Genomic DNA, 230,686 nt, shown 5'->3' on the forward strand with positions numbered 1-230,686 from the left:
GTTCGTCCTCTCCGTCGTGTGGTTGAACAACAGATTCGTGATAAAGTGACAGATTTCCATTTGGATAATCTTGATGCTAAACACCTAGAAGCTGATATGGAAGATGGTATTTTGGTCATTCGTGAAAAAGCCTAAATCAAGGTTTTGTGAATCAAAAAAGGAACCAGCTGAAAAGCTGGTTCTTTTTTTGTTAAATGACATGACGCTCAAAAGCATCGTCTGAAATTCCTTGTTCAAGAATCAATTTTGCCCACTCCTTAGCAGAGAAAAGGCTATGATCCTTGTAGTTACCACAAGACTCAATGGTTGTTCCAGGAACATCTTCCCAAGTTGTAGTCTCAGCGATTTCCTTTAGTGAATCCTTTATGACAGCAGCAATTTCAGCGCTAGTATGACGTCCCCACATAATCATATGGAAACCTGTACGACAACCAAATGGGGAACAATCAATCATACCATCAATGCGAGTACGGATGAGCTTAGCTAAGAGGTGCTCAATTGTATGAAGTCCAGCGGTTGGGATAGAGTCCTCATTTGGTTGAACCAATCGGATATCAAAGTTAGAAATGATATCTCCTTTTGGACCTGTTTCTTCTCCGATTAAACGGACATAAGGTGCTTTAACAATGGTGTGGTCAAGTTCAAAACTTTCAACAATAACTTCTTTTGTCATAGTATTTCCTTTCAACTTTCTTCTTTCATTATATCATAAAGATTTATTTGATAATTGTCAAAAAAAGAACTTTGTATCAGATATTTATTGAAAAGTTAGAAATAGGAAAAAATATTTTCAAATCAATTTGAAAAATTCTGAAAATTGTATTGACACTTGGCGAAAAAGGGACTATAATGTATAAAAAGTCATAAAGGAGTTTATTATGAAATTTTCAAAAGTAATGGCCCTAGCAGGGGTGACTCTGTTAGCGTCAGGTGTTTTGGCAGCTTGTTCAGGTTCGAGCGCAAAAGGTGGAAATACGTTTTCTTACGTGTATGAAACTGACCCAGACAACCTCAACTATTTGACAACTGGTAAAGCTGCAACTGCTAATATCACTAGTAACGTCATCGATGGTTTGATGGAAAATGACCGCTACGGAAACTTTGTGCCATCAATGGCAGAAGACTGGTCTGTATCTCAAGATGGTTTGACTTATACCTATACAATTCGTAAAGATGCTAAATGGTATACTTCTGAAGGTGAGGAGTACGCAGCTGTGAAAGCTCAAGACTTTGTAACAGGTCTTAAATATGCAGCTGATAATAAATCAGAAGCCCTTTATCTCGTCCAAGATTCTATTAAGGGTCTGGATGCATATGTGAAAGGTGAAGTTAAAGACTTTTCTGAAGTTGGAATCAAGGCAATTGATGATCAGACAGTTCAATACACTTTGAACAAACCTGAAAGCTTCTGGAACTCTAAAACAACTATGGGTGTTCTTGCACCGGTCAATGAAGAATTCCTTACTTCAAAAGGAAGTGACTTTGCCAAAGCAACTGATCCAAGCAGTATCCTTTATAATGGTCCTTTCTTGTTGAAATCATTGGTAGCTAAATCTTCAGTAGAATTTGAAAAAAATCCAAACTACTGGGATAAGGACAATGTTCATATTGATAAAGTAAAACTTTCATTCTGGGATGGTCAAGACAATAACAAACTTGCAGAAACCTTTAAAGATGGTGGTTTCTCAATGGCTCGTCTCTTCCCAACCAGTGCAAGTTATCCTGAACTTGAAAAAGAATTTAAAGACAATATTGTTTATACACCTCAAGATTCTTCAACTTACTTAATTGGTACCAATATTGATCGTCAGTCTTACAAGTACACTTCTAAGACTACAGATGAACAAAAGACATCAACTAAAAAAGCTCTCCTTAACAAAGACTTCCGTCAAGCCCTTGCTTTTGGTTTTGACAGAACAGCTTATGCTTCTCAAGTAAACGGAGAAAGTGGAGCAACAAAACTTCTTCGTAACTTGTTCGTACCACCAACATTTGTTCAAGCAGATGGTAAAAACTTTGGTGATTTAGTCAAAGAAAAATTGGTAACTTATGGTGACGAGTGGAAAGATGTCAATCTGGATGACGCTCAAGACGGTCTTTACAACCCTGAAAAAGCAAAAGCAGAATTTGCTAAAGCTAAGACAGCTCTTCAAGCAGAAGGTGTTCAATTCCCAATTCACTTGGATATGCCTGTTGACCAAACAAGTACTACAAAAGTACAACGTGTTCAATCATTAAAACAATCACTTGAAGCAACATTAGGAGCTGACAATGTTGTCATTGACATTCAACAACTTCAAAAAGATGAAGTCTTAAATGTTACCTACTTTGCTGAAACAGCTGCTGGAGAAGATTGGGATCTTTCAGATAACGTTGGTTGGTCACCAGACTATATCGACCCATCTACTTACCTTGATATCATCAAACCGTCTGTAGGTGAAAATACTAAGACTTATCTAGGATTTGATTCTGGTACAAACAACGCCGCTGCCAAACAAGTTGGTTTGGAAGATTACGAAAAGATGGTTGTTGAAGCCGGAAACGAAAACACTGATATTTCAAAACGTTATGATAAATATGCTGCAGCTCAAGCTTGGTTGACAGATAGTGCATTGATTATTCCAACAACTTCTCAAACTGGACGTCCAATGTTGTCTAAGATGGTGCCATACACACTTCCATTTGCTTACTCAGGTAACAAAGGAACAAGTGAAGCCCTCTTGTACAAATACCTTGAACTTCAAGATAAACCAGTAACTGCTGATGAATATCAAAAAGCTCAAGATAAATGGAAGAAAGAAAAAGAAGAATCTAATAAAAAAGCGCAAGAAGATCTTGCAAACCATGTCAAATAAAAGAAAGTGGAGTTAGTGATTAACTCCACCTTTTTTACGCTAAAAAACCTAGGAAACTATTCCTAGGTTTTTTTTGATTATTGTTGTCCTTGAGGATTTGGATTTTGTCGAGGATTTTGTTGAGGAGGTTGATTCGTATTTGGTACCGAAGGATTTTGGGTGGTATTAGAGTTAGTAGCTTCAGTGACAGAGGATTGGTTTTCTGTTGTTGCATTTGAAATTTCTGTAATAGGTTGTTGAGGAGTTTGAGTTATCCAATTATTACGTGCACCATTCTTAAAGATGTAATCTCCACTTCTATAGAGTCCTTCAGGCATTGTCCAATCACCTGGATGATCATCTTCTGATAAGTATTCCATCATTGAGCGGTAGATATTGGCCGCTACTCTAAATCCATCTCCTTTGATTGGAGTGAGGCGATTTGAATAACCTGTCCAAACAGCCATTGAATATTTGCGGGTATATCCTACAAACATTTCATCAGGTGCGACATAATCGTATCTCTTAATGTAATTTTCAATTTCATCATCTGTATAGTTAGATGTACCAGTTTTACCAGCTTGTGGAAGCCATGAAATATAAGCATCTCGACCTATACCAGAGTATAATACTGTTTTCATCATTTCTGTCATCATGTAGGCGGTTGTTTCTTTCATAGCACGAGTACCTTGATCAGAGAACTCTTTTGAACTACCGTCACTGAAGACAATTTTATTGATGTACATTGGTTTATAATAGATACCACCGTTAGCGAAAGCAGCATAGGCAGCAGCCATTTTCTCACTACTTGCACCGTACTGTTTACCTGATTCGGTTGTATTACTTGAAATAGCATTGACGTAAAGCATAGAGGGGTAATCTATGCCGAGTCCGTTTAAGAATGTTTTTGCTTTTTCTAGTCCAACTTTTTCGAGTGTTTCTACAGCTGGAACATTTCGAGATTGTTGAATGGCAGTTTGTAGTGTAATATTGCCATAATAGCCACGATCCCAGTTATAAACGGGAGTGTTAGTACCAGGAAAGTTATATGGTACATCCTTTACCATATATGCAGTAGAATCATAAATATCATACTCTAATGCAGGGGCATAATCTGTGATTGGTTTCATGGTAGAACCCCAGTCACGGTTAGTTTCAACGGCTTGGTTAATACCGAAAGATACGTTACTAGCTTGGTGACGAGAACCAAGCTGTGCGATGACTTTGCCATTTGTAACGTCAACGATAGTAGAAGCAGCCTGGATTTCATCATCAGGATAATTTACATACTCATCAGTATTGTAAACATCCCAGAGTCGTTTTTGAACGTCTTGGTCCACGTTAGTATAGACATCCATACCAGTAGTTAAAAGATTGTAACCTGTTTCGTTTTCAACTTGTTCAATGACTTCTTTGAGGTAATTGTCTAAATATGGAGGATAACTGTTGCTACTTTTGAGGCTTTGTAAACCATCAGTGATTGGTGTGTTGATAGCTGTTTCGTATTGCTCAGCTGTCAGATAACCTTGTTTTTGCATCTCTGATAGGACTAGATTACGACGTTCAGTAGCTTCTTCTGGATGGGAATAAGGATCGTATTGGTTTGGTGCTTGAGGCATGCCAGCGAGCAGTGCAAGTTGTGGAATAGATAAGTCTTTTAAATCTTTACCATAGTAGTTTTGCGCAGCAGTCTGCATACCATAGTTACCATTTGACATGTATACTTTATTGATGTAATATGTCAAAATTTCTTGTTTGGTTGCAGTTCTTTCTAGCTGGATGGCTAACCATGCTTCTTGGGCCTTACGAGAGATAGTTTGATCTGACGAAGATGTTGAGAAATATGTTAATTTAATCAACTGCTGGGTCAAGGTTGAACCACCTTGAAGACCGTTGCTTCGAAGATTTCGTAAGAAGGCGCCCATGATACGGATGCTATCAATCCCTCTGTGGTTGAAAAAACGATGGTCTTCAATAGAGACAATTGCATTAACAAGATTTGTTGGAATTTCACTACTTTGAGCATTTACACGACGCTCCGCACCTAAGTCTGCAATCAATTCATTTTTACTGTCGTAAATTTTACTTGAAGTTGTTGCGACTAGTTTGCTTTCCGTAAGTTCAGGCGCTTTAGATGCATAATAGAAGAAGACACTTCCACCGATTAGTATCGAAGCGATAAAGGCAGCTAAGATTCCAATTCCTAGATATTTAGCAATGCGCCAGATAAGTTGTTTATTCATTTGTTTTACCACCTAGTAAATGTTGTTTGACGATATCGAGATAAGGTATTTGAGGAAAGGCTTGTTGTTCAATTACAAAACCGTGCTCTCGAATATAATCAAGCGGCATTGATTTTTTCCCCATATCCTGACGATAAAAACGGATGAGGTCAATTGCCGGTAATAAATACGTTTCCTGATAAGAAGAAAAATGGATCAAGACGAAGCAAATTCCTTTTTGTTTAAGGACCTGTTCCATATGCTGAATCTGATGAGAATGGAAGTTCTTCATCGGAAAAGCTCTTTTTTGTTTAGTTTCCTTGGCTTCGAAATCGATATAAAATCCTTCATAAACACCCGAGTAGTCAGTTGTTGATGCCTGTCTAAAATAGGCTTCGACAATTTTAGCACGACTCCGCTGAGGATAGTCGACTCGTACAATTTGAATCGGGGTTGGCTTTTTATGAATGACTGCCATTCCATGTGAGAGATAGTAGTCGTTCGTAGCGTTGATCATCTTTTCAAAACTCATTCCCCGATTTGCGAAATTTTTAGTTTGAGGTAGGGAAGTTTTGCTTGATTTAGATGAAAGTTTATGTGGATAGTTGACCATAATCCTCCTTATTGGTACAATAACATCACTCTATTATACCACAAAGGTCTTTAGAAAGGGTGAAAAAATGCATACAGCCTTGGTTTTGGGATACTCAGCTTTTGATTTGGGATTATTTAATGAAAAGGATATTCGTTTAAAAATCATTAAAAAAGCTATCCGTAGAGACTTGGAAAGATTAGCTGAAGAAGGATTGAAATGGCTAGTGTTTACGGGGACTCTTGGATTTGAACATTGGGTTTTAGAAGTTGCTAAGGAAATGAAAGAAGATTATGGATTTCAACTAGCGACTATTTTTGACTTTGAAACACATGGATCAAATTGGAATGAGGCCAATCAAGTTAAATTGAGTGATTTTAAACAGGTTGATTTTATTAAGTATGCTTACCCTGCCTATGAGCATAAAGGTCAATTGAGAGACTATCAGATTTTTTTGCTCGAAAGTACAGATGGGGCCTACCTTTTTTATGACGAAGAAAATGAAACAAAACTGAGATTTTTTTACGAACTGATGAAAAAGAAAGACAACTATATTACAAAAATATTAACATTTGAGGATTTAAATGAAGTGGCCGAAAATTTTTCCGAAAATTGAGGCTTTGACCTTGCTTTTTGTTTGCTTTTTTTTATATAATAATACTAGTAACTGAGAATGGAGAGAGACATGGCAAGCATTATTTTTACAGCAAAGGATATTTTTGAACAGGATTTTGGAAGAGAAGTACGTGGATACAGTAAAGCAGAGGTAGATGAATTCTTAGATGACGTTATCAAGGACTATGAAACCTATGCAGCGTTGGTTAAATCACTACGTTTGGAAGTCGCAGAGTTGAAAGAAGAATTGGCGAACAAACCTCAAGTAGCACCTGTATCTGTTGCTTCTGAACCTGCAGATCTTGGAAGCACAACTTCTATGACCAATTTTGATATCTTGAAACGCTTGAATCGTCTTGAAAAAGAAGTATTTGGCAAACAAATCGTAGAAAATTCTGATTTCTAAGAATCATACAGTTGTGCAATTTTTGGATAATCGCGTGGAGAGTTTATCTTTTCATGAGGAAAGTCCATGCTAGCACAGGCTGTGATGCCTGTAGTGTTTGTGCTAGGCGAAACCATAAGCCTAGGGACGAGAAATCGTTACGGCGAGTGAATAGACTAAGTTTTCGGATATGTTTTAGTAGCTCTGAAAGTGCCACAGTGACGAAGTCTCTCTGGAAACAGAGAGAGTGGAACGCGGTAAACCCCTCAAGCTAGCAACCCAAATTTTGGTCGGGGCATGGAGTACGCGGAAACGAACGTAGTACTCTGACTGCTAGCAGCTTCTAGCTGTTAGTGGTAGACAGATGATTATCGAAAGAAGTGGTCCTAGTCGCTTCTGGAACAAAACATGGCTTATAGAAAATTGCATATAGGTTGGGGCTGAGAAATTTTCTCAACCTCATTTTTTAAAGGTGAACAAGAGAAAGGTCTTTAAAGACTGACATGAAACAAACATTTAACTTAATAGCGACTGCTGCAGCAGGCTTAGAGGCTGTTGTAGGTCGTGAAGTGCGTGCACTTGGCTATGATTGTCAAGTTGAGAATGGTCGCGTTCGCTTTGAAGGAGATGTAAAGGCAATTATCGAAACTAATTTGTGGCTACGAGCTACAGATAGGATCAAGATTGTTGTTGGGACTTTTCCCGCAAAAACATTTGAAGAGCTTTTTCAAGGAGTTTTTGCCTTAGATTGGGAAAACTATCTTCCACTCGGAGCACGTTTCCCAATCTCTAAGGCTAAGTGTGTCAAATCAAAACTTCATAACGAACCTAGTGTCCAGGCTATTTCTAAAAAGGCAGTTGTCAAGAAATTGCAGAAACATTATGCTCGACCAGAAGGTGTTCCTCTGATGGAAAATGGTCCAGAGTTTAAAATAGAGGTATCGATTCTTAAAGACATCGCGACTATCATGATTGACACAAGTGGCTCTAGTCTTTTCAAACGAGGTTATCGTACTGAAAAAGGTGGTGCTCCTATTAAAGAGAACATGGCAGCAGCAATTCTGCAATTATCAAACTGGTATCCTGATAAACCCTTGATTGATCCGACCTGCGGTTCAGGAACCTTCTGTATTGAGGCAGCTATGATTGCTCGTAATATGGCGCCAGGCTTACGCCGTTCCTTTGCTTTCGAGGATTGGAACTGGGTTAGCGACCGGTTAATTCAGCAAATTCGTACAGAAGCTAGCAAGAAGATTAATCGTGAAATTGAGCTAGACATCATGGGCTGTGATATCGATGGCCGCATGGTGGAAATTGCTAAAGCAAATGCTCAGGTTGCGGGAGTTTCTAAGGATATCCACTTTAAGCAGATGCGCGTGCAGGATTTGCGAACGGACAAGATCAATGGAGTTATTATTTCGAATCCACCGTATGGAGAACGCTTGTCAGATGATGCAGGAGTAACCAAGCTCTATGCTGAGATGGGAGAAGTATTTGCCCCCCTTAAAACATGGAGTAAATTTATCCTGACTAGTGATGAAGCTTTTGAAAGTAAATATGGTAGTCAGGCAGATAAAAAACGGAAACTCTATAACGGTACCTTGAAAGTTGATTTATATCAATATTTTGGTCAACGAGTGAAAAGACAAGATGTCAAATTAGAAAGGAATGCAAATGAGTAAGAAAAGACGTAACCACCATCATAAGGGTGAGCAAGAATCTAAATTTGAATTTGAAGAAGCGAAAGATTTAACGGTTGGTCAGGCCATTCGTAAGAACGAAGAAGTTGAGGCAGGTGTAACTCCAGAAGATACGGTCTTGGACAAATATATTAAACAACATCGTGAAGAAATCGAAGCTGATAAGTTTGAAAATTTACAAACAAAAAAAGACCAGCCTGCTCAAAGCTTGGATGATATGATTCAAGAAGTGAGAGAAACGACTGAAAAAGAAAATACATCAAGTTCAGAAGGGGAAACAATTGCAGATGCAGTAGCTGCAGAGACCACGGAGATTGTAGCTCAAGAAGTTGATGCTGAAGAAACAAAAGTTCTCGAGCAACCTTTTAAAAACGAATTGGATGCTGTTGAAATGGCTGAAGTTGCTAATTCGCAAGCTGCAGTAGTTGATGAAGAAACTGACGAACAACTGCAACCCTTGTCTCGTTCTGATCAGCCTATTGAGAAGCCAAAAAGTAAGAAAAAATTGGCAATCCTGTCAGTCATTATTTTAGTCTTCCTCTTAATTTTGGGAGGTTCATATTACGTTTATCGCCAAATTTCTCGTTCTTCTCAAGAAATTCAAACGAAAGCGGCAGATTCAGGTCTGGTAAGTAATCAGTCAGTTTTGGAACAATTTAATACTCTCTACGATACATTCTATACCGATGAAAACAAAACGGCTCTTAAAAATAGCCAGTTTAGTCAACTGAATCAATTGAAGGAGCTTCTGGATAAACTTGAGGGAGCGAGAGAATATACTCTTGCCAAATCAAAATATGATAGCTTGGAAACTCAGATAAAAGCAATTCAAGAAGTTAATTCTCAATTTGAAACTCCAGCTATTACAGATGGTGTCTTGGATACAAACGCAAAAATCAAAGCAGACGCGAAATTTACAGATATCAAAACTGGAAATACAGAAATTGATAAATTGCTAGATAAAGCAATCAGTCTTGGTAAGAGTCAACTAGCAAGTACGACGACAGATTCGACAACAGCAGCGAGCCAGGAAGTGTCAAGTCCAACTACAGAAAGCAGTCCCTCTACTTCAATAAGCGATTCTTCTGCATCTACTAATGGTGGCTTATCGAGTGAAGGCGTTAATTTGCAAAGAGGTGTGAGCCGAGTACCGTACAATCAATCAGCTGTTAATGACAGCAGTAACCCTGCTTGGACATTTGCAGATGGTGTCCTTGAAAGAATTCTTGAGACATCACGTGCGCGTGGATACATCACTGGAAACAAATATATCTTGGAACGTGTGAATATTGTTAATGGCAATGGTTACTACAATCTTTATAAACCAGATGGAACTTATCTCTTTACCCTTAACTGTAAGACAGGTTACTTTGTAGGGAATGGTTCTGGCCATGCTGATGATTTAGACTACTAGTTAAATTGTTATAAAATTCTTTCTTTTCACAGATAAACATGATAAAATAAAACATATTAAATAAGAGGAGTGTCACATGACAAAAGCTAACTTTGGTGTTGTTGGTATGGCCGTAATGGGTCGTAACCTTGCCCTTAATATCGAATCTCGTGGTTATACAGTTGCTATTTATAACCGTAGTAAAGAAAAAACTGAAGATGTGATTGCTTGCCATCCTGATAAAAACTTTGTGCCAAGCTATGATATCGAAAGCTTCGTAAACTCTATTGAAAAACCACGTCGTATTATGCTTATGGTTCAAGCAGGACCTGGTACAGATGCAACAATCCAAGCTCTTCTTCCACACTTGGATAAAGGTGATATCTTGATCGATGGAGGGAATACTTTCTATAAAGATACTATTCGTCGTAATGAAGAATTGGCGAACTCAGGTATCAACTTTATCGGTACAGGTGTTTCTGGTGGTGAAAAAGGTGCCCTTGAAGGTCCTTCTATCATGCCTGGGGGACAAAAAGAAGCTTATGACTTGGTAGCAGATGTTCTTGAAGAAATCTCTGCTAAAGCACCAGAAGATGGAAAACCATGTGTAACATACATCGGTCCTGATGGAGCTGGTCACTACGTGAAAATGGTCCACAATGGGATTGAGTACGGTGACATGCAATTGATCGCAGAAAGCTACGATCTTATGCAACACTTGCTTGGTCTTTCAGCAGAAGACATGGCTGAAATCTTTACTGAGTGGAACAAGGGTGAATTGGACAGCTACTTGATTGAAATCACAGCTGATATCTTGAGCCGTAAAGATGATGAAGGTCATGAAGGACCAATTGTAGACTATATCCTTGATGCTGCAGGTAACAAGGGAACTGGTAAATGGACTAGCCAATCAGCACTTGACCTTGGTGTGCCATTGTCTCTTATCACTGAGTCAGTATTTGCGCGTTACATCTCTACTTACAAAGAAGAACGTGTTCATGCTAGCAAAGTTCTTCCAAAACCAGCTGCTTTCAAATTTGAGGGTGACAAGGCTGAGTTGATCGAAAAAATCCGCCAAGCTCTTTACTTCTCAAAAATCATTTCTTATGCACAAGGTTTTGCGCAATTGCGAGTAGCTTCTAAAGAGAATAACTGGAACTTACCATTTGCTGACATCGCTTCTATCTGGCGCGATGGATGTATCATCCGTTCTCGTTTCTTGCAAAAGATTACAGATGCATACAACCGTGATGCAGACCTTCCTAACCTTCTTTTGGATGAGTACTTCTTGGATGTTACTGCTAAGTACCAACAATCTGTTCGTGACATCGTAGCTCTTGCTGTTCAAGCTGGTGTACCAGTACCAACATTCTCAGCAGCCATTACTTACTTTGATAGCTACCGTTCAGCTGATCTTCCAGCAAACTTGATTCAAGCGCAACGTGACTACTTTGGTGCTCACACTTACAAACGCAAAGACAAAGAAGGAACATTCCACTACTCTTGGTATGACGAAAAATAAGTAGGTCAGCCATGGGGAAACGGATTTTATTACTTGAGAAAGAAAGAAATCTAGCTCATTTTTTAAGTCTGGAACTCCAAAAAGAGCAATACCGAGTTGATCAGGTAGAAGAGGGACAAAAAGCCCTTTCCATGGCTCTTCAGACAGACTATGACTTGATTTTACTGAATGCTCATCTAGGGGATATGACAGCTCAGGATTTTGCAGATAAGTTGAGTCGCACCAAGCCAGCGTCGGTTATCATGATTTTGGATCATCGAGAAGAATTGCAAGGCCAACTTGAAACAATCCAGCGTTTCGCTGTTTCGTATATCTATAAACCAGTCATTATCGATGATTTGGTCAATCGTATTGCAGCGATTTTCCGAGGTCGGGACTTCATTGATCAACATTGTAGTCAGATGAAGGTTCCTACATCCTATCGCAATCTGCGTATGGATTTAGAAAACCACACTGTCTATCGTGGCGATGAGATGATCGCTTTGACTCGGCGTGAGTATGATCTTTTAGCAACCCTTATGGGAAGCAAAAAGGTCTTAACTCGTGAGCAGTTGCTGGAAAGTGTTTGGAAGTATGAAAGTGCGACCGAAACCAATATTGTGGATGTTTATATCCGTTATCTACGTAGCAAGCTTGACGTAAAAGGTCAAAAGAGCTACATCAAAACTGTGCGTGGTGTTGGTTACACGATGCAAGAGTAGTAAAAGTAGTTACAGTTATGTAACTGCTTTTTTAATATCTAAACAAGTTCAAACCGTTTTTTAATTTAATCATTAAATATATTTCTAGCTCGGTGAAACTGAAAGGAAACAATCGCTTTTTTTGTGAAAATATAATAAAATAGAAAGGAATAAAGTTCTAAAATTTTATCTAGAAAAAGATGGTTTTCATCTGATAGTAGGATTAAATGACAAAAGAAGTTGGTGTCGGTCAGGCACATAGTAAAATTATTTTAATCGGAGAGCATGCAGTGGTTTATGGCTACCCAGCCATTTCTTTGCCTCTTTTAGAGGTTGAAGTGACTTGTCGAGTGGTACCAGCGGCGACACCATGGCGTCTGTTTGAAGAGGACACCTTGTCTATGGCTGTTTATGCGTCTCTCGAGTATTTAAATATCAAAGATGCTTGCATCCGTTGTCAAATCGACTCGGCTATTCCTGAAAAACGTGGGATGGGATCTTCAGCAGCCATAAGTATTGCAGCCATTCGTGCAGTATTTGATTATTACCAGGCAGAACTTCCGCATGATGTTTTAGAGATTTTGGTCAATCGGGCGGAGATGATTGCCCATATGAATCCTAGTGGTTTAGATGCTAAGACTTGTCTTAGTGACCAACCTATCCGTTTTATCAAGAATGTTGGTTTTGAAGAATTAGCTATGGATTTGTCAGCTTATCTGATCATTGCAGATACTGGAGTTTATGGAAATACTCGTGAAGCTATCCAAGTCGTAGAGAACAAAGGTAAGGAAGCTCTGCCTTTCTTGCATGCATTAGGAGAATTAACCCAAGAAGCAGAAAAAGCTATTCAAACAAAAGATGCCGTGAAGCTGGGAGAAATTCTAACCAAAGCTCATGGAAATCTAAAAGAAATCGGAGTTAGTAGCCCTGAGGCAGATGCCTTGGTTGAAACTGCCCTTGAACATGGAGCTCTAGGAGCCAAGATGAGTGGTGGTGGTCTAGGCGGTTGTATCATTGCCTTGGTTGCTAATGTCAGTCAAGCACAAGAACTCGCAGAAAGATTAGAAGAGAAAGGAGCTGTTCAGACATGGATCGAAAGCCTGTAACAGTACGTTCCTATGCCAATATTGCTATTATCAAATATTGGGGTAAGAAAAAAGAAAAAGAGATGGTTCCCGCGACTAGCAGTATCTCTCTGACTTTAGAAAATATGTATACGGAGACGACACTTTCACCTTTGCCAGCAGATGCAAGCTCGGATGCTTTCTACATCAATGGTCAGTTGCAAAACGAAGCTGAGCATGTCAAAATGAGTAAAATCATTGACCGCTACCGTCCTGAAGGGGCAGGTTTTGTTCGTATCGATACCAAGAACAATATGCCAACAGCAGCGGGTCTTTCTTCAAGTTCCAGTGGTTTGTCTGCCCTGGTAAAAGCTTGTAATGCCTATTTCCAATTAGGACTAAATCGTAAAGAATTGGCTTTGGAAGCTAAGTTTGCATCGGGCTCTTCATCTCGTAGTTTTTATGGTCCCTTAGCAGCTTGGGACAAGGATAGTGGAGAAATCTATCCAGTTGAAACTGACTTGAAACTCTCTATGATTATGTTGGTCTTGGAAGACCAGAAAAAACCAATCTCTAGTCGGGATGGTATGAAACTCTGCGTGGAAACTTCAACAACATTTGAGGAGTGGATTCGTCAGTCTGAGCAAGACTACAAGGATATGCTAATCTACCTCAAGGAAAATGACTTTGAGAAAGTTGGAGTATTAACAGAAAAGAACGCTCTTGCCATGCATGCTACGACAAAAACTGCAAATCCGCCGTTCTCTTATCTCACAGATGCGAGTTATGAGGCTATGGATTTTGTTCGTCAGCTTAGAGAACAAGGAGAATCTTGTTACTTCACCATGGATGCGGGGCCTAATGTAAAGGTTCTTTGTTTAGAAAAAGACTTGGAACATCTATCAGAACTCTTAGGTCAACGCTATCGCTTAATCGTTTCAAAGACAAAGGATTTGAGCCAAGATGACGATTGTTAAAACTTGTGGAAAGCTCTACTGGGCTGGTGAGTATGCCATTTTAGAACCAGGGCAGTTGGCACTAATAAAAGCTATTCCCATCTATATGACAGCTGAGATTGAGTCCTCAGAAGTTTATCGACTCTACTCAGATATGTTTACTTATAGTGTAGATATGCGCCCAGATTCTTCCTATGCCTTGATCCAAGAAACAGTTGCCTTGGTGGAGTACTATCTGACTGCCCAAGGAGTTGACTTGCAGCCTTTTTTCCTAGATATTCGTGGGAAAATGGAGCGTCAGGGCAAGAAGTTTGGTCTGGGTTCTAGTGGTAGCGTCGTTGTATTGGTTATCAAGGCCATGCTTGCTTTCTATGATAGACCAGCTGAAAGAGACCTCTTGTTTAAACTGGCGAGTGCTGTTCTTCTCAAACGTGGAGACAATGGTTCCATGGGTGACATTGCCTGTATCGTTTCAGAAGCCCTGGTCCTCTATCAGTCTTTTGATCGGGAGAAAGTGGCACAATGGCTAGAAAAGGAAGACTTGCCAACTGTATTAGCACGTGATTGGGGCTTTTCTATTAGGAGTGTTGAACCGGCCTTGGACTTTGATTTTCTGGTAGGTTGGACCAAGGAAGTAGCGGTGTCTAGTCAGATGGTTAAGCAAATCAAGAACAATATGAATGCTAGTTTTTTGCGGGCTTCAAAAGAAACTGTAAGCTCTTTTGTGCAGGCTTTGCATGAAGGCCAAGAAGAAAAGATAATGGAGCTACTAGAACAAGCTAGTCAACTCTTAGAAAACTTGAGTTCAGATATTTACACCCCTTCTCTCAGACAATTAAAAAATGCCAGTCATGACTTGAAAGCTGTTGCTAAAAGTAGTGGCGCCGGTGGTGGAGATTGCGGCATTGCCCTTAGTTTTGACCAAGACTCGACCACATTACTGAAAAAACGCTGGGCTGATCTAGGGATTGAGCTCTTATATCAAGAAAGGATAGGACATGACGACGAATCGGAAGGATGAGCACATCCGCTATGCCCTTGAACAAAAAAGTTCTTACAATAGTTTTGATGAGGTGGAGTTAATCCACTCCTCACTACCCTTATATGACTTAGATGAGATTGATCTTTCGACAGAATTTGCAGGGCGAAAATGGGGTTTTCCTTTTTATATTAACGCCATGACAGGTGGGAGTGACAGGGGCAGAGAAATCAATCAAAAATTGGCTCAGGTGGCAGAGGCCTGTGGAATTTTATTTGTGACAGGTTCTTACAGTGCTGCTCTTAAGGATCCATCGGACGAGTCTTTCTCTGTCAAGTCAAATCACCCTGACCTTCTTTTCGGAACCAATATTGGCTTGGATAAACCTGTTGAACTGGGGCTACAAACGGTCCAAGAGATGAATCCTCTTCTCTTGCAAGTCCATGTTAATGTTATGCAGGAATTGCTCATGCCCGAAGGTGAGCGTCAATTTAGATTGTGGCAAAATAATCTGAAAGATTATGTTGAGCAAATCTCTGTTCCCCTTGTCTTAAAAGAAGTCGGCTTTGGCATGGATGTGAAGACCATTGCTAAGGCGCACGAGATGGGGATACGTACGGTTGATTTGTCTGGCCGTGGGGGAACTAGTTTTGCCTATATCGAAAATCGTCGTAGCGGTCAACGGGACTACCTCAATGATTGGGGGCAATCGACCATGCAGGCTCTAATCAATGCCCAAGACTGGAAAGATAAGATGGAGCTTCTGGTAAGCGGAGGTGTTCGCAATCCACTAGACATCATCAAATGCTTGGTCTTTGGAGCCAAGGCGGTTGGACTCTCACGCACCATGTTAGAGCTGGTTGAGAATTACTCAGTTGATGTCGTTATTTCCATTGTTGAAGGTTGGAAGGAAGACCTACGCTTGATTATGTGTGCCCTTAATTGTGCAAGGATTGAGGATTTGCAAGAGGTCGACTATCTCCTTTATGGAAAATTAAAAGAAGCAAAAGATCAACTATAAGGAGGTCGGGATTTTGGTCCCGGTCTTTTTATCATTCCTCAGACTGATGTGACATTTTGGTTTTGTGATACAATAAAATAGAGAGGACGGTTACATGAGAAAATTTCAAATTTTTCTATTTATTGAAGCTTGTTTATTGACAGGAGCTCTGATTATGATGGTATCAGAGCATTTTTCCCGTTTTCTGCTGATATTGCTCTTGTTTTTACTGCTGATTCGATACTATACTGGAAGACAGGGGAATAACTTCATTTTAGTGGCAGTGAGCATTCTATTTTTCTTTATCATCATGCTCAATCCCTTTGTCATTTTAGCCATCTTTGTAGCCTTGATTTACAGTCTGTTCTTACTTTATCCTATGATGAACCAGGAAAGAGAAGATACTAATCTGATTTTTGAAGAAGTAGTGACAGTAAAGAGGGAGAAAAATCACTGGTTTGGAAATCTCCACCACTTCTCAAGCTACCAGACTTGCCGCTTTGATGATATCAATCTTTTTCGTCTCATGGGGAAGGATACCATTCATCTAGAGCACGTGATTTTAAGCAATCATGATAATGTCATCATCTTGAGAAAACTAGTCGGCACAACCAGAATTATTGTACCAGTGGATGTGGAAGTCAGCCTTAGTGTTAATTCTTTGTATGGAGATTTAACCTTCTTTGATCAACCTAAACGTGCTTTACGCAATGAACAATTCCACCAAGAAACCAGAGATTATCTCAAGAGTCCAAAGAGTGTTAAGATTCTTTTGACAACTATGGTTGGAGATGTTGAGGTGGTGCGCGGATGAAAAAACAGCCCTATATTTTAATTGGTCTCACTTCATTCCTCTTTGTCGCCTTTCTATTTCGAAGCATTTTTAAGGTTCTGGATATAGAGTGGAGCTCTCTTTTTCAGGACCTAGAAAAGACTGAAAAAATCGTATTTCTGGCTTTGATGTTTAGTTTTGCCCTAGCCTTTTTGTTTGTCCTATTCTGGACAATTGTTGACGAAATTTCAAGAAGAAGAATACAAGCAAATCTCAAACGTCTGCTAGCTGGTAAAGATATTAAAAGCCTTGGAGATGCAGATTTAGACGCGAGTTTTAGAAACTTGTCAGGAAAGCTTGGCTTGTTGACAGAAGCTATTCAAAAAGTAGACAATCAGACCTTGGTCAAAGAAGAAGAGATAGTTGAAAAGGAGCGCAAGCGAATCGCGCGTGACTTGCATGATACGGTTAGTCAAGAAATTTTCGCTGCTCATATGATACTATCAGGTCTCAGTCAGCAAGCTTCTAAGTTAGACAGAGTGAAGATGCAGACACAACTCCAGAGTGTCACAGCTATTTTGGAAACTGCTCAAAGAGATTTGCGTATTCTACTATTGCATTTGCGTCCTATTGAACTGGAACAAAAGAGTTTAGTGGAGGGGATCCAGATACTCCTTAAAGAACTAGAAGAAAAAAGTGATCTAAAGGTAAGCTTTAAATATCAGGTAACTGCATTACCTAAAAAGATTGAAGAGCATATTTTCCGTATTGTCCAAGAATTGATTAGTAATACCCTTCGGCATGCGCAGGCCTCTTGTCTGGATGTTTACCTTTATCAAACGGAAACGGAATTGCAATTGAAGGTGGCAGACAATGGTCGTGGCTTTCAGTTAGATGATGGAGACGAACTGAGCTATGGTTTACGGAATATCAAAGAACGAGTGGAAGATATGGCTGGGACTATACAATTATTAACAGCTCCTAAGCAAGGATTAGCTGTTGATATCCGCATTCCCTTGCTTGATTTGGATAGATAAGAGGAAGTAAGATGAAACTATTATTGGTAGATGACCACCAAATGGTGCGTCTGGGTTTAAAAAGTTATTTTGAATTACAAGATGATGTAGAGGTTGTAGGAGAAGCAACCAATGGAGCAGAAGGGGTTTCCATGGCCTTGGAACTCCGTCCTGATGTGATTGTCATGGATATTGTCATGCCTGAAGTCAACGGGATTGATGCAACACTAGCAATTCTCAAAGAATGGCCAGAGGCTAAAATCTTGATCGTGACATCTTACCTAGACAATGAAAAAATCATGCCGGTCTTGAATGCTGGAGCTAGGGGTTATATGCTCAAGACTTCGAGCGCAGATGAGTTGCTGCACGCTGTTCGTAAGGTAGCAGCTGGTGAGTTTGCTATTGAACAAGAGGTGAGCAAGAAGGTAGAATACAACCGTAATCACGTCGAATTACATGAAGATTTGACCGCGCGTGAACGAGATGTCCTTCAATTAATCGCTAAAGGCTATGAAAATCAGCGTATAGCTGATGAATTGTTCATCTCCCTCAAGACAGTCAAAACCCATGTTTCGAACATTCTGGCTAAACTTCAGGTTAGTGACCGTACACAGGTAGCTGTTTATGCCTTTCAACATCACCTGGTAGGTCCTGATGAATTTTAAGGAAGCTGAGATGTAACTCAAGCATGGATGAAAAGCGCATCCATTACTTGAAAAAATTCGCTACTATATGGTATAATGGACTGTATTAAAAATTTTAAGGAGAAATGACAGAATGTCTGTATCATTTGAAAACAAAGAAACAAACCGTGGTGTCTTGACTTTTACTATCTCTCAAGACCAAATCAAACCAGAATTGGACCGTGTATTTAACTCAGTAAAGAAAACTCTTAACGTTCCAGGTTTCCGTAAAGGTCACCTTCCACGTCCTATCTTCGACCAAAAATTTGGTGAAGAAGCACTTTACCAAGATGCAATGAACGCTCTTTTGCCAGATGCTTATGAAGCAGCTGTAAAAGAAGCTGGACTTGAAGTAGTTGCTCAACCAAAAATTGACGTAACTTCTATGGAAAAAGGTCAAGACTGGGTTATCACTGCAGAAGTTGTTACAAAACCTGAAGTTAAATTGGGTGAATACAAAAACCTTGAAGTATCAGTTGATGTAGATAAAGAAGTAACTGACGCTGATGTAGATGCACGTATCGAACGTGAACGCAACAACTTGGCAGAATTGGTAATCAAAGATGGTGCTGCTGAAGACGGTGACACTGTTGTTATCGACTTCGTTGGTTCTATCGACGGTGTTGAATTTGATGGTGGAAAAGGTGAAAACTTCTCACTTGGACTTGGTTCAGGACAATTCATCCCTGGATTTGAAGACCAATTGGTTGGACACTCAGCTGGTGAAACTGTTGACGTTATCGTAACATTCCCAGAAGACTACCAAGCAGAAGACCTTGCAGGTAAAGAAGCTAAATTCGTAACAACTATTCACGAAGTTAAAGCTAAAGAAGTTCCAGCACTTGATGATGAACTTGCAAAAGACATCGACGAAGAAGTTGAAACTCTTGACGAATTGAAAGAAAAATACCGCAAAGAATTGGCTGCTGCTAAAGAAGAAGCATACAAAGATGCCGTTGAAGGTGCAGCAATCGATAAAGCTGTAGAAAATGCTGAAATCGTTGAGCTTCCAGAAGAAATGATCCACGAAGAAGTTCACCGTTCAGTAAATGAATTCCTTGGCAACTTGCAACGTCAAGGTATCAACCCTGACATGTACTTCCAAATCACTGGAACTACTCAAGAAGACCTTCACAAACAATACGAAGCAGAAGCTGAGTCACGTACGAAGACTAACCTTGTAATCGAAGCTGTTGCGAAAGCTGAAGGATTTGACGCTACTGAAGAAGAAATCCAAAAAGAAATCGAGCAATTGGCTGCAGACTACAACATGGAAGTTGCTCAAGTACAAAGCTTGCTTTCAGCTGATATGTTGAAACACGATATCACAATCAAAAAAGCTGTTGAATTGATCACAAGCACTGCAACAGTAAAATAATCTGAAAAGATAAAAAGCCCACCGGATTCGGTGGGCTTTCTTGTGCTTTATTTTCCGAAAAATTCTTGAAGATCATCCTGGCTAATTCCAATCATAGCTGGGATACTAGACCAGTTGTCCTCGGTTAGAATGTAGGATTGCTGAGAATCAGTCTGATTAGAGGTTTCAAGAATAGGCTCAGTTGCTTCTTCAGAGCTTTCAGTTAAATCGCTGAAACGTTCAATCAGATAGGTCTTGCGAGCTGTTCCAATGTGTTTGATTGCATAGTCAAAGGCTTGTAGTTCACCAAGTAGGATGAGCTTGCTTTTGGCACGAGTGATAGCAGTGTAGATGAGATTGCGCTCCAGCATGCGCTTGCTAGCACTGGTAATTGGTAAAATCACAACTGGGAACTCACTACCCTGAGACTTATGGATACTCATAGCATAGGCAAGGCGAATCTTGTACCATTCATTTCGAGGATAGGAAACCTCGTTGCCATCAAAATCAATTATGATTTCATCTTGCTTGGATTCAGTGTATTTTCCAGGAATCAGGTCTGTAATATAGCCTAAGTCTCCATTAAAGACATTGACTTCTGCATCGTTGACAAGATGAATGATCTTATCGCCTGTGCGATAATGAAACTGACTTGCCTCAAAACTAATCTGCCCCTTTTGAAGAGGATTGAGCAGTTCTTGCATGAGTTGATTGATGGCATCAATTCCTGCTGTACCACGATACATAGGAGCCAGAACTTGGATATCACGAGCGGGAATACCATTTCTGATAGCAGCATCAAGGATTTTTTCAATGGTCGCAGGGATATGGCTACTAGCGATTTCAAAGTAGGAACGATCTGCTTTTTTCTGAGTGAAATCTGCAGGCAAAATTCCTTGACGAATTTGGCTAGCAAGGGTGACAATGGTTGATTCTTCACTCTGACGGTAGATTCTTTCCAAGCGTGTTTGAGGAATGCATGGAATTTGGAGTAAGTCAGCCAGGACTTGACCAGGGCTAACCGATGGCAGCTGGTCACTATCTCCGACAATGAGAATTTTACTGTTAGAGGAGATATTGGAGAAGAGTTGATTGGCTAGCCAGGTATCCACCATAGAAAACTCATCCACGATGATAAAATCAGCATCTAGATAATCCTCCAAATGACTGGTATCGTCGTCTCCAGTCATACCCAAGTGGCGGTGAATCGTTGCACTAGGCAAGCCTGTCAGTTCATTCATGCGACGTGCTGCACGACCGGTTGGAGCAGCCAGGAGAATCGGTAGACTACTTTTTTTCCGAAGGTCGAGCCCCTCTAATAGGGCATAAACACCAATAATTCCATTGATAACAGTGGTCTTACCTGTACCAGGTCCACCTGTCAGGATAAAGACCTTGTTTTGGATAGCGTCGCAGATAGCCTGCTTTTGAATGGCATCGTATTGGATGCCTAATTCCTTCTCAACAGTTGCGATATGCTCCTGGATAGTTTTTATTTCGTGTTTATTGGGGTCTTCTTTTTCAAGAATACGAATGAGGTGATTGTGTATTCCTTCTTCAGCGAAAAAGAGACTGTTATCAAAGATTTTCGTATCAACCTGCTGAACTTTTTCTTCTTCAATGAGATTGGATAATTCTTGTGCAAGTTGACTGGGCTCCAGTTCAACAGGTCGTGAGGATTCAAGTAGGGTTAGAGTTTTTTCTAATAGATCTTTTGATTCAACATAAGTATCCCCACTTTCCATACAAGCATTTAAAAGGCTATGAACAAGACCTGCTCGAAAGCGTTCAGGTGCATGACTCTCAATCCCCAATTCCTGTGCTAATTGGTCAGCGATGGTAAAGCCCAAACCCTTGATATCTTCTACCAACTGATAAGGATAATTTTCAACGATATCGATGGTTTCCTCTTTATAGGTATCCTGGATTTGAATAGCTAATTTATTGGGAATTCCGTAATTGGCAAGCTTGGCCAAAACCATCTCAGTTCCGTAGTTGAGACGGAGAGTGGAAACGAAGGCTTCACGACTTTTAGAAGATAGTCCTGAGATGGTTTCGAGTTTCTCAGGATGCTCTAGGATTTCATCAATGGTATTTTCTCCATAGAGTTCCACAATCTTTTGGGCAGTTTTGAGCCCAATCCCTTTGAAATGGCTACTAGAGAAATACTTAACTAAGCCCTTGCTAGTCGGTTTTGCTCTTTCATAACGGGTAATTTGTAGTTGCTCTCCGTATTTGGAGTGTTGGACAATCTGCCCCCAAAAAGTGTATTCCTCTCCCTCGATGACATCAGCCATGGTCCCTGTAACAATGATCTCGAAATCATCAAAGTCCTCAGCATTGGTATCTTCGATATCAAGGAGAAGAATACGATAAAAATTACTGACATTTTCAAAAATAATACGTTCAATCGTACCTGTAAAATAGACTTCCATATAATTCCTTTACATTCATGAATGAAAATCATATCATTCAAAATAGAATGAGAAGAGGCTGAGATTAGTATTCTCGGCCTCTTAGTATTTTTAAACTGTTCCGATACGTTTGAGTGGCCAGAAACGGAATTTTGCCTCTCCAATGATATCTTTTGCTTTAAAAGTACCAACATGTCGGCTATCACTAGATACCAGACGGTCATCACCAAGTAGGAGGTATTGCCCCTCTGGAACAGTGAAGGTGAAGCTAGTGTTGTAATTTACATCTAAGGTGAATGCTTGAGCTTTTTCAGCAAGACTTCTGAAGTACTCGCCTTTTTTCCCATCCCAACTATCTCCAGTATAAGTGCTTTGGAGTTTATCTTCTTTAAAGCGTTTGAGATACTCTGCTAGATAAGGTTCATCGGTTTCTTGTCCATTGATATAAAGCTTATCATTTTCATAACGAATGGTATCACCGGGTAATCCGATTACCCGTTTCACAATATCTTTATTTCCCTCATCTTCATGAGCAACCACAATATCAAAACGATTGATTGGGAGATGTTTAACCACAAAGAGGATTTCTCCATCTGCTAGAGTAGGGTCCATTGAGTGTCCTTCTACACGCACATTACTCCAGAGAAAGAGACGACTAAGCCCTACTAGTGCGATAAGTAGAATGATAACTCCCCATTCTTTTAAAAAATTTATAATGTATTTCATAATTTACCTTTCTAGCATTTTTTTTGCTTTTTCAGTATTTTTAAAGTGTAGTTTGGCGCAGAAGTTGAGTCCCTGCATACCATAAGCACGAAGGATTTGACTAGCTACCTTATCAGAAGCGGTACCTGCCCCACTAGGAAGTTTGTAGCCTAACTCTCGGCCTAGATTTTCAAGATTTTCTAGAAAGAGATCACGCGCAATGATAGAGCTAACCGCGACAGCTAAGTACTTACCTTCGGCTTTTTCCTCAAGTGTAACTGGATTTGAGAAATGATTGGCTTCATTTTTTAAGTACTTCTCATAGTTTTGAGTACTCGTAAAGGCATCAATAACAATCTTTTTTGGCTGGACTCCCTTTTGAAGGAGGAGAAAAATTGCTTGATTATGAAGAGCTACCTTGACAGAAACAGCATTGTAGCGCTCACCAATCACTTCGTTATACTTGCTTGGAGAAAGTAGTAGTGCCTGATGTTGGATTTTTTCTTTCAAAATGGGAGCCAGTTGACGAATCTTTTGATCTGTCAGTGTTTTAGAATCCCCAACTCCTAGTTTTCGTAAAAAATCATGCTGGTCAGGAGTTACAAAGGATGCCACTACAGCTAGACCACCGAAGTAGGAACCATTTCCGACCTCATCTGTTCCGATCAAAGGGAAATCTTGCCCGCTAGTAACTTGTGCTACCTGATAATCAAAAAAGCTGGCATAGTTTTCAGCAGCTTCTCCTTGTAGGAGAACTTTTCCAGATGTATAGATGGAAATACTGGCTTGAGGAAACTTGAAAAAGTAGCGAATATAAGGATTTTTACTTGGAGCGAGGGCTTGTTCATGCTTTTGGACAAAAGCTTGAATTTCTTTTTCACTCGGTATTAATGTGATACTTGCCATAGTCTCTATTGTACCATAAAAGCAGTAGAATTGGTTAAAACTGACAAATTTAGTGAAATTTGGTATAATATCGTGAGGTGAATTTTATGGCAAATTTAAATCGATTCAAGTTTACATTTGGGAAAAAAACATTAACGCTGACAACTGAACATGACAATCTTTTTATGGAGGAGATTGCCAAGGTTGCGACGGAAAAATATGAAGCAATTAAAGAACAAATGCCTGGAGCTGATGATGAGACAATAGCTATCCTCTTAGCAGTTAACTGCCTATCTACCCAGCTTAGCCGTGAGATTGAGTTTGATGACAAGGAGCAAGAATTAGAATCGCTCCGTTATAAGGTGGTTGCGGCTAAACAGGAGCAGAGTAAGATTGAGGATTCCCTATGATTTCTATCCTTCTCTTATTAATCCTTGCTTGGAGCTTTTATATTGGCTATCGCAGAGGAATCGTATTACAAGGATTTTATCTTGTGGCAACGATTGTCTCTGCTTATTTTGCAAGCAAGTCTTACCAGTCTTTAGGACAGAAGTTCAACTTACTAATCCCATATGCTAATCCTCAGGAAGGACAGGGTACCTTCTTTTTCCCATCCAATCAACTCTTCCAATTGGATAAGGTTTTTTATGCGGGTATCGGTTTCCTCTTGGCCTTTACAGTCTTTTATTGCATCAGTCGTTTGCTTGGTCTTTTTGTAAACCTGGTGCCAACTAAGATACTTGATGGGAAATACTACCGTATCGGTGCGGGTGTTCTATCAGTCGGAGTAACCTTATTTGTCCTTCAGATGATGCTAACGATCCTCGCGACTGTACCATTACAAATTGTTCAAAATTCACTTGAGAATAGCTTTGTAGCTAGACATATCATCCAAAGCATTCCATTCACAACCAGTTTGATTAAGCAGCTTTGGGTTACCAAATTAATCGGATAAAAAGGGCGGGAACTATTCCTAGCCTTTTGTTTACAATTTCAAAAGTAAGAGATTGATTTAAAAACTTGAAAATGACAAAAAGCCATAACTTTTTTACTAAGGAAATGAAATGAATACAAAAATACTAGAAACGTTAGAATTTAACAAGGTCAAAGCTCTATTTGAACCCCATCTTTTGACGGAGCAGGGACTAGAGCAGTTAAAAGAACTTGCTCCAACGGATAAAGGTGACAAGATAAAACAGGCTTTCGCAGAGATGAAGGAGATGCAGGAGCTTTTTGTGGAGCATCCTCATTTCAGCATTTCGGAAACAAAAGACATTGCTTCAACCTGCAAACGTTTGGAGATGGGTGCTGACCTCAATATCGAGGAATTTCTCCTTCTCAAACGTGTCATATTTGCCAGTCGTGAATTGAAAAACTTCTATGACAATCTTGAAAATGTACGCTTGGATCACCTAGCAAATTGGTTTGAGAAACTTCATGATTTCCCACATCTGCAAGGAAACCTTCAAGCCATCAACGAAGCTGGATTTATTGAGAATTTTGCGAGTGAAGAACTCGCACGAATCCGCCGGAAAATCCATGATAGTGAGAGCCAAGTTCGTGATGTCTTGCAAGACCTTCTCAAGCAGAAGGCGCAGCTGTTGACAGAAGGGATTGTCGCTAGTAGAAATGGTCGTCAAGTTCTTCCAGTTAAAAATACCTATCGGAATAAGATTGCTGGGGTCGTTCACGATATTTCTGCCAGTGGGAACACTGTTTATATCGAACCTCGTGAAGTAGTTAAGTTAAGTGAGGAAATTGCTAGTCTTCGTGCAGATGAACGCTATGAGATGATGCGTATCCTTCAAGAACTCTCTGAACGAGTGAGACCGCATGCGGCTGAAATTGCCAATGATGCCTGGATTATTGGGCGTTTAGACTTGATTCGCACCAAGGTGCGTTTTATCCAAGAGACCGGAGCAGTGGTCCCTCAAGTATCTGAGGAACAGGAAATCCAACTCCTCCATGTTCGCCATCCTTTGGTTAAGAATGCTGTCGCAAATGATGTGCACTTTGGGAAGGATTTGACAGCTATCGTCATCACCGGTCCTAATACGGGTGGTAAGACCATCATGCTAAAAACCTTAGGATTGACGCAAGTCATGGCCCAGTCTGGGCTGCCAATTCTAGCCGATAATGGCAGTCGTGTAGGGATTTTCGAGGAGATTTTTGCCGATATTGGAGATGAACAATCCATCGAGCAAAGTCTCTCAACCTTCTCTAGTCATATGACCAATATCGTTGATATTCTTGGTAAAGTCAACCAAAACTCGCTCTTGTTACTGGATGAGCTTGGAGCAGGAACGGATCCTCAGGAAGGTGCAGCCCTTGCCATGTCTATCTTAGAAGACTTGCGTTTGCGTCAAGTCAAGACTATGGCAACCACTCACTATCCTGAGCTCAAGGCTTACGGGATTGAAACAGCTTATGTTCAGAATGCCAGCATGGAGTTTGATACAGCTAGCCTGCGTCCAACTTATCGCTTTATGCAAGGCGTACCTGGTCGAAGCAATGCATTTGAAATTGCCAAACGTCTAGGATTGTCGGATATCATTGTAGGTGACGCTAGCAAGCAGATTAACCAAGACAATGATGTCAATCGCATCATTGAGCAATTGGAAGAACAAACACTTGAAAGTCACAAACGTCTTGAAAATATCCGCCAAGTCGAGCAAGAGAACCTCAAGATGAATCGTGCACTTAAAAAACTCTACAATGAGCTTAACCGTGAAAAGGAAACAGAACTCAATAAGGCGCGTGAGCAAGCTGCTGAGATTGTTGAATTAGCTCTGGCAGAAAGTGATGATATTCTAAAAAATCTTCATAGCAAATCTCAACTAAAACCACATGAAATTATCGAAGCCAAGGCCAAGCTCAAGAAGTTAGCACCTGAAAAAGTTGACCTTTCTAAAAACAAGGTCCTCCAAAAGGCCAAGAAAAAACGAGCTCCAAAAGTTGGAGATGATATTATCGTTTTAAGCTATGGTCAACGTGGTACCTTGACCAATCAACTAAAGGATGGACGTTGGGAAGCACAGGTTGGCTTGATTAAGATGACACTTGAGGAAAAAGAGTTTGACTTGGTTCAAGCCCAGAAAGAAGCGCCAGTCAAGAAGAAACAAGTTAACGTCGTTAAACGTGCAGCAGGAAAAGGTCCACAAGCTCGACTAGACCTTCGTGGCAAACGCTACGAGGAGGCTATGGAAGCCTTGGATGCCTTTATCGACCAAGCCCTGCTCAACAATATGGCGCAAGTGGACATCATCCATGGTATCGGTACAGGAGTCATCCGTGAAGGGGTGACTAAGTACCTACAAAGAAATAAACAAGTCAAGAGCTTTGGCTATGCACCGCAAAATGCAGGTGGTTCTGGAGCGACTATCGTTACCTTTAAAGGCTAACCAAGCTATAGAATGAAATGTCAAAAGAGTACCTATCAAGTGATAAGTACTTTTTTTGATGAATCAATTTCAATCATTATTGTTAGTGAGTATTTTAAAAGGGGACAATCGTTTTATAGCCAAAAAAAAATTGATGAAGGCTTGTCTAGCTGAGCTTTAATTATGCTATACTGATAGTAACGTTATTTTCGGAGGTTAGCATGAAAAAACTTCCCTTGGCTTTTTCAGGTTGTTTATTGGGTTTAGCTGGTGCAGGCAATCTCATCTTGGATACTTTTCCGCTATTGTCCCACGTCTTTAGTTTGTCAGGATTGATTCTGTGGTTCTATTTTCTAGTAAGTCACCTCAGTCATTGGCAAGAAAGTAAGCAAGAGTTGAAGAAAGCCCCTCTTTTATCAGGTATGGCGACCTTTCCAATGGCAGGGATGATTTTATCGACCTATATGCTACGGACTCTACCAGTTAGCTTGAACTTCATCGCGCAGGTTCTCTGGTGGTTTGCCTTTCTACTGGATGTAGGCTTAATCATCTACTTTACTATCAATTACGTACAAGCTAAACCAAGGACGAGCGCAACGCCAAGTTGGACGGTTCTTTATGTGGGAATCGCAGTGGCAAGCTTGACCTACCCAGTAGTGGGGATAGTTGGTATTGCCTATGGAGCTTGGATTTTTGGCTTTATCTTAACCCTTTTCCTTTACCCTCTAATTTATCAAGATTTGAAAAAAAATCCATTACCGCTCGCTTTACTGGGGCAAGAAGGGATCTATTGTGCTCCATTTTCTCTCCTTTTAGCAGCACTAGTTCGGATAGGAGGTCCAGACCTTCCTAGCTGGATTTTGCTGGTCATGGTCCTTGCATCTCAGACTTTCTTTTTCTTAGTTCTTAGTCGCTTATCAAGGATTTTAAAACAGGGCTTCCAACCAGCCTTTTCAGCTCTAACTTTCCCAACCATCATCACGGCAACTTCCTTGAAAATGGCCCAGGGAATCCTACAGTTTCCAACCCTTAACCTACTCGTTTGGATAGAAACTATCATTTGTTTAACAATCCTCATCTACGTATTAGTAGAATATGTGAGATATTTAAGAAAATAACAAACCCCCTAGCACTGAGAAGTGAAATGAAGAAAGGTGCAGACCTATAACGGTGTAAGGGATAGCTAGAATAAATAAATACTAATAAAGAGAGTGTGTAAAATGAACCATAAGATTGCAATTTTATCAGACATTCATGGCAACACGACAGCCTTAGCTGGAGTGCTTGAGGACGCTAAAAATTTGGGAGCGACTGAATATTGGCTTCTGGGAGATATTTTTCTTCCTGGGCCAGGAGCAAATGACTTGGTGGCTCTTTTGAAAGACCTTCCCATTACAGCATCTGTTCGAGGCAACTGGGATGATTGTGTGTTAGAGGCTTTAGATGGGCAATATGGTTTAGAGGATCCCCAAGAAATCCAGCTTATGCGATTGACCCAGTATCTGATGGAGCGTCTAAACCCAGAGCATATTGATTGGTTGAGAAATCTACCTATGGTAGCCAAGAAAGAAGTAGAAGGCTTGCGCTTTTCTCTTTCACATAATTTACCTGAGAAAAATTATGGTGGTGATTTGCTGGTTGAAAATGATACCGAAAAATTTGACCAGCTACTTGATGAAACTACTGATGTAGCCGTCTATGGTCATGTTCACAAGCAGTTGCTTCGTTATGGTAGCCAAGGTCAACAAATCATCAATCCAGGTTCGATTGGTATGCCTTATTTTGACTGGGTAGGGCTGAAAAATCACCGTGCCCAGTATGCCTTACTTGAAGTTGAAAATGGTGAATTGGTCAATATCCAATTTCGTAAAGTTGCCTATGATTATGAAGCAGAGTTAGAATCAGCCAAGGGGAAAGTCCTTCCTTTTATTGAAATGTATGAAGAACTGCGACGAGAAGACAATTACCAAGGCCATAACAGAGCTTTATTGGCTAGCCTTAATGAAAAATATGGCTATGTCGAGGATGTCAAAAACTATTTTGATTTTTTGTAAGAGTTGCTTTAATTAACAGATACTAAAAAAACGATTGGACTAGCCAATCGTTTTTAATATATCTTATTGTAATTGAGACTGATCTGGTAGGTAAGAACCACCGAGATAGGTTTTGCTGAGTTTTTCAAGGGTTCCGTCTTGATAGAGTTCTTTGAGGACCTTGTCAAATTGGTCTTTAAATTCTTTTTGGTCACTTGAGAAGATGATGTAGTTGTTTGGATTGTCGTTGCTTTCCAAGTCGACTACGTTCAAGTCTAAACCTCGGTCTTGGATAATCTTTTGAACAGAGATTTTATCAAAGATTAGGAAATCAAACTCACCATTAGCGAGGTCAGTCAGACGTTTAGCGACATCTTCACCAGAGTATTGGATGGTTGCAGGATTATCGGAGTGGCTTTGATTCCAGTCTGTAACAACTTTGGCAGTAGAAGTTCCTGTATCATCCTGAGTTGTTTTACCAGCGATATCTTGAAGAGAAGTAAGAACCTTGTCTTTTCTGCTTACAAGAACCAAAGGATTTTTAGCGATAGGTAGTGAGTAGAGGTATTTATCTGCTCTCTCTTTGGTATAGCTCAAGTTGTTTGCAGCAGCTTGGTAACGGCCAGCATCCAATCCAGGGAAGATACTTTCCCAGGCTGTTTTTTGGAATTCAATCTTGTATTGGTCTAGTTTTTCATCGACTGCTTTTAAAACTTCAACATCATATCCAGTCAGGTTTCCATCTTTTTCAAAGTCAAAAGGTGGGATGTCTCCGGCAGTTGCTACGACAATGGTTTTAGGACTAGAAGTGGAAGTAGAAGTACTTTCTTGTTTAGATTGTCCGCAGGCAACCAACAAGGGACTAATAGCAAATAATAAGAATAATTTTTTCATAAGAGTCTCCTTTACTTAATGCTTTCTAGATTACCAGACAATCGATCAAATAGCCAATATATATTTTTTATGGACGTGATAGAGAAATATTATAATTTCCAGTTTGAGTCTATAATCTAAAATTCAAAGCAGATAAGAAAAGATAATTTATTCAGCCAATGAAAAATCTCTGCAAGCTCTTTCAGAATGTGGTAAAATGGAAGCAGTAGAAATAGAAAAGGAACTTGCTTATGAAATTTCTTGAGTTAAATAAAAAACGTCATGCGACTAAGCATTTTATTGATAAACCTGTCGATCCGAAGGATGTTCGTACAGCTATTGAAATCGCAACCTTGGCACCAAGTGCCCACAACAGCCAGCCTTGGAAATTCGTCGTGGTTCGTAAGAAAAATGCTGAATTAGCAAAATTGGCTTACGGTGCAAACTATGAGCAAGTAGCATCTGCACCTGTAACGATTGCCTTGTTTACAGATACAGACTTAGCCAAACGCGCCCGCAAGATTGCCCGTACTGGTGGTGCCAATAATTTCTCAGAAGAGCAACTTCAGTACTTCTTGAAAAATCTTCCAGCTGAGTTTGAGCGTTACAGCGATCAACAAGTTAGTGACTACTTGGCTCTTAATGCAGGACTAGTAGCTATGAACTTGGTCCTTGCACTGACTGACCAGGGAATTGGTTCAAACATTATCCTTGGTTTTGACAAATCAAAAGCCAATGAAGTCTTGGAAATCGAAGAACGTTTCCGTCCAGAACTTTTGATCACAGTGGGTTACACAGACGAGAAGTTAGAACCAAGCTACCGCTTGCCAGTAGATGAAATTATCGAGAAAAGATAGAAAGAAGAAAAAATGACAGCAATTGATTTTACAGCAGAAGTAGAAAAACGCAAAGAAGACCTCTTGGCTGACTTGTTTAGCCTTTTAGAAATCAACTCAGAACGTGATGATAGCAAGGCAGACGCTCAGCATCCATTTGGACCTGGGCCAGTAAAAGCCTTGGAGAAATTCCTTGAAATCGCAGACCGTGACGGATACCCAACAAAAAATGTCGACAACTATGCCGGACATTTCGAGTTTGGTGAAGGAGAAGAAGTTCTCGGAATCTTTGCCCACATGGACGTAGTGCCAGCAGGTAGTGGTTGGGACACTGACCCTTACACTCCAACTATCAAAGATGGTCGTCTTTATGCGCGTGGTGCTTCTGATGACAAGGGGCCAACTACAGCATGTTACTATGGTTTGAAAATCATCAAAGAATTGGAACTTCCAACTTCTAAGAAAGTTCGTTTCATCGTCGGAACTGACGAAGAGTCAGGTTGGGCAGATATGGACTACTACTTTGAGCATGTAGGACTTGCAAAACCAGACTTTGGCTTCTCTCCAGATGCTGAATTCCCTATCATCAATGGTGAAAAAGGAAACATCACAGAATACCTCCACTTTGCTGGTGAAAATACTGGTGCAGCTCGTCTTCATAGCTTCACAGGTGGTTTACGCGAAAACATGGTACCTGAATCAGCAACTGCAGTCGTTTCAGGGGACTTAGCTGACTTGCAAGGGAAACTAGACGCTTTCGTTGCAGAGCACAAACTCAGAGGAGAAATCCAAGAAGAGAACGGTCAGTACAAGGTGACTGTAATTGGTAAATCAGCCCACGGTGCTATGCCTGCTTCAGGTGTCAATGGTGCGACTTACCTTGCCCTCTTCCTTAGCCAATTTGCTTTTGAAGGACCTGCAAAAGACTACCTTGACATTGCTGGTAAGATTCTCTTGAATGACCACGAAGGCAAGAACTTGAAAGTAGCTCATGTGGATGAAAAGATGGGTGCTCTTTCTATGAATGCTGGTGTCTTCCGCTTCGACGAAGCAAGTGCTGACAACACTATTGCCCTTAACTTCCGTTATCCAAAAGGAACAAGCCCAGAGCAAATCAAGTCAGTTCTTGAAACCTTGCCTGTTGCTTCAGTTAGCCTTTCTGAGCATGGTCACACTCCTCACTATGTGCCAATGGAAGATCCACTTGTTCAAACCTTGTTGAATGTTTACGAAAAACAAACAGGTCTTCAAGGTCACGAACAAGTCATCGGTGGAGGAACATTTGGACGTCTATTAGAGCGTGGTGTAGCCTACGGTGCTATGTTCCCAGATTCTATCGATACTATGCACCAGGCCAATGAATTTATCGCCTTGGATGATCTCTTCCGTGCAGCAGCCATCTACGCTGAAGCTATCTATGAATTGATCAAATAATGATTTAGAAGTCTGAGATTCTATACTTAGACTTCTTTTTGGAGGGAAAGTAGATGTCTCAAATCGAAAACATCAAGCAAGCCATTATGGCGGATCCACAGAATACTGGCTATACCGAGCGAGGAATCCAACCTCTCTTTGCGGCCCCAAAGACTGCTCGAATCAATATCATTGGGCAGGCACCTGGTCTCAAAACCCAAGAAGCGGGTCTTTACTGGAAGGATAAAAGTGGCGATCGCTTGCGAGAGTGGCTAGGTGTGGATGAAGATACGTTTTATAATTCAGGTTACTTTGCAGTCATGCCTATGGATTTCTACTTTCCAGGACACGGGAAATCGGGTGACCTACCACCTCGTCCAGGTTTTGCAGAAAAATGGCACCCAAAACTTTTGAAGGAGTTGCCAGATATTCAATTAACCCTCTTGATTGGCCAGTATGCTCAAGCATATTATCTGCATGAAAAGGTCAGTGGTAAGGTAACGGATCGTGTGCATCGCTTTAAGGATTATTTGCCTGATTATTTCCCTTTGGTGCATCCGTCACCACGCAACCAAATCTGGATGAAAAAAAATCCTTGGTTTGAAGAAGAAGTGGTTCCTGATTTGAAAGATAGAATCCAAAAGATTCTTGGAGAAACAAAATGAAAGACATTACTATTAACGATTTTTATCAACTTTACCAGAATAGCCCACTTTCTGTGCTGGATGTCAGAGAAGTAGAGGAATTTGAAGCTCTTCATTTAGAAGGTGCTCGTAATTTCCCTCTCAGTCAACTGGCTGATACTTATAAACAACTGGACAAAGACCAGCTTTATTACGTGATTTGTAAATCAGGAATGCGTTCAGCACGCGCTTGTCAATTTTTGGCAGAACAAGGCTATGAGGTTACAAATGTCCAAGGTGGCATGGATGCCTTAGAATAAGAAAAACTCCCTTTGAGACTGGAATAGAAAAGGTCTCGAAGGGAATTATTTTGCTCTAAAATTCCGAAAATTGAAAACATTTTAGAATTATTTCGAGATAGCCTTTTCATGCCTTTAAACATGTTATACTAAGAAAGTATTTTAATTTTATAAGGAGAGTTTATGGCTAAAAAAGGTGCTTTAACAGGATTACTTCTGTTTGGAATATTTTTTGGAGCAGGTAACTTGATTTTCCCTCCAACTCTAGGCGCACAGTCTGGAGAAAACTTCCTTCCTGCCATTGCAGGATTTGTATTTTCAGGTGTTGGGATTGCCGTCCTAACCTTAATTATCGGGACCCTTAATCCTAAGGGATATATCTATGAGATTTCTAAGAAAATTTCACCCTGGTTTGCGACGATTTATCTTGCAGCCTTGTACTTGTCGATTGGTCCATTTTTTGCCATTCCGCGTACAGCAACAACATCGTTTGAAGTAGGGATTAGTCCCCTCCTAGCAGAAGCAGATAAGGGTTTAGGTTTAATTGCCTTTACCATTCTCTACTTTGTTGCAGCCTATTTAATCGCCCTTAATCCTTCAAAGATTTTGGATCGTATTGGGCGAATCTTGACTCCAGTATTTGCGATTTTGATTGTTGTTCTGGTTATCCTTGGGGCCTTTAAATATGGTGGGAACGCACCGCAAGCAGCATCAGGTGCCTATCAAACTTCGGCCTTTGGTGCAGGCTTCCTTGAGGGATACAATACACTTGATGCGCTTGCTTCTGTTGCCTTTAGTGTTATCGCTGTTCAAACCTTGAAACAGCTTGGATTTTCAAGTAAGAAAGAATACATTTCAACTATTTGGGTCGTTGGAATCGTTGTGACTCTTGGATTTAGTGCTCTCTATATCGGGTTAGGATTCTTAGGCAATCATTTCCCAGTAACTGCTGAAGCAATGCAAGGAGGAACTCCAGGAGTTTATATCTTGTCACAAGCAACACAAGAAATATTTGGTTCGATAGCGCAATTTTTCCTTGCAGTCATGGTAACTGTGACTTGTTTCACAACGACTGTAGGCTTGATTGTATCAACAGCTGAATTCTTCAACGACCGCTTCCCACAAATCAGCTACAAGGTTTATGCGACTGTCTTTACCTTGATTGGTTTTGCTATCGCAAACCTTGGATTGAGTGCTATTATCAAATACTCAGTTCCAGTGCTAGTTGTCTTGTATCCAATCACGATTGCTATTGTCATGATTGTGATTGTTAACAAATTTATCGCCCTTTCTAAACCAGGTATGCAGTTGACTGTTGGACTTGTCACTGCCATTGCTATTGCCAGTGTTTTAGGATCTACATTTAAGATTGACTTTCTTGCAAATATCGTTAACGCGCTACCATTCGCGGATGCCTCTCTACCATGGTTAGTGCCAGCAATTGTTGGAATCTTACTTTCTCTCGTTCTTCCAAATAAACAAGAAAGTGAAGCCTTTGAAATGGAATAATAAAAAACCTTGGCATTAGCCGAGGTTTTTTATTATTGAAAATGACAATTAGTTAGTTTTTTCAGTATATCCAAGATCTTTTAACATTTTCTCAGAGGCGCTAAAGCTAACACTGTCACCAATACCAGAGTATTCATCTGGTAAGGCTTTTTTAAGTTCGTCAAGACTTGCAACTGTGAAGTCAATTTCAGTATGTTGAACGACTTTTCCGTCTTTAATCTCAATGCTATGGGTAACACCTTTAAGACCTTCATAACCTTTATAAGCTTCTTCAACGGATGTTTTAAGTTTTTCTGCAGTAGTACCGATAGCTTCTGGGTCATAGACGTTATGACCTGAATGTTTCAATACGTTATCTCCATCTACAGTATAGGTTAAAGTAGAATTAAGATCACTATGAGTATCATTTACAAAGGTTACTGTTTTTACTTCAGATTTGTTTTCTGTAGTTTGTTGGCTAGTAGAGTCTACCTGTGTAGTTTCACCTTTTGCTGAGCTAGTTGATGAAGATGATGATTGTTTTGAACATCCCAACAAGATAGCTAATGGTAAAGCTACACAAAGAGTCATTTTAAAATATTTGTTCATGTCTTTTCCTTTCATAATTAAGAACTAACTTCATTATATCACAGCTTACTTTTGCAATCAAATTATCTAAGTTTTTCATTTTTGCTCAGCCTAAAAAGGGAAAAGTGATATAATATTAGGAAGAGGTGAAGAAATGAATCAAACTGTAGAATATATTAAAGAACTAACTGCTATCGCGTCGCCAACAGGTTTTACGCGTGAAATTACCAATTATTTGGTTGAGACGCTTGAAAAGCTTGGATATCAACCTGTCCGTACTGCTAAAGGTGGTGTCAATGTAACAATCAAAGGTCAAAACGACGAACAACAGCGTTATGTGACTGCCCATGTAGATACTTTGGGAGCTATCGTTCGTGCTATTAAACCAGACGGTCGCCTCAAAATGGACCGTATTGGAGGCTATCCTTGGAATATGATTGAAGGTGAAAACTGTACGGTCCATGTGGCTAGTACAGGAAAAACAGTTTCAGGTACGATTTTGATCCACCAGACTTCTTGTCATGTATACAAGGATGCGGGGACAGCTGAACGTACGCAGGACAATATGGAAGTACGTTTGGACGAAAAAGTAACCAATGATAAGGAAACACGCACACTCGGTATCGAAGTTGGAGATTTTATCAGCTTTGACCCTCGAACAATCGTAACTGATACAGGCTTTATCAAGTCTCGTCATTTGGATGACAAGGTGAGTGCAGCTATTCTCCTCAATCTCCTTAAAGTCTATAAAGAAGAAGGGATTGAGCTTCCAGTTACTACTCATTTTGCCTTTTCAGTCTTTGAAGAAGTGGGGCATGGGGCTAACTCAAGTATTCCAAGTCAAGTTGTCGAATATCTAGCAGTAGATATGGGAGCAATGGGAGATGACCAACAGACAGATGAGTACACAGTGTCTATCTGTGTCAAAGATGCTTCAGGTCCGTATCACTATGAATTCCGTCAACATTTGGTCGCCCTGGCAAAAGAGCAGGACATTCCATTTAAACTAGATATCTATCCATTTTACGGTTCGGATGCTTCTGCAGCTATGTCAGCTGGAGCAGAAGTCAAACACGCTCTTCTTGGTGCAGGTATTGAGTCTAGTCACTCTTACGAGCGGACTCATGTTGATTCTGTAGTGGCTACTGAGCGTATGGTAGATGCTTATCTTAAGAGTGACTTGGTAAACTAAAATGTGCTTGATTTGTGATCGAATTGAATTGATTAAGGCAGGGGAAAATCCCTACTTTGTAAAAGAACTGGAAACAGGCTATGTTGTCATCGGAGACCACCAGTATTTTGAAGGCTACACTCTTTTTCTAGTCAAGGAACATGTCACAGAATTACATCATCTACATCCAACTGTCAAACTCCGCTTTTTAGAGGAAATGAGTCTGGTTCAGGAAGCTGTCTCTAAGGCTTTTTCTGCCGAAAAGATGAATGTAGAGTTGTTGGGAAATGGAGACGCTCATGTTCACTGGCATATTTTTCCAAGACGAGCTGGTGATATGAAGGGACACGGACTTAATGGGCGTGGTCCAGTCTGGTGGGTTCCTTGGGAAGAAATGGCAGCAGAAGATTGCCAAGTGCAACCAAAACAATTACAAAACTTAATCCAATCGTTATCTGTTGAATTGGATAAAGTTATCATATGAAAGGATAAACCATGAAAAAAAGATATCTTGTTTTGTCAAGCTTATTAGCCTTGACATTGGCAGCTTGTTCACAAGAAAAAACAGAGACTTCTGACGCAAAAACTTCTTCAGAGCAATCGACTGTACAAGAAGGAACTGTTGGTAGCAAGTCTCATGAAGCTAGCCAAAAGAAGGCAGAAGTAGTAGACAAAGGAGATCACTACAGTATTCAAGGTAAGTATGATGAGATTGTTGTCGCTAACAAGCATTATCCTATGTCCAAAGATTATAATCCTGGAGAAAATCCTACCGCAAAGGCAGAACTGTTAAAACTTATTGCAGCAATGCAGCAAGCAGGATTCCCGATTAGCGACCACTATAGTGGATTTAGAAGTTATGAAACTCAGGTTAAACTGTATCAGGATTATGTCAATCAAGATGGCAAGGCAGAGGCTGACCGCTATTCTGCAAGACCCGGCTATAGTGAACACCAAACTGGTCTTGCCTTTGACCTAATAGGAACAAATGGAAACTTAGTGACAGAAGAAAAGGCTGCCCAATGGCTTTTAGATCATGCTGCAGACTATGGTTTTGTCGTTCGCTATCTCAAAGGTAAGGAAAAAGAAACAGGCTATATGGCTGAAGAATGGCACCTTCGCTACGTCGGAAAAGAAGCCAAGGACATCGCTGCAAGTGGCCTCAGTTTGGAAGAGTATTACGGCTTTGAAGGTGGAGACTATGTTGATTAGTCGCAAAATACCTTGCAAGAATGCTTGAAATTTGATAAAATATTTAGTAATTAAATAGGAATCTGCAAGACTAGTATCTCAGGGGAAATATATCAGGGAGGAGAGCCGTGACTGAAAGCTCTCTATATGAAAACTGGGTGAATTCACTTGCGCAGGGATTCAGAAATAAAGGTCTGACTTGTCAGATGAAAACGGATGGTACCGCGTGTCAACGCTCCGAGTGGAGTTTTTGGCATGTGGTTTTCTTTTTTTCTGATAATCGACTGATGGAGGAATTATGTCAACTATTGAAGAACAATTAAAAGTGCTTCGTGAAGAAACGCTAGCTAGCTTGAAGCAGATTACTGCTGAAAATGAAAAAGAGATGCAAGAATTGCGTGTCTCAGTCCTTGGGAAAAAAGGGTCACTGACTGAAATCCTTAAAGGGATGAAAGACGTTTCTGCAGAAATGCGTCCTGTTATCGGAAAACACGTAAATGAGGCTCGTGACGTCCTAACAGCTGCCTTTGAAGAAACAGCTAAGCTCTTGGAAGAAAAGAAGGTTGCAGCTCAACTAGCAAGTGAGAGCATCGATGTGACGCTTCCAGGTCGTCCAGTTGCGACTGGTCACCGTCACGTTCTCACACAAACTAGTGAAGAAATCGAAGATATCTTCATCGGTATGGGTTACCAAGTCGTGGATGGATTTGAAGTAGAACAAGACTACTACAACTTCGAGCGTATGAACCTTCCAAAAGACCACCCAGCCCGTGATATGCAGGATACTTTCTACATCACAGAAGAAATCTTGCTCCGTACCCACACGTCTCCAGTTCAGGCGCGTGCGATGGACGCCCATGATTTTTCTAAAGGTCCTTTGAAGATGATCTCACCAGGACGTGTATTCCGTCGTGATACAGACGATGCGACCCACAGTCACCAATTCCACCAAATCGAAGGCTTGGTTGTTGGGAAAAACATCTCTATGGCTGACCTTCAAGGAACTCTTCAGTTGATTGTCCAAAAAATGTTTGGTGAAGAGCGCCAGATTCGTCTGCGTCCATCATATTTCCCATTCACTGAGCCATCTGTTGAGGTTGACGTTTCATGCTTCAAGTGTGGAGGAGACGGCTGTAACGTATGTAAGAAAACAGGTTGGATCGAGATTATGGGTGCCGGTATGGTTCACCCACGTGTCCTTGAGATGAGTGGCATCGATGCAACTGTTTACTCTGGTTTTGCCTTTGGTCTTGGTCAAGAACGTGTAGCCATGCTTCGCTACGGAATCAATGATATCCGTGGCTTCTACCAAGGCGATGTCCGCTTCTCAGAACAGTTTAAATAAGATTGAAACCTGAAACACAGTCCTATACAGTACTAATCATCTTCTCTCAATGAGATATGGTGAGTACTGCCTCAAAGAAAAAGAAAGGAATTGAAAAGGTCTCGCTCCTTGAGATCTTATACTCAGAATTATGTTAGTATCATATAAATGGTTAAAAGAATTGGTGGACATTGATGTGCCATCAGAGGAGTTGGCTGAAAAAATGTCAACCACAGGGATCGAAGTAGAAGGTGTGGAATCACCGGCTGCCGGTCTCTCAAAAATTGTTGTCGGTGAGGTCTTGTCTTGTGAAGATGTGCCAGAAACTCACCTCCATGTTTGTCAGGTTAACGTTGGCGAAGAAGAAGCTCGTCAAATCGTCTGTGGAGCACCAAATGTGCGTGCAGGCATCAAGGTTATGGTGGCTCTTCCAGGTGCTCGTATTGCTGACAACTACAAGATCAAAAAAGGAAAAATCCGTGGCTTAGAGTCACTTGGAATGATCTGTTCTCTTGGTGAATTGGGGATTTCTGATTCAGTTGTACCTAAGGAATTCGCAGATGGTATCCAAATCTTGCCTCAAGATGCTGTTCCAGGGGATGAAGTCTTCTCTTACCTCGACTTGGATGATGAAATTATCGAACTTTCCATCACCCCTAACCGTGCGGACGCTCTTTCTATGCGTGGAGTAGCGCACGAAGTGGCAGCCATCTATGACAAGGCAGTCAACTTTAAAGAATTCAGTTTAACAGAAACCAATGAATCTGCAGCAGACGCTCTTTCTGTCAGCATTGAGACAGACAAGGCGCCTTACTATGCAGCCCGTATCTTGGACAATGTGACCATCGCACCAAGTCCACAATGGTTGCAAAACCTTCTCATGAACGAAGGCATCCGTCCCATCAATAATGTGGTTGATGTGACCAACTATATCCTGCTTTACTTTGGTCAGCCTATGCATGCCTTTGACTTGGATACCTTCGAAGGAAACGATATCCGTGTGCGTGAAGCGCGTGCTGGTGAAAAATTGGTAACCTTGGACGGGGAAGAGCGTGAGTTGGAAACAAGTGACCTCGTGATTACGGTTGCTGACAAACCAGTAGCCCTTGCAGGTGTCATGGGTGGTCAGGCTACAGAAATCTCTGAAAGCTCTAGTCGTGTTGTCCTTGAAGCAGCTGTCTTCAATGGCAAATCGATCCGTAAGACTAGCGGTCGCCTCAACCTTCGTTCTGAATCTTCTTCTCGCTTTGAAAAAGGCATCAACGTGGCAACTGTCAATGAAGCCCTTGATGCAGCAGCCAGCATGATTGCAGAGCTTGCAGGTGCAACAGTACGTAAGGGCATTGTTTCAGCAGGTGAGCTTGACACTTCTGATGTGAAAGTTTCTTCAACTCTTGCTGACGTCAACCGTGTCCTTGGTACAGAGCTTTCCTACGCGGATGTAGAAGATGTCTTCCGTCGTCTTGGATTTGGCCTTTCTGGAAATGCAGATAGCTTCACAGTAAGCGTACCACGTCGTCGTTGGGATATCACTATCGAGGCTGACCTCTTTGAAGAAATCGCTCGTATCTATGGATATGATCGCTTGCCAACCAGTCTTCCAAAAGACGATGGTACCGCTGGTGAATTGACTGCGACACAAAAACTCCGTCGTCAAGTTCGTACCATTGCAGAAGGAGCAGGCTTGACAGAAATCATCTCCTACGCTCTGACAACTCCTGAAAAAGCAGTTGAGTTTACGATTCAGCCAAGCAATTTAACAGAGCTCATGTGGCCAATGACTGTGGACCGTTCAGTTCTCCGTCAAAATATGGTTTCTGGTATCCTTGATACAGTTGCCTACAACGTAGCACGTAAGAATAAAAACTTGGCTCTTTATGAAATTGGAAAAGTCTTTGAGCAAACTGGTAATCCAAAAGAAGAATTGCCAAACGAAATCAACAGTTTCGCCTTTGCTTTGACTGGTTTAGTCGCTGAAAAAGACTTCCAAACAGCAGCAGTTCCTGTTGACTTCTTCTATGCTAAGGGAATCCTTGAAGCCCTCTTTACTCGCCTAGGACTGGAAGTGACTTATACAGCAACCTCTGAAATTGCTAGTCTTCACCCAGGACGTACAGCCTTGATCTCACTCGGTGACCAAGTCCTTGGTTTCCTTGGTCAAGTCCACCCTGTAACAGCTAAGGCTTATGATATCCCTGAAACTTATGTAGCAGAATTGAACTTGTCTGCTATTGAAGCATCTCTTCAACCAGCTACTCCATTTGTGGAAATTACTAAGTTCCCAGCAGTCAGCCGTGATATTGCTCTTCTTCTAAAGGCAGAAGTGACTCATCAAGATGTGGTAGACGCCATCAAAGCTGCTGGCGTGAAGCGTTTGACTGATATCAAACTCTTCGATGTCTTCTCTGGCGAAAAACTAGGACTTGGTATGAAGTCAATGGCTTATAGCTTGACCTTCCAAAATCCAGAAGATAGCTTGACTGATGAAGAAGTCGCACGCTACATGGAAAAAATCCAAGCTTCTCTCGAAGAAAAAGTGAATGCAGAAGTGCGTTAAGAACCTTCAATCCATCCCTTGGGATGGATTTTTTTATCTTGGTAAATGCATGGTATTGGAAAGATAAATAAATGTGAATTTTATTATTTTTGTATAAAAAATTCCAAGCGAATTCTACCAATAAAAATGTACATAAATCCTTGTAATGTTTATTAAAAAGAGTATAATGAGGATAAGATTCGTAGGAGGTAGATTATGTTAGAAATCCGCAATCTTGAAAAAAGCTTTGGTCCTAAGCAAGTCTTGTTTGGTGTAGATTGTCAAGCACGGTCAGGACGTATTTTGGGTCTAGTTGGGAAAAATGGAGCTGGGAAAACAACTATTTTCCACAGTATTTTGAAATTTTTGGATTATCAGGGAGAGATTCAGTTTGATGGCCAGGAAATTCGTCAGGAAACCTATGCTCGGATTGGCTATTTACCCGAAGAACGTAGTCTCATGCCTAAGCTGACAGTTCTTGAACAAGTGCGTTATTTGGCAACATTAAAAGGCATGGATGCAAAAGAGGTCAAAGAAAAACTCCCTCAATGGATGGAAAAGCTAGAAGTCAAAGGAAAACTGACAGATAAAATCAAGAGTCTCTCAAAAGGGAATCAACAAAAGATTCAGCTCATCATTACTTTAATGCATGAACCAGATTTGATTATCCTTGATGAACCCTTTAGTGGTCTGGATCCAGTTAATACCGAGTTGCTCAAGCAGGTTATCCTCAAAGAAAAAGAACGTGGTGCGACCATTATCTTTTCTGACCACGTCATGACCAATGTCGAAGAGCTATGTGATGATATCCTGATGATTCGTGATGGTCGTGTAGTCTTGCATGGACCAGTCCAAGATGTCCGTAATCAATATGGCAAAACGCGACTTTTTGTTGCAAGTGAAAAAACTCAGGAAGAGTTGGAAAATCTCCCTCATGTCACTCATGCTAGCTTGACCAAGCAGGGGATTTGGAAGCTTATTCTAGATGACGAAAATGCTGGTCAGGAGCTTTTTGCAATCTTGACACAAGGACATTACATTGCCACATTTGACCAGCAAGCTCCGACAATCGATGAAATCTTTAAACTAGAATCAGGGGTGGAAGTATGAGAAATATGTTGGTTGTAATCAAAGAAACCTATCTGCGTCATGTTAAATCCTGGAGTTTTTTCTTTATGGTAATCTCGCCATTTCTCTTTATCGGCTTGTCTGGAGGAATTGGGTATCTCCAAGGTTCCTCTCTAGCTCAAAATAATAAGGTAGCAGTAGTTAGTTCGGTCCCTGCTGTAACAGAGGAGCTTAAATCGACAAATGGCATTAACTTTGATTATAAGGATGAAGCAAGTGCGCAACAAGCCATCAAGGATGAGAAAATAAAAGGTTATCTGACCATTGATCAAGAAGATAGTGTACTTAAGGTGGTCTATCATGGAGAGACTTCACTAGAGAGTGGCATTAAATTAGCTGTGACTGCTAAGTTGAATGAACTTCAATCTCAACTCAACCGTTCAGAAGCAAATTTGTCTCAAGAACAGGAAAAACGTTTGGCTCAAACAATTCAATTCACAGAGCAGATTGATGAAGCTAAGGAAAATAAAAAGATGGTCCAAACATTTGCGGCTGCAGGACTTGGCTTCTTTCTTTATATGATTTTGATTACCTATGCTAGTGTCACCGCTCAAGAAGTAGCCAGTGAAAAAGGTACAAAAATCATGGAAGTGGTATTTTCAAGTATTCGTGCTAGCCATTATTTCTACGCACGTATGATTGCTTTACTTCTTGTCATTTTGACCCATATTGGCATTTACGTCATTGGAGGATTTGGAGCTCTCTTATTCTTTAAAGATATGCCCGTATTAGCAAATTCAGGTATTTTAAACCACTTAGGAGAAGCCTTTTCAGTCAATACCTTATTGTTTGTCTTAGTCAGTCTCTTTATGTATGTGGTTTTGGCTGCCTTTCTAGGTTCGATGGTTTCTCGGCCTGAAGACTCTGGTAAGGCCTTGTCCCCTTTGATGCTTTTGATTATGGTAGGTTTTATTGGAGTAACTGCTTTAGGAACATCTGGAGATAATTTGGTTTTGAGGATTGGCTCATATATCCCATTCATTTCTACCTTCTTTATGCCTTTTAGAGCTATTAATGGCTATGCGGGTAGTGTAGAAGCTTGGATTTCGCTTGCTATAACAGTCATTTTTGCAGTAACTGCAACAGTCTTTATCGGCCGTATGTATGCTAGCTTAGTTCTTCAAACAGATGACTTAGGAATCTGGAAAACCTTTAAACGAGCTTTGAGCTATAAATAAAGTAGTGGACCTGAGAGTGTATCTCCCAGGTCTTTCAATTAGCTGAAATATTTCACATTAATTTCTTCTAAACCTTTGACTAATAAAGAAAATTATCGTACAATAAAGAGTACATGATAAAATGAGACCAGAGTTTATATGCTCTGGCGTTAGTAGTAAAAAATGAGGAGAAACGCTTTGGAATTAGAAGTATTTGCTGGGCAAGAAAAAAGTGAACTATCTATGATTGAGGTGGCTCGTGCCATCTTGGAACTCCGTGGTCGCGATCACGAAATGCATTTTAGCGATTTGGTCAATGAAATCCAAAACTATCTTGGTACCTCTAATAGCGATATTCGTGAAGCACTACCTTTGTTCTATACAGAATTGAACTTCGATGGTAGCTTTATCTCTCTTGGAGATAACAAATGGGGACTTCGTTCATGGTATGGAGTAGATGAAATTGATGAAGAAATCATTGCTCTTGAGGAAAGTGACGATGAAGAAGTAGCACCTAAGGCTAAGAAAAAACGTGTTAATGCCTTTATGGACGGAGATGCCGATGCCATTGATTATGGCGCAGATGATCCAGAAGATGAGGACGCCTACGAAGAAGATCCAGCTCTTTCTTATGATGATGAAAATCCAGACGATGAGAAGAACGAAGTAGAAGCCTACGACGCTGAAATCAACGAAATTGCACCAGATGACCTTGGAGAAGATGTTGATCTTAATGAAGAAGATGACGAAGACTCTGAGGATGAAGAAGAATAATACAAAAAAGCAAGGGAAATTTCCTTGTTTTTTTAATGATTGTTCATACTTGAAGGTAAGACACTAAAATCTGATAGTCAATTTGATTTGACAAATGAGTCAAATTGAGGTAAGATATTGTTCGGGCACCTCTTTTAGAGGTCGGAGCTCCCTAGTTATTAGGGAGCTATTTTTGTTTTTCCAGGAACTTTTATCCTGGATTGTGGTTATTGATGAAGGTCTTGTTTTCTATCTCCCCTACTAGTGAGCAGGACCTTGAGCATTTTAGAAAGAGGAATCTATGTCTACGAAATATATTTTTGTAACTGGTGGAGTGGTGTCGTCTATTGGGAAAGGGATCGTTGCAGCGAGCCTTGGACGTCTTTTAAAAAACCGTGGTTTGAAGGTGACCATTCAAAAATTTGACCCTTATATCAATATAGACCCAGGGACCATGAGCCCATATCAGCATGGGGAAGTCTTTGTAACTGATGATGGGGCTGAGACAGATTTGGACTTGGGTCACTATGAACGTTTCATCGATATCAACCTCAATAAATACTCAAACGTGACAACTGGTAAAATCTACAGCGAAGTTCTTCGTAAGGAACGCCGCGGTGAATATTTGGGTGCAACTGTCCAAGTTATTCCTCATATTACAGATGCCTTGAAAGAAAAAATCAAGCGTGCTGCTCTTACGACAGACTCTGATGTCATTATTACAGAGGTTGGTGGAACAGTCGGTGATATCGAGTCCCTTCCATTCTTAGAAGCTCTTCGTCAGATGAAGGCAGATGTCGGTGCTGATAATGTTATGTATATCCATACAACTTTGCTTCCTTACCTCAAGGCAGCTGGTGAAATGAAAACCAAGCCAACTCAACACTCTGTTAAAGAATTGCGTGGTTTGGGTATTCAACCAAATATGTTGGTCATCCGTACTGAAAAGCCAGCTGGACAAGGGATTAAAAATAAACTAGCCCAGTTCTGTGATGTGGCACCAGAAGCAGTTATTGAGTCCTTGGACGTGGATCATCTTTACCAAATCCCACTTAATCTGCAAGCACAAGGCATGGATCAAATTGTCTGCGACCATTTGAAGATTGATGCACCTGCAGCAGATATGACAGAATGGTTAGCTATGGTTGATAAGGTTATGAACCTCAAAAAACAAGTCAAGATTGCACTTGTTGGTAAATATGTCGAGTTACAGGATGCCTACATCTCCGTTGTTGAAGCCTTAAAACACTCTGGTTATGCCAATGATGCAGAAGTGAAGATTGATTGGGTCAATGCTAACGATGTGACAGCTGACAATGTGGCAGAACTTCTATCTGACGCTGACGGCATCATCGTGCCGGGTGGTTTTGGTCAACGTGGAACAGAAGGTAAGATTGAAGCGATTCGCTATGCGCGTGAAAATGATGTACCAATGCTAGGAGTATGCTTGGGTATGCAGTTGACCTGTATCGAGTTTGCCCGAAATGTTTTGGGACTTGAAGGGGCTAATTCAGCAGAGCTTGATCCTGACACAAACTATCCTATCATCGATATCATGCGTGATCAGATTGATGTTGAGGACATGGGGGGAACCCTTCGTTTGGGACTTTATCCTTCTAAGTTAAAACGTGGTTCTAAGGCAGCTGCAGCTTATCATAACAAAGAGGTGGTACAACGCCGTCACCGTCACCGTTATGAATTTAACAATGCCTTCCGTGAACAGTTTGAAGGAGCAGGTTTTGTCTTTTCAGGAGTGTCACCAGACAACCGCTTGGTCGAAATAGTTGAGATTCCAGAAAACAAATTCTTTGTGGCTTGTCAGTACCATCCAGAGCTTTCAAGTCGCCCAAACCGTCCAGAAGAACTCTACACTGCTTTTGTGACAGCTGCAGTTGAAAATCGTAAATAGTAGAATAAACCTTTGAGAGTCAACTCAGAGGTTTTTATTTGATTTCAGTATCATGAAAATCTGGAAAATCAGCTCTGAATTTGGTAAGATAAGATTATGGATTTTGAAAAAATTGAACAGGCATATACCTATTTATTAGAAAATGTCCAAATCATTCAAAACGATTTGGCGACAAGCTTTTATGATGCCTTGATTGAACAAAATGGGATCTATCTCGATGGTCAAACCAATCTGGAGCAAGTCAAAAAAAATAACCAGGCCTTAAAACGCTTAGCGCTTCGAAAAGAGGAGTGGTTACGGACCTATCAATTTTTGCTAATGAAGGCAGCGCAAACAGAACCTCTTCAAGCCAACCATCAGTTCACACCGGATGCCATTGGTCACTTGATGATTTTTATCATAGAACAGCTTTGTCCTACTGAAGATCTAAGTCTGTTAGAGTTAGGTTCTGGAATGGGAATTCTGGGATCTAGCTTCTTGACATCTATGAACAAAAGGGTTGATTACCTTGGAATAGAGCTAGATGATCTCTTGATTGATTTGGCAGCAAGCATGGCTGAAGTTATGGATCTACAAATGGGCTTTGTCCAAGGAGATGCAGTGCGTCCACAAGTATTAAAAGAAAGTGATATTATTGTGAGTGACCTACCGGTCGGCTACTACCCAGATGATCAGACAGCCTCACGATATCAAGTAGCAGCTAAAGGTGAACATACCTATGCGCATCATCTGTTAATGGAACAATCGCTCAAGTATCTTAAGACAGGTGGTTATGCGATTTTTCTAGCTCCGACAGATTTATTAACGAGTCCTCAGAGTGAACTTTTAAAATCCTGGCTGACTGAACAGGCTCAACTAGTAGCAATCATAGCTTTACCAGAGGATCTCTTTGTACAGGGAGCACAGTCTAAAACGATCTTTGTTCTACAGAAGAAGACGGGAGAAGCGATTGAACCATTTGTTTATCCACTTACGAGTCTTCGTGACTCTGAAATTTTGATGGATTTTAAGGAAAAGTTTCAAATTTGGAGTCAATATTCATGAAATTTGAACTGAGATTTGATATAATAGTTGAAAACGCTTAAAAAGGGGAAAATTATGTCTAAAACAATTGCAATTAATGCCGGTAGCTCAAGTTTGAAATGGCAACTGTATCAAATGCCAGAAGAACAGGTTCTTGCTAAAGGTTTAATTGAACGCATTGGTTTGAAAGATTCTATCTCAACAGTTAAATTCGATGGTCGTGCTGAAAAAGAAATCACTGATATTGAAAATCATACTGTTGCTGTTAAAATTTTGCTTGATGACTTGATTCGTTTTGATATTATCAAATCTTACGATGAAATCACAGGAGTTGGGCACCGTGTTGTTGCTGGTGGTGAAGTCTTTACAGACTCTGTAGTAGTGGAAGGTGACGTATTGGCTCAAATCGAAGAGTTGGGTCTACTTGCACCACTACATACTCCAGCTAACGTAGCCGGAATTCGCGCCTTCAAGGAATTGTTACCAAACGTAACTAGTGTTGCTGTTTTTGATACATCTTTCCACTCAACTATGCCTGAGAAAGCTTACCGCTACCCACTGCCAACTAAATATTACACAGAAAATAAAGTTCGTAAATATGGTGCTCACGGAACTAGCCACCAATTCGTAGCTCAAGAAGCAGCAAAACTGTTGGGACGTCCACTTGAAGAATTAAAATTAATTACATGTCATATCGGTAACGGTGGTTCTATTACTGCGGTTAAGGGTGGAAAATCTGTTGATACATCTATGGGATTCACACCACTTGCAGGTGTGATGATGGGTACACGTACTGGTGATATCGATCCAGCTATCATTCCTTACCTTATGGAACATACAAATGATTTTAATACACCAGAAGATATAATCAATGTATTGAACCGTGAGTCAGGTTTACAAGGTATTTTTGGTAAATCTAGTGACATGCGTGATGTAGAAGCAGCGATGGAAGCAGGTGATCCTGATGCAACCTTGGCTCTTGAAATGTACGTTGACCGTATCCAAAAACATATTGGACAATACTTGGCAGTCCTAAACGGAGCTGATGCTATCATCTTTACGGCTGGTGTTGGTGAAAATGCAGCTGATGTACGTGAAAAAGTTATCACTGGTATTTCTTGGTTCGGTTGTGATGTAGATCCAGAGAAAAATGTTTTTGGTGTAACTGGAGACATCTCTACAGATGCTGCAAAAATTCGTGTCCTTGTCATCCCAACTGATGAAGAACTTGTTATTGCGCGTGATGTTGAACGTTTGAAAAAATAAACGATAAGAAAATCGACCTTCTCAATAGAGAGGTCGATTTTTTATATTGTTGACGAGTATTTACCATTTGGTAAGCGAAACTTCACCGCTATTGAGCCAGATTTTTTCACCAGTGGCTAATTCTATCTGCAGTTGGCCCTGATCCGAAATGTCACATGCTTTTCCTGAGATGATTTCCTGATCCTTCTTGAAGGAAACTTCTTTTCCTAAAACAATTGATTGTTTTTTATAAAGATAAAGTAGCTCATCGGCATCTGTTTCGTAGAAACATTTCCAAATTTCAGCAATCAGTTCATTGCGAGTAATGGGGCTGCTTTGAGAAAAGAGACTTCCAGCTTTCCCTTGTAGATTTTTGGGAAAGTCAGCGATAGAAAAGTTAATCCCAACACCAATAATAACATCTGTAACAAGTCCGGTTTCGACAGAAGTAATAGCTTCAGTTAGGATACCGGCTATTTTTTTCTGATTTAGATACAGATCATTTACCCACTTGATGTCTAAATCAATCAAGCTCAAATTTTTAACAGCCTTATAAATAGCAGCTGCAGTCAAGAGTGTGTAAGCTGGTAAATCTAGATAAGAAAGATTAGGTTTTAGGTGGAGGGACATATAGATTCCCCCCTTGTCTGGAGAGTAGTAGGGACGCTGAAATCGACCACGGCCCATCGTTTGGCTAGTTGAGAGGTAGAGTGTATCTCCTTTGGTACCAGCTTCCATGGCCTCCTTAGCATCAGTCTGGGTCGATTTGGTGATAGGTTTAAATTGAACAGTGATAGGGCTGTTGTTTTCGATTTCTTGAGGTAAGATAAGGTCTCCACGAAGAAGTTTGTAGCCACGGTTTTTGATGCTGTCAATTTCTAAACCTTCCTGTTGGAGACGCTGAATCGCTTTCCAAACAGAAGTTCGAGAGAGGTTTAATAGTTCAGCAATTTTTTCTCCACTTAAATAATCAGTTTCACTAGCTAATATTTTATAAACTTCTTGGTAAGATTTCATGGTAGAGCCTTTCCGGGAAAATTAATTTAATTGTACCATAATTTTACAAAAGATAGACTGCTTTTATGAGAGGAATCCTCGTTTCTTATAAAGTTTTACCAAGTTTTAGTTAGGATGATATAGACAAAGTGGTTTTCAAATTCTTTGAAAAATGGTAAAATGTTTTAATAGTTTATATATCTGAGCTCTAAGGCACAGAGAGAAAGGATCTGTTGTGAAATCAATAGGTATCATTGAAAAATTGAAAGGCTTCTCTAAGCAAGAACTTATCTTGCTAGCTGTTATTCTAAGTATTTTCTTGCCTTTTTATATTTTCGTCATTATTTTTATCGCTTATTTAATAGGTCTGATATTTACAGGAGAAATGAAGGGGATTCTAAAACGACTCTCTAACCATGCTATTCTTCTTTTATTTATTGGCTATAGTGGTGTCATCTCTCTTCTGGCTCAAAATGTCATGGGGATGGTTGCTACTCTGGGAATGTTCCTCTTTGCGATTTTCTTTTACTATTACCAGGCTCATCTAACTCCTAAATTTTTTAGACTAGTATTACAAGGGATTTTATCGCTTAGTGTGCTAGCCTCGGTTTTCGCAGCTTTGGAGCATTTTCAAATCGTAAAGAAATTTGATTATACCTTCTTATCACCAAAGATGCAGGTTTGGCATCAGAATCGGGCTGAAGTAGCCTTCTTTAATCCTAACTATTATGGGATTATCTGTTGTTTCTGTATCATGATTGGATTTTACTTAATTAGTACAACTAAATTGAGATGGTTGAGAATCTTCTCAGTGATTGCAATCTTTGCGAATTTATTCGGGCTCAACTTTACTCAAAATAGAACGGCATTTCCAGCTATCATATTTGGTGCGATTATTTATCTTTTCACTACCATTAAAAACTGGCGTGCTTTCTGGTTAAGTATTGGAGTCTTTGGTATCGGCTTGGCCTTTCTCTTCTCTAGTGATTTAGGAGTTCGAATGGGAACACTTGATTCATCTATGGAAGAACGTGTGTCTATCTGGAATGCAGGTATGACCTTATTCAAACAAAACCCCTTCTGGGGAGAAGGCCCGCTAACATACATGCATGCTTATCCTCGTATTTTTGCACCTTATCATGAACATGCGCATAGTATCTATATCGATACAATATTGAGTTACGGTGTAGTAGGGACTGTCTTGTTAGGGATTGCTTCTTCAGATCCAATCCGAAAATTAATTGATATGAGTCAAGTACCAAGTAAACGACCGATTCTTGGACTCTATCTTTCATTTTTAACAGTGGTTGCTGTGCATGGAATTTTTGACTTGGCCCTCTTCTGGGTTCAGTCTTCATTTATCTTCCTTCTAGTGATGTGTAGTCTACCACTCAAACATAGTATGATTGCAGAACTTGTTGATTAACAAAAAAAAGATAGTAGAAATAACATTTGTCTACTATCTTTTTCCTTTTGTTGCAATTATTGAATAGCTTGAAGCAAGTCTTCTGATTGTTGTTTCAAAGAAGCAGCAACGCTGTCTTCGAGAACTAATTTACCATCTTCCCAAGCAGAATCGTTGACACGAGCTGCAGTGAAACCACCAACAACTTGTGTACGGATGAATGGCAAGAGGTCTTTGTAAATCGCAAAGAGCTGATCATGACCTGCATTCGCAACTGAAGATACTGTAACAATCTTATCTTGAAGTGCAGATGCTCCACGGGTATCAGACAAGTCGATGGCACGTGAAAGCCAGTCAAGCAAGTTTTTCACTGTTCCAGGAATTGAGAAGTTGTAGACTGGAGAGAAAATCCAGATGGCATCAGCAGCTAAAACAGCTTCACGAGCAGCCGCAACAGATGGAAGAGTTGGAACTTCAAGTTCTTGGTTGAAGAGAGGAATGGCTGAGTAGTCAAGGTAGCTTACCTCAGCTTTTCCAGCAAGAGCTTTTTCAGCTTCTAGGGCCATTTGGTGGTTAAAAGAACCTTCACGAAGTGAACCAACGATAAATAATACTTTTTTAGACATAGGGTGTCTCCTTTAAATTTTAATCAGAGTTTTATCTGTTGTTACAATATATGTTACAACAAATGATAATCATTTACAAATCATTTGCTCACAAATTAAAAATCAATGAATTGTAAGATTAAATTTCTAAATGACGCATGCAGAAAAGCCTGTGGAATCAAAGGTTGGCGCTTTAGTTTGAAAGTCTAAAAACATCTAGGATATCAAAAAGCCCTCCCTTTATTCACTTGTAATTCACTTGAATAGATGGTAAAATAGACGAGTGAAAAAGAGACAAAAAAAAGAAAAAAATTCCCTATTATTTCAGTATACTATTGGGCTAACCTTGCTGGCTCTAGTTGTGACTTCTTCCTTTCTCTATTTGGTATGGCTTAGTATGAAACCTTATCAAACTGCAAAAGTCGAAGGGAAAAAACTTGCCAAGCAGTATGCAAACCTAGAAACGGTTAACCAGGTTGATATTTTTAATGGTTTAGAAAGCTATTACAGTGTTCTTGGTCAAGATAAGAATCAGAAACCCATTGCTGTTTTAATAGAAAAAAGCAACAACAATATTTATGTTTACCAACTAGAAAATGGAACTTCTCAAGAAAAAGCAGAAGCAGTTGTCAAAGAAAAAGGAGCAACTGAGATCGACAAGATTACTTTCGGACGGTACGCTAATAAACCTGTCTGGGAAATCAAGTCTGGAGGAGACTATTATCTAGTAGATTTTGAATCTGGTGCCTTAGTCGAAAAGGAGAAACAATGAAATTATCCAAACGTGTCTTAGAAATGGAAGAAAGTGTCACTCTGGCTAGTGATGCAAAGGCTAAGAAATTAAAGGCTGAAGGAAAAGACGTTCTTTTCTTAACTTTAGGTCAGCCCGATTTTCATACTCCTGAAAATATTCAAGACGCTGCTGTTGCAGCCATTCGAGATGGGCGTGCTTCTTTCTATACGGTAGCGTCGGGTTTGCCTGAGTTAAAAGCAGCAGTCAATACCTATTTTGAACGTTATTATGGCTATTCTGTGGCAGCAAATGAAGTCACTTTTGCTACAGGTGCCAAGTTCTCCCTTTATACTTTCTTTATGGCTGTGGTCAATCCAGGCGATGAGGTCATTATTCCAACACCATACTGGGTCAGCTATGGTGACCAGGTGAAAATGGCTGGTGGTGTTCCAGTCTTTGTTCAAGCCAAGGAAGACAATCACTTTAAAGTAACTGTAGAGCAATTAGAAGCAGCTCGAACAGATAAGACCAAAGTCTTGGTACTAAACTCACCCTCTAATCCGACTGGGATGATTTATTCTCGTGAGGAACTCTTAGCCATCGGAAACTGGGCAGTTGAACACGATGTTCTCATTCTTGCAGACGATATTTATGGTCGTTTGGTCTATAACGGGAATGAGTTCGTCCCAATCTCAAGTCTGTCAGAAGCTATTCGTAAGCAAACCATTGTCATCAATGGAGTGTCTAAGGCCTATGCTATGACAGGATGGCGTGTTGGTTATGCAGTGGGTGATCCAGAAATTATTGCTGCCATGAGTAAATTGACTGGTCAAACAACTTCTAACCTAACTGCTGTATCTCAATACGCAACAATCGAGGCCTTAACTGGACCGCAAGACTCTGTAGAAACCATGCGCCAAGCTTTTGAAGAACGTTTGAATACCATCTATCCTCTCTTGTGCCAAGTCCCTGGATTTGAGGTTGTCAAACCGCAAGGAGCTTTCTACCTCTTCCCAAATGTTAAAAAAGCTATGGAGATGAAAGGATATACAGACGTAACAGCATTTACAACGGCTATTCTTGAGGAAGTTGGTCTGGCCTTGATTACAGGAGCTGGATTTGGAGCACCAGAAAATGTCCGTCTCAGCTATGCGACAGACTTGGAAACTCTAAAAGAAGCCATTCGTCGTTTGCACCAATTTATGGAAAAATAAGAAGCTTAACCTCCGTCTTAATAACGGAGGTTTTTATTTTTAAAAACTTATGAATTTCTGTCAAACTAGCTAGCTATCAGGCATTATTTGTGGTACAATAGTGAGTAATAATGTCTTCGGACAAGTACAATGAGAAAAGGAAGATGAATTATGACAAAACGGATTACCATCATCGAAGTAAAAGACTACGTCGGTCAAGAAGTGACCATCGGTGCTTGGGTGGCGAATAAATCAGGAAAAGGGAAGATCGCATTCTTGCAATTGCGTGACGGAACGGCCTTCTTCCAAGGTGTGGCTTTCAAACCAAACTTTATCGAAAAATTCGGCGAAGAAGTGGGGCTTGAAAAATTTGACACCATCAAACGCCTAAGCCAAGAAACTTCTGTTTTCGTGACAGGGATTGTCAAAGAAGACGAGCGTTCTAAATTTGGTTACGAATTAGATATTACAGACATCGAAGTTATTGGTGAATCTCAAGATTACCCAATCACTCCAAAAGAACACGGAACAGACTTCTTGATGGACAACCGCCACTTGTGGCTTCGTTCACGCAAACAAGTAGCTGTCATGCAAATCCGTAATGCTATCATCTATGCAACTTATGAATTCTTTGATAAGAATGGCTTCATGAAGTTTGATAGCCCAATTCTTTCAGGAAATGCTGCAGAAGATTCAACTGAACTTTTTGAAACAGACTACTTCGGTACTCCAGCTTACTTGAGCCAATCAGGTCAGCTTTATCTGGAAGCAGGTGCTATGGCGCTTGGTCGTGTCTTTGACTTTGGTCCAGTATTCCGTGCTGAAAAATCTAAGACTCGTCGTCACTTGACTGAGTTCTGGATGATGGATGCTGAGTACTCATACTTGACACACGATGAGTCACTTGATTTGCAAGAAGCTTATGTTAAAGCTTTGCTTCAAGGTGTTTTGGACCGTGCCCCTCAAGCCTTGGAAACATTGGAACGTGATACAGAGCTCTTGAAACGCTATATTGCAGAACCATTCAAACGCATCACTTATGATGAAGCCATTGATCTCTTACAAGAGCATGAAAATGATGAAGATGCAGACTATGAGCATTTGGAACACGGTGATGACTTCGGTTCACCACATGAAACATGGATTTCAAACCACTTTGGTCTACCAACCTTTGTCATGAACTACCCAGCAGACATCAAGGCCTTCTACATGAAGCCAGTTCCTGGAAATCCAGATCGCGTACTTTGTGCAGACTTGCTCGCACCAGAAGGCTACGGAGAAATCATTGGTGGTTCAATGCGTGAGGAAGACTACGATGCGCTTGTAGCGAAGATGGAATCTCTCGGTATGGATCGTACAGAGTATGAATTCTACCTTGACCTTCGTAAATACGGTACAGTCCCACACGGTGGATTTGGTATCGGTATCGAGCGGATGGTCACCTTCGCAGCTGGTACTAAACACATCCGTGAAGCTATTCCATTCCCACGTATGTTGCACCGTATCAAACCTTAATAGCCATAAAAACGCCGTCTGGCGTTTTTATACTCTTCGAAAATCTCTTCAAACTACGTCAGCTTCACCTTGCCGTATATATGTTACTGACTTCGTCAGTTCTATCCACAACCTCAAAACAGTGTTTTGAGCAGCCTGCGGCTAGCTTCCTAGTTTGCTCTTTGATTTTCATTGAGTATTACTTTAAATGAAAGAGGTAGAGAAAATGTAGGCAAATCTACGTAAGTCTTTTAGAAACAATCATATTATATATTGAAAGAGAGAAAACAATGTTTAAAAGAACTTACAAACGCAATATTCCACTCCTAGCAGGTCTGGAATTTACATCTTATTTTGGAATCACCAGTTTTTGGATTTTATTTTTCATTCAGAATGGCCTTTCCTTACTTCAAATCGGTCTATTAGAAAGTATCTTTCATGGGACAAGTCTCTTATGTGAAATCCCATCTGGTATGTTGGCCGATCGATTTAGCTACAAGACCAATCTCTATTTGGCTCGCTTGGCCAGTATTGTGTCCTCTGTCTTGATTTTGTTTGGTCAGGGGAATTTTTGGATGTATGCGATGGCCATGATGGTCAGTGCTTGGTCTTACAATTTTGACTCGGGAACTAGCACCGCCTTCTTATATGATTCAGCGGTTGAAGCAGGTCAAAAGGACCGGTATCTTCAGATTTCGAGCTTTTTATCTGGTGTGGCAGAAGTCACACGAACCCTAGGTACAGTTGTGGCAGGATTCTTTATCCACGGAGCATTGGCTTGGACCTATCTAATTGCTATTGGATTATCATTTCTTTCTATCATTTTGATTTATTTTATGAAAGAACCAATGGCTAAGAGAGAAAAAAATGAAGTCTTAACCTTTAAAACGATTGTCCTGCAAGTTCGAAAAGAATGGCATGAAAAACCAGTACTCTTTTATTGGATGATGACTTATCAGCTAGTCGGAACACTCATGTGCATGTTTTACTTTTACTATCAGCAGAAAATAAGTGACTTAGCAGGATGGCAGGTTTCACTGGTCATGCTGATTGGTAGTGGCTTAAATCTTATAGCAGTTTATGTAGCTAGTCAAATTGGTAAAAAATGGAATAGCAATCGAGTTTTTCCGACTCTTGTTGCACTAACGGGTTTAGCCTTGCTATTGGTGTTTTTTGGAACTCCCTTTGCTTTTCTTCTCGTATATCTTTTGACCGATACACTCTATGCAGTTTATCAACCGATCTATTTCAATGACTTACAAGGTTATTTACCGTCCAGTGTTAGAGCAACAATGCTTAGTATCAATTCTATGCTCTTTAGTCTTTCCATGATTGTCATTTTCCCACTGACAGGTTGGTTGATTGATCGTTGGGGTCTTGTAGCTGTCTTTTTAGTTCTAGGCCTTATCTTACTATTAACCTATCCTATCTTAAGAATTTGTCTAAAAAGGATGGGCAAGCTATTAAATCAGGACTTAAAAACTGAATAAAGCACGAAACCTTATTTGCCCAAAGAAAGATCCTGTGGTACAATAGCAAGAAGAAAAGGAGAAGAGCATGATTGATGTAGAAGAAATTCTAAGCAAGATGAATCCCAATCAAAAGATCAACTATGACCGTGTTATGCAAAAAATGGTTCAAGTTTGGGAAAAAAATGAAGAAAGACCAACTATTCTCATGCACGTCTGTTGTGCTCCCTGTAGCACTTACACTCTAGAGTATTTGACCAAATATGCAGATGTGACTATCTATTTTGCAAATTCAAATATTCATCCAAAAGCTGAGTATCATAAGCGTGCCTATGTGACCAAGAAGTTTGTCAGTGATTTCAATGAACGAACTGGCAACAATGTTCAATACCTAGAAGCTCCTTATGAACCAAATGAATACCGTAAACTGGTTCGAGGTTTGGAAGAAGAACCTGAAGGTGGCGATCGTTGCAAGGTCTGTTTTGATTATCGTCTGGACAAGACAGCGCAAGTGGCTATGGACTTAGGATTTGACTACTTTGGTTCAGCCCTAACCATCAGCCCTCACAAAAATTCACAAACCATCAATAGTATTGGGATTGATGTGCAGAAAATTTACACCACTCACTATCTTCCCAGTGATTTTAAGAAAAATCAAGGTTATAAACGCTCTGTAGAAATGTGTGAAGAGTACGACATTTATCGCCAATGTTACTGTGGCTGTGTCTATGCAGCTCAAGCTCAAAATATTGACTTGGTGCAGGTCAAGAAGGATGCGACAGCCTTTATGGTAGATAAGGATATCGAGAAAGATTATTCCCACATCAAATTTACTGTTACGAAGTTAGATATTTAAAGGAAAACCTGCCTCAAGGCAGGTTTTTGCTTATAAAAAAAACGAGGTCAGGATTTTGTTCCTGACCTCTGACAACTTTACCGATTCTTTAGTTCTACGTAGCGTTTGTACCAAATGTTGACATAGGCTTCTGAGAAGGGGCCTCGTTCATTGTTGATCCAGTCAACAAGAATCTTAACATGCTCTTTCAAAATATAGTCTAAATCATCAGGATAATTCATCTTACGCTTATGACGCTCATACTCTTCGACGTCCAAGAGGCGTTTCTCACCATCTGTAAAAACTTTAACATCTAAATCATAATCGATGTATTTTAAAGCTTCTTCGTCTAGATAATAAGGGCTTGCCATGTTGCAATAGTAGGAAATCCCATTATCACGAATCATGGCGATGATATTAAACCAATATTTTTTGTGAAAGTAAACAATAGCCGGTTCTCGAGTCACCCAACGACGACCGTCACTTTCGGTAACAAGTGTGTGGTCGTTGACGCCGATAATAGCGTTCTCTGTTGTTTTTAGTACCATGGTGTCTCGCCAAGTACGGTGAAGACTCCCATCATGCTTATAACTTTGAATTGTAATAAAGTCGCCTTCTTTTGGAAGTTTCATAACTAACCAACTTTCTACAATTTATAAGTTTATCGTTTACTATTGTATCACATTTTTGTTTAAAGTTCTTAGTTTTTCATGAAAAAATTAAAGATATTCTCTGAGAGCGCTGGCTATATCCGAAAAATCGTAGCCTTTTCGTGCTAAAACTTGGGTCAAACGCTGCTTGAGTTCGTATCCTTCATACTTACGCGAATATTTTCGATATTGCTTATCCAACTCTTTAAAGATTAGTTCCTGAACGGTTTCCTCTTCAGTCTGGCTATCCAGTTGGTCAAAGGCTGTTTTAGCTTCCGAGTAGGAAAAACCTTTGTTGGTAAGATTTTGGATTATCTTATCTTGTAGAGCGCGGGCAGGTAATTTACCCTGATATTTTTTCAGTAGTTTTTCGGCTGTACGCTCTGCGACTTCCGCCATATCAAATTCTTGTAAGACTTCTTGGATGATGGATTTGGCAACTCCCTTTTGAGAAATCTTCTGTATCAGCATATAGCTTCCTTTATCTCCTGAAAGCTGATTGGAGTTGATGATAGCATAGGCATACTGACGGTCGTTAATCCAATTATCTTCTTTTAGAGATTGGATGACTTTGGGTATGATGTTCTCATCGATTTCATGTTTACTTAGATAATCTCGGACTTCTTTTTCAGTACGAGCCTTGAAGGATAAGTGGTAGAGAGCTAGATTTTTTCCGTAGGAAAATTGTGCAAAGGTCTGAATTTCTGCAAACTCTTCGGGACTAATGTCCTTATCCTTGGTTAGCATAAAGTGAACAATGGTATCCTCTGTAATGTAGCAGGTTTGGTCGCTATCAAGCTCGAGTAGATAGAGTCGTTTTTTCTTTTCAAGTTTTGTGATTTTCATGGTTTACCTCTTATCCAAATGCTTCGAAGGCAGCAACGAGTCGAAGTTTGTTGCTATCAACCAGCTCTCTCCCGTAATAGTCGAGAAATAGTTCAGCATATTTGGGATCTTTTAAGTTGTAATTGAGGGACCAAACTGCCCAAAAGAGATCGATATGCCGGTCGCTGAAATCAGCCAAACCAAGATCAATAAAACAAGAGAAGTGGTCAGCATCTTTGAGAATAAAGTTTGGTAGACAGGCATCCCCATGAATAAAGGCATCTGTTTTTAAAAGGTGCCCTTGTTCTTGGATGACTTGGAAGGCCTCTTCGCGACTGTTAATCTGGAATTGGGGCAGGAGCGCCTTGGCATAGAACTCCCCTTTTTCATAGTTTTTAAAGGCTCTTTCTTTATAGGCTTTTAAATGATTTTCTGATGGAAAATTTTGTGGGTTTAAGTTGTGAAGCTTTCTAAGAGCCTCTGCCATTGTTCGGCAGATTTTTTCTGGCTGGTCTAAAAAAGCGAGAGCATCATGACCAATAGCCTCTTTAGTCAGGAGGTAGTCTTTATCTGTTGATAGATAGTGGATGACTGGAGTTCCTATTCCCTCTTGTTCAAACCAACTGGCAATGCTAGCTTCTCGCTCTAATCTTCCCTTTTGATCAATTTTTAAATAGTAACCTGAATCAAGATAGAGAACTCTTGCAACTGAATGAGAAGAGCTGTCAGATAGATTTGCCCCCTCTATATAAGTTCGTAATTGCATAGGAAAATCCAATGAGGAAAAAGATATCTTTGTATTCATGGTTTTATTGTAACATATTCTTAACCATTGAGAAACTACGTGGTATAATAGACTTATGAGTCTTAAAGTCAAACAAAAAATTCCATTAAAAATCAAGCGCATGGGGATTAACGGGGAAGGTATCGGATTTTACCAGAAAACACTCGTTTTTGTCCCAGGCGCCCTCAAGGGTGAAGATATCTATTGTCAGGTGACTTCTGTCAAGCGTAACTACGTTGAGGCTAAACTGCTTGAGGTCAATAAAAAATCTAAGTTTCGAGTGGTTCCAGACTGTACTATTTATAATGAGTGTGGTGGTTGTCAGATCATGCATCTACATTATGATAAGCAGCTGGAGTTCAAGACAGATCTTCTCCATCAAGCTCTGAAGAAATTTGCCCCTGCTGGCTACGAAAACTTTGAAATCAGACCAACTATTGGCATGCAGAAACCAAAATATTATCGGGCTAAACTACAATTTCAGACACGAAAGTTTAAAGGTCAAGTCAAGGCAGGTTTGTATGCTCAGAATTCCCATTATTTGGTCGAGTTAAAGGACTGTCTTGTTCAAGACAAGGAGACGCAAGCAATTGCTAATCGCATCGCTGAACTCTTGACTTACCATCAAATTCCGATTACGGATGAACGGAAAATCCTTGGGGTTCGGACCATCATGGTTCGTCGAGCACGGAAAACTGGGCAAGTCCAGATTATCATTGTGACCAATCGTCAATTGAATCTGACTCAATTTGTGAAAGACCTAGTCAAGGATTATCCTGAAGTAGTGACTGTCGCAGTCAATACCAATACTGCTAAAACTAGTGAGGTTTATGGGAATAAGACAGAGATTATTTGGGGGCAGGATAGTATACGCGAGGGTGTATTAGACTATGAGTTTTCTCTTTCACCTCGAGCTTTCTATCAGCTCAATCCTGAACAGACGGAGATTCTCTATAGTGAAGCCGTTAAGGCCTTGGCCGTGACTGAGGACGACCATCTGATCGATGCCTATTGTGGTGTTGGGACCATTGGTTTTGCCTTTGCTAAAAAAGTCAAAAGTTTGAGAGGGATGGATATTATTCCAGAAGCCATTGAGGACGCCAAGGAAAATGCCAAGCGCATGGGTTATACTAATACCCACTATGAAGTTGGAACTGCCGAAGAAATTATCCCTCGTTGGTACAAGGAAGGCTATCGTGCCAATGCTTTGATAGTAGACCCGCCACGTACAGGTTTAGATGATAAGCTCTTGAATACCATTGTAAAGTATGCTCCAGAGAAGATGGTCTACGTTTCCTGCAATGTATCTACCTTGGCGCGCGATTTAGTCCGTTTGATGGAGGTCTATGACCTGCATTATATCCAGTCTGTCGATATGTTTCCCCACACGGCTAGAACAGAAGCAGTGGTCAAATTAACGAGGCGTAAGTCAGCTTCCAAATAGAAAGAATAACTGGAAAGTTTTTGAAAAGAAGACTTTTAGTTACAGAGTAAGATTTGCAAGCTCCCTCTATTTATGATAAAATAAGTAGAAAATAAAATGAAAAAAGAGGTATGTGAAATGTCACGTAAACCATTTATCGCTGGTAACTGGAAAATGAACAAAAACCCAGAAGAAGCAAAAGCATTCGTTGAAGCTGTAGCATCAAAACTTCCTTCATCAGACCTTGTTGAAGCAGGTATCGCAGCTCCTGCAGTTGACTTGACAACTGTTCTTGCTGCTGCTAAAGGTTCAAACCTTAAAGTTGCTGCTCAAAACTGCTACTTTGAAAATGCAGGTGCTTTCACAGGTGAAACTAGCCCACAAGTTTTGAAAGAAATCGGTACTGACTACGTTGTTATCGGTCACTCAGAACGTCGTGACTACTTCCACGAAACAGACGAAGACATCAACAAAAAAGCAAAAGCAATCTTTGCTAATGGTATGCTTCCAATCATCTGTTGTGGTGAGTCACTTGAAACTTACGAAGCTGGTAAAGCAGCAGAATTCGTGGGTGCTCAAGTTTCAGCTGCTCTTGCTGGATTGACTGCAGAACAAGTCGCTTCAACAGTTATCGCATACGAACCAATCTGGGCTATCGGTACTGGTAAATCAGCTTCACAAGACGACGCACAAAAAATGTGTAAAGTTGTTCGTGACGTTGTAGCTGCTGATTTCGGTCAAGAAGTTGCTGACAAAGTACGTGTTCAATACGGTGGTTCAGTAAAACCTGAAAACGTTGCTGAATACATGGCTTGTCCAGACGTTGATGGAGCTCTTGTTGGTGGTGCATCACTTGACCCAGAAAGCTTCTTGGCATTGCTTGACTTTGTAAAATAAGCCTCAAATATCTGAGACAGACAGTTTCCTCTCTTGAGATTATGACTGCCTGTCTTCTTTTTGGTAAAATGGCGTGCGAAAGCACGCTCTTTTCTACGTTTCAGAAGAAAAGAAAGGAGAATTATGCTTTATATTTGGTCTTATCTCAAGCGCTATCCCAAATGGCTAGTTTTAGACTTCCTTGGAGCTATTTTCTTTGTTATTGTCAATCTGGGTCTACCGACTGTTCTGGCCCGCATGATTGACCAGGGAATCAACCAAGGAGACAAGGATAAGCTCTATTTTTGGGCCATCATCATGCTGGTTGTCATTGTCCTGGGAACATGTGGGCGAATTGTTCTAGCCTATGCTGCAAGTAAATTGACCACCAATATGGTTAAGGACATGCGAAATGATGTTTATGCTAAATTACAAGAGTATTCTCATCACGAATATGAACAAATCGGTGTATCTTCACTAGTTACTCGTATTACCAGTGATGCCTTTGTACTCATGCAGTTTGCAGAACAAACGCTTAAGTTGGGTGTTATCACACCCATGATGATGCTGTCGAGTATTCTCATGATTTTCTTGACGAGTCCTTCACTGGCCTGGATTGTAGCTTTTTCCGTACCTTTTCTAGCTGTTGTTGTCATTTATGTGGCGGTCCAAACGCGCCCCTTATCTGAAAAACAACAAAAAACACTGGACAAGATTAATCAGTATGTCCGTGAAAATTTGATGGGTTTGCGAGTGATTCGTGCCTTTGCTCGTGAAGACTTCCAAGAAAAACGTTTTGAAGAGAAAAATGCAATCTATGCGGATAATTCGAATCGCTTGTTTAAATTAACTGGTTTGACGGAACCGCTTTTTGTGCAAATTATTATTGCCATGATTGTGGCTATCGTTTGGTTTGCCCTTGATCCACTGAAGCATGGAAATTTGCAGATTGGGGATTTGGTTGCCTTCATCGAGTATAGTTTCCATGCTCTCTTGTCCTTCCTTTTCTTGTCAAACCTATTTACCATGTATCCACGTACGGCTGTGTCTAGTGAGCGTCTGAAGGAAATCATGGACATGCCTATTTCCATTGATCCAAATGAGGATGGAATTCAAGAAACAGAAACACATGGTTACTTAGAATTTGATAATGTGACCTTTGCCTATCCTGGTGAAACGGAAAGCCCTGTTTTGCATAACATTTCCTTTACTGCTAAACCGGGAGAAACCATTGCATTTATCGGTTCAACTGGGTCAGGTAAGTCTACTCTAGTTCAATTGATTCCTCGATTCTACGATGTTACTCTAGGAAAAATAAAGGTCGATGGTGTTGATGTCCGAGATTACCGTCTCAAATCACTCCGTCAAAAGATTGGATTTATTCCACAAAAAGCCTTGCTCTTTACAGGGACTATCGCAGACAATCTCCGTTACGGGAAAGAGGATGCCAGTCATGAGGACTTGCACCAGGCAGCTGATGTGGCCCAAGCCAAAGACTTTATCGAAAGTCGAGAAGAAGGTTTTGCGACGCATCTAGCTGAAGGGGGAAGCAATCTATCAGGTGGTCAGAAACAACGTTTGTCGATTGCTCGAGCAGTCATCAAGGGGCCAGATATCTATATCTTTGATGATTCTTTCTCAGCCTTGGACTACCGTACAGATGCTATCTTGCGCCGTCGTCTCAAGGAAGTGACTCAAGATGCTACGGTATTGATTGTCGCGCAGCGTGTTGGAACCATCATGGATGCTGACCAGATTATTGTCCTTGATAAGGGTGAAATCGTTGGTCGTGGTCGTCATGAAGAATTGATGGAAACCAATGACATTTATCGAGAAATTGCTGAGTCGCAGTTGAAAAATGCGTCTCTAACAGAAGAATAGGAGGTAAAGGATGAAACAACAATCTAGTCTAGCTCGTCTATGGAGCTATTTAAAAGCCTACCGATTCTCTGTTTTCTTTGCAGTCTTCTTAAAAATAGTCAGCGTTATTATGAGTGTCATCGAGCCTTTCGTATTAGGGCTTGCTATCACTGAGTTAACCAGCAACCTACTTGCCATGGCAAATGGTGTTGCAGGAGCAGGTATTAATACCCCTTATATCGCAATGATTCTGGTTATCTATCTCTTGCGTGGTCTTCTCTATGAGTTGGGGTCATATTATTCAAACTACTTTATGACCAATGCGGTGCAGTCCATGATACAGGATTTGCGAAATGAAATGAGCGTAAAAATCAATCGCATCCCTGTGTCCTACTTTGACAAGCACCAGTTTGGAGATTTGTTAGGTCGTTTTACCAGTGATGTTGAAACTGTTTCAAACGCTCTACAACAATCTTTCTTACAGATCGTCAATGCAGTCTTTACCATTCTTTTTGTTATGGGAATGGTCCTCTATCTAAATCTTCAGTTGGCCATTGTTGTCATCTTGTCGATTCCAGTGACTTACTTTGGGGCTAAAACCATTCTAAATCGCTCCCAACCATACTTTAAACAGCAAGCAGCTATTCTGGGACAAATGAATGGTTTTGTACAGGAAAGCTTGACTGGTTTCAATGTTCTTAAACTTTTCGGACGTGAAGAGAAATCTCAAGAGAGATTTGAAAAGATTACGGATGAATTGCAACAGGTTGGATTCAAGGCAAGTTTTATTTCAGGTTTGATGATGCCTGCCCTTCATATCGTGTCTGATTTAACTTACTTAATTGTTGCAGTATTAGGTGGTTTGCAGGTTATTGCAGGACGCTTAACGATTGGTAATATGCAAGCTTTTGTTCAGTATGTGTGGCAGGTCAGTCAACCGATCCAAAATATTACTCAATTAGCGGGACAAATGCAAAGTGCTAAATCTTCGCTTGACCGTGTCTTTGAAGTTTTGGATGAACAGGAAGAAGTTCAAACTGCTAAAGTAAAAGAACTGCCACCATTAACAGGACAGGTTAGCTTCAAGAATGTTGATTTCCAATACGTGGAAAATAAACCATTGATTCGCAATTTCAACCTAGATGTTGAACCTGGAGAGATGGTAGCCATCGTAGGGCCAACTGGAGCCGGTAAAACTACCTTAATCAACCTGCTCATGCGTTTTTATGATGTAACAGCGGGTGCTATTTTAGTCGATGGTCAAGATATTCGAGACTTGTCTCGTCAGGACTACCGTCGTCAGTTTGGTATGGTCTTACAGGATGCCTGGCTCTATGAAGGCAGTATCAAGGAAAATCTTCGCTTTGGAAATCTTGATGCAACGGATGAGGAAATCGTTGAAGCTGCTAAGGCTGCCAATGTAGACCACTTTATCCGTACTCTTCCTGGTGGTTACAACATGGAGATGAACCAAGAGTCAAGTAATATTTCTCTTGGTCAGAAGCAGTTGTTAACTATCGCGCGTGCTCTCTTAGCAGATCCAAAAATTCTAATCCTTGACGAAGCGACCTCATCAGTCGATACGCGTCTAGAACTCTTGATTCAAAAAGCTATGAAGCGTTTGATGAAGGGAAGAACAAGCTTTGTCATTGCTCACCGTCTTTCGACAATTCAGGAAGCTGATAAGATTTTGGTACTTAAAGATGGACAGATAATTGAACAGGGAAATCATGAAAGTCTTTTGGCTGCAAAAGGTTTCTATTATGATCTTTATCAAAGTCAATTCTCTAATAAAAACAGCGAAAATAACTAAAAAACATCTTCTCATTTTCTTAAATTATCAGTCAATTACAACTTTTTTAATATGGGTTAATTTCCTTGCTTTTATCTACTAGAAGTAGTATACTGAGGTAGTAATCAATAAATATGGTTACAAAAAATAATAATGAGGTGAGAAAAATGGTAGAATTGAAAAAAGATGCATTAAAAGACGTAACAACATTATCTAAGACAGCTCCTGAAACGCTAGTAAAAACGAAAGAAGTCTTGAATCAAGCCGTAGCAGACTTGTATGTAGCCCATATCGCTCTTCATCAAGTACACTGGTACATGCGTGGACGTGGTTTTATGGTATGGCATCCTAAGATGGATGAATATATGGATAGCCTTGATGGTTACCTTGATGAAATCAGCGAACGCTTGATCACTCTTGGTGGCAAACCTTACTCTACTTTGACAGAATTCCTTCAACACAGTGAAATCGAAGAAGAAGTTGGAGAATTCCGTAACGTAGAAGAAAGTTTAGAGCGTGTTCTATCTATTTATCGTTACCTCATCACACTCTTCCAAAAAGCATTGGATGTAACTGATGAGGAAGGTGATGATGTAACCAATGATATCTTCGTTGGTGCTAAGGCAGACCTTGAAAAAACTGTCTGGATGCTTGCAGCAGAATTAGGACAAGCACCTGGTTTGTAAGATACTCTATTTTGTCAAAAATCCGTAGAAAGTTTCTACGGATTTTTTCTATTTCGGAGGGCATTCCAAAACAGTCTTTTTTCAAGATTTTTGATAAAATAGAACTATCAATAAAAAGGATGAAAGCATGACAATGAAAATCGTAGCCATCTGGGCCCAAGATGAAAAGGGTGTAATCGGAAAAGAGGATCGCTTACCATGGCATTTGCCAGCAGAGTTAAAACATTTTAAAGAAACAACCTTGAATCATGCCATCTTGATGGGACGTGTCACCTTTGATGGAATGGGACGACGTTTGCTTCCAGGACGTGAGACTCTGATTTTGACGCGTAATGTTGAAGAGTCAATTGAGGGTGCTCTGGTTTTCCAAAATGTTGAGGATGTTTTAGACTGGTACCATAACCAGGATAAAAATCTCTATATCATTGGGGGTAAGCAGATTTTTCAGCTTTTTGAACCTTATCTCGATGAAATTATTGTGACACAAATCCATGCTCAAGTTGAAGGGGATACTTTTTTCCCGGAAGATTTTGACTTGACTGTTTTTGAGACTGTTGCAAGCAAATCTTATACTAGAGATGAGAAAAATGCCTATGATTTTACCATCGAATATAGAAAGAGAAAGGAAGTCTAATGGAGCGTAGTATTTTTGGATTTTTTACAGCTCTTTTGTGTGCTGTCTGTTTTGTAGCTGGAACACACGCTTTTCGTAAAAAGCGCTTTGGACTTGCTACTCTACTTTGGCTTAATGCCTTTACAAACTTGGTGAATAGCATTCATGCTTTTTATATGACCTTATTTTAGAGAGAATGAATAATTAGAACGGAAGGGAATCATGCCTACAAATAGGAAAAATGATATGATGGTTTATTGCTCATTTTGTGGCAAAAGCCAAGAAGAAGTTAAAAAAATAATCGCTGGGAACAACGCTTTTATCTGTAATGAGTGTGTGGAGTTAGCCCAGGAAATCATTCGTGAGGAGTTGGCAGAGGAAGTCCTAGCAGACTTGTCTGAAGTACCAAAACCAATCGAACTCTTAAACATCTTGAACCACTATGTGATTGGTCAAGATCGTGCCAAACGTGCCTTGGCAGTAGCTGTATATAACCACTACAAACGCATCAATTTCCATGACACTCGTGAAGAGTCAGAAGATGTAGATTTGCAAAAATCAAATATTTTGATGATTGGTCCAACTGGTTCAGGGAAGACTTTCCTTGCTCAAACACTTGCTAGAAGTTTAAATGTACCTTTTGCCATTGCAGATGCAACAGCTCTTACTGAGGCTGGTTATGTTGGTGAGGACGTGGAAAATATTCTCCTCAAACTCTTGCAAGCTGCTGACTTTAACATCGAACGTGCAGAACGTGGAATTATCTACGTAGACGAAATCGACAAGATTGCCAAGAAGAGCGAGAATGTTTCTATCACACGTGATGTATCTGGTGAAGGGGTGCAACAAGCCCTTCTCAAGATTATCGAAGGAACTGTAGCCAGCGTACCACCTCAAGGTGGACGCAAACATCCACAACAAGAAATGATTCAAGTGGACACTAAAAATATCCTCTTTATCGTGGGTGGTGCCTTCGATGGCATCGAAGAGATTGTCAAACAGCGTCTAGGTGAAAAAGTGATTGGTTTCGGACAAAACAACAAGGCCATTGATGAAAATAGTTCTTACATGCAAGAAATCATCGCAGAAGATATTCAAAAATTCGGTATTATTCCTGAGTTGATTGGACGCTTGCCTGTCTTTGCAGCCTTGGAGCAGTTGACTGTAGATGATTTGGTTCGTATCTTGAAGGAACCAAGAAATGCTTTGGTTAAACAATACCAGACCTTGCTTTCTTATGATGATGTGGAGCTTGAATTTGACGACGAAGCTCTCCAAGAAATTGCTAACAAAGCAATCGAACGTAAGACTGGTGCGCGTGGTCTTCGCTCAATCATCGAAGAAACTATGCTAGACGTAATGTTTGAAGTTCCAAGTCAAGAAAATGTGAAAACAGTTCGTATCACAAAAGAAGCGGTTGACGGAACGGCTAAGCCAATTCTAGAGACAGCCTAGAGGTGACTATGGAAATCAATACACACAATGCTGAGATTTTGCTGAGTGCAGCCAACAAGTCCCACTATCCAGAGGATGAACTTCCTGAGATTGCTCTTGCAGGTCGCTCAAATGTTGGGAAGTCAAGCTTTATCAACACCATGCTTAATCGTAAGAATCTAGCTCGTACCTCTGGAAAACCAGGAAAAACACAACTACTCAATTTCTTTAATATTGATGACAAGATGCGTTTTGTGGATGTGCCTGGTTATGGTTATGCCCGTGTTTCCAAAAAGGAACGTGAAAAATGGGGTCGTATGATTGAGGAGTACTTGACTACTCGAGAAAATCTTCGAGCGGTTGTTAGTCTCGTTGACCTTCGTCATGATCCGACGGCAGATGATGTGCAGATGTACGAATTCCTTAAATATTACGAAATTCCTGTCATCATTGTGGCGACCAAGGCAGACAAGATTCCGCGTGGGAAATGGAACAAGCACGAATCAGCTATTAAAAAGAAATTAAACTTTGATCCAAGTGATGATTTTATCCTCTTTTCATCCGTAACAAAAGCAGGAATGGATCAAGCTTGGGATGCTATTTTAGAAAAATTATGAGGAATACATATGGCAAAAACAATTCATACAGATAAAGCTCCAAAAGCAATCGGACCTTACGTTCAAGGAAAAATCGTTGGCAACCTTTTGTTCGCTAGCGGTCAAGTACCTCTATCTCCTGAAACTGGAGAAATCGTAGGAGAAACAATCCAAGAACAGACAGAACAAGTCTTGAAAAATATTGGAGCTATTTTAGCAGAAGCAGGAACAGATTTTGACCATGTTGTAAAAACAACTTGTTTCTTGAGTGATATGAACGACTTTGTACCTTTTAACGAGGTATACCAAACAGCCTTTAACAAGGAATTTCCAGCTCGTTCAGCTGTGGAAGTAGCTCGTCTTCCTCGCGATGTAAAAGTCGAAATTGAAGTCATCGCAGAGATTGGATAAGCTAGTAGAAGTTTGGTTCTTCCAAACTTCTTTTGATATAAGGAGACTATGATGACAAAGAAACAACTTCACCTGGTGATTGTGACAGGGATGAGTGGTGCAGGAAAAACTGTTGCCATTCAGTCCTTTGAAGATTTAGGATATTTTACCATTGATAATATGCCGCCTGCTCTCTTGCCAAAGTTTTTGCAGTTGGTCGAGACCAAGGATGACGACCACAAGTTAGCCCTAGTGGTGGATATGCGAAGCCGCTCTTTCTTCTCAGAGATTCAAGCTGTCTTAGATGAATTGGAAAACCAAGATGATTTGGACTTCAAGATTCTCTTTTTGGATGCGGCAGATAAGGAATTGGTGGCACGCTATAAGGAAACTAGAAGAAGTCACCCTCTTGCAGCAGATGGTCGTATCTTGGACGGGATCAAGTTGGAACGCGAACTCTTGGCCCCATTAAAAAATATGAGTCAAAACGTGGTTGACACAACAGAGTTAACTCCTCGTGAACTTCGTAAGACTATTGCAGAGCAATTTTCGGACCAAGAACAAACTCAGTCCTTCCGTATCGAGGTCATGTCTTTTGGATTTAAATACGGAATTCCAATTGATGCTGATTTGGTATTTGATGTTCGCTTTTTACCAAACCCTTACTATCTGCCAGAACTTCGTAATCAGACAGGTGAAGACCAGGCAGTTTATGACTATGTCATGAACCATGAGGAATCTGAAGATTTCTACCGTCATTTGTTAGCCTTGGTTGAACCAATCCTACCAGGCTATAAAAAAGAAGGCAAATCAGTTTTAACCATTGCAGTGGGTTGTACAGGTGGGCAACACCGAAGCGTTGCCTTTGCAAAGCGTTTAGCCAATGATTTGGCGAAACATTGGCCTGTAAACGAAAGCCATCGTGATAAAGACCGAAGAAAGGAAACGGTAAACCGTTCATGAGAAAACCCAAAATTACGGTGATCGGTGGAGGAACCGGAATCCCTGTTATTTTAAATAGTCTACGGGAAAAAGACGTCGAAATTGCAGCCATTGTAACCGTTGCGGATGATGGTGGTTCTTCAGGCGAATTGCGTAAAAATATTCAACAGTTGACACCTCCAGGGGATTTACGTAATGTCCTTGTGGCCATGTCAGATATGCCAAAATTCTATGAAAAGGTCTTTCAATACCGTTTTTCAGAGGATGCAGGTGCTTTTGCTGGTCACCCATTAGGAAACATTATCATAGCTGGATTATCTGAAATGCAGGGTTCGACTTATAATGCCATGCAATTGCTGAGTAAATTCTTCCATACTACAGGAAAGATTTATCCCTCCAGTGACCATCCTTTGACGCTCCATGCTGTCTTTAAAGATGGATCAGAAGTTGCTGGGGAAAGTCACATTGCAGATCATCCAGGTATGATTGACCATGTCTATGTTACCAACACTCTAAATGATGAAAAACCGCAGGCTAGCCGTCGAGTTGTCAATACTATTCTTGAGAGTGATATGATTGTCTTGGGACCAGGTTCACTCTTTACTTCGATTTTGCCTAATATCGTCATTGAGGAGATTGGACAGGCACTTCTTGAGACCAAGGCAGAAATTGCCTATGTCTGCAACATCATGACCCAGCGTGGAGAGACAGAACATTTCTCAGATAGTGATCACGTAGAAGTCTTACATCGTCATTTGGGCCGTCCATTTATCGATACCGTTCTTGTTAATATTGAAAAGGTTCCGAGAGATTATATGGATACCAACCGTTTTGATGAATATTTGGTGCAGGTTGAGCATGATTTTGAAGGTTTGCGCAAACAAGTACCTCGTGTCATTTCATCAAACTTCCTACGTTTGGAAAATGGTGGAGCCTTCCATGATGGAGATCTAATAGTGGACGAGTTGATGCGAATTATACAGGTGAGAAAATGAGTTTCACAGTAGCAGTAAAAGAAGAAATCCTAGGTCAGCACCATCTGAGTCGCTATGAGTTATCAGCAATTATCAAGATGTCTGGTAGTGTAGGTTTATCTAGCTCTGGTTTGACATTATCCGTCATTACAGAAAACGCTAAGTTAGCTCGTCACCTCTATGAATCTTTCCTGCACTTCTATGGTATTAAGTCGGAGATTCGTCATCATCAGAGAAGTAATCTTCGGAAAAATCGTGTTTATACTGTATTTACTGATGAGCGAGTCCAAGAATTACTGGCAGATTTGCGTTTGGCTGATTCTTTCTTTGGTCTAGAGACTGGGATTGATCCAGATATTTTAGGAGATGAGGAAGCTGGACGTGCTTACCTTTGTGGAGCCTTTTTGGCAAATGGAAGTATTCGGGATCCTGAGTCAGGAAAGTATCAGTTAGAAATTAGTTCCGTCTATGTGGACCATGCGCAAGGGATTGCTTCGCTTTTGCAGCAGTTCTTGTTAGATGCTAAGGTTATCGAGCGAAAAAAGGGAGCAGTAACCTATCTCCAAAGAGCCGAAGATATAATGGATTTCCTGATTTTAGTGGGAGCCATGCAGGCGCGTGATACTTTTGAAGGGGTCAAGATTCTCCGAGAAACTCGAAATGATCTCAATCGTGCTAATAATGCAGAGACAGCTAATATTGCACGTACGGTTTCTGCAAGCATGAAAACCATTAACAATATCAGTAAAATCATGGATACTGTTGGTCTAGATAGTCTACCAGTCGATTTGCAGGAAGTAGCGCATCTGCGTATCCAGCATCCAGACTATACTATTCAACAATTGGCTGACAGTTTGACAAATCCACTTACCAAAAGCGGTGTCAATCATAGATTGCGAAAGATAAATAAAATTGCAGATGAACTTTAAAACCACGAATCAAAGGATTCGTGGATTTTTCTTATAGACTAGTAGAGTGTTTTGGTTGTACTTTTTGCTCTGGGTCAATGTAGTTAATGGCATTATTGACAGCAGTTGGTGCTTCACCAAGACCTGTCGCAATCAAGTCAATCTTACCTTCGTAGTAGCAACAGTCACCGATGGCGTAAATTCCTTCTTGACTTGATTCTTGCTTGCTATTGACGATAATCTTATGACGATTCAGTTCTAATCCCCAATTTTTAAGATTACCGACAGAAGATTTGAAACCATAGTTGACAAAGAGGTGGTCGAGTTCAATGGTTTCAGTCTCATCGGATTTAACTTTTGTAATTTCAAGCTTATCTAAAGTTTTTCCATCTCCAAGGAGTTGACTTGGCACAAATGGTGTTTTGATACTTACAGATGATTCTTTTAGGGCTTGTACACTATGTTCAAGGGCACGGAAGTTATCTCTACGGTGAACAAGTGTAGTAGGGGCAATCTTTTCAAAAGCTAAGGCCCAGTCCACAGCAGAATCTCCACCACCCAGAATAGTTACTTTCTGACCAGCATATTGTTGAATGTTAGAAACGTGATAGTGGATATTTTCATAACCTTCAACACCTTCTAGTTCAAGTGGGCGAGGTTTAAAGGCGCCACCACCCATAGCGATAATAACAGCTTTGCTAGTGTGACTTCCTTTAGTGGTTGTGATAGTAAAGATACCATCTTCTTTTTCAATCTCAAGAACGGTTTCGTTGAGGTGAACAGGTGTCTCGAATCCTTCGAGTTGTTCCAAGAGACGGTTAGTCAATTCTTCCCCTGTAAGGTTTGGGAAACCTGGAACATCGAGAATTTGTTTTTCAGGATATAGGATAGCAGGTTGACCACCTAGTTGCGGGAGAGAATCAATGATTTGTACTTTTGCTTGACGAAGGTGAGCGTAAAAGGCTGCGAAAAGACCAACAGGCCCACCACCTATAATGGTGATATCATATAGTTCAGACATAGCTTCTCCTTAATTCATTTCTGTCTTTTTATTCTATCATATTTTCTACCAATTTAAAATCAAGTAGGGGGAGAAAATTTTCATAGAAAATGGTATAATGAAGAGAAGCTTTTTTAATGGAGAGGAGTCCCAGGATGAATTTTCAGCAATTATCTAATCTCCAATACTGGTCTAGTTTATTTTCCAGTCCTTGGAGTATTGTGATAAATTTGATTGATATTCTAATCGTTGCTTATATCTTATATCAATTTACAAAATCAATTGCAGGAACCAAGATTATGATTCTGGTTCGAGGCGTTTTAGTTTTTATCTTAGCTCAGATTGTGGCTAATTTTTTGGGCTTGACGACCATTTCCTGGTTGATTAACCAATTGATTACCTATGGAGTTATTGCAGCGGTGGTCATCTTTTCTCCAGAAATTCGGACAGGTTTGGAACGATTAGGTCGAGCTACGGACTTCTTTTCAAATACTCCTATGAGTTCAGAAGAGCAGATGGTCCAGGCTTTTGTAAAATCGGTTGAGTACATGAGCCCACGGAAGATTGGAGCTTTGGTAGCTATTCAACGTGTGAGAACCTTGCAGGAGTATATCGTTACAGGAATTCCTTTGGATGCTAAGATTTCTGCTGAGTTATTGATTAACATCTTTATCCCTAATACTCCTCTCCATGACGGTGCAGTCATTATCAGTGGAGATCGGATTGCAGTAACTTCTGCCTATTTACCATTGACAGAAAACACAGGTATTTCCAAAGAGTTCGGAACTCGTCACCGTGCAGCCATTGGTTTATCAGAAGTTTCAGATGCCCTTACTTTTGTAGTATCAGAAGAAACTGGGGGTATATCCATCACCTACAATGGAGTCTTCAAACATGATCTAAGTTTGGAAGAATTCGAGGAAGAACTACGTCGTATTCTAATTCCTAAGGATTCACAAGAACCAAGCTTAAAAGAACGTTTATTAGGAGGGTGGAATAATGAAAAGAAATAGTCTTTATATCATCACCTCACTCCTCTTTGCATGTGTCTTATTTATCTATGCAACATCAATCAATTATCAAAACAATACTAATGCGAGACAAACTAAAACTGAAACATATACCAATACAGTAGTCAATGTACCGATTGATATTCAGTATGATAGTGAGCAGTATTTCATTAGTGGCTTTAGTTCAGAAGTAACGGTATTTCTGACTGGTTCAAATCGGGTGGCCTTGGCTAGTGAGATGCAGGAAAGCACTCGTAAATTCAAAGTTACTGCTGATTTGTCGCAAGCAACAGAAGGAACAATCGAAGTTCCCTTGACCATTGAAAATCTTCCAAGTGGTTTGACAGCTGTAGCAACACCACAAAAGATCACAGTCAAGATTGGTAAGAAGGTCACCAGGGATAATGTGCCTGTTGTACCTCAAATCGATTCTAGTCAAATTGATGAGCGCATTATAATAGAGCGAGTTACTGTTTCTGATGAAAAAGTTTCAGTAACGAGTGATGCGGATACACTATCTAAGATTGATCGGATTGTTGCAATTTTACCAACGAGTGAACAGATTACAGGAAATTACTCTGGTTCAGTTCCACTACAAGCAGTTGATAAAAACGGCTCAGTCTTACCAACAGTGATTACACCTTTTGAGACTACTATAAAAGTCTCAACGAAAACTGTGAGAACAACAAGTAGTACGACTACAAGTAATGCTTCGTCTACCGAAAACTCTTCAACGACAGCAGCAGAGACGAAGTCAGAATCTTAAAATAAACATTATACTAGAAAAGGAATCTTAAAATGGGTAAATATTTTGGAACGGACGGAGTCCGTGGAGAAGCAAACGTAGAATTAACGCCAGAATTGGCCTTTAAATTGGGTCGCTTTGGGGGATATGTCCTCAGTCAACATGCGACAGAAGCACCTAAGGTTTTTGTTGGACGTGATACACGTATTTCAGGGGAAATGTTAGAGTCTGCTCTCATTGCGGGTCTCCTTTCAGTTGGAATTCATGTTTATAAGCTTGGAGTTCTTGCAACACCTGCTGTTGCTTACTTGGTGAAAACTGAAGGAGCGAGCGCAGGTGTCATGATTTCAGCTAGCCACAACCCAGCCCTTGATAACGGGATTAAATTCTTTGGTGGAGATGGCTTTAAGCTAGATGATGAAAAAGAAGCAGAAATCGAGGCCTTGCTTGATGCGAGTGAAGATACTCTTCCACGTCCAAGTGCAGAAGGATTAGGTACGGTTGTTGATTACCCAGAAGGATTACGCAAGTATGAAGCCTACCTGGTTTCAACTGGAACAGCTCTTGAAGGGATGAAGGTTGCCTTGGATACTGCAAATGGAGCAGCTTCTACTAGTGCTCGCCAAATCTTTGCAGACTTAGGTGCTCAAATCACTGTCATTGGAGAAACTCCAGATGGTTTGAACATTAACTTGAATGTTGGTTCAACTCATCCAGAAGCCTTGCAAGAACTTGTAAAAGAAAGCCAATCTGCCATTGGCTTGGCCTTTGATGGCGACAGTGACCGTCTGATTGCGGTTGATGAAAATGGAGAAATTGTCGATGGTGACAAGATTATGTACATCATCGGTAAATATCTCTCTGAAAAAGGCCAATTAGCACAAAATACAATCGTAACAACTGTGATGTCTAACCTTGGTTTCCATAAAGCCTTGGATCGTGAAGGTATCAATAAAGCCGTCACTGCAGTTGGAGATCGTTATGTCGTTGAAGAAATGAGAAAATCAGGCTACAATCTCGGTGGAGAGCAGTCAGGTCACGTTATCTTGATGGATTACAATACCACAGGTGATGGTCAGCTTTCAGCGGTTCAATTGACCAAAATCATGCAAGAAACAGGTAAGAGCTTATCTCAGTTGGCTTCAGAAGTAACGATTTACCCACAAAAATTGGTCAATATCCGTGTTGAAAATGCCATGAAAGAAAAAGCCATGGAAGTACCAGCTATCAAGGCTATTATCGATAAGATGGAAGAAGAGATGGCAGGTAACGGACGTATCCTCGTACGCCCAAGTGGAACTGAGCCACTCTTGCGTGTCATGGCCGAAGCTCCAACAACTGAAGAAGTAGACTACTATGTGGATACTATTGCCGAAGTTGTGAAAGCAGAAATTGGAATTTAGGAAAGTTAGCAGAAAATAAGAAAATATGTTACAATGTCAAAGTAAATTGTAACCATGGAGAATATGATGAATTTAAAACGTGAACAAGAATTTGTTAGTCAGTATCACTTTGATGCACGTAATTTTGAATGGGAAAATGAAAACGGAATTCCTGAAACAAAGGTTGATGTCAACTTTCAACTACTTCAACATGATCAAGAAAACCAAGTGACTTCTCTCGTAGTTGTTTTGAGCTTTATGATTGTCTTTGATAAATTTGTTATCAGTGGTACTATTTCTCAAGTCAACCACGTTGAAGGTCGTATCGTTGATCAACCAAGTGACTTTAGTCAAGAAGAAGTTGAGACACTTGCTCGTCCTTGTTTGGATATGCTAAACCGTTTGACTTATGAAGTGACGGAAATTGCACTAGATTTACCAGGAATTAATTTGGAGTTTTAAAGAATGAAATTAGCGGTCATAACAGACTCATCTGCTTTTCTACAAGCGGAAACCTTGCAGAAAGAAGATTTATTTGTGCTTGACATTCCTGTGAATATCGACGGACAGGAGTATGTTGAAGGTGTAAATCTAACCGCTCAAGAATTTTATGAAAAAATGGCTCGTTCATCTGAACTACCTAAAACAAGTCAACCAAGTATTGCAAAGTTGGATGAAATTTTATCATCATTAAAAGAAAAGGGCTATACTCATGTTTTGGGTCTTTTCCTTTCTTCTGGAATCTCAGGATTTCACCAGAATATCCAATATATGACGGATGAGTTTGAAGGTCTAACTATTGCTTTTCCTGATACTCGAATTACAAGTGCACCACTAGGTTTCATGGTGGAAAGTGTGTTTCAGTGGTCTGAGCAAGGTGATGACTTCCAGTCTATACTAGATAAGTTAACAGAACAGATTGAAAATACTTCTGCCTTTATCATGGTAGATGATCTTGATCATTTGGTTAAAGGTGGTCGTTTATCAAACGGCGCAGCCATTTTAGGAAATCTTCTTAGCATTAAACCAATTCTATATTTTAATGACCAAGGTGTTATCGAAGTTTATGAGAAGGTTCGTACAGAGAAGAAAGCAACTAAACGTCTGGTTGAAATTGTCAAAGATGTGACAAGTAACGGAAACTACCAGATCATGGTGATTCATGGGAATGCCTCTCAAAAAGCAGCCGATTTACGTCAGCTTTTGCTAGATAGTGGAGTAGCTACAGATGTTGAGATTGCAACCTTTGGTAGTGTCATTGGAACCCACCTGGGAGAAGGAAGCATCGCTTTGGCATATACACCAATCGTCTAGATTGTTCTTACAGTCTTGGTATCTTAAATTGAGCACGGACTATCTGCCTCTTGAAAAAAGATGCCAGTCTTGCCTTTTATGGAAAGTCGGCGCCATTCCCTATTTTTCATGGGCAGCTAACGTCCTTTGTATCTTAGAATTGAACACGCCTGGAACCCTGTGTGAAAAAGATAGTTCTTCCAAGGAGAAGAAACTCCTTGATCAGAACTCCTATTTTCACTTTGTGTTCTTACAAGCTTTGTATCTTAGATAGGAGTAAAGATGAGTATTCGAGTAATTATCGCAGGTTTTAAGGGAAGAATGGGCCAAGCTGCTTGTCAGATGGTTTTGTCTGATCCTGAACTTGAACTAGTAGCCGTTTTGGATCCTTTTGAGTCTGCATCTGAGTGGCAAGGAATTCCTGTTTTCAATGATAAGAATGACTTGGCAGGTTTTGAGGCAGACGTTTGGGTAGACTTTACCACACCAGCTGTCGCTTATGAGAATACACGTTTTGCTCTTGAAAATGGCTTTGCTCCAGTAGTAGGAACGACAGGTTTCACCAGTCAAGAAATCGAAGAATTAAAAGAATTGTCTCGTTCCAAAGACTTGGGTGGCTTGATTGCTCCTAACTTTGCTTTGGGTGCTGTCTTACTCATGCAATTTGCAGCACTGGCAGCTAAATACTTCCCAAATGTGGAGATTATTGAACTTCACCATGATAAGAAAAAAGATGCGCCGAGCGGGACAGCTATCAAAACAGCTGAGTTGATGGCTCAAGTTCGTGAGTCTATTCAACAAGGTGCTAGCGATGAGGAAGAACTCATTGCAGGTGCACGTGGAGCTAATTTTGATGGTATGCGAATTCATTCGATCCGTTTACCTGGTTTGGTAGCCCATCAGGAAGTCATTTTTGGAAATCAAGGAGAAGGATTGACCCTGCGTCACGACTCCTATGATCGTAGCTCCTTCATGACAGGGGTGAATTTGGGAATCAAGGAAGTTGTCAAGCGTCATGAGCTTGTCTATGGATTAGAACACTTATTATGAGATTAACACAAATGCCTTCTGAATTTCAGAAGGCTTTACCAGTATTAGAAAAAATTAAAGAAGCAGGTTTTGAGGCTTATTTTGTTGGTGGATCTGTTAGGGATGCTCTGCTCAATCGTCCTATCCATGATGTGGATATCGCGACATCATCCTATCCAGAAGAAACCAAGCAGATTTTCCCTCGTACAGCTGATATCGGGATTGAGCACGGAACTGTCTTGGTTTTAGACGGATATGAAGAGTACGAAGTAACCACATTCAGAACAGAAGATGTCTATGTAGACTATCGTAGACCGAGTTCAGTTTCGTTTGTGCGTTCGCTAGAAGAGGACCTTAAGCGTCGTGATTTTACAGTTAATGCCTTTGCCTTAGATGAGACAGGGGAAATTGTCGATTTATTTAATGGCTTACAAGATTTAGAAAATCAAGTCCTGCGAGCAGTTGGTGTAGCGAGCGAACGTTTCAACGAAGATGCTTTACGCATCATGCGTGGATTTCGTTTCCAAGCTAGTCTTGGTTTTGAACTCGAGCAAGAAACGTTTGAAGCGATGAAGACCTTAACGCCACTCTTAGAGAAAATCTCTGTGGAGCGTACTTTTGTTGAATTTGACAAACTTCTACTAGCCCCTCATTGGCGAGTGGGTCTGTCTTCCATGATTGCAAGTAAAGCTTATGATTATCTTCCAGATATGGCTGGTAGTCAGGATAAACTCCAGTCATTATTTGATTTAGAAGATCATTTCACTTTTGAATCTTCTGAGCAAGCCTGGGCTGCACTTTTATGTGCTTTAAAAGTGGAAGATGCGCAAAAGTTTTTAAAACATTGGAAAACTTCGCGTCAGTTTGCTAAGAAAGTACAGGATTTGCTAACCATTTTGGAATTGCGTGAAGAGGGCGAATTAAGTAAACGTGATTGTTACCGATTTGATTTGGACTTGATTCTACAGGCTGAAAATCTACGCAGAGCTCAAGGTAAAGAAGTCAATCCGCAAGCTATCACAGAAACCTATGAGAGTTTGACCATTCATGATAAGAAAGAAATGCAAATCAATGGTGGCATTCTCATCAAAGAATACGGCTATCAGCCAGGTCCTGAATTAGGGGATGTTTTAGAAGAAATTGAGTATGCTATTGTTGATGGAGAATTGGAAAATGACCGTCAAGCCATCCATGACTACCTAAGGGAGAGAAAATGAGTGACTTTATCGTTGAAAAACTAAGCAAATCAGTTGGGGACAAGACAGTTTTTAAGGATATTTCCTTTATCATTCATGATTTGGACAGAATCGGTCTTATTGGTGTCAATGGAACCGGGAAAACTACCCTTTTAGATGTTCTTTCTGGCGTTTCAGGTTTTGATGGTGATGTTAGCCCTTTTTCAGCAAAGAATGATTACAAGATTGGCTACTTAACCCAGGATCCGGATTTTGATGACAGCAAGACTGTCTTGGATACTGTCCTATCAAGTGATTTGAAAGAAATCCAGTTAATTCGTGAGTATGAATTGCTCATGCTTAACTACAATGAGGACAAACAGGCCCGTTTGGAACGGGTCATGGCTGAGATGGATTCCCTCCAAGCGTGGGAAATCGAAAGTCAGGTCAAGACGGTTCTCAGTAAACTAGGTATTCAAGATTTATCAACTCCTGTTGGAGCTCTGTCTGGTGGTCTCCGTAGACGGGTTCAGTTGGCGCAAGTACTTCTTGGAAACCATGATCTCTTGCTTCTTGATGAGCCTACCAACCACTTGGATATTGGGACCATTGAGTGGTTAACCCTCTTCTTGAAGAATTCCAAGAAAACAGTATTATTTATCACCCATGATCGCTATTTCCTAGATGCTCTTTCTACGCGAATCTTTGAGTTGGACCGAGCTGGTTTGACAGAATATCAGGGGAATTACCAGGACTATGTTCGCCTCAAAGCTGAACAGGATGAGCGCGATGCAGCTCTTCTTCACAAAAAAGAACAACTCTATAAACAGGAATTAGCCTGGATGAGAAGACAACCACAAGCTCGTGCAACCAAGCAACAGGCGCGTATCAATCGTTTCCATGACTTGAAGAAGGAAGTTTCAGATACTAGTGTTGAGACAGACTTAAGCATGAATTTTGAAACTAGCCGTATCGGTAAAAAGGTCATCGAGTTTAAGGATGTTTCCTTTGCCTATGATGACAAACAGATTTTGCAAGATTTTAACCTTTTGGTCCAAGCCAAAGACCGTATCGGAATCGTTGGGGATAATGGTGTTGGGAAGTCAACTCTTCTCAATCTCATTGCAGGAAGTCTCGAGCCAACTGAAGGTCAAGTTATTATCGGAGAAACGGTTCGCATCGCTTATTTCTCTCAACAAATCGAAGGTTTGGATGAAAGCAAGCGGGTTATTAACTACCTGCAGGAAGTGGCAGAAGAAGTCAAGACCAGTGGTGGTTCTACGACATCTATCGCTGAGTTGCTAGAGCAGTTCCTTTTCCCACGATCAACGCATGGTACCTTGATTGAGAAGTTATCTGGTGGAGAGAAGAAACGTCTTTATCTCCTCAAACTACTCCTTGAAAAGCCTAATGTCCTCCTCTTAGACGAGCCAACAAATGATTTAGATATTGCAACCTTAACGGTTTTAGAAAATTTCTTACAAGGTTTTGCAGGACCAGTCTTGACAGTTAGTCACGACCGCTATTTCCTTGATAAGGTAGCAACTAAAATTCTCGCTTTTGAAGATGGAACCATCCGTCCTTTCTTTGGACATTACACAGACTACCTAGATGAAAAAGCTTTTGAAGCAGAAACGGTAACTCAAAACCAAAAAGCTGACAAGGAAAAAGTCGTCAAAGTTCGTGAAGAAAAGAAACGGATGACCTACCAAGAAAAGCAGGAGTGGGCATGTATTGAAGGTGACATCGAAGCCTTGGAAAACCGCATTGTAGAGATTGAAGAAGAGATGCAGGCAAATGGTTCTGACTTTGGGAAACTAGCCACCCTTCAAAAGGAGCTGGATGAAAAGAATGAAGCCTTACTTGAAAAATATGAACGCTATGAATATTTAAGTGAGTTGGTTTAATGGAAGAGAAAATCATCAAATGGAGTAGTAAGAAAATCATTTGGACTATTGTTCTCTGCTTAGTTGAGTTAGCTTTCCTTCTTTGGATCCTATCTTTTATGATGACCTATCCCAAGGAGGTACCTGTGGGATTGGTGGTATTAAGACTCTTTGTCTTATTCTTAATCATCATTGTTGGATGGCTCTTGTATGAACGGATACAGATTCTTCTATCAGATAAAGAGTATTTAAAATGTACGGCTCAAGGTTTTTCCTATAAGCCACATCCGAAAAAAGACTGGCAGTTTTATTCTTGGGGAGATATAGAAAAATTTGCTCTTATGAGAATTAAGGGCAGTAGAAATTCAAGGGATTTTTATACTATTGAGGTTCATTTTTATGATACAAATCTTTTGAACAATAACTCTCTATGGCGACGTCTACGAAGTAGATTTACAAGTTCGAAAGATTCTAACGTTTTAAAAATTCCAATCCACTTGCTGGATGTGGGTTTGCCGCGAAGGGTATTTGAAACCATGTCCTACTATGAACGAGAGTGGCGCATTGAACAGAATCGTCAACGGAATCAAACTTCTAAAAGTAAAAAGAAGTAAGGATTTCATTGCCTGATTAACCGGTTGCTATTGAAGAGCAAAGGGAAGTCTTGGACCAATTTTCAAGACTTCTTTCTATTTTGCTTTTCTAGGAAATATGGTATAATAGGGAGTAAAAACTTAAAAAGAAAGAAATGCTATGAACTTAAAAGATTACATTGCAAGTATTGAAAATTACCCACAAGAAGGCATTACGTTCCGTGATATCAGCCCTTTGATGGCTAACGGAAATGCCTACAGCTATGCTGTTCGTGAAATTGTTCAATATGCTACTGACAAAAAGATTGATATGATCGTAGGACCAGAAGCGCGTGGATTTATCGTTGGATGTCCAGTCGCTTTTGAGTTGGGAATTGGTTTTGCTCCTGTACGTAAACCAGGAAAATTGCCACGCGAAGTGATTTCAGCTGACTACGAAAAAGAATATGGTGTTGATACTTTGACTATGCACGCAGATGCTATCAAACCAGGTCAACGTGTTCTGATCGTAGATGACCTCTTGGCAACAGGTGGTACTGTGAAAGCAACCATCGAAATGATTGAAAAACTTGGTGGTATCGTAGCTGGTTGTGCCTTCTTGATTGAGCTTGATGAACTTAAAGGCCGTGAAGCTATCGGAGATTACGATTACAAAGTGCTCATGCATTATTAAAGAAAAAACAGTCCTTAGGGCTGTTTTCTCTTCATAGTGATATAAAAAAAGGCTATACCTAGTTAGAGAAAAACTATAATTGAAAACTATATCTTCTTACAGTATAATAAAAGGAAGGACTATCGTCAGCTGATTTTCATTTGACGACTGCATGTTAACTTGAGCCTAGTATTGATAGAGTAAGGAGATTTCCATGCCGATTCGGATTGATAAAAAATTACCAGCAGTTGAGATTTTACGAACGGAAAATATTTTCGTCATGGATGACCAGCGAGCGGCTCATCAGGATATTCGACCACTGAAAATTTTGATTTTAAACTTAATGCCACAAAAGATGGTGACAGAGGCTCAGCTTTTGCGACATTTAGCTAATACTCCGCTTCAGTTGGATATTGACTTTTTATATATGGAAAGTCACCAATCAAAAACAACTCGCTCAGAGCATATGGAGACATTTTATAAGACCTTCTCAGAAATCAAAGACGAGTATTTTGACGGGTTGATCATTACAGGAGCTCCGGTTGAACATCTTCCCTTCGAAGAAGTGGACTACTGGGAGGAATTTACCCAAGTGATTGATTGGTCTAAAACTCATGTCTACTCGACCCTCCATATTTGTTGGGGTGCTCAGGCAGGTCTTTACTATCGATATGGTGTAGATAAACACCAGATGGCCCAAAAGCTTTCTGGAATTTATCCTCAGGATGTTTTAAAAGAAGGTCATCTTTTGCTGAGAGGATTTGATGATCTATATGTATCGCCTCATTCTCGTCATACAGAAATTCTCAAAGAGGATATCTTGAATAAAACTAATTTAGAGATTTTAGCATCAGGTGAAGAGGTGGGAATCTCTATCCTTGCAAGTCGAGATTTGAGAGAAGTCTATAGCTTTGGGCATTTGGAGTATGATCGTGATACGCTCGCGAAAGAATATTTTAGAGATCTAGATGCTGGTTTAGATCCACATATACCAGAAAATTATTTCAAAAATGATGACATTCACGAACTTCCATGCATGCTCTGGAGTTCATCTGCAGCCCTCTTTTTCAGTAACTGGGTAAATTATGCAGTTTACCAAGAAACGCCTTTTGAGTGGAAAAGTGCGGAAGAAGATGTGTCTCATTTTGGATATTTATAAGAGGAATTATGACATATTTAGATGCTTTTAAATCAGGGAACTTGGTGTTACCGAGTGATCTGCTTTTGAATTACAATCAACTCTTCTCGTCAAGCGATGATTTCTTGATTTGGCAATTCTTTTACCTACAAAATACAACGGCTTTGGGTGAGTTGTCGCCAAGTCAAATCGCTGAAAAAATTGGCAAAGAGGTCACTGAAGTCAATCAAGCCATTTCACGATTGACCGATAAAGGATTACTCCAATATCGTACAATTGAGCTAAATGGAGAGATTGAAGTTATTTTTGACGCAACCCTTGCCTTGGAGCGCCTAGACCAACTATTTGAAGAACAAGCTCCAAATCAAGTGAAACCAGCTCAGAATGACTTGAAGAGCTTGGTGGAAACTTTCCAACAGGAGCTAGGTCGTCTCTTGAGTCCCTTTGAAATCGAAGATTTGGAAAAGAGTTTGAAAGAAGATGGGACGAGTGCGGATTTGATAAAAGAAGCTCTACGTGAAGCTGTTTTGAATGGAAAACCAAACTGGAAATATATCCAAGCAATCCTACGAAACTGGCGACATGAGGGTATTAAGAGTGTAGCCCAGGTAGAAGTGAAACGTCAGGAGAGAGAGGCAACAAACCCTCAAAATGTTCAAGTTTCATCTGATTTTAAAAATGCCATGGACCTTTGGAAAGACTAATATTTAGCAATAAAAAAACTTGCCATAGGCAAGTTTTTTTGTGCTCTTAATAAGTAATCCCCCAAACACTGACTGAACGCTCAGCAACTGGGAAGTCGCCGTATCCTTCGGCAGTAATAGTTACTTGTTCTGGATGGTTGCCAAGCAAATCAACAAATGTTCGATTTGCCCACTCTTGACCGACATACATGGTTTTGTAATTTTCTTGAGCGTTTGAGATAAGAACGGCGATAGGTGATTGGTTGTCAGTGCCAGAACGGACCCAACCGATACAATTAGGGTCATCAAAGTAGTCCGTTTGCTCACCGTAAGCTAACTCTTTTCGGATAGTTAGCAAACGGTTAAGGACATCTTTAAAGTCTTGCTGGGCAAATTGACCAGAAATACCGTAGTAGTCTCCGTAAAAGACACAGGGAAGACCCTGTTCACGCAAAAGAATAAGAGCATAGGCTGCTGGCTTAAACCATTCTTCAACAGTAGATTCGAGGGCTTGACCGCGTTGTGTATCATGGTTTTCGACAAAGGTCACAGCTCGATCCGGATTGATTTGAGCCAGACTATCATTAAAAATAGTTGTTAAATCATAGTCAGCTCCTGCCTGGCTTGCCTCAAAGAGATTCATATGAAGGCGAACATCAACAAGATCAAAGCGTTCTTCAATTTTTTCAAGATAATCCAGATTAGCTTCCTTATCAGGATTCCAGAATTCTCCGAAAACATAGAAGTCTTGACCATATTTTTCCTTGATATCGCGTATGAAATTGCGCATAAAGAAAGAGTCAATGTGCTTAACTGCATCTAAGCGAAAGCCTGATACACCAGTCGTTTCGATAAACCAATTTGCCCAGTCATAGATATTCTGGATGACTTCGGGGTGTTTGAAATCCAGGTCTGCGTACATGAGATAGTCGTAATTTCCGTTCTCATTGTCGACTAATTCTTCATGAGCCCAACCTTTATTCTCTCCCTGAATGAGATAGATGCCAGACTTACGACGTTTAGCATCGTAGTCAGTTCCTGTGAAGTGGTACCAGTGCCAGTGAAAATCGTTGTAGGTGTTTTGTCTACCATCAAAAGTAAAACCGGTCCAGCCATTGATGGTGAAAGGTTCTCCAAGTTCGATTGTGCGGTCTTCTGGATCCACTTCGATAACTTGAAAGGATTCTAAATGATCTGCAGCTGCCTTGTGGTTTAAGACGACATCAGCCATCGGTTGGATTCCGTGAGATTTCAGTGTTTGAATGGCTTGGAGATAATCTTCTTTGAAGCCATACTTGGTACGAACAGTTCCTTTTTGGTCAAATTCACCAAGGTCGAATAGATCATAGACTCCATAACCAACATCTTTTTCGTTTGTAGCCTTAAAAGCAGGTGGCATCCAGATATGACTAATTCCTAAGTTAGCTAGGTGTTCAGCATCGTTAGTTAGTCGTTCCCAGTGTTTTCCGTCATGGGGGAGATACCACTCAAAATATTGCATTAGGGTTTGATTTTTCATAGAAAGTCCTCATACTTAACAATTTGACAATCATTTTACCACAAAGCTGTACAATACGCAAACGTTTGCGCTGCAAAATATACGGGTCTTATTTTATGTCCATTTTTTATCTTAGACATTGGAAAATATGAAGGGGGAGACTGTCTGTTGAAAGCGATTGATGAAAATGAAGGATAAAGGGCCATCTTTCCTATGAAATCAATGTAGAAAACCAGTTTCTGTTTTGTGAAATTTCAACAAATTTGATATAATTGTATCTATGAAAAAAGTATTCGTCAGCCGGCGTGTCGAAAAAAAGCTGAATAAAGGTCAGATGGTTTTGGAAGAGATTGATTTTCCAGAGCTATCTGAAACTGATCAGGAAGTTGAACTTTTCAGCCAAAGCAAAGAATTTTTAGGAAAGGCTTATTTATCCAGTCAAAACAAGGGGATTGGTTGGTTTGTATCTAACCAGAAAGTTTCTTTTGACCGATCTTTTTTTGAAAGTTTGTTTAAAAAAGCCAAACAAAGACGCGCTAACTACTATCAAGATGAGTTGACAACTGCCTTTCGTTTGTTTAATCAAGAAGGCGATGGATTTGGTGGCATGACACTGGATCTTTATGGAGATTATGTTGTTTTTTCTTGGTATAACTCCTATATCTATAGCCTTCGTCAAGAAATTATAGCTGCCTTTGCTCAGGTGTTTCCAGAAGTCCTAGGTGCCTATGAAAAAATTCGTTTTAAAGGTTTGGATTATGATTCTGCTCACGTCTATGGTCAAGAAGCAGCTGATTTTTTCACTGTTCTTGAAAATGGAGTCTTGTACCAAGTCTTTATGAACGACGGCCTTATGACAGGGATTTTCTTGGATCAGCATGAAGTTCGTGGGAGCCTGGTTGATGGTCTAGCTATGGGGAAATCCTTACTCAATATGTTTTCCTATACAGCCGCTTTCTCAGTTGCTGCAGCCATGGGAGGTGCCAGTGAAACGACTTCTGTGGATCTAGCCAAGCGTTCGAGAGAACTATCAGAAGCTCATTTTCATGCTAATGGACTGAGTCTTGATCATCATCGATTGATTGTCATGGATGTCTTTGAATACTTTAAATATGCTAAGAGGAAGGGGTTGAGCTACGACGTGATTGTTCTGGATCCGCCTAGCTTTGCCCGAAATAAAAAACAAACCTTCTCTGTAGCGAAGGATTATCACAAGTTGATTTCCCAAAGCCTAGAGATTTTAACCCCCGGTGGAATCATTATCGCTAGTACCAATGCGGCTAATGTTTCTCGTCAAAAATTCACAGAACAAATCAACAAAGGATTTGCAGGAAGAAAGTACCAGATTTTAAATAAATATGGACTTCCAGCAGACTTTGTCTACAACGAAAAAGATGAAAGTAGTAATTACCTCAAAGTGATTACCATGAAGGTTAGTAAATGAAATTAATTGTTTCCGTAATGCCAAGAAGTTTAGAGGAGGCTCAGGCTATTGATGCGATGCGCTACCATGATGCTGATATCATTGAGTGGCGAGCTGACTTCTTACCAAAGGAAGCTATTTTGCAGGTAGCACCCGCTATTTTTGAAAAATTCGCGGGTCGTGAGCTTGTTTTTACCTTGCGTACTCGTGCTGAGGGTGGTCAAATTGAACTCTCGTCAGAAGAATATGTTCAAATTATCAAGGAAGTAGCCCAGCTTTATCAACCAGATTATATTGATTTTGAGTATTTTAGTTATAGAGATGTTTTTGAGGAGATGTTAGAATTTCCAAACCTGGTCTTAAGCTATCATAATTTCCAAGAAACACCGGAAAATCTAATGGAAATCTTGTCTGAGTTGACAAGTTTAAATCCTAAAGTTGTAAAAATCGCGGTTATGGCTCATACAGAACAAGATGTATTGGATTTGATGAACTTTACACGTGGCTTTAAAACATTGAACCCAGAACAAGAATATGTGACGATTTCTATGGGGAAAATGGGTAAGGTTTCTCGTATCACTTCAGATGTGACGGGTTCTAGCTGGTCTTTTGCGAGTCTGGACGAAGCCAGTGCTCCAGGACAGATTTCACTTTCTAGCATGAAAAAAATTCGGGAGATACTAAATGAAGATTGATGGCTACACAAGTTTAGCAGCTGTAGTCGCAAATCCCATTAAACACTCCATTTCTCCCTTCATTCACAATACAGCTTTTGAGGCAACCAATACCAATGGGGTTTATCTTGCTTGGGAGGTAGAAGGAACTGACTTGGCAGAAACAGTTGCCAATATTCGTCGTTATCAGATGTTTGGAATTAATCTTTCTATGCCCTACAAGGAGCAGGTCATTCCTTATCTGGATCAATTGAGTGAAGAAGCTCGTTTGATTGGTGCTGTCAATACGGTTGTGAATCGAGAGGGAACTTTAATTGGATATAACACAGATGGCAAGGGATTCTTTAAGAGCTTGCCTTCTTTTAAAATATCTGGAAAAAGAATGGTTCTGTTAGGGGCAGGTGGTGCAGCTAAAGCAATTTTGGCGCAGGCAATCTTAGATGGGGTCAGTCAGGTTTCTGTCTTTGTACGATCGGCTTCAATGGGAAAAACACAACCTTACTTAGAGAAGCTACAGCATGAAACAGGATTTAGAGTAGATTTGTTTGCCTTAGAGGATGCTCAAGAGCTCCAAGAGAACATTCGAAAAGCGGAACTCTTGGTCAATGCGACCAGTGTGGGGATGGATGGGGCATTTCAGCCAATCCCAACAAGCATTGTTTTACCAGAGAAGCTATTGGTAGCAGATGTGATTTATCAACCCTTTGAAACACCATTTCTAAAGTGGGCAAGGAGCCAGGGAAATCACGCTGTTAATGGCCTAGGCATGTTACTTTACCAAGCAGCTGAAGCTTTTCAGTTATGGACCGGAAAGGAAATGCCAACAGATCAAATCTGGGAATTATTAAAACAAAAGTATCAATAAAGAAAGAGGAGAACTGCTATGAAAATCAAAATAGACCTTCCCCACCATCCCTATGATATTCAGATTGAAAAAGGATGCTTGTCTCAAGCAGGAAAATGGTTGCGGGAACTTTGGCAACCGCAAAAAGTCGTTATCATTACCGATAACCATGTGGCTTCTCTCTATGCAGAAAAAGTAAAATTGATCCTAGAGGATGCTGGTTTTCAAGTGGCAGTTTTTGACTTCCTAGAGGGTGAAGAGCGAAAAAATCTAACCACGGTTCAAAAGGCTTATGAATTTCTAGTTAAGCAAGACTTGACTCGTAGCGATGGTATCGTAGCTCTAGGTGGTGGAGTTGTTGGTGATTTGGCTGGCTTTGTAGCCTCAACTTACATGCGCGGTATTCACTTTGTTCAAATTCCGACCAGTTTGACTGCTCAAGTCGATTCTTCAATCGGTGGTAAGACAGGAGTGAATACTCCTTTTGCCAAGAATATGGTAGGAACTTTTGCCCAGCCAGACGGCGTTTTGATTGATCCAACCGTTCTTGAAACCTTGGGTAAACGAGAGTTGATTGAAGGAATGGGTGAAGTCATCAAGTATGGCTTAATCGAAGACCCGGAACTCTGGGACTTGTTATCTGAAATGGATGGTTCCGTAGAGAGTATTTTGGAGCATTCAGAAAGTTTGATTGAGCATTCTTGCCAGGTCAAGCGCAAGATGGTAGTCGAGGATGAATTGGACAATGGTATTCGTCTGTATCTCAATTTTGGTCACACCATTGGCCATGCTATCGAAGCGACTGCTGGTTATGGAAGTGTCATGCATGGTGAGGCAGTAGCGATGGGAATGGTACAGGTCTCCAAAGTAGCAGAGGGAAAAGGCCTCATGCCAGCTGGGATCACTCAGTCTATCCGAGAAATGTGTCAGAAATTTGGCCTTCCTGTTGATTATGAAAACTGGGATGTTGATAAGGTTTATCAGGCCTTGACTCATGATAAAAAAGCGCGTGGTAACACCATGAAATTAGTATTGGTACCAGAACTTGGTTCAGCCACTATTCACCCCGTCTCACTCGAAGAAATGAAAGATTACTTGGTAAAATAAGGAGAATGTATGAGATATTTAACAGCAGGAGAATCACATGGCCCTCGTTTGACAGCGATTATTGAAGGAATTCCAGCAGGTCTTCCTTTGACTGCCGAGGATATCAATGAGGATCTCAAACGTCGCCAAGGTGGTTACGGTCGTGGTGGACGCATGAAGATTGAGAGTGATCAAGTTGTCTTCACTTCTGGCGTTCGCCATGGTAAAACGACAGGTGCTCCAATTACCATGGATGTCATCAATAAGGATCATCAAAAATGGCTAGATATCATGTCTGCCGAGGATATTGAAGACAAACTTAAAAGTAAACGAAAAATCACTCATCCTCGCCCAGGTCACGCTGACTTGGTAGGAGGCATCAAATACCGCTTTGATGATTTGCGAAATTCCCTGGAACGTTCATCTGCTCGTGAAACGACAATGCGGGTGGCAGTTGGGGCGGTGGCTAAACGTCTATTGGCTGAGCTTGATATTGAAATTGCTAACCATGTTGTTGTCTTTGGTGGTAAGGAAATTGATGTTCCAGAAAACTTAACAGTTGCAGAGATCAAAAAACTAGCTGCCCAGTCAGAAGTTTCTATCGTTAACCAAGAACGTGAGCAGGAGATCAAGGACTATATTGACCAAATCAAACGCGATGGAGATACCATCGGTGGTGTTGTTGAAACGGTTGTCGGTGGTGTTCCGGTTGGTCTGGGTTCTTATGTTCAATGGGACCGCAAACTAGATGCAAGATTAGCTCAAGCAGTTGTTTCAATCAATGCCTTTAAGGGAGTGGAGTTTGGACTAGGCTTTAAAGCAGGTTATCTCAAGGGGAGCCAGGTCATGGATGAAATCCTCTGGTCACCAGAAGATGGCTATACTCGTCGTACTAATAATCTTGGTGGTTTCGAAGGTGGTATGACCAATGGCCAACCGATTATTGTTCGTGGGGTTATGAAACCAATTCCAACTCTCTATAAACCATTGATGAGCGTTGATATTGAAACCCATGAGCCTTATAAAGCAACAGTAGAGAGAAGTGATCCGACTGCTCTTCCAGCAGCAGGCGTCGTTATGGAGGCAGTAGTAGCAACGGTCTTGGCTCAAGAAATCCTTGAGAAATTCTCTTCAGATAATCTGGAAGAATTAAAAGAAGCTGTTACAAAACATCGGGAGTATACAAAGAATTATTAAGGAGTTCTTATGGCAAAAACCATCTATATCGCAGGGCTTGGTTTGATTGGTGCTTCAATGGCACTGGGAATCAAACGAGATCATCCTGATTATGAGATTTTGGGATACAATCGTAGTCAGGCGTCCAGAGATATTGCCTTGGAGCGAGGAATGATCGACCGTGCGACGGATAATTTTGCTAGTTTTGCTCCACTTGCAGATGTCATCATTCTTACCTTGCCAATCAAGCAAACTATTGCTTTTTTACAAGAATTGGCAACTTTGAAACTAAAAGAAGGCGTCATTATTTCTGATGCTGGGTCGACCAAATCAGCTATCGTGGCTACAGCTGAGAAGTGTTTTGCAGATAAGCCTGTTCGCTTTGTAGGGGCTCATCCTATGGCAGGGAGTCATAAGACAGGAGCAGCTTCTGCCGATGTTAATCTTTTTGAAAATGCCTACTATATCTTTACGCCTTCGAGCTTAACAACCCAGGATACGCTCGAAGAAATGAAGGGCTTGCTGTCAGGTCTGCACGCTCGTTTCATTGAAATTGATGCTACAGAGCATGACCGAGTGACTTCTCAGATCAGTCATTTTCCGCATATCTTAGCATCAGGATTGATGGAACAAACTGCCAGTTATGCTGAAGAACATGAGATGGCACGACGTTTTGCGGCAGGTGGTTTCAGGGATATGACTCGGATTGCCGAAAGTGAGCCAGGAATGTGGACTTCTATCCTCTTATCCAATCGAGAGACCATCATTGAGCGTATTGAGGATTTCAAGCGACGTTTAGACGAGGTTGGACAAGCTATTAGTAAGGGTGACGAAAACCAAATCTGGAACTTTTTTAATCAAGCGCGTGAACAACGTCAAGCTATGGAAATCCATAAACGTGGCGGTGTAGATAGCTCATTTGACCTTTATGTAGACGTTCCCGATGAGGAAAACGTCATCTTGCGCATCTTGGAATTGCTAAGAGGAACTTCCTTGGTCAATATCCATATCAATGAGGAAAACCGTGAAGACGTTCACGGAATTCTGCAAATTTCCTTTAAGAATGCTCAGGATTTAAAACGTGCTGAGCAAGTCATTACAGAAAATACTGACTACACAGTCGTAATAAAATAAGGAGGACAATCATGTCAAATATTTATGATAGTGCAAATGAACTTAGTCGTGGACTACGTGAGTTGCCTGAATACAAAGCGGTTAAAGAAGCTAGAGATGCCATCCAAGCAGATGCAGAAGCAAGCAAAATCTTTGCGGATTATATTGCTTTTCAGCATGAAATCCAAATCATGGCTCAAACTGGTCAAATGCCAGACGCTTCTTTCCAAGAAAAAATGGAAAGCTTTGGCAAGTTGATTCAGGGCAACGCTCTCTTGTCAGAATTCTTTGCAAAACAGCAACAACTTTCTATCTACCTTTCTGATATTGAAAAAATTGTCTTTGAACCAATTTCAGAACTTCTAAAATAAGAATTTACCTCATAAAGTCAGGAATTTTTAAGAAATTTCTGACTTTTTATGATAAAATAAGAAAAAGTATTGTCAGTATGAGGTCTAGTATGAAGTTAAAAACAAACGTTAGGCATTTGAATGGTAGTATTCGCGTACCAGGGGATAAGTCCATCAGTCATCGCTCTATCATTTTTGGGAGCTTAGCTGAGGGCGAGACCAAGGTTTATGATATCTTACGTGGTGAGGATGTTTTGTCAACTATGCAAGTTTTTCGCGACCTCGGCGTTGAGATTGAGGACAAGGACGGTGTCGTTACCATTCAAGGTGTCGGTATGGATGGTTTGAAAGTTCCTCAAAATGCTCTAGATATGGGGAATTCTGGGACCTCTATTCGTTTGATTTCAGGTGCCCTTGCTGGTGCAGACTTTGAAGTGGAGATGTTTGGGGATGACAGTCTTTCCAAACGTCCGATGGACCGTGTGACTCTCCCTTTGAAAGAAATGGGTGTTACTATTTATGGCCAAACAGAACGAGACTTGCCACCCTTATACTTAAAAGGGACAACAAAATTAAGACCTATTCATTATGAATTGCCGATTGCCTCTGCTCAAGTTAAGTCAGCTTTGATTTTTGCAGCATTGCAGGCTCGGGGTCAGTCAGTCATCATTGAAAAGGAGTGCACTCGTAATCATACAGAAGATATGTTACGTCAATTTGGAGGAGACTTGAGTGTCGATGGTAAGAAAATCACTGTCCAGGGACCACAGAAACTAAGTGGACAAAAGGTTATCGTTCCAGGAGATATTTCGAGTGCAGCTTTCTGGTTAGTAGCTGGTTTGATTGTTCCAAATTCTCGAGTGGTGCTCAAGAATGTTGGTATTAATGAAACACGAACAGGTATTATCGATGTTATCCGTGCTATGGGTGGTAAATTGGACATTACTGATATTGATCCAATTGCTAAGTCTGCAACCTTGACTGTCGAAACTTCAGACCTCAAAGGAACCGAGATTGGTGGAGCTTTGATTCCGCGTTTAATTGATGAATTACCAATTATCGCGCTCCTTGCTACCCAAGCTCAAGGGCAAACGGTTATCAAAGATGCAGAGGAACTTAAGGTTAAAGAAACTGACCGTATTCAAGTTGTTGCTGATGCTTTAAATAACATGGGGGCAGCTATTACTCCTACAGCAGACGGAATGATTATCAAAGGAAAATCTGCTCTTCATGGAGCCAGAGTCAATACATTTGGTGACCACCGTATCGGCATGATGACAGCCATTGCAGCTCTTTTAGTTGCAGATGGAGAGGTCGAATTGGATCGTGCAGAAGCTATTAATACTAGCTACCCAAGCTTCTTTGATGATTTGGAGACCTTGATCCATGGCTAAGGTTTTACTAGGTTTTATGGGTGCAGGAAAATCTACCATCGCTAGAGGATTAGATCCTGACTTCGTAGACATGGATGCCATGCTGGAAGAACGACTGGGGATGTCGATTGCTCGTTTCTTTGAAGAAAAAGGAGAAGCAGCCTTCCGTCAAGTAGAAGAAGAAGTTTTGGCTGATTTGCTAAAGACAGATCAAGTTATCTCCACAGGTGGAGGAATAGTCATTTCTCCTCGAAATCGTGACTTGCTGAAGGAAAATTCCGACAACATTTATCTAAAAGCAGATTTTGAGACCCTTTACCAGCGAATTTCAGCTGATAAGGACAATCAACGTCCGCTATTTTTAAACAATAGCAAGGAAGATTTAGCTGCGATTTTTGATGAAAGACAGGCTTGGTATGAAGAAGTAGCAAATAAGATTGTAGATGTATCAAGCTTAAGCCCAGAGGAAATTATAGAGGAACTGAGATGAAAATTGCCTATCTAGGCCCTAAAGGATCTTTTTCGCACCATGTGGTGCAGACGGCTTTTCCTCATGAGGAACTAGAGCCTTTTTCAAATATTACGGATGTTATCAAGGCCTATGAACAGGGATTAGCAGACTATTCAGTAGTGCCGGTTGAAAATTCCATTGAAGGTAGTGTTCATGAGACCTTGGACTATCTCTTCCACCAGGCTCGGATTCAAGCAGTGGCTGAGATTGTGCAGCCAATCCATCAACAGTTGATGGCAGTGCCAGGGCAATCTAAAATTGAGAAAATCTTTTCTCACCCACAGGCCTTGGCCCAAGGGAAGAAATTTATCGATGAGCATTATCCAGATGCTCAATTAGAAGTAACGGCCAGTACAGCCTATGCTGCGCGATATGTTTCTGAGCATCCTGATCAACCATTTGCAGCCATTGCTCCAAAAAGCTCTGCTGAGGAATATGGATTAAAACTGGTTGCTCAAGATATTCAAGAGATGGAAGCCAATTTCACTCGCTTTTGGGTTTTGGGGCCTAACTTACCACAAATCCCTTTGAAAGCAAGTTCTGAAAAGATGAGCCTGGCCTTGACCTTGCCGGATAATCTACCAGGAGCCTTATATAAGGCACTTTCTACCTTTGCTTGGCGCGGGATTGACCTGACTAAGATTGAGAGTCGCCCCCTAAAGACAGCACTAGGTGAGTACTTTTTTATCATTGATGTGGACTATGCTGATAAAGAATTGGTCTATTTTGCTCAAAAAGAATTAGAAACGATTGGTATCCAGTATAAAATACTTGGAGCTTACCCTATCTATACCATACAGGATAAAGGGAAGGAGAAGGAATGACTAGAGAAAATCCTCTGACACACCATGAAAAATTACGTTATGACTATCTCTTGAAAAATATTCATTATCTCAATGAAAAGGAAAGAAGAGAGTTTGCTTTTTTGCAAGCTAAATTAGATGGTCAACAAAACGTACGTCCAGTTGTAACAGAAGAGGCAGATGATGTAGCCTATCAAGAAATTACTGAATCTAACATAGGCCTACCTAGTTATACAAATCGTAGTCGTGCAAGTCGTCGTACTGGCCAACCCCAACCAAAAGCTAAGCTTCCAAAGCAAAAGAAACCTAAGAAAAAAAGAGTTTTTCGAATCAAACGTATTCTCGCATGGTTAGGAATGCTTTTGATTTGTGCGGCGGTTGGAATGATTTTCATGTTCTTAAAGGGATTCCAATCAGCGAATCCAAATAGCTCAAATGGACCGAAAGATGCCAAAGCCGCACAGGTTGAAGTTTTCAATGGGCAGGATACCCGAGATGGTGTCAATATTCTTATTTTGGGAACAGATGGCCGTATCGGACAGAATAGTTCAGAAACACGGACGGATTCTATCATGGTTCTGAATGTTAGTGGTAAAGATAAGAAGCTTAAGCTGGTTAGTTTTATGCGAGATAACCTAGTTTATATCGATGGCTATAGCCAAGTTATTAACGGTCAAAAACAAGCAGACCATAAGTTGAACCTGGCCTACGAATTAGGTGAGCAAGAAGGAAAACAAGGAGCTGAAATGGTCCGTAAGGTCCTAAAAGATAATTTTGACTTGGATATCAAATACTATGCCCTTGTCGATTTCCAAGCCTTTGCGACTGCCATTGATACGCTTTTCCCTGACGGCGTGACCATTGATGCTCAATTTTCAACCCTAAACGGTGTTCCAGTTACAGAAGCTACAGTTGGGGATGATTTGCATGCGACAGAAACCGAATCACCTACACAGACTATTAAAGTTGGGACGCAACAAATGAACGGTTCAACACTTCTCAACTATGCACGCTTCCGTGATGATGATGAAGGAGATTATGGACGAACTCGTAGACAGCAACAAGTCATAACTGCTATTTTACAGCAGATAAAGGATCCTACAAAACTTTTCACAGGATCAGAAGCACTTGGTAAAGTATTCGCTATGACGTCTACCAACATTCCATATACTTTCTTATTGACTAATGGTTTGTCTGTCCTTGAAGGAGGTCAAAATGGTGTTGAAAAACTAACAATACCAGAGCTTGGAGACTGGGTAGACGACTACGATGTCTATGGAGGCCAAGCCCTTCGAGTAGATCAGAAAGCTTATCAGAACAAGCTAGCTCAAATGGGATTTAGATAATAGCTAACAAATCAATCAAAGCTTGAAACATCTAATAAAATAGGTGCTTCAGGCTTTGATTTTTCACATAATCAGATGGATTTTTTGACCATTTTTATGGTATAATGAAATAATGTAATTCTATAGAAGAGGAAGAGAATGGGATGAGTGATTTAAAGGCAATTCAAGCTCGTAGTTTAGAGATGGCTGAATATTTTGTGGCCTTTTGTAAAGAACATGGCTTGCTCTGTTATTTGTGTGGTGGAGGAGCGATTGGAGCTTTACGACATAAAGGGTTTATCCCCTGGGATGATGACTTAGATTTCTTTATGCCGCGCAAGGATTATGAAAAATTAGCTGAGTTATGGCCTCAATACGCGGATGAGCGATATTTCCTATCAAAGAGTGATAAAAACTTTGTCGATCGCAATCTCTTTATCACGATTCGAGACAAGGAAACAACATGCATCAAGCCCTATCAACAGGACTTGGACCTTCCGCACGGCTTGGCCTTGGATGTTCTTCCCTTGGACCACTACCCTAAAAATCCAACAGAGCGCAAGAAACAGGTCCGTTGGGCTTTGATTTATTCCCTCTTCTGTGCACAAACCATTCCAGAAAAACATGGAGCTCTCATGAAATGGGGCAGTACGATTTTATTAGGATTAACTTCTAAATCACTACGTTATCGTATCTGGAAAAAAGCTGAGAAAGAAATGACCAAGTATGGACCAGCAGAAAGTGATGGTATCACAGAATTATGCTCAGGTCCAGGATACATGAAGAAGAAATACCCAATTCAAGCCTTTGAAGATAGTATTTTTCTACCATTTGAAGGGACAGAGATGCCTATTCCAGTTGGGTATGATGCCTATCTCAGTACAGCTTTTGGTGATTATATGACACCACCACCAGCAGAAAAACAAGTGCCTCACCACGATGCCATTATAGCAGATATGGATAAAAGCTATACAGATTATAAGGGAGAATATGGTGGATAAGAAGAAAATTCTATTTTTTATGTGGTCCTTCTCTCTAGGTGGAGGTGCAGAAAAAATCCTTTCAACGATTGTTTCAAACTTAGATCCGGAAAAGTATGATATTGACATTCTTGAAATGGAACATTTTGATAAAGGATACGAATCTGTTCCTGAAAATGTAAAAATTTTAAAAGCTTTTCAAGATTATCGCCAACCAAGATGGTTAAGAGCGCTTTTATGGAGATTGAGAATTTATTTTCCGAGACTTACAAGACGTTTACTTGTAAAAGATCAATATGATGTAGAGGTTTCCTTTACAATCATGAATCCTCCTCTTTTATTTTCTAAACGAAAAGAAGTGAAGAAGATTTCTTGGATTCATGGAAGTATTGAAGAATTCTTAACAGTTAGATCAAAGCGTGAATCTCATAGACGACAATTGGATGCTGCTGATACGATTGTGGGGATTTCAAAGAAAACCAGCAATTCTATCAGAGAAGTTTATCCAGAATACTCACAGAAATTGACTACAGTCTATAATGGTTATGATTTTGAAAGTATTTTAGAAAAATCAAAAGAGAAAGTAGCAATAGACATAGCTCCTCAAAGTATCTGTACCATTGGACGTATTGAGGAAAATAAAGGTTCTGACCGAGTAGTAGAAGTTATACGACTGTTGCACCAACAAGGTAAGAAATATCACCTCTACTTTATAGGTGCTGGAGAGATGGAAAGTGAATTGAAAAAAAGAGTGCTAGAATACCAACTTGAAGACTACATTCATTTTTTAAGCTATCAAAAGAACCCTTATCAGTATCTCTCTCATATGAAAGTCCTATTATCCATGTCCAAACAGGAAGGTTTTCCTGGGGTCTATGTTGAGGCCTTGAGTCTAGGGGTCCCCTTTGTGTCTACCGAGGTTGGCGGAGCAGAAGAATTATCTCAGGAAGGTCGATTTGGTAAAGTCATTGATAGTAATCAAGAAGCAGCTCAAGCGATCGATAACTACATGACAGGTGTATCAAGCTTTGATGTTAATGAAGCTAGCCAATTTATTCAACAGTTTACAATTGCTAAACAAATTGAACAAGTAGAAAAACTAATAGAGGAGTAGCATGGAAACTGCATTAATTAGTGTCATTGTTCCAGTCTATAATGTGGCGCAATACCTTGAAAAATCAATAGCATCCATTCAGCAACAAACCTATAAAAATCTCGAAATTATTCTTGTTGATGATGGGGCGACAGATGAAAGTGGTCGCTTGTGTGAACAAATTGCTGAGCAAGATGAAAGAGTTTTGGTCTATCACAAAGAAAATGAAGGCTTATCTCAAGCTCGAAATGATGGATTGAAGCAAGCGCACGGGGACTATGTTATTTTTATAGATTCGGATGATTATATTCATCCTGAAATGATTGCTAGCTTATATCAACAATTAATCAAAGAAGATGCTGACGTTTCCAGCTGTGGGGTTATGAATGTCTATGCCAATAGTGAGAGTCCCCAAACTGAAAACAAGGATGATTATTTTGTATGTGATACGGAAACATTCCTTAGAGAATATTTAATCGGTGAGAAAATACCTGGTACTATTTGTAACAAACTCATCAAGAAAGAGATTGCTACGCAGTTAAGTTTTCCAAAGGGCTTGATTTATGAAGATGCCTATTATCATTTTGATCTCATTAAAGTAGCTAAAAAGTATGTTGTGAATACCAAACCATACTATTACTATTTCCACCGAGGAGACAGTATTACTACCAAACCATATGCGGAAAAAGATTTAGCCTACATTGATATTTATCAAAAATTTTATAATGAAGTGGTTAAAGACTATCCAAGCTTAACAGAAGTAGCTTTCTTTAGACTTGCATATGCGCATTTCTTTATTTTAGATAAGATGCTCTTAGATGATAATTTCAAAGAGTTTAAAGACTATCCAAGAATTTATCGTTATTTGAAAAAACATGCCTTTGCGATTTTTAAAAATACCATTTTTAGAAAAGGAAGACGTATTAGTGCTTTAGCACTATTTGTAAATGTAAGATTGTATAGAATATTATTGTTCAAAAATATTGAGCAATCGAAAAAAATTAATTAGAAAAGGAGGGTAGAGATGATTGATGGCAAACGAATGTTGCTAACTGTTACAATTTTTAGTTATATCATAACCATAATAAGCGGTTTTGCTTATTTGTTCACCAGTAATAACGTTGGACTACTGACAACTTTACTTTTACTTTTAATTAGTAGTCTGTTACTTTGCTGGAATAATATCAAATATTATTTGATTCACTTTATATTCTTTATTACAATTTTTATATTTTTAGTTTCTAGACCTACTATTGATTATTTCAGGAATGGAGCACTAGATACCTATCAACCGATTGCTTATCGATTTGCTTTCTTAGTTGTTATCGTATCCATTTTAGGACTGACAGTAGGTGGCTTTATAGCAAGTTATTATCTTACTCGAAACAGCAAAACTGATGTAAGAGTGGAAAAAAAATCAAATGTCAATTATGTAAAAAATTTGCGATTTGTTTCATTGAGTGTATTTTTGCTTACCTATCCTTTTTATTTCCTTAGACTATTTGAGCGCTTGCTATTCCGTTTGCAAACTTCTTATTACAATTATTATGCAAATTTTGAAAGTCAACTGCCCTACTTTACTTATATCTTGTCGACTTTCACAGTTTATGCTATGTGTGTGTACCTAGCGACAAAACCTAAAAAGTCACATGCGACAATGGTATTAGTAGCTTTTATCACAGCTAACTTAATCCACTTAGTGATTGGTACCAGAAATCCCTTCATTCTAAGTTTGATTTTCGCCTTTGTATACTACTTTATGCGTGAACAAACGGAGAAAGGTAAATGGATTGGTTTCAAAGAAAAAATAGCCATTTATCTTGGGACACCGGTTCTCATGCTTGCGATGGGAGCACTAAACTATGTTCGTGATAATGCTCAAGTGTCCCATAGTGGAGTTTTTGATCTATTACTCGATTTCATTTATAAACAAGGAACGAGTTTTGGAGTTTTAGCCAGAGGATTCTTGTACAATAGTAGTCTTCCTTATAGAGACTTCCGAAATTTCACTTTTGGTCCGATTGTCGACTATTTTGCAAGAGGTAGTATCGGAATCATCTTCGGTGCTAAACCATTTGAACATACGACAAATAGTATCGAACTAGCGATTGACAGTAATAGTTACGCCCATAATCTGTCCTATCTCGTTTTAAATAAAGAATACTTAAAAGGGCATGGGATTGGAAGTAGTTACATCATGGAATTGTATACTGATTATGGTATGTTGGGACTATTTCTACTAAGTTTGTTACTTGGTATGCTCTTTATAGCTATGCTACAAGTAGCTTATCGCTCAAGACCAATCCTATTTGCTTTATCTTTGTTAATCTTGAATAATTTATTCTTTATGCCTAGAAGTAGCTTCTCAGAAAGTTTCTTTAATCTTTTTACAATGCAATTCTGGGGAATTGTTCTTATTATCATTTTCGTGGCAAAAATGCTTACAAAAGAAAATCATCACTTAATTAAAAAAGGGGAAATACATGTTTGAACATTATTCTGTAGCTGATTTGTTTGCAAATCTTTATAAAAAACGTAAAGTGAATTTATTAGCTTTACTAGTCTTATTTGCTCTCATAGCTGTACCATTTACTTTAAAAGCTGTTAAAAATAAAAATACAGTCAAAGATTCTACTAGCTATTCAACTTATATTACTTATAAGATAACTGCTCCAGCTGAATCATCAAAAACAATTTTGAATCATCAAGTTGGTGGCTATAGTGACTTCTATGCAAAACTAATTGATGGTAATCTAAACGGTGCTTTTCTTTTCAATGATGTTGATTCTAATAAAATGAAAGAAATCGCAAATGATTTAGATACAACAGAAACAGCATTAAAAAATTCTGCAAGTGACTATTGGACAAAAAAATTAACGATCAATCCATTAATTGATGATGCAGGTGTAACTGTTAAAATTTTAACTCCAAGTAAGGAAGTAAATGATTTCCTTGAAAGCAAATTTGACTCTTTGATTGATAAGTTTAAGTCTACTTTTACAGATGTTAAAATTGAAAAACTTGAAACAGTTAACTCTACAGAATTGACTCCGAATGGAGAAGTTGCGCTTGGATTTAACTTGAAAAACCTTATCTTACGCTTAGTGATTATTGGTGTCCTCTGTGTAGTCTTAGTTATTTTAGCAAATATCCTAGTATATCTCTTTAATCCAACTATCAATCGTGCAGGTGATTTTTCTGCTTATCAAGTAGATTTCGTTTCAACTATTACCACTGTTGAAAATCTTTCTGAACTCCTAAGTTATATGTGCCAAGGCCAACCATTAGCAATTGTAAGTTCAGATAATCATATCTTGAATAAATTGAAGTCAGAATACAAGTTGAATCTTGAAGGAGTTCAGTTTGTTAATTTGCAGAATGTCAAAGAACTTTTAGCATTTGAGAATGTACTATTTGTAGAAGAATATGGTGTCACTCGCTATAAGAAATTTGAAGAAAGTTTGCAAGAAGTGAGAAATCTCAATCGTTCTGTTTTAGGTGTTATTGCTTTTGCGCTCTAATATCAATCATCAAGAAAAAATTAAGAATACAGAAAAAGAGGACTGAAGGTTCCTCTTTTTTTCACCGATAATCATCGAGTAAGATATAGGATTTTAAGCTAAGTAGGCTTTTTAACTAAGTTTATGATATAATAAATCAACGAGGTAAATTGAATGAAAAGCATTAAGTTAAATGCCCTGGCTTATATGGGTATTCGAGTTTTAAATATTATTTTCCCGATTTTGACGGGTACTTATGTTGCGCGTGTTCTAGATCGAACAGACTATGGTTATTTTAACTCTGTTGATACCATTCTGTCTTTTTTCTTGCCCTTTGCAACCTATGGAGTCTACAATTACGGCCTTCGATCTATTAGTAATGTAAAAGATAATAAAAAAGAATTAAATAAAGTTTTTTCAAGCCTTTTTTATTTGTGTGTAGCTTGTACGATTTTGACAAGCGTCGTTTATCTTTTCTCCTATCCCTTATTCTTTAATAGTAATCCTGTCATCAAAAAGATTTTTTTGGTAATGGGTGTTCAACTAATTGCTCAAATCTTCTCCATCGAATGGGTCAATGAGGCACTTGAGAATTATAGCTTTTTATTTTATAAAACAGCCTTTATCCGCATTCTCATGCTTGTCTCTATCTTTATGTTTGTAAAAAATGAGCATGACATTGTTGTGTATACACTGATTATGAGTCTTTCAACTCTTATCAATTATCTCATTAGTTATTTTTGGATTAAGAGAGATATTCAGTTTGTTAAGGTTTCGTTAGAAGAGTTTAGACCTCTTTTCCTACCTTTGACAGCCATGTTGATTTTTGCCAATGCCAATATGTTATTTACCTTCCTAGACCGTCTATTCTTGGTAAAGACGGGTGTTGATGTGAACGTCAGCTATTATACGATGGCACAACGTATTGTAACAGTTATCGCTGGTGTTGTTACAGGTGCGATTGGAGTTAGTGTTCCTCGCTTGAGTTACTATTTAGGAATCGGGAAAAAAGAAGAGTATGTAAATTTGGTGAACCGGGGAAGTCGTATTTTTAACTTCTTCATCATCCCTCTTAGTTTTGGTTTGATGATTTTGGGTCCCTATGCAATCCTTCTGTATGGTAGTGAAAAATATATCGGTGGTGGTATCTTGACATCCCTCTTTGCATTTCGTACCATTATTCTTGCTTTAGATACTATTTTAGGCTCTCAAATTCTCTTTACAAATGGATTTGAAAAAAGAATTACAGTTTATACGCTATTTGCGGGTGGATTGAACCTCATTTTAGATTGCCTTCTCTATTTTAATAACATTATTTCACCTGAGTATTATTTGATTACGACGATGATGTCAGAAAGTTTTCTTCTAATACTGTACGTAATCTTTATTCATAAGACTAAGCTCATTAACCTAGGACATATCTTTAAATATACGGTACGTTATTCTCTTTTTGCATTGACATTTGTTCCTATCTATTTCTTGGTCAATGCTATTTATCCAGTCAAAATGGTGATCAACCTACCTTTCTTGATTAATATGCTGATTATCATGGTCTTATCAGCTCTTAGTTATATTGGTTTACTAGTTTGGACCAAAGATAGTATCTTTTATGAATTTTTAGGTCATTTTGTTTCTCTCAAAAAACGTATAAAAAAATCTTAGGAGGATTAGATGAGAAGATTAAGTATTGAAGAAGCTAAGCAGATTGAACTTGATATTTTAGCCTATATTGATTCGTTTTGTAAGAAGCATTATATTGCCTATTTTATCAATTATGGCACCTTGATTGGAGCTATTCGTCATAAGGGTTTTATTCCCTGGGATGATGATATAGACATCTCTATGACACGTGAAAACTATGACCGTTTTATCCAGTTATTTCATCAAGAACAATCGAAATATAAGATTTTAGCTTTGGAAACCGATGATCACTACTATAATAATTTTATAAAGGTTGTAGATTCGACAACGAGAATAGTAGATACACGAAATACAAAAACTTATGATTCTGGAATTTTCATTGATATTTTTCCAATGGATTCTTTCAATGATTCTAAAGTTATCGATGTGTGCTATAAGTTGGAAAGCTTTAAATTATTGTCTTTCAGTAAACATAAGAATATTGTTTATGGAGATAGCAAGTTAAAAGACTTGATTCGTACCTTCTTCTGGTTTATTTTTCGTCCTATTTCTCCCCGTTATTTTGCAAGTCAAATTGAAAAGCAAATTCAAAAGTATAGGGTAAAAGATGGGAAATATATCGCTTTTATTCCTTCCAAGTTTAAGGAAAAAGAAGTCTTTGCCAAAGAAGTTTTTGAAGATTTAATTGAAGTTCCTTTTGAATATCTGATGCTTTCAGCACCGAAACAATACGATACTATTTTGAAGCAGTATTATGGTGATTATATGACTCTCCCACCAAAAGAAAAACAGTTTTATAGTCACGAATTTGAAGCCTATCAATTGGAGGATTAAATGCAGTACTTAGAAAAAAATGAAATTAAAGAAATTCAACTAGGTATTCTGGACTATGTTGATGAAATTTGTAAAAAAAATGACATTCCTTATTTCCTCAGCTATGGAACCATGTTGGGAGCTGTTCGTCATAAGGGAATGATTCCTTGGGATGATGATATCGATATTTCACTGTATAGAAAAGACTATGAGCGTCTATTAAAAGCGATTGAGGAAGATAATCATCCTATTTATCGAGTTCTTTCTTACGATACTTCTTCATGGTATTTCCATAATTTTGCAGCTATTCTTGATACATCAACAGTTATTGAAGATAACGTAAAATATAAGCGTCATGATACGAGTTTGTTTATTGATGTCTTTCCAATCGATCATTTTTCAGATTTGAGCATCGTTGATAAGAGCTATAAATATGTTGCCTTGCGTCAGCTTGCCTATATCAAAAAAGAACGTGCAGTACACGGAGATAGCAAATTAAAAGATTTCCTTCGTTTGTGTATCTGGTATCCTCTTAGACTTGTTAATCCGAGATATTTCTATAAGAAAATAGATCAATTAGTTAAAAATAGTGTGACAGAAAATCCTGCATATGAAGGAGCCATTGGAGTTGGGAAAGAAAAAATGAAAGAAGTCTTTCCAGCAGGAACTTTAAAAGAACTGATTTTAACAGAGTTTGAAGGTCGGATGGTACCTATTCCAAAGAACTATGATGCTTTTCTAACACAGATGTATGGGGATTATATGACTCCTCCATCAAAAGAAATGCAGGAGTGGTATAGCCATAGTATAAAAGCCTATCGAAAATAAATATTTTATAGGCTAGATAGATGTTCTAAAGATGCTCGCTTGATTCATCAAGTGAGCATCTTTAGACTTAATTCCAACGCCATTCTTTTGATAAAATCATTTAAATCTTGTATAATAGATAGAACTGAAAGTATGAGGTTACGAACTATGAAAATGAAACAAATCAGTGATACAACTTTAAAAATCACGATGTCTCTAGAAGATTTGATGGATCGTGGAATGGAAATCGCTGACTTTCTCGTTCCACAAGAAAAAACAGAAGAGTTTTTCTATGCAATCTTGGATGAGCTAGAAATGCCAGACAGCTTTTTGGATACAGGTATGCTTAGCTTCCGAGTAACACCGAAACCTGATAAGGTTGATGTCTTTGTGACGAAATCTAAGATTGATCAGAACTTGGATTTTGAAGATTTGGCAGATCTTCCAGATATGGATGAGTTGGCGAAAATGTCTCCAGATGAGTTTCTGAAAACATTGGAAAAAACCATGGCAGAAAAAACAAAAGAAGATATTGAAGCTATTCAATCTTTAGAACAGGTTGAAAAAGAAGAGGAAGCAGCGATTGAGGAAATTTCTGAACTTGAAGAAGGAAAAAGAGAACCTTATATCTACTACATCTTACGATTTGACGACTTAACTAGTTTGGTTTCTTTTGCAAAGACAGTCGATTACCAAATGGAGACTTCAGAACTTTACAAGATGAATGACCAATATTATCTAACAGTTTTGGTAGATGTAGAGGATCATCCAAGTCTTTATCCAGCTTGGTTATTGGCACGCATGCGCGAATTTGCGGATGATAGTGATATTAGTCGCTCAGTACTTCAAGAATATGGACAAGTCATCATCAATCATGATGCTGTTCAAGGACTTCAAAAAGTATAACTATGTTTATAAATGAGGCAGAGAGAATTTCTCTGTCTTTTTCGATTTGAATAATATAGAACAGTCTATTGGAAGTAGGACCATGTTCCCAGCTTGATTAAATGATAAAAAAACGATATCATAGAAGGAAGTAAGCGAGGTAAAGTATGGACCAAGGACATTTACAAAAAGAGGTTGAGGAAATCCTAGAAGATGTATTGGCAAAGGCTTCTCTCCCTGAGGGAGCTCTCTTTGTTTTGGGCTTATCTTCTAGCGAGGTGATAGGAGGTCGCATCGGGAAAGACTCTAGCCAAGAAATTGGGGAATTAATTGTTCAAAAAATCTTAGAAATCTTGTCAGCAAGAGGGATCCATCTAGCAGTTCAGGGATGCGAACATGTTAACCGTGCCTTGGTAGTGGAACGAGAGGTCGCAATCAAATACAATCTGGAGATTGTAAGTGTTTTACCGACTCTGCATGCAGGAGGTTCTGGTCAATTGGCAGCCTTTCGTTATATGAAAGACCCAGTTGAGGTTGAATTTATTAAGGCAGATGCAGGGATCGATATTGGTGACACAGCTATAGGGATGCATATCAAGCATGTTCAAGTGCCTATACGTCCAGTCTTGAAATCAATCGGCCATGCACATGTAACTGCCCTTGCTAGTCGTCCGAAATTAATCGGTGGGGCGCGTGCTCAATATCCACAAGACTTTATCAGAAAAATATAGTGAAAAACGAAATCTCTCATCTGCTTAGCAGGTGGGAGTTTTTTGTAATCAAGAAGCGTCATTAATTTCCGAGCAGATTCTAAGTATTTTTAGGAAGGTAGGTATATAATAGAGCTATAAAATTATTATCTATATTCATATATATAATAAGAAAGGTGATGAAAATGAAAATATGGCAAGTATCTGTATTGGTTTGCGCTAGTCTGGTTTGTCTATCGGCTTGTAAAAATCAGACGACGAGCGAGGCTGATAAACAAAATGGAGACAAACAAGCGCAAGTCAGCTCTCAAACTGCAAAAAAAGGAGAAGAAGTTCCAGATTTTGAACTCACGGGAGTTGATGGGAAAAACTACCATCTATCTGATTATAAGGGTAAAAAGGTCTATCTTAAATTTTGGGCATCTTGGTGCTCTATTTGTCTAGCCAGCCTCCCTGATACCGATGAACTTGCAAAAGCAGCAGGCGATGACTATGTTGTCTTGACAGTGGTTTCTCCTGGTCAAAAAGGCGAGCAAGCAGAAGAAGCCTTCAAAAAATGGTATCAAGGATTGGACTATAAAAATCTACCTGTCCTTCTAGATTCTTCAGGTAAAATTTTGGAAAGTTACGGAGTCCGTTCTTATCCGACTCAGGCCTTTATTGATAAAGAAGGCAAACTAGTCAAGACCCAGCCAGGTTTTATGGACAAAGAAACTATTTTACAGACCTTAAAGAGTATAGATTAGAGGTTTATTATGGATGATAAATTAAAAATAATCCTGTCGATTGGGATCATTATTTTCCTTATTTTAGGAGTTTTATTTCTTTTGGAAAAAAGAAGCGCAAGCTATACCGACACCTCTCAAATTGAGAATGCAGCAGTTAGTCAAGGGCAAAAAGTCACGAAAAAAACTCAACCAAGTAAAGATGCTGACTTACATGATATCTATCTAGCTGGAGGTTGCTTCTGGGGAGTCGAAGAGTATTTTTCACGAGTAGCGGGTGTGACAGATGCTGTTTCTGGTTATGCTAATGGTAGAGGAGAAACAACCCAGTATGAATTGATTGGCCAAACCGGGCATGCTGAGACTGTTCATGTGACCTATGACGCCAATCAAATCTCCTTAAAAGAAATCTTGCTCCATTATTTCCGGATTATTAATCCAATCAGCAAGAATAAGCAAGGAAATGATGTGGGAACCCAGTATCGGACTGGTGTCTACTATAAGGACGATCAAGACCTAGAAGTTATCAATCAAGTCTTTGATCAAGTTGCTCAGAAATACGACCAGCCTCTAGCGGTTGAAAAGGAAGCCTTAAGAAATTTTATCGTGGCTGAAGATTACCACCAAGACTATCTCCAGAAAAATCCTAACGGCTATTGCCATATCAATGTCAATCAAGCAGCCTATCCTGTTATTGATGCGAGTAAATATCCAAAACCAAGTGACGATGAATTGAAAAAACTCTTATCACCAGAGGAGTATGCAGTGACTCAAAATAGTCAAACAGAACGTGCTTTTTCAAATCGTTACTGGGATAAATTCGAAGCAGGTATTTATGTGGATGTTGCGACTGGCGAACCCCTCTTTTCTTCGAAAGATAAGTTTGAATCGGGCTGTGGTTGGCCTAGCTTTACCCAGCCTATCAGTCCAGATGTTGCGACCTACAAGGAAGACAAGTCTTATAATATGGTCAGAACAGAAGTCAGAAGTAGAACAGGGGATTCTCACCTAGGACATGTCTTTACAGATGGACCTCAGGACAAGGGAGGTCTACGCTATTGTATCAATAGTCTATCCATCCGTTTTATTCCTAAGGATCAAATGGAAGAAAAGGGTTATGGTTATTTGTTGGATTATGTCGAGTAAACTTGATATTTAAATCAATCATAAAAAAGCCAGATCTCCTGTTGGGGTCTGGCTTTTATGGTATACTTAGGGTATGCATAGAAAAACAGTGATTGATTTTAGGGCCTTGGGCGAGCGATACACCTTTATCCAACCTATCAAAGAGTTAAAAACCAGAGATTTAGCAGAAGTGACGGACTTATTAGCACAAGTAGAAAACTACCAAGAGAAAGGCTATTATGTGGTAGGTTATGTCAGCTACGAGGCTGCACCTGCTTTTGAGAAAAAGTTATCAGTACACAAGGCTCCTTTACTGGGAGAGTATTTGCTGTATTTCACTGTTCATGATAGTGTTGAAAAATCAAGTATACCTCTGACTTATGAGGAGGTGTATTTACCGTCAAACTGGCAGGAAGTAACATCTGCAGAGGACTATGAAAAGGCCATTGCTCAGATTCACCATCATTTACGGCAAGGGGATACTTATCAGGTCAATTATACTGTCCAACTCAAGCAGGAGTTGTCTGCCAATCCTTTTGCTATCTACAATCGTATGGTGGTGGAGCAGGAAGCGGGATATAATGCTTACGTAGAGCATGATGATATGGCAGTGATTTCCATGAGTCCAGAATTCTTTTTTGAGCAGAATGGTCGTGAGTTGACGACTCGCCCTATGAAGGGGACGACTAAACGTGGTCTGACGGATGCTGAAGACTTGAACGAGGCGGCTTGGTTGGAACAGGATCCCAAAAATCGTTCAGAAAACATGATGATAGTGGACCTCTTGCGAAATGACATGAATCGTATTTCTGAGGTTGGTAGTGAGCATGTGGAACGTTTATGCCAAGTGGAGCAGTATTCTACAGTGTGGCAGATGACTTCAACTATCAAGAGTCAGTTACGACCAGATGTTGACCTAGTTGAAATTTTCCGTTCTCTCTTTCCATGTGGCTCCATTACAGGTGCACCCAAGATAGCGACAATGGAAATTATCAAGGACTTGGAGCCGCAAGCAAGAGGGGTCTACTGTGGGACGATTGGTCTATTACTTCCCAATGGACGACGAATTTTCAATGTGGCTATTCGAATCATACAACTCTACAAGGGGCAAGCCATCTATGGAGTCGGTGGAGGCATTACATGGGATAGCACTTGGGAGTCAGAATACCGCGAAGTCCATCAAAAGGCTGCTGTTCTTTACCGAAATCAGCCTCGTTTTCAACTAATTACTACAGGGAAAATTAGCCAGAAAAAATTACTCTTTGAAACTCAACATCTGGAAAGACTGCAAAAGGCTAGTCGATACTTTGCATTTCCATTTGACCAAGAAGTTCTGAAACAAGAGATAGAGAAGGAGTGCCAGTCTTGTGACCTACTTCAAGATTATCGGGTACGAATCAGTCTCAGCAAATCTGGAGCGATTGAAATCGATCGGCAAGTATTGACACCGCTTAGCTCTAGCTTCTGTCAGGCCAAACTTTGTCTACAGGAAGCTGATTTACAGCAGGCCTTTACCTACTTTAAGACGACATACCGACCACATTTGACAGTGGGAGAGCAGGAAATCATCTATCACACTGCTGATGGAAAATTGCTTGAAACCTCTATTGGGAATCTGGTCTTAAAAATGGATGGCAAGCTCTATACCCCACCTAGTACTCTTGGCCTGTTACCAGGGATTTATCGCCAGCATTTACTTGAAAGCAGGCAGGTAGAAGAGAAGGTCTTGACAATAGAAGATTTGGCACAAGCAGAAGCCATCTATGGCTGTAATGCAGTAAGGGGCTTGTATGAATTGTCAGTAAAGGAGCACTAAATGAAACTTATATTTTTACACGGTTTGGGACAGTCAGCAGATAGTTGGAAAGAAGTTCAGTATTTGCTGGCAGATTATCCCTCTGAAGCCCTGGACTTATTTCCTTCAGGAGTTGGGACCTACCAAGAAGCCAAGGAACGCATTTATCAGCACTTATCAAAGGAAACAGAGCCTTTTGTCTTAGTTGGCTTATCTTTAGGGGCTGCACTTGCGTTGGAGCTTTCAAGTTATGATCTACCAAATCTTCAGGCCTTGGTTTTGTCAGGATGTCCACTGAAATTAGCAGGTAACATTCCTTTTTACATTCAGTTGCTGATATTCAAATTGCTTCCTAAGAGGATATATGAGAAGCAGGAGGCAGATAAGGCTCTTATGGTTGGAGTGTCCGAGGAATTAAAAACACTTGATTTAAGAGAGATTGCAAAGAATTGTCCCTATCCAAGCTTGTTGATCTGTGGTAGTCAGGATAAGCCTAATCTAAAGTCTATGAAAGGTCTGCAACAACTGATTCCAAATTCTCAGTTTCAGATTATTCCTGATGGACCTCATGTTCTGAATAGGGCCAAACCAAAAGAGTTTGCAGAAATAACTAGAAGTTTTCTTGAATTGCAGAAATAAGTTTGATAAAATAATATAGAAGTTGATATTATAATTTTAGGAGAAAATCATGAACAAACGTCATTTATTAAAACTAGGCCTAGCTTCTTTACCTGCCCTAGTTTTGTTTTTACATCCTGTTGTTGCAGATGAAAGTATCCATTTTTCGAGCTGTAAGGAAGCTTGGGAGAATGGATATGCAGATATTCATAAGGGAGAACCAGGTTATTCTGCTACTCTGGATAAGGATCATGATGGAATCGCTTGTGAATCGAAGAATGCGCCTAAGGGAGTTTTAAAAGAGAAAAAGACGAGTACATCTCAAGCTAACAATAGTGCAACACCTGCTCCTAGTGTAGAAGTTATAAGTGGCTGGGTTCGTCAGAATGGATCTTGGTACTACTTTTCTGAAAGCGGAAAACCAGTGACAAATACTTGGCAGGGGGCTTACTACCTCAAATCAGATGGAAGAATGGCTGAGAATGAGTGGGTATACGATAACTATTACCAAGCTTGGTATTACCTCAAATCAGATGGATCTTATGCCCGCAATACTTGGCAAGGAAGTTACTACCTCAAATCAGATGGTAAGATGGCTCAGGGTGAATGGATTTATGATTCTTACTACCAAGCCTGGTATTACTTGAAATCAGATGGATCTTATGCGCATAATGCTTGGCAAGGTGCATACTACCTCAAGTCAAATGGTAAAATGGCTCAGAGTGAATGGGTTTATGATTCTTCTTACCAATCTTGGTACTATTTAAAATCAGATGGATCTTATGCTCGTAATGCATGGCAAGGAAACTACTACCTCAAATCAGATGGTAAAATGGCAAAAAATGAGCGAGTTGATGGCGGACGCTATTATGTAGATGCCTCTGGTTTGTGGAAACCATAGAATAGGAAAAATTTGGGAAATCAATGCAAACCTTTGCACTGATTGGCAGATTTTGTTATACTAGTACTGTAAGCATTTTCAATTGAGAATAAGGAGAAAAAGATGAGTCAAAAGATTATTGGGATTGACCTTGGTGGGACATCTATCAAGTTTGCTATTTTAACGCTGGAAGGAGAAATCCAAGAAAAATGGTCTATCAAGACTAACATTTTGGATGAAGGAAGCCATATCGTAGACGATATGATTGAATCGATTCAACACCGTTTAGGCTTGCTTGGATTGTCTGCTGCAGATTTTCGTGGAATTGGTATGGGTTCACCTGGTGTGGTTGACCGTGAAAAAGGAACTGTTATCGGTGCCTATAACCTCAACTGGAAAACTCTTCAACCAATCAAAGAAAAAATGGAAAAAGCCTTGGGTATTCCATTCTTTATCGACAATGACGCCAACGTAGCTGCTCTTGGTGAGCGTTGGATGGGTGCTGGTGAAAACCAACCAGACGTTGTCTTTATGACACTTGGTACAGGTGTTGGTGGCGGTATCGTGGCAGAAGGAAAATTACTTCACGGTGTTGCAGGTGCTGCAGGTGAACTTGGACATATCACAGTTGACTTTGACCAACCAATCGCATGTACGTGTGGTAAAAAAGGCTGTCTTGAGACAGTAGCTTCAGCTACAGGGATTGTCAACTTGACTCGTCGTTATGCAGATGAATACGAAGGCGATGCGGAATTGAAACGCTTGATTGATGACGGAGAAGAAGTAACAGCTAAAACTGTCTTTGATTTGGCAAAAGAAGGGGACGACCTTGCTTTGATCGTTTACCGAAACTTCTCACGTTACTTGGGTATTGCATGTGCCAATATTGGTTCTATCCTAAACCCATCAACTATCGTTATCGGTGGAGGGGTATCAGCTGCAGGAGACTTCCTTCTTCAGGGAGTGCAAAAGGTTTACGATGAAAATACCTTCCCTCAAGTTCGCACAACAACTAAATTGGCTCTTGCAACTCTAGGAAATGACGCTGGAGTTATCGGAGCAGCATCTCTTGTCTTGCAATAATAATTAATAAGAATTAAAAGGAGAAAATCACTATCTTGAAGCGAGTGATTTTCCTCCTTTCTTTTTTTATGCTATACTAGTTAAGACAATAATTGAGGTGAGAGTAAATGACAAAAGCAGATAAAATTTTTAAAGAAAATATTGAGCGAATTCTCAATGAAGGTGTCTTTTCAGAACAGGCTCGTCCCAAGTACAAGGACGGAACAGTTGCCAACTCCAAGTACATCACAGGTGCTTTTGCGGAGTATGATTTGTCTAAGGGTGAATTTCCAATCACGACCTTGCGTCCCATTGCTATCAAATCAGCTATCAAAGAAGTGCTCTGGATTTATCAAGACCAGACAAATAGCTTAGAAGTTCTCAATGACAAGTACAATGTTCACTACTGGAATGATTGGGAAGTGGGAGACACAGGTACTATTGGGGAGCGTTATGGGGCTGTGGTTAAGAAGCACGACATCATCAATAAAATCCTCAAACAGTTGGAAGCCAATCCTTGGAATCGTCGCAATATCATCTCGCTTTGGGATTATCAGGCCTTTGAGGAGACAGACGGCCTTCTTCCATGCGCCTTTCAGACTATGTTTGATGTTCGTCGTGTGGACGGGGAAATCTATTTGGATGCAACCTTGACTCAACGCTCTAACGATATGCTTGTCGCTCATCACATCAATGCTATGCAGTATGTGGCTCTTCAAATGATGATTGCCAAACACTTTGGCTGGAAGGTCGGGAAATTCTTCTACTTTATCAATAACCTTCACATCTATGACAATCAATTTGAACAAGCTCAGGAATTGCTTCGTCGTCAACCTTCAAACTGCCAACCACGCTTGATCTTGAATGTACCAGATAAGACTAACTTTTTTGATATTAAAGCAGAAGATTTTGAGTTGGTTGATTATGATCCAGTGAAACCTCAGTTGAAGTTTGACCTAGCTATTTAAGAACATAAAAAGAAGTTGGAAAAACCAACTTCTTTTTTGTTTATTAACGTGATACGCGACGGCGAGCTGCTTTTTTACGGTTTTCTTCAATGAAAGCTGCTTTTTGTTCTTCTGGTTCAATCACTTTCTTTTTGAATGCGTATACTGCACCTGCAACAGCAGCAACAGTTCCTGCAACACCTGTTACGAGACCTTTAGCAAATCCTTTAACCATGAGTCTTCCTCCTTTTATTTATAAATCAGACGGAAATAGCTCAAGAGATAGCATTTTTCTGCCTGTCTATTTTGTGATATAATAATAGTAACGAAAAAATGGGAATTTTTCAAGGAAAAACGATGAAAAGCAAAATAATTGTGATTGTTGGTCCAACAGCTGTTGGAAAGACTGCACTTGCCATTGAAGTTGCTCAGCGATTTAATGGAGAAGTAGTTAGTGGAGATAGCCAACAAGTCTACCGAGGCCTAGATATTGGGACTGCCAAGGCTAGTCCGGAGGAGCAGGCAACTGTCCCTCATCATTTGATTGATGTGAGAGATGTAACCGAGTCTTACTCGGCTTTTGATTTTGTTTCAGAAGCTAAAGTAGCCATCGAGAATATTCAAAGTCGAGGTAAGCATGCTATTATTGCAGGTGGGACAGGTCTTTATATCCAGAGTCTGCTAGAAGGATATCATTTAGGTGGGGAGACACCACATGAGGACATTTTAGCTTATCGTGCTAGTCTAGAGCCTTTTTCAGATGAGGAGTTAGCCCAGCTCCTAGAGCAAGCAGGCCTTGAAATTCCCCAATTTAATCGTCGCCGTGCGATGCGTGCCTTGGAAATTGCCCATTTTGCTCAAGATTTGGAAAATCAAGAAAGTCCTTATGAAGCTCTGATTATCTGCTTGGACGATGAGCGCAGTCAATTGTATGAACGGATTAACCATCGTGTGGATTTGATGTTTGAAGCTGGACTATTGGATGAAGCTAAGTGGTTGTTTGAGCATTATCCAGATGTGCAGGCTGCTAAAGGGATTGGCTACAAGGAACTTTTTCCTTATTTTAGAGGGGAGCAAAGTTTGGAGGAGGCTAGTGATAGTCTCAAGCAGGCGACTCGTCGTTTTGCCAAGCGTCAGTTGACCTGGTTCCGTAACCGCATGCAGGTAACCTTTTATCAGATTGGAGAGTCTGGTGTAAAAGACCGTATTTTCAGCCAGATTGAGGAGTTTTTAGATGATTGAAACTGAGAAAAAAGAAGAGCGAGTCCTGCTGATTGGTGTTGAACTCCAGGGCATGGAAAATTTTGACCTCTCCATGGAAGAACTGGCAAGTCTGGCTAAGACGGCTGGGGCGGTTGTAGTCGATAGTTACAGACAAAAACGTGAAAAATACGACTCTAAGACCTTTGTCGGATCTGGTAAGTTGGAAGAGATTGCTCAAATGGTGGATGCAGAAGAAATCACAACTGTTATCGTCAACAACCGTCTGTCACCTCGACAAAATGTCAATTTAGAAGAAGTTCTAGGGGTCAAGGTTATTGACCGTATGCAGTTGATTTTGGATATCTTTGCCATGCGAGCTCGAAGCCATGAAGGGAAACTTCAAGTTCATTTGGCTCAGCTCAAGTATCTCTTGCCTCGTTTGGTGGGTCAGGGGATTATGCTTAGCCGTCAGGCAGGGGGAATTGGCTCCCGTGGTCCAGGTGAAAGTCAGCTGGAGCTTAACCGTCGAAGCGTTCGCAACCAAATTACAGATATCGAGCGTCAGCTCAAAGTCGTTGAGAAAAATCGAGCGACAGTTCGAGAAAAACGTTTGGAGTCAAGCACCTTTAAGATTGGTTTGATTGGCTACACCAATGCTGGGAAATCAACTATCATGAACACCTTGACCAGTAAGACCCAGTATGAGGCGGATGAGCTCTTTGCGACTCTGGATGCGACAACTAAGAGCATTCATCTGGAGGGCAATCTTCAGGTTACCTTGACTGACACCGTTGGGTTTATTCAAGATTTGCCGACAGAGTTGGTGTCTAGTTTCAAGTCGACCTTGGAAGAAAGCAAGCATGTAGATCTTCTGGTTCATGTTATTGATGCCAGCAATCCTTACCATGAGGAACATGAAAAAACAGTCCTGTCTATCATGAAAGATTTGGATATGGAGGATATTCCTCGTTTGACCCTTTATAATAAAGCGGATTTGGTGGAGGATTTCACGCCGACTCAAACGCCTTATGCATTGATTTCTGCTAAGTCTAAAGATAGTCGCGAACAGCTGCAGGCTATACTGCTAGATAAGATCAAGGAAATTTTTGAACCCTTTACTCTGCGCGTGCCTTTTTCTAAATCCTATAAGATTCACGATTTAGAGAGTGTTGCTATCCTAGAAGAAAGGGATTATCAAGATGACGGCGAAGTCATCAGAGGCTACATTTCTGAGAAAAATAAATGGAGATTAGAAGAATTTTATGACTGATATCAAAACATTAGCACTCAAGTATGGTGGCTATACAAGTCTAGACAAGGTCTATTTGGACCAGCTACTAGCTGGTAGGTCTGAAGAGGAGCAGCTAGCTCTCATCACCCCTCCCCCCAGTGTAGTGAATGCCTACTTTGCAGAACTTTATCAGAAAAAGAGCCCTCAAGCTGCGACAGATTATTTTGCGGAAGTAAGTCAGGAGCTGAATCTATACAATGTTGAGCCAAGTTTCACGGAAGAAAGCAAACCCTTTATCCGCCTCAATCTCTCAGGGAAGTCTTTTGGTTTCTGCTATGAGAGAGAAGGACTAGGTCGGATTTTCTCAGAAGCTGAGGAGCTAATTACAGATGAATTACTCTTTGAGATTGCGCAAATCTTCCCTCATCAACTAGTCTTTGAGGAGTCTGGAAAGATTTACATGAAGCCAATCGAAGAAGAGGAAGTTGTTAACGTGGAAAATCTCACAGCCTTGACAGATTTGGAAAGTTTGGCAGATGGTCGCAAGCGTCTCAAAGGTTATAGTCAAGAAGATTTATTACAAGAAGCTAAAGCCTATACTGGTAAGCTTTATTATCGCTCAGAAAACCGCACCGCTATGTTATATTTTGATTAATTAGAAAGTATCGAATGGATATTCAATTTTTAGGAACGGGGGCTGGTCAGCCCTCTAAAGCCCGCAACGTTTCAAGCCTTGCCCTGAAACTCTTGGACGAGATTAATGAAGTTTGGCTCTTTGACTGTGGAGAAGGAACGCAAAATCGCATTCTGGAAACCACGATTCGACCACGAAAAATCAGCAAAATTTTTATCACCCACTTGCACGGAGACCATATCTTTGGCTTGCCAGGTTTCCTCTCCAGTCGTGCTTTTCAAGCCAATGAAGAGCAGACAGATTTGGAAATCTATGGACCTCAAGGTATCAAGTCTTTTGTTTTGACTAGTCTACGTGTGTCTGGATCACGTTTGCCCTACAAGATTCATTTCCATGAATTTGACCAAGATTCTCTTGGGAAAATCCTTGAAACGGATAAGTTTACCGTTTATGCAGAAGAGTTGGACCACACTGTTTTCTGCGTTGGTTATCGTATCATGCAAAAGGATCTAGAAGGGACCTTGGACGCTGAGAAACTCAAGGCTGCTGGTGTTCCATTCGGCCCTCTTTTTGGAAAAATTAAAAACGGTCAGGATGTCGTCTTAGAAGACGGCACCGAGATCAAGGCAGCAGATTATATTTCAGCACCGCGACCTGGTAAGATTATTACAATTTTAGGGGATACTCGAAAAACAGATGCTAGTGTGCGTCTTGGTGTCAATGCAGATGTTCTTGTCCATGAGTCCACTTATGGTAAAGGTGATGAGAAAATTGCCCGCAATCATGGCCACTCAACCAATATGCAGGCTGCGCAGGTTGCAACAGAAGCGGGAGCCAAACGACTCTTGCTCAACCATATCAGCGCCCGTTTTCTTTCAAAAGACATTAGCCAGCTTAAGAAAGATGCTGCAACGATTTTTGAAAATGTCCATGTAGTTAAAGATTTGGAAGAAGTGGAAATCTAGAAGATTGAGAAAGGATAAGGATGCGTACTGTTCTCATTACGGGAGCTAGAGGAGGTCTAGCCCAAGAAATGGTCAAACTCTTGCCAGATGACCAACTCATCTTACTCGGCAGAGATAAGGAAAAACTAGCTCAACTATACGGAAATCATCCTCAGGCAGAATTGGTCGAGATGGACATTACCGATGCTCAAGCCCTAGAAGACCTAGTAGCTGAACTTTACCAGCGCTATGGAAAGATTGATGTTTTGATTAATAACGCAGGATATGGGATTTTTGAGGATTTCGATAAGATTTCTAATAAAGATATTCATCAGATGTTTGAGGTTAACACCTTTGCTTTGATGAATCTGTCTCGTTTGGTTGCTTCTCGTATGAAGGAAATCCGAAAAGGACATATCATCAATATCGTCAGTATGGCAGGTTTGATAGCAACTGGCAAGTCTAGTCTATACTCTGCGACCAAGTTTGCGGCCATCGGTTTTTCAAATGCTCTTCGCTTAGAGCTCATGCCCTATGGTGTCTATGTGACGACTGTTAATCCAGGACCTATCCGTACAGGATTTTTTGACCAGGCAGACCCAGATGGGACCTACCTCAAATCGGTCGACCGCTTCCTACTCGAGCCAGATGCAGTAGCTAAAAAAATTGTTAAGACCATAGGAAAAAACAAACGCGAGCTCAATCTCCCAGCCTTGCTAAATTTAGCCCATAAGTTTTACACCCTCTTTCCAAAGTTAGCAGATAAGTTAGCTGGGGAGACTTTTAATTATAAGTAAAATCTCACTCACACCTCAAAAGTTAGTCTAAAAAACTGGCTCTTGGGGTGTTTTTTGTGAAATTTCACCAAGTATTGCAAATCAATTCTTAAAGTAGTATACTAGAAATATCGTTTATGAAAACGTTTGCGTTTTTATTGATTATAGGAGACAAGACATGGAATTAACAGCCATTTATCATAGACCAGAATCAGAGTATGCTTATCTTTATAAAGAAAATCAGTTGCATATCCGAATCAGAACAAAGAAAGATGATATTCAAAAGGTCATTTTGCATTATGGTGATCCCTTTATTTTCATTGAGGATAAGTATGAAGCCAAGAAGGAAATGACAAAAGTAACCTCAGATGCTTTATTTGATTATTGGCAGGTTACAGTGTCTGTTGATTTTGCACGGATTCAGTATCTCTTTGAACTTCTTGATACAGAAGGCCAGGGTGTCTACTATGGTGATAAGGGTTGTGTAGAATATACTCAAGAAAACTTGGATGCTGATGGAAATGGCTTTAAACTTCCTTACATTCACGAAATCGATGGTTGCCAGGTTCCTAGTTGGGTTTCAGAAGCTGTGTGGTATCAGATTTTTCCTGAACGCTTTGCCAATGGAAATCCTGACCTAACTCCAGATGGAGCTAGAGAGTGGGATGCAGAGATTTCCCCGGGTAGAGATGACTTTTTTGGTGGAGATTTGCAAGGAATTATCGACCACCTAGACTATCTAAAATACTTGGGAATCACAGGACTTTACCTATGTCCGATTTTTGAAGCGACGACCAATCACAAGTATGATACAACGGATTATTTTGAAATTGATCGTCATTTTGGAGATAAGGAAGTCTTTCGTAATCTAGTCGATGAAGCTCATAAACGTGGCATCAAGATTATGCTAGATGCGGTGTTTAATCATATCGGTTATCAGTCGGCTCAGTGGCAAGATGTTCTGAAGAATGGAGAAAAGTCAACTTATAAGGATTGGTTCCATATTCAAGAATTTCCAATTACTGAGGATAAGCTTAAGAAGGCCAGAGAATTACCTTATCATACATTTGCTTTTGCCAGCTATATGCCTAAGTTAAACACAGCCAATCCTGAAGTTAAAGACTATCTTTTGAGTGTTGCGACCTATTGGATTGAAAATTTTGATATCGATGCTTGGCGCTTGGATGTTGCCAATGAAATTGACCACAAGTTCTGGAGAGATTTCAGAAATGCAGTTCTGGCCAAAAAGCCTGATTTGTATATTTTAGGTGAAATCTGGCACACGTCTCAACCTTGGCTAAAAGGGGATGAGTTTCATGCAGTTATGAACTACCCTCTTTCTGAAAGTATCAAAGACTATTTCTTGCGTCAGCATAAAAAGACAGATCAGTTTATTTCAGAAATCAACAGCCAGTCTATGTACTACAAGCAACAAATTGCTGAAGTGATGTTTAACCTTCTGGATTCTCATGATACAGAGCGCATCCTCACAACTGCCAATGGGAATATCCAGCATGTTAAGGCTGCCCTAACCTTCCTCTTCCTTCAGCGAGGAACTCCATGTATCTATTATGGAACAGAGCTGGCACTAAAAGGTGGACCAGACCCTGACTGCCGTCGTGTCATGCCATGGGATCGTGTCTCTGAGGACAATGATATGCTGAATTTCATGAAGCAATTAATCAAGGTCCGTAAGGAAATTTCAAGCATTATTCAATATGGAACCTATAAGCTAGAAGAAGTGAAGCCAGATATTCTTTCCTTGAAGTGGACCTACGAACGAAAAGAAGTTCAAGCTATCTTTAATCAGTCTAAGGAAAATTTTGTCTTGGACAGAGATTCAGTTGATTTGTCTAGTCATTGTCAGGTTAAGGAGGGACAACAAATCATCTTACCAGATGGATTTGTGGTCTATATTTCTGAGTAAAAAAGGATTAAAATAATGGCACTCAAGGAAGTTTATGATTATTTTCGTCACTATGATAAGGAAACTTATCAAGTTGTCGCCTGCATGGGCAATGAACCATCGGAAGAAGATGTCCAGGATTTTGAAAACCAATACGGCATTTCTCTGCCAGAAGATTTTAGAGAATTCACCATGTCAGCTCTTGGAGGCCTCTTTATGGAAGTCAGAGAAGAGCTATGGCCAAGAGCCAAGGCATATGACGTAGCTCCTTTTTGGACCTTCTGCCGAGGTATTAAGGTCTTGGGAATTGCAAATGGCATCCCAGACTTCCTAGACATTCGAATAAAAACTAAGGAATTACATGATTTAGGATTTGTTGACTATATTCCATTTCTATCTATCATCGGTGATGGAGATGTGGTTTTCTGCTTTGATAAGGACAATCACATAGTAGCTCTAGATTGGTTTAATAGTGGAGAAACGGAAGAGCTTGAATGTGATTTTTCAGGACTTTTACTCCAGCAAATTGCAGAGTTAGAAATGCGTAAAAATGAGATGTTCAAGATGTTGAAAGAAAAGAAGGATAGTCAGTAACCGAAGGTAAATTCAGAATAGTTTTCAGTAACAGCTGTTTCACTGATAGAAACAGCTTTTTTGGCGTATTGATCCAAATGTACATTTTAAAATTTAAGCTTTTCTACAAATTATAGAAAAATAAATCAAAAGTATGATTTTTATAGGGATTCTATTGAAGTATCTTATGTTATTTAATAAAATAGAAATAATTAAAACAAGAAAGTATAACGTTTTCACAAAAAATAGAAGCGGTTCCTTAATAAGGAGAAGCCTATGGAAAAGATCATTGGAATCGAAAAAGAGTCTATAGCATCCGTAAATATACGGTGGGAACATGCTCAGTGCTTATAGGAACATGCTTTGTTTTATTTGGAGCCAATCTAGCTGGTGCAAGTACTGTATCTGCAGATGAAACTCCAGTCACTGTTGCTACAGAAAATGTGGATAAGGAAATCACTAAAGAAGAAGCTGTTGTTGAAAAGGCTCCTGAACAACCTGTAACAACAGAACCTGTCACCAGTGAAGTAGTTGGAACTGAACATGAAGTAGAGAAAAAAGAGGAGGCTCCAACTACTGGAGCTACTGCTGAGAAGAAAGAAACTTCCGAAGTAGAGAAACAAGCTCCAGCTGTGACTCAAGATCAATCTGCTCAAACAGAGAAACCAGAGCTCAAACCTGCAACTAATGATGAGGTAAAACAGTTGATTGAGGATAGAAAAGTAGAATTTAACCAAAACTGGCACTTCAAACTCAATGCCAATGCAAAAGATGCTATCAAACCAGATGCCGATGTATCAAGCTGGAAGAAATTAGACCTTCCTCATGACTGGAGTATTTACAATGACTTCGACCATGATTCTCCTGCCCAAAATGAGGGTGGACAGCTAAATGGTGGTGATGCTTGGTATCGTAAGACTTTTAAACTTGATGAGGAAGATCTCAATAAGAATGTTCGTATCACATTTGATGGAATTTATATGGATTCTCAGGTCTATGTCAATGGTCAGCTAGTAGGTCACTATCCAAATGGTTATAACCAATTCTCATATGACATTACTGGCTATCTCAATAAAGACGGTCGCGAAAATGTCGTCGCAGTCCATGCCATTAATAAACAACCAAGTAGTCGTTGGTATTCAGGAAGTGGTATTTACCGTGATGTTAACCTTCAAGTTACAGATAAGGTCCATGCTGAAAAGAATGGAACAACCATCTTAACACCAGACCTTGAGAAACAACAGAATGGCAAGGTTGATACTCATGTAACAAGTAAGATTGTCAACACAGATGACAAAGATCATGAAATTCTTGCTGAATACCAAATTATTGAACGTAACGGTCAAGCTGTAACAGACTTGGTTCGTACAGATAGCCAAGTCTTGAAAGCACATCAATCAACAAGCTTAAATGCTATTTTACAAGTTGAAAAACCAAAACTCTGGACAGTTCTTAACGATAAACCAGCCCTTTATGAATTAGTGACTCGTGTTTATCGTGATGGTCAATTGGTCGATGCTAAGAAGGACTTGTTTGGTTACCGTTACTATAACTGGACACCAAATGAAGGCTTCTCTTTGAATGGTGAACGCATTAAATTCCATGGAGTTTCTCTTCACCACGACCACGGAGCTCTAGGGGCTGAAGAAAACTATAAGGCAGAATACCGTCGCCTGAAACAGATGAAGGATATGGGTGTGAACTCTATCCGTACAACCCACAACCCAGCTAGTGAGCAAACTTTGCAGATTGCTGCAGAACTAGGTTTGTTGGTTCAAGAAGAAGCCTTTGACACTTGGTATGGTGGTAAGAAACAGTATGACTACGGTCGCTTCTTTGACAAAGATGCTACTCACCCAGACGCTAAGAAAGGTGAAAAATGGTCTGATTTTGACCTTCGTACCATGGTTGAACGAGGAAAGAACAACCCTGCTATCGTTATGTGGTCTATCGGTAATGAAATCGGTGAAGCAGACGGGAAACCTCGTTCTCTAGCAACAGTTAAACGCTTGGTTCAAGTTATCAAGGCTGTTGATAAGACACGCTATGTCACTATGGGAGCAGATAAGTTCCGTTTTGGTGATGGTAGTGGTGACCATGAAAAGATTGCCAATGAACTTGATGCCGTTGGTTTTAACTACTCAGAAGATAACTACAAGAAACTTCGTGCAAAACATCCAAATTGGTTGATTTACGGTTCTGAAACTTCCTCAGCTACTCGTACACGTGGAAGTTATTTCCGCCCAGAACGTGAATTGGTCCACAGCAATCAGGCTTACCGTAATTACGAGCAATCAGACTACGGTAATGACCGTGTTGGTTGGGGTAAAACAGCTACAGCATCTTGGACTTTTGACCGTGACAATGCTGGTTATGCAGGTCAGTTCATCTGGACAGGTACGGACTATATCGGTGAACCGACTCCATGGCACAACCAAAACCACACACCGGTTAAAAGCTCGTACTTTGGTATCGTAGATACAGCTGGTATTCCAAAACATGACTACTTCTTGTACCAAAGCCAATGGGTTTCTGCTGAGAAGAAACCAATGGTTCACTTGCTTCCTCACTGGAACTGGGAAAATCCTACCCTAAAAGAGAATGTAGCGGATGCAGATGGTAATATTCCAGTCCGTGCCTATTCTAATGCGGCAAGTGTAGAACTATTCTTGAATGGTAATACTCTAGGCAAGAAGACATTTACTAAAAAACAAACAAGTGATGGACGTACTTACCAAGAGGGTGCTAAACCGAATGAACTTTACCTTGAATGGAAGGTTGCTTTTGAAGCAGGTACTTTAGAAGCAGTAGCTCGTGACGAAGCTGGTAACATCGTTGCTCGTGATAAGATTGTGACCGCTGGAGAACCTGCAGGGGTTCGTTTGGTCAAAGAAGAACATGCTATCGCAGCTGACGGAAAAGACCTCACTTATATCTATTACGAAATTGTTGACAGTAAAGGTAACGTAGTTCCTACAGCCAATAATCTTGTTCGCTTCCAGTTGCATGGACAAGGTCAGATTGTCGGTGTGGATAACGGGGAACAAGCCAGCCGTGAACGTTACAAAGAACAAGCAGATGGTTCATGGATTCGCAAAGCCTTTAATGGTAAGGGTGTTGTGATTGTCAAATCAACTGAGCAAGCAGGTAAATTCACCTTGACAGCTCACTCTGATTTCTTGAAATCTGGTCAAACAACTATCTTCACAGGTAAGAATGACCAAGCAGAAAAAACAATTCTTGGTACAGAGGTAACTAAAGTACGTACAGTTATCGGTCAAGCAGCGAAAATGCCTTCAAAAGTAGGGTTTATCTACAGTGATGGCAACCGTGCAAAACATCCTGTAGAATGGTCAGCAGTTGATGTTAACAAACCAGGTATTGTGACTGTGAAAGGTGTGGCAGATGGACGCGACGTCGAAGCGCGTGTTGAAATCTTGGCACTCGAAACAGAATTACCTGTAGTTAAGAGAATTGCACCAAGTACCGACCTAAGTGAAGTTGACAAATCTGTTTCCTATGTAGTATCGGATGGTACTTTAGGAAGCTATGATGTTGATAGATGGGAAGTGGCAACTGAAGATCAAGCTAAACTAGCGATCCCAGGATCTCGCATCCAAGCTAAAGGAATTTCTGGTGAAGATGAAATCGCTGCTACATTCGTAGTTGCAGAAGGAGAAGTGGCTAATCCGGTAATACCAAGTGTAACTGTGGCGGCTCAAGCGGTTGAAGGTCTTTCAACTGACCAGCCTGTAAAATACCACAAGCTTGCTTATGGAGTAGCTTTGCCAGAGGTCAAAGCTACAGCTGAAAATGCTCAAGTGACAGTTATCCAAGCTAATGAAGCAAATGGTATGCGTGCAAACATTTATGTTCAACCAAATGATGGTGGAGCACTTCAAACGTATGCTATCCAATTCTTACAAGAGGCTCCTCAGATTGAACGTTTGAGCCTAGTGGTAGAAAATGCAGATGCTCTGAAAGAAGACCAAACAGTTGGAATCAAGGTCTTTGCTCACTATCAAGATGGTACTGAGGCTGTCTTGAAAGCCGACAAGGTAACCTTCTCAACTACGGGTGAGGGAGACGTTGCTGTTCGTAAAGGTATGCTTGAATTGCACAAACCTGGTCAAGTAACACTGAAAGCCCAATTTGAAGGAGCTGAAGGTCAGATTGACTTGAATATTCAAGCGAATACTGAAAGCAAAGTCGTCCAAGCTATTCGCCCAGTTAGTGTCGTGACAGGTTTGAACCAAGCACCAAGTCTACCTGATACAGTAACCGTAGAGTACGATAAAGGATTTCCAAAAGTTCACAAGGTGACTTGGCAAGCAGTTGCTAAAGAAGACCTTGCTAAGTACCATACCTTTGATGTTCTAGGTAAAGTAGAAGGAATTGCAGACGAAGCTCATGCTAAAGTTTCTGTAGAAGGTATCATTGCAGTCGAAGAAGTGACTACAACAACTCCGGTTTCAGAAGCTCCTCAATTACCAGAAAGCGTTCGTACTTACCACTCAAATGGCCAAGTATCTTCAGCTAAGGTAACTTGGGACGCAATTGACCCAAGCCAATATGCAAATGAAGGCAGCTTTACAGTGACAGGACAGGTGGAAGGTACTCAGTTACCAACAAAACTTCATGTTCGTGTATCTGCTCAGACAGAAACTGGTGCTAACATTTCTGACCAGTGGACAGGTTCAGAGTTACCACTTGCCTTTGCATCAGACTCAAATCCAAGTGACTCAGTAGCCAATGTCAATGACAAGCTAATCTCATTTAATGACCAACCAGCAAACCGCTGGACAAACTGGAAACGTACAAGTGAAGCATCAGTGGGAATTCTCTTTGGTGATTCTGGTATCCTGTCTAAACGATCAGTTGATAACCTAAATGTAGCCTTCCACGAAGATCACGGTGTTGGTGCACCTAAGTCTTATGTCATCGAATACTATGTAGGAACAGATGTTCCAACAGTTCCTAAGAACCCAAGCTTTGTAGCTAGTGAAGACCACGTCTTTAACGATGACAATAACTGGAAACAAGTGACAAATCTTAAAGCTCCAGATCAAGTGAGAGCTGGAGAAATGACTCACTTTAGCTTTGATAAAGTCAACACTTATGCGGTTCGTATCCGTATGACAAATCCTGATGATAAATGGGGTACTTCTATCACAGAAATTCAAATCTTCTCTAAACAAGTAGCTGCAGCCAAGAAAGCTCAAGCACAAATCCAAGTAGATGGAAAAGATTTGCCAAACTTTAACCCAGGCTTAACTGACTACTATCTTGAAGCAAGCCAAGGAAAAGCTCCTACTGTTACAGCCAGTGTTATTGAAAATGGTATTGCAACAGTTGTACCAAGCGTACGTGAAGGAGATCCAGTCCGTGTTGTTGTCAAGGCTGAAAACGGTGATATTCTAGGTGAATACCGCCTACACTTCACAAATGATAAAGATTTGCTCGCGAGTAAACCTGTTACTGTTGCCAAATCATCTCGCTTGGTTGCTAAAGGACAAACCCTTGAGTTACCTACGAAATTCCCTGTTTACTTCACAGGTAAAGATGGCTATGAAGTCAAAGACTTGGATGTTGACTGGGAAGCAGTGCCTTCAGAAAATCTAACAAAAGCAGGTGAATTTACAGTTCATGGTCGCGTTTTAGGTACTGATTTAACTGCTGAAGTAGCGGTACGTGTCACTGATAAACTCGGTGAAAACCTATCAGATAACCCTGACTTTGATGATGATAGCAACCGCTCATTTGCTTCAGCAACCAACGATATTGATCCAAGCTCACGTGACCGTGTGGACTATGTCAATGATGGTTCAGATGATGAAAGTCGTCGTTGGACCAACTGGTCTCCAACTCCATCTGACAATCCAGAAGTTTCAGTAGGGGTTATCTTTAGAGAAGCTGGTAAGATTGTTGAACGCACAGTCGCTGAAGGAAGCATTCGATTCTTCTCAGATGGTGGAACAGACGCACCTTCTAAACTCGTCCTAGAACGCTACATCGGTCCAGACTTTGATGCACCAGAATACTATTCTAACTATCAACCATACGATCCAGAACATCCATTCAATACACCATCTAATTGGGAAAAGGTTGAATACCGTGCAGATCAAGAAATAGAAGCTGGAACCGATATCCATGTCACCTTCGCACCAGTTAAAACCAAAGCCATGAGATGGCGTATGGATAGAAAAGCTGATAAGAAGGGTGTTGCTATCACTGAATTGACCTTCATTGCACCAAGTGAAGAACCTAAAGATAGCACAAGTGCGAAACTTCTTGTAGATGGTAAAGAACTTTCAGACTTCTCTGAAGATCGTGTAGATTACCGTGTGACTTACACTGGTACTCGTCCAAATGTAACAGTAGAAGCTGGCGAAAACGTAGCAGCAACTATTGTTGATAGTGGTGATGATAAACTTCCAGTCTTGGTTCATCTTGTTTCAGAAAGTGGAAAACACGTCAAGGAATATCGCATTCAATTAACTAGAGCAGAAGTTGAAAGTGCCAAGACGGAACCAGCTGTTCACGAAATTCCAGAATACACAGGTGGTGTAAACGCGGTCGAAGCAGCAGTCAATGAGGTTCCAGAATACAAAGATGAGCAAACAATGGTGTCTCTTGCTATGTCTCAAGATAAGACTTATCAAGCGCCTGCTAGCCATCAACATATTCTCCCAGAAACAGGTACTAAAGGAAATGCTAATCTTGCAACAGCAGGCCTTGTAGGTATGCTTCTTGGATTGTTTGCAATGGGTAAGAAAAAAGATCAAGAATAGAATGGTCTAACATCATCTAAATCCAAGAAAGTGGGTGGCTGAACCCATCTCGACAATAAAAAGTGGACAAAGCTAGTTCCTTAATGATAGGACTAATATTTGTCCGCTTTTTTATGTTTCTTCGTATAAAAATACCTAGGCACAGATGTTAAAGTTGATTACCAACTTCATAAATAACAAAAAACAAATAAGAAAGCCCTTTGTGGCTTTTTTATTTTCATAAAAATGGTAAAATAGTAAGAGTAGAAATGGAGTTCTAGAAATGAAACGAATTGATCAATTTAAAAATAAGAAAGTATTAGTCCTAGGTTTGGCTAAATCTGGTGAATCTGCAGCTCGTCTCTTGGACAAGCTAGGTGCCATTGTGACTGTTAATGACGGTAAACCGTTTGAGGAAAATCCAGCAGCTCAAAGTCTTTTGGAAGATGGGATTAAGGTTGTAACTGGTGGCCATCCTTTGGAATTATTGGATGAGGATTTTGCCCTCATGGTAAAAAATCCAGGGATCCCTTATAGCAATCCTATGATTGAAAAAGCACTAAAAAAAGGCATTCCAGTATTGACTGAAGTTGAGTTAGCTTACTTGATTTCTGAGGCACCAATCGTCGGTATTACTGGTTCAAATGGTAAGACAACGACGACAACCATGATTGGAGAAGTATTGACTGCAGCTGGGCAAAATGGCCTCTTATCAGGTAACATCGGTTATCCTGCTAGTCAAGTGGCCCAAACTGCGACAGATAAGGATACCCTTGTCATGGAACTTTCTTCTTTCCAATTAATGGGAATCCAGGAATTCCATCCTGAAATTGCTGTTATCACCAACCTGATGCCAACACATATTGACTATCACGGTTCTTTTGAAGCTTATGTTGAAGCTAAGTGGAATATCCAAAGTAATATGACAGCAGCTGATTACCTAGTATTGAACTTCAACCAGGAATTAGCTAAAGAACTTGCGACAAAGACAAATGCGACTGTAGTACCATTCTCAACACTAGAAAAGGTTGACGGAGTTTATCTTGAAGGTGGTTATCTATACTTCCGTGGCGAAAAAGTCATGGCAGCTGATGAGATTGGTGTTCCAGGTAGCCACAATGTAGAAAATGCTCTTGCAACCATTGCTGTAGCTAAACTTCGTGGTGTTGACAATGAAACCATTAAGGAAACCTTGTCAGCCTTTGGTGGTGTGAAACACCGTCTCCAATTCGTAGATGAAATCAAGGGTGTGAAATTCTACAATGATAGTAAGTCAACCAATATCTTAGCAACTCAAAAAGCCTTGTCTGGATTTGACAATAGCAAGGTTATCTTGATTGCCGGTGGCTTGGATCGTGGGAATGAATTTGACGAATTGGTTCCAGATATTACTGGACTTAAGAAAATGGTCATCCTCGGTCAGTCTGCAGAACGTGTCAAGCGTGCAGCAGATAAAGCCGGTGTTGCTTATGTTGATGCAACGGATATAGCGGATGCAACTCGCAAGGCTTTTGAACTTGCAGAAGAAGGAGATGTGGTTCTCCTCAGTCCTGCTAATGCAAGCTGGGATATGTATGCTAACTTTGAAGTACGTGGAGATCTTTTCATCGACACTGTAGCGGAGTTAAAGGGATAATATGAAAAAAATAGTATTTACAGGTGGGGGAACGGTTGGACACGTTACCCTCAACCTTTTGTTAATGCCTAAGTTTATCGAAGATGGCTGGGAAGTTCACTATATTGGTGATAAGAACGGGATTGAGCATCATGAAATTCTCAAGTCAGGTTTGGACGTCACCTTCCATTCTATTGCAACAGGAAAACTTCGTCGTTATTTCTCATGGCAAAATATGGTTGACGTCTTTAAAGTTGCGTTTGGAATTCTTCAATCGCTCTTTATCATGCTTCGAGTTCGTCCACAAGCCCTCTTTTCTAAGGGTGGATTTGTATCTGTTCCGCCTGTTATCGCAGCGCGAGTATGCAGAGTACCAGTCTTCATCCACGAGTCTGACCTCTCTATGGGCTTGGCCAATAAAATCGCCTATAAGTTTGCGACCAAGATGTACTCTACTTTTGAACAAGCGTCTAGTCTCACTAAGGTAGAGCATGTTGGAGCCGTGACTAAGGTTTCTGGTCTAGTTGAGGAAGAACCTGAAGAAATGGTGGACATTCGAACTTATTTTGATAGTAAGTTACCAACTCTTCTCTTTGTTGGAGGTTCTGCTGGGGCGCGTGTCTTTAACCAACTAGTTACAGACCACAAGGAAGAACTGACTAGTCGCTATAATATCATCAACCTGACAGGAGATGCTAGTTTAAATGAACTAAGCTCAAACCTCTACCGTGTTGACTATGCGACGGAACTCTATCAACCACTCATGAATCTGGCTGATGTGGTCATCACTCGTGGTGGTGCCAATACTATTTTTGAACTCCTTGCTATGGCTAAATTGCACGTCATTGTGCCACTGGGTCGTGAAGCCAGCCGTGGAGATCAGATTGAAAATGCAGCCTATTTTGTGAAGAAAGGCTATGCAGAGGAGTTGCAAGAGAGTGACTTGACCTTGTCTACTTTGGAAGAAAAAGTAAATCAACTTTTGACCAACAAAGAGATCTATCAAAACACGATGAAGAATTCTCAGGAATTAAAATCTGTGGCAGATTTTTATGAGCTACTAAAAAAAGATTTATCATAAGGAAAATTGATGTCAAAGGATAAAAAGAATCAGGATACTCAAGGCAAAGAATTGTCAGAGTGGCAAAAACGAAATCAAGAATATCTTCAAAAAAAGGCTGAAGAAGAAGCAAAACGAGCTGCGGAAGAAGCTCGTGAAAAAGAAGAACAAGCAGCAAAGTCTGCTTCTGAAAATACTCAAGAATTGTCAGAATGGCAGAAACAAAACCAAGAGTATTTGAGTAAAAAAACGGAAGAGGAATCTGTAAGTTCTGATGAAGTAGACCAAGAATCCGAAAAATCTGAAGAGAAGGATTCAGATACTAGCGATGAGACTTCAAATGAAGAGAAAGATTCGGAGAAAATTTCACAAGAAGACGCTAAGAGTCAGGATCAAGTAGAGAAAGAAAAAGTTGACGAAAAGGTTAAGAAACAGAAAAAGGTAAAAACCAAGAGTAAACCTCCAAAACCGGCCATTCCTTCTATTCATATCTGGCGAGCAGTTACAATCCTCGTCCCAAGTTTCTTAATCTTGTTCTTGTCTATTTATCTTCTAACTCCTTTGTCTACTCTGAAACATATTGAGGTTACGGGGACTGTTCAGACAACTGCAGACCAAGTCAAAGAAGCTTCTGGTATTCAGGATAGTGACTATACAATTAGCTTGCTCTTAAATAAAGATAAGCATGCTGAAATGGTTAAATCAGATCGCTGGATTGAATCGGCTAAGATAGTTTATCAATTCCCAGTTCACTTCACCATTGAAGTGAAGGAATTTGAAATTGTAGCTTATTCAGTTTCAGGAGATAACTATTATCCAATCTTATCTAGTGGAAGTATTGAATCAACAGCTGTTAATGCGGCTAACTTACCTGAAAAATACATATCTGTTCTCTTTAATGATGAGGAACAGATTAAAACCCTAATTTCTCAGCTAAATGAAGTTAGTCCAGAAATTAAGCAAGAGATTGAGAAGATTGAACTTGCACCAAGTAAGGTAACAAGTGACCTTCTAAAGATTACCATGTATGATACAGACGAGATTTTGGTGCCATTATCAGAACTAGGGAAGAAATTACCTTACTATAGTAAGATAAAACCACAGTTGACAGTACCTAGTGGTATTGACATGGAGGTCGGTATCTATAGCTATAGTCTAGTGGATAAGGCTCTGGATGACGAAAGAGTCAAAGCCAAAGAAGAGGAAAAGAAGAAGCAGGAAGAAGAGAAGAAAAAACAAGCTGAGCAAGGAAATCAAGATCAAACAACACAGACGACTCAAACAACACAAAGTCGCTAAGTTTCAGATGATTCGTTCAGTTACTTGTTTTTACTTGACAAGTACCGCTTTAAATAATAGAATAGTAAAAAACCTTTAAAGCAGTCCAGAGAGGCAGCTAAGGTTAGACGGTGAAAGGGTGGAGACTACCCATTTTTCGTGGAACCTTGCTGTAGGCAGGTTCCTTTTTTCATGCTCTCTCGCTGACAAAGGTAAAAGGAGAAAAGTATGCGCGAAGCTCGTCCAGTCATTGCTCTTGATTTTCCAAGTTTTGAGGCAGTCAAGAAGTTTTTAGCACAATTTCCAGCAGAAGAGAGCCTCTATCTAAAGGTAGGTATGGAGCTCTATTATGCTACAGGTCCGGAAATTGTTTCTTATTTAAAAGACTTAGGTCATAGTGTCTTTCTGGATCTTAAACTCCATGATATTCCCAATACGGTTAAGTCAGCCATGAAGGTTTTGTCTCATCTGGGTGTTGACATGACCAATGTTCATGCCGCAGGTGGTGTAGAGATGATGAAGGCTGCGCGTGAAGGTCTTGGAAAAGAAGCCAAATTGATTGCTGTTACCCAGTTGACTTCAACTTCTGAAGAACAAATGAGAGACTTTCAAAATATTCAAACTAGTCTTCAAGAATCAGTCATTCATTATGCCAAGAAAACTGCTGAAGCCGGTTTAGATGGTGTGGTTTGCTCGGCTCAGGAAGTTAAACTCATCAAAGAGGCGACAAGCAAAGATTTTATCTGCCTGACACCGGGTATTCGACCAGCAGGCGCTGCAGTTGGAGACCAAAAACGAGTCATGACGCCAGCAGATGCTTATCATATTGGTAGTGACTATATCGTTGTCGGACGCCCAATCACTCAAGCCACGGATCCAGTAGCAGCTTATCATGCTATCAAGGATGAGTGGAACCAAGACTGAAATTAAAAAAATAGATTATAAAAACAAAAGGAGTAGACCATGACACTTGCTAAAGACATTGCTAGCCATCTATTGAAAATTCAAGCCGTTTACCTCAAACCAGAAGAACCCTTCACTTGGGCATCTGGTATCAAGTCGCCGATTTATACAGATAACCGAGTGACGCTTGCTTATCCAGATACTCGTACCTTGATTGAGAATGGTTTTGTAGAAGCCATCAAGTCAGAATTCCCAGAGGTAGAAGTGATTGCAGGAACAGCGACTGCGGGTATCCCACATGGTGCTATTATAGCTGACAAGATGAACCTGCCATTTGCTTACATCCGTAGCAAACCAAAAGACCATGGGGCTGGAAACCAAATCGAAGGCCGTGTAGCCCAAGGCCAAAAAATGGTCGTTGTTGAAGATTTGATTTCAACTGGGGGCTCAGTTTTAGAAGCCGTAGTTGCTGCCAAACGTGAAGGAGCAGATGTTCTTGGTGTTGTGGCTATCTTCAGCTATCAATTGCCAAAAGCAGATAAAAACTTTGCAGATGCTGGTGTCAAACTGGTGACACTTTCAAACTACAGTGAGCTTATCCACCTAGCCCAAGAAGAAGGCTATATCACACCAGAAGGACTTGACCTCCTAAAACGTTTTAAAGAAGACCAAGAAAATTGGCAAAATATATAAATAGAAAGACACTCAGGTATTCATAGAACTCCCTGAGCTTTTTGTCTAATGGAAGGTTTATAACCATAGTCTCTGTTTAGAGTAGGATAGGCGGAGTGAATCTGTATCATCTTTAACTTCTAGTTCTTAATCTGTTTACCTTTATGATGAAAAGTACAGACAAATTTTTTGAAAACATCATGAAAAAGGTTTAAACTATTCTAGTAAACAAAAGTAAACGTTTACGTTTAAGGAGGACTATTGATGTCATATAAAACAAGCAATGCAGAAGGACCTGTAGATTTTATAAATACCTATGATTTGGAACCTATGGCCCAACAAGTTATTCCCAAAGCTTCTTTTGGGTATATTGCAAGTGGTGCAGAGGACACTTTTACTTTGAGAGAGAATATCCGAGCTTTTAACCACAAACTCATTGTTCCTCGGACCTTATGTGATGTGGAAAATCCAAGCACAGAGATTGAATTTGATGGTGAAAAACTATCTTCACCAATCATTATGGCACCTGTTGCAGCCCATAGACTAGCTAATGAGCAAGGAGAAGTTGCGACTGCGCGTGGAGTACACGAGTTCGGTTCACTCTATACAACTAGTTCCTACTCAACAGTTGACCTGCCAGAAATTTCTCAAGCCCTTCAAGGTACACCTCATTGGTTCCAATTCTACTTTAGTAAAGATGATGGCATTAACCGTCACATTATGGATCGCGTCAAGGCAGAAGGTTATAAGGCTATTGTCTTGACTGCCGATGCGACAGTAGGAGGTAACCGTGAGGTAGACAAACGCAATGGTTTTGTGTTCCCAGTTGGCATGCCTATCGTAGAAGAATACCTACCTCAAGGTGCTGGTAAGTCAATGGACTATGTCTATAAATCAGCCAAACAACGCCTATCTCCACGAGATGTTGAGTTTATAGCAGAATACTCAGGACTTCCTGTTTATGTCAAGGGGCCACAATGCCGTGAAGACGTTGAACGCTCACTGGATGCAGGGGCTTCAGGTATTTGGGTAACCAACCACGGTGGTCGACAAATTGATGGTGGACCTGCTGCTTTTGACTCGCTACAAGAAGTGGCTGAAGCAGTAAATAAACGTGTGCCAATCGTTTTTGACTCGGGTGTTCGTCGTGGTCAGCACGTCTTTAAAGCCTTGGCTTCAGGAGCTGACTTAGTAGCCATTGGACGACCTGTCATTTATGGTTTAGCCCTTGGTGGTAGCGTTGGTGTACGCCAAGTCTTTGAACATTTGAATGATGAATTGAAGACAGTTATGCAGTTATCTGGAACACAGACAATTGAAGATGTGAAACGATTCAAGCTTCGTCACAATCCATATGATCCAAGTTTCCCAGCTGATTCACATGATTTAAAATTGTATTAGTAGTAAAACAAACCTCCACTCCAAGTGGAGGTTTTTGAGTTATGTCTTTGTAAACATGAAAGAGAGTTTAAAAAGTGGACTTAACGAGTATATAAGAAAAAATTTTAATACATTTTAAACTATTTTAAAATTTTTAGGAAATTTAGTTGACAAATGTAGATTTTGAGAGTATACTGATAATTGTAATTGACAAATGTAGATTTTGGAGGTGTGCTGATGCAGATTTCAGATGCAGAATGGCAGGTCATGAAGATTATCTGGATGCAGGGAGAACAGACTAGTACTGATCTCATCAAAGTATTAGAGAAAAGGTTTAGCTGGTCCAAATCCACGATCCAGACACTCTTGGCACGTTTGGTGGAGAAGGAATGTCTGACTCGGGAAAAACAGGGCAAGTCCTTTATCTATTCAGCCCTGTTGACACAGGAAGATAGCAAGAAGTTACTTGTCCAAGATATCAAAGATAAGCTTTGTTCTCGCAGAATAAAGCTCTTACTAGCTGATTTGATTGAAGAATGTGACTTTACCCTAGCTGACTTGGAAGGCTTGGAAGAAGTCATTTCTAAGAAAAAAGCAAGTTCTGTGGCAGAAGTAAGATGTAATTGTATGTAAAGGAGACGATATGTTAAATCTATTTGTATCTATTGTTGTTTTAGGAATGATTGCTTTTATCCTCTTTTGGTTTTTCAAAAAACCGCAAGAAGATGCTAAGAGAGCCCAGCAAAAAAATGGCTATCAGGAGATTCGAGTGGAGGTCATGGGGGGATACACTCCAGGAACTATTATCCTCAAAAAATCGCAACCAGCTCGTATTATTTTTGATCGAAAAGATCCTTCACCTTGCTTGGACCAAATCGTTTTCCCAGACTTTGGTGTGCATGCTGATCTGCCTATGGGAGACCAATATGTGGTTGAAATCACTCCTGAAGAAGCAGGTGAGTATGGTTTCTCTTGTGGCATGAATATGATGCACGGTAAGATGATTGTAGAATAGGAGAATGATATGACTGAAATTGTAAAAGCAAGCCTTGAAAATGGTGTTCAAAAAATCCGTATCACGGCGGACAAAGGCTACCATCCAGCCCACATTCAACTGCAAAAAGGGATTCCTGCTGAGATTACCTTTCACCGTGTGACACCTTCAAACTGTTATAAAGAGATTCTCTTCGAAGAAGAAGGGATTCTAGAACCAATCGCTCAAGACGAGGAAAAAGTCATTCGCTTTACGCCTCAAGACTTAGGCGAGCATGAATTTTCATGCGGCATGAAGATGCAAAAGGGGACCTACACCGTTGTTGAAAAAACCAAAAAGTCTCTCAGTCTTTTACAACGTTTTTGGATTACTAGTATCTTTACTGTGCCTCTTGTGATTCTCATGATTGGGATGTCTACAGGAGGAATTAGTCACCAAGTTATGCGTTGGGGCACCTTTTTAGCCACAACACCCATTATGCTGGTAGCTGGAGTTCCATATATCAGAAGCGCCTGGGCTAGTTTTAAAAAGCACAATTCCAATATGGATACCTTGGTTGCTCTGGGAACCCTAGTGGCCTATTTCTATAGCTTAGTTGCCCTCTTCACTGGTCTGCCCGTTTACTTTGAAAGTGCTGCATTTATCCTCTTCTTCATTCTTTTAGGAGCAGTTTTTGAGGAAAAAATGCGAAAAAATACTTCGCAGGCAGTCGAAAAATTATTAGACCTACAAGCAAAAACAGCAGAGGTTTTGCGTGATGATGTTTATGTTCAAATACCTCTAGAACAGGTCAAAGTTGGGGATCTCATTCGCGTTCGACCAGGTGAAAAAATTGCCGTTGATGGGACTGTGTTAGAAGGTGAAACGAGTATTGATGAATCAATGGTGACTGGGGAAAGTATTCCAGTCGATAAATCAGTTGGAGATGCTGTTATTGGGTCAACTATCAATAATAGTGGTACGATCATCTTTAGAGCTGAAAAAGTGGGTTCTGAGACTATGCTGGCTCAGATTGTGGACTTTGTGAAAAAAGCGCAAACGAGTCGTGCTCCTATTCAAGATTTGACAGACAAGATTTCTGGGATTTTTGTACCAGCAGTTGTCATTTTGGGACTTCTTACTTTTTGGGTCTGGTTTGTTCTACTTGGAGATAGCTTTGTGACTTCACTTCTCTACGGAGTTGCTGTTTTGATTATTGCCTGTCCTTGTGCACTAGGACTCGCGACACCGACAGCACTCATGGTTGGAACAGGACGAAGTGCCAAGATGGGGATTCTTCTCAAAAATGGTACAGTTCTACAGGAAATCCAAAAAGTCCAAACCATTGTTTTTGATAAGACAGGAACCTTGACCGAAGGGAAGCCAGTAGTGACAGATGCTATTGGTGATGAAAGAGAAGTGCTAAGTTTGGCTGCTTCATTGGAAGATGTATCTCAACACCCGCTAGCTCAAGCTATTGTTAATCGTGCATCTGAACTAGGAATTAGCCTTTACCCAGTGGAAAACTTCCAAGCCTTGCATGGAAAAGGTGTGACTGGGACTATTAATGGGAAACAAGTCTTGCTGGGTAATGCTAAACTTTTAGCTGACCTTGCTATTCCACATGATTATCAAGAACGATTTGATTTGCTTGAGAAGGAAGCAAAAACAGTTGTCTTCCTATCCGTAGATGGTCAGTTAAAAGGCTTAATTGCCTTGCAGGATGTCCCTAAGGAAAATGCTCGAGAAGCTATTGCTAAATTGAAAAAACGTGGTCTTAGAACGGTCATGCTTACCGGAGATAATGCTGGAGTAGCGCATGCGATTGCAGAGCAAATTGGAATCGAAGAAGTGATCGCAAATGTCTTGCCAGAGGAAAAGGCACATGAAATTCACAAGCTTCAAAAGAATGGCAAATTGGCCTTTGTTGGAGATGGGATCAATGATGCACCGGCCCTCAGTGTAGCCGATGTCGGAATTGCCATGGGCTCTGGTACAGATATTGCTATCGAATCAGCAGATCTTGTCCTTACAACCAACAATTTACTAGGATTGGCACGTGCTTTTGATATGAGTAAGAAGACCTTTAATCGTATTCTACTCAATCTTTTCTGGGCTTCTATCTATAACCTCATTGGTATTCCGATTGCAGCAGGAGTTTTTTCAGGACTTGGTTTAGTGCTCAATCCAGAACTTGCAGGATTGGCCATGGCCTTTAGTTCAGTCTCTGTTCTAATCAGCTCTCTCATGCTTAATTTTACTAAAGTCGATTAAAAAGGCGGTCTTAACCGCTTTTTTTGCTATTCTAAAACAGATTTTCAAACCGCTTTCAAACTGTACTGTAATAGAGAATGGAGTATTCTGAGCATATACTTAGAAATCTAAAATCAAATGTGATAAATTAGGATTGTAAATTTACAGAATCGTTTTCAATTACTATATAAAAGCGTTTTTTGTAAATATATGAAATTATTTTGAAGGAGAGTTATCATTATGACTCAAGGGAAAATTACTGCATCAGCAGCAATGCTCAACGTATTGAAAACATGGGGCGTAGACACTATCTACGGTATCCCATCAGGAACACTCAGCTCACTTATGGACGCTTTGGCTGAAGACAAAGATATCCGTTTCTTGCAAGTTCGCCACGAAGAAACAGGTGCTCTTGCAGCGGTTATGCAAGCTAAATTTGGCGGATCTATCGGTGTTGCAGTTGGTTCAGGTGGACCTGGTGCAACTCACTTGATCAACGGTGTTTACGATGCAGCTATGGATAACACTCCATTCCTTGCTATCCTTGGATCACGTCCAGTTAACGAATTGAACATGGATGCCTTCCAAGAATTGAACCAAAATCCAATGTACAACGGTATCGCTGTTTACAACAAACGTGTAGCTTATGCAGAGCAATTGCCAAAAGTGATTGACGAAGCTTGCCGTGCTGCCGTTTCTAAAAAAGGTCCAGCTGTCGTTGAAATTCCAGTAAACTTCGGTTTCCAAGAAATCGACGAAAACTCATACTACGGATCAGGTTCTTACGAGCGTTCATTCATCGCTCCTGCTTTGAACGAAGTTGAAATCGACAAAGCTGTTGAAATTTTGAACAATGCTGAACGTCCAGTTATCTACGCTGGTTACGGTGGTGTTAAAGCTGGTGAAGTTATTACTGAATTGTCACGTAAAATCAAAGCCCCAATCATCACAACTGGTAAAAACTTCGAAGCGTTCGAATGGAACTACGAAGGTTTGACAGGTTCTGCTTACCGTGTTGGTTGGAAACCAGCCAACGAAGTGGTCTTTGAAGCAGACACAGTTCTTTTCCTTGGTTCAAACTTCCCATTTGCTGAAGTTTACGAAGCATTCAAAAACACTGAAAAATTCATCCAAGTGGATATCGACCCTTACAAACTTGGTAAACGTCACGCCCTTGACGCTTCAATCCTTGGAGATGCAGGTCAAGCAGCGAAAGCTATCCTTGACAAAGTAAATCCAGTGGAATCTACTCCATGGTGGCGTGCAAACGTGAAAAACAACCAAAACTGGCGCGACTACATGAACAAACTCGAAGGCAAAACTGAGGGTGCGCTTCAATTGTACCAAGTTTATAACGCTATCAACAAATACGCTGACGAAGATGCGATCTTCTCAATCGACGTCGGTGACTCTACTCAAACATCAACTCGTCACCTTCACATGACACCTAAGAACATGTGGCGTACATCTCCACTCTTTGCGACAATGGGGATCGCCCTTCCTGGAGGTATTGCTGCTAAGAAAGACAATCCAGATCGCCAAGTATGGAACATCATGGGTGATGGTGCATTCAACATGTGCTACCCAGACGTGATCACTAACGTTCAATACAACCTTCCAGTTATTAACGTGGTCTTCTCAAATGGTGAATATGCCTTCATCAAGGACAAATACCAAGACACAAACAAACACTTGTTTGGTTGTGACTTCCCTAATGCTGACTATGCGAAAATCGCTGAAGCGCAAGGTGCTGTAGGATTCACTGTAAACCGTATCGAAGATATCGATGCAGTCGTTGCAGAAGCTGTTAAATTGAACAAAGAAGGTAAGACAGTTGTGATCGATGCCCGCATCACACAACACCGTCCACTTCCAGTAGAAGTACTTGAGTTGGATCCAAAACAACACTCAGAAGAAGCAATCAAAGCCTTCAAGGAAAAATACGAAGCTGAAGAGCTTGTACCATTCCGCCTCTTCTTGGAAGAAGAAGGATTGCAATCACGCGCAATTAAATAATTCCTCTCGAGGAACTGAAAAAGATCGGAGTAATCCGGTCTTTTTATGGAGGATAGTAAATGAATTTAAATCAACTAGATATTATCGTTTCAGATGTTCCCCAAGTCTGTGCTAGCTTGGAGCGTATTTTGGATAAAAAAGCCGATTATGTTGACGACAGTTTTGCTCAGTTCACGATTGGCAGTCACTGTCTCATGTTGTCTCAAAATCATTTGGTTCCTTTGGAAAATTTTCAGTCAGGAATCATTCTACACATTGAAGTTGAAGATTTGGAACAGAATCAAAAGCGTGTGAAAGAATTAGGGATTGAGATTTTACATGGGCCAGTTGTAACTGATTGGGGAACCGAATCCCTGCTAGTAAGTGGCCCTGCTGGTATAGTCATTGATTTTTATCGTATGAAATAAGGCGCGTAGTCATTTGAAGTTAACCTTAGCTATTTTTAAAACAGAAATTGAGAACATAAACTATTAAAAGATCGGAGCAATCCGGTCTTTTTCTTTTATGTCTTTTCTGTTAAAATAGATTCATTAGGATATTTGAAGGAGAAAAAGATGCCAACAACTTTCTTTCTATTATTTGGCTTAATGAGTTTAGGCTTTGCTGCCTTCACCTATTTCATGTTCGACATTTTTATCTTTAGTAATTACAGAAATGCCAAGAGATGCACCGAAAGAACGGAAGGAGTCATTATCCGATATTCCTATGCTCTTTATAACGGGATTAGTCTCCCAGTGGTTGAGTACACTGTCGACGGGAACCAATACAAGGTTGTAGGTCCAAAATTTCTATCTGCTATTTCAAATACAATCAGTACTCCCTTAGGTTCGATCGTATCTGATGTTAAAATGGATAATTTTGAAGATGGGGAAATTCCTCAGGTGTTAAGATACAAAATTTATAGGAACAGTTTCATCTCTTTAACAAAATCACCTTTAATGGAACGATTTCCAATTGGAGGAAAGGTAACTGTTTATTATGATCCTAAAAAACCAAAACATTCCTATGTAGAAAGACCTTTAAAACCAGGTCGTTATGCATGGTTGACTAAATGTGCTGTCTATCTCCTTGTTTTTATGATGATTGCCTTGGCATTCTTTATCGTGTTCATTCTTCCAAATCTTGTCAATTAAGTCTTTCGATATAATAAGAAGTCTATATCGTTACTATTTTTATAAAATCTTCTCCCTACTTTATAAGATAAGAAAAAGAGTTCAATTAGGACTCTTTTTTTGCTATAATGAGGGTGAAAAAATAGACAGGAGATGTAACATGTCAGAACCATTATTTTTAAATTCCGTGATGCAAGAAAAAATCTGGGGTGGTACTAAACTTCGTGATGAGTTTGGCTACGACATTCCAAGCGAAAAAATCGGAGAATATTGGGCAATATCAGCTCACCCAAATGGTGTTTCTAAGATAGCTAATGGCCGTTTTGAGGGAACAGACCTAGCTACTTTGTATGCAGAACATCGTGAGTTATTTGGTAACCGTCCAGAACCTGTATTTCCACTCTTGACTAAAATCCTTGATGCCAACGACTGGCTCAGTGTTCAAGTTCACCCAGACGATGCCTATGGACTAGAGCATGAAGGCGAACTTGGAAAGACAGAGTGCTGGTACATTATCGCATCAGATGAAGGTTCAGAGATTATTTATGGTCACAATGCCAAGTCAAAAGAGGAGCTCCGTCAGCAAATCGAAGATAAGAACTGGGATGCCTTGTTAACCAAAGTACCTGTAAAAGCTGGAGATTTCTTCTATGTACCAAGTGGCACCATGCACGCTATCGGTTCAGGTATCTTAATCCTTGAAACGCAACAGTCTAGTGATACAACTTACCGTGTCTATGACTTTGATCGTAAGGACGATAATGGCAACTTGCGCGAGCTCCACCTTGAAAAATCCATCGATGTTTTAAATATCGGTGAGCCTGCTAACAGCCGACCTGTGACTGTTAAAGCAGATGACCTGCGTTCAACTCTTCTTGTGTCTAATGATTTCTTCGCAGTTTACAAGTGGGAAATCACTGGAAAAGTTGACTTTGAAAAGACAGTTGACTACAGCTTATTTAGCGTCTTGGCTGGTCAAGGGAAATTGACTGTAGATGGTAAAGACTATCCAATCCAAAAAGGTAGCCACTTTATCCTTCCAAGTGATGTTGAAGCTTGGACTTTGGAAGGATCAGATTTAGAATTGATTGTAAGCCATCCATAAAAAGAAAAGACTTGAGATTGATTCTCAAGTCTTTTTTAATGATTACATAAATTGGGCAATAAAAACCACGATGATGATGATTGGTATGATATAACGAAGAAGGAAGAGCCAAACTTTGAAAAGTCCTCGTTTCCAAGGTGTTTCATCTAGATGAAGTTCTTTCATAGCCAGTGCTTTTTTGAAGATATAGCCTGTAAAAAGTGATAAACAGAGGGCACCAAAAGGCATGAGGAGGTTGGATACCAAGAAATCCATAGCGTCAAAGAAGGTCTTTCCAAAGATTTGGACATCTGCCATGACACCGTATGAAAGGGCTGAAGGGATACCAAAGACAAAAGTCAATACCCCTAAAATCATACTCCACTTAGCACGTTTACGATTGTCCTGATTGGTGATGTTACCAACGTTGATCTCAAGCATGACGACTGAAGAAGTTATCGTCGCAAAGAGGAAGAGCAAGAGAAAGAGAATATAAAAAATCGTACCAAAGGGCATATTGTCAAAGAGTTGTGGTAAAACGATAAAGAGGAGACTAGGTCCACCTTCAGACTGGATATTAAAGGATGACATAGCAGGGAAAATCGCAAGTCCTGCCATGATCGATACAGAAATGTTCAAGGCTACGATGGAAATTCCTGATTGGACCATATTGGTCTTCTTGTCCAGGTAGGAAGCATAGGTCAGCATGGCGGTAACTCCAAGTGATAGAGCAAAGAAAGATTGGCCCAGTGCATAGAGGAGTCCAGTACTTGTCAGTTTTGAAAAGTCCGGTTTGAGGAAGTAAACCACACCTTCCATGGCATTAGGCAAGCTGAGAGAGCGCCCGATAATAATGACAAAGATAATAAAGAGTAGGGGCATCATGACCTTAGATGCTCTTTCAATTCCTTTTTGAACGCCGTGTGAAACAATGAAAATATTCAAGAAGATAAAGGCTGCTTGTGCTCCTAGGGCAATAACTGGATTAGAAATGATGGAAGAGAACTGCTGGGCATAATCTCCAATTCCGATTAGGTGGAATAATCTTCCAATTTCGATACCAAGGTATACCAGAATCCAACCCCCAATAACACTATAAAATGAGAGAAGGATGAAAAGGGCAAAGGCGCCAATCCAACCAATAAAATTGTATTTATGATTGTTTCCAAGCTTACCAAAGGTTTTGATTGCTGATACTCCAGCGCTTCGACCAAGGGCAAATTCAGCCAGTAAGAGAGGAAATCCAATCAAAAGTGTCGAGATGAGAAAGACTAGTAAAAATCCTCCACCACCATTGGCAGCAGTCATGTACGGAAACTTCCAAACAGCTCCAAGACCAATAGCAGAGCCAGCAGACGCAAGGATGAAGCCCAGTTTCGAGCCCCATTGCGATTTTTCAGACATAGTTAAAACTCCGATCTATTTTTAAAATAAGAAAAGGCTACTTGAGTTGTCAAATAGCCTTCTCTCAATTGCTCTGAATGAGCTTTTTATTTGATTGATAGACTTGAATATCCTATCATGTTTTCTGAAGCCTGTCAAGAAAGCGATTTTCAAGTTTTCAAAAGTTTCTCAAAAAGTTAAAAATTTTTCGTAAAACCACTTGACTCTGACCTAAGGGGAGGGGTTATACTATCCTTGTAAGGAGAAAATCATGTACCATATCAAAGAAGCTGCGCAGCTTTCGGGTGTCTCTGTAAAGACCCTGCACCATTACGATAAGTTAGGACTCTTGGTTCCTTTAAAGTCGAAAAACGGTTATCGAACCTATAGTCAGGATGATTTGGAACGACTTCAGATCATTCTTTATTACAAATATCTAGGCTTTTCTTTAGAAAAAATAGCAGAGCTATTAAAGGAAGAAAGGACAAATTTATTGCCCCATCTGATTAGGCAACTGGACTATTTAACTCGAGAAAGGCAACATCTGGATACCTTGATATCTACCTTGCAAAAAACCATACAAGAACAAAAAGGAGAAATAAAAATGACCATTGAGGAAAAATTCACTGGATTTAGCTATCAAGACAATCAAAAATACCACCAAGAAGCAGTAGAGAAATATGGTCAAGAAGTCATGGATAAGGCTCTCGAACGTCAAACTGGTAGAGAAGATGAGGCTACAGAAACCTTCAACCAAGTCTTTCAAGCCCTGGCTCAAAATTTCAAAGATGGACTACCTACAACAGCAACCGAAAACCAAGAAGAAGCAACCAAGCTCTTACAGGCTATTCGTACGTATGGGTTTGATTGTTCTATTGAAGTCTTCGGTCATATCGGTAAAGGCTATGTCTATAACCCAGAGTTTAAGGAAAATATTGATAAATTTGGACCTGGAACAGCTCAATACACTTCAGATGTTATTGCCCACTATGTTCGAACTCAGACAAAATAAAAATCGGCGGAGTAATCTCTGCCGATTTCTTACTTTAAAGTTTAATCAAAATGCAAGCTTCCTGCCACCCATCCGGTACAGAGGGCAGAAGTAATGTTAAAGCCACCCGTATGGGCATTGATATCCAGCACCTCCCCTGCAAAGTGAAGACCAGGTACCAGTTTACTTTCCAGAGTTTTGGGATTAATTTCTTTGAGACTAACGCCACCTTTAGTTACAAATGACTTGGCAAGGGACATCTTTCCAGTCACAGGAATCTTGAGGGACTTGATAGATTGGAGAAGTTGCTCTCGCTCTTTTTCAGTTAGTTGTTTGACTTTTTCTGGGTATCCTTGCGAGAAGAAATCAGCCAAGCGTTCTGGCAATAAAGATTTCAAGGCATTTTTCAAGGATTTTTCACGATTTTCTTCTAGAAAGTTTACTAAGTCGCCTTCAGAAAGTTGTGGCAAGACATCCAATGAGAGAACCTCTCCACCCTTGACAAAACTAGACATACGAAGAGCAGCGGGACCTGATAAACCAAAGTGAGTAAAGAGGAGGTCATGGGTAATAACATGCTTGCCATAGCTTAGAGTTACATCATCCAGTGAAATCCCCTGCAAGGCTTTATGTGGGAAATCCGTCAATAATGGACTCTCGGCTGCCTCAAGCTCGGTAATGGTATGTTTGAAGTGGCGAGCGATATCGTGGCCAAAACCAGTCGAACCAGTGGAAGGATAGGACTTGCCACCTGTTGTGACAATGAGTTTATCACAAGTGAAAGTCTGGTCTGCTGACTTGAGGACAAACTGGTCGTCTATCTTTTTAACAGAAACAATCTCTATTTGAGTCATGACTTGTCCGCCCAATTCAGAGATTTTCTTTTCTAAAGCTTCGATAATAGTCCGAGATTTGTCGCTAGCAGGAAAGACACGCCCGTGATCCTCTACCTTTAGTTTGACGCCATTTTCCGTAAAAAAGTTGATAATATCATGGTTATCAAACTGGGAGAAGACGCTGTAAAGAAAGCGCCCATTTCCAGGAATGCCGGCTAATAGGTCATCCAGGGTTCCGTTGTTAGTGACGTTGCAACGACCACCACCAGTTCCAGCTAATTTTTTTCCAAGTTTTCTATTTTTTTCGATGAGAAGTGTTTTCTGCCCGTAAAAGCTACTGGAAATAGTAGCCATCATTCCAGCAGGACCACCTCCGATGACAATCGTATCAAAATGTTTCATAAAAGTATTGTACCATAAAAAAACAAGAGATGATAAGTCATCCCTTGTTTGATTGATTAACCAATTTCATATCCCATGAGAAGTCCGCCTTCTTCTGCATAAAAACTGCAAAGCCCAGAAGTAGGGATAATTCTAATATTAGCTTGCGGGTACTTTTCTCGCAAGAGTTCTGAGAGTTGTTGGCAGAATTTTTCATTGCTACGATGAGCCATGACGATACGCCCTCCAGCGTAGCCAGCTTTGATCAACTCTTCATAAGCAGCCTGAAGGGATTTTTTAGCACCACGAGCCTTTTGAAGCAATTCTAAGGTTCCAGTTTCACTTGCTTCCCCAACCATACGGATATTGAGGAGCCCAACAACTGTACCAATAAGCTTACTCAAGCGACCGTTTTTAACCAGGTTATCAACCTTAGCAAGAACGAACAACAACTTCGTTTTTTCTTGGTAAGTAGTAATAACTTCAACCACTTCTTCAAAAGAAAGTCCTTGGTTGATCAAGTCATTGATTTTCTCAACAATTAGGTCAACTTCCCCACCAGCAGACAAACTATCAATAACGTGAATCTGAGTGTCAGGGTGGTCTTCGAGATAAATGTTTTTAGCTAATTGCGCGCTATTGTGGCTACCAGAGAGAGTTCCTGTGATGGTCACTACAAAAATATGTTTGGCACCTTCAAATGCTCGTAAATAATCATCAGGACTAGGGCAAGCTGATTTAGAAGCTTCAGAAGTCGCATACATAGTTTCCATCATCTGATCAATATCCAGATTGGCATCATCGACAAAGACCTGGTTCGCAACTTGAATCGTTAATGGGACACTGACAAATTCAGTATCAAAAGCAGGATTTGCCAGTTGACGATAATCACAACCAGAGTCAGCTATAATCTTCCAAGTCATAGAATTTCTCCATCTTTATCACTTATACATTGACAAAGGTTCTGTCTTTTTTTACAATTATATCATGAAAGCCCTTGAAACAAAAGTAGTACCTCTCTGTTGTCACAAGTAGAAAGAAATTGTTATGTCTGAACGTAAAATATCTGAAAAATCGCTTGAAAATCTTAGAAAATCCAATCAAGAATCTAATTTGCTAACCAGAGAAGCGATTGAAACAGCTCTTTTGCAACTCTTGGAGAAAAAGGAGTTAGCTAAGATTAGCATTTCTGAGCTAGTCAAACGTGCTGGCGTTTCTCGTGCAGCCTTTTATCGAAACTATGATTCCAAAGAAGAGATTTTAGAAAGTGTCTTTAAACGTAGCGTCCATAACATCATGGAGCAACTAAGTCATTACGATGTCAAGACGGATCTCTATCTAGTTTGGGTTCATCTTTTCCGAGAAGCCAAGAAAGAAGCCAAGGTTATTCAGCTTGCCCTGGACTATCACTTGGAAAAAATCTTTGTGCAAGCTATGCAAGAATTTCTAGAGAAATACTACGGGAAATCAAAAGGTGTCAGCTCTTACCTGCATTCATTTTGGAGTTCGGCCATCGTATCGGTCTTGCTTAAATGGATCAAAGATGGGATGAAGGTTCCTGCTGAGAAAATTGCAGATTTACGCTTGCCATTTTTCAAAAAATAAGTTAAGAGGAGAAAAACTATGACAGAAAAAAGACTGGCTTGGGATGAGTATTTCGCTGCTCAAGCTCTATTGATTGCCAATCGTTCAACCTGTAAACGTGCCAAGGTAGGAGCCGTTTTAGTTAAGGATAACAAGGTTGTTTCAACAGGCTATAATGGCTCTGTATCAGGAACAGAACATTGTATTGACCACGACTGTCTGGTGATTGAGGGTCACTGTGTCCGCACTCTTCATGCAGAGGTAAATGCTATTTTACAAGGGGCAGAACGTGGCGTTCCTAAAGGCTTTACAGCTTACGTTACTCATTTTCCATGCCTCAACTGTACCAAGCAACTGCTTCAGGTAGGATGTGAACGTGTTGTTTATATCAATCAATACCGTATGGATGACTATGCCCAACATCTTTATCAAGAAAAGGGAACAGAATTAACTCACCTACCACTTGAAACAGTACAAGCAGCTCTCCAAGAGGCTCACCTAATCTAGAAATTATAAAAAATAAATGGTTTAGAAAGCTTTTTAAGCCATTTTTTGATATAATAAGAAGAATAAATTGAAAGAAGGAATTCTGAAAATGGGAAAACTTGAAGTTATTAATCATCCACTGATTCAACACAAATTGTCAATCTTGCGTCGCACTGACACTTCTACAAAAGCTTTTCGTGAGTTAGTTAACGAGATTGCAATGTTGATGGGATATGAAGTACTTCGTGATCTTCCACTTGAAGACGTTGAAATCGAAACACCTATCACAAAAACAGTTCAAAAACAATTGGCTGGTAAAAAATTAGCGATTGTTCCAATCTTACGTGCAGGTATTGGAATGGTTGATGGATTGTTGAGCTTGGTTCCAGCAGCAAAAGTTGGGCACATCGGTATGTATCGTGATGAAGAAACCCTTCAACCAGTAGAATACTTGGTAAAATTACCTGAAGATATCGACCAACGTCAAATCTTTGTGGTTGACCCTATGCTTGCAACAGGTGGTTCTGCAATCTTGGCTGTTGATTCCCTTAAAAAACGTGGGGCTTCAAACATCAAATTTGTCTGCCTGGTATCTGCTCCAGAAGGTGTAAAAGCTCTCCAAGAAGCTCACCCAGATGTAGAAATCTTTACTGCAGCTTTAGATGAACGTTTGAACGAACATGGCTATATTGTTCCAGGTCTTGGTGACGCAGGAGACCGCTTGTTCGGTACAAAATAAGATTCTAAGGATAGACTAAAACTGCTTATTGGTTTTAGTTTCGAAAGGAGGTTGAATTTTTGTGTCTGTCTTTAGAATGGAGCAAAAATTTGACCTTTTTTGACCAAAAAGATATAATAATCCTGTATCGAGTCGTTTGACTAAGAAATATTGAAATCAGAAGGAGAAAAGAATGATTCCTGTAGTTATTGAACAAACAAGTCGTGGAGAACGTTCATATGACATATACTCACGTCTTCTAAAAGATCGTATCATCATGTTGACTGGACCAGTCGAAGACAATATGGCAAACTCAGTTATCGCCCAATTGCTTTTCTTGGATGCCCAAGATAGTACAAAAGATATTTACCTTTATGTAAATACACCAGGTGGGTCTGTATCAGCTGGTTTGGCAATCGTTGATACCATGAACTTTATCAAGGCAGATGTCCAAACTATCGTTATGGGGATGGCAGCTTCAATGGGAACAATTATTGCCTCAAGTGGAGCAAAAGGCAAACGTTTCATGCTTCCAAATGCAGAGTACATGATTCACCAACCAATGGGTGGTACAGGTGGTGGTACTCAGCAAACAGATATGGCTATCGCTGCTGAACATTTGCTTAAAACTCGTAAGACTTTAGAGCAAATTCTTGCAGATAACTCTGGTAAATCAGTTGAGCAAATACATGCAGATGCTGAACGTGATTACTGGATGAGTGCTCAAGAAACACTTGAATATGGTTTCATTGATGAAATTATGGCCAATAATTCTTTGAATTAATCTACTAAAGCAAACTCGACTGAGTTTGCTTTTTTTGGTATAATAAGAGGAAGATTACTAGAAGGAAGATGAATTATGTTTCAAAAAGAAAATCGGTCTGGTCTGATTATCTACCTATACTATAATCGTGATGCAAAAAAACTCGCAAATTATGGCGATATTTGTTATCACTCAAAAAAACACCGTTATCTACAACTTTATGTTCCAACAGAAGAAGTAGAAAACCTGGTAGGTCGTTTAGATAAAGAGAAATTTATCAAGAAAGTGAGACGATGTCACATCCAAGAATTAGAAACTCCTTTCGTTGGGAACCTATATAAAACCAACGAAAACGTTATCATTTAAAAAAGTGAGAGAAACTTGTTGACAATTTTCTGATAATTCGGTATATTCTTAACATGTAATTTAAATTGAACATTAAAAGGAGATAAACATGAAGAAAAAATTTGCATTGTCACTCGTAGCTCTTGCAAGTACAGCACTCTTAGCAGCTTGTGGGGAAGTGAAGTCAGGAGCATCGAATGCAACTGGTAACCCAATTGATGAAAAAGTTGTAAAAATTGGTTTCAACTTCGAAGAGACTGGAGCAGTAGCTGCTTACGGTACATCTGAACAAAAGGGTGCTCAACTTGCAGTTGATCAAATCAATGCTGCTGGTGGTGTTGATGGAAAACAAATCGAAGTTGTAGATAAAGATAACAAATCTGAAACTGCTGAAGCGGCTTCAGTTTCTACAAACCTTGTTACTCAATCAAAAGTAGCAGCTATCGTAGGGCCTGCGACTTCTGGAGCAACTGCTGCTGCAGTGGCAAACGCTACTCAAGCTGGTGTGCCATTAATCTCGCCAAGTGCTACTCAAGATGGTTTGACAAAAGGACAAGACTTCCTATTTATTGGAACATTCCAAGATAGCTACCAAGGGAAAATCATCTCTAACTACGTTTCAAATAAATTGAACGCTAAGAAAGTTGTTTTGTATACTGATAACTCAAGTGACTATGCTAAAGGTGTTGCAAAAGCTTTCCGTGAATCATTTAAAGGTGAAATCGTAGCTGATGAAACATTTGTATCAGGAGATACTGACTTCCAAGCAGCTCTTACAAAAATTAAAGATAAAGAATTTGATGCAATCGTATTACCAGGTTACTACACTGAAGCAGGTAAAATTGTAAACCAAGCTCGTGGTATGGGTATTGACAAACCAATCATTGGTGGTGATGGATTTAATGGTGAAGAGTTTGTTCAACAAGCAACAGCAGAAAGAGCATCAAACATTTACTTCATCTCTGGTTTCTCATCAACAGTTGATGTTTCTGATAAGGCAAAAGCCTTCCTAGAAGCTTACCGTGCTAAATACAATGAAGAGCCTTCAACTTTTGCAGCTCTTGCATATGACTCAGTTTACCTTGTAGCAAATGCAGCAAAAGGTGCTAAAACATCTGTAGAACTTAAAGATAATCTTGCTAAAACTAAAGCCTTTGAGGGAGTAACAGGTCAAACAAGCTTTGATGCAGATCACAACACTGTTAAAACTGCATTCATGATGACTATGAATAATGGTAAAGTTGAAGCGGCAGAAGTCGTACAACCATAAATTAAAGATAACGAGAATGGGGAATGAGCTTTTTACTCACTCCCTGTTTCGGTATTTTAGAAGCAATTTATATCCTAAAAATTATTATTAGAAAGAGTGAACTATATGCTTCAACAACTTGTCAATGGTTTGATCTTAGGAAGTGTTTATGCGCTGCTAGCCTTGGGTTATACCATGGTTTATGGAATTATCAAACTCATTAACTTTGCCCACGGTGATATCTATATGATGGGTGCTTTCATGGGTTATTTCTTGATTAATTCCCTACAATTAAATTTCTTTTTAGCCTTAATTTTATCGATGATTGGTTCAGCCATTCTTGGTGTTATCATTGAGTTTCTAGCTTATCGCCCACTGCGTCATTCAACTCGTATCTCTGTACTGATTACAGCTATCGGGGTATCCTTCTTATTGGAATACGGAATGGTCTATCTGGTGGGTGCCAATACACGTGCCTTCCCTCAAGCAATCCAAACTGTACGATACGACTTGGGACCAATTAGTCTTACAAATATCCAATTGTTGATTTTGACTGTCTCAATTGTCTTAATGATTCTTTTGCAACTTATCGTACAAAAAACCAAGATGGGGAAAGCTATGCGTGCCGTTTCTGTAGATAGCGATGCTGCTCAGTTGATGGGGATTAACGTGAACCGTACAATCAGCTTTACCTTTGCTTTGGGTTCAGCTTTGGCTGGAGCAGCAGGTGTCTTGATTGCCCTTTATTACAACTCTCTCGAACCATTGATGGGAATGACTCCAGGTATTAAATCTTTCGTTGCTGCCGTTCTTGGTGGTATCGGTATCATCCCTGGTGCAGCTCTTGGAGGTTTTGTAATTGGTCTATTGGAAACTTTTGCAATCGCTTTTGGATTGTCAGATTTCCGTGATGCCATCGTGTATGGAATCTTGCTCTTAATCTTGATTGTTCGTCCAGCTGGTATCCTTGGTAAGAATGTGAAAGAGAAGGTGTAAACAATGAAATTAAATGTAAAAGCTAATATTCTCTGGATATTCCTTTTGTTGCTTGGATATGGTATGATTAGCCTCTTAGTTTCACTTGGTATTTTAAACCTTTTCCATATTCAAATTCTGGAACAAATCGGTATTAATATTATTCTTGCAGTAGGACTTAACCTAATCGTTGGTTTCTCTGGCCAATTTTCACTTGGACATGCTGGATTTATGGCTATCGGTGCCTATGCAGCAGCTATTATTGGATCAAAATCTCCAACTTATGGTGCCTTCTTTGGAGCTATGTTGCTAGGCGCCATCATTGCTGGTTTGGTTGCCCTCATCGTAGGAATTCCTACCCTTCGTTTGAAGGGGGATTATCTTGCAGTTGCGACACTTGGGGTTGCTGAGATTATTCGTATCTTGATTGTCAATGGTGGTAGCCTAACTAATGGAGCTGCAGGTATTTTAGGAATTCCAAACTTCACTAACTGGCAAATGGTATATATCTTTGCTGTGATTACAACTATTTTAACACTGAACTTTTTACGTAGTCCAATCGGTCGTTTAACCTTGTCTGTTCGTGAAGATGAAATTGCGGCTGAGTCAGTAGGGGTCAATACAACAAAAATCAAAATTATTGCTTTCGTATTTGGAGCTATGACTGCAAGTATTGCAGGATCACTCCAAGCAGGATTTGTCGGTTCAGTTGTACCAAAAGATTATAGTTTTATCAACTCTATCAACGTTTTAATCATCGTTGTATTTGGTGGTTTGGGATCAATCACAGGATCAATTGTCGCGGCCATTGTTCTTGGAATTTTGAACATGTTACTCCAAGACGTTGCTAGCGTTCGTATGATTATCTATGCTTTGGCTTTGGTACTTGTTATGATTTTCAGACCAGGTGGACTCCTTGGTACATGGGAATTGAGCCTATCACGTCTCTTTAAAAAAGGTAAGAAGGAGGGACAAAACTAATGGCATTACTTGAAGTAAAAAACTTAACCAAACATTTTGGTGGTTTGACGGCTGTTGGAGATGTAACTCTCGAATTGAATGAAGGTGAACTTGTTGGCTTGATTGGACCGAATGGAGCAGGGAAAACAACTCTTTTCAACTTGCTGACAGGAGTTTATGAACCGAGTGAAGGAACTGTTACTTTGGATGGACACTTACTAAACGGGAAGCAACCTTATAAAATCGCATCCCTTGGTTTAGGGCGTACCTTCCAAAATATTCGTCTTTTTAAAGACTTAACAGTTTTGGATAACGTTTTGATTGCATTTAGCAACCATCATAAACAACATGTATTTGCTAGTTTCTTACGCTTACCAGCTTTTTACAAGAATGAAAAAGAATTGAAAGCCAAAGCTTTAGAATTACTAAAGATCTTTGATTTAGACGGTGATGCTGAAACTTTAGCAAAAAACCTAGCTTATGGTCAACAACGTCGTTTGGAGATTGTTCGTGCTCTTGCCACAGAACCTAAAATTCTTTTCTTGGATGAGCCTGCAGCTGGTATGAATCCACAAGAAACGGCAGAATTGACTGAGTTGATTCGTCGTATCAAAGATGAATTTAACATTACCATCATGCTGATTGAACATGATATGAACTTGGTCATGGAGGTCACAGAGCGTATCTATGTTCTTGAGTATGGTCGTTTGATTGCTCATGGAACACCAGATGAAATCAAGAACAATAAACGTGTTATCGAAGCTTATCTTGGAGGTGAAGCCTAATGTCTATGTTAAAAGTTGAAAACCTCTCAGTACACTACGGTATGATTCAAGCTGTACGTGATGTGAGCTTTGAAGTCAATGAAGGAGAAGTTGTTTCTCTTATCGGTGCTAACGGTGCTGGTAAAACAACCATCCTTCGTACTCTATCAGGACTTGTTCGTCCAAGTTCTGGTCGAATTGAATTTTTGGGTCAAGAAATCCAAAAGATGCCTGCACAGAAGATTGTGGCTTCAGGACTTTCTCAAGTACCAGAAGGTCGTCATGTCTTCCCTGGTTTGACAGTTATGGAAAACTTGGAGATGGGAGCTTTTCTTAAGAAAAATCGTGAAGAGAACCAAGCTAATTTGAAGAAGGTATTTTCACGTTTCCCACGTTTGGAAGAACGTAAAAATCAAGATGCGGCTACCCTATCTGGTGGTGAACAGCAGATGCTTGCCATGGGGCGTGCACTTATGTCGACACCAAAACTTCTTCTTTTGGATGAGCCATCAATGGGACTGGCACCAATTTTCATTCAAGAAATTTTTGATATCATCCAAGATATTCAAAAACAAGGGACAACCGTTCTTTTGATTGAACAAAATGCCAATAAAGCACTTGCCATCGCAGATCGAGGATATGTACTTGAAACAGGTAAGATTGTTCTTTCAGGAACAGGTAAAGAACTCGCAGCTTCAGACGAAGTCAGAAAAGCATATCTAGGTGGCTAAAACAATCCAGTGGATTGTTTTAGTCGGCGGATAAGGATTGCGTAGTAATCTTCGTATAATCTGGGAGACTAGTTTAGGTTGCGGATAAGGATTGCGCAAGCAATCCACATTATTCCGGGGGACCTTTTTAGTCGGCGGATAGAGATTGCAAAGCAACCATAGAATCCACATAAGTAAATGATTAAGAGCTCTTAGGTGGAGCTCTTTTTCGTAAAGTTCACCAGATTTTTCTGAATCTTGAAAAAGAGATGAAAGCGTTTGATAGCTTTCCGTAAAAAGTGTATAATAAAACTATAAACATAAAGGAGATTTCCTATGGCAGTTAAAGATTTTATGACTCGTAAGGTCGTTTATATTAGTCCTGATACAACTGTTGCGCATGCAGCAGATTTAATGCGTGAACAAGGCTTGCACCGTCTTCCTGTTATTGAAAATGATAAATTAGTAGGATTGGTGACAGAAGGAACAATTGCTGAAGCTAGTCCATCAAAAGCAACTAGTCTTTCAATCTTTGAGATGAACTACTTGCTTAACAAGACAAAGGTAAAAGATGTCATGATTCGTGATGTTGTTACTGTTTCAGGATATGCTAGTTTGGAAGATGCAACCTATCTCATGTTGAAAAATAAGATTGGTATCTTACCAGTTGTTGATAACGGTCAATTGTATGGCGTTATAACAGATCGAGATGTATTCGGAGCCTTTCTTGAAATTGCTGGTTATGGTGAAGAGGGAATCCGTGTTCGTTTTATCACAGAAAATGAAGTTGGGGTACTCGGTAAGATTGTTTCTTTAATCGTTGAGGAAAATCTTAATATTTCTCATACTGTTAATATTCCACGTAAAGATGGTAAGATTGTTATCGAAGTCCAAATTGAGGGAACGGTTGATCTTAGTTCCTTGAAGAAGAAATTTGAAGAAGAGAATATTTTCGTAGATGAAATTACCAAAACTGCAGCAAAAAAACTCTAAAAAATAAACTATCATTGTTTTATACTTGCGAAAAAAATTTTTTTCTAGTATAATAGTTTATTGTGAGCAAACCTCACTTACCCCATGCAAAGACTTGGGGTCATTAGACCAAAAGGAGGAACATATCAATGGCTAAATACGAAATTCTTTATATCATTCGTCCAAACATTGAAGAAGAAGCGAAAAACGCTTTGGTAGCACGTTTTGACTCTATCTTGACTGACAACGGTGCAACTGTTGTTGAATCAAAAGATTGGGAAAAACGTCGTCTTGCATACGAAATCCAAGATTTCCGTGAAGGACTTTACCACATCGTTAACGTTGAAGCAAACGATGACGCAGCTCTTAAAGAGTTTGACCGTTTGTCAAAAATCAACGCTGACATTCTTCGTCACATGATCGTCAAACTTGACGCGTAAGAAGGTAGATTATGATTAACAATGTTGTACTTGTAGGGCGTATGGTACGTGACGCTGAGTTGCGTTATACCCCATCAAATGTAGCAGTAGCTACTTTTACTCTTGCAGTAAACCGTACATTTAAGAGTCAAAATGGTGAACGTGAAGCTGATTTTATCAATGTCGTCATGTGGCGCCAACAGGCTGAAAACCTTGCTAACTGGGCTAAAAAAGGCTCACTTATTGGGGTGACAGGTCGTATTCAGACTCGTAGTTACGATAACCAGCAAGGACAACGTGTCTACGTGACTGAAGTCGTAGCTGAGAATTTCCAAATGTTGGAAAGCCGTAGCGTACGTGAAGGTCAAACTGGTGGAACTCATTCTGCACCAAGTTCAAACTATTCATCACCTACACAATCAGCACCTGACTTTTCACGTGATGAAAATCCATTTGGAACAACAAATCCATTGGATATTTCAGACGATGATTTACCATTCTAATGGACAATTAATACTATAAAGGAGAGAAAAACATGGCTCAACAACGTCGTGGCGGATTCAAACGCCGTAAAAAAGTTGATTACATCGCAGCAAACAAAATTGAATATGTTGATTACAAAGATACTGAGCTTCTTAGCCGTTTCGTTTCAGAACGTGGGAAAATCCTTCCACGTCGTGTAACTGGAACTTCAGCTAAAAACCAACGTAAAGTAACAACAGCTATCAAACGCGCTCGCGTAATGGCTTTGATGCCTTTCGTAAACGAAGATTAAAGAAAAGACCCTTATGGGTCTTTTTTTCAGGACCGGGTGGACCTCTTTTTCATGAGCTTGAAAATAAGAAAGCGAATTAAGACCCCAACGAGTCTTTTTTTAGGTCCAGGGGACCTCTTTTTCATGAGTTCAGCGAGTCAAGGCCCGGCTGTTTCCTTTTTTTCTCTATAAAGGTGCTATAATGATAGTAGGAATTTTTAAAGGAGTATCTTATGAAGGGAAACGCTATTATTAGAAAAATGATTGAATCGGATATCCAACACCTGTCCCAAGGTTTTATCAATCAGGGTTGGCCTGGTAGAGAGGATAATTTAACTCGATACTTTAAGGAGCAAGAAAGTGGGGAGAGAGAAGTCTTAGTTGCAGAGGTTGAGAGTGCTGTAGCGGGCTACATTACCATTTTGCCTTCTGCTAAACATGGTCCTTTTGCAGAAATCTATCCAGAATTATCAGATTTCAATGTCTTTGAGCTTTTTCAAAATCAAGGTATTGGAAATCTCTTGATGGAAGAAGCGGAAAAACGAGTTAAACTCGTATCGGATAAGGTTACGCTTGGTGTTGGGCTCCACTCAGGTTATGGACCTGCTCAGAGATTGTACATCAAACGAGGTTATATTCCAGATGGGACAGGTGTCTGGTATCGAAATCAACCCTTGGAAATGAATGCAACTAGCCAAAATAATGATGATTTGGTTTTGTATCTAGTAAAGGAATTCGGATAAGAGAAAAGGACTTTATTGGAGATGTGGGATTTGCCTACTTTATGGTATAATGGAAAGAGTGAATTAAAGGAGGTCTTACAATGGATGCCAAGTTAAGATACAAGGCTAAGAAGATTAAGATTATCTTTTTTGATATAGATGATACTTTACGAAATTCAAAGACTGGCTTTATTCCAAGCACTATTCCAACAGTGTTTCAACAATTACGCGAGAAGGGAATCTTGACAGGAATTGCGACTGGTCGAGGCATATTTGGTGTTGTGCCAGAGATTCAGGAACTTAAGCCAGATTTTTTTGTGACCTTGAATGGTGCTTATATTGAGGACAAAAAGGGCAATGTCATATATAGTAATAAAATTGCTAGAGATAAGGTTGAAGAGTATATTGCTTGGACTAAGGAGGTTGGGATTGACTACGGTTTAGTTGGTAGTCATGAGGCTAAACTATCTAGACGAACAGAAATGATTAGCCAGGCGATTGACCCGATTTATCCTGATTTAGAGGTGGACCCTGATTTTTACCAAAAAGAAGATATTTATCAGATGTGGTCATTTGAGGATCAGGGAGATGACTTGACGTTGCCTGAAAGTTTAGCATCGACTTTACGTCTAGTTCGTTGGCATGAACATTCATCAGATGTTGTGCCGATTTCCGGTTCAAAAGCAGCTGGAGTTGCCAAGGTAGTTGACCAATTAGGTTTAAAACCTGAAAACGTCATGGTTTTTGGAGACGAACTTAACGATTTAGAACTCTTTGATTATGCAGGTATTAGTGTTGCTATGGGAATATCTCATGAGAAAATCAAAGAAAAAGCAGATTATACTACAAAAACATTAGAAGAAGATGGCATTTTTGATGCCTTAGAAGGATTTGGTATGGTAGAAAAAGAATTACATTTTCCACAAGTAGACATTGAAGCAGTAGATGGTCCAATTGCGACTATTAAAACAAATCACGGAGATATGCGCATTAAGCTTTTCCCTGAGCATGCACCAAAAACAGTAGCCAACTTTATTGCTCTATCAAAAGATGGTTACTATGACGGTGTCATTTTTCACCGTATTATTAAAGACTTTATGATTCAAGGTGGAGACCCAACTGGTACTGGTATGGGTGGCGAGTCTATCTATGGTGAGTCATTTGAAGATGAATTTTCAGAAGAGCTTTACAATGTTCGCGGAGCTCTTTCTATGGCAAATGCTGGACCAAATACAAATGGTAGCCAGTTCTTTATCGTACAGAACCAACACTTGCCATATTCTAAGAAAGAAATTGCTCGTGGTGGCTGGCCAGAACCAATTGCGGAAATTTATGCTGAACAAGGTGGAACTCCTCACCTAGACCGTCGTCACACAGTATTTGGTCAACTTGCGGATGAAGCTTCTTATGAAGTTCTGGATGCAATTGCAGGTGTCGAAACAGGTGCAATGGACAAGCCAGTTGACGACGTAGTCATTGAAACTATTGAAATTGAGGACTAAAATGAAAATCGGTGATAAGCTAAATGGCCGTATTACTGGGATTCAGCCCTATGGAGCTTTTGTTGAGTTAGAAACAGGAGTGACAGGACTGATTCATATCTCAGAGATTCGGACAGGATTTATCGAAAATATTTACGAAGTTTTAAAAATCGGTGATGAAGTCCAGGTACAGGTAGTAGATTTTGACGAATATACAGGAAAGGCTAGCCTTTCCATTCGTACCTTGGAAGAAGAAAAACATCAACTTCCTAGACGAAGACGTTTTTCGAATGACCGCATCAAACATGGTTTTGCACCGCTTGGTCGCATGATGCCTATTTGGACTCGAGAAGCCTTGGAGCATTTAAAGAAAAACAGTAATTGATAAATTTCTAACCATCTTTGATGTTATTTAATTTGTGGCAATAGAAGTATGAACGAAGAACAATTATTAAAATCAGGAGAGCGCATTAACCAACTCTTCTCTACAGATATCAAGATTATTCAAAATAGAGAGGTTTTCAGCTATTCAGTGGATAGTGTTCTCCTGTCTCGTTTTCCTCGTTTTCCTAAAAATGGGTTGATAGTGGATTTCTGTGCAGGTAATGGAGCTGTTGGACTATTTGCCAGTAGTCGTACCAAGGCTAAAATTCTCTCTGTAGAAATCCAAGAACGCCTAGCTGATATGGCTGAACGGTCGGTTCGTTTAAATGGCTTAGAAGAGCAGATGCAGGTTATTTGTGATGATTTGAAAAATATGCCTAGCTACATTCAGGGGAGCAAGGTCGATTTGATTTTGTGCAACCCTCCCTATTTTAAGGTGGACGCAAATTCTAATCTGAACGAAAGCGAACACTACTTATTGGCTCGGCACGAAATTACGACCAATCTAAAAGAAATTTGTCGTAGTGCCCAAAGTATACTCAAATCTAACGGGCGTCTAGCCATGGTTCATCGTCCTGATCGTTTGTTAGATATTTTAGAAACCCTTCAACAACACAATTTAGCTCCAAAGCGGCTGCAATTTGTCTACCCTAAACGGGAAAAGGAAGCCAATATGCTTTTGATTGAGGCTATCAAAGACGGCTCCACTAGTGGCTTTAAGGTTTTACCACCACTCATTGTTCATAATAGTGATGGTTCCTACACACCAGAAATTCAAGAGATTTATTATGGATCATAAGGCTTATATGTATGTGGTTGAGTGCCGTGATGGTTCCTACTATACAGGCTATACAACAGATGTGAAGAAACGAGTTGCTGTCCACAATAGTGGTAAAGGTGCCAAGTATACACGAGCTCGTTTGCCGGTAACACTTATCTATGTAGAAGGTTTTGATAGTAAGGAAGAGGCCATGTCTGCTGAAGCTCTTTTCAAGCGCAAGACACGTATGCAAAAAGAACATTATCTCAAAGAGTATCAAAATAGAAATTTAGTCGATACTTTTGACATGTAGCGAGGAGTCATTTGACTCCTCTTATTTTTGTCAAAAATTGAAAAAAATGCTACAATAAAGAGAATAAAGAAACGAGGTATTATCATGTCTAAGATTCTAGTATTTGGTCACCAAAATCCAGATTCAGATGCTATCGGTTCATCTGTAGCCTTTGCTTATCTTGCAAAAGAAGCTTATGGTTTGGATACTGAAGCAGTGGCTCTAGGTACTCCAAATGAAGAAACAGCTTTCGTATTGGACTATTTTGGTGTGGAAGCACCACGCGTGATTACATCAGTTAAAGCAGAAGGTGCAGAGCAAGTCATCTTAACGGACCACAATGAATTCCAACAATCAGTATCAGATATCGCTGAAGTAGAAGTTTATGGTGTTGTGGACCACCACCGTGTGGCTAACTTTGAAACGGCGAGCCCACTTTATATGCGCTTGGAGCCAGTTGGATCAGCATCTTCTATCGTATACCGCATGTTCAAAGAACATGGTGTAACAGTGCCAAAAGAAATCGCAGGTTTGATGCTTTCAGGTTTGATTTCAGATACCCTTCTTTTGAAATCTCCAACTACCCACCCATCTGATAAAGTGATTGCACCTGAATTGGCTGAATTGGCTGGTGTTAACTTGGAAGAATACGGTCTTGCAATGCTCAAGGCTGGTACAAACTTAGCAAGCAAATCAGCAGAAGAATTAATTGACATCGATGCCAAGACTTTTGAATTGAACGGAAACAACGTTCGTGTGGCTCAAGTGAACACAGTTGATATTGCGGAAGTTTTGGAACGCCAAGCTGAAATCGAAGCAGCTATCCAAGCCACAAATGCAGCTAACGGATACTCTGACTTTGTTTTGATGATTACAGACATCGTCAACTCAAACTCAGAAATTTTGGCTCTTGGTGCCAACATGGACAAAGTTGAAGCAGCTTTCAACTTCAAACTTGAAAACAACCACGCTTTCCTTCCAGGTGCCGTTTCACGTAAGAAACAAGTGGTACCACAATTGACTGAAAGCTTTAATGCATAATGATAGGTGGGGAAACCCATCGTTAAAAGGAGTTTCGACTCCTTTTTTGCTAGGAGAGAAGTATGTTAGAAAATGGTGATTTAATCTTAGTGAAAGATAGTTCGGATATAGGGCAAGCCATCCAGGAATCTACTGGCAACTATAGCCATGTGGCCATTTTTTTAGACGGTTTCATCTATCATGCAACTACGGAAGGTGGTGTCATTGTCCAATCCCCTGAAGATTTCTTTGAAGCTGAGAAGGTCTATGACCTTTATCACTATGCGGAGATTGATTGTACAGAAGTCAAAAAGCGGGTAGAGAGCCACTTGGGTGCACCCTATAATGTTTCCTTTTACCCAGATGGGGATGGTTTCTATTGCTCTCAATTTATTGCAGACATTCTACCTATTTTTGAGACCATTCCTATGAAGTTTGGGGATGATACACAGGAAATCAGTGATTTCTGGAGTGAATATTATAGAGAACTAGGACTCCCTGTACCTCTGAATCAGCCTGGCACTAATCCGAGTCAATTAGCAACATCACCACTTTTAGTTTGTAAAGAAAGGAATCTTTATGATTCAGATTTTTAATCCATCTCGTTTGACACGACAACCATTCTTTAGAGATTTGGTTGACTATCTTGATCAGCATGATGATGTTATTCTTCGTGAAATCAAGGCTCAGTTTCCAGGGGTTGCAGTTGACAAGCACTTGGAAGAATATATTAAAGCTGGTTTCATCCTTCGAGAAAACAAACGCTATTATCTCAATCTCCCATTTCTAGAATCTACAAATTCTATTGAACTAGACCAGGAAGTCTTTGTAAGAGATGATAGTCCCATCTATCAAGAAATATTGGAGAAAGATTTTCAGACTGAATTGCGCAATCAAACCAATGCAGCTATACTGGAAGAGTATACGGATTTTGCTAGGGAAAAGATGACCTTGTCTAATTACTTTTATAAGGTTAAGCACCAGTATCCGCTGACAGAAGATCAGCAGAAACTCTATGCTGTTTTGGGGGATGTCAATCCTGAGTATGCCCTTAAGTATATGACAACATTCTTGCTTAAATTTCTCAAAAAAGACCAGCTTATGCAGAAACGTCGTGATATCTTTGTCGATAGTTTAGTTTTGTTAGGCTACATCGTTCAAAATGTAGATGGGAAATATGAGTTGGCTGTGGAATTTGATAAAGAACGCTTCATCTTTATAAAAAGATAAAGGCTAGGAAATTTCCTAGCCTTCTTTTAATTTATTATAGATAACGTTCTGCGATAGTTGCATCTCCAGGATAGTCTTCCTTTTTGCCTTGGACAATTTGGTAGCAATCAGCTCCTTTACCAGCGATAATCACAGCGTCCAGTTCTTGACTTGTAACAGACATAGCAGCCTTGATAGCTTGCTCGCGATCGACAATCTTTTCAACTGGATGATGGATATAGCTACTGATTTCATCTGCAATATCCATTGGATCTTCGTAGTTTGGATCATCAGCTGTTAGAAAGACTTGAATTTCAGGATGTTGATCGAGGAGAAGTCCAAAGTCCTTACGACGGCTTTCTCCCTTGTTTCCAGTCGAACCAAGGACTAAAGCAATCTTTCCAGTTTGATGAGTTTCAACGACAGAAATAAGTTTTTTAAGACTGTCACCATTGTGGGCGTAGTCGATGAAAACTTTTGCACCATTTTTCTGAGTGAGAACTTCCATACGACCAGGTACGCGAGTAGTCGCAATCCCTTTTTTGATGTCTTCAAGACTAGCACCTAGACGAAGACAGGCAAGTCCTGCAGCGACAGCATTTTCTTGGTTGAAGTGCCCAATCAACTGGATGTCATAGTCTCCAGCTAATTTACCAGTAGCTGAGAAGCTAAAGGCTTTAGAGTTTTCAATTTGATTACTTGATTGGCTACCGTAGAAGTCATGGTCTTGGTTCTCAACTTGTTCTTTCAGAACAGAGAAGTGATCCATATCGCTATTAATGACAACTGCTCGACTATTTTTCATCAAGAGACGCTTGTGATAGAAATAATCTTCAAAGGTCGGATGCTCAATAGGACCAATATGGTCAGGGCTAATGTTGAGGAAAACTCCTACATCGAAAGTCAGGCCGTAAACCCGTTTCACCAAGTAGGCTTGGCTGGATACTTCCATAATAAGATGAGTTCTTCCATTATCAACTGCCTGGGCCATCATCTCAAAGAGATCAATGCTTTCAGGAGTTGTTAGAGCAGATTTAAAGAAAGTCTTACCGTCCAAAGTCGTGTTCATGGTTGACAACATAGCTGGACGATATTCTTGATTTAAGATGTTATAAGCAAAGTAAGCTGCCGTTGTTTTTCCTTTAGTCCCAGTGAAAGCAAGTAATTTTAATTTCTCTTGAGGGTTGCCATAAAACTCCATGGCAATCAAACTCATGGCTTTCTTAATATCGCTAACGACAATAACGGGAATACCGACTTCATAGTCCTGTTCTGCTACATACCAACCAAGACCTTGTGCAATTGCTGAAAGGAGAAATTCTTTTTTGAAGGCTGCTCCTTTGACAAAAAAGAGACTATTTTCTTGAGCTTTTCGGCTATCGTAGCAGATGCTATCAAAAACGACATCATTGTGATAATAATGGTAATGTCCTTGGTCAATAATCTCGCGGAAGAGACTATCTTTCTTCAAAATATCTAATACGGTTTCAATCTTTATCATACTTTCTATTGTAAACTGAAAGTCTGAATTTTACAAGTAACAAGGAAAAGTTTATAATGGAAGATAAGGAACATTTCCTAGTTATTAAAAATGAATGAGGAAGTTATGTCAAACGAAAATAATCATCAGCAGGCCCAGATGTTACGAGGGACTGCCTGGCTAACAGCAAGTAACTTTATCAGTCGCCTGCTCGGAGCTATTTACATTATTCCCTGGTATATCTGGATGGGTACTTATGCTGCAACGGCTAACGGCCTCTTTACCATGGGTTATAATATTTACGCCTGGTTCTTGTTGATTTCGACAGCAGGTATCCCGGTGGCTGTAGCTAAGCAGGTTGCTAAATACAATACCATGCAAGAAGAAGAGCATAGTTTTGCCCTGATTCGAAGTTTCTTGGGCTTTATGACTGTGCTAGGACTTGCCTTTGCCTTGATCTTATACCTCTTTGCACCTTGGTTGGCGGACCTTTCCGGAGTCGGTAAGGACTTAATTCCAATTATGCAAAGTTTAGCGTGGGCGGTCTTGATTTTCCCATCTATGAGTGTTATCCGTGGATTTTTCCAAGGGATGAATAATCTCAAGCCTTATGCTATGAGCCAAATCGCTGAGCAGGTTATCCGTGTTATTTGGATGCTCTTAGCGACCTTTATCATCATGAAGCTAGGTTCAAAAGATTATCTATCAGCAGTTACCCAATCTACCTTTGCAGCCTTTGTGGGAATGGTAGCTAGCTTCGCTGTCTTACTTTATTTCCTTTACAAGGAAGGGTTGCTTCAAAAAGTATTTGAAACTCGAGATAAGATTGATAGTAAGAGTCTGCTGGTTGATACGATTAAGGAAGCTATTCCTTTTATCATAACAGGTTCAGCTATTCAACTTTTCCAAATCTTGGACCAAATGACCTTTATTAATAGCATGAAGTGGTTTACCAACTATAGTAATGAAGATTTGGTTGTCATGTTTTCTTATTTCTCTGCCAATCCTAATAAAATCACCATGATTTTGATTTCCGTAGGAGTATCAATCGGTAGCGTTGGTTTGCCCCTCTTGACCGAGAACTATGTCAAGGGTGATTTACCAGCAGCTTCTCGGTTGGTGCAAGATAGTATTACCATGCTCTTCTTATTCCTACTACCTGCAACGGTTGGAGTAGTCATGGTAGGGGAACCCCTCTATACAGTCTTTTACGGTAAACCTGATAGTTTGGCTTTGGGATTGTTTGTCTTTGCAGTCTTGCAGTCAACAATCCTAGGTTTGTACATGGTCTTGTCTCCAATGCTTCAGGCTATGTTCCGTAACCGTAAGGCAGTTCTATATTTTATCTATGGTTCGCTTGCTAAGATCGTTTTACAAGTACCATCAATAGCGATTTTCCACAGTTATGGACCATTAATTTCAACGACCATCGGTCTCATCATCCCAATTGTTTTAATGTACCGTGAAATCTGTCAGATTACAGGTGCTCGCCGAAAGATTATCTTGAAGAGAACAATCTTAGTCACTATTTTAACTTTAGTCATGTTTATTCTGGTTGGATTCTTGCAATGGATTATCGGCTTTGTCTTCCAACCAACTGGACGCTTCTGGAGTTTCATCTATGTCGCTCTAATCGGTGTAATAGGTGGTGGGCTCTATGGAGTCATGAGTCTATATACTCGACTCTTGGATAAGGTTATTGGTCAGGCAAAAGCGGACCAGTTACGAGCGCGCTTAAAATTATCATAATATTTAATAAATAAAACGAACGATTTGAACTTTTTACGTAAAAAGGTCTAAATTGTTCTTTTTTTCTTGAAAAAATACAAAAAAATATAAAAAATGTAGAAAAAAATAAATTTTTAGAGCATAAGACTTGACTAAAAAAAACAATAGCTGTATAATGATACAAAAATTTAAATTTGGAGGTTCTGTTTATGAAAAAGTCTAAGGCAAAATATCTGACGCTAGCAGGCGTTGCCCTAAGTGCCGGTCTGCTATTGGCGGCTTGTAGCAACTCAGCTAGTTCTACAAAGACATATAATTATGTATATGGTAATGACCCCTCAAGTCTTAACTATCTCCTAGAAAACCGTGCAACAACAGGTGATGTTGTGACAAACTTGGTTGATGGTTTGATGGAAAATGATCAATACGGGAACTACATTCCTTCATTGGCAGAAGATTGGACTGTTTCCAAAGATGGTTTGACTTATACTTACAAACTTCGTAAGGACGCCAAATGGTATACAGCAGATGGTGAAGAGTATGCACCAGTGACAGCACAAGATTTTGTGACAGGATTGAAGTATGCTGCGGATAAAAATTCAGAAGCCTTGTATCTAGTGCAAGATTCTGTTGCTGGTTTGGCAGACTATGTTAGCGGAAAAACTACAGACTTTTCAACAGTTGGAGTAAAAGCTATTGACGACCAGACTGTTCAATATACTTTGACTCAACCAGAACCTTATTGGAATTCAAAAACAACTGCAACTATTCTGTTCCCAGTAAATTCTGATTTCTTGAACTCAAAAGGGGATGATTTTGGTAAGGTGGATCCAGCAAACATCTTGTATAATGGTCCATTTATTCTCAAATCATTCACTTCGAAATCTGTACTTGAATACAAGAAAAATCCAAACTATTGGGATGCAAAAAATGTATTTGTAGATGATGTCAAGTTGACTTACTATGATGGAAGCGACCAAGATGCGCTTGTTCGTAACTTTAGCGAAGGTGTCTATAGTTTTGCCCGTCTCTATCCAAATAGTTCAAGTTTTGCAGGTGTGCAAGAGAAATACAAGGATAATATCATCTATAGTATGCAAACTGCGACTTCTTTCTACTTTAACTTTAACCTAGATAGAAAATCATATAACCATACATCAAAAACGACAGATGCTGAAAAGACAGCCCAACAAGAAGCAGTCTTAAACAAATCATTCCGTCAAGCCATTAACTTTGCCTATGACCGTACAGCTTATGGTGCTCAGTCACAAGGGGAAGAGGGAGCAACAAAGATCATCAGAAATTTGCTCGTTCCACCTTCATTTGTAACACTTGATGGTAAAGATTTTGGTGATGTCGTAGCTTCTAAGATGGTTAACTACGGCCAAGTATGGAAAAATGTGAACTTTGCAGATGCACAAGATGCCTACTATAATGCTGATAAGGCTAAAGAAGCTTTTGCACAAGCCAAAAAAGAATTGGAAGCTAAAGGCGTACAATTCCCTATTCACCTAGACTTGCCAGTAGACCAATCATATAAGAAGGGTGTCCAAGAGGCAAGTTCCTTCAAACAATCTATCGAGTCTGTCTTGGGTGCAGATAATGTCGTCATCGATATTCAAATGTTGAGCACTGAAGAAATGGATAGCATCGGTTACCTTGCCAATACAGCGGCTCAAAAAGACTATGACCTCTACAATGGTGGTTGGAGTCCTGACTACCAGGATCCATCAACCTATCTTGATACCCTTAACCTTACAAATGGTGGTTCATTGCAAAACCTTGGCTTAGAACCTGGTGAAAGTAATGCTAAAGCAACTGCGGTTGGCTTGGATACCTACACTAAGATGCTAGAAGAAGCCAATGCTGAACAAGATTTGAACAAACGTTATGACAAATACGCTGAAGCACAAGCTTGGTTAGTGGATAGCTCTCTCACGCTTCCAAGCGTATCTCTTGGTGGAACACCAGGAATCAGAAAAACAGTTCCATTCTCTGCTGCTTTCTCTCAAGCGGGTAACAAGGGTGTTGAGTCTTACAAATACGTTAAGTTACAAGATAAGATTGTGACAACAGCTGAGTATGAAGAAGCTAGACAAAAATGGCTGAAAGAAAAAGAAGAATCTAATAAAAAAGCCCAAGAAGAATTAGCAAAACACGTTAAATAATCAGTCTATTCAACAGGAAAAACGATAGTTTCTCAGGAAGCTATCGTTTTTATATAGTTTGAAACTATAACTAGCTCTTGAAAACAAGAAAACGAAGGATACAAAATAAGTGGTACAATAGTTACTATAGATTTGGAGGTATTGTATGAGTAAATCATTTCACATTAACACAATTTTAGCACAAGCAGGTATCAAGTCTGATGAGGCAACAGGAGCTTTGGTAACCCCAATTCACTTTTCAACGACTTATCAGCATCCAGAATTTGGTCAATCCACTGGATTTGACTATACTCGCACTAAAAACCCAACTCGTAGTAAGGCAGAGGAAGTCTTGGCAGCTATTGAATCAGCCAAGTATGCTTTAGCGACTAGTTCAGGTATGTCTGCCATTGTACTTGCCTTTAGTGTCTTCCCAGTAGGAAGCAAGGTTTTGGCTGTCCGTGACCTTTACGGTGGTTCTTTCCGCTGGTTCAATCAAGTGGAACAGGAAGGTCGCTTCCATTTTACCTATGCAAACACAGAAGAAGAGTTGATTGCTGAGCTAGAAAAGGATGTGGATGTACTCTATATTGAAACACCAACCAACCCTTTGATGTTGGAATTTGATATTGAAAAATTGTCAACATTAGCTCATGCTAAGGGTGCTAAAGTTGTCGTGGACAATACCTTCTACAGTCCAATCTATCAACGTCCAATTGAATACGGGGCAGATATCGTCCTTCATTCAGCGACAAAATACCTTGCAGGACATAATGATGTTCTAGCTGGTGTAGTTGTGACAGATAGTGCTGATTTATACGAAAAACTCTTTTACAATCTCAACACGACAGGGGCTGTTTTATCACCATTTGATAGTTATCAATTGATTCGTGGGCTTAAAACTTTGTCACTTCGTATGGAGCGCTCAACAGCCAATGCTCAAGAAATCGTAGCCTTTCTAGAACAATCGCCTGCTGTCAAAGAAGTCTTGTATACAGGACGTGGGGGGATGATTTCATTTAAAGTAGCAGATGAGAAGCGTATTCCTCATATCTTAAATACCTTGAAAGTATTCTCTTTTGCTGAAAGTTTAGGTGGGGTTGAAAGTCTGATTACATACCCAACTACTCAAACCCATGCTGACATTCCTGCAAAGGTTCGTCATTCTTATGGTCTAACAGACGATCTCTTGCGCTTGTCTATTGGTATTGAGGATGTTAGAGATTTGATTGAAGACTTGCGTCAAGCCTTGGAAGGATGATAAAACTATGGGAAAATATGATTTTACGACCTTGCCCAATCGTTTTGGACATCATACCTACAAATGGAAAGAAGCAGAGAATGACCGAGAAGTATTGCCAGCCTGGATTGCTGATATGGACTTTGAAGTGTTACCTGAGATTCGTCAGACTGTTCATGACTACGCTGAGCAATTAGTCTATGGCTATACCTATGCTAGTGATGGGTTGATTGAAGCTGTTCAAAACTGGGAGGAAAAACATCATGGATATCGCTTTGATAAGGATGCTCTAGTCTTTATCGAAGGAGTAGTACCTGCCATTTCAACAGCCATTCAAGCTTTCACCAAGGAAGGTGAAGCAGTCCTCATTAACACACCGGTTTATCCTCCTTTTGCTCGCAGTATTAAGCTCAATAATCGTAGACTAATCACCAACTCTCTAGTAGAAAAAGACGGACTTTTTGAAATTGACTTTGATCAATTGGAGAAAGATTTTGTCGAAGAGGAAGTGAAACTCTATGTTCTCTGCAATCCTCATAATCCTGGTGGACGTGTTTGGGAGAAGGAAGTCTTAGAGAAGATTGGACAACTGTGTCAAAAACATGGAGTCTTGCTAGTTTCAGATGAGATTCACCAAGACTTGGCCTTGTTTGGACATAAACACCAGTCATTCAACACGGTAAATAAAGACTTCAAAGAATTTTCACTGATTTTAAGTAGTGCTACCAAAACTTTCAATATTGCAGGAACCAAGAATTCCTACGCTATTATCGAAAATCCTAAGTTGAGACTTGCTTTCCAAAAACGCCAGCTTGCGAATAATCAACATGAAATTTCAGGATTAGGATACTTAGCAACAGAAGCTGCCTATCGCTATGGTGAAGATTGGTTGACAGAACTCAAAGAACTAATCGAGAAGCACATTAATTATGTAGTCGATTTGTTTGGTAAAGAAACTAAAATCAAGGTCATGAAACCTCAAGGGACCTATCTTATTTGGCTTGATTTTTCAGCCTATGATATTAGCGATGAAGAACTAAGAAAACTCTTGAGAGACGAAGCCAAGGTTATCCTGAATAGGGGCTTGGACTTTGGTGAGGAAGGAGCCCTTCACGCTCGCTTGAATGTAGCCATGCCGACATCTGTGTTGGAAGAAGTTTGCCAACGAATCATTGCCACTTTTTCAAATCATTAAAAACTAGCCTTTTAGGAGAAAAGTCTTCCTAGAAGGCTATTTTCATAGGCAGAAATATGGTATAATTAAGAGATAAAGTAAAGGGGAAACTATGGCTAAATTGATTCCAGGAAAGCTTCGAATGGAGGGAGTAGAACTCTACGAAACTGGTCAGATTGAAATCATCAAAAAACAAGACCATCGCATCTATGCGCGTGTAGCGGATGAAGAAATTCGCTATAGTTTGGATGACGATTTGATTTTTTGTACCTGTGCTTTTTTCAAAAAAAGAGGTTACTGTGTTCACTTAGCAGCTCTAGAATATTACTTGAAAAATGAACAACTAGGACAAGAAATCTTGCTCAATCTGGAGGCTAATCAGGAAGAAAAGGAAACTGTTGAGACACAAGTGACTTTCGGAGGAGAATTCTTAAAGTCTATCCAAGCACCTAGTCAGTCTGACCTCTATCAACTTTCTGCTCAGGGGCAGGTAGAAGCAGGAACTAATCGTATTATCTGGACCTTAAGAATTGGTCTTTCTAAGCAAGAAAAGTTTTATGTGATTAGGGATATCCCTCTTTTCTTAAAAGTCATAGAGTTTTCCAAACCTTACATGATAGGGAAGCATTATGAGTCTTCATTAAAACTTGAACAATTTGATAAAGCCAGTCAAGAAGTTTTGAATTTCTTATTAGGTTTGGTTGAAGAGAAGATTGACTACAATATTTTTTTTCCAAATCAAGGGCGACATCTCTATTTCCCTAAAACCTTTTTTGAGCAGGGGGCTAGTCTACTGATGGGCTTAGATGCCTTTCAGTTTGACCACCAACTTTCGAGTTATCATCATCTTCTCTTCCAAGACTTTGATGGCCAAACAGGTTTATTTTCATTTAGAATTGAAGAAAAATCCAACTATTTTGAAATGGAAATTTTCGAACAGGCAGGGCTTAATTTCTTTTACAGAGGACAAGTATTATTCTCCAAGGGGAATTTTTTCCTGATGACGAAAAAACAGGCTAGTTTATTAGATGCTCTTAGAAAAGTTCCTTTAGATCATAGTGGTAGGAAGATTTTACAGTTTGATAGTAGTGATCGAGATCTCTTAGCTTCGACCTTGTCCCAGTTTAAAGAGCTCGGAAAAGTAGAGGCTCCTGAGTCGCTTCAAATTCAATCTTTCCGCCCGTCTTTCTACATGGAACGAGAAGAGGATGGTTCTATTCGTTTGGATATGCAGTTTCAGTATGAGAAATACCTAGTAACCAATCGCAATGAACTAGAGAACCTCCCTTTTGCGAGTGATATTCAACTAGAAAAACAGATTTTTCAGTTGGCTTTATCTGCTGGATTTGAAGCGGATTTTCGCTCATGGCGTCAAAGTTTGAAAGCTGATGCAGTTCATACTTTCTTTCAGGAAATTTTGCCAGCCTTTGCGGTGCTTGGAGAATTAAAGATTTCTGAGAGTTTGCAGGAGCTTTATCGAGTTCAGAAACCTCAAGTCCACATCTCGTCCAAGGGAAGTCTTCTAGAAATTCAATTTGATTTTCAGGATATAGATCAAGAAGAAATCAATCGAGCGATGAAGGCTCTGGTTGCCAAACAGGACTATTATATTAGCTCGTCTAATCAGGTCTATTATTTTGATGAACAGACAAAAGGCATTCGACAAGATTTAGAGGATTTGGGGATTGACGAGATGGAGAGTGATACTTTCCATGCACGGAAATCTTTGGCTTATACCCTTTCTCATCTTTTTAAGGATCAAGACCAAGTAACATTTACCGAAGAATTTAAGCATTTTGCACACGATTTGACGCATCCAGAGGATTTTCCGATGACACCTCTAAATATAAAAGCTGATCTCAGAGATTATCAGAAAAAGGGGATTCAATGGCTTCAAATGCTTCACCATTATGGATTTGGTGGGATTTTAGCGGATGATATGGGACTTGGTAAGACCTTGCAAGCTATTGCCTTTCTGAGTAGCCAGCTTCAGGAGAATAGCCGTGTCTTGATTCTTGCTCCATCGGGTCTCATCTATAATTGGGCCGATGAGTTTCAAAAATTTGCACCAAATTTGGATGTAGTTGTTGTGCATGGATTGAAGCCTTATCGCGAGACTATTTTAGCAGAAAAACATCAGATTTATGTGACTAGTTATGCTACTTTCAGGCAAGATAGCGAGATTTATCAGGATTTATCTTTTGACTTTCTATTTCTAGATGAAGCCCAGGTGATGAAAAATGCCCAGACTAAAATTGCGAAAACGTTGAGAAAGTTTGTGGTACCATCAGTTTTTGCTCTATCTGGAACACCGATTGAAAATAACATTGGCGAATTGTGGTCTATTTTTCAAATAGTCTTGCCAGGACTTTTACCAGCAAAAAAAGACTTTATGAAATTACCGGCTGAGAGAGTGGCTCAGTTTATCAAACCATTTGTCATGCGTCGTAAAAAAGAAGAAGTCCTAACTGAATTGCCTGACCTGATAGAAGTCGTTTATAAAAATGAACTGGAAGATCAGCAAAAGGCCATCTATCTAGCTCAACTGCAACAGATGCAAGAACGTATAGAGCATGTGACAGCTGCAGAATTTCAACGAAATCGTGTCGAAATTTTAACAGGCCTCATGCGTCTCCGCCAGATTTGTGATACTCCAGCCTTATTTATAGAGGATTACAAGGGAGATAGCGGGAAACTTGATAGTTTACGAGATTTGCTGAGTCAGATTGCTGAAGGAAATCATCGTGTACTTATCTTCTCTCAATTTAGGGGAATGTTGGACCGCATAGAAGAGGAGTTGCCACAGCTTGGCTTGACATCTTTTAAAATTACAGGTTCAACTCCTTCACAGGACCGCCAAGAAATGACCAAGGCCTTTAACCAAGGAGAGCGCGATGTATTTTTGATTTCTCTAAAAGCTGGTGGAGTTGGTCTCAATCTTACTGGTGCTGACACAGTTATTCTGGTCGACTTATGGTGGAATCCAGCAGTCGAATCACAGGCTATTGGTAGGGCTCATCGCATGGGACAAGAACAAGCTGTTGAAGTTTATCGCCTAGTAACTCGTGGAACAATCGAAGAGAAAATTCAAGAGTTACAGGAAGAGAAAAAAAATCTGGTTTCAGAAGTCTTAGACGGAACAGAATCTCGTGGTAGTCTGACACTTACTGAAATTCAAGAAATATTAGGAATTTCACAAGTCAGGACTTGAAAAATCAAGACTTTACGCTATAATGGAGTATTGAAAGGAAATAAAAATGAAGCAAGAACGATTTCCAATAGTGTCAGATGATGAGATCATGCTGACAGAGATGCCATTTATGAATTTATATGATGAGTCGGATTTGATTAGTAATATTAAAGGGGACTACCAAGATAAAAACTACTTGGAATGGTCGCCAATTACTACTGAAAAAAAGTCACCGACTAAGGCGCCAGAGAAACTGACTGAGCAAAAGGAAAAATCTTACGCTGAACTTGCTCGTGAGGAAGCTAGAGCTGATTTGAAACGTAAACGTTCAGCAAAGTATTTGACGCAAGATGTTAGTTTTGCAAAACGTCATAAACCTTCAAATACTGTAGTAAGACAGGCGAACCAGCCGACAGCTCCTTTTCAAAAGGAAAATCCTGGTGAGCTTACAAAATATAGTGATAAACTAACTCAGCGCCATTATATTTTGGCGGAAATGGCTCCTCAGATACAGCAAACTACCAAAGAACAGCATCTGGGACCAAAGAAAAATAACTATGATTTTCTAAAGAAAAGCCAAATCTATAACAAGAAAGAAAATCAAACAGAAAAAGAACGTAAAATTGCTCAAGAATTAAACTTGACAACTATGACAGAGTAAAGGGGAAAAAGATGGCAAAAACCTATCATTTTATCGGAATTAAAGGATCAGGGATGAGTGCCTTGGCTTTGATGTTGCATCAAATGGGGCATAAGGTCCAAGGATCTGACGTTGAGAAATATTACTTTACACAACGTGGATTGGAGCAAGCAGGGATTAAAATTTTACCTTTCGATGAGAAAAATCTTCAGGGTGATTTAGAAATCATTGCTGGGAATGCCTTTCGTCCAGATAACAACGTTGAAATTGCCTATGCAGACAAGAATGGTCTAAGCTATAAACGTTATCATGAGTTTCTTGGTAGCTTTATGCGTGACTTTATCAGCATGGGAGTTGCTGGAGCACATGGTAAGACTTCAACGACTGGTATGCTTTCACATGTTTTGTCACACATTACTGACACTAGCTATCTAATTGGAGATGGTACAGGTCGTGGCTCTGAAAATGCCAAGTATTTTGTCTTTGAATCAGACGAGTACGAACGTCATTTCATGCCATATCACCCAGAATACTCTATCATTACCAACATCGACTTTGACCATCCAGACTATTTCACAAGTTTAGAGGATGTCTTCAATGCCTTTAATGATTATGCTAAACAAATTACTAAAGGTTTGTTTGTTTACGGTGAAGATGCAGAATTGCGTAAGATTACGGCTAATGCTCCAATTTACTATTACGGATTTGAAGCAGAAAATAATGACTTTGTAGCAAGCGACTTGCTTCGTTCTACTACAGGTTCAACTTTCACAGTTCACTTCCGTGGTCAAGAGTTGGGTCAATTCCACATTCCAACTTTTGGTCGCCACAACATCATGAATGCAACAGCTGTGATTGGTTTGCTTTATACTGCTGGTTTTGACTTGAATTTAGTGCGTGAACACTTGAAGACTTTTGGAGGAGTGAAACGTCGCTTTACAGAAAAGATTGTCAATGACACTGTTATCATCGATGATTTTGCTCACCATCCAACTGAAATCGTAGCGACTCTTGATGCTGCACGTCAAAAATATCCAAGCAAGGAAATCGTCGCTATCTTCCAACCACACACCTTTACTCGTACAATTGCCTTGTTGGATGATTTTGCCCAAGCCTTGAATCAAGCAGATGCAGTTTACCTTGCACAAATCTATGGTTCAGCTCGTGAAGTTGACCATGGTGATGTCAAGGTTGAAGATTTAGCAAACAAGATTCATAAAAAACATCAAGTTATCACAGTTGAAAATGTATCTCCTCTCCTAGACCATGACAATGCTGTCTATGTCTTCATGGGAGCTGGCGATATCCAAACCTACGAATATTCATTTGAACGTCTTTTGTCTAATTTGACAAGCAATGTTCAGTAAGGAAAAATATGGAGTTTTCAATCAACATCAGGGAAGCTCAGTTTTCAGATATTGAGCAAATTTGTTTGATACAAGAGAGTAGCCAGAATTCCCAAGATATATTGACTCGAGAAATATTAGAAGAACGTATCCGCAATTTTGCGGATACGTTTCTCTTAGCTAGTCTGAATGAGCAAGGGATTGCTTATATCTCAGCGACGATTCTCACGAACGACTCTTTAGACAAATGGATAGTAACTATTAGTAAGGAAGGTTTTAGGCGAGATAACGCAATCATCCTTGAAGAGATATCCGTACATCCAGACTTTCAGAAACAAGGTTTTGGAACCTTGTTACTTGCAAGTCTTAAGGAAGTTGCCTGTCAGAAAAATAGTCCAGCTATTTATTTGCTCTGTAAAGATGAGTTGCTTTCCTACTTTGAAATGAATGGGTTTCTGGAACAAGGAATTGTAGAAGGGGAAAGGAGCAGTGAAGTTGCCTTTCTTATGTGTTGGAGAAATCCTTTTTACTAGGAGGAATTATGATTATTCGACAAGCTAGACTTAGTGACTTAGATCGTATTTTGGAAATTGAATTAGAGAATTTCTCAATTGAAGAAGCCATACCTCGCTCTGTTTTTGAAGCACATTTAAAGGAGATTAAAACTAGTTTTTTAGTTGCAGAAAAAGAAGGTGAGATTCTCGGTTATATTGAAGGGCCAGTAGTCCCTCATCGCTATTTGCAGGACCAATCCTTTACAGAAGAAATAGAAGATCACAGTCATCAAGAAGGTGGGTATATATCTGTGACATGTCTGTCTGTTACAAAGAAAGCTCAATCCTTGGGGCTTGGGAGAAAACTCTTAACTGCCTTAAAGGAAGTGGCTCTCAAGCATGAACGTGAGGGGATCAATCTTACCTGCCACGACTACCTCATTGAATACTATGAAAAGCATGGTTTTGTAAATGAAGGTAAGTCCAAGTCCCAATTTGCGGGAGAAGAATGGTATGATATGGTCTGGGAAAATGGGAATTAGTAGTGAGAAAAGCTCATAAGGTTGCTTTTCTCTAGTTTTTAAGATATAATATTAAGGATTATCAACAAGGAGGTAAATACCTTTGAGCGAAAATTCAAATGAAGAAGAAAAGTTAAGTTTTAAAGAGCAAATTTTACGCGATTTAGAACGACTTAAAAAAGAGGCAAATGAGGCAGAACAAACTGATGACCTCTTTTCAGCTTTAGCAGATTCTTCTAAATCAACTCCAGAAAAAAAAGAACCAAGTATTTCTGAAGAAGAATTAATTGCAAAATCAATTTCAGCTGTAGATCAGTTAATTGATAATGCACCAGTTGTTCCTCCACGTTCAACTGTTACAGAAGAAACTCCAGAAGAGGTAGTTGAGTCACCTCAAACAATCTCAGAAAAAGAAGAAAAACATTCGATTCCAACTAGGGTTTCAGTTTCTTACAAAACGCAAGATACTTCACCAGAAGAAACTGAAGCTGTGAGCTTTGCATCTAGCAAAGAAGAGCTCGCAAATGAAAATCATGCAGATGTTGAAACTGAAGCTACAGAACGTTCTAGAAGAAGTCGAAGAGAGTCTGTGAAACCAACCAAGAAAAAGAAAAAATCCCGCTTTAAAGGATGTTTAGTAACAGTATTAGTATTGCTAATCCTATCCGGTGTTGGTGGATTCTTTGGTCTTCGTTATGCTAAATCAGCCCTTCAACCAGTAGATCCAAATTCTAAGCAATATGTGACTGTTCAGATTCCAGATGGAGCCAATACGCAACAAATTGGTTCAGCTTTGGAAAATTCAGGTGTTATTAAAAATGGTTTGGTCTTTGCACTATATGCCAAGTATAAAAACTACACTGAATTGAAGTCTGGTTATTACAACTTGCAAAAGAGCATGAGTGTTGAGGATGTGATCAAAGAATTACAAAAGGGTGGTACTCCTGAACCTCAAGAGCCTACTCTTGCAGAATTAACGATCCCTGAAGGTTATACTTTGGAACAGATTGCTCAGACAGTTGGTCAACTTCAAGGTGACTTTAAAGAACCTTTGACAGCGGAAGCATTCCTAGCTAAGGTTCAAGATGAAACCTTTATTGCTCAAGCGGTTGCTAAATATCCAAACTTACTTGAAAGCTTACCAGCTAAAGATAGCGGTGTCCGTTATCGCCTAGAAGGATATCTTTTCCCTGCAACATATACCATCAAAGAAAGCACTACAATTGAAAGCTTAATTGATAACATGCTTGCAGCAATGGACAAGAACCTCTCTCCACACTATGCAGCTATCAAGGAAAAGAACTTAACTGTTAATGAGCTCTTAACAATCGCATCACTTGTTGAGAAAGAAGGAGCAAAAACAGAGGATCGTAAGTTGATTGCTGGAATTTTCTACAATCGCTTGAACCAAAATATGCCGCTTCAAAGTAATATTGCTATTCTTTATGCAGAAGGTAAACTTGGTCAAAATATCAGTCTTGCTGATGATGCAGCTATTGATACTTCTATTGATTCACCTTACAATGTCTATACAAAAGTAGGTCTAATGCCTGGACCAGTTGATAGTCCAAGCTTAGATGCTATCGAAGCAAGTATCAATCAAACAAAGAGTGATTATCTCTACTTTGTGGCCAATGTTCAAGATGGTAAAGTTTACTATGCAACGACACGAGAAGAACATGATCGTAACGTTCAAGAACACATCAATAGTAAATTACCTCAATCAAATAGCACAAACTAAAATTATGTGGTTCTCCACATAATTTTGCTTTAAAAAAGTAAAATGTATTTAAAAAATTAAAAGAAAGTTGAGAAAAATGGTAGAAAAAACTTATCCAATGACATTGGAAGAAAAGGAAAAACTAGAAAAAGAATTAGAAGAATTAAAATTAGTGCGTCGTCCTGAAGTCGTAGAACGTATCAAGATTGCTCGTTCATACGGTGATTTGTCAGAAAATAGTGAGTATGAAGCAGCCAAGGATGAACAAGCCTTTGTTGAAGGACAAATCTCAAGCTTGGAGACAAAAATTCGTTATGCAGAAATCGTGAATAGCGATGCAGTTGCGCAAGATGAAGTTGCTATCGGAAAAACTGTAACTATCCAAGAAGTTGGAGAAGACGAAGAAGAAGTCTACATTATCGTTGGTTCAGCTGGTGCAGATGCCTTCGCAGGAAAAGTATCAAACGAAAGCCCAATCGGTCAAGCTTTGATTGGTAAGAAAAAAGGTGATATCGCTACAATCGAAACACCTGCTGGAAGCTATGACGTTAAAATTTTAAAAGTTGAAAAAACAGTTTAATAGGGTAAAAAAGAAGGAGTAGATAAAGGGAAAGCGCTTCCTGTCACTCCTTTTCTTCATTCTAAAAACTTGAGGAGACTAGATGAATTCAGAAAATAAACATAAAAAGAAAAGTAAAATGGAACGTGGACTAACCAATCGTCACGTTCAGGTGATGGCCATTGCGGGAACAATCGGAACTGGTCTATTTCTAGGTGCTGGTCGCTCTATCAGTTTAACGGGACCTTCGATTGTCCTTGTCTATATGATTACGGGTGGTTTTATGTATCTTATGATGCGTGCAGTTGGTGAGATGCTTTATCAGGATCCCGAACAACATACCTTTATCAATTTCATTACTCGTTATCTCGGTAAAGGTTGGGGATATTTCTCTGTTTGGTCCTATTGGTTATCTGTGGTCTTTATCGGTATGGCTGAAATAACAGCTATCGCTCATTATGTTCAGTTCTGGTTTCCATCCTGGCCATCTTGGTTAATTCAGGTTGTATTTCTAACGATTTTGGGCTTGGTCAATCTGATTGCTGTTAAAATCTTTGGTGAAGTAGAATTTTGGTTTGCTATGATTAAAATCGTGGCCATTCTTGCCATGATTGCAACAGGGGTCTTTCTAGTCTTGACTGGCTTTGAAACGCCATATGGTTCAGCAAGCCTGACAAATATCAGTGATCAATTCTCCCTTTTCCCAAATGGTGGGATGAACTTTGTCATGGCCTTCCAGATGGTTTTCTTTGCTTACTTGATGATTGAATTTATCGGTGTTACTACATCTGAAACTAAGGATCCAAGAAAAGTATTGCCTAAGGCTGTTAAGGAAATTCCTTTGCGAATTATCTTCTTCTACGGTGGAGCTCTCTTAGCTATTATGTCTATTATTCCTTGGCGTGAGCTTTCTGCAGCAGATTCACCATTTGTAACGGTATTTGAACTTGTTGGTCTTAAGTGGGCGGCTGCTTTGATTAACTTTGTTGTCTTGACTTCAGCAGCTTCAGCCTTGAATTCAACCCTTTACTCAACAGGTCGTCACTTGTATCAAATTGCCCATGATTCACCCAATCGTTTCTTGAAGGCTATTAAGGCAGATACTCTCTCACGCCACAACGTTCCTCAGAATGCAATCATTGCTTCTGCCGTATTGATTGGTTTTGCTGCCTTCATCAATGTACTTCCTGGCGTATCAGATGCCTTTGCTTTGATTACAGCTTCTTCATCAGGTGTTTATATCGCTATCTACATCTTGATCATGGTAGCCCATCTCAAGTATCGTAAGTCTAAAGACTTTATGGCAGATGGCTATCTCATGCCTCAATATCGCTTGCTAAATCCTTTAACTATGCTCTTCTTTATCTTTGTATTTGGAACTCTCTTCTTACAAGAATCAACTGTAATGGGAGCTAGAGGTTCAGCAATCTGGATTGTTGCTTTTGGGATTTACAGCCAATGGAAGTTTAGAAAATAAGTCAGAAGCTCATCAACTCAGGTTGGTGAGTTTTCTAGTTTGACAGGCCTTGGAAATAGGGCTATAATCAAGTTATGAGTATCTTCGAGGAGGGTTTGATGCACATTCGATTGGAAGAGACAGAGTCTCAGAAAGCGCATAAAATCAGAGAGTTGGTTCGCTCTTATAATCGTTCCAAAAGGGAAGCTGCTGAAAGCGAGCCACTTAATCTGTATATCGAAGATGAACATGGTCGACTCCTGGCTGGCTTAGTAGCAGAGACTTTCGGAAATTGGCTAGAAATCGAGTATTTATTTGTGAAAGAAGACTTGCGAGGACAAGGAATTGGCTCCCAACTATTGCAGCGGGCAGAAAGTGAAGCTAAGAAGAAAAATTGTTGCTTTGCTTTTGTAAATACTTATCAGTTTCAAGCACCAACCTTTTATCAAAAGCATGGCTATAAGGAAGTTTTTACATTGAAGGATTATCCCTGCACTGGACAAAGACACTATTATCAAAAAGATTTGTAAATTAAAATTGGGAATGAAATAAAGTGATTAGATACATAATGATGGAGGTAGGTTAATGGATATCATACTGGATATGGGCAATGTTCTACTGGAATGGAACAAGGAAAAGATTTTAAAAGCTGTAGCTAAAACCCAGAAAGATTATCTAATTTTAGACAAGGCTATTTTCCAGTCAGGTTTATGGGAACGATTGGACCTGGGGACTTTGAGTCGAGAAGAATTGGTTGATAAGATTCTATCCCTATTAGGAGATTGCTATCAGAAAAAGGTTGAAGAAGTCATTTGGAACTGGCCTGCCTATATCGATATTTACACGGAAGTCTTTCCGCTTCTTGCCCGTTTAAAGGAAAAAGGCCATCGTATTTTTGTCCTATCTAATACCTCACCAGTTTTTTATGAATTATTGAAAGATCAACTAGCACCTCTAGAAAAGATTTTAGATGGTTTTGTTCTTTCCTGTGATATCAAGGCTATCAAACCTGATCGAAAAATGTTTGAAGAAATCCTCCGTAAATATGAGTTGGATCCTTCAAATTGTATTTTTCTAGATGATGTAAAAGATAATACCAACATGGCTGAAAGTTTAGGCATCAAAGCCTATCAAGTCAAACAGAGAAGTGACGTTGTAGATATTTTGAAAAAATTTGAATAAGCTGAAAACTCTCTATCATTTTGGTGGTAGAGTTTTTTTGTTAAAAAAATCGTACAAAATGACATATATATATTGCATAATGTAAATTATATGATATAATGAACTTGGGAAGAAGCGCAACTTTTTAAAATCATAAAGGAGGTAAGAAGTGGCTAAGAATTTAAAATTAAAACTTGCTCGAGTAGAGCTTGAACTGACACAAGGTGACTTGGCAGAAGCTGTGGGTGTGACTAGACAAACTATCGGTTTAATAGAAGCTGGGAAATATAATCCTAGTCTATCCCTTTGCCAGTCTATTTGCAGATGCTTAGGCAAAACGTTAGATCAATTATTTTGGGAGGAAGAAGATGAAAAATAGATTTTATTATTATCAATTATTGGATGAGAGAGAAGAGCAACAACTTCATAAAGCTGGTGCAGAGAGTTTTCATATTTCTATCGGATTATTGTTTCTAGCTTATTTCATATCAGTGTTAGCACCAAGCTTTTTTAATCCTAGCATGCTTCTCGCTATTATTATCATAGGGAATTTTTACTTTATCAATCGTGCTCGAAGTCTAGGTGTGACCTACTATAGTCGTTTTCATTTTACAATTTTAGGTTGCCTATTATTAACTCTAGTGATTACAGCTACCTTGATGCTACAGAACTACCAGTTCAATATCGAAATTTATCAGCACAACCCTCTACATATTAAGTATATTTATGCATGGGTCATTACATATCTCCTTTATCTTCCTTGGGTCTTTATTGGAAACTTAGGATTAAAAAGTTATGGTGAATGGGCTCAGAAAAAGTATGAAAAAGATATGGATAAGCTCGAGATCATGGAATAGCTTGTTATCTTTTTATCAATATCGATAAATTGTGTTATAATAGTACTAAATTATGAGAAAAGAAGAAACATTTTCATCTTTTTACAAATAGGGAAGAAGGACAGTATATGTACCCAGATGATAGTTTAACTTTGCACACTGATTTGTATCAAATTAACATGATGCAAGTTTACTTCGACCAAGGCATTCATAACAAGAAAGCAGTTTTTGAAGTTTTTTTCCGCCAACAACCTTTCAAAAACGGTTATGCTGTATTTGCAGGTTTGGAACGAATTGTGAACTACTTAGAAAACCTGCGCTTTTCTGAGAGCGATATTGCTTATTTGGAATCACTTGGTTATCATGGTGCCTTCTTGGAATATCTCCGTAATCTAAAGTTGGAATTGACTGTACGTTCTGCTCAAGAAGGAGACTTGGTATTTGCCAATGAACCAATCGTTCAAGTGGAGGGACCTTTGGCTCAGTGCCAATTAGTTGAAACAGCCCTCTTGAATATCGTCAACTTTCAAACATTGATTGCGACTAAGGCGGCTCGTATTCGTTCAGTCATTGATGATGAACCTTTGATGGAATTCGGAACACGTCGTGCGCAAGAAATGGATGCAGCTATCTGGGGAACTCGTGCGGCTGTTATTGGTGGTGCCAATGGAACTAGTAATGTACGTGCAGGGAAGCTCTTTGGTATTCCGGTTTTAGGGACTCATGCCCATGCTTTAGTACAAGTTTATGGAAATGATTATCAGGCTTTCAAGGCTTATGCCTCAACGCACAAAAACTGTGTCTTTCTAGTAGATACATACGATACTCTTCGCATCGGTGTTCCAGCAGCGATTCAGGTTGCGCGTGAACTTGGTGACAAGATTAATTTCCTTGGTGTCCGCATTGACTCTGGAGATATGGCCTATATCTCTAAAAAAGTTCGTCAACAACTGGATGAAGCAGGATTTACGGATGCTAAGATCTATGCATCCAATGATCTTGATGAAAATACCATCCTTAACCTCAAGATGCAAAAAGCTAAGATTGACGTCTGGGGTGTAGGTACTAAACTCATCACTGCTTATGACCAACCAGCACTTGGAGCAGTTTACAAAGTTGTTGCTATTGAAGACGAGAATGGTCATATGCGCAATACCATTAAACTTTCAAATAATGCAGAGAAAGTTTCAACACCAGGTAAGAAACAAGTTTGGCGCATCACCAGTCGTGAAAAAGGCAAGTCAGAAGGTGACTATATTACCTATGATGGTGTCGATGTTGCTAGCATGACTGAAATCAAGATGTTCCATCCAACCTATACTTACATCAAGAAAACTGTCCGTAATTTTGATGCTGTTCCACTTTTGGTAGACATTTTCAAGGAAGGTAAGCTAGTTTATGATTTACCAAGTCTGCCTGAAATTCAAGCCTATGCTCGTAAGGAATTTGATAAGCTCTGGGATGAATACAAACGCGTACTGAACCCACAACACTATCCTGTGGACTTGGCTCGTGACGTATGGCAAGACAAGATGGACTTGATTGATAAGATGCGTAAGGAAGCTCTAGGCGAAGGAGAAGAAGAATGAGTTTGCAAGAAACCATTATCCAGCAACTAGGTGTAAAACCAGTGATTGACGCCCAGGAAGAAATCCGTCGTTCGATTGACTTTTTAAAACGATATTTAAAGAAGCACCCCTTCTTAAAAACGTTTGTGCTAGGAATCTCTGGAGGTCAAGACTCGACCTTAGCAGGACGCTTGGCCCAACTAACTATGGAAGAAGTGCGAGCAGAAACAGGTGATGATAGCTATAAATTTATAGCAGTTCGTTTACCTTATGGAGTACAAGCTGATGAAGCTGATGCCCAAAAAGCCCTAGCTTTTATCCAGCCAGATGTGAGCTTAGTAGTGAATATCAAGGAATCTGCTGATGCTATGACAGTAGCAGTCGAAGCAACAGGAAGTGTAGTTTCCGATTTTAACAAGGGAAATATCAAGGCTCGTAGCCGTATGATTGCCCAATATGCCCTTGCAGGTGCTCATAGCGGAGCTGTTATCGGGACAGACCATGCTGCGGAAAATATCACAGGTTTCTTTACCAAGTTTGGTGATGGTGGTGCAGATATTCTCCCACTCTATCGCCTCAATAAACGCCAAGGAAAACAACTCTTGAAAGAACTTGGAGCTGATCCAGCCCTCTATGAAAAAGTTCCAACAGCAGACTTAGAAGAAGAAAAACCAGGTATTGCAGACGAAGTAGCCTTGGGAGTTACTTACAATGAAATTGATGATTATCTCGAAGGTAAACAAGTAAGCCCAGAAGCCCAAGCAACCATTGAAAAATGGTGGTACAAAGGCCAACACAAACGCCACTTACCTATCACCGTGTTTGATACGTTTTGGGAGTAAATAAGTCCAGGGGACTTTTTTAGCCCGAGCCTGAAAATAGAGAAGCGAGGTTGAATTATCAAATCCATAGGTACAAAGACATTACATACTGAACGGTTGCTATTGCGACGCTTTTGTGAAACTGATGCTCAAGCCATGTTTGAAAATTGGGCTTCTAGTCTAGATAATCTAACCTATGTTACTTGGGATCCTCATCCAAATGTTGATTTTACAAAGAACTCAATAAGAACTTGGGTAGCATCCTATGACAATCCAAATTACTACAAATGGGCCATTAGTCTCAAAGAAAATCCAGAATATGTCATTGGAGATATTAGTCTGGTCAGTGTGGATGAAGAAAACTCTAGCTGTGAAGTCGGATATATCTTAGGGATGGACTACTGGGGACGAGGACTCATGACAGAAGCCTTGAAGGCTGTTTTATCATACTGTCTAGATGAGATTGGATTTGAAGAGGTTGATGCTTGCTATGCAAGTTTAAATCCCGCCTCTGGTCGTGTGATGGAAAAGGCGGGTATGACTTTTTGGAAGACAATTCCAAATGCAGTTGAACGAAAAGGTTATATCGCTGATAAAATTTATTATCAAATCAAAAAATAAGATGGAAAAGAATAACTTTTCCATCTTATTTTTTGTAATATACTTTTTAATCAAAATAAAGCAAGTCTTTGCTGGTACTTGTAAAGAGGTCGAAGCCGTCTTTTGTAACAACACCACAGTCTTCGATGCGGACACCGACTTTACCAGGGATATAGATACCAGGTTCAACAGAGAAGCACATGCCTTCTTCGATAACCATGTCGTTTCCTTCCATGATAGATGGGAATTCGTGGACATCCATACCGATACCATGACCGAGACGGTGATTGAAGTACTCACCATAGCCAGCTTTTTCGATAACTTCACGGGCAACACGGTCTACTTCATGAGCTGTCACACCAGGTTTGATAAAGTCAAGGGCAGCTTGTTGAGCCTCAAGAGTCAAGTTGTAAATGTCTTTCTTGAATTGGTCAGGTTTGCCGACAGCGACTGTACGAGTCATATCTGAAGCGTAGCCATTAACCATTACACCGAGGTCAAAGAGGAGAAGGGCATTGTTTTCGACCTTGTTGGCTCCAGGAATACCGTGTGGATTTGCAGCGTTATCACCTGTCAAAACCATAGTATCAAAACTCATTTCATAGCCTTCGCGTTTCATGGCAAAATCAATCTGTGCGATAATATCAGTTTCAGTATTATCAAGAGAGATATTGTCAAAACCAACTTTGACAGACTTGTCTGCATAGACACCTGCTACCATCATCTTTTGCACTTCGTCAGCTGACTTGATCAAGCGCATACGCTGGATTAGTGGAGTCAAGTTTTCAAACTCAGCAGTTTTAAAGACAGTTTTCAAACCGTGATATTTAGTCAAAATAAGGTTGTCAAACTCAACTGCGACACGTTTGAAATCAAGTTGTGGCAAGGCGTTTTGGATTTTTTTCCAAGGGTTTTCAGAGTCCACATAACCAACAACCGGGAATGAAACAGTGCTTGTCGCACGTTCAACTTCAAGGGCTGGCACAAAGAGAAGTGGTTCCTGGTCTCCAAGGACAAAGAGGAACATTTGGCGTTCGTGTGGATCACTGTAAAAACCAGTGAGGTAATTGATAGTGACGGGGTCAGATACGACTGCGACGTCTAACTTTTCAGATTCGAGATATGTTACAATTTGTTGTAATTTAGACATATGTTACCTTCTTTCTACCCCTCTATTTTTGCAAAAATTAGTAGAAAATGCAAGAGAGAAGGGGAAAAGAGCCTAAAAAAATTCCAACAGCTAATAGCATGTTGGAATAGAAAGATTAGTTGAATTCTGCCTTACTTTTCACATCGCTGTATTCTTCAGCAACTTCTTGGCTAAGAATATCCTCATAAGCTGGCAGAACAATGTCCTGACCATATTTTTTCTTGAGTGCAGTAGTGACCAAGCGATAGGCTAGATTGGCATTACGAGAAAGGATAGGTCCGTGGAAATAAGAACCGAAAACATTTTTATAGTGAACACCTTCACCGATTTTTTCTTCATTATTTCCATTTCCGTATACGACCTGCCCGAGTGGTTTTTGGTCATCTGAGAGGAAGGTACGGCCTTGGTGGTTTTCAAAACCATAATAGGTTTCATCAAATTCTTCGTTATGAATTTTAATGTCCCCAATAAAGCGGTTGTTGGTTTGGTTGAGGGTGTAGTGTCCCATGACACCTAGACCTTCGATACGTCTTCCAGAAGCTTCGATATAGTATTGACCCAATAGTTGGAAACCACCGCAGATAGCAAGGACAACACCATCATTTTGGATAAAGTTATCGATGTTTTCTTTTTTAGCAGGCAAATCACCAGCAATGATACTTTGTTCAAAGTCTTGGCCACCACCGAAAAAGGCAATGTCGTAGTGATTTTCATCGAAATCATCGTGGAGAGAAACAATGTCAACTGTTACGTGAGCACCCAGCTTTTCAGCTACATACTTGAGCATGAGGATATTCCCGTTATCTCCGTAGGTATTCATGAGGTTACCATAGAGGTGGGCGATATTTAGCTGGTAAGGATAGTTGCCGTCTTTTGAGGAAAGTGAAGTATAAACCATTAGTTCATCTCCTTTCTAACAAGCTGACGATTGGCTAGTAATTCTCGGAATTCCAGCATGGCCGTATAAGTCGCAAGGATATAAGCATGCTTGCAGTCTTGAGCTTCAATCGTTTTAAGAACTTGTTCCAGACTGCTTGTTTCAGTGATTTTATCAGCTGGATAACCAGTTACTCGAAGACGACGAGCAATTTCAGAATGACGAACGCCACCGGCGTTGATTTCTGGGATATCCATCTCAGTAATTTGTTCAAAGTCAGCATCCCAAATCCAGCTGGTATCAATTCCGTCTGCATAGTTGGCATTTAGGAGAACAGAAAGGCTAAACGGATAAGGAGCTAATTTTATCATCTCAATAGCTTGGGTAGCACCAACAGGATTCTTGATGAGAACCAGCGTGCACTCCTTATCACCGATATGGAAGGTCTCCTGGCGACCGAATACAGCGCGACTCTTGTCAAATCCTTGCTTAATCAGTTGAGAATCAGCACCAAGGTAACGAGCAATAGCGACTGCTGTGAGAGCATTGTAGATATTATAAAGCCCACCGATTTGGATACCGTATTCTTGGCCGTCAATAACAAAGCGAGAACGATTATTGGTCAACTCAACCAATTCTGTCAGACGGTAGTCCAAGTCAGGTCGTTTACATCCACAATTTTCACAAATATAGGCACCCAAGTTGGCATAAGTATTGAGTTCATATTTCAGAATACTTTGACAGTCTGGGCAGAGAATACCTTCAGTATTGTAGTGAGCAAGTTTTGCTGGACCTTTTTCCAAATCAAAACCAAAATACTGAACAGGATTTGGAATTGCAGGCTTGTAGAAAAGTGGACTGTCACCGTTAAGGAGGACAGTAGCAGTAGGAACTTTTCGAATAGCGTCCAAAATCATGTTGTAGGTCGTATAAATCTCACCGTAGCGGTCCATCTGATCGCGGAAGATATTGGTGATGACGAAAAGACTAGGCTGGATGTAGTCACAGATACGTGAGAGACTAGCTTCGTCGATTTCAAGCACTGCAATATTTTTTCCAGTTTTTGAAGATTTTGCAGTCAAGAAAGTTGTCGTAATCCCTGTGATCATGTTGGCACCACTTGGATTGGTCAGAACTTGACCATAAATTTCACTTAGGATACCGACCGTGAGAGCGGTCGTCAAGGTTTTCCCATTGGTACCAGTTACTACAACAATTTCGTAGTTTTTCGCTAAATTTTGTAAAATATCTTTATCAAATTGAAGGGCAAGTTTTCCAGGGAGCGTACTTCCACGTCCAAGACGACTCAAGATAAAATGAGAAGAACGTCCAGACAGAAGGCCCAAAGTAGTTTTTAATTTCATGTTTCTATTATATCATAAAAGCCAGAAAAGATAGATTTGAGATTTTGGATAAAAAAACAACCCTAGGGAGGTTGTTTTTTCATAAGTGTGTCTTAGGTTAAATCGCAAACAAGTCATTTAAGTTTTCAGCCAAGGTTGGGTGAGTGAAGATTTGTTTTGTGAAGTAAGTGTATGGAATCTTGTTGTCCATAGCAACAGTGATGATGTTGATGATTTCTTGTGATCCTTCTGAGAAGATAGTAGCACCGAGAATTTCTTTTGTTTCAGTGTTGACAACTGCTTTGAAGGCTCCACGAAGGTCACCATTTACATGACCACGAGGCATAGCAGCAACAGGGATTTCCTTAACAGCGTAGGGAAGTTTCAATTCAGCAGCTTGGCTTTCAGTCAAACCAACTTGTGAAAGTGCAGGAGTAATGAAGAGGGTGTTTGGTACATTGAGACGATCCTCAAGTGTGTAGCTACCATCACCAGCAAGGTAGCTGTAGACAACACGGAAGTCATCTAGTGAAATGTAGGTAAATTGAAGTCCTCCGTTGACATCCCCAACTGCAAAGACACCAGGAACGTTTGTTTGACAGTGTTTGTCGACTTTGATAGCACCACGTTCAGTTAGTTCGATATCAGTATTTTCAAGATGAAGTGGTTCTACATTTGGTTTACGTCCAGTTGCGTAGAGAAGGGCATCGAAACGATAAGTTTCATTTTCAGTTACGACAAGGACTTGGTCGCCATCATTTTTGATTTCAGTAGTACGGATGTTTTGAAGCAATTCAATACCGTCTTCTTCTAAGTATTGTTTGGCAAGAGCTGCGATGGAAGGTTCTACACGAGGTAGGAATGTATCCAAGGCATCTAGGACTGTAACCTTGCTTCCAAGTTTGTTGTAGAGACCGGCAAATTCAAGACCGATATTTCCTCCACCTAGTACACCAAGTTTTTCTGGTAATTGTTCTAAGTTTTGGATACCTGTTGAGTCAAAGACGTTCTTACTTGTAGCAAGACCTGGGATTGGCAATACATTTGAAACAGCACCAGTGTTGATGACGATAGTTTCAGCAGTCAGTTCTTGTTTTTCGTCACCAGCTTGAATTTCGATGACTTTATTAGAAACAAAGTGAGCTTCAGCATCAATGATATCAACGCCTGTACCAGCAATAGTAGCATAGTTTTTACCATTGAGACGTGTAGTAACTGTATTTTTTGTAGCCATAACCTCGTCAAATGACAAGTCTTTTTCTGCAGCGACTAACAAGGTTTTAGTTGGGATACAACCGATGTTGATACAAGTTCCTCCGTACATTGCCTTGTTGCGTTCGATAAGGGCAACTTTTTTACCAGCTGAAGCTAGTTTGGCAGCAAGCGTCTTACCTGCCTTACCAAATCCAATGACAATTAAATCGTATGTTAACATTTTTAAATCCTCCTGTTTGAATTTCATTCTAGCACAAGAAAAAAACTTTTGCACAAATCTGCTACGGAAAATTATACTGAGATAAATTGGTCTATCAGTCGCTTTTAAAATTCTGGACTAACTGGTAATAAATCGTTTACATGATTTAATCAAGTAGTCTGACTATCTTTTGACTCTCTCTTGTGTTATACTAGATAGGTTGCAAAAAAGCAGTACTTTTCTTTAGTGGAAAAGAAACAACACGGTCTTTCATAAAAGATATGAAAGTACGTCATGACAAGAAAAGTATAAACTAAGCGCTATAGGATGGCTTCGCACCATCTTTAGAAGGAAAGAAAAACATGAAATTTAATGAATTTAACTTATCTGCTGATTTATTAGCAGAAATTGAAAAAGCAGGATTTGTAGAAGCAAGTCCGATCCAAGAGCAAACCATTCCCTTGGCCCTTGAAGGAAAAGACGTTATTGGTCAAGCTCAAACAGGTACAGGAAAAACCGCAGCCTTTGGCTTGCCAACACTTGAAAAAATCCGTACAGAAGATCAGACCATTCAAGCTTTGGTCATCGCGCCAACTCGTGAACTAGCTGTGCAAAGTCAGGAAGAGCTTTTCCGCTTTGGTCGGAGCAAGGGAGTAAAAGTCCGTTCAGTATACGGTGGTTCAAGTATTGAAAAACAAATTAAGGCGCTTAAATCAGGTGCTCACATCGTAGTTGGAACGCCTGGTCGTCTCCTAGACTTGATCAAACGCAAGGCCTTGAAATTGCAAGACATTGAAACGCTCATCCTAGATGAAGCAGACGAAATGCTTAACATGGGATTCCTTGAGGATATTGAAGCTATCATCTCTCGTGTCCCAGAAAATCGTCAAACCTTACTCTTTTCAGCAACTATGCCTGAAGCTATCAAACGGATTGGTGTTCAGTTCATGAAAGAACCTGAGCATGTTAAGATTGCGGCCAAGGAGTTGACAACAGAATTGGTTGACCAGTACTATATCCGAGTTAAAGAACAAGAAAAATTTGACACCATGACTCGTCTCATGGACGTGGAGCAACCAGAACTTGCGATCGTATTTGGTCGTACCAAACGCCGTGTGGATGAATTGACTCGTGGTCTGAAGATCCGTGGATTCCGTGCAGAAGGGATTCATGGAGATCTTGACCAAAACAAACGTCTTCGTGTCCTCCGTGATTTCAAAAATGGCAATCTGGATGTCCTCGTTGCAACAGACGTAGCGGCTCGTGGTTTGGATATTTCTGGTGTGACCCATGTCTACAACTATGATATTCCACAAGATCCAGAAAGCTATGTTCACCGTATCGGCCGTACAGGTCGTGCTGGTAAGTCAGGTCAATCGATTACTTTCGTAGCACCAAATGAGATGGGTTATCTCCAAATTATCGAGAACTTGACTAAGAAACGCATGAAAGGCCTCAAGCCTGCAAGTGCAGAAGAAGCCTTCCAAGCTAAGAAGCAGGTTGCACTTAAGAAGATTGAACGTGATTTTGCTGACGAATCTATTCGTCGAAACTTTGACAAATTCGCAAAAGATGCTCGTAAATTGGCAGCTGAATTTAGTCCAGAAGAATTGGCCATGTACATTCTTAGCTTAACGGTTCAGGATCCAGACAGTCTTCCAGAAGTTGAAATTGCACGTGAGAAACCATTACCATTCAAACCATCTGGTGGTGGATTTGGAGCAAAAGGCAAGTCTGGTCGTGGTGGCCGTCGTGGTGACGACCGTCGAGATCGTGACCGCCGTGGCAATGGTCGTCGTGATGATTTCAAAAAAGGCAGTCGCAAGAACGACCGCTTTGAGAAGGAAAAACGTTACCGTAAGGATAATAAAAAACCACGTAATACTTCAAGCGAGAAGAAGACAGGCTTTGTGATTCGTAACAAAGGAGATAAATAACAAAAAAAGCGGTTCACTGTGGTGGATCGCTTTTATATATAAGGAGACCAAAAGTCAAGAAAATAATCATACGAGAGTTTGTATTTATATATTTGTTATCTTGTAATATTATCTTATCAAAAATATAGAAAGCTGTCAATAAGAAAATACAAAAAATTAGCAAAAATTTTCGAATACGCTTGAATTGCAATTCAATAAACAATTTTCAGATAATTGTTGAAATAGTCGCAATTTTATGATATACTGAAAGCGATTATATGCGAGGTAAAACATGGCAAATTTATTAGAAAAAACAAGAAAAATTACGTCTATCCTGAAGCGTGCGGAAGAAAAGCTTCAAGATGACCTACCATACAATGCAATTACACGTCAATTGGCTGATATTATTGACTGTAATGCCTGTATTTTAAATAGTAAGGGACGTCTTCTAGGATATTTTATGCGCTACAAGACCAATAATGACCGTGTAGAGCAATTTTTCCAATCAAAGATTTTCCCTGATGAATATATTCAAGGGGCTAACATGATCTACGATACGGAGGCTAACCTCCCGGTGGAGCATGATTTGACCGTTTTCCCAACAGAAAGTCGTTCAGACTTTCCTGATGGATTGACTACGATTGCTCCGATTCATGTTTCTGGTATCCGCTTGGGTTCTTTGATTATTTGGCGTAATGACAAGAAATTTGAAGAAGAGGACTTGATCCTTGTTGAGATTGCAAGCACTGTAGTTGGAATTCAATTGTTGAACTTCCAACGTGAAGAAGACGAGAAAAATATTCGTCGTCGTACAGCAGTCACTATGGCAGTTAATACCCTTTCTTATTCTGAATTGCGAGCAGTATCAGCTATTTTAGGAGAACTAAATGGTAATGAAGGTCAATTGACAGCTTCTATCATTGCAGATCGTATCGGTATTACACGTTCGGTGATTGTCAATGCTCTTCGTAAACTCGAATCAGCAGGGATTATTGAAAGTCGTTCTCTTGGTATGAAAGGAACTTATCTCAAAGTTCTAATCCCAGATATTTTTGAAGAAGTGAAAAAGAGGAACTATTAATGGCTAAGGCACTAATTTCTATTGATTATACAGAAGATTTTGTAGCGGATCATGGGAAACTGACTGCGGGTGCTCCAGCTCAAGCAATATCTGATGATATATATGCGGTGACCCAAAAGGCTTTTGAACGTGGAGATTATATCTTTTTTACAATCGATGCCCATGAAGAAAATGATGTTTTTCATCCTGAAAGTAAACTCTTCCCGCCACATAACATTATTGGGACTAGTGGACGAAATTTGTATGGCAAGTTAGCCGACTTCTATCAGGAACATGCTGATGATAGTCGTGTTTTCTGGATGGACAAGCGTCACTATTCAGCATTTTCTGGGACAGATTTGGATATCCGTCTCAGAGAGCGTAAAGTGGATACTGTCATTTTGACGGGAGTTCTTACAGATATTTGTGTCTTGCATACAGCCATTGATGCTTATAATCTTGGTTATCAGATAGAAGTTGTGAAACCGGCAGTAGCATCCATTTGGCCTGAGAATCATGCCTTTGCACTTGGACATTTTAAGAATACACTTGGTGCGAAATTGGTTGATGAAAATTTGCTTGAAATTACAGAATAATACATTTCAAGATGAAAAAATCTGAAAAAAGTCTTGACAATTTTTTTCAAAGTTGATATACTAGTAAAGTAATCGACGCGGGGATGGCGGAATTGGCAGACGCGCAGGACTAAGGATCCTGTGACCGCTTTAGGTCGTGAGGGTTCAAGTCCCTCTCTCCGCATAGGAAAAGAGTTAGCTTTGGCTAGCTCTTTATTTTTTTACCATTTGAGGGCAAATTTTATTTGCTCTTTTTTATTTCATAAACATTTCATATTTGAATATTATAATGGATTTACAAATATGGAGGTGCTATATGAATCCCACTCAAAGAGCTTGGGCTTATGTCAGCAGAAAACGACTGAGAAGTCTCATATTATTCTTGATTCTATTTGTTTTATTGGCAGGAATATCAGCTTGTTTGACGCTTATGAAGTCCAACAAAACAGTAGAAAATAATCTTTATCGCTCACTGAATACATCTTTTTCGATTAAAAGAATCGAAGCAGATCAGACTTTTCAACTGTCTCAACTAGATGACCTTAAAATGATAAAGGGCCTTGAGAAGATTTCACCTGAGCTAGAAACAATAGCCAAGTTAACTGACAAAGAAGTCGTTACTGGAGAACAAAGTATCCAAAGGGATGATTTGACAGAGGCTGAAAAAAATCTTATCAGTTTGATTGCTTTGGAAGATTCTTCCAAGGATGTTTCTTTTACAAGTTCCGCCTTTACCCTTAAAGAAGGAAGACATATCGAAAAAGGGGATCGAAAAAAAATCTTAATCCACGAAGATTTAGCCAAGAAAAACAATCTAAAAGTAGGAGAGAAGATTAGCTTAAACCCTGCTCAAGTAGAAGAAAATAGTGGACAAACACTAGATTATGAAATCGTAGGTGTTTTCTCAGGTCAGAAGCAAGAGAAATTTACAGGTCTATCATCAGACTTTAGTGAAAATACGGTCTATACAGACTACGAAAGTAGCCAAAATTTACTTGGCAACAAGGAAGCTCAAGTTACTGCAGCCCGTTTCTATCTTGAAAATCCAAAAGATATGGATGGTATCATTCAAGAGGTTGAAAAGTTATCCCTGGAAAACCAAGGGTTCCAAGTTGAAAAGGAAAATAAGGCCTTTGAACAAATCAAGGATTCAGTTTCGACCTTCCAAACCTTCTTACAGATTTTCCTCTATGGCATTATGATTGCTGGTGTAGGGGCGCTGATATTGGTCTTGTCACTTTGGTTACGAGAGCGAGTCTACGAGGTTGGTATTTTATTGGCACTAGGGAAGGGAAAAGGAGCAATCTTTAGCCAATTCTGCCTGGAAGTCATCATAGTTTCATTGGCAGCTATTCTGCCAGCATTTGTGGCTGGGAATGCTATTACTTCCTATCTCTTGAAGACTGTACTAGCAAGCGGTGACCAAGCTGCACTACAAGATACGCTAGCAAAAGCGACTAATCTTTCAACCAGTCTTCTTTCATTTGGAGAATCTTATGTCTTTCTCCTTGTGATTAGCTGCTTGTCAGTTGCACTTTGTTTTATCTTTTTATTTAGAAAATCACCAAAAGAAATATTATCATCTATTAGTTAATAAAGGAGAAATCATGACTTTACTACAATTACAAGATCTTACTTATCGTTATAAAAATACTGCAGAAGCAGTCTTGTATAAAATCAATTACGATTTTGAACCTGGAAAATTCTATAGTATCATTGGAGAATCAGGGGCAGGGAAATCTACGCTCTTGTCCCTATTGGCAGGACTTGATAGCCCAGTCGAAGGAGCAATCTTATTCGAAGGTAAGGACATTCGTGAACAAGGTTATTCTTATCACCGTATGCACCATATCTCACTAGTTTTCCAAAACTATAACTTGATTGATTATCTTTCTCCATTGGAAAATATCCGCTTGGTTAATAAGAAGGCTAGCAAGGATACGCTTCTTGAACTTGGTTTAGATGAAAGTCAGATCAAGCGAAATGTTCTTCAATTATCAGGTGGGCAGCAACAACGTGTTGCCATTGCTCGTAGCCTTGTATCTGAAGCACCCGTGATTTTAGCGGATGAACCAACCGGAAACCTAGATCCTAAGACAGCTGGGGATATCATCGAACTCCTCAAATCTCTTGCTGAGAAAACAGGCAAGTGTGTGATCGTTGTGACCCACAGTAAGGAAGTAGCACAGGCGTCAGATATTACACTGGAATTGAAGGATAAAAAGCTGACTGAAACAAGAAAAAAAAGTAACTAAATCTTTTAAATATATATAAGTGAAGTAAATCTAGAAAGGAATCTTATGTTACACAACGCATTTGCCTATGTCACAAGAAAATTTTTTAAGTCGCTTGTGATCTTTCTTATCATTCTTTTGATGGCTAGTTTGAGTTTGGTCGGCTTGTCTATCAAGGGTGCGACAGCCAAGGCTTCTCAAGAAACCTTTAAAAATATCACCAATAGTTTTTCGATGCAAATCAATCGTAGAGTCAACCAAGGAACTCCACGTGGTGCTGGGAATATAAAAGGTGAAGATATCAAAAGAATTACTGAAAATAAGGCCATCGAATCTTACATCAAACGGATCAATGCTATCGGTGATTTAACAGGCTACGAATTGATTGAGACACCTGAAACCAAGAAAAATCTAACGCCAGATCGAGCTCAACGTTTTGGAAGTAGCTTGATGATAACAGGTGTCAATGACTCTTCTAAAGAAGACAAGTTTGTATCAGGCTCTTATAAACTGGTTGAAGGTGAGCATTTAAAAAATGACGACAAGTACCAAATTCTCATGCATAAAGATTTGGCAGAAAAGCATGGATGGAAGGTAGGAGACAAGGTCAAACTTAACTCCAATATCTACGATGCGGATAATGAAAAAGGAGCCAAGGAAACAGTAGAAGTCACTATTAAAGGACTTTTTGATGGACATAACAAATCTGCTGTGACCTACTCACAGGAACTATATGAAAATACAGCAATCACAGATATTCACACAGCTGCCCAACTCTATGGATATACAGAAGATACAGCTATCTATGGAGATGCTACCTTCTTTGTGGCTGGAGATAAGAACATCGATACGGTCATGCAAGAAATAGGATCCATCAACGGTATCAACTGGAAGATGTATAGCTTAATCAAGAGTTCATCAAACTATCCTGCTCTTGAACAATCCATCTCAGGCATGTACAAGATGGCTAATCTCCTCTTCTGGGGTAGCTTGAGCTTCTCAGTTCTCCTACTTGCTCTCTTACTCACGCTATGGATTAACGCCCGTCGTAAAGAGGTTGGAATTCTTCTTTCCATTGGTCTTAAACAAGTAAGTATTCTAGGTCAATTTATCACAGAAGCAGTTATGATTGCAATTCCAGCACTAATTTCAGCTTACTTCTTAGCTAACTATACTGCTCGTGCCATTGGAAATACAGTGCTTGCAAATGTCACATCAGATGTGGCTAAGCAAGCTAGTAAGGCAGCCCAAGCCTCTAATCTTGGCGGTGGTGCAGAAGTGGACGGCTTTAGCAAGACTCTTTCAAGTTTAGATATATCCATTCAATCTTCTGACTTTGCTATTATCTTTGTACTTGGCTTGGTTCTAGTGGTACTAGTTATGGCACTTGCTTCAAGTAATCTCCTATTTAAACAACCAAAAGAACTCTTGTTGGATAGTGAATAAAAAACTTGCTACCTATTCTCACTCAAATGAGATATAATATAGGTAGCATTTTTGATAGAAAAGGATTTATATGAAAATTCTAATTGTAGAAGATGAAGACATGATCCGTGAGGGAATTAGTGATTACTTGGCGGATTGTGGATATGAAACCATTCAGGCTGCAGATGGTCAAGAAGCCTTAGAACAATTTTCAAATCACCAAATAGCTCTGGTTCTCTTAGATATTCAAATGCCTAAACTCAATGGTTTAGAGGTTTTGTCAGAAATCCGTAAGACCAGCCAAGTTCCAGTCTTGATGTTGACAGCCTTTCAGGACGAAGAGTATAAAATGAGTGCCTTTGCCTCACTAGCAGATGGATATCTAGAAAAGCCTTTTTCCCTATCTTTGTTAAAGGTACGAGTAGATGCTATTTTCAAGCGTTATTATGATACTGGTCGAACCTTTTCCTATAAGGATACCAAGGTTGATTTTGACAGTTATAGAGCTAGTGTAGCGGGGAAAGATGTTTCTGTGAATGCAAAAGAACTAGAAATCTTAGATTATCTGGTCAAAAATGAAGGTAAAGCCTTAACTCGGTCGCAGATTATCGATGCTGTTTGGAAGGTGACAGATGAGGTTCCATTTGACCGAGTGATCGATGTCTATATCAAGGAACTACGGAAAAAACTAGACTTAGACTGTATTCTTACCGTGCGGAATGTCGGCTATAAATTGGAGAGAACATGAAAAGACTGAGTTTATTTAAAAAGATTTTTATCTATACCTTCTCGGTATTCTGTACCTTAGTCATTTGTTTGCATTTGGCCATCTATTTCCTCTTTCCTACTACCTATCTCAGTCATCGTCAGGAGAGTATCGGACAGAAGGCAACAGAAATTGCTCAAACCCTCCAAGGAAAAGACAGTCAAACTATCCAGGAAGTACTTGAACTTTATTCTCAAAGTAGCGATATAAAGGGAACCATCAAGGGTGAAATGACTCAGGATAAGTTAGAAGTCAAGGACAATCTTCCAATTGATAGAGATCGACAGACGGCCTCCTTGGTCATTGAGGAAAGAGAGGTCCAATCTAAGGATGATCAGACCTTGACCATACAGTTTATTGCTTCTATGGATTTGCAGAAAGAAGCAGAAGATATGAGTCTGCAATTCCTACCCTATACTCTGTTAGCTTCCTTTCTGATTTCACTCCTGATTGCTTATATCTATGCGAGAACTATCGTAGCTCCGATATTGGAAATCAAGCGAGTAACTCGAAGGATGATGGACTTGGATGCAGAAGTGAGATTGCGCGTGGATTCCAAGGATGAGATTGGGGATCTCAAGGAGCAAATCAATAGTCTCTATCAGCATCTCTTGACCGTCATTGCGGACTTGCATGAGAAAAATGAATCCATCCTCCAGTTAGAAAAGATGAAGGTTGAGTTTTTGCGAGGAGCTTCCCATGAACTGAAAACACCTCTAGCTAGTCTGAAAATTCTTCTGGAAAATATGCAAGCAAACATTGGGCGCTACAAAGACCGTGACTATTACCTGGGAGTTTCTTTGGGTATCGTGGATGATTTAAGCCACCACGTGCAGCAGATTTTATCCCTTTCTTCCGTTCAGGAATTACGAGATAAAAAGGAGGAAATCAACCTTCTTGAGATGACTAATCTTCTATTGAAGGACTATGACTTGTTAGCCAAGGAGAGAGAAATCACTGTAGAGAATCAACTCACTAACCAACAAACTTATCTAAATCCTTCTGTACTCAAGCTGATTCTTTCAAATCTTATCAGTAATGCGGTGAAGCATTCTATCCAAGGTGGCTATCTAAAAATTGGGACAGAAGATGACTGGTTTTTTATTGAAAATACCTGTACAACAGAAGAGCAAGATAAGTTTGAACAATCCTTTACAACTTCTAGTCGCCAAAGTAAGGGAGCTGGTTTGGGACTATTTGTGGTCAAGAGTTTATTAGAGAACGAAGAAATTGACTATTATTTTGAAAGAGATGAGAATCACTTAGTATTTTTCATGAAGCTACCACAGGTCAATCCGGAAAGTGATTAAGAAAGGGTTTACATCAATCTGATTGGAAGAAATTCAATCTAAAGTATGGGAAAAACTAGATTTTTTTATCAAAAAGTGATAAAATGAACAATGTAAATGGGATATCCCATAAAAATATACAGGAGGCCTGATAAAATGGCAATCGTTTCAGCAGAAAAATTTGTCCAAGCAGCTCGTGACAACGGTTATGCAGTTGGTGGATTTAACACAAACAACCTTGAGTGGACTCAAGCTATCTTGCGCGCAGCAGAAGCTAAAAAAGCTCCAGTTTTGATCCAAACTTCAATGGGTGCTGCTAAATACATGGGTGGTTACAAAGTTGCTCGCAACTTGATCGCTAACCTTGTAGAATCAATGGGTATCACTGTACCAGTAGCTATCCACCTTGACCACGGTCACTACGAAGATGCACTTGAGTGTATTCAAGTTGGTTATACTTCAGTAATGTTTGACGGTTCACACCTTCCAGTTGAAGAAAACCTTGAAAAAGCTCGTAAAGTTGTAGAATTTGCTCATGCAAATGGTGTATCAGTAGAAGCTGAAGTTGGAACTATCGGTGGTGAAGAAGACGGAATCATCGGTGATGGCGAATTGGCTCCAATCGAAGACGCTAAAGCAATGGTTGCAACTGGTATCGACTTCTTGGCAGCTGGTATCGGTAACATCCACGGTCCTTACCCTGCAAACTGGAAAGGTCTTCACCTTGACCACTTGCAAAAATTGACTGAAGCTGTACCAGGATTCCCAATCGTATTGCACGGTGGATCAGGTATTCCTGATGACCAAATCCAAGCAGCTATCAAACTTGGTGTTGCGAAAGTTAACGTTAACACTGAATGCCAAATCGCATTCGCTAACGCAACTCGTAAATTTGCTCGTGACTACGAAGCAAACGAAGCAGAATACGACAAGAAAAAACTCTTCGACCCACGTAAATTCTTGGCTGACGGTGTAAAAGCTATCCAAGCATCAGTTGAAGAACGTATCGACGTATTCGGTTCAGAAGGTAAAGCTTAATCTAGCTTAACCCTATAAAACAGAAACCTGCCCCTGAGGGTGGGTTTTTTCGTTTTCTAACTCTTCTCAATCGTATTTAAAAAGTGATATAATGAAGATGGAAGAAAGCATTTAGTGATTTTTGGTAAAACTAGCTTTTTAATCAACCCTTGAAAGGAAAGATAGCCATGATATTCGACCAGTCCTTGCAAGCCTACGTCCATGAAGTAGATGATGTTCTTGTGGCTTGGGAAGAAAAACCAAGTGGGAATTTTGAGGTGGGAGCTCAGTTGCTTGCATCCAATTACCATAGAAACAGGTCTCGTATTCTTGCATTTATATTGCCTCATTTACAAGAATTTTATGGTCATTTCACAGATGAAGAAGCTACTGAAAAATTGGGTAAACCCATCATCGAGCCAGAAAGACAAACCGTTACTTTCTGCGATCAAACTTTTGATGATATTCATATCTTTTCTTTTGACTATCAGGGGCAGGCATTTGAGTGTCTGGAGAATTTTGCCATTGATGGTTAAGGTCTGTTTTCAGTATTAAAAAGAAGGAGAGAGACTGATGAGTACTGCTGATTTTGTCTTTATTGAGAGTAAAGACCCCATATTCCTAGATTTACAAGCCTTTTGTACTGCTTTGATAGAAAAGTTCCCAGGTATTTTGATCAGAGAAAGGACGAATCCTGAAAAAGCTTACTCGCTTTCTTGGGATTATCAAAGTCCTCAGCTTACTTTGGAAAGTTCACTGAGTAGCAAGAAAAATGTTTTTGTGATTGATTACTTTGATTCAACGAACAGGTTACAAGATTATGCCTCCTATATCGTCTGGCTTCGGAAATGGTTTCCACCTGAAGAGAAGGTTTCCTTTTGTGATGAAGGATATGAGTATGTGTTTGAACTTCCTAGTGATTTATCCCAAAAGGAGTTTGAAAACTACTTACGAACAAGATTTGATGAGTGAAGAAGAAGTGTGAAAATGAAATATAGAATACTAGAGAAAAACCAATCTAAATTTGCTAAAAGAGTCTAATTTTTGTACAATAATGCTATGAAAAAACTGAAAAAATGGAGTCTTGGCTTTCTTAGTTTCATTCTTTTGTTTTTAGGGGCAACATTCATCTTTCATCGTATCAGTTTGGAAAAGGAACAAGCCTCACTAACACCTGTGGGACAACAAGTTCTTGTCAATGGGCACCAAATGAATGTTTACGTTGAAGGGGATGGTCCAGAGACCATAGTATTTCTATCCGGTGCTGGAATTGCTTCTCCAATCTTGGACTTTAAGAATGTGTCAGATTCCTTATCAAAAAAATACAAGGTAGTCATCGTGGAACGTGCTGGCTATGGTTATAGTGATGATAGCAATCAATCAAGAGATGTGATGGAAGTTTTGTCTGAGACTCGTCAAGCACTTTCACAAGCAAATGTAACAGGTCCTTTTATCATTCTGTCTCATTCTATGGCTAGTTTTGAGAGTCTGGCTTGGCAGGAGAAGTATCCTGATGAAGTGAAAGCCTTGGTTGGTCTGGATTGGGCATTGCCATCAAGTTATGAGGATTTAAAGGATAATCAAGCCTTACTTTCTGTAGCCTACTGGAGCAGCAAGATTGGCTTGCTACGCTATTTCCCTGAGTCTTTTTATATAAAAAATCCAACTCTGACCGAAAGTGAGCGAAATCAATATAAACTTCTAGCTTATAAACAGTTGTTGTCTCAAGCCATGCTTCATGAATCCCGTTTGGCAAAGGAAAATTCCAAGAAAGTTTCCCCTAGTATCAATACGAAAATTCCTACCTTACTCATGGTTTCTAACGGTGAAGGAACTAGCTTTAGCCAATCAGAATGGCAGCATTATGCTATGAGGTTTGCCAGTGAGCAGTCTAATGTTCAAGTCATCTATATAGATGCACCACACGACCTCTATCATTATCAAAGTCATGAGGTTATTACTCGTATTGAAGAATTTTTAGAGAATAATTGAGGGACTAGAAAATTTTTCAGATTGATGAACATGATTAAATACTGAAAGCTTAGTGCCAGAATAATGATAAAATAATGTCTTTTATAAACATCCAGTCTGTCTTTTAAGACAGACTTTTTGTTTTTTTCAAGTATCAAAACTATTTACTTTTTACTAGAAAAACACTTGTTTCCCCTTATCGATTACATTATAATAGAATGTAATTAAGACCTTTGTGTATAAATTATATAGAGGAGCCCGTTTTAGGATTCAAGAAATGAAATTTGACCATTAAGTAGTATGAATTAATGGTTCTTTTCTAAAGGGAGAGATATATGGCAATGATAGAAGTGGAACATCTTCAGAAAAATTTTGTGAAGACAGTAAAGGAGCCAGGTTTGAAGGGGGCTTTGCGTTCCTTTATTCATCCTGAAAAGCAGACCTTTGAAGCGGTCAAGGATTTAACCTTTGAAGTTCCAAAAGGACAGATTTTAGGATTTATCGGGGCAAATGGTGCTGGGAAGTCAACCACCATCAAAATGCTGACAGGGATTTTAAAACCGACATCTGGTTTTTGTCGGATTAACGGCAAGATTCCCCAGGATAATCGCCAAGATTATGTCAAGGATATTGGAGTCGTTTTCGGACAACGCACCCAGCTATGGTGGGATTTGGCACTGCAAGAGACCTACACGGTTTTGAAAGAAATCTATGATGTACCGGACTCGCTTTTCCATAAGCGCATGGACTTTTTGAATGAAGTTTTGGATTTGAAGGAATTTATCAAGGATCCTGTGCGGACTCTTTCTCTAGGTCAACGGATGCGGGCGGATATTGCGGCTTCCTTGCTTCACAATCCCAAAGTTCTCTTTTTAGATGAACCGACTATTGGTTTGGATGTGTCGGTCAAGGACAACATTCGTCGGGCCATTACCCAGATTAATCAGGAGGAAGAGACAACTATTCTCTTGACTACTCATGATTTGAGTGATATTGAGCAACTCTGTGATCGGATTTTTATGATTGATAAGGGGCAAGAGATTTTTGATGGAACGGTTAGCCAGCTCAAGGAGACCTTTGGAAAGATGAAGACTCTCTCCTTTGACCTGACGCCAGGTCAAAATCATCTAGTCTCTCATTATGAGGGCTTGCCTGATATGTCCATTGATAGACAAGGAAATACTCTCAATATTGAATTCGATAGTTCTCGCTACCAGTCGGCCGATATTATCAAGCAAACCTTATCTGATTTTGAGGTCCGTGATTTGAAGATGGTTGATACGGATATTGAAGATATTATCCGTCGCTTCTATCGAAAGGAGCTCTAAGATGGTCAAATTGTGGAGACGTTATAAACCCTTTATCAATGCAGGGATTCAGGAGTTGATTAGCTATCGAGTCAACTTTATTCTTTATCGGATTGGCGATGTCATGGGTGCTTTTGTGGCTTTTTATCTATGGAAGGCTGTCTTTGATTCCTCCCAGGAGCCTTTGATTCAGGGCTTCAGTATGGCGGATATCACCCTCTACATCATCATGAGTTTTGTGACTAATCTTCTGACTAGGTCGGATTCTTCCTTTATGATTGGTGATGAGGTCAAGGATGGTTCCATTATCATGCGCTTGTTGCGACCAGTGCATTTTGCGGCTTCTTACCTCTTTACGGAGCTTGGTTCCAAGTGGTTGATTTTTATTTCTGTTGGACTGCCATTTTTAAGTGTCATTGTTTTGATGAAAATCTTATCTGGGCAAGGGATTGTAGAAGTGCTGGGACTAACTATCCTTTATCTTTTTAGCTTAACGCTGGCCTATCTGATTAACTTTTTCTTTAATATCTGCTTTGGATTTTCAGCCTTTGTATTTAAAAATCTTTGGGGTTCCAACCTACTTAAGACTTCCATAGTGGCCTTTATGTCTGGGAGTTTGATTCCCTTGGCTTTCTTTCCAAAGGTCATTTCAGATATTCTGTCCTTCTTACCTTTCTCATCCTTAATTTACACTCCGGTCATGATTATTGTTGGGAAATACGATACCAGTCAGATTCTTCAAGCACTTTTGCTTCAGCTTTTCTGGCTTATAGTGATGGTGGGCTTGTCTCAGTTGATTTGGAAACGAGTCCAGTCATTTATCACCATTCAGGGAGGATAGTATGAAAAAATATCAACGCATGCATCTGATTTTTATCAGACAGTACATCAAGCAAATCATGGAATACAAGGTAGATTTTGTGGTTGGTGTGTTGGGAGTCTTTCTGACTCAAGGCCTGAACCTCTTGTTTCTTAATGTACTCTTTCAACACATCCCCTCGCTAGAAGGTTGGACCTTTCAAGAGATTGCCTTTATCTATGGATTTTCCTTAATTCCAAAGGGATTAGATCATCTCTTTTTTGACAATCTCTGGGCTTTAGGTCAACGACTAGTTCGAAAAGGGGAGTTTGACAAGTATCTGACTCGTCCTATCAATCCTCTCTTTCACATCCTCGTTGAGACCTTTCAGATTGATGCCTTGGGTGAACTTTTGGTCGGTGGAATTTTACTAGCGACAACGGCGACTAGCATTGCTTGGACTCTTCCAAAATTCCTGATTTTTCTAGTTTGTATTCCTTTTGCGACCTTGATTTATACTTCCTTGAAAATTGCAACAGCCAGCATCGCTTTTTGGACCAAGCAGTCAGGTGCCATGATTTACATTTTCTATATGTTTAATGATTTTGCCAAGTACCCGATTTCCATTTACAATTCGCTCCTTCGTTGGTTGATCAGTTTTATCGTGCCTTTTGCCTTTACGGCCTACTATCCTGCCAGCTATTTCTTGCAGGGCAAGGATGGACTTTTTAATATTGGTGGTTTGATTCTGATTTCCCTTGTCTTCTTTATCATTTCTTTGAAACTCTGGGACAGGGGCTTGGATGCCTACGAAAGTGCGGGTTCGTAAAAGGAAGAAACTTAAAGTCTCGTCTTAGGACAGGCTTTTTTTTTAATGGAGATAAAATTCCTTGACATCCTTCCTTATAGTGCTATACTATAAGGGTAATCGCCGATTTAGCTCAGTTGGTAGAGCAACGCACTCGTAACGCGTAGGTCACAGGTTCAAGCCCTGCAATCGGCAGTGTGAAAGAAGTCCTCTTGGACTTCTTTTTTTCTTTTAATAAGATTTTGACCACATAGTCTATCATGACTACCATATAGACAAAACCTGTTGTTTGTGATTTTTATTTCTGTTATAGTTGTAACTGTCAAAGGGAGATAAAGCTTCCTAACAAATTAAAAAATGAGGTAGAATCATGAAAAAAGTATTAGGTATCGGATTTTTAGTCGTTGCAGCAGTAGTCTTGTATTTTGGTTTTGTTGGATGGCCAAATTTGGATGTCAATATCTGGGCCCTCTTTCCAGTAGGTCTATTTCTATTCTTTACACTTGAAAATCTAGTGAAAAAAGATTACAAGGCTAGTCTCATGTGCCTGATCATTGCTTTTATCATTGCAAATGCTATTCTGGATATCTTACCACTTTCAAGTGGGTTGGTTATCGGTGCTGGAGTGCTGGCTTGCGTGGGAATTGGATTTCTCTTTCCAGATAAAAATATGAAAGTAAAGTAATTTAAAGTACATAAAAAAATAATAACGCTAAAGTATACACAGAAAGATAAATATATAAATTTTATTTCTGGAAAAAGAAAAAGGAGAAAATCAAATATGATTTTCTCCTATAATTAACTTGTTAAAAGTTAACTAGAATAGGTAAATTACTAAGATTATTTATTGAATCCTGCACCAAAGCGAGTGTTGTTACCAAACTCACGAGTTGCATCATCCAAAGGTTTTCCGTCAGTACCTGCAACTGGTTTAGCTGGATAGGTTTCAGCACCTGATACACTGTAAGCTTTGTCATATTGTTTTGAAACAGCATAACCAAAACGGTTGTTGTGGTTATTTGTAGCACCTGCTTCTGTAACAATTTCTGTAGTTGGACGTGTTACACCTGGAATTGCTTTTGGATCTGGAGTAGCTGGTTTAGCTGGAGCTGGAGTAGCTGGTTTAGCTGGAGCTGGAGTAGCTGGTTTAGCTGGAGCTGGAGTAGCTGGTTTAGCTGGAGCTGGAGTAGCTGGTTTAGCTGGAGCTGGAGTAGCTGGTTTAGCTGGACTAGCTGATTTAGCAGCGTTAAATCCTGCACCAAAACGAGTGTTGTGTCCAAACTCACGAGTTGAATCATCCAAAGGTTTACCGTCAGTACCTGCAACTGGTTTAGCTGGATAAGTCTTAGCACCTGCAAAACTGAAAGCTCTCTTGTTTAATGGAGAAACTGCGAAACCAAAACGGTTGTTATGGTTATTAGCAGCATTTGCCTTTGTAACTGTCCCAGCAGTTGAAGCAGTTACTCCTGGGATAGAAGGAACTTCAGTAGCTGCATAAGAAACGCTAGCGATTGCTGACAATGCTAATGCACTTGTTAATAAAACTTTTTTCATTGTTTTATCTCCTCTTTAATTTTTCATTTTATTTCTAAGGCGAACCTTATTATTTTAATTTTATCATATATGTATATATTGTCAAGTATTTATAATTTTTAAAAACAAATTTTTTTATTCAAAATTCTTAAGCAAAAAAAGTCTCGAGTTTTCTCGAGACTTTTACTTTATTTACCTGCGTAATATTTTTGAATACCTTTGACGATACCTGTAACCAATCTATTTTGGTAGGCATCGCTACGAATTTGTTGGTTTTCATTGAAATTGTCAATATAACCAAGCTCCAATAGAACGGCTGGTTTATCAGTTTCTCGAAGGACCGCAAAGCTACTTTGGAGGAGGCCAGCATCCTTAGCGCCAGTTTCAGCTAGGAGTGAAGAGTGGATATCAGCAGCAAGGCGATTGCTTTCACTGATACGATCAGGGTGATTATGCCAGTATGAATTAATCCGAGAAGGATAGCCAGCAGCTTCTTCGTAAGAATAAGTCTGAATACCAGAACGGTTAGAAGCAGGGCTTCCGCTAGCATTGAAGTGGATGCTAATGAAGATATCGGAGTTCGTGTTGTTAGCTATTTTTGAACGTTCGGTGACAAAGTCGACATAGACATCACTATCTCTCGAAGAAAGAACTGTATAACCAAGACCTTGGAGTTCCTTACGTAGTTTTTGATAAACTTGCATGGTGAGGTCTTTTTCATTAGTGTTATAATAAACAGCACCTGGATCTTTACCACCGTGTCCTGGATCTAAGAAAACGGTATATGTGTATTTTCCTTTTTCAAATCCACGACTTACTGGCACTTCACCAATCCATTTTCCATTACTTTGGAACTGATGTGCTTTTCCATCGATTTTACGAGTTCCTGTGACATAGACCCCGCTATCTTCCAGGTAATACCAAGCATTATAGTAGTTATCAAAAATCCATTCATTCTTAGCCATGTAACCACCGGCCTTGAGGTAGTAGGAGCCAATCCATTCACGCGCAGCGTATGCACCACCTGATTTCAAATAGAACCAACTATTGTAGTTCTTATCGAAAATCCATTCTCTTTCAGCCATAGCCCCGCTAGCTTTTAGGTAGTAGTTACCTTGCCATTGGTTACTTGCCATAGTGGCATCTTTGTTAAAGTAGTACCAGATACCACCAATTTTATCCCACTTGTTTTTGATTAAGCTACCAGAAGATTGGGCATAATACCATTTGCCATCTTGTTTAACCCAAGCGCTCTCAGCCATGGCACCACTATTGGTAAAGAGATAATCATCAAAAATGGTGTTGCTGAGCATGATACCGTCTTTATCAAAGTAGTACCATACACCGCCAATCTTTTTCCAATCTTGTTTAACGATTTTTCCAGATGGATTAGCATAATACCAGTTATCTTTAATTTTAGCCCAGCCACTACCGACCATAGCCCCGCTGCTAGTCAGAATGTACCCATCATAGATCGTATTGCTGAGCATGATACCATCCTTATCAAAGTAGTACCATTTCCCGTGAATTTTTTTCCAATTGACGGTAGCCTTGTTAGCTTCATAGAAGCGCCAGATATTTTCTTCAAATATCCAACCATCTTTTTTATCTTCTGGAACCTGGCTTTCTTCTTTCTTAGCTGAAGTTTTACTTGGGTTTGTTGTAGAAGTTGTTGGTATGCTTGAACTTGCTTCAGTAGAAGGAACTGGTTCCTTTGTTTCAACCTTGTTAGCTGTTGTAGTTTGTTGCGTCGTCTCTGCTGAAGTAGTTTGTACTTTATTTTCTTCAGCTAAAGCTGGGTTTGTTGCAAATCCTAGGTAAGTAAGCGTGATGGCACTTGCCAAGAACGTTTTTTTCACTTATTTGATCTCCTATTTATTTTTTAATAATCTCTTTTTAAAATGTCATTAGAAAAGCACCTCAAATGGAACATCGGATTGCCAACTTTGTTGAGGTGCTGGCGAAAATTGATAGTGATTTATTTCATCATAAAGATTTGAACAATCATGATGATGTAGATGAGCAATGTGAGTAGGAATCCAGCTCTCCAAAAGAATTTCAGAAATTTTGGATAATAAAAACTACGTTTTTTGCTCAAGAAGAAAAAGGCTAGAATGATAGCCAGCAAGGATAATGCTGCTCCCAAAACGGGAAGTTGATTGTGTGTAAAAACCTTAGCACTGATAAAATAATATTCAAAAATTAGAAAAGGAAAAGCCAAATCAGCAAAGTTGATGCCCCTTTTCTTTAACTTAAAGAATCTGCTCAGAATAATTGCTAAAGCCAAGGTTAATACCAAAAGCAAGACGGAAGCGAGTTTCATTAAAATCATAACAATATTGTATCATAAAACTTGAATAATAGAAAAGCATATTCTTTGATTTAACAGTGTTTTTCTAAAAATTTTTGTTTAGAAATTGATTTTTTATACTTTATACAAATTCAGTGTATGTTGGATACAAAAATGGTAATAGTTTGAGTCTTCAATATAAATCTTTTTTATGGTGACCATAGAAAATATATATTAGTCAGAAAGAAAGAATAGTAGTAGAATGAGTAGCAAATAAAACAAAGGAGTTTCTTATGAAATTAGTTACGTTATGGTCAAAACTCTCACTAGGAATCCAATTATTGGTGGCTTTGGTCTTAGGTGTTATCGCTGCGGTCATCTGGCCACAATTTGCAGGTTTTTATCAATTTTTAGGACAAGCCTTTATTAAATTGATCAATATGGTTATCATTCCACTAATCTTCCCGACTATCGTTGTTGCAGTAGCCGGCGTTATCGGGAAAAAATCTTTCGGGAAAATCTTGACCAAGAGCTTGGTTTACTTTTTTGCCGTGACAACTGCTATTACGCTCTTGTTTGTATTTGCTAGTTACTATTTAGGATTTGGACAAGGTGTGAATATTGGTCAAACTGGTGGGAACCTTGATGGTATCGCCAACAATGTAAAATTTAGCGAATTTCTCCTTGGTTTTATTCCATCAAATATTGTCAAATCTCTTTCAGACGGCGCCCTATTGCCGATTATCGTTTTTGCTATCTTTCTTGGTTACGGAATTGGTAACCTTAAGTCTGATAAATCTCAGAAAATCATCGAAGGTTTCCAAATCTGGATTGAAGCTATTTATAAGATTGTTGCAGTGATTGTTAAACTATCACCGATTGGGATTTTTGGATTTATCGCCAAAGATGTTGCAACGACTGGTGTTGACAAGTTGATTGGGCTTGGTCAATTTGTAATCGGAACTTATTTGGCTTATGCTGTTTTGGTTCTCCTTATTTTCCCTTTGATTGCTGTCTTCTTTAAAGTACCGTATTTGTCAGCCTTTCGTGAAAATTGGAGTCTCTTGACTCTGGCCTTTGTTACTGGTAGTTCTAGTGTTGTCTTGCCATCACTTCTTAAAGATTTGAAAAAACAGGGGCATGACGAGCACACGATTGATTTAGTTGTTCCTTTAGGATATACTTTTAACTTAGAGGGAGCAGCAGTTTATTTCTCTGTAGCTACGATTTTTATCGCGCATGCCTACGGCATTCAATTTTCTTTATCAAGTCTCTTGTTTACTGTTTTGCTTTTGACTTTGATTGGAAAAACTGCAGCAACTGTGCCATCAGGAGCTATCGTGGTTCTACTAGCTGCAGCACCTCAGTTAGGCTTGCCAGTTGAAGGAGTAGCCTTAATCTTTGCAGTTGATTTCTTTGTCAATGCCGGCCGTACTATGATCAATGTTTTGGGTCAAATCTTAACAGTTAGCGTTATTGAAAAAACAGAAGGATATATTTTAGAAGAAGAAAAAGAAAGCCAACTTTCAGTCAGCTTTTCTTAAGGAGATTATAAGTAATGAGTGAAGCAAAAGTATATGTGATTCATGAGAATCTTGAATGGACCCAGCATTTGGTCAAATGGTTGGAAGAACTAGAAGTCCCTTATGAACTGTGGGATTTGTCTAGTGGAGTTTTGGATCTGCAAAGTCCACCGCCACAGGGTATCTTCTACAATCGTATGTCTGCGTCTTCTCACACAAGAGGACATCGCTATGCGCCAGAATTTACAGAGCAGGTGATTACTTGGTTAGAAGCACACGGACGCAAGGTTGTGAATGGAACTGGGGCTATCAACCTAGAAATCAGTAAAGTCAAACAATATTTGAAGTTAAACGAGTCTGGTATTGAGACTCCTGCGACAGTTGCAGTTTTAGGTCAAGAAAATATTATTGAAGCAGCCAGAAAATTGAACATCTATCCATTGATTACCAAGCACAATCGAGCAGGTAAGGGATTAGGGGTTCAACTCTTCCAAAATGAAGAAGAATTGGAAGCTTATGTCAATAGTCCTCTCTTTGAACCATCAGTGGACGGGATTACCTTGTTACAAGCCTACATCAAACCAAGTGATGGACGCATCCGTCGTTCAGAGTTTATCAATCAGAAGTTTCTCTATACTGTTTCAATCGATTCTTCAGATGGATTCCAACTTTGTCCAGCAGATGGTTGTCAAATTGGCAAGAGACCAGAACAACTAGAAACGTCTGAAAAATTCCAGATTACAGAACCTTTACCAGATTCTCGAAGAAAAGCTTATGAGAACTTCCTTAAGAATGCTCAGATTGAAGTTGCTGCTATTGAATGGGTTCAGTCAGAGAGTGGTGATATTTATGTTTATGATGTAAATACCAACACAAACTACAATCCTACCGCAGAAAAAAATGCCAATATTTTTGCTCACCAACATTTGGCTCAATATCTAAAAACAGAATTGCAAGCCCTAACGAGTGGACAATAAAGTAGCAAATTCAAAAATCCCCCAGTAGAGAATGACTGGGGGATTTATCTGTTTTCGTTACATATAGGTAGATGAAAATTATTGATTGACCTTGAAGTCTGGATCCTTAAGGCTTTGAACACTGGCATTGATCACTGCACCGACAATCAATAACTTGGCAATGATAATGAACCAAAACATCATGACAACAACGATGATGGAACTGAAAAACCGAACGTCGACAAGATAGTTGACATAGTTATTGAAATAAGCTGAAAAGATAGTTAACAATGAAATAAGAGTGACGAATACGAATAGACTTCCAGGAAGGACGTAACGAATACGACCGATTTTCACGTTTGGAAGTAAGTAATAAATCATGATGAGGATTGCAAAGAGGAATACATAAACTAAAGGATCTGTGAAATTTTGTAAGTAACTAAATAGGGAACTCTCAGATTTCCAGTAATTTTTTAGGAAGTCTAGTAACATATGACCAAACATACTAAAGAAGAGAATGATGGCAAAGAGAATCTGTAATCCCAAACTAACTAGGATACTCATCAGTTGATGAGAAATAAGACCTCTGTTCTTAGCGATTCCATAAGCTTTGTTAAAAGCCTTTTGGAGGAAATTCATGGATTTTGAGAAGGTCCAAAGGGCTGATATTACCGCAAAACTCAAGAGTCCAGCAGATGGTTGTGTCAGTACTTCGCGGGCAATCTTTGCTACTACATCATAGATTGTATCTGGTAAAAATTCCTTCAGTGAAATCAGAAAATCAGAGATTGGAATCTGAAAATAGGGAAGGATATTGACCACTATCATGAGAAGTGGAAAGATTGAAATCAACCAATAATAGGCCACAGCTACACTGGTTAATTCAATATCTGAAACACGATAGTAGTGTAAAAAAGCTTTTAATAAGGGCCTATTAGTTAGTTTTTTCCACAACTCTTTCATTGCATAATCCTCCACAATAAAATCTCTCTTTTAACCTAAATCTTAATTTCGTCGAACCAACTCCATCATATCATAAGGTAGCGTGTTGGCTGATTCCTTTAAGGAATAAGTTTCTAGGTTGTTTACATTTTGTCGTAGTTTTTTAGCATACTGAGCTGAGATGAGTTTTTGTTTCTCGTACTCAAAGATGCATTTACGTTCTAGATAATAACCTCTTAGCATTTCGTCGATATTATTGGGTTTAATACGATTGATAACGCGCTCCACAAAGGCTCCACTAGTAATATGACTGGTTTCACGGAGACGAGATTCCTGCATAAAGCTAATTAGAGAACTCTTATAAATCCCTTTGAGGTTTTCCAAACTTTCGATGATGATTTCAGTGTTGGCTAGGTAGAGTTCTGCAATCTGGTCATAGTCAATGGCCAGAAGTCTTTGGGTTTCTTTGTTCTTCAAGGAACGGAGGGTTTTGCCAAATGTGAGCAACTCGTGTAGGAGAAAACGTACAATCCGAATAGAAACAAGGAAGTAGTAGGTTAGTCGAGAAGCAAAGTTTCGTTTAATATTTTTCTCCATGCTTTTCAGATAACGTTGGTAGACACGATATCCTCTTTCGCCGATTTTGCCTTCTTCGTAGGCCTGCTCCAAACCATCGCTCTCGATACTGAGAATCAATAGTTTCAGAGCTTCCCAGTCTTCCTGGATTTCCTTATTTTCCAGGCTGAGGATGAGGTTTTCAATCCGTCCATGATAATTATCGATCGCCGCATAGAGGGGAACCTTATTTTTGGTATTGTCCAAATCTTTCTCTAACTCCATGGCAACATCGTTTAAGATAGCGATGTGCATGAGCTGATCCTTAGATGGTTCTTGCTCTTCCGAAAGGTGTGGCAAAACTACTAAACCAGTAAGAAAACTGACCAGGGTTACACCTGCGACGAGAAAAAGAAGGAGAGGATATTCTTGCTCTAGATTTGACGGTATCAAGAGGATAGTAGCAATAGAAACTGTTCCCTTAACTCCAGAAAATGTTAGAAGAAGCATATCTTTGACATACTTGTGGAGACTTTTTTGAAGTTTCTTAATACGCAAAGCGTAAAACCCATAAATCATTACAAAGCGGATGGCAAAGAGTAGGAAGGTTAAAAGAAAGACTGTGACGAGAAGAAGCACTTTGTTGTAAAAAGCACTATTCAGAATTGGCTCCGCAATCATCTCCAGTTCCATTCCCAACAGAACGAAGACAGAACCATTGAGCATAAAGGTTACAGTGTGCCAGACGGTTTCAGTCACAGTATCAACCTGGGCTTCAAGAAGATTTATCTTTTTAAAACGACTCGCTTTTAAAATACCAGCAACAACGACTGCGATAATTCCAGAAACATGAATTCCTTCAGCGATGAAGAAGGTTAGAAGTGGTAAACTAAGATCTAGCAGCAGTTCACTGGCTATGTCAGTAGCACGGACACTTAGAAGAAAGGAGTGGAGGAATCGGTTGATTAAAGCCGTCATAAGACCAACTGCAAGCCCTCCAACGATAGAGATCGCCAGAGATATCCCTGCTTGAGTGATTGAAAAAGTTCCCGTTGTCCAAGCTATGAGGGCTACACGAAAAGCAATTAGCCCAGAAGCGTCATTTAACAGGCCTTCTCCTTTTAAGATATTTGAAATGCGTTTTGGAAAGGTAAAACGTTCAGAAAGGGAAGCAAAAGCAACGAGATCTGTAGGACCAAGTGCAGCACCGACTGCGACGCAGGCAGCTAATGGCAAGCCAATCCAAAGGACATGGGCAAGGCCTCCCATACTCAATGTTGATACAAAGATAACAGGGAAAATAAGGTAGAGAACAATTTTCCAGTGCTTTAGAATAGAGGTTACATCTGCCTCTTGAGCCTCGCGAAAGAGGAGAGGACCAATCACTAAAGCTAGAAACAATTCAGTGTCTAAGTGATACTGGTTATTCGGTAAGCACAGACCAATCCCGATACCCAGCAAAATCTGAATCAGGGGCATGGGTAAAAAGGGAAGCAGTTTATTGGTCGTACTAGAAACAATTAGAACAAGTAAAAATATCAAGAGATAAAAAAGTAAATCCATCTTCTACCTCCTTATTTTTGTTTTCGACAAGCTTCAAAAAGTTCCTTTTGTTCTTGGATTTTTTGATCAATCTTCGAGCAATCCTTGTGCTCGATTTTCTTTTGACAACGCTCCATTTCAAGTGTGATCATTTTTTTCTTGATTTTTAGCATCTTTTTGCTCATATGAGCTTCATCTAACATACCAACTGCACGTTCATGTTGGGTTGATTCAACGAATTTGTGGCGAAGTCCTTCTATTTTATCTCGTAGGTATTGTTTATCCATGGCGATACCTTTCTAATTTTTCAATCATAACTAAAAATGGTGGATTGTTGATTTGGTTGAGGGTACGATAGATTGTAGCAGTGTATTCTTGTTGTGGCAACTGACTGACAAAATCTAAGACAGCATCTCGCTCTATATCTCCGCCTTCATGCCCGTAGTATATCATAATGGCTATCCGTCCGCCCTTAACGAGCACCTGACAGAGTTTTTCTAGTGCCTCAATGGTTGTCTGAGGTTGAGTGATAATGCTTTTATCTGCAGAAGGCAGATAACCTAGATTGAAGATGGCTGCCTTGACTTCTGTCACAAATTGATCCACAGTCTCATGACCCTGCAAGATTAATTCTGCATTGGACAAACCTGCTTCTTGGAGACGTTGACTTGTTTTTTCCAGAGCTTGTTCTTGGATGTCAAAAGCATAGACTTGTTTAGCCAATTTGGCAAGAAAAAGTGTATCGTAGCCATTTCCCATGGTCGCATCTACAACAACATCATCTTTTGTGATGACTTGGGCAAGAAAATCATGCGCCAATTCAAGTGGTCTTTTCATTCATAAACTCCTGTTTCACAGCCTTGCATCCTTGGACACTACCTCGACGCCTCATTTCAGCTTCAATGCTATTTAGAACTTCCCATTTGTTGAGACTCCACATAGGACCAATCAGCATGTCTCTAGGTGCATCACCCGTAATCCTATGGATGACCATATGTTTGGGAATAATTTCTAGTTGGTCACAGATAACTTTCACATAGTCATCTTGACTCATAAGCTGCAGTCTACCCTCGTGATAATCACGTTGCATCCGAGTATTTGTCATAAGGTGAAGTAGGTGAAGTTTAATCCCTTGAATATCATTATCAGTCACACAGCGACGAACATTTTCAACCATCATCTCATGGGTTTCACCTGGCAAACCATTAATCAAGTGAGCAACAATCTCAATCTTAGGATATTTTCTTAAGCGTTTGACAGTCTCCACGTAGAGTTCATAGGAGTGGGCACGGTTAATCAATTCAGAAGTTTCTTCATAAGTAGTTTGTAAGCCTAACTCTACAGTAACATGCATTCGCTCTGATAGCTCTGCTAAGTATTCAATCGTTTCATCAGGAAGACAGTCAGGTCGAGTACCGATATTGATACCGACAACACCTGGTTCATTGATGGCTTGCTCATAACGCTCGCGAATGACTTCTAATTTTTCATGAGTATTGGTGAAATTCTGAAAATAAACCAAATACTTTTTGACATCAGGCCATTTACGATGCATAAAGTCAATCTCTTTATAGAATTGCTCTCGAATCGGAGCATCAGGAGCAACGATTGCATCTCCAGAACCAGAAACCGTACAAAAAGTACATCCTCCATGGGCTACTGTACCATCACGGTTGGGACAATCAAATCCAGCATCTATTGGAACTTTAAATGTCTTTTCTCCAAATAAATTTCGATAATAATCATTCAAGGTATTATAGGATTTCATAGCTAATATTATAACAGAAATCACTCACAAACTCAAAATCGGTAAACCTTTGAAGATTTGTTAAAAAGTTTGAACATCAAAAAAAAATAAAAAAAATCCTTTACAAAAAAATTTAAAGTGGTATAATAGAGGTGTTGACAGTGCAAACGTTTTCGTAAAACGTTTGCCGAATAAATATAAAGGAGATTTGAATGATGAAAGCTACATTCAAAAATGTCTTGTCTTTCGAGTTTTGGCAGAAATTCGGTAAGGCTCTAATGGTGGTTATCGCTGTTATGCCAGCGGCTGGATTGATGATTTCAATCGGTAAGTCACTTGCATTGATTGACCCAAACCTTGCTCCCCTAGTTATTACTGGTGGCGTACTAGAGCAAATTGGTTGGGGAGTTATCGGTAACCTACATATCTTATTTGCTCTTGCTATCGGTGGTAGCTGGGCTAAAGAACGTGCAGGTGGTGCTTTTGCTGCCGGTCTAGCATTTATCTTAATCAACCGTATCACTGGTACAATCTTTGGTGTATCAGGAGACATGCTGAAAGATCCAAATGCTATGGTTTCAACAATCTTTGGTAACTCTATCAAAGTTTCTGATTACTTTATCAGTGTGTTTGAAGCTCCAGCCCTTAACATGGGTGTGTTTGTAGGGATTATTTCTGGTTTTGTAGGGGCAACTGCCTTTAACAAATACTACAACTTCCGTAAATTGCCTGATGCACTTTCATTCTTTAACGGAAAACGTTTTGTACCGTTTGTTGTTATCCTTCGTTCAGCGATTGCAGCGATTGTTCTTTCAGTTGCTTGGCCAGTTGTACAAACAGGTATCAACAACTTTGGTATTTGGATTGCTAACTCACAAGAAACAGCTCCAGTTCTAGCACCGTTCTTGTATGGTACTTTGGAACGTTTGCTCTTGCCATTTGGACTTCACCACATGTTGACTATCCCAATGAACTACACAGCTCTTGGTGGTACTTATGATGTCTTAACTGGTGCAGCAAAAGGAACTCAAGTATTTGGTCAAGATCCACTTTGGCTTGCATGGGTAACAGATCTTGTCAACCTTAAAGGAACAGATCCAGACCAATACCAACACTTACTTACAACTGTAACTCCAGCTCGTTTCAAAGTTGGACAAATGATTGGTTCATTCGGTATTTTGATGGGTGTGGCTGCTGCTATTTACCGTAATGTTGAAGCAGACAAGAAACACCAATACAAAGGTATGATGATTGCGACAGCTCTTGCAACTTTCTTAACTGGTGTTACTGAGCCAATTGAATATATGTTCATGTTCGTCGCAACACCTCTTTACCTTGTCTACGCTCTTGTTCAAGGTGCTGCCTTTGCTATGGCTGATATTGTTCACCTTCGTGTGCACTCATTCGGTTCAATTGAATTCTTGACTCGTACTCCACTAGCTATCAATGCTGGTCTTGGTATGGATATCATTAACTTTATCTGGGTAACAGCACTATTTGCAGTTATCATGTACTTAATCGCCAACTTCATGATTCAAAAATTCAACTATGCTACTCCAGGACGTAACGGAAACTACGAAACTGCTGAAGGTTCATCAGAATCTGCTGCTTCTGGTGAGTCAAAAGTTGCAGAAGCTTCTCAAGCTGTTAATATCATTAACCTTCTTGGTGGACGTGCTAATATCGTTGATGTGGACGCATGTATGACTCGTCTTCGTGTTACTGTAAAAGACGCTGAAAAAGTCGGAACAGAAGAACAATGGAAGTCTGAAGGAGCTATGGGTCTTGTCATGAAAGGACAAGGTGTCCAAGCTATTTATGGACCTAAAGCTGACGTTTTGAAATCAGATATTCAAGACCTTCTTGATTCAGGTGAAGTGATTCCTGAAACTCTTCCAAGTCAAATGGCAGCAGCTCAAAAAGATGCTGTTGTATACAAAGGTGTGACTGAAGAAGTTTACTCAGTTGCTGACGGTCAAGTCATTGAATTGGACCAAGTGAAGGATCCTGTATTTGCACAAAAAATGATGGGTGATGGATTTGCAGTAGAACCAGCAAATGGAAACATTGTATCTCCAGTATCAGGTACTGTATCAAGCATCTTCCCAACTAAACATGCTCTTGGTCTTGTGACTGAAGCAGGCCTCGAAGTACTTGTTCACATTGGTTTGGACACAGTTAGTCTTGAAGGAAAACCATTTACAGTTCGTGTTGCTGAAGGACAACAAGTTGCTGCTGGTGATCTTCTTGTCACAGCTGACTTAGGTGCTATCCGTGAAGCTGGTCGTGAAACTACAACTGTAGTTGTCTTTACAAATGGCGATGCAATTAAATCAGTTAAATTAGAGCAAACAGGTTCTCTTGCAGCTAAAACACCAGTTGCTAAAGTAGAATTGTAATCGATTAGGGGTTGGAAGTATTTTTCCAACCTCTTGTTTATAGGAGAAAAGCATGAAGTTTTTAACCCTTAATACTCATAGTTGGATGGAAAAAGATCCTGAAGAAAAATTTCAGCTCTTGTTGCAAGATATACTCGAAAACAAGTATGATTTAATTTGTTTTCAGGAAATTAACCAAGAAATCACCTCCGAGCAAGTAGAGGCTGGTCCACTTTATCATCCGTTACCTTCAGCAGAACTGATTCACCAAGACCACTATGTCCGCCTTATGGTAGAGAAATTAGCTGCAAAAGGACTGAAATACTATTGGACATGGGCTTATAACCATATTGGTTATGATCGTTACCATGAAGGTGTTGCAATCCTATCTAAAACACCAATTGAAGCGCGTGAAATTTTAGTTTCAGATGTGGATGATCCGACAGATTACCACACACGACGAGTTGCTTTAGTAGAAACAGTAGTTGAAGGTAAAGAACTTGCTGTTGCGAGTGTGCATCTCTCTTGGTGGGATAAAGGCTTCCAAGAGGAATGGGCGCGTTTTGAAGCAGTTCTGAAAGAATTAAATAAGCCTCTCTTACTAGCAGGTGATTTTAATAATCCTGCAGGCCAAGAGGGCTACCAAGCTATTTTAGCTAGTCCACTAAACTTACAAGATGCATTTGAAGTTGCAAAAGAAAGAAGTGGTAGTTATACTGTTCCGCCTGAAATTGATGGTTGGAAAGGAAATAGTGAACCTCTACGAATTGATTATGTCTTTACAAGTAAAGATATTCAGGTAGAGCGTCTGCAAGTAGTTTTCGATGGCCAACAAAATCCTCAAGTTAGCGATCACTATGGCCTTCAGGCAGAACTCTCATGGAAAGATTAAATAAGGGTTTTTAGTAAAAATAAATAAGTTCCCCTTCTACTGACAGAAGGGGTTGATTTATTTAAAGAGTTAATATAGTTAAAGTTTTTTATTGAATAACTTGTAAAATATCATAAAATCCTTTAAAATAAAAATGTTGGAGGAATTTATGATTGTAAATCAAATTATGCGTATGATCCCGACGCTAAAGGTAAATAATAGAAATTTAAATGAATCATTTTATATTGAGACTTTGGGTATGAAACCCTTGCTTGAAGAGTCTGCCTTCTTATCACTTGGAGACCAGTCAGGCATTGAAAAGTTAGTTTTAGAAGAGTCACCAAGTATGAGAAGCCGTAAGGTTGAAGGAGTAAAAAAATTAGCTAGATTGATTGTAAAAGTAGAAAATCCATCTGAGATTGAAGCGCTACTAGCTAGAACGGAAAAGCTTCCTCAACTCTATAAAGGAAACAAGGGATATGCTTTTGAGGTTCTTTCTCCAGAAGGCGATTGTGTCCTTGTCCATGCGGAAGATGATATTAGAGATTTGGAAAAGGTTGAAGATGAAGTCACTTTTTCAAAAGACGAGAACATGCAATATTTGACGGCATTTGAAATCTCAGTGGAAGTTAACTTGCCAGAAGATACAAGCAGCCTACTTGAAAAAGAAGAAATCGAAAATCGAATCGTTTTTAGAGAAGCTCAAGGCGGTGATTTACTTGTTGAAAATAATGTAACTTGGGACTTGTCCATGTTGAAATTCCAAGTGAAAGAACTTGACCTAGCAAGTCTTCGCCAACGTTTTGAAGCTACAGGTTACTTTATTCCTAAATCTGAGAAGTTCTTCCTAACTAAGGATACCAACAATGTCGAATTGTGGTTTGAAGCAGTATGAAACAAAAAATCATTCAAAAAATAGAGCAACAAATTGAGGCAGGGATTTATCCTGGTGCCTCTTTTGCGTATTATCAGGATGGCGTTTGGTCTGACTGGTATCTAGGTGAAGCAAATCCAGAAATTGGTGAGAAGACGCGTGAAGGGTTGGTCTATGATTTAGCAAGTGTGAGCAAGGTCGTCGGAGTAGGAACGGTCATAACTTTCTTGTGGAAGGAAGGAAAAATCGAGTTAGACCAGTCCATAATAGCTTATCTACCAGAGGCGGATTACCCAGATATCACCATTCGACAGTTACTGACGCATGCAACGGATTTAGATCCTTTTATTCCTAATAGAGATCAGCTTTCAGCAGACCAGTTAAGAGAAGCTATGTTTCATCTGAATCGTCGAGAGAAAAGAGCTTTTCTATACTCAGATGTGCACTTTCTCTTACTAGGTTTTCTTTTAGAATCTTATTTTGAAAAGGTCTTGGATCAGATTTTACAAGAGCAAGTTTTGAATCCTTGGGGAATGAAGGAAACTCGGTTTGGTCCAGTTAGCAGTGCTGTTCCAACGGTTCGTGGACAGAAAGCAGGAGTGGTACATGATCCCAAGGCACGTTTACTAGGTAGACACGCTGGGAGTGCAGGTTTATTTTCAACTGTTCATGATTTAAAAATCTTCCTAGAGCATTATTTACAGGATTCCTTTGCTGAAGACTTAAGTCAAAATTATTCAGACTTGGATGACAAGGAACGTTCATTGGCTTGGAATGTAGAAGGTGATTGGCTGGATCACACAGGTTATACTGGAACTTTTATCATGTGGAATCGACAGAAACAAGAGGCGGCAATCTTTTTATCTAATCGAACTTATGAGAAAGATGAGCGTGCTCAGTGGATATTCGATCGTAATCAGGTCATGGACTTAATTCGTAAAGCAGACTAGGGAGGGATCATGTCTAAAGCGTTAAAAGGAACTCTTTTTACAGTGATTGCAGGTATCGCATGGGGCCTATCAGGGACTAGCGGTCAATACTTGATGGCTCATGGAATTTCTGCTCTTGTTTTAACCAATATCCGTTTGATTATTGCAGGACTCCTTTTGGTTCTTTTGTCCTATATCAAATCTAAGGAGCAATTCCTAGCTTTTCTAAAAGATAAATCTAGTCTGTTTTCTCTCTTGTTATTTTCTTTGTTTGGGCTCTTTTTAAATCAATTGGCCTATTTATCAGCTATTCAGGAGACAAATGCTGGAACAGCGACGGTCTTACAGTATGTCTGTCCAGTTGGAATCTTAGCTTATACTTGTATAAAAGATAGGGTAACGCCTACTATAGCTGAAATTATTTCTATGATTTTGGCTATAGGTGGGACCTTTCTCATTGCAACCCATGGGCAGTTGGATCAGCTTTCTATGACACCAGCTGGACTCTTCTGGGGCTTATTCTCAGCTCTGACCTATGCTCTTTATATCATTTTACCCATTAATTTGATTCAAAAGTGGGGGAGTATTTTGGTCATCGGTGTGGGAATGATGATCTCAGGTTTTCTAGCAGTGCCTTTTACAGGGATTATCGGGGCTAGTATTCCCTTATCTTTTGATATCTTTCTAGCTTTTGCAGGAATCATTCTGATAGGAACGGTCTTTGCCTATACTGCCTTTCTTAAAGGTGACAGTATCATTGGACCAGTCAAGTCTAGCCTTCTAGCTTCGATTGAGCCCATTTCTGCAGTATTTTTTGCCTTTATGATTATGGGAGATATTTTTTATCCTGTAGATTTTCTAGGTATGGCAATGATTTTACTGGCTGTGACTATTATTTCTTTGAAGGATTTAATGTTAGAAAAGAAACAGACTCCAAAAAGGTCATAAAAAATCCACTCTTTATTTGAGTGGATTTTTTATGTTTAGATATTTAGATATTTAGATATTTAAATATTTAATTTTTGTTTTCGTATGGCAAGATCAAGTTCAAAAGGATACCTGTCATAGCTGATAGGGCAGTACCTGAAAGGGTAACTGGACCGAGTTTAAGGATTGCTCCACCGAGTCCAAGCACGAGCATTGCGCTTGCGATGATAAGATTACGCATTTGACCAAAGTCTACACGTTCCTTGATCAAAACTTTCAAACCGTTGCTGGCGATAACCCCATAAAGAAGGATAGACATTCCACCGAGTACGGCACTAGGGATTGTAGAAATCAAGGCAGTGAATTTACCAAGGAAGCTAAGGGCGATAGCGATAAAAGCAGCGTTACGAATAACAGATACAGAAGCGATGCGAGTCATACCGATAACCCCTGTATTTTCACCGTAAGTTGTATTTGCTGGTCCGCCAAGGAAGGCAGAAACAGAAGTTGCTATACCATCACCGAGAAGGGTACGATGAAGACCTGGATCTTTCAAGAATTGGCGTCCACAGATTTGACTTAGAACGGTGTGGTCACCGATATGTTCAGAAATGGTTACGATAGCGATTGGTAAGATTGCGATTGTTTCCGGACCAAAGTAAAGGTTGTATTCTTTGAAGGCACCACCTGTGCTAAATGGTAGGTAGAAGCCTGGAATTTCGAACCAGTTAGCTTGAAGAACAGGAGTGAAGTCAACTAAGCCAAGTGCTAGCGCGAAGAGATATCCACCAATAATTGCAAAGAGGAAAGGAATGATACGAAGGAAACCTTTTCCTTTTGTATTGATAAAAGCAGCGATGAGGAAGGTAACCACAGCTACAAGAGCATTTTTCCAGTTGCCGTCAGCTACAAGACCAGCATTGGTTACGGCAGAACCAGCAAGCCCAAGACCGATAACGATAATCATAGGACCAATAATGATTGGAGGCAAGAGTTTATCAATCCATTTTGTACCTGCGAAGCGAACACTTGCAGCAACAAGGACATAAACAAAACCAGTCAGGATAACCCCTGTCTGAGCAGCAGATACATCACCACCCATTTCTTTCATGGCAAGTGACATGGCTGTAATAAAGGCGAAAGAAGAACCAAGATAAACAGGAACTCTAAAACCTGTTGCAATCATATAGATGAGGGTACCAACCCCTGAAGCAAAGAGGGCAACGGATACAGGCATTCCCAAAATCAGTGGGACCAAAATTGTTGCACCAAACATAGCAAAAACGTGCTGGAAGCTGAGAAGAATTCCCTTACCAGCAGAAGGACGTTGGTCGACGTCTAATAACAAATCAACAGTTGATTCTTGTTTCATAAATACCTCACTTTTGGGCATCAAAAAAGAGCCCATTATTTTACAGCAATAGGCTCTCAGAGTAAGACTTCATTAAAAAATAATTGACCACATTTTAATGAATGTTATGTATATCTGCGTCTTCGTCACCTCACGGGATGACATTAAAAACCTTTGCTTAGGATAGTATAGCAGAAAAAATTCGTTTTGTAAACGAATTTTTCCCTAGCCCAGAAATAAGAAAGCGAGGTATGATTTTGTAAATCATTTTTTCCCGAGCCTAGAAATAAGAAAGCGAGGTTGATTTTGGCAGATGTCCGATTAATCATTCTAAAGTGGGCGTTTATTTGGCAAACCTGCTTTTCTTGGGTATTTATTTGGAGTTTCTTTTTTCTTTTCTACTATTGTTATGTAACGAGGGTCTCCATTGGGAAGAGTATAGCTGATGTTGTCCTCAACTTTGCTAAAGAGAAGGTTAAGAGCATTTTTTGCCTCTGTCAATTCCTCGGGTGCATTGCTTGCCTTGAGTGCGAGTAATTTGCCACCAACTTTTAGAAAAGGAATGGTTAATTCAGATAAGACTTGCATACGAGCAACTGCTCGAGCTGTGACGATATCAAACTGGGCACGGAATTTCTTCTCTTGAGCAAAATCTTCTGCGCGCCCATGGTAGAAATGAACCCCTTCTAGATTAAGCTCCTCAGCTAAAAGCTGAAGAAAGTTAATGCGCTTATTGAGTGAATCAATGATGGTCACATCTAGCTGAGGGTAGAGAATCTTCATAGGAAGACTTGGGAATCCTGCACCAGCGCCAATATCAAGTAACTTAATTTCTTGGTTTTCTATCAACCCTTGTAGGATAGGAGCGATGGAATCATAAAAGTGTTTAAGATAAACTTCTTCCTTTTCAGTAATTGCAGTCAGGTTGATTTTTTGGTTCCACTCGACTAAGAGTTCAAAATAGCGCTCAAATTGTGCTTTTTGCTGGTCAGTAAGATTAATATTCTGTTCAGCAAGTAGTGTGTAAAAAGTTTCTGGTTTCATAGTTATATCCTTCTTGTATATCATCTTATTTTACCACAAAAACATGGAAATTTGATATACTTGTACTAATCAAAAGGCAGAAAGGAGCTTTATGATGAATTGGATTTTTTATGGACTTCTTGCTCTAATTATTTTCTTGGTAATTGACTGCTATAATAAATTGGTGAAAAATCGTATGCAGACCAAGGAAGCTTGGAGTCAGATTGATGTTCAGTTGAAGCGTCGAAATGATCTCTTACCAAACTTAATTGAAACAGTAAAAGGTTACGCTAAATACGAAAGTTCTACTCTAGAAAAGGTGACTGAACTCCGTAGACAAGTAGCTGCAGCAACTACACCTGCAGAAGCCATGAAAGCTAGTGATGCACTGACTCGTCAGGTATCTGGTATTTTTGCGGTTGCAGAGAATTATCCTGACTTGAAGGCTAGTAGCAATTTTGCTCACTTACAAGAAGAACTGACTAACACAGAAAATAAAATTTCTTATTCACGTCAGCTCTATAATAGTGTCGTTAGCAACTACAATATTAAATTAGAAACTTTCCCAAGTAATCTGGTTGCGGCTATATTTGGCTTCAAGGCAGCGGATTTCCTTCAAACTCCAGAAGAAGAAAAGGCTGTACCTAGAGTTGATTTTAGTGGTTTAGGTGACTAAGATGCTGTACAAACAAATTGCTAGTAATAAACGTAAAACTTGGATTCTTTTAATTGTCTTCTTTCTTTTGCTAGCCTTGGTTGGTTATGCTGTTGGTTTTCTGTTCATGAACTCAGGTATCTGGGGCGTGACTGTAGCTATGATTATCGGTTTCATCTATGCCTTGACCATGATTTTTCAATCTACAGAGATTGTCATGAGTATGAATGGTGCGCGTGAGGTTGATAGAAACGAAGAACCTGTTCTCTATCATGTTGTCGAGGATATGGCTATGGTGGCGCAGACTCCTATGCCACGAGTTTATGTTATTGATGACCCGGGTTTGAATGCCTTCGCCACCGGTTCGAATCCTCAAAATGCTGCTGTTGCTGCTACGTCAGGCCTTCTAGAGATTATGAATCGTGAGGAGTTAGAGGCAGTAATCGGGCATGAAGTTAGTCACATTCGCAACTTAGATATTCGAATCTCTACCATTGCTGTTGCTCTTGCTAGTGCCATCACTCTTTTATCGAGTATGGCTGGTCGTATGATGTGGTGGGGTGGAGCTAGTCGTAGTCGTAGAAGTAATGACCGTGATGGTGGAGGAATTGAAGTGATTATGTTAGTTGTTTCTCTCCTAGCCATCGTTCTAGCACCTCTTGCAGCAACTTTGGTGCAGTTAGCTATCTCTCGCCAACGAGAATTTTTAGCGGATGCTTCAAGTGTGGAATTAACACGCAATCCTCAGGCAATGATCAATGCCCTCCTTAAACTAGAAAATAGTCAACCAATGACTCATCATGTGGATGATGCTAGTAGTGCGCTTTATATCAATGATCCTCAAAAACGAGGTTTCTTGAAAAAACTATTTTATACTCATCCGCCCATTTCAGAGCGGATTGAACGTTTGAAAAATATGTAAAAAACATCCAGAGGTTTTCCTCTGGATGTTTTATTTCCAAAAGTTAAAGATCTTGTAAATCCACTACTTCTAAACCAGGCTCTGTCAGACTATAGATACTCGTACAGACTTCTTTTAAGAAACGTCGATCATGTGAAACAGTGATGAGACCACCAGGATAAGTGGCAAAGAGTTTTCTGATTTCTGGTTGAGAAGTTGGAGAAAAATTTCGTGTGGGTTCATCCAGAAGGAGAAAGTTTGGTTTTCGCAGAACTAAATTCAAAAGAAGGAGTTTTCCTTGTTGACCTCCAGATAAGGAGTGGATTTGGTGGTGCATCTCTGGATAGCTGAAATTAAGACTAGCTAAGTGAGATTGGATTTTCTGTAGTTCCTCTTTATGTCCAGATTGGCTGAGAAATTCTACTGGGGATAAATCCAATTGCAGTGTTTCTTGGTAATCTTGTGGCATAAAACCAAGCGAAATCTCTCTTTTGCCGCTTAGTAGTTGATGTAACTTTGCTAAAAGAGTGGATTTGCCAACGCCATTGGGACCGATAATGCCGATTTTATCTTGACCACGGACTGTTAGTCGTAACTCCTGAGCTAAAATGCGCTTGCCAATGAATAAATTTTCTTTTTCCAGTTGGATTAAGACTTTAGAAGCAGGTAATGGTTGGATGTCTGAAAAGAAAAGTTGGATTTGTTCCTCTTCAAGTGGCTTTTGGATCATGGACTGAGCTTCCTTTTCAAAGCGTTTTTCTTGAGAGAGAACAGTTTTCATCTTTTTAGCCAATAGGCGACCAGCAGTACTGTCTTTGGTAGCTCGAAGTGCAGTTTCTACATTTTGCTTAACTCGGCGATGTTTTTCCATGGTTTTATCATAGGCTCTCTGGTCGTTAGCAGCTTGCTGACTTTGTCTGGCAAAATTAGCCTTTCTCTGCTCACTATAGCGATCATAGTCTAAATGCTCGACTAGCGTTTCCGCTTCTTTCCGATGCTTGACCAGTCGCAAGTGGATAATGGTGTCTGCAGTTTGAGAGAGAAAATCTTCATCATGAGAAATGAAAATAACGGTTTGTCTGGTTTTATGTATCTGTTTTTTTAGCCAATCAACCGTCTCTATATCCAGGTCATTTGAAGGTTCATCTAAAAATAAAATCTCAAAGGGTTTGGCAAATTCATGGATGAGCTGAATTTTCAAAGCTTCACCACCCGAGAGACTACCAATTTCTTGATCACTTGCAAAACGACTGCTGTCAAAGTGCAACTCCTCCGCAAAACGATAGAGGATACTGTAGTCTAAATCAGCAGGATCCAAAAAGAAGTAGTCCTGCAGAGATCTTTTTTTCAGTTCTTCAGGGAGATGTTGGGGAATGTAGGCTATGGACTGAAGGTCAGACTGGATGTCGCCCTTGATAGTAAAATCAGGCAAAGCTTCCCCTATTAAAGCTCGTAGTAAGGTTGATTTTCCATTTCCTTCTTCGCCTATAATAGCGACTTTTTCTCCGTCTTGGATGGTAATGTTTAAATCGGAAACAAGGTCTCTTAAATCTTTGTTTTGTGTAATGGTCAGATGATTGATTTTTATCATATTATTGCCCTTTCTAGAATGTCCATAGTGCATAACAAAAAGCTCTACTTTACCTAGTAGAGCCAATCGTCTATGTCAAAAAAACTCTTTTAAAAGGGCTGAAAATCCAGCAGAAAAAGAGCACACAAAAAAGAGACAGAAACAAGATCTACTAAATAAAGGTTCTTTATTTGATAGACTTAGTTATTCATGTCTCCCTTACCTCCGAGTATTATTGCAATCATCATACTCTTTTTGAGAAAATTTGTCAAGATTAAGCCAGAAAACCCTCTATTTTTAAAACCCAAAAACAGGTCCATAGAGTTTCAAAACGTGCTTAACTTGATCGAAGTGGAACTTGTCATAGTTTCTCCAAGCAGTGCGGGCTTGATCGTTTAGTTTTAGTGAGCCAAGTCCAATCAAAAGACTAGTCCGTTGGTAAAAGCTTTCCAGTTCAATTAGAATAGCATTGTCTAATTTCTCAGCTTTTTTGAGTGCTCTGAGAATCTCATCAATATTTTGTTGTAAGCGTAGGTCATCAGGTAAGCCTTGTTTACAACTTTGTATTGTTTGATTTAATTCTGAAACGAGTTGATAGGCTTCAGTTAAAAGAACTTTGTCTTCCATATGAGTGTCCTCCTTTGCTCATCTATTGATGCCTATAGTATAGCACAAAAAGAAAGATTATCATAATAAATATATTAAAAAATGTAGAATGATTTTTTTAAAAGTTTAGTTGCCTTGCTTGCGCTCTTTTCATGGTATAATCAAGTGAGTAAATCTTTATGGAGGAAGTATGAAATTAAATATTCAAGAAATTCGTAAGTTGCCTGAAGGCTTGCATTTTGAGCAAAATTTAGATTTGGCAGCTGACTTACGTAAACGTAATCAAGAAATTTTAGATGTAAAAAATATTGTTGCAGTAGGGAAAGTCCAGTCTGAAGACCTTATGTTTTTCCTAGATTATCAGTTATCTTATACAATCGTTCTAGCTTCTAGTCGTAGCATGGAACCGGTAGAATTGAAAGAATCATATCCAGTGACGGAAGTCTTTATGGAAGGTGCTACCAATCAATTGGACCAAGAAGTTCTAGATGATGATTTAGTATTACCGATTGAAAATGGTGAAATCGACCTTTCTGAGAGCGTATCTGATAATATCTTGCTCAATATTCCAATCAAAGTCTTAACAGCTGAAGAAGAAGCTGGCCAGGGATTTGTTTCCGGAAATGACTGGCAAATCATGTCTGAGGAAGAATATCAAGCCCAACAAGCAGTCAAAAAAGAAGAAAACAGTCCTTTTGCAGGTTTACAAGGACTGTTTGATGGAGATGAGTAGATGGTTTTATCCAAGAAACGTGCCCGTCATGTCATTGAAGAAATCATCGCTCTTTTTCCAGATGCAAAACCTAGTCTAGACTTTCACAATCATTTTGAGCTTTTGGTTGCCGTTATGCTATCTGCTCAGACGACAGATGCTGCAGTCAACAAGGCTACACCAGGTCTCTTTGCAGCTTTTCCAACGCCTCAAGCTATGACAGATGCAAGTGAGAGTGAAATTGCTAAACATATTTCTCGTCTAGGTCTCTATCGCAATAAGGCTAAGTTTCTTAAAAAATGTGCCCAGCAGTTACTAGACGATTTTGATGGCCAAGTCCCTCAGACTAGGGAAGAATTAGAGAGTTTGGCAGGAGTTGGCCGTAAAACAGCTAACGTAGTTTTGAGTGTAGGTTTCGGTATTCCAGCTTTTGCAGTTGATACTCACGTAGAACGTATCTGCAAACACCATGATATTGTTAAAAAATCAGCTACGCCACTTGAAGTTGAAAAACGTGTCATGGATGTCTTACCACCGGAAGAATGGTTGGCAGCCCATCAGGCTATGATTTACTTTGGCCGTGCCATCTGTCATCCAAAAAATCCAGAATGCGAACACTATCCACAATTGTACGATTTTAGTTCTTTATAAGGTCGCGTATTGAATGTTTTTACTTGCTTTGAACTAGGCTTTGTGATATAGTAAGGACAATAAAATATTCCTTTAAACCTGTCCCGTGAGGCAGGCAAGGAGCTGGATTAAGTAGAAGGGTAAGTCTTTACTGTTTACAGTAAGGCTCGCTTAGTTATACATTCTCAAGTCTCCTTGAAAAAGGAGACTTTTCTTTTTGGAGGTTTGTCATGAAGACAAAAGAAGTTGTAGACGAATTAACCGTCAAGCGAGCAATTACGCGTATCACTTATGAAATCATCGAACGCAACAAAGATTTGAATAAAATCATTTTAGCGGGTATCAAAACACGTGGTGTCTTTATTGCTCACCGTATTCAAGAACGCTTGGAACAATTGGAAAATATCTCTGTTCCCGTTGTAGAATTA

222 protein-coding genes, 2 tRNA genes, 1 other RNA gene and 2 pseudogenes (2 of these 227 cut by a window edge) are annotated in these 230,686 nt (G+C 39.8%); 191 read left to right on the forward strand and 36 right to left on the reverse strand.

From position 1 onward, the window contains the following. Nucleotides 1-135, forward strand: the final stretch of a protein-coding gene (locus GOM46_RS02060; RefSeq protein ID WP_235083836.1) for an AAA family ATPase. Its footprint begins 1,968 nt before the window's first position; only the last 135 of its 2,103 coding nucleotides appear in the window; its start codon lies beyond the left edge, outside the window; it ends in the stop codon at nt 133-135. A gap of 55 nt (nt 136-190) precedes the next feature. On the opposite strand, the gene GOM46_RS02065 is transcribed toward GOM46_RS02060, so the two are convergent. Further along, on the reverse strand, nt 191-673 hold the full coding sequence (locus GOM46_RS02065) for an S-ribosylhomocysteine lyase (RefSeq protein ID WP_235083837.1): 483 nt from the start codon (nt 671-673) through the stop codon (nt 191-193). Between the two features lie 205 nt (nt 674-878). Here GOM46_RS02065 and GOM46_RS02070 point away from each other — a divergent pair, with 205 nt between their 5' ends. Further along, nucleotides 879-2,855, forward strand: a complete 1,977-nt coding sequence (locus GOM46_RS02070) for a peptide ABC transporter substrate-binding protein (protein ID WP_235083839.1) — start codon at nt 879-881, stop codon at nt 2,853-2,855. A 77-nt stretch (nt 2,856-2,932) separates the two neighbouring features. On the opposite strand, the gene pbp1a is transcribed toward GOM46_RS02070, so the two are convergent. Together pbp1a and recU are read right to left on the reverse strand one after the other, a co-directional pair. Beyond that, nucleotides 2,933-5,077: a penicillin-binding protein PBP1A gene (pbp1a, locus tag GOM46_RS02075; RefSeq protein WP_235083840.1), complete on the reverse strand. Its 2,145-nt coding sequence runs from the start codon at nt 5,075-5,077 to the stop codon at nt 2,933-2,935. Further along, nucleotides 5,070-5,669, reverse strand: coding sequence for a Holliday junction resolvase RecU (recU, locus tag GOM46_RS02080; protein WP_235083841.1), 600 nt, complete (start codon nt 5,667-5,669; stop codon nt 5,070-5,072). The genes pbp1a and recU overlap by 8 nt, the downstream gene beginning before the upstream one ends. A gap of 67 nt (nt 5,670-5,736) precedes the next feature. Between recU and GOM46_RS02085 the strand changes: the two genes are divergently transcribed. The 15 genes from GOM46_RS02085 to tig all read left to right on the forward strand — a co-directional run bounded on the left by GOM46_RS02085 (nt 5,737) and on the right by tig (nt 19,791). After that, on the forward strand, nt 5,737-6,264 hold the full coding sequence (locus GOM46_RS02085; RefSeq protein WP_235083842.1) for a DUF1273 domain-containing protein: 528 nt from the start codon (nt 5,737-5,739) through the stop codon (nt 6,262-6,264). 69 nt (nt 6,265-6,333) lie between these two features. Next, the gene (gpsB, locus tag GOM46_RS02090; RefSeq protein ID WP_321159627.1) at nt 6,334-6,669 is read left to right on the forward strand and encodes a cell division regulator GpsB; all 336 of its coding nucleotides are present in this window, start codon (nt 6,334-6,336) and stop codon (nt 6,667-6,669) included. 18 nt (nt 6,670-6,687) lie between these two features. Further along, nucleotides 6,688-7,069: RNase P RNA component class B (gene rnpB, locus GOM46_RS02095), an RNA gene on the forward strand. 82 nt (nt 7,070-7,151) lie between these two features. Continuing rightward, nucleotides 7,152-8,330, forward strand: a complete 1,179-nt coding sequence (locus tag GOM46_RS02100) for a THUMP domain-containing class I SAM-dependent RNA methyltransferase (RefSeq protein WP_235083844.1) — start codon at nt 7,152-7,154, stop codon at nt 8,328-8,330. Continuing rightward, complete coding sequence (mapZ, locus tag GOM46_RS02105; protein ID WP_006150220.1) at nt 8,323-9,762, forward strand: cell division site-positioning protein MapZ; 1,440 nt, start codon at nt 8,323-8,325, stop codon at nt 9,760-9,762. The genes GOM46_RS02100 and mapZ overlap by 8 nt, the downstream gene beginning before the upstream one ends. A 76-nt stretch (nt 9,763-9,838) precedes the next feature. Beyond that, on the forward strand, nt 9,839-11,263 hold the full coding sequence (gene gndA / locus GOM46_RS02110) for an NADP-dependent phosphogluconate dehydrogenase (RefSeq protein WP_006150418.1): 1,425 nt from the start codon (nt 9,839-9,841) through the stop codon (nt 11,261-11,263). An 11-nt stretch (nt 11,264-11,274) separates the two neighbouring features. Beyond that, the gene (locus GOM46_RS02115) at nt 11,275-11,964 is read left to right on the forward strand and encodes a DNA-binding response regulator (protein WP_235083846.1); all 690 of its coding nucleotides are present in this window, start codon (nt 11,275-11,277) and stop codon (nt 11,962-11,964) included. A gap of 206 nt (nt 11,965-12,170) precedes the next feature. Then, complete coding sequence (gene mvk, locus GOM46_RS02120) at nt 12,171-13,049, forward strand: mevalonate kinase (protein ID WP_235083847.1); 879 nt, start codon at nt 12,171-12,173, stop codon at nt 13,047-13,049. Then, nucleotides 13,031-13,984, forward strand: coding sequence for a diphosphomevalonate decarboxylase (gene mvaD / locus GOM46_RS02125; protein WP_235083848.1), 954 nt, complete (start codon nt 13,031-13,033; stop codon nt 13,982-13,984). The genes mvk and mvaD overlap by 19 nt, the downstream gene beginning before the upstream one ends. Next, nucleotides 13,971-14,984 (forward strand): phosphomevalonate kinase, encoded by a 1,014-nt coding sequence (locus GOM46_RS02130; RefSeq protein WP_235083849.1) that lies wholly within the window; start codon nt 13,971-13,973, stop codon nt 14,982-14,984. Before mvaD ends, GOM46_RS02130 begins: the two co-directional genes overlap by 14 nt. Beyond that, nucleotides 14,962-15,963, forward strand: a complete 1,002-nt coding sequence (gene fni, locus GOM46_RS02135) for a type 2 isopentenyl-diphosphate Delta-isomerase (protein ID WP_235083850.1) — start codon at nt 14,962-14,964, stop codon at nt 15,961-15,963. The genes GOM46_RS02130 and fni overlap by 23 nt, the downstream gene beginning before the upstream one ends. Nucleotides 15,964-16,057: 94 nt before the next feature. Further along, the gene (gene liaF, locus GOM46_RS02140; RefSeq protein WP_235083851.1) at nt 16,058-16,756 is read left to right on the forward strand and encodes a cell wall-active antibiotics response protein LiaF; all 699 of its coding nucleotides are present in this window, start codon (nt 16,058-16,060) and stop codon (nt 16,754-16,756) included. Then, complete coding sequence (locus GOM46_RS02145; protein WP_235083852.1) at nt 16,753-17,751, forward strand: sensor histidine kinase; 999 nt, start codon at nt 16,753-16,755, stop codon at nt 17,749-17,751. The genes liaF and GOM46_RS02145 overlap by 4 nt, the downstream gene beginning before the upstream one ends. An 11-nt stretch (nt 17,752-17,762) precedes the next feature. Beyond that, the gene (locus GOM46_RS02150; protein WP_235083853.1) at nt 17,763-18,395 is read left to right on the forward strand and encodes a response regulator transcription factor; all 633 of its coding nucleotides are present in this window, start codon (nt 17,763-17,765) and stop codon (nt 18,393-18,395) included. A 112-nt stretch (nt 18,396-18,507) separates the two neighbouring features. Continuing rightward, the gene (tig, locus tag GOM46_RS02155; RefSeq protein ID WP_235083854.1) at nt 18,508-19,791 is read left to right on the forward strand and encodes a trigger factor; all 1,284 of its coding nucleotides are present in this window, start codon (nt 18,508-18,510) and stop codon (nt 19,789-19,791) included. A 47-nt stretch (nt 19,792-19,838) separates the two neighbouring features. Here tig and GOM46_RS02160 read toward each other — a convergent pair whose 3' ends face one another. The 3 genes from GOM46_RS02160 to rnhC form a co-directional block, all read right to left on the reverse strand. Further along, a complete protein-coding gene (locus GOM46_RS02160) occupies nt 19,839-22,205 on the reverse strand; it encodes an ATP-dependent RecD-like DNA helicase (protein ID WP_235083855.1) in 2,367 nt (788 codons plus the stop codon). Nucleotides 22,206-22,295: 90 nt separating this feature from the next. Continuing rightward, nucleotides 22,296-22,910, reverse strand: a complete 615-nt coding sequence (gene lepB / locus GOM46_RS02165; RefSeq protein ID WP_025169989.1) for a signal peptidase I — start codon at nt 22,908-22,910, stop codon at nt 22,296-22,298. A gap of 3 nt (nt 22,911-22,913) precedes the next feature. Beyond that, nucleotides 22,914-23,795, reverse strand: coding sequence for a ribonuclease HIII (rnhC, locus tag GOM46_RS02170; protein ID WP_235083856.1), 882 nt, complete (start codon nt 23,793-23,795; stop codon nt 22,914-22,916). An 86-nt stretch (nt 23,796-23,881) separates the two neighbouring features. Between rnhC and zapA the strand changes: the two genes are divergently transcribed. The 5 genes from zapA (at nt 23,882) to GOM46_RS02195 (ending at nt 29,208) form a co-directional block, all read left to right on the forward strand. Next, nucleotides 23,882-24,184 (forward strand): cell division protein ZapA, encoded by a 303-nt coding sequence (gene zapA / locus GOM46_RS02175; RefSeq protein WP_006150060.1) that lies wholly within the window; start codon nt 23,882-23,884, stop codon nt 24,182-24,184. Further along, the gene (locus GOM46_RS02180; protein WP_006150346.1) at nt 24,181-24,729 is read left to right on the forward strand and encodes a CvpA family protein; all 549 of its coding nucleotides are present in this window, start codon (nt 24,181-24,183) and stop codon (nt 24,727-24,729) included. Before zapA ends, GOM46_RS02180 begins: the two co-directional genes overlap by 4 nt. A 109-nt stretch (nt 24,730-24,838) precedes the next feature. Then, entirely contained in the window at nt 24,839-27,175 is a 2,337-nt protein-coding gene (locus tag GOM46_RS02185) for an endonuclease MutS2 (protein WP_235083857.1), read from the forward strand. 200 nt (nt 27,176-27,375) lie between these two features. Then, nucleotides 27,376-28,272: a TDT family transporter gene (locus GOM46_RS02190; RefSeq protein WP_006150128.1), complete on the forward strand. Its 897-nt coding sequence runs from the start codon at nt 27,376-27,378 to the stop codon at nt 28,270-28,272. A gap of 102 nt (nt 28,273-28,374) precedes the next feature. Continuing rightward, nucleotides 28,375-29,208, forward strand: coding sequence for a metallophosphoesterase family protein (locus GOM46_RS02195; protein ID WP_235083858.1), 834 nt, complete (start codon nt 28,375-28,377; stop codon nt 29,206-29,208). A 63-nt stretch (nt 29,209-29,271) separates the two neighbouring features. Here the strand turns inward: GOM46_RS02195 and GOM46_RS02200 are convergent, their stop codons facing one another. After that, nucleotides 29,272-30,081 carry an amino acid ABC transporter substrate-binding protein gene (locus tag GOM46_RS02200; RefSeq protein WP_235083859.1) on the reverse strand — a complete coding sequence of 270 codons (810 nt, stop codon included), beginning with the start codon at nt 30,079-30,081 and terminating at the stop codon, nt 29,272-29,274. A gap of 230 nt (nt 30,082-30,311) precedes the next feature. On the opposite strand from GOM46_RS02200, the gene GOM46_RS02205 reads away from it, so the two are divergent. The 5 genes from GOM46_RS02205 (at nt 30,312) to brnQ (ending at nt 34,740) form a co-directional block, all read left to right on the forward strand. Then, entirely contained in the window at nt 30,312-30,917 is a 606-nt protein-coding gene (locus GOM46_RS02205; protein WP_235083860.1) for a nitroreductase family protein, read from the forward strand. 12 nt (nt 30,918-30,929) lie between these two features. Then, a complete protein-coding gene (gene pepV / locus GOM46_RS02210; protein WP_235083861.1) occupies nt 30,930-32,330 on the forward strand; it encodes a dipeptidase PepV in 1,401 nt (466 codons plus the stop codon). Nucleotides 32,331-32,383: 53 nt separating this feature from the next. Continuing rightward, on the forward strand, nt 32,384-32,974 hold the full coding sequence (locus tag GOM46_RS02215) for a uracil-DNA glycosylase family protein (RefSeq protein ID WP_235083862.1): 591 nt from the start codon (nt 32,384-32,386) through the stop codon (nt 32,972-32,974). Further along, nucleotides 32,971-33,252 (forward strand): rhodanese-like domain-containing protein, encoded by a 282-nt coding sequence (locus GOM46_RS02220; RefSeq protein ID WP_235083863.1) that lies wholly within the window; start codon nt 32,971-32,973, stop codon nt 33,250-33,252. Before GOM46_RS02215 ends, GOM46_RS02220 begins: the two co-directional genes overlap by 4 nt. Nucleotides 33,253-33,414: 162 nt before the next feature. Beyond that, complete coding sequence (gene brnQ, locus GOM46_RS02225) at nt 33,415-34,740, forward strand: branched-chain amino acid transport system II carrier protein (protein WP_235083864.1); 1,326 nt, start codon at nt 33,415-33,417, stop codon at nt 34,738-34,740. A gap of 48 nt (nt 34,741-34,788) precedes the next feature. On the opposite strand, the gene GOM46_RS02230 is transcribed toward brnQ, so the two are convergent. Further along, entirely contained in the window at nt 34,789-35,328 is a 540-nt protein-coding gene (locus GOM46_RS02230) for a DUF1307 domain-containing protein (protein ID WP_235083865.1), read from the reverse strand. A 133-nt stretch (nt 35,329-35,461) separates the two neighbouring features. Here GOM46_RS02230 and GOM46_RS02235 point away from each other — a divergent pair, with 133 nt between their 5' ends. The 11 genes from GOM46_RS02235 (at nt 35,462) to GOM46_RS02285 (ending at nt 48,765) form a co-directional block, all read left to right on the forward strand. Beyond that, on the forward strand, nt 35,462-36,499 hold the full coding sequence (locus GOM46_RS02235; RefSeq protein ID WP_235083866.1) for a M42 family metallopeptidase: 1,038 nt from the start codon (nt 35,462-35,464) through the stop codon (nt 36,497-36,499). Nucleotide 36,500: 1 nt separating this feature from the next. Beyond that, a complete protein-coding gene (locus GOM46_RS02240; protein ID WP_070889260.1) occupies nt 36,501-36,962 on the forward strand; it encodes an HIT family protein in 462 nt (153 codons plus the stop codon). A gap of 11 nt (nt 36,963-36,973) precedes the next feature. Then, complete coding sequence (gene ldcB, locus GOM46_RS02245) at nt 36,974-37,690, forward strand: LD-carboxypeptidase LdcB/DacB (RefSeq protein WP_235083867.1); 717 nt, start codon at nt 36,974-36,976, stop codon at nt 37,688-37,690. A 277-nt stretch (nt 37,691-37,967) separates the two neighbouring features. Then, complete coding sequence (gene pheS / locus GOM46_RS02250; RefSeq protein WP_006150230.1) at nt 37,968-39,014, forward strand: phenylalanine--tRNA ligase subunit alpha; 1,047 nt, start codon at nt 37,968-37,970, stop codon at nt 39,012-39,014. Nucleotides 39,015-39,144: 130 nt separating this feature from the next. Further along, nucleotides 39,145-41,550 carry a phenylalanine--tRNA ligase subunit beta gene (gene pheT / locus GOM46_RS02255; RefSeq protein WP_235083868.1) on the forward strand — a complete coding sequence of 802 codons (2,406 nt, stop codon included), beginning with the start codon at nt 39,145-39,147 and terminating at the stop codon, nt 41,548-41,550. Nucleotides 41,551-41,745: 195 nt separating this feature from the next. Then, the gene (locus tag GOM46_RS02260; RefSeq protein WP_235083869.1) at nt 41,746-42,639 is read left to right on the forward strand and encodes an ABC transporter ATP-binding protein; all 894 of its coding nucleotides are present in this window, start codon (nt 41,746-41,748) and stop codon (nt 42,637-42,639) included. After that, nucleotides 42,636-43,835 (forward strand): ABC transporter permease, encoded by a 1,200-nt coding sequence (locus GOM46_RS02265; protein WP_235083870.1) that lies wholly within the window; start codon nt 42,636-42,638, stop codon nt 43,833-43,835. Before GOM46_RS02260 ends, GOM46_RS02265 begins: the two co-directional genes overlap by 4 nt. Nucleotides 43,836-44,012: 177 nt before the next feature. Next, nucleotides 44,013-44,588 (forward strand): DNA-directed RNA polymerase subunit delta, encoded by a 576-nt coding sequence (rpoE, locus tag GOM46_RS02270; RefSeq protein WP_006150244.1) that lies wholly within the window; start codon nt 44,013-44,015, stop codon nt 44,586-44,588. A 280-nt stretch (nt 44,589-44,868) separates the two neighbouring features. Next, the gene (locus GOM46_RS02275) at nt 44,869-46,476 is read left to right on the forward strand and encodes a CTP synthase (RefSeq protein ID WP_235083871.1); all 1,608 of its coding nucleotides are present in this window, start codon (nt 44,869-44,871) and stop codon (nt 46,474-46,476) included. Between the two features lie 96 nt (nt 46,477-46,572). Next, entirely contained in the window at nt 46,573-47,520 is a 948-nt protein-coding gene (locus GOM46_RS02280; RefSeq protein WP_235083872.1) for a class I SAM-dependent methyltransferase, read from the forward strand. Nucleotides 47,521-47,574: 54 nt separating this feature from the next. Then, nucleotides 47,575-48,765 (forward strand): acetate kinase, encoded by a 1,191-nt coding sequence (locus GOM46_RS02285; protein WP_235083873.1) that lies wholly within the window; start codon nt 47,575-47,577, stop codon nt 48,763-48,765. Between the two features lie 60 nt (nt 48,766-48,825). Here GOM46_RS02285 and birA read toward each other — a convergent pair whose 3' ends face one another. Further along, nucleotides 48,826-49,761, reverse strand: a complete 936-nt coding sequence (gene birA, locus GOM46_RS02290) for a bifunctional biotin--[acetyl-CoA-carboxylase] ligase/biotin operon repressor BirA (protein ID WP_235083874.1) — start codon at nt 49,759-49,761, stop codon at nt 48,826-48,828. A gap of 214 nt (nt 49,762-49,975) precedes the next feature. Between birA and GOM46_RS02295 the strand changes: the two genes are divergently transcribed. Further along, the gene (locus tag GOM46_RS02295) at nt 49,976-51,166 is read left to right on the forward strand and encodes an O-antigen ligase family protein (RefSeq protein ID WP_235083875.1); all 1,191 of its coding nucleotides are present in this window, start codon (nt 49,976-49,978) and stop codon (nt 51,164-51,166) included. Between the two features lie 56 nt (nt 51,167-51,222). Here the strand turns inward: GOM46_RS02295 and GOM46_RS02300 are convergent, their stop codons facing one another. Further along, on the reverse strand, nt 51,223-51,771 hold the full coding sequence (locus GOM46_RS02300; protein WP_235083876.1) for an NADPH-dependent FMN reductase: 549 nt from the start codon (nt 51,769-51,771) through the stop codon (nt 51,223-51,225). A 262-nt stretch (nt 51,772-52,033) separates the two neighbouring features. On the opposite strand from GOM46_RS02300, the gene GOM46_RS02305 reads away from it, so the two are divergent. The 5 genes from GOM46_RS02305 (at nt 52,034) to GOM46_RS02325 (ending at nt 57,495) form a co-directional block, all read left to right on the forward strand. Next, nucleotides 52,034-52,522, forward strand: a complete 489-nt coding sequence (locus GOM46_RS02305) for a DUF5590 domain-containing protein (RefSeq protein WP_235083877.1) — start codon at nt 52,034-52,036, stop codon at nt 52,520-52,522. After that, nucleotides 52,519-53,697 (forward strand): pyridoxal phosphate-dependent aminotransferase, encoded by a 1,179-nt coding sequence (locus GOM46_RS02310; RefSeq protein WP_235083878.1) that lies wholly within the window; start codon nt 52,519-52,521, stop codon nt 53,695-53,697. The genes GOM46_RS02305 and GOM46_RS02310 overlap by 4 nt, the downstream gene beginning before the upstream one ends. 150 nt (nt 53,698-53,847) lie before the next feature. Continuing rightward, nucleotides 53,848-55,191 carry an asparagine--tRNA ligase gene (gene asnS, locus GOM46_RS02315; RefSeq protein WP_414930183.1) on the forward strand — a complete coding sequence of 448 codons (1,344 nt, stop codon included), beginning with the start codon at nt 53,848-53,850 and terminating at the stop codon, nt 55,189-55,191. A gap of 269 nt (nt 55,192-55,460) precedes the next feature. After that, nucleotides 55,461-56,660 carry an MFS transporter gene (locus GOM46_RS02320; RefSeq protein ID WP_235083879.1) on the forward strand — a complete coding sequence of 400 codons (1,200 nt, stop codon included), beginning with the start codon at nt 55,461-55,463 and terminating at the stop codon, nt 56,658-56,660. A 67-nt stretch (nt 56,661-56,727) separates the two neighbouring features. Continuing rightward, nucleotides 56,728-57,495, forward strand: a complete 768-nt coding sequence (locus tag GOM46_RS02325) for an epoxyqueuosine reductase QueH (RefSeq protein WP_006150335.1) — start codon at nt 56,728-56,730, stop codon at nt 57,493-57,495. Between the two features lie 77 nt (nt 57,496-57,572). On the opposite strand, the gene GOM46_RS02330 is transcribed toward GOM46_RS02325, so the two are convergent. The 3 genes from GOM46_RS02330 to GOM46_RS02340 all read right to left on the reverse strand — a co-directional run bounded on the left by GOM46_RS02330 (nt 57,573) and on the right by GOM46_RS02340 (nt 59,754). After that, nucleotides 57,573-58,106, reverse strand: a complete 534-nt coding sequence (locus tag GOM46_RS02330) for a DUF402 domain-containing protein (protein WP_004252157.1) — start codon at nt 58,104-58,106, stop codon at nt 57,573-57,575. Nucleotides 58,107-58,193: 87 nt separating this feature from the next. After that, nucleotides 58,194-58,970 (reverse strand): recombination regulator RecX, encoded by a 777-nt coding sequence (gene recX, locus GOM46_RS02335; protein WP_235083880.1) that lies wholly within the window; start codon nt 58,968-58,970, stop codon nt 58,194-58,196. 10 nt (nt 58,971-58,980) lie between these two features. Then, nucleotides 58,981-59,754, reverse strand: a complete 774-nt coding sequence (locus GOM46_RS02340; protein ID WP_235083881.1) for an aminoglycoside 3'-phosphotransferase — start codon at nt 59,752-59,754, stop codon at nt 58,981-58,983. Between the two features lie 55 nt (nt 59,755-59,809). Here GOM46_RS02340 and rlmD point away from each other — a divergent pair, with 55 nt between their 5' ends. The 13 genes from rlmD (at nt 59,810) to whiA (ending at nt 72,248) form a co-directional block, all read left to right on the forward strand. Then, nucleotides 59,810-61,177 (forward strand): 23S rRNA (uracil(1939)-C(5))-methyltransferase RlmD, encoded by a 1,368-nt coding sequence (gene rlmD, locus GOM46_RS02345; RefSeq protein ID WP_235083882.1) that lies wholly within the window; start codon nt 59,810-59,812, stop codon nt 61,175-61,177. Between the two features lie 117 nt (nt 61,178-61,294). Further along, nucleotides 61,295-62,053 (forward strand): triose-phosphate isomerase, encoded by a 759-nt coding sequence (gene tpiA, locus GOM46_RS02350; protein ID WP_006150433.1) that lies wholly within the window; start codon nt 61,295-61,297, stop codon nt 62,051-62,053. Nucleotides 62,054-62,176: 123 nt separating this feature from the next. Beyond that, entirely contained in the window at nt 62,177-63,913 is a 1,737-nt protein-coding gene (locus tag GOM46_RS02355; protein WP_235083883.1) for an ABC transporter ATP-binding protein, read from the forward strand. A 10-nt stretch (nt 63,914-63,923) separates the two neighbouring features. Beyond that, a complete protein-coding gene (locus tag GOM46_RS02360) occupies nt 63,924-65,705 on the forward strand; it encodes an ABC transporter ATP-binding protein (protein WP_235083884.1) in 1,782 nt (593 codons plus the stop codon). Nucleotides 65,706-65,851: 146 nt separating this feature from the next. After that, nucleotides 65,852-66,370, forward strand: a complete 519-nt coding sequence (locus GOM46_RS02365; RefSeq protein WP_235083885.1) for a Dps family protein — start codon at nt 65,852-65,854, stop codon at nt 66,368-66,370. A 127-nt stretch (nt 66,371-66,497) separates the two neighbouring features. Further along, nucleotides 66,498-67,004, forward strand: coding sequence for a dihydrofolate reductase (locus GOM46_RS02370; protein WP_235083886.1), 507 nt, complete (start codon nt 66,498-66,500; stop codon nt 67,002-67,004). After that, nucleotides 67,004-67,174: a hypothetical protein gene (locus GOM46_RS02375; protein WP_000442253.1), complete on the forward strand. Its 171-nt coding sequence runs from the start codon at nt 67,004-67,006 to the stop codon at nt 67,172-67,174. The genes GOM46_RS02370 and GOM46_RS02375 overlap by 1 nt, the downstream gene beginning before the upstream one ends. 31 nt (nt 67,175-67,205) lie before the next feature. Continuing rightward, the gene (clpX, locus tag GOM46_RS02380; RefSeq protein WP_006145154.1) at nt 67,206-68,438 is read left to right on the forward strand and encodes an ATP-dependent Clp protease ATP-binding subunit ClpX; all 1,233 of its coding nucleotides are present in this window, start codon (nt 67,206-67,208) and stop codon (nt 68,436-68,438) included. 8 nt (nt 68,439-68,446) lie between these two features. After that, complete coding sequence (gene yihA, locus GOM46_RS02385; RefSeq protein WP_006150399.1) at nt 68,447-69,034, forward strand: ribosome biogenesis GTP-binding protein YihA/YsxC; 588 nt, start codon at nt 68,447-68,449, stop codon at nt 69,032-69,034. A gap of 9 nt (nt 69,035-69,043) precedes the next feature. Further along, entirely contained in the window at nt 69,044-69,424 is a 381-nt protein-coding gene (locus GOM46_RS02390; protein ID WP_001140424.1) for a RidA family protein, read from the forward strand. Between the two features lie 51 nt (nt 69,425-69,475). Then, complete coding sequence (gene rapZ, locus GOM46_RS02395; protein ID WP_235083887.1) at nt 69,476-70,366, forward strand: RNase adapter RapZ; 891 nt, start codon at nt 69,476-69,478, stop codon at nt 70,364-70,366. Continuing rightward, a complete protein-coding gene (locus GOM46_RS02400; RefSeq protein WP_235083888.1) occupies nt 70,363-71,340 on the forward strand; it encodes a YvcK family protein in 978 nt (325 codons plus the stop codon). The genes rapZ and GOM46_RS02400 overlap by 4 nt, the downstream gene beginning before the upstream one ends. Continuing rightward, a complete protein-coding gene (gene whiA, locus GOM46_RS02405; RefSeq protein WP_235083889.1) occupies nt 71,337-72,248 on the forward strand; it encodes a DNA-binding protein WhiA in 912 nt (303 codons plus the stop codon). The genes GOM46_RS02400 and whiA overlap by 4 nt, the downstream gene beginning before the upstream one ends. A 31-nt stretch (nt 72,249-72,279) precedes the next feature. On the opposite strand, the gene GOM46_RS02410 is transcribed toward whiA, so the two are convergent. After that, nucleotides 72,280-73,248 carry an NAD(P)/FAD-dependent oxidoreductase gene (locus GOM46_RS02410; protein WP_235083890.1) on the reverse strand — a complete coding sequence of 323 codons (969 nt, stop codon included), beginning with the start codon at nt 73,246-73,248 and terminating at the stop codon, nt 72,280-72,282. Between the two features lie 134 nt (nt 73,249-73,382). On the opposite strand from GOM46_RS02410, the gene cdaA reads away from it, so the two are divergent. The 12 genes from cdaA to GOM46_RS02470 all read left to right on the forward strand — a co-directional run bounded on the left by cdaA (nt 73,383) and on the right by GOM46_RS02470 (nt 84,834). Continuing rightward, nucleotides 73,383-74,240: a diadenylate cyclase CdaA gene (gene cdaA, locus GOM46_RS02415; protein WP_235083891.1), complete on the forward strand. Its 858-nt coding sequence runs from the start codon at nt 73,383-73,385 to the stop codon at nt 74,238-74,240. Further along, nucleotides 74,227-75,003, forward strand: coding sequence for a YbbR-like domain-containing protein (locus tag GOM46_RS02420; RefSeq protein ID WP_235083892.1), 777 nt, complete (start codon nt 74,227-74,229; stop codon nt 75,001-75,003). Before cdaA ends, GOM46_RS02420 begins: the two co-directional genes overlap by 14 nt. Before the next feature lie 32 nt (nt 75,004-75,035). Then, entirely contained in the window at nt 75,036-76,385 is a 1,350-nt protein-coding gene (glmM, locus tag GOM46_RS02425) for a phosphoglucosamine mutase (protein WP_235083893.1), read from the forward strand. A gap of 66 nt (nt 76,386-76,451) precedes the next feature. After that, nucleotides 76,452-76,826, forward strand: coding sequence for a DUF1149 family protein (locus GOM46_RS02430; protein ID WP_235083894.1), 375 nt, complete (start codon nt 76,452-76,454; stop codon nt 76,824-76,826). Nucleotides 76,827-76,829: 3 nt separating this feature from the next. Then, nucleotides 76,830-77,678: a DegV family protein gene (locus GOM46_RS02435; RefSeq protein ID WP_235083895.1), complete on the forward strand. Its 849-nt coding sequence runs from the start codon at nt 76,830-76,832 to the stop codon at nt 77,676-77,678. Between the two features lie 261 nt (nt 77,679-77,939). Beyond that, entirely contained in the window at nt 77,940-78,707 is a 768-nt protein-coding gene (dapB, locus tag GOM46_RS02440) for a 4-hydroxy-tetrahydrodipicolinate reductase (protein ID WP_235083896.1), read from the forward strand. After that, complete coding sequence (locus GOM46_RS02445; RefSeq protein WP_235083897.1) at nt 78,704-79,903, forward strand: CCA tRNA nucleotidyltransferase; 1,200 nt, start codon at nt 78,704-78,706, stop codon at nt 79,901-79,903. The genes dapB and GOM46_RS02445 overlap by 4 nt, the downstream gene beginning before the upstream one ends. Next, on the forward strand, nt 79,900-81,768 hold the full coding sequence (locus GOM46_RS02450) for an ABC-F family ATP-binding cassette domain-containing protein (RefSeq protein WP_006150163.1): 1,869 nt from the start codon (nt 79,900-79,902) through the stop codon (nt 81,766-81,768). The genes GOM46_RS02445 and GOM46_RS02450 overlap by 4 nt, the downstream gene beginning before the upstream one ends. Then, on the forward strand, nt 81,768-82,361 hold the full coding sequence (locus GOM46_RS02455) for a hypothetical protein (protein WP_235083898.1): 594 nt from the start codon (nt 81,768-81,770) through the stop codon (nt 82,359-82,361). Before GOM46_RS02450 ends, GOM46_RS02455 begins: the two co-directional genes overlap by 1 nt. 139 nt (nt 82,362-82,500) lie before the next feature. Next, the gene (locus tag GOM46_RS02460) at nt 82,501-83,013 is read left to right on the forward strand and encodes an adenine phosphoribosyltransferase (RefSeq protein ID WP_006145170.1); all 513 of its coding nucleotides are present in this window, start codon (nt 82,501-82,503) and stop codon (nt 83,011-83,013) included. A 193-nt stretch (nt 83,014-83,206) separates the two neighbouring features. Next, nucleotides 83,207-84,151: a homoserine O-acetyltransferase MetA gene (gene metA / locus GOM46_RS02465; protein ID WP_235083899.1), complete on the forward strand. Its 945-nt coding sequence runs from the start codon at nt 83,207-83,209 to the stop codon at nt 84,149-84,151. A gap of 8 nt (nt 84,152-84,159) precedes the next feature. Beyond that, nucleotides 84,160-84,834, forward strand: a complete 675-nt coding sequence (locus tag GOM46_RS02470) for a DnaD domain-containing protein (RefSeq protein WP_235083900.1) — start codon at nt 84,160-84,162, stop codon at nt 84,832-84,834. A 46-nt stretch (nt 84,835-84,880) separates the two neighbouring features. On the opposite strand, the gene GOM46_RS02475 is transcribed toward GOM46_RS02470, so the two are convergent. After that, complete coding sequence (locus tag GOM46_RS02475) at nt 84,881-86,332, reverse strand: alpha-amylase (protein WP_235083901.1); 1,452 nt, start codon at nt 86,330-86,332, stop codon at nt 84,881-84,883. Between the two features lie 259 nt (nt 86,333-86,591). On the opposite strand from GOM46_RS02475, the gene GOM46_RS02480 reads away from it, so the two are divergent. From GOM46_RS02480 to GOM46_RS02615, 28 genes are all read left to right on the forward strand, one after another. Then, nucleotides 86,592-87,755, forward strand: coding sequence for a class I SAM-dependent rRNA methyltransferase (locus GOM46_RS02480; protein WP_235083902.1), 1,164 nt, complete (start codon nt 86,592-86,594; stop codon nt 87,753-87,755). After that, nucleotides 87,752-88,429, forward strand: coding sequence for a type I 3-dehydroquinate dehydratase (aroD, locus tag GOM46_RS02485; RefSeq protein WP_235083903.1), 678 nt, complete (start codon nt 87,752-87,754; stop codon nt 88,427-88,429). The genes GOM46_RS02480 and aroD overlap by 4 nt, the downstream gene beginning before the upstream one ends. Continuing rightward, the gene (locus GOM46_RS02490; protein WP_235083904.1) at nt 88,419-89,273 is read left to right on the forward strand and encodes a shikimate dehydrogenase; all 855 of its coding nucleotides are present in this window, start codon (nt 88,419-88,421) and stop codon (nt 89,271-89,273) included. Before aroD ends, GOM46_RS02490 begins: the two co-directional genes overlap by 11 nt. 18 nt (nt 89,274-89,291) lie before the next feature. Next, nucleotides 89,292-90,359, forward strand: a complete 1,068-nt coding sequence (aroB, locus tag GOM46_RS02495) for a 3-dehydroquinate synthase (RefSeq protein ID WP_235083905.1) — start codon at nt 89,292-89,294, stop codon at nt 90,357-90,359. A 9-nt stretch (nt 90,360-90,368) separates the two neighbouring features. Then, complete coding sequence (gene aroC, locus GOM46_RS02500; RefSeq protein ID WP_235083906.1) at nt 90,369-91,535, forward strand: chorismate synthase; 1,167 nt, start codon at nt 90,369-90,371, stop codon at nt 91,533-91,535. Between the two features lie 9 nt (nt 91,536-91,544). After that, a complete protein-coding gene (locus GOM46_RS02505; protein WP_235083907.1) occupies nt 91,545-92,648 on the forward strand; it encodes a prephenate dehydrogenase in 1,104 nt (367 codons plus the stop codon). Nucleotides 92,649-92,659: 11 nt separating this feature from the next. Beyond that, nucleotides 92,660-92,998 (forward strand): YlbF/YmcA family competence regulator, encoded by a 339-nt coding sequence (locus tag GOM46_RS02510; RefSeq protein WP_235083908.1) that lies wholly within the window; start codon nt 92,660-92,662, stop codon nt 92,996-92,998. A gap of 89 nt (nt 92,999-93,087) precedes the next feature. Continuing rightward, a complete protein-coding gene (gene aroA, locus GOM46_RS02515) occupies nt 93,088-94,371 on the forward strand; it encodes a 3-phosphoshikimate 1-carboxyvinyltransferase (RefSeq protein WP_235083909.1) in 1,284 nt (427 codons plus the stop codon). Then, the gene (locus GOM46_RS02520) at nt 94,364-94,840 is read left to right on the forward strand and encodes a shikimate kinase (protein WP_235083910.1); all 477 of its coding nucleotides are present in this window, start codon (nt 94,364-94,366) and stop codon (nt 94,838-94,840) included. The genes aroA and GOM46_RS02520 overlap by 8 nt, the downstream gene beginning before the upstream one ends. Then, entirely contained in the window at nt 94,837-95,685 is an 849-nt protein-coding gene (gene pheA, locus GOM46_RS02525; RefSeq protein WP_235083911.1) for a prephenate dehydratase, read from the forward strand. Before GOM46_RS02520 ends, pheA begins: the two co-directional genes overlap by 4 nt. Then, nucleotides 95,682-97,010: an LCP family protein gene (locus tag GOM46_RS02530; protein ID WP_235083912.1), complete on the forward strand. Its 1,329-nt coding sequence runs from the start codon at nt 95,682-95,684 to the stop codon at nt 97,008-97,010. Before pheA ends, GOM46_RS02530 begins: the two co-directional genes overlap by 4 nt. Before the next feature lie 143 nt (nt 97,011-97,153). Further along, the gene (locus tag GOM46_RS02535) at nt 97,154-97,990 is read left to right on the forward strand and encodes a LicD family protein (RefSeq protein ID WP_235083913.1); all 837 of its coding nucleotides are present in this window, start codon (nt 97,154-97,156) and stop codon (nt 97,988-97,990) included. Continuing rightward, on the forward strand, nt 97,980-99,083 hold the full coding sequence (locus tag GOM46_RS02540; RefSeq protein WP_235083914.1) for a glycosyltransferase: 1,104 nt from the start codon (nt 97,980-97,982) through the stop codon (nt 99,081-99,083). The genes GOM46_RS02535 and GOM46_RS02540 overlap by 11 nt, the downstream gene beginning before the upstream one ends. 1 nt (nt 99,084) lies before the next feature. Next, a complete protein-coding gene (locus tag GOM46_RS02545) occupies nt 99,085-100,071 on the forward strand; it encodes a glycosyltransferase family 2 protein (protein WP_235083915.1) in 987 nt (328 codons plus the stop codon). 33 nt (nt 100,072-100,104) lie between these two features. Then, entirely contained in the window at nt 100,105-101,553 is a 1,449-nt protein-coding gene (locus GOM46_RS02550) for an O-antigen polysaccharide polymerase Wzy family protein (RefSeq protein WP_414930184.1), read from the forward strand. After that, entirely contained in the window at nt 101,546-102,583 is a 1,038-nt protein-coding gene (locus GOM46_RS02555) for a prephenate dehydratase (RefSeq protein WP_235083917.1), read from the forward strand. Before GOM46_RS02550 ends, GOM46_RS02555 begins: the two co-directional genes overlap by 8 nt. A gap of 153 nt (nt 102,584-102,736) precedes the next feature. Further along, nucleotides 102,737-104,224: an oligosaccharide flippase family protein gene (locus tag GOM46_RS02560; protein ID WP_235083918.1), complete on the forward strand. Its 1,488-nt coding sequence runs from the start codon at nt 102,737-102,739 to the stop codon at nt 104,222-104,224. A gap of 9 nt (nt 104,225-104,233) precedes the next feature. Continuing rightward, the gene (locus GOM46_RS02565; RefSeq protein WP_235083919.1) at nt 104,234-105,037 is read left to right on the forward strand and encodes a LicD family protein; all 804 of its coding nucleotides are present in this window, start codon (nt 104,234-104,236) and stop codon (nt 105,035-105,037) included. Continuing rightward, a complete protein-coding gene (locus GOM46_RS02570) occupies nt 105,038-105,844 on the forward strand; it encodes a LicD family protein (RefSeq protein ID WP_195183746.1) in 807 nt (268 codons plus the stop codon). A 147-nt stretch (nt 105,845-105,991) separates the two neighbouring features. Next, the gene (gene mecA, locus GOM46_RS02575) at nt 105,992-106,729 is read left to right on the forward strand and encodes an adaptor protein MecA (protein WP_006150176.1); all 738 of its coding nucleotides are present in this window, start codon (nt 105,992-105,994) and stop codon (nt 106,727-106,729) included. A 146-nt stretch (nt 106,730-106,875) separates the two neighbouring features. Further along, on the forward strand, nt 106,876-107,439 hold the full coding sequence (locus GOM46_RS02580) for a TIGR01440 family protein (RefSeq protein ID WP_235083920.1): 564 nt from the start codon (nt 106,876-106,878) through the stop codon (nt 107,437-107,439). Between the two features lie 164 nt (nt 107,440-107,603). Next, complete coding sequence (locus GOM46_RS02585) at nt 107,604-108,164, forward strand: redoxin family protein (protein WP_235083921.1); 561 nt, start codon at nt 107,604-107,606, stop codon at nt 108,162-108,164. Nucleotides 108,165-108,173: 9 nt separating this feature from the next. Beyond that, nucleotides 108,174-109,289, forward strand: coding sequence for a peptide-methionine (R)-S-oxide reductase MsrB (gene msrB / locus GOM46_RS02590; protein WP_235083922.1), 1,116 nt, complete (start codon nt 108,174-108,176; stop codon nt 109,287-109,289). A gap of 73 nt (nt 109,290-109,362) precedes the next feature. Next, complete coding sequence (pabB, locus tag GOM46_RS02595) at nt 109,363-111,084, forward strand: aminodeoxychorismate synthase component I (RefSeq protein WP_235083923.1); 1,722 nt, start codon at nt 109,363-109,365, stop codon at nt 111,082-111,084. Continuing rightward, a complete protein-coding gene (locus tag GOM46_RS02600) occupies nt 111,085-111,702 on the forward strand; it encodes an alpha/beta fold hydrolase (RefSeq protein WP_235083924.1) in 618 nt (205 codons plus the stop codon). Between the two features lie 49 nt (nt 111,703-111,751). Next, nucleotides 111,752-112,582: an excalibur calcium-binding domain-containing protein gene (locus GOM46_RS02605; protein ID WP_235083925.1), complete on the forward strand. Its 831-nt coding sequence runs from the start codon at nt 111,752-111,754 to the stop codon at nt 112,580-112,582. 102 nt (nt 112,583-112,684) lie between these two features. Continuing rightward, nucleotides 112,685-113,644 (forward strand): ROK family glucokinase, encoded by a 960-nt coding sequence (locus GOM46_RS02610; protein WP_006150286.1) that lies wholly within the window; start codon nt 112,685-112,687, stop codon nt 113,642-113,644. Between the two features lie 107 nt (nt 113,645-113,751). Beyond that, on the forward strand, nt 113,752-114,591 hold the full coding sequence (locus GOM46_RS02615) for a thymidylate synthase (RefSeq protein ID WP_235083926.1): 840 nt from the start codon (nt 113,752-113,754) through the stop codon (nt 114,589-114,591). Between the two features lie 43 nt (nt 114,592-114,634). Here GOM46_RS02615 and GOM46_RS02620 read toward each other — a convergent pair whose 3' ends face one another. After that, a complete protein-coding gene (locus tag GOM46_RS02620) occupies nt 114,635-114,805 on the reverse strand; it encodes a DUF3042 family protein (RefSeq protein ID WP_235083927.1) in 171 nt (56 codons plus the stop codon). Between the two features lie 122 nt (nt 114,806-114,927). On the opposite strand from GOM46_RS02620, the gene miaA reads away from it, so the two are divergent. The 22 genes and pseudogenes from miaA (at nt 114,928) to manA (ending at nt 142,974) form a co-directional block, all read left to right on the forward strand. Then, nucleotides 114,928-115,812 carry a tRNA (adenosine(37)-N6)-dimethylallyltransferase MiaA gene (gene miaA, locus GOM46_RS02625; protein ID WP_235083928.1) on the forward strand — a complete coding sequence of 295 codons (885 nt, stop codon included), beginning with the start codon at nt 114,928-114,930 and terminating at the stop codon, nt 115,810-115,812. Beyond that, the gene (gene hflX, locus GOM46_RS02630; RefSeq protein WP_235083929.1) at nt 115,805-117,043 is read left to right on the forward strand and encodes a GTPase HflX; all 1,239 of its coding nucleotides are present in this window, start codon (nt 115,805-115,807) and stop codon (nt 117,041-117,043) included. Before miaA ends, hflX begins: the two co-directional genes overlap by 8 nt. Continuing rightward, on the forward strand, nt 117,036-117,659 hold the full coding sequence (locus GOM46_RS02635) for a cystathionine beta-lyase (protein ID WP_235083930.1): 624 nt from the start codon (nt 117,036-117,038) through the stop codon (nt 117,657-117,659). Before hflX ends, GOM46_RS02635 begins: the two co-directional genes overlap by 8 nt. Nucleotides 117,660-117,673: 14 nt before the next feature. After that, nucleotides 117,674-118,603 carry a ribonuclease Z gene (rnz, locus tag GOM46_RS02640; protein WP_235083931.1) on the forward strand — a complete coding sequence of 310 codons (930 nt, stop codon included), beginning with the start codon at nt 117,674-117,676 and terminating at the stop codon, nt 118,601-118,603. Between the two features lie 20 nt (nt 118,604-118,623). Beyond that, a complete protein-coding gene (locus GOM46_RS02645) occupies nt 118,624-119,379 on the forward strand; it encodes an SDR family NAD(P)-dependent oxidoreductase (RefSeq protein ID WP_235083932.1) in 756 nt (251 codons plus the stop codon). A 157-nt stretch (nt 119,380-119,536) separates the two neighbouring features. Further along, nucleotides 119,537-121,285, forward strand: coding sequence for a glycoside hydrolase family 13 protein (locus GOM46_RS02650; protein ID WP_235083933.1), 1,749 nt, complete (start codon nt 119,537-119,539; stop codon nt 121,283-121,285). Nucleotides 121,286-121,300: 15 nt separating this feature from the next. Then, nucleotides 121,301-121,858: an SMI1/KNR4 family protein gene (locus GOM46_RS02655; protein WP_235083934.1), complete on the forward strand. Its 558-nt coding sequence runs from the start codon at nt 121,301-121,303 to the stop codon at nt 121,856-121,858. Between the two features lie 293 nt (nt 121,859-122,151). Then, nucleotides 122,152-128,454: pseudogene (bgaA, locus tag GOM46_RS02660) on the forward strand (LPXTG-anchored adhesin/beta-galactosidase BgaA); the annotation flags it as partial. A gap of 111 nt (nt 128,455-128,565) precedes the next feature. Then, nucleotides 128,566-128,628 (forward strand): annotated as a pseudogene (locus tag GOM46_RS08415) (hypothetical protein); the annotation flags it as partial. Between the two features lie 262 nt (nt 128,629-128,890). After that, nucleotides 128,891-130,243: a UDP-N-acetylmuramoyl-L-alanine--D-glutamate ligase gene (murD, locus tag GOM46_RS02665; protein WP_235083935.1), complete on the forward strand. Its 1,353-nt coding sequence runs from the start codon at nt 128,891-128,893 to the stop codon at nt 130,241-130,243. 1 nt (nt 130,244) lies between these two features. After that, a complete protein-coding gene (locus GOM46_RS02670) occupies nt 130,245-131,303 on the forward strand; it encodes a UDP-N-acetylglucosamine--N-acetylmuramyl-(pentapeptide) pyrophosphoryl-undecaprenol N-acetylglucosamine transferase (RefSeq protein ID WP_235083936.1) in 1,059 nt (352 codons plus the stop codon). 9 nt (nt 131,304-131,312) lie between these two features. Further along, a complete protein-coding gene (locus GOM46_RS02675; RefSeq protein ID WP_235083937.1) occupies nt 131,313-132,581 on the forward strand; it encodes a cell division protein FtsQ/DivIB in 1,269 nt (422 codons plus the stop codon). Nucleotides 132,582-132,788: 207 nt separating this feature from the next. Further along, nucleotides 132,789-133,484 carry an orotidine-5'-phosphate decarboxylase gene (gene pyrF / locus GOM46_RS02680; protein WP_006150118.1) on the forward strand — a complete coding sequence of 232 codons (696 nt, stop codon included), beginning with the start codon at nt 132,789-132,791 and terminating at the stop codon, nt 133,482-133,484. Nucleotides 133,485-133,523: 39 nt separating this feature from the next. Beyond that, the gene (pyrE, locus tag GOM46_RS02685) at nt 133,524-134,156 is read left to right on the forward strand and encodes an orotate phosphoribosyltransferase (RefSeq protein WP_235083938.1); all 633 of its coding nucleotides are present in this window, start codon (nt 133,524-133,526) and stop codon (nt 134,154-134,156) included. Nucleotides 134,157-134,399: 243 nt separating this feature from the next. Then, on the forward strand, nt 134,400-135,536 hold the full coding sequence (lctO, locus tag GOM46_RS02690) for an L-lactate oxidase (protein WP_235083939.1): 1,137 nt from the start codon (nt 134,400-134,402) through the stop codon (nt 135,534-135,536). Nucleotides 135,537-135,752: 216 nt separating this feature from the next. Further along, nucleotides 135,753-136,148 carry a CopY/TcrY family copper transport repressor gene (locus tag GOM46_RS02695; RefSeq protein ID WP_006150236.1) on the forward strand — a complete coding sequence of 132 codons (396 nt, stop codon included), beginning with the start codon at nt 135,753-135,755 and terminating at the stop codon, nt 136,146-136,148. A gap of 10 nt (nt 136,149-136,158) precedes the next feature. Next, complete coding sequence (locus GOM46_RS02700) at nt 136,159-136,530, forward strand: cupredoxin domain-containing protein (protein WP_004252344.1); 372 nt, start codon at nt 136,159-136,161, stop codon at nt 136,528-136,530. 9 nt (nt 136,531-136,539) lie between these two features. Beyond that, nucleotides 136,540-138,762: a heavy metal translocating P-type ATPase gene (locus GOM46_RS02705; RefSeq protein WP_235083940.1), complete on the forward strand. Its 2,223-nt coding sequence runs from the start codon at nt 136,540-136,542 to the stop codon at nt 138,760-138,762. Nucleotides 138,763-138,981: 219 nt separating this feature from the next. Beyond that, nucleotides 138,982-140,757: a pyruvate oxidase gene (gene spxB / locus GOM46_RS02710; protein WP_235083941.1), complete on the forward strand. Its 1,776-nt coding sequence runs from the start codon at nt 138,982-138,984 to the stop codon at nt 140,755-140,757. Between the two features lie 59 nt (nt 140,758-140,816). Continuing rightward, a complete protein-coding gene (locus GOM46_RS02715; protein WP_235083942.1) occupies nt 140,817-141,164 on the forward strand; it encodes a VOC family protein in 348 nt (115 codons plus the stop codon). A 147-nt stretch (nt 141,165-141,311) separates the two neighbouring features. After that, nucleotides 141,312-141,890: a DUF3592 domain-containing protein gene (locus tag GOM46_RS02720; protein WP_235083943.1), complete on the forward strand. Its 579-nt coding sequence runs from the start codon at nt 141,312-141,314 to the stop codon at nt 141,888-141,890. Nucleotides 141,891-142,029: 139 nt separating this feature from the next. Continuing rightward, a complete protein-coding gene (manA, locus tag GOM46_RS02725) occupies nt 142,030-142,974 on the forward strand; it encodes a mannose-6-phosphate isomerase, class I (protein ID WP_235083944.1) in 945 nt (314 codons plus the stop codon). 42 nt (nt 142,975-143,016) lie between these two features. Here manA and GOM46_RS02730 read toward each other — a convergent pair whose 3' ends face one another. Then, complete coding sequence (locus GOM46_RS02730) at nt 143,017-144,357, reverse strand: sodium-dependent transporter (protein ID WP_235083945.1); 1,341 nt, start codon at nt 144,355-144,357, stop codon at nt 143,017-143,019. Between the two features lie 250 nt (nt 144,358-144,607). Here GOM46_RS02730 and GOM46_RS02735 point away from each other — a divergent pair, with 250 nt between their 5' ends. Further along, nucleotides 144,608-145,348 carry a MerR family transcriptional regulator gene (locus tag GOM46_RS02735; RefSeq protein WP_235083946.1) on the forward strand — a complete coding sequence of 247 codons (741 nt, stop codon included), beginning with the start codon at nt 144,608-144,610 and terminating at the stop codon, nt 145,346-145,348. Nucleotides 145,349-145,389: 41 nt separating this feature from the next. On the opposite strand, the gene GOM46_RS02740 is transcribed toward GOM46_RS02735, so the two are convergent. Continuing rightward, the gene (locus GOM46_RS02740) at nt 145,390-146,565 is read right to left on the reverse strand and encodes an NAD(P)/FAD-dependent oxidoreductase (RefSeq protein ID WP_235083947.1); all 1,176 of its coding nucleotides are present in this window, start codon (nt 146,563-146,565) and stop codon (nt 145,390-145,392) included. Nucleotides 146,566-146,621: 56 nt separating this feature from the next. After that, entirely contained in the window at nt 146,622-147,467 is an 846-nt protein-coding gene (locus GOM46_RS02745; RefSeq protein WP_235083948.1) for a DegV family protein, read from the reverse strand. A gap of 124 nt (nt 147,468-147,591) precedes the next feature. On the opposite strand from GOM46_RS02745, the gene GOM46_RS02750 reads away from it, so the two are divergent. The 22 genes from GOM46_RS02750 (at nt 147,592) to GOM46_RS02855 (ending at nt 163,132) form a co-directional block, all read left to right on the forward strand. After that, on the forward strand, nt 147,592-148,149 hold the full coding sequence (locus GOM46_RS02750; RefSeq protein ID WP_004252362.1) for a TetR/AcrR family transcriptional regulator: 558 nt from the start codon (nt 147,592-147,594) through the stop codon (nt 148,147-148,149). 18 nt (nt 148,150-148,167) lie between these two features. Beyond that, complete coding sequence (locus GOM46_RS02755; protein WP_006150202.1) at nt 148,168-148,635, forward strand: deoxycytidylate deaminase; 468 nt, start codon at nt 148,168-148,170, stop codon at nt 148,633-148,635. Between the two features lie 88 nt (nt 148,636-148,723). Beyond that, nucleotides 148,724-149,353 carry a uracil phosphoribosyltransferase gene (gene upp, locus GOM46_RS02760; protein ID WP_006150334.1) on the forward strand — a complete coding sequence of 210 codons (630 nt, stop codon included), beginning with the start codon at nt 148,724-148,726 and terminating at the stop codon, nt 149,351-149,353. A 172-nt stretch (nt 149,354-149,525) separates the two neighbouring features. Next, nucleotides 149,526-150,116, forward strand: a complete 591-nt coding sequence (gene clpP / locus GOM46_RS02765; protein ID WP_000613459.1) for an ATP-dependent Clp protease proteolytic subunit ClpP — start codon at nt 149,526-149,528, stop codon at nt 150,114-150,116. A 75-nt stretch (nt 150,117-150,191) separates the two neighbouring features. Then, a complete protein-coding gene (locus GOM46_RS02770) occupies nt 150,192-150,461 on the forward strand; it encodes a YlbG family protein (RefSeq protein ID WP_235083949.1) in 270 nt (89 codons plus the stop codon). 88 nt (nt 150,462-150,549) lie between these two features. Continuing rightward, nucleotides 150,550-151,710 carry an ABC transporter substrate-binding protein gene (locus GOM46_RS02775; protein ID WP_235083950.1) on the forward strand — a complete coding sequence of 387 codons (1,161 nt, stop codon included), beginning with the start codon at nt 150,550-150,552 and terminating at the stop codon, nt 151,708-151,710. Nucleotides 151,711-151,815: 105 nt separating this feature from the next. After that, nucleotides 151,816-152,685, forward strand: a complete 870-nt coding sequence (locus tag GOM46_RS02780; protein ID WP_006150094.1) for a branched-chain amino acid ABC transporter permease — start codon at nt 151,816-151,818, stop codon at nt 152,683-152,685. A gap of 3 nt (nt 152,686-152,688) precedes the next feature. Continuing rightward, entirely contained in the window at nt 152,689-153,645 is a 957-nt protein-coding gene (locus tag GOM46_RS02785) for a branched-chain amino acid ABC transporter permease (protein ID WP_235083951.1), read from the forward strand. Further along, the gene (locus GOM46_RS02790; protein WP_049509414.1) at nt 153,645-154,409 is read left to right on the forward strand and encodes an ABC transporter ATP-binding protein; all 765 of its coding nucleotides are present in this window, start codon (nt 153,645-153,647) and stop codon (nt 154,407-154,409) included. Before GOM46_RS02785 ends, GOM46_RS02790 begins: the two co-directional genes overlap by 1 nt. Further along, nucleotides 154,409-155,119, forward strand: coding sequence for an ABC transporter ATP-binding protein (locus GOM46_RS02795; protein WP_000062228.1), 711 nt, complete (start codon nt 154,409-154,411; stop codon nt 155,117-155,119). Before GOM46_RS02790 ends, GOM46_RS02795 begins: the two co-directional genes overlap by 1 nt. 315 nt (nt 155,120-155,434) lie before the next feature. Then, nucleotides 155,435-156,091, forward strand: coding sequence for a CBS domain-containing protein (locus tag GOM46_RS02800; RefSeq protein ID WP_178895253.1), 657 nt, complete (start codon nt 155,435-155,437; stop codon nt 156,089-156,091). Nucleotides 156,092-156,219: 128 nt separating this feature from the next. Further along, the gene (gene rpsF, locus GOM46_RS02805; protein ID WP_002896497.1) at nt 156,220-156,510 is read left to right on the forward strand and encodes a 30S ribosomal protein S6; all 291 of its coding nucleotides are present in this window, start codon (nt 156,220-156,222) and stop codon (nt 156,508-156,510) included. Between the two features lie 11 nt (nt 156,511-156,521). After that, nucleotides 156,522-156,992 (forward strand): single-stranded DNA-binding protein, encoded by a 471-nt coding sequence (locus tag GOM46_RS02810; RefSeq protein WP_235083952.1) that lies wholly within the window; start codon nt 156,522-156,524, stop codon nt 156,990-156,992. A gap of 32 nt (nt 156,993-157,024) precedes the next feature. After that, nucleotides 157,025-157,264, forward strand: a complete 240-nt coding sequence (gene rpsR, locus GOM46_RS02815; protein ID WP_000068664.1) for a 30S ribosomal protein S18 — start codon at nt 157,025-157,027, stop codon at nt 157,262-157,264. Nucleotides 157,265-157,476: 212 nt separating this feature from the next. Beyond that, a complete protein-coding gene (locus GOM46_RS02820) occupies nt 157,477-157,986 on the forward strand; it encodes a GNAT family N-acetyltransferase (protein WP_235083953.1) in 510 nt (169 codons plus the stop codon). 80 nt (nt 157,987-158,066) lie between these two features. Continuing rightward, nucleotides 158,067-159,467, forward strand: coding sequence for a bifunctional Cof-type HAD-IIB family hydrolase/peptidylprolyl isomerase (locus tag GOM46_RS02825; protein ID WP_235083954.1), 1,401 nt, complete (start codon nt 158,067-158,069; stop codon nt 159,465-159,467). 1 nt (nt 159,468) lies between these two features. After that, on the forward strand, nt 159,469-159,831 hold the full coding sequence (locus GOM46_RS02830) for a S1 RNA-binding domain-containing protein (RefSeq protein WP_025169983.1): 363 nt from the start codon (nt 159,469-159,471) through the stop codon (nt 159,829-159,831). A gap of 48 nt (nt 159,832-159,879) precedes the next feature. After that, nucleotides 159,880-160,629: a tRNA1(Val) (adenine(37)-N6)-methyltransferase gene (locus GOM46_RS02835; protein ID WP_235083955.1), complete on the forward strand. Its 750-nt coding sequence runs from the start codon at nt 159,880-159,882 to the stop codon at nt 160,627-160,629. Next, entirely contained in the window at nt 160,619-160,903 is a 285-nt protein-coding gene (locus GOM46_RS02840) for a GIY-YIG nuclease family protein (protein WP_235083956.1), read from the forward strand. Before GOM46_RS02835 ends, GOM46_RS02840 begins: the two co-directional genes overlap by 11 nt. Nucleotides 160,904-160,987: 84 nt before the next feature. Next, on the forward strand, nt 160,988-161,923 hold the full coding sequence (locus GOM46_RS02845) for a manganese-dependent inorganic pyrophosphatase (protein WP_235083957.1): 936 nt from the start codon (nt 160,988-160,990) through the stop codon (nt 161,921-161,923). Nucleotides 161,924-161,985: 62 nt separating this feature from the next. Beyond that, nucleotides 161,986-162,498 carry a YiiX/YebB-like N1pC/P60 family cysteine hydrolase gene (locus tag GOM46_RS02850; RefSeq protein WP_235083958.1) on the forward strand — a complete coding sequence of 171 codons (513 nt, stop codon included), beginning with the start codon at nt 161,986-161,988 and terminating at the stop codon, nt 162,496-162,498. Beyond that, on the forward strand, nt 162,482-163,132 hold the full coding sequence (locus GOM46_RS02855) for a DUF1803 domain-containing protein (RefSeq protein WP_235083959.1): 651 nt from the start codon (nt 162,482-162,484) through the stop codon (nt 163,130-163,132). The genes GOM46_RS02850 and GOM46_RS02855 overlap by 17 nt, the downstream gene beginning before the upstream one ends. Nucleotides 163,133-163,166: 34 nt before the next feature. On the opposite strand, the gene GOM46_RS02860 is transcribed toward GOM46_RS02855, so the two are convergent. Further along, nucleotides 163,167-164,612 (reverse strand): UDP-N-acetylmuramoyl-L-alanyl-D-glutamate--L-lysine ligase, encoded by a 1,446-nt coding sequence (locus GOM46_RS02860; RefSeq protein WP_235083960.1) that lies wholly within the window; start codon nt 164,610-164,612, stop codon nt 163,167-163,169. Between the two features lie 105 nt (nt 164,613-164,717). Between GOM46_RS02860 and GOM46_RS02865 the strand changes: the two genes are divergently transcribed. The 19 genes from GOM46_RS02865 (at nt 164,718) to GOM46_RS02955 (ending at nt 185,813) form a co-directional block, all read left to right on the forward strand. Then, the gene (locus GOM46_RS02865) at nt 164,718-166,340 is read left to right on the forward strand and encodes a polysaccharide biosynthesis protein (RefSeq protein ID WP_235083961.1); all 1,623 of its coding nucleotides are present in this window, start codon (nt 164,718-164,720) and stop codon (nt 166,338-166,340) included. Between the two features lie 188 nt (nt 166,341-166,528). Beyond that, complete coding sequence (locus tag GOM46_RS02870) at nt 166,529-168,487, forward strand: peptide ABC transporter substrate-binding protein (protein WP_235083962.1); 1,959 nt, start codon at nt 166,529-166,531, stop codon at nt 168,485-168,487. A gap of 145 nt (nt 168,488-168,632) precedes the next feature. Then, the gene (locus GOM46_RS02875) at nt 168,633-169,727 is read left to right on the forward strand and encodes a cystathionine gamma-synthase (RefSeq protein WP_235083963.1); all 1,095 of its coding nucleotides are present in this window, start codon (nt 168,633-168,635) and stop codon (nt 169,725-169,727) included. A 7-nt stretch (nt 169,728-169,734) separates the two neighbouring features. Beyond that, entirely contained in the window at nt 169,735-170,901 is a 1,167-nt protein-coding gene (locus GOM46_RS02880; RefSeq protein ID WP_235083964.1) for a MalY/PatB family protein, read from the forward strand. 91 nt (nt 170,902-170,992) lie between these two features. Then, a complete protein-coding gene (locus GOM46_RS02885) occupies nt 170,993-174,091 on the forward strand; it encodes a DEAD/DEAH box helicase (protein WP_235083965.1) in 3,099 nt (1,032 codons plus the stop codon). 46 nt (nt 174,092-174,137) lie between these two features. Further along, nucleotides 174,138-174,731: a cystathionine gamma-synthase gene (locus GOM46_RS02890; protein ID WP_235083966.1), complete on the forward strand. Its 594-nt coding sequence runs from the start codon at nt 174,138-174,140 to the stop codon at nt 174,729-174,731. An 11-nt stretch (nt 174,732-174,742) separates the two neighbouring features. Beyond that, nucleotides 174,743-176,077, forward strand: a complete 1,335-nt coding sequence (murC, locus tag GOM46_RS02895; RefSeq protein ID WP_016466117.1) for a UDP-N-acetylmuramate--L-alanine ligase — start codon at nt 174,743-174,745, stop codon at nt 176,075-176,077. An 8-nt stretch (nt 176,078-176,085) separates the two neighbouring features. Beyond that, nucleotides 176,086-176,589, forward strand: a complete 504-nt coding sequence (locus GOM46_RS02900; RefSeq protein ID WP_235083967.1) for a GNAT family N-acetyltransferase — start codon at nt 176,086-176,088, stop codon at nt 176,587-176,589. Nucleotides 176,590-176,597: 8 nt separating this feature from the next. Further along, nucleotides 176,598-177,092: a GNAT family N-acetyltransferase gene (locus GOM46_RS02905; RefSeq protein ID WP_235083968.1), complete on the forward strand. Its 495-nt coding sequence runs from the start codon at nt 176,598-176,600 to the stop codon at nt 177,090-177,092. 76 nt (nt 177,093-177,168) lie between these two features. Beyond that, nucleotides 177,169-178,812: an endolytic transglycosylase MltG gene (gene mltG, locus GOM46_RS02910; RefSeq protein ID WP_235084139.1), complete on the forward strand. Its 1,644-nt coding sequence runs from the start codon at nt 177,169-177,171 to the stop codon at nt 178,810-178,812. Nucleotides 178,813-178,888: 76 nt separating this feature from the next. Then, nucleotides 178,889-179,371 carry a transcription elongation factor GreA gene (greA, locus tag GOM46_RS02915; RefSeq protein ID WP_006150140.1) on the forward strand — a complete coding sequence of 161 codons (483 nt, stop codon included), beginning with the start codon at nt 178,889-178,891 and terminating at the stop codon, nt 179,369-179,371. Nucleotides 179,372-179,453: 82 nt separating this feature from the next. Beyond that, nucleotides 179,454-180,827: an amino acid permease gene (locus GOM46_RS02920; RefSeq protein WP_235083969.1), complete on the forward strand. Its 1,374-nt coding sequence runs from the start codon at nt 179,454-179,456 to the stop codon at nt 180,825-180,827. Nucleotides 180,828-180,925: 98 nt separating this feature from the next. Then, complete coding sequence (locus GOM46_RS02925; protein ID WP_235083970.1) at nt 180,926-181,336, forward strand: GNAT family N-acetyltransferase; 411 nt, start codon at nt 180,926-180,928, stop codon at nt 181,334-181,336. 55 nt (nt 181,337-181,391) lie between these two features. Next, entirely contained in the window at nt 181,392-181,988 is a 597-nt protein-coding gene (locus tag GOM46_RS02930) for an HAD family hydrolase (protein WP_235083971.1), read from the forward strand. A gap of 148 nt (nt 181,989-182,136) precedes the next feature. After that, a complete protein-coding gene (locus tag GOM46_RS02935; protein WP_006150074.1) occupies nt 182,137-182,346 on the forward strand; it encodes a helix-turn-helix transcriptional regulator in 210 nt (69 codons plus the stop codon). Beyond that, entirely contained in the window at nt 182,336-182,824 is a 489-nt protein-coding gene (locus GOM46_RS02940; protein WP_235083972.1) for a DUF6773 family protein, read from the forward strand. The genes GOM46_RS02935 and GOM46_RS02940 overlap by 11 nt, the downstream gene beginning before the upstream one ends. Before the next feature lie 107 nt (nt 182,825-182,931). Beyond that, nucleotides 182,932-184,392, forward strand: a complete 1,461-nt coding sequence (locus tag GOM46_RS02945; protein WP_006150417.1) for a nicotinate phosphoribosyltransferase — start codon at nt 182,932-182,934, stop codon at nt 184,390-184,392. Beyond that, entirely contained in the window at nt 184,389-185,213 is an 825-nt protein-coding gene (nadE, locus tag GOM46_RS02950) for an ammonia-dependent NAD(+) synthetase (RefSeq protein WP_235083973.1), read from the forward strand. The genes GOM46_RS02945 and nadE overlap by 4 nt, the downstream gene beginning before the upstream one ends. A 57-nt stretch (nt 185,214-185,270) precedes the next feature. After that, nucleotides 185,271-185,813 carry a GNAT family N-acetyltransferase gene (locus tag GOM46_RS02955; RefSeq protein ID WP_006154114.1) on the forward strand — a complete coding sequence of 181 codons (543 nt, stop codon included), beginning with the start codon at nt 185,271-185,273 and terminating at the stop codon, nt 185,811-185,813. Nucleotides 185,814-185,859: 46 nt separating this feature from the next. Here the strand turns inward: GOM46_RS02955 and GOM46_RS02960 are convergent, their stop codons facing one another. From GOM46_RS02960 to GOM46_RS02975, 4 genes are all read right to left on the reverse strand, one after another. Next, nucleotides 185,860-186,942, reverse strand: coding sequence for a M24 family metallopeptidase (locus GOM46_RS02960; protein WP_235083974.1), 1,083 nt, complete (start codon nt 186,940-186,942; stop codon nt 185,860-185,862). 115 nt (nt 186,943-187,057) lie between these two features. Then, nucleotides 187,058-187,840 (reverse strand): lipid II isoglutaminyl synthase subunit GatD, encoded by a 783-nt coding sequence (gene gatD / locus GOM46_RS02965; RefSeq protein ID WP_045613993.1) that lies wholly within the window; start codon nt 187,838-187,840, stop codon nt 187,058-187,060. Continuing rightward, nucleotides 187,840-189,183: a lipid II isoglutaminyl synthase subunit MurT gene (gene murT, locus GOM46_RS02970; protein ID WP_235083975.1), complete on the reverse strand. Its 1,344-nt coding sequence runs from the start codon at nt 189,181-189,183 to the stop codon at nt 187,840-187,842. The genes gatD and murT overlap by 1 nt, the downstream gene beginning before the upstream one ends. A 97-nt stretch (nt 189,184-189,280) precedes the next feature. Continuing rightward, nucleotides 189,281-190,597 carry an FAD-containing oxidoreductase gene (locus GOM46_RS02975; RefSeq protein WP_235083976.1) on the reverse strand — a complete coding sequence of 439 codons (1,317 nt, stop codon included), beginning with the start codon at nt 190,595-190,597 and terminating at the stop codon, nt 189,281-189,283. Nucleotides 190,598-190,938: 341 nt separating this feature from the next. On the opposite strand from GOM46_RS02975, the gene GOM46_RS02980 reads away from it, so the two are divergent. From GOM46_RS02980 to GOM46_RS03065, 18 genes are all read left to right on the forward strand, one after another. Then, entirely contained in the window at nt 190,939-192,513 is a 1,575-nt protein-coding gene (locus GOM46_RS02980; RefSeq protein WP_235083977.1) for a DEAD/DEAH box helicase, read from the forward strand. 271 nt (nt 192,514-192,784) lie between these two features. Beyond that, nucleotides 192,785-193,573 (forward strand): GTP-sensing pleiotropic transcriptional regulator CodY, encoded by a 789-nt coding sequence (gene codY / locus GOM46_RS02985; protein WP_235083978.1) that lies wholly within the window; start codon nt 192,785-192,787, stop codon nt 193,571-193,573. Beyond that, nucleotides 193,573-194,148 (forward strand): cysteine hydrolase family protein, encoded by a 576-nt coding sequence (locus tag GOM46_RS02990; RefSeq protein WP_235083979.1) that lies wholly within the window; start codon nt 193,573-193,575, stop codon nt 194,146-194,148. The genes codY and GOM46_RS02990 overlap by 1 nt, the downstream gene beginning before the upstream one ends. Before the next feature lie 77 nt (nt 194,149-194,225). Continuing rightward, nucleotides 194,226-194,311, forward strand: a tRNA-Leu gene (locus tag GOM46_RS02995). A 132-nt stretch (nt 194,312-194,443) separates the two neighbouring features. Beyond that, nucleotides 194,444-195,721, forward strand: coding sequence for an ABC transporter permease (locus GOM46_RS03000; RefSeq protein WP_235083980.1), 1,278 nt, complete (start codon nt 194,444-194,446; stop codon nt 195,719-195,721). A 13-nt stretch (nt 195,722-195,734) separates the two neighbouring features. Continuing rightward, nucleotides 195,735-196,382, forward strand: a complete 648-nt coding sequence (gene vex2 / locus GOM46_RS03005; protein ID WP_235083981.1) for an ABC transporter ATP-binding subunit Vex2 — start codon at nt 195,735-195,737, stop codon at nt 196,380-196,382. 45 nt (nt 196,383-196,427) lie between these two features. Further along, entirely contained in the window at nt 196,428-197,807 is a 1,380-nt protein-coding gene (gene vex3, locus GOM46_RS03010; RefSeq protein ID WP_235083982.1) for an ABC transporter permease subunit Vex3, read from the forward strand. Nucleotides 197,808-197,877: 70 nt separating this feature from the next. After that, nucleotides 197,878-198,534 (forward strand): response regulator transcription factor VncR, encoded by a 657-nt coding sequence (gene vncR / locus GOM46_RS03015; protein WP_235083983.1) that lies wholly within the window; start codon nt 197,878-197,880, stop codon nt 198,532-198,534. Then, nucleotides 198,531-199,862, forward strand: a complete 1,332-nt coding sequence (vncS, locus tag GOM46_RS03020) for a sensor histidine kinase VncS (protein ID WP_235083984.1) — start codon at nt 198,531-198,533, stop codon at nt 199,860-199,862. Before vncR ends, vncS begins: the two co-directional genes overlap by 4 nt. A 135-nt stretch (nt 199,863-199,997) precedes the next feature. After that, entirely contained in the window at nt 199,998-200,879 is an 882-nt protein-coding gene (locus tag GOM46_RS03025) for a class II fructose-bisphosphate aldolase (protein WP_001019005.1), read from the forward strand. A 167-nt stretch (nt 200,880-201,046) separates the two neighbouring features. After that, the gene (locus GOM46_RS03030) at nt 201,047-201,394 is read left to right on the forward strand and encodes a hypothetical protein (protein ID WP_235083985.1); all 348 of its coding nucleotides are present in this window, start codon (nt 201,047-201,049) and stop codon (nt 201,392-201,394) included. Nucleotides 201,395-201,431: 37 nt separating this feature from the next. Next, nucleotides 201,432-201,830 (forward strand): hypothetical protein, encoded by a 399-nt coding sequence (locus GOM46_RS03035; RefSeq protein ID WP_235083986.1) that lies wholly within the window; start codon nt 201,432-201,434, stop codon nt 201,828-201,830. A gap of 87 nt (nt 201,831-201,917) precedes the next feature. Continuing rightward, the gene (locus GOM46_RS03040; RefSeq protein ID WP_235083987.1) at nt 201,918-202,850 is read left to right on the forward strand and encodes an alpha/beta fold hydrolase; all 933 of its coding nucleotides are present in this window, start codon (nt 201,918-201,920) and stop codon (nt 202,848-202,850) included. A 314-nt stretch (nt 202,851-203,164) separates the two neighbouring features. After that, on the forward strand, nt 203,165-204,157 hold the full coding sequence (locus GOM46_RS03045; protein ID WP_037602142.1) for an ATP-binding cassette domain-containing protein: 993 nt from the start codon (nt 203,165-203,167) through the stop codon (nt 204,155-204,157). A 1-nt stretch (nt 204,158) separates the two neighbouring features. Next, the gene (locus tag GOM46_RS03050; protein WP_235083988.1) at nt 204,159-204,977 is read left to right on the forward strand and encodes an ABC transporter permease; all 819 of its coding nucleotides are present in this window, start codon (nt 204,159-204,161) and stop codon (nt 204,975-204,977) included. Between the two features lies 1 nt (nt 204,978). Then, nucleotides 204,979-205,764, forward strand: coding sequence for an ABC transporter permease (locus GOM46_RS03055; protein WP_235083989.1), 786 nt, complete (start codon nt 204,979-204,981; stop codon nt 205,762-205,764). Between the two features lie 101 nt (nt 205,765-205,865). Continuing rightward, nucleotides 205,866-205,938: transfer RNA gene (locus GOM46_RS03060), tRNA-Thr, on the forward strand. A gap of 175 nt (nt 205,939-206,113) precedes the next feature. Continuing rightward, nucleotides 206,114-206,428 carry a hypothetical protein gene (locus GOM46_RS03065; protein WP_235083990.1) on the forward strand — a complete coding sequence of 105 codons (315 nt, stop codon included), beginning with the start codon at nt 206,114-206,116 and terminating at the stop codon, nt 206,426-206,428. A 155-nt stretch (nt 206,429-206,583) separates the two neighbouring features. Here GOM46_RS03065 and GOM46_RS03070 read toward each other — a convergent pair whose 3' ends face one another. From GOM46_RS03070 to GOM46_RS03080, 3 genes are all read right to left on the reverse strand, one after another. Continuing rightward, a complete protein-coding gene (locus tag GOM46_RS03070; RefSeq protein WP_235083991.1) occupies nt 206,584-207,297 on the reverse strand; it encodes a hypothetical protein in 714 nt (237 codons plus the stop codon). Between the two features lie 167 nt (nt 207,298-207,464). Then, the gene (locus GOM46_RS03075) at nt 207,465-209,135 is read right to left on the reverse strand and encodes an N-acetylmuramoyl-L-alanine amidase (protein ID WP_235083992.1); all 1,671 of its coding nucleotides are present in this window, start codon (nt 209,133-209,135) and stop codon (nt 207,465-207,467) included. A gap of 119 nt (nt 209,136-209,254) precedes the next feature. After that, nucleotides 209,255-209,614 carry a DUF3397 domain-containing protein gene (locus GOM46_RS03080; protein WP_025170012.1) on the reverse strand — a complete coding sequence of 120 codons (360 nt, stop codon included), beginning with the start codon at nt 209,612-209,614 and terminating at the stop codon, nt 209,255-209,257. Nucleotides 209,615-209,859: 245 nt separating this feature from the next. Here GOM46_RS03080 and GOM46_RS03085 point away from each other — a divergent pair, with 245 nt between their 5' ends. Together GOM46_RS03085 and GOM46_RS03090 are read left to right on the forward strand one after the other, a co-directional pair. Then, on the forward strand, nt 209,860-211,110 hold the full coding sequence (locus GOM46_RS03085) for a dicarboxylate/amino acid:cation symporter (protein WP_235083993.1): 1,251 nt from the start codon (nt 209,860-209,862) through the stop codon (nt 211,108-211,110). A 14-nt stretch (nt 211,111-211,124) separates the two neighbouring features. Then, entirely contained in the window at nt 211,125-212,066 is a 942-nt protein-coding gene (locus GOM46_RS03090) for an ATP-grasp domain-containing protein (protein ID WP_235083994.1), read from the forward strand. A 78-nt stretch (nt 212,067-212,144) separates the two neighbouring features. Here GOM46_RS03090 and GOM46_RS03095 read toward each other — a convergent pair whose 3' ends face one another. The 5 genes from GOM46_RS03095 to GOM46_RS03115 are packed head-to-tail and all read right to left on the reverse strand — an operon-like array spanning nt 212,145 to nt 216,852. Beyond that, nucleotides 212,145-213,008 (reverse strand): YihY/virulence factor BrkB family protein, encoded by an 864-nt coding sequence (locus GOM46_RS03095; protein ID WP_235083995.1) that lies wholly within the window; start codon nt 213,006-213,008, stop codon nt 212,145-212,147. Between the two features lie 42 nt (nt 213,009-213,050). Beyond that, a complete protein-coding gene (locus tag GOM46_RS03100; RefSeq protein WP_235083996.1) occupies nt 213,051-215,105 on the reverse strand; it encodes a cation:proton antiporter in 2,055 nt (684 codons plus the stop codon). 11 nt (nt 215,106-215,116) lie between these two features. Next, nucleotides 215,117-215,371 carry a hypothetical protein gene (locus GOM46_RS03105; RefSeq protein ID WP_006150587.1) on the reverse strand — a complete coding sequence of 85 codons (255 nt, stop codon included), beginning with the start codon at nt 215,369-215,371 and terminating at the stop codon, nt 215,117-215,119. Beyond that, nucleotides 215,364-215,921 (reverse strand): tRNA (mnm(5)s(2)U34)-methyltransferase, encoded by a 558-nt coding sequence (locus GOM46_RS03110; RefSeq protein ID WP_235083997.1) that lies wholly within the window; start codon nt 215,919-215,921, stop codon nt 215,364-215,366. The genes GOM46_RS03105 and GOM46_RS03110 overlap by 8 nt, the downstream gene beginning before the upstream one ends. Continuing rightward, nucleotides 215,905-216,852 (reverse strand): TIGR01212 family radical SAM protein, encoded by a 948-nt coding sequence (locus GOM46_RS03115; RefSeq protein WP_321159628.1) that lies wholly within the window; start codon nt 216,850-216,852, stop codon nt 215,905-215,907. Before GOM46_RS03115 ends, GOM46_RS03110 begins: the two co-directional genes overlap by 17 nt. 191 nt (nt 216,853-217,043) lie before the next feature. On the opposite strand from GOM46_RS03115, the gene GOM46_RS03120 reads away from it, so the two are divergent. From GOM46_RS03120 to GOM46_RS03140, 5 genes are all read left to right on the forward strand, one after another. Further along, on the forward strand, nt 217,044-219,230 hold the full coding sequence (locus tag GOM46_RS03120; protein ID WP_235083998.1) for a PTS transporter subunit IIBC: 2,187 nt from the start codon (nt 217,044-217,046) through the stop codon (nt 219,228-219,230). A gap of 52 nt (nt 219,231-219,282) precedes the next feature. Then, entirely contained in the window at nt 219,283-220,101 is an 819-nt protein-coding gene (locus GOM46_RS03125; RefSeq protein ID WP_235083999.1) for an endonuclease/exonuclease/phosphatase family protein, read from the forward strand. Between the two features lie 148 nt (nt 220,102-220,249). Beyond that, nucleotides 220,250-220,975 carry a CppA family protein gene (locus GOM46_RS03130; RefSeq protein ID WP_235084000.1) on the forward strand — a complete coding sequence of 242 codons (726 nt, stop codon included), beginning with the start codon at nt 220,250-220,252 and terminating at the stop codon, nt 220,973-220,975. Then, nucleotides 220,972-221,904: a serine hydrolase domain-containing protein gene (locus GOM46_RS03135; RefSeq protein ID WP_006150562.1), complete on the forward strand. Its 933-nt coding sequence runs from the start codon at nt 220,972-220,974 to the stop codon at nt 221,902-221,904. The genes GOM46_RS03130 and GOM46_RS03135 overlap by 4 nt, the downstream gene beginning before the upstream one ends. A 9-nt stretch (nt 221,905-221,913) precedes the next feature. Beyond that, nucleotides 221,914-222,831: a DMT family transporter gene (locus GOM46_RS03140; protein WP_235084001.1), complete on the forward strand. Its 918-nt coding sequence runs from the start codon at nt 221,914-221,916 to the stop codon at nt 222,829-222,831. Between the two features lie 67 nt (nt 222,832-222,898). Here GOM46_RS03140 and GOM46_RS03145 read toward each other — a convergent pair whose 3' ends face one another. After that, entirely contained in the window at nt 222,899-224,182 is a 1,284-nt protein-coding gene (locus GOM46_RS03145) for a uracil-xanthine permease family protein (RefSeq protein WP_235084002.1), read from the reverse strand. A 309-nt stretch (nt 224,183-224,491) separates the two neighbouring features. After that, a complete protein-coding gene (gene rsmG / locus GOM46_RS03150; protein ID WP_235084003.1) occupies nt 224,492-225,205 on the reverse strand; it encodes a 16S rRNA (guanine(527)-N(7))-methyltransferase RsmG in 714 nt (237 codons plus the stop codon). Between the two features lie 94 nt (nt 225,206-225,299). Here rsmG and GOM46_RS03155 point away from each other — a divergent pair, with 94 nt between their 5' ends. Then, the gene (locus GOM46_RS03155) at nt 225,300-225,860 is read left to right on the forward strand and encodes a LemA family protein (RefSeq protein ID WP_178895183.1); all 561 of its coding nucleotides are present in this window, start codon (nt 225,300-225,302) and stop codon (nt 225,858-225,860) included. A 1-nt stretch (nt 225,861) separates the two neighbouring features. Continuing rightward, on the forward strand, nt 225,862-226,761 hold the full coding sequence (htpX, locus tag GOM46_RS03160; protein ID WP_235084004.1) for a zinc metalloprotease HtpX: 900 nt from the start codon (nt 225,862-225,864) through the stop codon (nt 226,759-226,761). Nucleotides 226,762-226,804: 43 nt separating this feature from the next. Here the strand turns inward: htpX and GOM46_RS03165 are convergent, their stop codons facing one another. Together GOM46_RS03165 and GOM46_RS03170 are read right to left on the reverse strand one after the other, a co-directional pair. Continuing rightward, nucleotides 226,805-228,364, reverse strand: a complete 1,560-nt coding sequence (locus GOM46_RS03165) for an ATP-binding cassette domain-containing protein (protein WP_235084005.1) — start codon at nt 228,362-228,364, stop codon at nt 226,805-226,807. A 243-nt stretch (nt 228,365-228,607) separates the two neighbouring features. Beyond that, nucleotides 228,608-228,937, reverse strand: a complete 330-nt coding sequence (locus GOM46_RS03170; protein ID WP_235084006.1) for a helicase BlpT — start codon at nt 228,935-228,937, stop codon at nt 228,608-228,610. Nucleotides 228,938-229,106: 169 nt separating this feature from the next. On the opposite strand from GOM46_RS03170, the gene GOM46_RS03175 reads away from it, so the two are divergent. From GOM46_RS03175 to pyrR, 3 genes are all read left to right on the forward strand, one after another. Beyond that, nucleotides 229,107-229,649, forward strand: coding sequence for a YceD family protein (locus GOM46_RS03175; protein WP_235084007.1), 543 nt, complete (start codon nt 229,107-229,109; stop codon nt 229,647-229,649). Then, the gene (gene nth / locus GOM46_RS03180) at nt 229,650-230,279 is read left to right on the forward strand and encodes an endonuclease III (protein WP_235084008.1); all 630 of its coding nucleotides are present in this window, start codon (nt 229,650-229,652) and stop codon (nt 230,277-230,279) included. Nucleotides 230,280-230,488: 209 nt separating this feature from the next. Beyond that, a protein-coding gene (pyrR, locus tag GOM46_RS03185) for a bifunctional pyr operon transcriptional regulator/uracil phosphoribosyltransferase PyrR (protein ID WP_000850019.1) crosses the window boundary here: on the forward strand, nt 230,489-230,686 show its 5' portion. Its footprint extends 324 nt past the window's final position; only the first 198 of its 522 coding nucleotides appear in the window; its start codon is at nt 230,489-230,491; its stop codon lies off the right edge, out of view.

It is taken from the genome of Streptococcus infantis, assembly GCF_021497965.1.
Lineage (GTDB): Bacteria > Bacillota > Bacilli > Lactobacillales > Streptococcaceae > Streptococcus > Streptococcus infantis_B.

Excerpts from the sequence above, each read along its gene's own strand:
- GOM46_RS02880 (WP_235083964.1), top strand. The coding sequence starts at position 169,735 with ATGGGAAAATATGATTTTACGACCTTGCCCAATCGTTTTGGACATCAT.
- GOM46_RS02885 (WP_235083965.1), top strand. The coding sequence starts at position 170,993 with ATGGCTAAATTGATTCCAGGAAAGCTTCGAATGGAGGGAGTAGAACTC.
- GOM46_RS02260 (WP_235083869.1), top strand. The coding sequence starts at position 41,746 with ATGTTAGAAATCCGCAATCTTGAAAAAAGCTTTGGTCCTAAGCAAGTC.
- GOM46_RS02505 (WP_235083907.1), top strand. The coding sequence starts at position 91,545 with ATGGCAAAAACCATCTATATCGCAGGGCTTGGTTTGATTGGTGCTTCA.
- GOM46_RS02620 (WP_235083927.1), bottom strand. The coding sequence starts at position 114,805 with ATGGTTAAAGGATTTGCTAAAGGTCTCGTAACAGGTGTTGCAGGAACT.
- nth (WP_235084008.1), top strand. The coding sequence starts at position 229,650 with ATGGTTTTATCCAAGAAACGTGCCCGTCATGTCATTGAAGAAATCATC.
- GOM46_RS02600 (WP_235083924.1), top strand. The coding sequence starts at position 111,085 with ATGAAACTTATATTTTTACACGGTTTGGGACAGTCAGCAGATAGTTGG.
- aroB (WP_235083905.1), top strand. The coding sequence starts at position 89,292 with ATGAAAATCAAAATAGACCTTCCCCACCATCCCTATGATATTCAGATT.
- hflX (WP_235083929.1), top strand. The coding sequence starts at position 115,805 with ATGATTGAAACTGAGAAAAAAGAAGAGCGAGTCCTGCTGATTGGTGTT.
- msrB (WP_235083922.1), top strand. The coding sequence starts at position 108,174 with ATGGATGATAAATTAAAAATAATCCTGTCGATTGGGATCATTATTTTC.
- GOM46_RS02795 (WP_000062228.1), top strand. The coding sequence starts at position 154,409 with ATGTCTATGTTAAAAGTTGAAAACCTCTCAGTACACTACGGTATGATT.
- GOM46_RS02565 (WP_235083919.1), top strand. The coding sequence starts at position 104,234 with ATGAGAAGATTAAGTATTGAAGAAGCTAAGCAGATTGAACTTGATATT.
- GOM46_RS02330 (WP_004252157.1), bottom strand. The coding sequence starts at position 58,106 with ATGAAACTTCCAAAAGAAGGCGACTTTATTACAATTCAAAGTTATAAG.
- GOM46_RS02900 (WP_235083967.1), top strand. The coding sequence starts at position 176,086 with ATGGAGTTTTCAATCAACATCAGGGAAGCTCAGTTTTCAGATATTGAG.
- GOM46_RS02755 (WP_006150202.1), top strand. The coding sequence starts at position 148,168 with ATGACAGAAAAAAGACTGGCTTGGGATGAGTATTTCGCTGCTCAAGCT.
- GOM46_RS03050 (WP_235083988.1), top strand. The coding sequence starts at position 204,159 with ATGGTCAAATTGTGGAGACGTTATAAACCCTTTATCAATGCAGGGATT.
- GOM46_RS03115 (WP_321159628.1), bottom strand. The coding sequence starts at position 216,852 with ATGAAATCCTATAATACCTTGAATGATTATTATCGAAATTTATTTGGA.
- dapB (WP_235083896.1), top strand. The coding sequence starts at position 77,940 with ATGAGTATTCGAGTAATTATCGCAGGTTTTAAGGGAAGAATGGGCCAA.
- vex2 (WP_235083981.1), top strand. The coding sequence starts at position 195,735 with ATGACTTTACTACAATTACAAGATCTTACTTATCGTTATAAAAATACT.
- GOM46_RS02460 (WP_006145170.1), top strand. The coding sequence starts at position 82,501 with ATGAACTTAAAAGATTACATTGCAAGTATTGAAAATTACCCACAAGAA.
- GOM46_RS02920 (WP_235083969.1), top strand. The coding sequence starts at position 179,454 with ATGAATTCAGAAAATAAACATAAAAAGAAAAGTAAAATGGAACGTGGA.
- gndA (WP_006150418.1), top strand. The coding sequence starts at position 9,839 with ATGACAAAAGCTAACTTTGGTGTTGTTGGTATGGCCGTAATGGGTCGT.
- GOM46_RS02115 (WP_235083846.1), top strand. The coding sequence starts at position 11,275 with ATGGGGAAACGGATTTTATTACTTGAGAAAGAAAGAAATCTAGCTCAT.
- GOM46_RS02475 (WP_235083901.1), bottom strand. The coding sequence starts at position 86,332 with ATGAAAAATCAAACCCTAATGCAATATTTTGAGTGGTATCTCCCCCAT.
- pbp1a (WP_235083840.1), bottom strand. The coding sequence starts at position 5,077 with ATGAATAAACAACTTATCTGGCGCATTGCTAAATATCTAGGAATTGGA.
- GOM46_RS02905 (WP_235083968.1), top strand. The coding sequence starts at position 176,598 with ATGATTATTCGACAAGCTAGACTTAGTGACTTAGATCGTATTTTGGAA.
- GOM46_RS02655 (WP_235083934.1), top strand. The coding sequence starts at position 121,301 with ATGGCACTCAAGGAAGTTTATGATTATTTTCGTCACTATGATAAGGAA.
- pheS (WP_006150230.1), top strand. The coding sequence starts at position 37,968 with ATGTCAACTATTGAAGAACAATTAAAAGTGCTTCGTGAAGAAACGCTA.
- GOM46_RS02670 (WP_235083936.1), top strand. The coding sequence starts at position 130,245 with ATGAAAAAAATAGTATTTACAGGTGGGGGAACGGTTGGACACGTTACC.
- GOM46_RS02280 (WP_235083872.1), top strand. The coding sequence starts at position 46,573 with ATGGATTTTGAAAAAATTGAACAGGCATATACCTATTTATTAGAAAAT.
- htpX (WP_235084004.1), top strand. The coding sequence starts at position 225,862 with ATGCTGTACAAACAAATTGCTAGTAATAAACGTAAAACTTGGATTCTT.
- yihA (WP_006150399.1), top strand. The coding sequence starts at position 68,447 with ATGGAAATCAATACACACAATGCTGAGATTTTGCTGAGTGCAGCCAAC.
- liaF (WP_235083851.1), top strand. The coding sequence starts at position 16,058 with ATGAGAAAATTTCAAATTTTTCTATTTATTGAAGCTTGTTTATTGACA.
- GOM46_RS02645 (WP_235083932.1), top strand. The coding sequence starts at position 118,624 with ATGCGTACTGTTCTCATTACGGGAGCTAGAGGAGGTCTAGCCCAAGAA.
- glmM (WP_235083893.1), top strand. The coding sequence starts at position 75,036 with ATGGGTAAATATTTTGGAACGGACGGAGTCCGTGGAGAAGCAAACGTA.
- cdaA (WP_235083891.1), top strand. The coding sequence starts at position 73,383 with ATGAATTTTCAGCAATTATCTAATCTCCAATACTGGTCTAGTTTATTT.
- vex3 (WP_235083982.1), top strand. The coding sequence starts at position 196,428 with ATGTTACACAACGCATTTGCCTATGTCACAAGAAAATTTTTTAAGTCG.
- brnQ (WP_235083864.1), top strand. The coding sequence starts at position 33,415 with ATGGCTAAAAAAGGTGCTTTAACAGGATTACTTCTGTTTGGAATATTT.
- GOM46_RS02605 (WP_235083925.1), top strand. The coding sequence starts at position 111,752 with ATGAACAAACGTCATTTATTAAAACTAGGCCTAGCTTCTTTACCTGCC.
- GOM46_RS02700 (WP_004252344.1), top strand. The coding sequence starts at position 136,159 with ATGTTAAATCTATTTGTATCTATTGTTGTTTTAGGAATGATTGCTTTT.
- GOM46_RS02530 (WP_235083912.1), top strand. The coding sequence starts at position 95,682 with ATGACTAGAGAAAATCCTCTGACACACCATGAAAAATTACGTTATGAC.
- rapZ (WP_235083887.1), top strand. The coding sequence starts at position 69,476 with ATGACAAAGAAACAACTTCACCTGGTGATTGTGACAGGGATGAGTGGT.
- GOM46_RS02750 (WP_004252362.1), top strand. The coding sequence starts at position 147,592 with ATGTCTGAACGTAAAATATCTGAAAAATCGCTTGAAAATCTTAGAAAA.
- GOM46_RS02200 (WP_235083859.1), bottom strand. The coding sequence starts at position 30,081 with ATGAAAAAATTATTCTTATTATTTGCTATTAGTCCCTTGTTGGTTGCC.
- GOM46_RS02560 (WP_235083918.1), top strand. The coding sequence starts at position 102,737 with ATGAAAAGCATTAAGTTAAATGCCCTGGCTTATATGGGTATTCGAGTT.
- GOM46_RS02855 (WP_235083959.1), top strand. The coding sequence starts at position 162,482 with ATGATTCAGATTTTTAATCCATCTCGTTTGACACGACAACCATTCTTT.
- GOM46_RS02585 (WP_235083921.1), top strand. The coding sequence starts at position 107,604 with ATGAAAATATGGCAAGTATCTGTATTGGTTTGCGCTAGTCTGGTTTGT.
- GOM46_RS02235 (WP_235083866.1), top strand. The coding sequence starts at position 35,462 with ATGAATCAAACTGTAGAATATATTAAAGAACTAACTGCTATCGCGTCG.
- GOM46_RS02195 (WP_235083858.1), top strand. The coding sequence starts at position 28,375 with ATGAACCATAAGATTGCAATTTTATCAGACATTCATGGCAACACGACA.
- pabB (WP_235083923.1), top strand. The coding sequence starts at position 109,363 with ATGCATAGAAAAACAGTGATTGATTTTAGGGCCTTGGGCGAGCGATAC.
- GOM46_RS02845 (WP_235083957.1), top strand. The coding sequence starts at position 160,988 with ATGTCTAAGATTCTAGTATTTGGTCACCAAAATCCAGATTCAGATGCT.
- GOM46_RS03000 (WP_235083980.1), top strand. The coding sequence starts at position 194,444 with ATGAATCCCACTCAAAGAGCTTGGGCTTATGTCAGCAGAAAACGACTG.
- rlmD (WP_235083882.1), top strand. The coding sequence starts at position 59,810 with ATGAGTCTTAAAGTCAAACAAAAAATTCCATTAAAAATCAAGCGCATG.
- rpsR (WP_000068664.1), top strand. The coding sequence starts at position 157,025 with ATGGCTCAACAACGTCGTGGCGGATTCAAACGCCGTAAAAAAGTTGAT.
- clpP (WP_000613459.1), top strand. The coding sequence starts at position 149,526 with ATGATTCCTGTAGTTATTGAACAAACAAGTCGTGGAGAACGTTCATAT.
- GOM46_RS03175 (WP_235084007.1), top strand. The coding sequence starts at position 229,107 with ATGAAATTAAATATTCAAGAAATTCGTAAGTTGCCTGAAGGCTTGCAT.
- GOM46_RS02820 (WP_235083953.1), top strand. The coding sequence starts at position 157,477 with ATGAAGGGAAACGCTATTATTAGAAAAATGATTGAATCGGATATCCAA.
- spxB (WP_235083941.1), top strand. The coding sequence starts at position 138,982 with ATGACTCAAGGGAAAATTACTGCATCAGCAGCAATGCTCAACGTATTG.
- murT (WP_235083975.1), bottom strand. The coding sequence starts at position 189,183 with ATGAAATTAAAAACTACTTTGGGCCTTCTGTCTGGACGTTCTTCTCAT.
- murD (WP_235083935.1), top strand. The coding sequence starts at position 128,891 with ATGAAACGAATTGATCAATTTAAAAATAAGAAAGTATTAGTCCTAGGT.
- GOM46_RS02735 (WP_235083946.1), top strand. The coding sequence starts at position 144,608 with ATGTACCATATCAAAGAAGCTGCGCAGCTTTCGGGTGTCTCTGTAAAG.
- GOM46_RS02780 (WP_006150094.1), top strand. The coding sequence starts at position 151,816 with ATGCTTCAACAACTTGTCAATGGTTTGATCTTAGGAAGTGTTTATGCG.
- pepV (WP_235083861.1), top strand. The coding sequence starts at position 30,930 with ATGACAGCAATTGATTTTACAGCAGAAGTAGAAAAACGCAAAGAAGAC.
- GOM46_RS02470 (WP_235083900.1), top strand. The coding sequence starts at position 84,160 with ATGACATATTTAGATGCTTTTAAATCAGGGAACTTGGTGTTACCGAGT.
- GOM46_RS02420 (WP_235083892.1), top strand. The coding sequence starts at position 74,227 with ATGAAAAGAAATAGTCTTTATATCATCACCTCACTCCTCTTTGCATGT.
- zapA (WP_006150060.1), top strand. The coding sequence starts at position 23,882 with ATGGCAAATTTAAATCGATTCAAGTTTACATTTGGGAAAAAAACATTA.
- mapZ (WP_006150220.1), top strand. The coding sequence starts at position 8,323 with ATGAGTAAGAAAAGACGTAACCACCATCATAAGGGTGAGCAAGAATCT.
- lctO (WP_235083939.1), top strand. The coding sequence starts at position 134,400 with ATGTCATATAAAACAAGCAATGCAGAAGGACCTGTAGATTTTATAAAT.
- GOM46_RS02975 (WP_235083976.1), bottom strand. The coding sequence starts at position 190,597 with ATGTTAACATACGATTTAATTGTCATTGGATTTGGTAAGGCAGGTAAG.
- GOM46_RS02925 (WP_235083970.1), top strand. The coding sequence starts at position 180,926 with ATGCACATTCGATTGGAAGAGACAGAGTCTCAGAAAGCGCATAAAATC.
- lepB (WP_025169989.1), bottom strand. The coding sequence starts at position 22,910 with ATGAAATACATTATAAATTTTTTAAAAGAATGGGGAGTTATCATTCTA.
- whiA (WP_235083889.1), top strand. The coding sequence starts at position 71,337 with ATGAGTTTCACAGTAGCAGTAAAAGAAGAAATCCTAGGTCAGCACCAT.
- GOM46_RS02430 (WP_235083894.1), top strand. The coding sequence starts at position 76,452 with ATGAATTTAAAACGTGAACAAGAATTTGTTAGTCAGTATCACTTTGAT.
- GOM46_RS03145 (WP_235084002.1), bottom strand. The coding sequence starts at position 224,182 with ATGAAACAAGAATCAACTGTTGATTTGTTATTAGACGTCGACCAACGT.
- recU (WP_235083841.1), bottom strand. The coding sequence starts at position 5,669 with ATGGTCAACTATCCACATAAACTTTCATCTAAATCAAGCAAAACTTCC.
- GOM46_RS02320 (WP_235083879.1), top strand. The coding sequence starts at position 55,461 with ATGTTTAAAAGAACTTACAAACGCAATATTCCACTCCTAGCAGGTCTG.
- GOM46_RS02860 (WP_235083960.1), bottom strand. The coding sequence starts at position 164,612 with ATGATAAAGATTGAAACCGTATTAGATATTTTGAAGAAAGATAGTCTC.
- GOM46_RS02875 (WP_235083963.1), top strand. The coding sequence starts at position 168,633 with ATGAGTAAATCATTTCACATTAACACAATTTTAGCACAAGCAGGTATC.
- mecA (WP_006150176.1), top strand. The coding sequence starts at position 105,992 with ATGAAAATGAAACAAATCAGTGATACAACTTTAAAAATCACGATGTCT.
- GOM46_RS02150 (WP_235083853.1), top strand. The coding sequence starts at position 17,763 with ATGAAACTATTATTGGTAGATGACCACCAAATGGTGCGTCTGGGTTTA.
- GOM46_RS02085 (WP_235083842.1), top strand. The coding sequence starts at position 5,737 with ATGCATACAGCCTTGGTTTTGGGATACTCAGCTTTTGATTTGGGATTA.
- GOM46_RS03085 (WP_235083993.1), top strand. The coding sequence starts at position 209,860 with ATGAAATTAGTTACGTTATGGTCAAAACTCTCACTAGGAATCCAATTA.
- aroC (WP_235083906.1), top strand. The coding sequence starts at position 90,369 with ATGAGATATTTAACAGCAGGAGAATCACATGGCCCTCGTTTGACAGCG.
- GOM46_RS03105 (WP_006150587.1), bottom strand. The coding sequence starts at position 215,371 with ATGGATAAACAATACCTACGAGATAAAATAGAAGGACTTCGCCACAAA.
- GOM46_RS02635 (WP_235083930.1), top strand. The coding sequence starts at position 117,036 with ATGACTGATATCAAAACATTAGCACTCAAGTATGGTGGCTATACAAGT.
- GOM46_RS02650 (WP_235083933.1), top strand. The coding sequence starts at position 119,537 with ATGGAATTAACAGCCATTTATCATAGACCAGAATCAGAGTATGCTTAT.
- GOM46_RS02450 (WP_006150163.1), top strand. The coding sequence starts at position 79,900 with ATGAGTGACTTTATCGTTGAAAAACTAAGCAAATCAGTTGGGGACAAG.
- GOM46_RS02990 (WP_235083979.1), top strand. The coding sequence starts at position 193,573 with ATGGCTAAGGCACTAATTTCTATTGATTATACAGAAGATTTTGTAGCG.
- GOM46_RS02145 (WP_235083852.1), top strand. The coding sequence starts at position 16,753 with ATGAAAAAACAGCCCTATATTTTAATTGGTCTCACTTCATTCCTCTTT.
- GOM46_RS02715 (WP_235083942.1), top strand. The coding sequence starts at position 140,817 with ATGAATTTAAATCAACTAGATATTATCGTTTCAGATGTTCCCCAAGTC.
- GOM46_RS02865 (WP_235083961.1), top strand. The coding sequence starts at position 164,718 with ATGTCAAACGAAAATAATCATCAGCAGGCCCAGATGTTACGAGGGACT.
- GOM46_RS02945 (WP_006150417.1), top strand. The coding sequence starts at position 182,932 with ATGTACCCAGATGATAGTTTAACTTTGCACACTGATTTGTATCAAATT.
- vncR (WP_235083983.1), top strand. The coding sequence starts at position 197,878 with ATGAAAATTCTAATTGTAGAAGATGAAGACATGATCCGTGAGGGAATT.
- GOM46_RS02785 (WP_235083951.1), top strand. The coding sequence starts at position 152,689 with ATGAAATTAAATGTAAAAGCTAATATTCTCTGGATATTCCTTTTGTTG.
- GOM46_RS02310 (WP_235083878.1), top strand. The coding sequence starts at position 52,519 with ATGAAATTATCCAAACGTGTCTTAGAAATGGAAGAAAGTGTCACTCTG.
- codY (WP_235083978.1), top strand. The coding sequence starts at position 192,785 with ATGGCAAATTTATTAGAAAAAACAAGAAAAATTACGTCTATCCTGAAG.
- GOM46_RS02340 (WP_235083881.1), bottom strand. The coding sequence starts at position 59,754 with ATGAATACAAAGATATCTTTTTCCTCATTGGATTTTCCTATGCAATTA.
- GOM46_RS02275 (WP_235083871.1), top strand. The coding sequence starts at position 44,869 with ATGTCTACGAAATATATTTTTGTAACTGGTGGAGTGGTGTCGTCTATT.
- GOM46_RS02550 (WP_414930184.1), top strand. The coding sequence starts at position 100,105 with ATGTTGCTAACTGTTACAATTTTTAGTTATATCATAACCATAATAAGC.
- GOM46_RS03125 (WP_235083999.1), top strand. The coding sequence starts at position 219,283 with ATGAAGTTTTTAACCCTTAATACTCATAGTTGGATGGAAAAAGATCCT.
- GOM46_RS02375 (WP_000442253.1), top strand. The coding sequence starts at position 67,004 with ATGGAGCGTAGTATTTTTGGATTTTTTACAGCTCTTTTGTGTGCTGTC.
- GOM46_RS02615 (WP_235083926.1), top strand. The coding sequence starts at position 113,752 with ATGACAAAAGCAGATAAAATTTTTAAAGAAAATATTGAGCGAATTCTC.
- GOM46_RS02695 (WP_006150236.1), top strand. The coding sequence starts at position 135,753 with ATGCAGATTTCAGATGCAGAATGGCAGGTCATGAAGATTATCTGGATG.
- GOM46_RS03065 (WP_235083990.1), top strand. The coding sequence starts at position 206,114 with ATGAAAAAAGTATTAGGTATCGGATTTTTAGTCGTTGCAGCAGTAGTC.
- GOM46_RS02370 (WP_235083886.1), top strand. The coding sequence starts at position 66,498 with ATGACAATGAAAATCGTAGCCATCTGGGCCCAAGATGAAAAGGGTGTA.
- GOM46_RS02825 (WP_235083954.1), top strand. The coding sequence starts at position 158,067 with ATGGATGCCAAGTTAAGATACAAGGCTAAGAAGATTAAGATTATCTTT.
- GOM46_RS02610 (WP_006150286.1), top strand. The coding sequence starts at position 112,685 with ATGAGTCAAAAGATTATTGGGATTGACCTTGGTGGGACATCTATCAAG.
- metA (WP_235083899.1), top strand. The coding sequence starts at position 83,207 with ATGCCGATTCGGATTGATAAAAAATTACCAGCAGTTGAGATTTTACGA.
- GOM46_RS02835 (WP_235083955.1), top strand. The coding sequence starts at position 159,880 with ATGAACGAAGAACAATTATTAAAATCAGGAGAGCGCATTAACCAACTC.
- GOM46_RS02410 (WP_235083890.1), bottom strand. The coding sequence starts at position 73,248 with ATGTCTGAACTATATGATATCACCATTATAGGTGGTGGGCCTGTTGGT.
- vncS (WP_235083984.1), top strand. The coding sequence starts at position 198,531 with ATGAAAAGACTGAGTTTATTTAAAAAGATTTTTATCTATACCTTCTCG.
- fni (WP_235083850.1), top strand. The coding sequence starts at position 14,962 with ATGACGACGAATCGGAAGGATGAGCACATCCGCTATGCCCTTGAACAA.
- GOM46_RS02570 (WP_195183746.1), top strand. The coding sequence starts at position 105,038 with ATGCAGTACTTAGAAAAAAATGAAATTAAAGAAATTCAACTAGGTATT.
- tpiA (WP_006150433.1), top strand. The coding sequence starts at position 61,295 with ATGTCACGTAAACCATTTATCGCTGGTAACTGGAAAATGAACAAAAAC.
- GOM46_RS02130 (WP_235083849.1), top strand. The coding sequence starts at position 13,971 with ATGACGATTGTTAAAACTTGTGGAAAGCTCTACTGGGCTGGTGAGTAT.
- GOM46_RS03135 (WP_006150562.1), top strand. The coding sequence starts at position 220,972 with ATGAAACAAAAAATCATTCAAAAAATAGAGCAACAAATTGAGGCAGGG.
- GOM46_RS02070 (WP_235083839.1), top strand. The coding sequence starts at position 879 with ATGAAATTTTCAAAAGTAATGGCCCTAGCAGGGGTGACTCTGTTAGCG.
- GOM46_RS03165 (WP_235084005.1), bottom strand. The coding sequence starts at position 228,364 with ATGCACTATGGACATTCTAGAAAGGGCAATAATATGATAAAAATCAAT.
- nadE (WP_235083973.1), top strand. The coding sequence starts at position 184,389 with ATGAGTTTGCAAGAAACCATTATCCAGCAACTAGGTGTAAAACCAGTG.
- rnz (WP_235083931.1), top strand. The coding sequence starts at position 117,674 with ATGGATATTCAATTTTTAGGAACGGGGGCTGGTCAGCCCTCTAAAGCC.
- GOM46_RS02790 (WP_049509414.1), top strand. The coding sequence starts at position 153,645 with ATGGCATTACTTGAAGTAAAAAACTTAACCAAACATTTTGGTGGTTTG.
- GOM46_RS02240 (WP_070889260.1), top strand. The coding sequence starts at position 36,501 with ATGTGCTTGATTTGTGATCGAATTGAATTGATTAAGGCAGGGGAAAAT.
- GOM46_RS02545 (WP_235083915.1), top strand. The coding sequence starts at position 99,085 with ATGGAAACTGCATTAATTAGTGTCATTGTTCCAGTCTATAATGTGGCG.
- GOM46_RS03155 (WP_178895183.1), top strand. The coding sequence starts at position 225,300 with ATGAATTGGATTTTTTATGGACTTCTTGCTCTAATTATTTTCTTGGTA.
- tig (WP_235083854.1), top strand. The coding sequence starts at position 18,508 with ATGTCTGTATCATTTGAAAACAAAGAAACAAACCGTGGTGTCTTGACT.
- GOM46_RS02265 (WP_235083870.1), top strand. The coding sequence starts at position 42,636 with ATGAGAAATATGTTGGTTGTAATCAAAGAAACCTATCTGCGTCATGTT.
- GOM46_RS02740 (WP_235083947.1), bottom strand. The coding sequence starts at position 146,565 with ATGAAACATTTTGATACGATTGTCATCGGAGGTGGTCCTGCTGGAATG.
- GOM46_RS02435 (WP_235083895.1), top strand. The coding sequence starts at position 76,830 with ATGAAATTAGCGGTCATAACAGACTCATCTGCTTTTCTACAAGCGGAA.
- pyrF (WP_006150118.1), top strand. The coding sequence starts at position 132,789 with ATGCGCGAAGCTCGTCCAGTCATTGCTCTTGATTTTCCAAGTTTTGAG.
- GOM46_RS03100 (WP_235083996.1), bottom strand. The coding sequence starts at position 215,105 with ATGGATTTACTTTTTTATCTCTTGATATTTTTACTTGTTCTAATTGTT.
- GOM46_RS02800 (WP_178895253.1), top strand. The coding sequence starts at position 155,435 with ATGGCAGTTAAAGATTTTATGACTCGTAAGGTCGTTTATATTAGTCCT.
- GOM46_RS02360 (WP_235083884.1), top strand. The coding sequence starts at position 63,924 with ATGAAACAACAATCTAGTCTAGCTCGTCTATGGAGCTATTTAAAAGCC.
- mvk (WP_235083847.1), top strand. The coding sequence starts at position 12,171 with ATGACAAAAGAAGTTGGTGTCGGTCAGGCACATAGTAAAATTATTTTA.
- pheA (WP_235083911.1), top strand. The coding sequence starts at position 94,837 with ATGAAAATTGCCTATCTAGGCCCTAAAGGATCTTTTTCGCACCATGTG.
- GOM46_RS02390 (WP_001140424.1), top strand. The coding sequence starts at position 69,044 with ATGGCAAAAACAATTCATACAGATAAAGCTCCAAAAGCAATCGGACCT.
- birA (WP_235083874.1), bottom strand. The coding sequence starts at position 49,761 with ATGAAATCTTACCAAGAAGTTTATAAAATATTAGCTAGTGAAACTGAT.
- clpX (WP_006145154.1), top strand. The coding sequence starts at position 67,206 with ATGCCTACAAATAGGAAAAATGATATGATGGTTTATTGCTCATTTTGT.
- GOM46_RS02365 (WP_235083885.1), top strand. The coding sequence starts at position 65,852 with ATGGTAGAATTGAAAAAAGATGCATTAAAAGACGTAACAACATTATCT.
- GOM46_RS02445 (WP_235083897.1), top strand. The coding sequence starts at position 78,704 with ATGAGATTAACACAAATGCCTTCTGAATTTCAGAAGGCTTTACCAGTA.
- GOM46_RS02580 (WP_235083920.1), top strand. The coding sequence starts at position 106,876 with ATGGACCAAGGACATTTACAAAAAGAGGTTGAGGAAATCCTAGAAGAT.
- GOM46_RS02730 (WP_235083945.1), bottom strand. The coding sequence starts at position 144,357 with ATGTCTGAAAAATCGCAATGGGGCTCGAAACTGGGCTTCATCCTTGCG.
- GOM46_RS03110 (WP_235083997.1), bottom strand. The coding sequence starts at position 215,921 with ATGAAAAGACCACTTGAATTGGCGCATGATTTTCTTGCCCAAGTCATC.
- GOM46_RS02520 (WP_235083910.1), top strand. The coding sequence starts at position 94,364 with ATGGCTAAGGTTTTACTAGGTTTTATGGGTGCAGGAAAATCTACCATC.
- pheT (WP_235083868.1), top strand. The coding sequence starts at position 39,145 with ATGTTAGTATCATATAAATGGTTAAAAGAATTGGTGGACATTGATGTG.
- GOM46_RS02180 (WP_006150346.1), top strand. The coding sequence starts at position 24,181 with ATGATTTCTATCCTTCTCTTATTAATCCTTGCTTGGAGCTTTTATATT.
- GOM46_RS03170 (WP_235084006.1), bottom strand. The coding sequence starts at position 228,937 with ATGGAAGACAAAGTTCTTTTAACTGAAGCCTATCAACTCGTTTCAGAA.
- murC (WP_016466117.1), top strand. The coding sequence starts at position 174,743 with ATGGCAAAAACCTATCATTTTATCGGAATTAAAGGATCAGGGATGAGT.
- GOM46_RS02830 (WP_025169983.1), top strand. The coding sequence starts at position 159,469 with ATGAAAATCGGTGATAAGCTAAATGGCCGTATTACTGGGATTCAGCCC.
- ldcB (WP_235083867.1), top strand. The coding sequence starts at position 36,974 with ATGAAAAAAAGATATCTTGTTTTGTCAAGCTTATTAGCCTTGACATTG.
- gpsB (WP_321159627.1), top strand. The coding sequence starts at position 6,334 with ATGGCAAGCATTATTTTTACAGCAAAGGATATTTTTGAACAGGATTTT.
- manA (WP_235083944.1), top strand. The coding sequence starts at position 142,030 with ATGTCAGAACCATTATTTTTAAATTCCGTGATGCAAGAAAAAATCTGG.
- recX (WP_235083880.1), bottom strand. The coding sequence starts at position 58,970 with ATGAAAATCACAAAACTTGAAAAGAAAAAACGACTCTATCTACTCGAG.
- mvaD (WP_235083848.1), top strand. The coding sequence starts at position 13,031 with ATGGATCGAAAGCCTGTAACAGTACGTTCCTATGCCAATATTGCTATT.
- GOM46_RS02720 (WP_235083943.1), top strand. The coding sequence starts at position 141,312 with ATGCCAACAACTTTCTTTCTATTATTTGGCTTAATGAGTTTAGGCTTT.
- GOM46_RS03070 (WP_235083991.1), bottom strand. The coding sequence starts at position 207,297 with ATGAAAAAAGTTTTATTAACAAGTGCATTAGCATTGTCAGCAATCGCT.
- GOM46_RS02775 (WP_235083950.1), top strand. The coding sequence starts at position 150,550 with ATGAAGAAAAAATTTGCATTGTCACTCGTAGCTCTTGCAAGTACAGCA.
- GOM46_RS02285 (WP_235083873.1), top strand. The coding sequence starts at position 47,575 with ATGTCTAAAACAATTGCAATTAATGCCGGTAGCTCAAGTTTGAAATGG.
- GOM46_RS02230 (WP_235083865.1), bottom strand. The coding sequence starts at position 35,328 with ATGAACAAATATTTTAAAATGACTCTTTGTGTAGCTTTACCATTAGCT.
- GOM46_RS03140 (WP_235084001.1), top strand. The coding sequence starts at position 221,914 with ATGTCTAAAGCGTTAAAAGGAACTCTTTTTACAGTGATTGCAGGTATC.
- GOM46_RS02980 (WP_235083977.1), top strand. The coding sequence starts at position 190,939 with ATGAAATTTAATGAATTTAACTTATCTGCTGATTTATTAGCAGAAATT.
- GOM46_RS03130 (WP_235084000.1), top strand. The coding sequence starts at position 220,250 with ATGATTGTAAATCAAATTATGCGTATGATCCCGACGCTAAAGGTAAAT.
- GOM46_RS02745 (WP_235083948.1), bottom strand. The coding sequence starts at position 147,467 with ATGACTTGGAAGATTATAGCTGACTCTGGTTGTGATTATCGTCAACTG.
- rnhC (WP_235083856.1), bottom strand. The coding sequence starts at position 23,795 with ATGGCAAGTATCACATTAATACCGAGTGAAAAAGAAATTCAAGCTTTT.
- greA (WP_006150140.1), top strand. The coding sequence starts at position 178,889 with ATGGTAGAAAAAACTTATCCAATGACATTGGAAGAAAAGGAAAAACTA.
- GOM46_RS02510 (WP_235083908.1), top strand. The coding sequence starts at position 92,660 with ATGTCAAATATTTATGATAGTGCAAATGAACTTAGTCGTGGACTACGT.
- miaA (WP_235083928.1), top strand. The coding sequence starts at position 114,928 with ATGAAAAGCAAAATAATTGTGATTGTTGGTCCAACAGCTGTTGGAAAG.
- GOM46_RS03090 (WP_235083994.1), top strand. The coding sequence starts at position 211,125 with ATGAGTGAAGCAAAAGTATATGTGATTCATGAGAATCTTGAATGGACC.
- GOM46_RS02355 (WP_235083883.1), top strand. The coding sequence starts at position 62,177 with ATGCTTTATATTTGGTCTTATCTCAAGCGCTATCCCAAATGGCTAGTT.
- GOM46_RS02190 (WP_006150128.1), top strand. The coding sequence starts at position 27,376 with ATGAAAAAACTTCCCTTGGCTTTTTCAGGTTGTTTATTGGGTTTAGCT.
- pyrE (WP_235083938.1), top strand. The coding sequence starts at position 133,524 with ATGACACTTGCTAAAGACATTGCTAGCCATCTATTGAAAATTCAAGCC.
- GOM46_RS02940 (WP_235083972.1), top strand. The coding sequence starts at position 182,336 with ATGAAAAATAGATTTTATTATTATCAATTATTGGATGAGAGAGAAGAG.
- GOM46_RS02535 (WP_235083913.1), top strand. The coding sequence starts at position 97,154 with ATGAGTGATTTAAAGGCAATTCAAGCTCGTAGTTTAGAGATGGCTGAA.
- GOM46_RS02490 (WP_235083904.1), top strand. The coding sequence starts at position 88,419 with ATGAAGATTGATGGCTACACAAGTTTAGCAGCTGTAGTCGCAAATCCC.
- rsmG (WP_235084003.1), bottom strand. The coding sequence starts at position 225,205 with ATGAAACCAGAAACTTTTTACACACTACTTGCTGAACAGAATATTAAT.
- GOM46_RS02705 (WP_235083940.1), top strand. The coding sequence starts at position 136,540 with ATGACTGAAATTGTAAAAGCAAGCCTTGAAAATGGTGTTCAAAAAATC.
- GOM46_RS02300 (WP_235083876.1), bottom strand. The coding sequence starts at position 51,771 with ATGTCTAAAAAAGTATTATTTATCGTTGGTTCACTTCGTGAAGGTTCT.
- GOM46_RS02100 (WP_235083844.1), top strand. The coding sequence starts at position 7,152 with ATGAAACAAACATTTAACTTAATAGCGACTGCTGCAGCAGGCTTAGAG.
- GOM46_RS02850 (WP_235083958.1), top strand. The coding sequence starts at position 161,986 with ATGTTAGAAAATGGTGATTTAATCTTAGTGAAAGATAGTTCGGATATA.
- GOM46_RS03040 (WP_235083987.1), top strand. The coding sequence starts at position 201,918 with ATGAAAAAACTGAAAAAATGGAGTCTTGGCTTTCTTAGTTTCATTCTT.
- GOM46_RS02840 (WP_235083956.1), top strand. The coding sequence starts at position 160,619 with ATGGATCATAAGGCTTATATGTATGTGGTTGAGTGCCGTGATGGTTCC.
- GOM46_RS02185 (WP_235083857.1), top strand. The coding sequence starts at position 24,839 with ATGAATACAAAAATACTAGAAACGTTAGAATTTAACAAGGTCAAAGCT.
- GOM46_RS02220 (WP_235083863.1), top strand. The coding sequence starts at position 32,971 with ATGAAAGACATTACTATTAACGATTTTTATCAACTTTACCAGAATAGC.
- GOM46_RS02555 (WP_235083917.1), top strand. The coding sequence starts at position 101,546 with ATGTTTGAACATTATTCTGTAGCTGATTTGTTTGCAAATCTTTATAAA.
- asnS (WP_414930183.1), top strand. The coding sequence starts at position 53,848 with ATGACAAAACGGATTACCATCATCGAAGTAAAAGACTACGTCGGTCAA.
- GOM46_RS02455 (WP_235083898.1), top strand. The coding sequence starts at position 81,768 with ATGGAAGAGAAAATCATCAAATGGAGTAGTAAGAAAATCATTTGGACT.
- upp (WP_006150334.1), top strand. The coding sequence starts at position 148,724 with ATGGGAAAACTTGAAGTTATTAATCATCCACTGATTCAACACAAATTG.
- GOM46_RS02890 (WP_235083966.1), top strand. The coding sequence starts at position 174,138 with ATGAAGCAAGAACGATTTCCAATAGTGTCAGATGATGAGATCATGCTG.
- GOM46_RS02325 (WP_006150335.1), top strand. The coding sequence starts at position 56,728 with ATGATTGATGTAGAAGAAATTCTAAGCAAGATGAATCCCAATCAAAAG.
- GOM46_RS03025 (WP_001019005.1), top strand. The coding sequence starts at position 199,998 with ATGGCAATCGTTTCAGCAGAAAAATTTGTCCAAGCAGCTCGTGACAAC.
- GOM46_RS03120 (WP_235083998.1), top strand. The coding sequence starts at position 217,044 with ATGATGAAAGCTACATTCAAAAATGTCTTGTCTTTCGAGTTTTGGCAG.
- GOM46_RS02480 (WP_235083902.1), top strand. The coding sequence starts at position 86,592 with ATGAAAAAAGTATTCGTCAGCCGGCGTGTCGAAAAAAAGCTGAATAAA.
- GOM46_RS02675 (WP_235083937.1), top strand. The coding sequence starts at position 131,313 with ATGTCAAAGGATAAAAAGAATCAGGATACTCAAGGCAAAGAATTGTCA.
- GOM46_RS02870 (WP_235083962.1), top strand. The coding sequence starts at position 166,529 with ATGAAAAAGTCTAAGGCAAAATATCTGACGCTAGCAGGCGTTGCCCTA.
- GOM46_RS02215 (WP_235083862.1), top strand. The coding sequence starts at position 32,384 with ATGTCTCAAATCGAAAACATCAAGCAAGCCATTATGGCGGATCCACAG.
- GOM46_RS02400 (WP_235083888.1), top strand. The coding sequence starts at position 70,363 with ATGAGAAAACCCAAAATTACGGTGATCGGTGGAGGAACCGGAATCCCT.
- GOM46_RS02960 (WP_235083974.1), bottom strand. The coding sequence starts at position 186,942 with ATGTCTAAATTACAACAAATTGTAACATATCTCGAATCTGAAAAGTTA.
- GOM46_RS03045 (WP_037602142.1), top strand. The coding sequence starts at position 203,165 with ATGGCAATGATAGAAGTGGAACATCTTCAGAAAAATTTTGTGAAGACA.
- GOM46_RS02770 (WP_235083949.1), top strand. The coding sequence starts at position 150,192 with ATGTTTCAAAAAGAAAATCGGTCTGGTCTGATTATCTACCTATACTAT.
- GOM46_RS02160 (WP_235083855.1), bottom strand. The coding sequence starts at position 22,205 with ATGGAAGTCTATTTTACAGGTACGATTGAACGTATTATTTTTGAAAAT.
- GOM46_RS03030 (WP_235083985.1), top strand. The coding sequence starts at position 201,047 with ATGATATTCGACCAGTCCTTGCAAGCCTACGTCCATGAAGTAGATGAT.
- GOM46_RS03095 (WP_235083995.1), bottom strand. The coding sequence starts at position 213,008 with ATGAAAGAGTTGTGGAAAAAACTAACTAATAGGCCCTTATTAAAAGCT.
- rpsF (WP_002896497.1), top strand. The coding sequence starts at position 156,220 with ATGGCTAAATACGAAATTCTTTATATCATTCGTCCAAACATTGAAGAA.
- aroD (WP_235083903.1), top strand. The coding sequence starts at position 87,752 with ATGAAATTAATTGTTTCCGTAATGCCAAGAAGTTTAGAGGAGGCTCAG.
- GOM46_RS02810 (WP_235083952.1), top strand. The coding sequence starts at position 156,522 with ATGATTAACAATGTTGTACTTGTAGGGCGTATGGTACGTGACGCTGAG.
- GOM46_RS02205 (WP_235083860.1), top strand. The coding sequence starts at position 30,312 with ATGAAATTTCTTGAGTTAAATAAAAAACGTCATGCGACTAAGCATTTT.
- GOM46_RS02930 (WP_235083971.1), top strand. The coding sequence starts at position 181,392 with ATGGATATCATACTGGATATGGGCAATGTTCTACTGGAATGGAACAAG.
- aroA (WP_235083909.1), top strand. The coding sequence starts at position 93,088 with ATGAAGTTAAAAACAAACGTTAGGCATTTGAATGGTAGTATTCGCGTA.
- GOM46_RS02540 (WP_235083914.1), top strand. The coding sequence starts at position 97,980 with ATGGTGGATAAGAAGAAAATTCTATTTTTTATGTGGTCCTTCTCTCTA.
- GOM46_RS03055 (WP_235083989.1), top strand. The coding sequence starts at position 204,979 with ATGAAAAAATATCAACGCATGCATCTGATTTTTATCAGACAGTACATC.
- gatD (WP_045613993.1), bottom strand. The coding sequence starts at position 187,840 with ATGGTTTATACTTCACTTTCCTCAAAAGACGGCAACTATCCTTACCAG.
- GOM46_RS03035 (WP_235083986.1), top strand. The coding sequence starts at position 201,432 with ATGAGTACTGCTGATTTTGTCTTTATTGAGAGTAAAGACCCCATATTC.
- GOM46_RS02065 (WP_235083837.1), bottom strand. The coding sequence starts at position 673 with ATGACAAAAGAAGTTATTGTTGAAAGTTTTGAACTTGACCACACCATT.